This window comes from Gilliamella sp. B3892, from assembly GCF_026536305.1.
Taxonomy (GTDB): domain Bacteria; phylum Pseudomonadota; class Gammaproteobacteria; order Enterobacterales; family Orbaceae; genus Gilliamella.
Window position 1 is genome coordinate 173,014 of record NZ_JAFNOK010000002.1, and the last position, 183,144, is coordinate 356,157.

At 35.5% G+C, this 183,144-nt stretch carries 152 protein-coding genes, 5 tRNA genes and 2 pseudogenes (1 of these 159 only partly in view); 66 read left to right on the top strand and 93 right to left on the bottom strand.

Features of this window, described 5'->3' with window-relative positions:
* Positions 1-1,926, bottom strand: partial view of a pitrilysin gene (gene ptrA / locus J3U74_RS03470; protein WP_324099937.1) — the 5' portion only. The gene continues 954 nt to the left of window position 1, outside the view; only the first 1,926 of its 2,880 coding nucleotides appear in the window; it begins with the start codon at positions 1,924-1,926; its stop codon lies off the left edge, out of view.
* A gap of 318 nt (positions 1,927-2,244) precedes the next feature.
* Complete coding sequence (prfC, locus tag J3U74_RS03475) at positions 2,245-3,837, bottom strand: peptide chain release factor 3 (RefSeq protein ID WP_220219280.1); 1,593 nt, start codon at positions 3,835-3,837, stop codon at positions 2,245-2,247.
* Positions 3,838-4,042: 205 nt separating this feature from the next.
* Here prfC and ilvY point away from each other — a divergent pair, with 205 nt between their 5' ends.
* Both ilvY and J3U74_RS03485 read left to right on the top strand, forming a co-directional pair.
* On the top strand, positions 4,043-4,945 hold the full coding sequence (ilvY, locus tag J3U74_RS03480) for an HTH-type transcriptional activator IlvY (protein WP_267328757.1): 903 nt from the start codon (positions 4,043-4,045) through the stop codon (positions 4,943-4,945).
* A gap of 65 nt (positions 4,946-5,010) precedes the next feature.
* Positions 5,011-7,104, top strand: a complete 2,094-nt coding sequence (locus tag J3U74_RS03485; RefSeq protein ID WP_267328756.1) for a 3-hydroxybutyrate oligomer hydrolase family protein — start codon at positions 5,011-5,013, stop codon at positions 7,102-7,104.
* 80 nt (positions 7,105-7,184) lie between these two features.
* On the opposite strand, the gene J3U74_RS03490 is transcribed toward J3U74_RS03485, so the two are convergent.
* The 3 genes from J3U74_RS03490 to fsa all read right to left on the bottom strand — a co-directional run bounded on the left by J3U74_RS03490 (position 7,185) and on the right by fsa (position 9,385).
* The gene (locus J3U74_RS03490; RefSeq protein WP_267328755.1) at positions 7,185-7,769 is read right to left on the bottom strand and encodes an ACP phosphodiesterase; all 585 of its coding nucleotides are present in this window, start codon (positions 7,767-7,769) and stop codon (positions 7,185-7,187) included.
* A 15-nt stretch (positions 7,770-7,784) separates the two neighbouring features.
* Complete coding sequence (locus tag J3U74_RS03495) at positions 7,785-8,573, bottom strand: siderophore-interacting protein (RefSeq protein WP_267328754.1); 789 nt, start codon at positions 8,571-8,573, stop codon at positions 7,785-7,787.
* A 149-nt stretch (positions 8,574-8,722) separates the two neighbouring features.
* The gene (gene fsa / locus J3U74_RS03500; protein ID WP_267328753.1) at positions 8,723-9,385 is read right to left on the bottom strand and encodes a fructose-6-phosphate aldolase; all 663 of its coding nucleotides are present in this window, start codon (positions 9,383-9,385) and stop codon (positions 8,723-8,725) included.
* Between the two features lie 259 nt (positions 9,386-9,644).
* Here fsa and J3U74_RS03505 point away from each other — a divergent pair, with 259 nt between their 5' ends.
* A complete protein-coding gene (locus J3U74_RS03505; protein ID WP_220219274.1) occupies positions 9,645-10,511 on the top strand; it encodes a helix-turn-helix domain-containing protein in 867 nt (288 codons plus the stop codon).
* Positions 10,512-11,879: 1,368 nt separating this feature from the next.
* On the opposite strand, the gene J3U74_RS03510 is transcribed toward J3U74_RS03505, so the two are convergent.
* Positions 11,880-12,017 carry a hypothetical protein gene (locus J3U74_RS03510; protein ID WP_267328752.1) on the bottom strand — a complete coding sequence of 46 codons (138 nt, stop codon included), beginning with the start codon at positions 12,015-12,017 and terminating at the stop codon, positions 11,880-11,882.
* Here J3U74_RS03510 and J3U74_RS03515 point away from each other — a divergent pair.
* Positions 12,016-13,434: a sodium:proton antiporter gene (locus J3U74_RS03515; protein WP_267328751.1), complete on the top strand. Its 1,419-nt coding sequence runs from the start codon at positions 12,016-12,018 to the stop codon at positions 13,432-13,434. The genes J3U74_RS03510 and J3U74_RS03515 overlap by 2 nt on opposite strands.
* Positions 13,435-13,659: 225 nt before the next feature.
* Here the strand turns inward: J3U74_RS03515 and J3U74_RS03520 are convergent, their stop codons facing one another.
* The 3 genes from J3U74_RS03520 to J3U74_RS03530 are packed head-to-tail and all read right to left on the bottom strand — an operon-like array spanning position 13,660 to position 17,826.
* On the bottom strand, positions 13,660-14,844 hold the full coding sequence (locus J3U74_RS03520) for a carbohydrate porin (RefSeq protein ID WP_220219271.1): 1,185 nt from the start codon (positions 14,842-14,844) through the stop codon (positions 13,660-13,662).
* 37 nt (positions 14,845-14,881) lie between these two features.
* Positions 14,882-16,237: an MFS transporter gene (locus J3U74_RS03525; protein ID WP_267328750.1), complete on the bottom strand. Its 1,356-nt coding sequence runs from the start codon at positions 16,235-16,237 to the stop codon at positions 14,882-14,884.
* Positions 16,238-16,257: 20 nt separating this feature from the next.
* Positions 16,258-17,826, bottom strand: coding sequence for a hypothetical protein (locus J3U74_RS03530; protein ID WP_220219269.1), 1,569 nt, complete (start codon positions 17,824-17,826; stop codon positions 16,258-16,260).
* Between the two features lie 409 nt (positions 17,827-18,235).
* Here J3U74_RS03530 and J3U74_RS03535 point away from each other — a divergent pair, with 409 nt between their 5' ends.
* Complete coding sequence (locus J3U74_RS03535) at positions 18,236-19,042, top strand: helix-turn-helix domain-containing protein (protein ID WP_220219268.1); 807 nt, start codon at positions 18,236-18,238, stop codon at positions 19,040-19,042.
* Positions 19,043-19,127: 85 nt separating this feature from the next.
* Here J3U74_RS03535 and J3U74_RS03540 read toward each other — a convergent pair whose 3' ends face one another.
* Positions 19,128-19,928, bottom strand: coding sequence for a DUF1266 domain-containing protein (locus J3U74_RS03540; protein WP_267328749.1), 801 nt, complete (start codon positions 19,926-19,928; stop codon positions 19,128-19,130).
* Positions 19,929-20,244: 316 nt separating this feature from the next.
* Here J3U74_RS03540 and rhaS point away from each other — a divergent pair, with 316 nt between their 5' ends.
* Both rhaS and J3U74_RS03550 read left to right on the top strand, forming a co-directional pair.
* Positions 20,245-21,069 (top strand): HTH-type transcriptional activator RhaS, encoded by an 825-nt coding sequence (rhaS, locus tag J3U74_RS03545; RefSeq protein WP_267328748.1) that lies wholly within the window; start codon positions 20,245-20,247, stop codon positions 21,067-21,069.
* 30 nt (positions 21,070-21,099) lie between these two features.
* Positions 21,100-21,954: a helix-turn-helix domain-containing protein gene (locus J3U74_RS03550; RefSeq protein WP_267328747.1), complete on the top strand. Its 855-nt coding sequence runs from the start codon at positions 21,100-21,102 to the stop codon at positions 21,952-21,954.
* A 42-nt stretch (positions 21,955-21,996) separates the two neighbouring features.
* On the opposite strand, the gene rhaM is transcribed toward J3U74_RS03550, so the two are convergent.
* The 6 genes from rhaM to rhaB form a co-directional block, all read right to left on the bottom strand.
* Positions 21,997-22,311, bottom strand: coding sequence for an L-rhamnose mutarotase (gene rhaM / locus J3U74_RS03555; RefSeq protein WP_267328746.1), 315 nt, complete (start codon positions 22,309-22,311; stop codon positions 21,997-21,999).
* A gap of 89 nt (positions 22,312-22,400) precedes the next feature.
* Positions 22,401-23,555, bottom strand: a complete 1,155-nt coding sequence (gene fucO / locus J3U74_RS03560; protein WP_267328745.1) for a lactaldehyde reductase — start codon at positions 23,553-23,555, stop codon at positions 22,401-22,403.
* 24 nt (positions 23,556-23,579) lie between these two features.
* On the bottom strand, positions 23,580-24,614 hold the full coding sequence (rhaT, locus tag J3U74_RS03565; protein ID WP_267328744.1) for an L-rhamnose/proton symporter RhaT: 1,035 nt from the start codon (positions 24,612-24,614) through the stop codon (positions 23,580-23,582).
* Positions 24,615-24,674: 60 nt separating this feature from the next.
* Positions 24,675-25,496: a rhamnulose-1-phosphate aldolase gene (gene rhaD, locus J3U74_RS03570; RefSeq protein ID WP_267328743.1), complete on the bottom strand. Its 822-nt coding sequence runs from the start codon at positions 25,494-25,496 to the stop codon at positions 24,675-24,677.
* Positions 25,497-25,506: 10 nt separating this feature from the next.
* A complete protein-coding gene (locus J3U74_RS03575) occupies positions 25,507-26,760 on the bottom strand; it encodes an L-rhamnose isomerase (protein ID WP_267328742.1) in 1,254 nt (417 codons plus the stop codon).
* A gap of 39 nt (positions 26,761-26,799) precedes the next feature.
* Positions 26,800-28,212, bottom strand: a complete 1,413-nt coding sequence (gene rhaB, locus J3U74_RS03580; RefSeq protein WP_267328741.1) for a rhamnulokinase — start codon at positions 28,210-28,212, stop codon at positions 26,800-26,802.
* Positions 28,213-28,421: 209 nt separating this feature from the next.
* On the opposite strand from rhaB, the gene asd reads away from it, so the two are divergent.
* Together asd and mscM are read left to right on the top strand one after the other, a co-directional pair.
* Positions 28,422-29,270: an archaetidylserine decarboxylase gene (asd, locus tag J3U74_RS03585; RefSeq protein ID WP_220219258.1), complete on the top strand. Its 849-nt coding sequence runs from the start codon at positions 28,422-28,424 to the stop codon at positions 29,268-29,270.
* A gap of 85 nt (positions 29,271-29,355) precedes the next feature.
* Positions 29,356-31,896: pseudogene (mscM, locus tag J3U74_RS03590) on the top strand (miniconductance mechanosensitive channel MscM); the annotation flags it as partial.
* Here mscM and J3U74_RS03595 read toward each other — a convergent pair.
* Positions 31,893-32,423, bottom strand: a complete 531-nt coding sequence (locus J3U74_RS03595) for a DedA family protein (protein ID WP_220219256.1) — start codon at positions 32,421-32,423, stop codon at positions 31,893-31,895. The pseudogene mscM and the gene J3U74_RS03595 overlap by 4 nt on opposite strands.
* A 202-nt stretch (positions 32,424-32,625) precedes the next feature.
* Between J3U74_RS03595 and fdhD the strand changes: the two genes are divergently transcribed.
* From fdhD to J3U74_RS03615, 4 genes are all read left to right on the top strand, one after another.
* Positions 32,626-33,438 (top strand): formate dehydrogenase accessory sulfurtransferase FdhD, encoded by an 813-nt coding sequence (fdhD, locus tag J3U74_RS03600; protein ID WP_267328739.1) that lies wholly within the window; start codon positions 32,626-32,628, stop codon positions 33,436-33,438.
* Between the two features lie 425 nt (positions 33,439-33,863).
* A complete protein-coding gene (locus tag J3U74_RS03605; RefSeq protein ID WP_220219254.1) occupies positions 33,864-34,682 on the top strand; it encodes a purine-nucleoside phosphorylase in 819 nt (272 codons plus the stop codon).
* A 62-nt stretch (positions 34,683-34,744) separates the two neighbouring features.
* A complete protein-coding gene (locus tag J3U74_RS03610) occupies positions 34,745-35,983 on the top strand; it encodes a nucleoside permease (protein ID WP_220219253.1) in 1,239 nt (412 codons plus the stop codon).
* Positions 35,984-36,200: 217 nt separating this feature from the next.
* Positions 36,201-37,112 (top strand): EamA family transporter, encoded by a 912-nt coding sequence (locus J3U74_RS03615; RefSeq protein ID WP_220219252.1) that lies wholly within the window; start codon positions 36,201-36,203, stop codon positions 37,110-37,112.
* A 76-nt stretch (positions 37,113-37,188) separates the two neighbouring features.
* Here J3U74_RS03615 and dsdC read toward each other — a convergent pair whose 3' ends face one another.
* Positions 37,189-38,157 (bottom strand): DNA-binding transcriptional regulator DsdC, encoded by a 969-nt coding sequence (gene dsdC / locus J3U74_RS03620; protein ID WP_267328738.1) that lies wholly within the window; start codon positions 38,155-38,157, stop codon positions 37,189-37,191.
* 365 nt (positions 38,158-38,522) lie between these two features.
* Between dsdC and J3U74_RS03625 the strand changes: the two genes are divergently transcribed.
* On the top strand, positions 38,523-38,810 hold the full coding sequence (locus J3U74_RS03625; RefSeq protein ID WP_267328737.1) for a hypothetical protein: 288 nt from the start codon (positions 38,523-38,525) through the stop codon (positions 38,808-38,810).
* 617 nt (positions 38,811-39,427) lie between these two features.
* Positions 39,428-39,904 carry a hypothetical protein gene (locus J3U74_RS03630; protein WP_220219249.1) on the top strand — a complete coding sequence of 159 codons (477 nt, stop codon included), beginning with the start codon at positions 39,428-39,430 and terminating at the stop codon, positions 39,902-39,904.
* A gap of 104 nt (positions 39,905-40,008) precedes the next feature.
* On the opposite strand, the gene amtB is transcribed toward J3U74_RS03630, so the two are convergent.
* From amtB to J3U74_RS03675, 9 genes are all read right to left on the bottom strand, one after another.
* A complete protein-coding gene (amtB, locus tag J3U74_RS03635; RefSeq protein ID WP_267328736.1) occupies positions 40,009-41,289 on the bottom strand; it encodes an ammonium transporter AmtB in 1,281 nt (426 codons plus the stop codon).
* Positions 41,290-41,309: 20 nt separating this feature from the next.
* The gene (glnK, locus tag J3U74_RS03640) at positions 41,310-41,648 is read right to left on the bottom strand and encodes a P-II family nitrogen regulator (RefSeq protein ID WP_220219247.1); all 339 of its coding nucleotides are present in this window, start codon (positions 41,646-41,648) and stop codon (positions 41,310-41,312) included.
* Positions 41,649-41,900: 252 nt separating this feature from the next.
* A complete protein-coding gene (gene dgt / locus J3U74_RS03645; RefSeq protein WP_267328735.1) occupies positions 41,901-43,388 on the bottom strand; it encodes a dGTPase in 1,488 nt (495 codons plus the stop codon).
* 48 nt (positions 43,389-43,436) lie between these two features.
* On the bottom strand, positions 43,437-44,507 hold the full coding sequence (gene purK / locus J3U74_RS03650; protein ID WP_267328734.1) for a 5-(carboxyamino)imidazole ribonucleotide synthase: 1,071 nt from the start codon (positions 44,505-44,507) through the stop codon (positions 43,437-43,439).
* 1 nt (position 44,508) lies between these two features.
* Entirely contained in the window at positions 44,509-45,009 is a 501-nt protein-coding gene (gene purE / locus J3U74_RS03655; protein ID WP_220219244.1) for a 5-(carboxyamino)imidazole ribonucleotide mutase, read from the bottom strand.
* Positions 45,010-45,239: 230 nt separating this feature from the next.
* Complete coding sequence (locus tag J3U74_RS03660; protein ID WP_220219623.1) at positions 45,240-45,590, bottom strand: RidA family protein; 351 nt, start codon at positions 45,588-45,590, stop codon at positions 45,240-45,242.
* A 25-nt stretch (positions 45,591-45,615) separates the two neighbouring features.
* A complete protein-coding gene (gene uvrB / locus J3U74_RS03665) occupies positions 45,616-47,619 on the bottom strand; it encodes an excinuclease ABC subunit UvrB (RefSeq protein WP_267328733.1) in 2,004 nt (667 codons plus the stop codon).
* A 395-nt stretch (positions 47,620-48,014) separates the two neighbouring features.
* Complete coding sequence (gene modF, locus J3U74_RS03670) at positions 48,015-49,475, bottom strand: molybdate ABC transporter ATP-binding protein ModF (RefSeq protein ID WP_267328732.1); 1,461 nt, start codon at positions 49,473-49,475, stop codon at positions 48,015-48,017.
* Between the two features lie 15 nt (positions 49,476-49,490).
* Positions 49,491-50,267: a TOBE domain-containing protein gene (locus tag J3U74_RS03675; protein ID WP_267328731.1), complete on the bottom strand. Its 777-nt coding sequence runs from the start codon at positions 50,265-50,267 to the stop codon at positions 49,491-49,493.
* 288 nt (positions 50,268-50,555) lie between these two features.
* Here J3U74_RS03675 and modA point away from each other — a divergent pair, with 288 nt between their 5' ends.
* The 3 genes from modA to modC are packed head-to-tail and all read left to right on the top strand — an operon-like array spanning position 50,556 to position 52,696.
* Positions 50,556-51,308, top strand: coding sequence for a molybdate ABC transporter substrate-binding protein (gene modA, locus J3U74_RS03680; RefSeq protein WP_267328730.1), 753 nt, complete (start codon positions 50,556-50,558; stop codon positions 51,306-51,308).
* Between the two features lie 11 nt (positions 51,309-51,319).
* Positions 51,320-52,009 carry a molybdate ABC transporter permease subunit gene (modB, locus tag J3U74_RS03685; protein WP_220219239.1) on the top strand — a complete coding sequence of 230 codons (690 nt, stop codon included), beginning with the start codon at positions 51,320-51,322 and terminating at the stop codon, positions 52,007-52,009.
* A gap of 6 nt (positions 52,010-52,015) precedes the next feature.
* Positions 52,016-52,696: a molybdenum ABC transporter ATP-binding protein gene (gene modC, locus J3U74_RS03690; RefSeq protein ID WP_267328729.1), complete on the top strand. Its 681-nt coding sequence runs from the start codon at positions 52,016-52,018 to the stop codon at positions 52,694-52,696.
* On the opposite strand, the gene J3U74_RS03695 is transcribed toward modC, so the two are convergent.
* The 4 genes from J3U74_RS03695 to J3U74_RS03710 form a co-directional block, all read right to left on the bottom strand.
* Positions 52,675-53,427 (bottom strand): UDP-2,3-diacylglucosamine diphosphatase, encoded by a 753-nt coding sequence (locus J3U74_RS03695; protein ID WP_267328728.1) that lies wholly within the window; start codon positions 53,425-53,427, stop codon positions 52,675-52,677. The two genes, modC and J3U74_RS03695, sit on opposite strands and share 22 nt — an antisense overlap.
* On the bottom strand, positions 53,420-53,911 hold the full coding sequence (gene ppiB, locus J3U74_RS03700) for a peptidylprolyl isomerase B (protein WP_267328727.1): 492 nt from the start codon (positions 53,909-53,911) through the stop codon (positions 53,420-53,422). Before ppiB ends, J3U74_RS03695 begins: the two co-directional genes overlap by 8 nt.
* An 80-nt stretch (positions 53,912-53,991) precedes the next feature.
* Positions 53,992-54,840: a bifunctional methylenetetrahydrofolate dehydrogenase/methenyltetrahydrofolate cyclohydrolase FolD gene (gene folD, locus J3U74_RS03705; RefSeq protein ID WP_220219235.1), complete on the bottom strand. Its 849-nt coding sequence runs from the start codon at positions 54,838-54,840 to the stop codon at positions 53,992-53,994.
* Between the two features lie 58 nt (positions 54,841-54,898).
* Positions 54,899-55,591 carry a hypothetical protein gene (locus tag J3U74_RS03710; RefSeq protein ID WP_267328726.1) on the bottom strand — a complete coding sequence of 231 codons (693 nt, stop codon included), beginning with the start codon at positions 55,589-55,591 and terminating at the stop codon, positions 54,899-54,901.
* 366 nt (positions 55,592-55,957) lie between these two features.
* Between J3U74_RS03710 and J3U74_RS03715 the strand changes: the two genes are divergently transcribed.
* Entirely contained in the window at positions 55,958-56,224 is a 267-nt protein-coding gene (locus J3U74_RS03715) for a GrxA family glutaredoxin (RefSeq protein WP_034912061.1), read from the top strand.
* Positions 56,225-56,272: 48 nt separating this feature from the next.
* Here J3U74_RS03715 and tsaB read toward each other — a convergent pair whose 3' ends face one another.
* The 4 genes from tsaB to J3U74_RS03735 form a co-directional block, all read right to left on the bottom strand.
* The gene (gene tsaB / locus J3U74_RS03720; protein WP_267328725.1) at positions 56,273-56,953 is read right to left on the bottom strand and encodes a tRNA (adenosine(37)-N6)-threonylcarbamoyltransferase complex dimerization subunit type 1 TsaB; all 681 of its coding nucleotides are present in this window, start codon (positions 56,951-56,953) and stop codon (positions 56,273-56,275) included.
* A 27-nt stretch (positions 56,954-56,980) separates the two neighbouring features.
* Complete coding sequence (locus tag J3U74_RS03725) at positions 56,981-58,885, bottom strand: ATP-dependent DNA helicase (protein WP_220219232.1); 1,905 nt, start codon at positions 58,883-58,885, stop codon at positions 56,981-56,983.
* 349 nt (positions 58,886-59,234) lie between these two features.
* A complete protein-coding gene (locus J3U74_RS03730) occupies positions 59,235-60,209 on the bottom strand; it encodes a glycosyltransferase family 8 protein (RefSeq protein ID WP_267328724.1) in 975 nt (324 codons plus the stop codon).
* A gap of 10 nt (positions 60,210-60,219) precedes the next feature.
* Positions 60,220-61,197: a glycosyltransferase family 8 protein gene (locus J3U74_RS03735; protein WP_267328723.1), complete on the bottom strand. Its 978-nt coding sequence runs from the start codon at positions 61,195-61,197 to the stop codon at positions 60,220-60,222.
* A gap of 151 nt (positions 61,198-61,348) precedes the next feature.
* Between J3U74_RS03735 and J3U74_RS03740 the strand changes: the two genes are divergently transcribed.
* Complete coding sequence (locus J3U74_RS03740; RefSeq protein WP_267328722.1) at positions 61,349-62,305, top strand: glycosyltransferase family 8 protein; 957 nt, start codon at positions 61,349-61,351, stop codon at positions 62,303-62,305.
* Here the strand turns inward: J3U74_RS03740 and J3U74_RS03745 are convergent.
* Entirely contained in the window at positions 62,302-63,270 is a 969-nt protein-coding gene (locus tag J3U74_RS03745) for a glycosyltransferase family 8 protein (RefSeq protein WP_267328721.1), read from the bottom strand. The genes J3U74_RS03740 and J3U74_RS03745 overlap by 4 nt on opposite strands.
* A 139-nt stretch (positions 63,271-63,409) precedes the next feature.
* Between J3U74_RS03745 and J3U74_RS03750 the strand changes: the two genes are divergently transcribed.
* The 3 genes from J3U74_RS03750 (at position 63,410) to J3U74_RS03760 (ending at position 66,498) form a co-directional block, all read left to right on the top strand.
* Positions 63,410-64,345, top strand: a complete 936-nt coding sequence (locus tag J3U74_RS03750) for a capsular polysaccharide synthesis protein (RefSeq protein ID WP_267328720.1) — start codon at positions 63,410-63,412, stop codon at positions 64,343-64,345.
* Positions 64,346-64,427: 82 nt separating this feature from the next.
* Positions 64,428-65,405 carry a glycosyltransferase family 8 protein gene (locus tag J3U74_RS03755; RefSeq protein WP_267328719.1) on the top strand — a complete coding sequence of 326 codons (978 nt, stop codon included), beginning with the start codon at positions 64,428-64,430 and terminating at the stop codon, positions 65,403-65,405.
* A gap of 16 nt (positions 65,406-65,421) precedes the next feature.
* Positions 65,422-66,498 carry a glycosyltransferase family 2 protein gene (locus J3U74_RS03760; protein ID WP_267328718.1) on the top strand — a complete coding sequence of 359 codons (1,077 nt, stop codon included), beginning with the start codon at positions 65,422-65,424 and terminating at the stop codon, positions 66,496-66,498.
* Here J3U74_RS03760 and msbA (J3U74_RS03765) read toward each other — a convergent pair.
* The 11 genes from msbA (J3U74_RS03765) to J3U74_RS03815 form a co-directional block, all read right to left on the bottom strand.
* A complete protein-coding gene (gene msbA / locus J3U74_RS03765; RefSeq protein WP_220219224.1) occupies positions 66,495-68,288 on the bottom strand; it encodes a lipid A export permease/ATP-binding protein MsbA in 1,794 nt (597 codons plus the stop codon). The two genes, J3U74_RS03760 and msbA (J3U74_RS03765), sit on opposite strands and share 4 nt — an antisense overlap.
* A gap of 16 nt (positions 68,289-68,304) precedes the next feature.
* Positions 68,305-70,041 carry a lipid A export permease/ATP-binding protein MsbA gene (msbA, locus tag J3U74_RS03770; RefSeq protein ID WP_267328717.1) on the bottom strand — a complete coding sequence of 579 codons (1,737 nt, stop codon included), beginning with the start codon at positions 70,039-70,041 and terminating at the stop codon, positions 68,305-68,307.
* Positions 70,042-70,292: 251 nt separating this feature from the next.
* Positions 70,293-71,351 carry an acyltransferase family protein gene (locus J3U74_RS03775; protein ID WP_267328716.1) on the bottom strand — a complete coding sequence of 353 codons (1,059 nt, stop codon included), beginning with the start codon at positions 71,349-71,351 and terminating at the stop codon, positions 70,293-70,295.
* Positions 71,352-71,443: 92 nt separating this feature from the next.
* Entirely contained in the window at positions 71,444-72,535 is a 1,092-nt protein-coding gene (locus J3U74_RS03780; protein WP_267328715.1) for a glycosyltransferase, read from the bottom strand.
* Positions 72,536-72,562: 27 nt separating this feature from the next.
* Complete coding sequence (locus J3U74_RS03785; protein ID WP_267328714.1) at positions 72,563-74,842, bottom strand: glycosyltransferase family 8 protein; 2,280 nt, start codon at positions 74,840-74,842, stop codon at positions 72,563-72,565.
* 29 nt (positions 74,843-74,871) lie between these two features.
* Positions 74,872-76,824 (bottom strand): HAD family hydrolase, encoded by a 1,953-nt coding sequence (locus J3U74_RS03790; protein WP_267328713.1) that lies wholly within the window; start codon positions 76,822-76,824, stop codon positions 74,872-74,874.
* Between the two features lie 446 nt (positions 76,825-77,270).
* On the bottom strand, positions 77,271-78,299 hold the full coding sequence (rfbB, locus tag J3U74_RS03795; RefSeq protein ID WP_267328712.1) for a dTDP-glucose 4,6-dehydratase: 1,029 nt from the start codon (positions 78,297-78,299) through the stop codon (positions 77,271-77,273).
* Positions 78,300-78,301: 2 nt separating this feature from the next.
* Positions 78,302-79,543: a sigma 54-interacting transcriptional regulator gene (locus J3U74_RS03800; RefSeq protein ID WP_267328711.1), complete on the bottom strand. Its 1,242-nt coding sequence runs from the start codon at positions 79,541-79,543 to the stop codon at positions 78,302-78,304.
* Complete coding sequence (nagZ, locus tag J3U74_RS03805) at positions 79,524-80,567, bottom strand: beta-N-acetylhexosaminidase (protein ID WP_267328710.1); 1,044 nt, start codon at positions 80,565-80,567, stop codon at positions 79,524-79,526. The genes J3U74_RS03800 and nagZ overlap by 20 nt, the downstream gene beginning before the upstream one ends.
* Complete coding sequence (locus J3U74_RS03810) at positions 80,567-81,277, bottom strand: hypothetical protein (protein WP_267328709.1); 711 nt, start codon at positions 81,275-81,277, stop codon at positions 80,567-80,569. Before J3U74_RS03810 ends, nagZ begins: the two co-directional genes overlap by 1 nt.
* A 4-nt stretch (positions 81,278-81,281) precedes the next feature.
* A complete protein-coding gene (locus J3U74_RS03815) occupies positions 81,282-81,629 on the bottom strand; it encodes an HIT domain-containing protein (protein ID WP_220219214.1) in 348 nt (115 codons plus the stop codon).
* A 336-nt stretch (positions 81,630-81,965) separates the two neighbouring features.
* On the opposite strand from J3U74_RS03815, the gene rpsF reads away from it, so the two are divergent.
* From rpsF to rplI, 4 genes are read left to right on the top strand one after another with little or no spacing between them, the layout of a single operon-like run.
* The gene (gene rpsF / locus J3U74_RS03820) at positions 81,966-82,349 is read left to right on the top strand and encodes a 30S ribosomal protein S6 (protein WP_220219213.1); all 384 of its coding nucleotides are present in this window, start codon (positions 81,966-81,968) and stop codon (positions 82,347-82,349) included.
* On the top strand, positions 82,336-82,641 hold the full coding sequence (priB, locus tag J3U74_RS03825) for a primosomal replication protein N (RefSeq protein WP_366518690.1): 306 nt from the start codon (positions 82,336-82,338) through the stop codon (positions 82,639-82,641). The genes rpsF and priB overlap by 14 nt, the downstream gene beginning before the upstream one ends.
* Before the next feature lie 4 nt (positions 82,642-82,645).
* Positions 82,646-82,873: a 30S ribosomal protein S18 gene (gene rpsR, locus J3U74_RS03830; RefSeq protein WP_025314965.1), complete on the top strand. Its 228-nt coding sequence runs from the start codon at positions 82,646-82,648 to the stop codon at positions 82,871-82,873.
* A 22-nt stretch (positions 82,874-82,895) separates the two neighbouring features.
* The gene (gene rplI, locus J3U74_RS03835) at positions 82,896-83,345 is read left to right on the top strand and encodes a 50S ribosomal protein L9 (protein ID WP_267328708.1); all 450 of its coding nucleotides are present in this window, start codon (positions 82,896-82,898) and stop codon (positions 83,343-83,345) included.
* Between the two features lie 114 nt (positions 83,346-83,459).
* Here the strand turns inward: rplI and ggt are convergent, their stop codons facing one another.
* The 17 genes from ggt to J3U74_RS03920 form a co-directional block, all read right to left on the bottom strand.
* The gene (gene ggt / locus J3U74_RS03840) at positions 83,460-85,157 is read right to left on the bottom strand and encodes a gamma-glutamyltransferase (protein ID WP_267328707.1); all 1,698 of its coding nucleotides are present in this window, start codon (positions 85,155-85,157) and stop codon (positions 83,460-83,462) included.
* A 234-nt stretch (positions 85,158-85,391) separates the two neighbouring features.
* Positions 85,392-86,741, bottom strand: a complete 1,350-nt coding sequence (gene celB / locus J3U74_RS03845; RefSeq protein WP_267328706.1) for a PTS cellobiose transporter subunit IIC — start codon at positions 86,739-86,741, stop codon at positions 85,392-85,394.
* A gap of 14 nt (positions 86,742-86,755) precedes the next feature.
* Positions 86,756-87,244 (bottom strand): hypothetical protein, encoded by a 489-nt coding sequence (locus J3U74_RS03850; RefSeq protein WP_220219208.1) that lies wholly within the window; start codon positions 87,242-87,244, stop codon positions 86,756-86,758.
* A 5-nt stretch (positions 87,245-87,249) separates the two neighbouring features.
* Positions 87,250-87,600 (bottom strand): PTS cellobiose transporter subunit IIA, encoded by a 351-nt coding sequence (locus J3U74_RS03855; RefSeq protein ID WP_267328705.1) that lies wholly within the window; start codon positions 87,598-87,600, stop codon positions 87,250-87,252.
* Positions 87,601-87,602: 2 nt separating this feature from the next.
* Positions 87,603-89,612 carry a BglG family transcription antiterminator gene (locus tag J3U74_RS03860; RefSeq protein WP_267328704.1) on the bottom strand — a complete coding sequence of 670 codons (2,010 nt, stop codon included), beginning with the start codon at positions 89,610-89,612 and terminating at the stop codon, positions 87,603-87,605.
* Positions 89,613-89,782: 170 nt separating this feature from the next.
* The gene (locus tag J3U74_RS03865) at positions 89,783-90,100 is read right to left on the bottom strand and encodes a PTS cellobiose transporter subunit IIB (protein ID WP_220219206.1); all 318 of its coding nucleotides are present in this window, start codon (positions 90,098-90,100) and stop codon (positions 89,783-89,785) included.
* A 24-nt stretch (positions 90,101-90,124) separates the two neighbouring features.
* Positions 90,125-91,555, bottom strand: coding sequence for a 6-phospho-beta-glucosidase (locus J3U74_RS03870; protein WP_220219205.1), 1,431 nt, complete (start codon positions 91,553-91,555; stop codon positions 90,125-90,127).
* A gap of 164 nt (positions 91,556-91,719) precedes the next feature.
* On the bottom strand, positions 91,720-92,004 hold the full coding sequence (locus tag J3U74_RS03875) for a YciI family protein (protein WP_267328703.1): 285 nt from the start codon (positions 92,002-92,004) through the stop codon (positions 91,720-91,722).
* Between the two features lie 122 nt (positions 92,005-92,126).
* Positions 92,127-92,354, bottom strand: a complete 228-nt coding sequence (locus tag J3U74_RS03880; RefSeq protein ID WP_065563083.1) for a ChaB family protein — start codon at positions 92,352-92,354, stop codon at positions 92,127-92,129.
* A gap of 427 nt (positions 92,355-92,781) precedes the next feature.
* On the bottom strand, positions 92,782-93,777 hold the full coding sequence (locus J3U74_RS03885) for an MDR family oxidoreductase (RefSeq protein ID WP_267328702.1): 996 nt from the start codon (positions 93,775-93,777) through the stop codon (positions 92,782-92,784).
* A 200-nt stretch (positions 93,778-93,977) separates the two neighbouring features.
* A complete protein-coding gene (locus tag J3U74_RS03890) occupies positions 93,978-94,583 on the bottom strand; it encodes a TetR/AcrR family transcriptional regulator (RefSeq protein ID WP_267328701.1) in 606 nt (201 codons plus the stop codon).
* Between the two features lie 207 nt (positions 94,584-94,790).
* Complete coding sequence (sstT, locus tag J3U74_RS03895) at positions 94,791-96,032, bottom strand: serine/threonine transporter SstT (protein ID WP_267328700.1); 1,242 nt, start codon at positions 96,030-96,032, stop codon at positions 94,791-94,793.
* A gap of 212 nt (positions 96,033-96,244) precedes the next feature.
* Complete coding sequence (locus J3U74_RS03900; protein WP_267328699.1) at positions 96,245-100,786, bottom strand: autotransporter outer membrane beta-barrel domain-containing protein; 4,542 nt, start codon at positions 100,784-100,786, stop codon at positions 96,245-96,247.
* A gap of 616 nt (positions 100,787-101,402) precedes the next feature.
* Entirely contained in the window at positions 101,403-103,148 is a 1,746-nt protein-coding gene (locus tag J3U74_RS03905; RefSeq protein ID WP_267328698.1) for an acetyl/propionyl/methylcrotonyl-CoA carboxylase subunit alpha, read from the bottom strand.
* Positions 103,141-104,739 carry a 5-oxoprolinase/urea amidolyase family protein gene (locus J3U74_RS03910; protein ID WP_416379759.1) on the bottom strand — a complete coding sequence of 533 codons (1,599 nt, stop codon included), beginning with the start codon at positions 104,737-104,739 and terminating at the stop codon, positions 103,141-103,143. The genes J3U74_RS03905 and J3U74_RS03910 overlap by 8 nt, the downstream gene beginning before the upstream one ends.
* Before the next feature lie 102 nt (positions 104,740-104,841).
* The gene (locus tag J3U74_RS03915) at positions 104,842-105,609 is read right to left on the bottom strand and encodes a LamB/YcsF family protein (RefSeq protein ID WP_267328696.1); all 768 of its coding nucleotides are present in this window, start codon (positions 105,607-105,609) and stop codon (positions 104,842-104,844) included.
* Between the two features lie 9 nt (positions 105,610-105,618).
* A complete protein-coding gene (locus J3U74_RS03920) occupies positions 105,619-106,857 on the bottom strand; it encodes an NRAMP family divalent metal transporter (protein WP_220219196.1) in 1,239 nt (412 codons plus the stop codon).
* Between the two features lie 615 nt (positions 106,858-107,472).
* Here J3U74_RS03920 and J3U74_RS03925 point away from each other — a divergent pair.
* The 11 genes and pseudogenes from J3U74_RS03925 to J3U74_RS03970 all read left to right on the top strand — a co-directional run bounded on the left by J3U74_RS03925 (position 107,473) and on the right by J3U74_RS03970 (position 133,708).
* Positions 107,473-110,823, top strand: coding sequence for a WGR domain-containing protein (locus tag J3U74_RS03925; protein WP_267337938.1), 3,351 nt, complete (start codon positions 107,473-107,475; stop codon positions 110,821-110,823).
* A gap of 105 nt (positions 110,824-110,928) precedes the next feature.
* Entirely contained in the window at positions 110,929-114,273 is a 3,345-nt protein-coding gene (locus J3U74_RS03930) for a DUF6138 family protein (protein ID WP_267337939.1), read from the top strand.
* A 108-nt stretch (positions 114,274-114,381) separates the two neighbouring features.
* Positions 114,382-117,738 carry a DUF6138 family protein gene (locus J3U74_RS03935; protein WP_267337940.1) on the top strand — a complete coding sequence of 1,119 codons (3,357 nt, stop codon included), beginning with the start codon at positions 114,382-114,384 and terminating at the stop codon, positions 117,736-117,738.
* A 100-nt stretch (positions 117,739-117,838) separates the two neighbouring features.
* Positions 117,839-121,204, top strand: coding sequence for a WGR domain-containing protein (locus J3U74_RS03940; RefSeq protein ID WP_267337941.1), 3,366 nt, complete (start codon positions 117,839-117,841; stop codon positions 121,202-121,204).
* 105 nt (positions 121,205-121,309) lie between these two features.
* A pseudogene (locus tag J3U74_RS12520) lies at positions 121,310-121,501 on the top strand (WGR domain-containing protein); the annotation flags it as partial.
* A 75-nt stretch (positions 121,502-121,576) separates the two neighbouring features.
* Positions 121,577-124,618, top strand: coding sequence for a DUF6138 family protein (locus J3U74_RS03945; protein ID WP_267337942.1), 3,042 nt, complete (start codon positions 121,577-121,579; stop codon positions 124,616-124,618).
* Between the two features lie 106 nt (positions 124,619-124,724).
* Positions 124,725-128,096 (top strand): DUF6138 family protein, encoded by a 3,372-nt coding sequence (locus J3U74_RS03950; RefSeq protein ID WP_267337943.1) that lies wholly within the window; start codon positions 124,725-124,727, stop codon positions 128,094-128,096.
* Positions 128,097-128,199: 103 nt separating this feature from the next.
* Complete coding sequence (locus J3U74_RS03955) at positions 128,200-129,072, top strand: WGR domain-containing protein (RefSeq protein ID WP_267328918.1); 873 nt, start codon at positions 128,200-128,202, stop codon at positions 129,070-129,072.
* 213 nt (positions 129,073-129,285) lie between these two features.
* The gene (locus tag J3U74_RS03960) at positions 129,286-131,484 is read left to right on the top strand and encodes a DUF6138 family protein (RefSeq protein ID WP_267337944.1); all 2,199 of its coding nucleotides are present in this window, start codon (positions 129,286-129,288) and stop codon (positions 131,482-131,484) included.
* A 685-nt stretch (positions 131,485-132,169) separates the two neighbouring features.
* Positions 132,170-132,652, top strand: a complete 483-nt coding sequence (locus J3U74_RS03965; protein WP_267329291.1) for a MarR family winged helix-turn-helix transcriptional regulator — start codon at positions 132,170-132,172, stop codon at positions 132,650-132,652.
* Between the two features lie 423 nt (positions 132,653-133,075).
* On the top strand, positions 133,076-133,708 hold the full coding sequence (locus tag J3U74_RS03970; protein ID WP_267329290.1) for a peroxiredoxin-like family protein: 633 nt from the start codon (positions 133,076-133,078) through the stop codon (positions 133,706-133,708).
* Between the two features lie 307 nt (positions 133,709-134,015).
* Here J3U74_RS03970 and J3U74_RS03975 read toward each other — a convergent pair.
* The 4 genes from J3U74_RS03975 to J3U74_RS03990 all read right to left on the bottom strand — a co-directional run bounded on the left by J3U74_RS03975 (position 134,016) and on the right by J3U74_RS03990 (position 137,536).
* A tRNA-Gly gene (locus tag J3U74_RS03975) sits at positions 134,016-134,091 on the bottom strand.
* Between the two features lie 71 nt (positions 134,092-134,162).
* Positions 134,163-134,420 carry a DUF1145 domain-containing protein gene (locus tag J3U74_RS03980; protein ID WP_267329289.1) on the bottom strand — a complete coding sequence of 86 codons (258 nt, stop codon included), beginning with the start codon at positions 134,418-134,420 and terminating at the stop codon, positions 134,163-134,165.
* Position 134,421: 1 nt separating this feature from the next.
* Positions 134,422-134,985, bottom strand: coding sequence for a 16S rRNA (guanine(966)-N(2))-methyltransferase RsmD (rsmD, locus tag J3U74_RS03985; protein WP_220219165.1), 564 nt, complete (start codon positions 134,983-134,985; stop codon positions 134,422-134,424).
* Between the two features lie 13 nt (positions 134,986-134,998).
* Positions 134,999-137,536 carry a penicillin-binding protein 1A gene (locus J3U74_RS03990; RefSeq protein WP_220219164.1) on the bottom strand — a complete coding sequence of 846 codons (2,538 nt, stop codon included), beginning with the start codon at positions 137,534-137,536 and terminating at the stop codon, positions 134,999-135,001.
* A 370-nt stretch (positions 137,537-137,906) separates the two neighbouring features.
* On the opposite strand from J3U74_RS03990, the gene J3U74_RS03995 reads away from it, so the two are divergent.
* Positions 137,907-138,311: a protein YgfX gene (locus J3U74_RS03995; protein WP_267329288.1), complete on the top strand. Its 405-nt coding sequence runs from the start codon at positions 137,907-137,909 to the stop codon at positions 138,309-138,311.
* 33 nt (positions 138,312-138,344) lie between these two features.
* Here J3U74_RS03995 and tusA read toward each other — a convergent pair whose 3' ends face one another.
* The 6 genes from tusA to J3U74_RS04025 all read right to left on the bottom strand — a co-directional run bounded on the left by tusA (position 138,345) and on the right by J3U74_RS04025 (position 142,631).
* Positions 138,345-138,578, bottom strand: a complete 234-nt coding sequence (gene tusA, locus J3U74_RS04000) for a sulfurtransferase TusA (RefSeq protein ID WP_416379775.1) — start codon at positions 138,576-138,578, stop codon at positions 138,345-138,347.
* 20 nt (positions 138,579-138,598) lie between these two features.
* Positions 138,599-139,405, bottom strand: coding sequence for a Cof-type HAD-IIB family hydrolase (locus tag J3U74_RS04005; protein ID WP_220219162.1), 807 nt, complete (start codon positions 139,403-139,405; stop codon positions 138,599-138,601).
* A gap of 125 nt (positions 139,406-139,530) precedes the next feature.
* Positions 139,531-140,823, bottom strand: coding sequence for a secretin N-terminal domain-containing protein (locus tag J3U74_RS04010; RefSeq protein ID WP_267329287.1), 1,293 nt, complete (start codon positions 140,821-140,823; stop codon positions 139,531-139,533).
* 32 nt (positions 140,824-140,855) lie between these two features.
* Positions 140,856-141,224, bottom strand: a complete 369-nt coding sequence (locus J3U74_RS04015; protein ID WP_267329286.1) for a hypothetical protein — start codon at positions 141,222-141,224, stop codon at positions 140,856-140,858.
* Positions 141,221-141,694 carry a hypothetical protein gene (locus J3U74_RS04020; protein WP_267329285.1) on the bottom strand — a complete coding sequence of 158 codons (474 nt, stop codon included), beginning with the start codon at positions 141,692-141,694 and terminating at the stop codon, positions 141,221-141,223. The genes J3U74_RS04015 and J3U74_RS04020 overlap by 4 nt, the downstream gene beginning before the upstream one ends.
* On the bottom strand, positions 141,684-142,631 hold the full coding sequence (locus J3U74_RS04025) for a PilN domain-containing protein (RefSeq protein WP_267329284.1): 948 nt from the start codon (positions 142,629-142,631) through the stop codon (positions 141,684-141,686). The genes J3U74_RS04020 and J3U74_RS04025 overlap by 11 nt, the downstream gene beginning before the upstream one ends.
* Before the next feature lie 202 nt (positions 142,632-142,833).
* Between J3U74_RS04025 and J3U74_RS04030 the strand changes: the two genes are divergently transcribed.
* The 3 genes from J3U74_RS04030 (at position 142,834) to J3U74_RS04040 (ending at position 143,116) form a co-directional block, all read left to right on the top strand.
* Positions 142,834-142,909 (top strand) — tRNA-Val (locus tag J3U74_RS04030).
* Between the two features lie 33 nt (positions 142,910-142,942).
* A tRNA-Val gene (locus J3U74_RS04035) sits at positions 142,943-143,018 on the top strand.
* Between the two features lie 22 nt (positions 143,019-143,040).
* Positions 143,041-143,116 (top strand) — tRNA-Lys (locus J3U74_RS04040).
* A 219-nt stretch (positions 143,117-143,335) separates the two neighbouring features.
* Here the strand turns inward: J3U74_RS04040 and J3U74_RS04045 are convergent.
* The 3 genes from J3U74_RS04045 to J3U74_RS04055 all read right to left on the bottom strand — a co-directional run bounded on the left by J3U74_RS04045 (position 143,336) and on the right by J3U74_RS04055 (position 145,938).
* A complete protein-coding gene (locus J3U74_RS04045) occupies positions 143,336-143,962 on the bottom strand; it encodes a LysE/ArgO family amino acid transporter (RefSeq protein ID WP_220219157.1) in 627 nt (208 codons plus the stop codon).
* A gap of 94 nt (positions 143,963-144,056) precedes the next feature.
* A complete protein-coding gene (locus J3U74_RS04050; protein WP_267329283.1) occupies positions 144,057-145,397 on the bottom strand; it encodes an APC family permease in 1,341 nt (446 codons plus the stop codon).
* Positions 145,398-145,518: 121 nt separating this feature from the next.
* Positions 145,519-145,938, bottom strand: a complete 420-nt coding sequence (locus J3U74_RS04055; RefSeq protein WP_267329282.1) for an OsmC family protein — start codon at positions 145,936-145,938, stop codon at positions 145,519-145,521.
* A 278-nt stretch (positions 145,939-146,216) separates the two neighbouring features.
* Between J3U74_RS04055 and J3U74_RS04060 the strand changes: the two genes are divergently transcribed.
* On the top strand, positions 146,217-147,023 hold the full coding sequence (locus J3U74_RS04060; protein ID WP_267329281.1) for a sulfite exporter TauE/SafE family protein: 807 nt from the start codon (positions 146,217-146,219) through the stop codon (positions 147,021-147,023).
* A gap of 93 nt (positions 147,024-147,116) precedes the next feature.
* Here the strand turns inward: J3U74_RS04060 and mltB are convergent, their stop codons facing one another.
* Both mltB and J3U74_RS04070 read right to left on the bottom strand, forming a co-directional pair.
* Positions 147,117-148,190: a lytic murein transglycosylase B gene (gene mltB, locus J3U74_RS04065; RefSeq protein WP_267329280.1), complete on the bottom strand. Its 1,074-nt coding sequence runs from the start codon at positions 148,188-148,190 to the stop codon at positions 147,117-147,119.
* A gap of 56 nt (positions 148,191-148,246) precedes the next feature.
* Positions 148,247-149,236, bottom strand: a complete 990-nt coding sequence (locus tag J3U74_RS04070; RefSeq protein WP_220219620.1) for a 2-hydroxyacid dehydrogenase — start codon at positions 149,234-149,236, stop codon at positions 148,247-148,249.
* 272 nt (positions 149,237-149,508) lie between these two features.
* Here J3U74_RS04070 and J3U74_RS04075 point away from each other — a divergent pair, with 272 nt between their 5' ends.
* The 14 genes from J3U74_RS04075 (at position 149,509) to J3U74_RS04140 (ending at position 163,503) form a co-directional block, all read left to right on the top strand.
* Positions 149,509-150,807, top strand: a complete 1,299-nt coding sequence (locus tag J3U74_RS04075; protein WP_267329279.1) for an AmpG family muropeptide MFS transporter — start codon at positions 149,509-149,511, stop codon at positions 150,805-150,807.
* On the top strand, positions 150,782-151,438 hold the full coding sequence (locus J3U74_RS04080) for an NAD(P)H-dependent oxidoreductase (RefSeq protein ID WP_267329278.1): 657 nt from the start codon (positions 150,782-150,784) through the stop codon (positions 151,436-151,438). Before J3U74_RS04075 ends, J3U74_RS04080 begins: the two co-directional genes overlap by 26 nt.
* Before the next feature lie 488 nt (positions 151,439-151,926).
* Entirely contained in the window at positions 151,927-152,880 is a 954-nt protein-coding gene (gene trxB, locus J3U74_RS04085; protein ID WP_220219150.1) for a thioredoxin-disulfide reductase, read from the top strand.
* 12 nt (positions 152,881-152,892) lie between these two features.
* Positions 152,893-154,605 carry a heme ABC transporter permease/ATP-binding protein CydD gene (gene cydD, locus J3U74_RS04090; protein WP_267329277.1) on the top strand — a complete coding sequence of 571 codons (1,713 nt, stop codon included), beginning with the start codon at positions 152,893-152,895 and terminating at the stop codon, positions 154,603-154,605.
* Positions 154,602-156,233, top strand: coding sequence for a heme ABC transporter ATP-binding protein/permease CydC (cydC, locus tag J3U74_RS04095; RefSeq protein ID WP_267329276.1), 1,632 nt, complete (start codon positions 154,602-154,604; stop codon positions 156,231-156,233). The genes cydD and cydC overlap by 4 nt, the downstream gene beginning before the upstream one ends.
* 149 nt (positions 156,234-156,382) lie before the next feature.
* Positions 156,383-156,697 carry a ribosome silencing factor gene (gene rsfS / locus J3U74_RS04100; RefSeq protein WP_324099755.1) on the top strand — a complete coding sequence of 105 codons (315 nt, stop codon included), beginning with the start codon at positions 156,383-156,385 and terminating at the stop codon, positions 156,695-156,697.
* Positions 156,698-156,701: 4 nt separating this feature from the next.
* The gene (rlmH, locus tag J3U74_RS04105; protein WP_220219147.1) at positions 156,702-157,172 is read left to right on the top strand and encodes a 23S rRNA (pseudouridine(1915)-N(3))-methyltransferase RlmH; all 471 of its coding nucleotides are present in this window, start codon (positions 156,702-156,704) and stop codon (positions 157,170-157,172) included.
* A gap of 10 nt (positions 157,173-157,182) precedes the next feature.
* Complete coding sequence (gene ybeY, locus J3U74_RS04110) at positions 157,183-157,647, top strand: rRNA maturation RNase YbeY (protein ID WP_267329275.1); 465 nt, start codon at positions 157,183-157,185, stop codon at positions 157,645-157,647.
* 73 nt (positions 157,648-157,720) lie between these two features.
* Positions 157,721-158,593 (top strand): CNNM family magnesium/cobalt transport protein CorC, encoded by an 873-nt coding sequence (gene corC / locus J3U74_RS04115; RefSeq protein WP_220219145.1) that lies wholly within the window; start codon positions 157,721-157,723, stop codon positions 158,591-158,593.
* A complete protein-coding gene (gene lnt, locus J3U74_RS04120) occupies positions 158,586-160,130 on the top strand; it encodes an apolipoprotein N-acyltransferase (RefSeq protein WP_267329274.1) in 1,545 nt (514 codons plus the stop codon). The genes corC and lnt overlap by 8 nt, the downstream gene beginning before the upstream one ends.
* 221 nt (positions 160,131-160,351) lie before the next feature.
* Positions 160,352-161,260, top strand: a complete 909-nt coding sequence (locus tag J3U74_RS04125; RefSeq protein WP_267329273.1) for a glutamate/aspartate ABC transporter substrate-binding protein — start codon at positions 160,352-160,354, stop codon at positions 161,258-161,260.
* 83 nt (positions 161,261-161,343) lie between these two features.
* A complete protein-coding gene (locus J3U74_RS04130; protein WP_267329272.1) occupies positions 161,344-162,078 on the top strand; it encodes an amino acid ABC transporter permease in 735 nt (244 codons plus the stop codon).
* Between the two features lies 1 nt (position 162,079).
* Positions 162,080-162,781: an ABC transporter permease subunit gene (locus J3U74_RS04135; protein ID WP_220219141.1), complete on the top strand. Its 702-nt coding sequence runs from the start codon at positions 162,080-162,082 to the stop codon at positions 162,779-162,781.
* Positions 162,778-163,503, top strand: a complete 726-nt coding sequence (locus tag J3U74_RS04140; protein ID WP_267329271.1) for an amino acid ABC transporter ATP-binding protein — start codon at positions 162,778-162,780, stop codon at positions 163,501-163,503. The genes J3U74_RS04135 and J3U74_RS04140 overlap by 4 nt, the downstream gene beginning before the upstream one ends.
* A gap of 100 nt (positions 163,504-163,603) precedes the next feature.
* On the opposite strand, the gene recD is transcribed toward J3U74_RS04140, so the two are convergent.
* Together recD and J3U74_RS04150 are read right to left on the bottom strand one after the other, a co-directional pair.
* Positions 163,604-165,457, bottom strand: coding sequence for an exodeoxyribonuclease V subunit alpha (recD, locus tag J3U74_RS04145; RefSeq protein ID WP_267329270.1), 1,854 nt, complete (start codon positions 165,455-165,457; stop codon positions 163,604-163,606).
* 23 nt (positions 165,458-165,480) lie between these two features.
* Positions 165,481-167,061, bottom strand: a complete 1,581-nt coding sequence (locus tag J3U74_RS04150) for a mucoidy inhibitor MuiA family protein (RefSeq protein WP_267329269.1) — start codon at positions 167,059-167,061, stop codon at positions 165,481-165,483.
* 213 nt (positions 167,062-167,274) lie between these two features.
* Between J3U74_RS04150 and nadR the strand changes: the two genes are divergently transcribed.
* Together nadR and pnuC are read left to right on the top strand one after the other, a co-directional pair.
* The gene (gene nadR, locus J3U74_RS04155) at positions 167,275-168,510 is read left to right on the top strand and encodes a multifunctional transcriptional regulator/nicotinamide-nucleotide adenylyltransferase/ribosylnicotinamide kinase NadR (protein ID WP_220219137.1); all 1,236 of its coding nucleotides are present in this window, start codon (positions 167,275-167,277) and stop codon (positions 168,508-168,510) included.
* Between the two features lie 2 nt (positions 168,511-168,512).
* Positions 168,513-169,205, top strand: coding sequence for a nicotinamide riboside transporter PnuC (gene pnuC, locus J3U74_RS04160; protein ID WP_267329268.1), 693 nt, complete (start codon positions 168,513-168,515; stop codon positions 169,203-169,205).
* Positions 169,206-169,317: 112 nt separating this feature from the next.
* On the opposite strand, the gene J3U74_RS04165 is transcribed toward pnuC, so the two are convergent.
* From J3U74_RS04165 to J3U74_RS04190, 6 genes are read right to left on the bottom strand one after another with little or no spacing between them, the layout of a single operon-like run.
* Positions 169,318-169,944 (bottom strand): protein-L-isoaspartate(D-aspartate) O-methyltransferase, encoded by a 627-nt coding sequence (locus tag J3U74_RS04165; protein WP_220219135.1) that lies wholly within the window; start codon positions 169,942-169,944, stop codon positions 169,318-169,320.
* Positions 169,945-169,949: 5 nt separating this feature from the next.
* Positions 169,950-170,972, bottom strand: coding sequence for a tRNA pseudouridine(13) synthase TruD (gene truD / locus J3U74_RS04170; RefSeq protein WP_267329267.1), 1,023 nt, complete (start codon positions 170,970-170,972; stop codon positions 169,950-169,952).
* A 15-nt stretch (positions 170,973-170,987) separates the two neighbouring features.
* Positions 170,988-171,479 carry a 2-C-methyl-D-erythritol 2,4-cyclodiphosphate synthase gene (gene ispF / locus J3U74_RS04175; RefSeq protein ID WP_267329266.1) on the bottom strand — a complete coding sequence of 164 codons (492 nt, stop codon included), beginning with the start codon at positions 171,477-171,479 and terminating at the stop codon, positions 170,988-170,990.
* Positions 171,480-171,491: 12 nt separating this feature from the next.
* Positions 171,492-172,187, bottom strand: a complete 696-nt coding sequence (ispD, locus tag J3U74_RS04180) for a 2-C-methyl-D-erythritol 4-phosphate cytidylyltransferase (RefSeq protein ID WP_267329265.1) — start codon at positions 172,185-172,187, stop codon at positions 171,492-171,494.
* A gap of 8 nt (positions 172,188-172,195) precedes the next feature.
* Positions 172,196-172,492 (bottom strand): cell division protein FtsB, encoded by a 297-nt coding sequence (gene ftsB, locus J3U74_RS04185; protein ID WP_366915713.1) that lies wholly within the window; start codon positions 172,490-172,492, stop codon positions 172,196-172,198.
* 15 nt (positions 172,493-172,507) lie between these two features.
* Positions 172,508-172,825, bottom strand: a complete 318-nt coding sequence (locus J3U74_RS04190; protein WP_267329264.1) for a TusE/DsrC/DsvC family sulfur relay protein — start codon at positions 172,823-172,825, stop codon at positions 172,508-172,510.
* A 192-nt stretch (positions 172,826-173,017) separates the two neighbouring features.
* Between J3U74_RS04190 and J3U74_RS04195 the strand changes: the two genes are divergently transcribed.
* The 3 genes from J3U74_RS04195 to J3U74_RS04205 all read left to right on the top strand — a co-directional run bounded on the left by J3U74_RS04195 (position 173,018) and on the right by J3U74_RS04205 (position 175,213).
* Positions 173,018-173,105 (top strand) — tRNA-Ser (locus J3U74_RS04195).
* A 490-nt stretch (positions 173,106-173,595) separates the two neighbouring features.
* Positions 173,596-174,597: a type I glyceraldehyde-3-phosphate dehydrogenase gene (gap, locus tag J3U74_RS04200; RefSeq protein ID WP_267329292.1), complete on the top strand. Its 1,002-nt coding sequence runs from the start codon at positions 173,596-173,598 to the stop codon at positions 174,595-174,597.
* A gap of 49 nt (positions 174,598-174,646) precedes the next feature.
* Positions 174,647-175,213: a TetR/AcrR family transcriptional regulator gene (locus tag J3U74_RS04205; protein WP_267329263.1), complete on the top strand. Its 567-nt coding sequence runs from the start codon at positions 174,647-174,649 to the stop codon at positions 175,211-175,213.
* Between the two features lie 168 nt (positions 175,214-175,381).
* On the opposite strand, the gene J3U74_RS04210 is transcribed toward J3U74_RS04205, so the two are convergent.
* The gene (locus tag J3U74_RS04210; RefSeq protein ID WP_267329262.1) at positions 175,382-175,951 is read right to left on the bottom strand and encodes a TetR/AcrR family transcriptional regulator; all 570 of its coding nucleotides are present in this window, start codon (positions 175,949-175,951) and stop codon (positions 175,382-175,384) included.
* Between the two features lie 114 nt (positions 175,952-176,065).
* Here J3U74_RS04210 and J3U74_RS04215 point away from each other — a divergent pair, with 114 nt between their 5' ends.
* From J3U74_RS04215 to J3U74_RS04230, 4 genes are all read left to right on the top strand, one after another.
* Positions 176,066-176,605 (top strand): HPP family protein, encoded by a 540-nt coding sequence (locus tag J3U74_RS04215; protein WP_267329261.1) that lies wholly within the window; start codon positions 176,066-176,068, stop codon positions 176,603-176,605.
* 366 nt (positions 176,606-176,971) lie between these two features.
* A complete protein-coding gene (locus J3U74_RS04220; RefSeq protein ID WP_416379776.1) occupies positions 176,972-178,003 on the top strand; it encodes an alpha/beta hydrolase in 1,032 nt (343 codons plus the stop codon).
* 104 nt (positions 178,004-178,107) lie between these two features.
* Positions 178,108-178,845, top strand: coding sequence for a carboxymuconolactone decarboxylase family protein (locus J3U74_RS04225; protein ID WP_267329259.1), 738 nt, complete (start codon positions 178,108-178,110; stop codon positions 178,843-178,845).
* A gap of 19 nt (positions 178,846-178,864) precedes the next feature.
* Entirely contained in the window at positions 178,865-179,365 is a 501-nt protein-coding gene (locus J3U74_RS04230; protein WP_267329258.1) for a cupin domain-containing protein, read from the top strand.
* 45 nt (positions 179,366-179,410) lie between these two features.
* Here J3U74_RS04230 and J3U74_RS04235 read toward each other — a convergent pair whose 3' ends face one another.
* The 5 genes from J3U74_RS04235 to J3U74_RS04255 form a co-directional block, all read right to left on the bottom strand.
* On the bottom strand, positions 179,411-179,761 hold the full coding sequence (locus J3U74_RS04235) for a hypothetical protein (RefSeq protein ID WP_267329257.1): 351 nt from the start codon (positions 179,759-179,761) through the stop codon (positions 179,411-179,413).
* Between the two features lie 29 nt (positions 179,762-179,790).
* Positions 179,791-180,132 (bottom strand): SH3 domain-containing protein, encoded by a 342-nt coding sequence (locus J3U74_RS04240; RefSeq protein WP_267329256.1) that lies wholly within the window; start codon positions 180,130-180,132, stop codon positions 179,791-179,793.
* Between the two features lie 242 nt (positions 180,133-180,374).
* The gene (locus J3U74_RS04245) at positions 180,375-180,980 is read right to left on the bottom strand and encodes a hypothetical protein (RefSeq protein WP_267329255.1); all 606 of its coding nucleotides are present in this window, start codon (positions 180,978-180,980) and stop codon (positions 180,375-180,377) included.
* Entirely contained in the window at positions 180,943-181,725 is a 783-nt protein-coding gene (locus tag J3U74_RS04250) for a hypothetical protein (protein ID WP_267329254.1), read from the bottom strand. The genes J3U74_RS04245 and J3U74_RS04250 overlap by 38 nt, the downstream gene beginning before the upstream one ends.
* The coding region (locus J3U74_RS04255; RefSeq protein ID WP_267337945.1) for a DUF2345 domain-containing protein at positions 181,697-183,144 on the bottom strand (1,448 nt) is incomplete at its 5' end. The genes J3U74_RS04250 and J3U74_RS04255, both read right to left, overlap by 29 nt.

The window sequence follows — 183,144 nt, forward strand, 5'->3', positions numbered from 1 at the left end:
CCATGATTTAGCTAACGCTAGGCTCTGATCATCAATGGTCACATTTCGATATCGATTAACAATGGTGGTTACCATTTCGGGTAAGTGCTGACTAAAACCGCTGGCTTTAATTAACAAACCGTTATCATAATCGGTTGATAATGACATGCCCGCCACACTGGCTTGAAATTGCAACTGATCCAAATCACGACCCACAATATAGTCTAACAGATCAAAAGCGACATCCGATTTAGCATCGCTAAATGCCTGATTGTTACGTAATGAAAGCAAAATAGCCGCTTTAGGCTCGTTGGCAAAATATTTGCTGGCAAAATGGATAAAGTTACCACGTTTGCTAAATTCAGCCGGTAGTACTTGAGCGCTATTATTTTCAGAAATTGAGAAATCGTCCGGAATATAAGTATTTAATGCCGGCAAACTAAACGTATAGTGCGCACCTAAAGTTGCCCATTGTGATTTTTGTTCATCGGTAATATTTTTAATCTTATAAGGCGCATCTAAAAAATAGGCCGTTTTATCGGTAGATTGATTCGGTGAAATCACCCAAAGTCTTAAGTTATCCGGCGTTAAAGTCTGTAATCGTTGTGCAATGGCAGATTTATCAAATCGCTCAGCGATATAATCCGAATTTAACACGTGCGCTGTCGGATAGACCAGCATTTGATCCGATAGCCATTCCACATAAGACATATCACGTTCAATCGTTTGATATTTAAACTGCAATGCTAAAACTTTTTTCAGTTCATCATAATAGACCTGCGAAATTCCCTCTTTTTGGATTAAGTGCAAATAGTTAAAAATCGCGCCGATGACTTCATCTTTTTGTAAAAGACCTTCATCGGTCAAACTGACATTGATACTAAAAATACCACTATTACCAAATCGGGTAGGATCAAAAGAGGTATTGATACCTTCAATCAAGCCCTGTTTTTGTAACTGGGCAGAAAGAGTATTTGGACTACTATTACTGACTAAATAGGCGATATACTCATCACTTTTATCAGCAAATTCGGTCAAATTGTTTTCCATAGGAAACTGTAATAGCAGCAATTTTTTCGGTTGTGCCGGCACCATGTCAATCTGTTTACTTACGCTATCAGATGTCATAGCCGATACATCAACTCGTGGGGCTATAATATTTTTATTGGGAATACGACCAAAGGTCTCTTTGGCTATCTTAGATAATTGGCTCATATCTTGGCTACTGTAGATGATGCCGACCATAATATTTGCCGAATAGTAATTATCATGAAAGCCAACTAATGCAGTTTGCAATTTACTGTTGCCTTTATCACTTAATGTTTCTAAATTTCCGCCAGAAAATTGCGCAGACGGATGAAGAGGATTAATGGTTTCTGCATTCACCTGCTCTATTCTAAATCCGTCGTTCGAACGCCCCATTGTCATTTCCGCATTGACGGCGTTTCGCTCTTTATCGGCAAATTTAGGATCTAAGTTTGGCTCAGCAATCGCATCCGCTAAATAGTCTAAGGCTTTATCAAACGCACTATTTTCAACCTCAAAATAAAATGCAGTGCGGTTTGCTGTTGTGCTGGCATTGTATTTACCGGCATGGCGATTTAAGAATTCGGAAAAACTCGCCGGCTGTGGGTATTTTTTTGAGCCCATTAAGACCATATGTTCGGTATAATGCGCTAGACCTTGTTGATCCTTCGGATCTTGCAATGAGCCAACCGGCAATGCTAAAGAACCCAGCGATTTTACCGCTTTAGGATCGGAAACGAGCAATACTCGCATTTTATTATCAAGTTCAATAACTTGATATTGGCGATCATCGCGTTCACTTTGTTGTACTTTTTCGTATGATATTGATTTTGTCATATTTTTATCTACAGCAAAGGAGGTATTAAAACTCATAACGCTTAATACCGTAATAACTATCAGGTTAAATTTCATCTTATCCATACCCGTTTTTATCCAAAAAAACCATTATATGTCGAACTTATTAAATAAAGCTAAAAGAAAATACCTATACATAAAGTTATAGCAACTTATGTGGAACGTATTGATAACTATTTGATGATTTTTTAATTTGCTTTAGATGCTGACAGGTAACAAACTGATTAAAGTCAATCAAATCATCATTTAAGGAAGGTAAAAACGTAATGAGTGTATCACAGATAACCAATAATACAAATTAACTAAAACAATATAATAAAAAAAGAGCTGAACAGATCAGCTCTCATTTGGAAGTAGTGTGTAAGTTACGGGTTTAAGCGTAAATTAATGTTCACGAGTTTTTCTAAATTCAATATCCGGATAACGCTCTTGAGTCAGATTTAAATTGACCATACTCGGCGCAATATATGACAAGTTGTCGCCACCGTCTAATGCCAGATTTTGTTCACATTTACGCTTGAACTCTTCTAATTTTTTCGCATCGGCGCATTCAACCCAACGAGCGGTGGTGACATTCACCGGCTCATAAATGGCTTCAACGTTATATTCTGATTTTAAGCGAGCAACCACCACATCAAATTGCAGTACCCCAACTGCGCCAACAATTAAATCGTTATTAGCAATTGGACGGAAAACCTGCACCGCACCTTCTTCAGATAATTGCACTAGCCCTTTTAATAACTGTTTCTGTTTTAATGGATCTTTTAAGCGAATACGACGAAATAGCTCCGGAGCAAAATTAGGAATACCGGTAAATTTAAGATCTTCCCCTTGAGTAAACGTGTCACCGATTTGAATGGTACCATGATTGTGTAAACCAATAATATCACCAGCATAAGCTTGCTCAACATGATCACGATCGCCAGCCATAAACGTTAATGCATCAGAGATATTGACATCTTTAGCAATACGGACATGACGTAGTTTCATGCCCTTTTCATATTTACCCGACACAATGCGCATAAATGCTACCCGATCACGATGTTTAGGATCCATATTCGCTTGAATCTTAAACACAAAACCGGTAAATTTTTCCTCGCTTGCTTTGACTTCACGTTTATCCGTTTGCCGAGGTTGTGGCGCCGGTGCCCAAGCAGTTAAACCGTCAAGCATATGATCAACGCCAAAATTACCTAATGCGGTACCAAAGAAGACCGGAGTTAAATCGCCGGATAAAAACGCCTCTAAATCGAACTCATTTGATGCACCTTGCACTAGTTCAAGTTCATCCCGCAATTGCTGAGCTAAATCCTCGCCAACCGCTGAATCTAGCTCAGGATTAGCTAATCCTTTGATTATGCGTACTTCTTGAATAGTGTGACCTTGACCGGATTGGTAAAGATAGGTTTCATCTTTCGCTAAATGATAGACACCTTTAAATAATTTACCACAACCTATCGGCCAGGTAATTGGTGCACACATAATGTTGAGTTCACTTTCAACCTCATCGAGCAGTTCCATAGGATCACGAATATCACGGTCAAGTTTATTCATAAAAGTGAGAATCGGTGTATTACGTAATCGGGTCACTTCCATAAGTTTACGGGTACGATCCTCAACCCCTTTTGCCGCATCAATTACCATTAAACAGCTGTCAACAGCGGTTAAGGTTCGATAAGTATCTTCAGAAAAGTCTTCGTGTCCGGGGGTATCAAGTAAATTGACTAAACAGTCATTATAGGGAAATTGCATTACTGAAGTTGTAATTGAAATCCCACGCTGTTTTTCCATTTCCATCCAGTCAGATTTAGCATGCTGCGCATTAGCACCTCGACCTTTTACCGTTCCGGCAGTTTGGATAGCGTGACCGAATAACAACACCTTTTCCGTAATGGTGGTTTTACCCGCATCCGGGTGAGAGATGATCGCAAAAGTGCGACGAGTATTTACTTGATCTAAATAAGCTTGTTCTGTCATAAAGTTTACTGTGTCAACCAACAAAAAATAATCGGCTATTTTAACAGGTATCGCTATACATTGCTATTTAAGTTGTTTATCTTATTTGCCTTATTACGCTATCTATGCATAATAATTGCATTACAAGAAAATCATCCATTAGCATCACTGTGTTGACAAGATGTTTCAGATTTACCTAACGTTTTAGTATAAAACGGAATAAACAATGAATATTCGTGACTTAAAGTTATACTTACATTTATGTGAAACTTGCCATTTTGGTATGACCGCTGACGCTATGCACGTTAGCCCTTCGACCTTATCCAGACAGATACAACGGTTGGAAGAGCACTTTGGTCATCCGCTGTTTATTCGTGATAACCGTCAAGTACAAATTACCGCTGAGGGTGAAAAAGTTAAACGTTATGCTCAGCAGATGATCAACTTACATCAGCAACTTAGACTTGAATTAGATCAAAGTAAACATCAGCTAGTGGGTGAACTGACACTTTTTTGCTCAGTCACCGCCGCCTATAGCCATCTACCCGAAATCCTAGATAGATTTCGTATTAACTACCCTTTAGTGGAAATTAAATTATCAACTGGCGATGCGGCGGATGCAGTTGAAAAAATACAATCCAACCAAGCTGATTTAGCCATTGCCGGTAAACCAAAACAACTACCGTCCGGAGTTGAATTTTTAAAATTTGGTGAAATAGACATGGTGCTACTTATCCCGAAACTCAATAGTTCATTTAGCGATAAGCTTCATCAAAAAGACCCCGACTGGCATCACATTCCGTTTATTTTACCGGAACATGGGCCAAGTCGGCACCGCATTGACTTATGGTTTAAACAGCAAAAAATTACCAGCCCTAAAATCTATGCGACGGTCTCAGGCCATGAAGCCATTGTCTCTATGGTCGCGTTAGGTTGTGGTGTGGCACTGTTACCGAAAGTGGTTATGGATAATAGCCCGGAAAGAGTCAGAGAACGAATCATCGAATGGTCAACCAATTTAATGGAACCTTTTGATATAGGCATCTGTGTGCAAAAAAGGCGGTTATCTGAAAAGATTATTGCAGCCTTTTGGGCACTTTGTAACTTAAATTTACCACAAAATCAGTAAAATATTGTGTATAATTAATAGATTGAATCCCTTAATAGATGTAAAAAGGATAGGATATAATAGTAATGAACTTACCAATAAAAAAGATAAAAACAAAAACGATTGCATCATTAATATTTTTCTCATTTGTTGCCAATCCCGTTCTTGCCGACACTGAATCAAATTACCATAGAGATTTTAGCCATAAAAATATTCCGGGAAATCCAATTCCAGGCGGTCTGACCATTAACAGTGTAAATTACTATGACGGTGACAGTGATGACTTAGTCACAGGCGGAATTGGCTTTACTGCATTAACGCAATCTTATAATGCCCCAACCTTTGCCGATCCAACTAATCCAACCACCCAAGAGCTGAGACAAGCAAAACTCAATCGATTTATTGATGCTAAAACTGCAGAAGGCTCGCTATTTGGTTTCCAACGTGAAAAATTAACGCCACTATTTGACGGTAAAATCGCCGGAAGTGAAATATTAGCGACCTATCATGTCAATGAAAGAGTTGGCATGTTATTACAAATTCCGCTGGATTTTGATAAAAACAATCCATGTATCGTTGCAGTGCCCGCCACCGACTCAGACGGGCTGTATAATGCCAAAGATGTGCAAATCCGTGGGCTTTGGGGATTACGCCATAACTGTGCAGTTGTCTATAACGACAAAGGATTAGGTAATGGTGTTTATGATATTACCACCGGACAAGGCTTTACAGTGGACGGTAAAACCGATAAAGACAATATCTTATTTCAACCCCAAATTAGTAATCATGAAAGTTATATTAAAAACTATCCAAATCGTTACGCAATAAAACAACTTCACTCCAAAATGAACCCGGAACAGCGTTGGGGTGAATATGTTATCAAATCGATTGAATTTGCATTTTATGAACTCAATAATTTATACCCGAGTAAGAAATGGATCTCATTTCATAAAGATAACACCATTGTTTTAGTTTATGCTGCCGGTGACGGAGCGGGCGCCGCATTAAAAGCCGGCGAATTAGATCGCAATAATATTATTAATGGGATTGTCGCTGTCAATCCTCAAATACAACCGTCAATTGATAACAACCAATTAATTATTCAAAAAGGAAATAAAACCAAATCGCTGATGCCAAAATCCTTGATCGACTATAGCACACAAGCAGCGCTATATATTCCTTGTGCCATTTCCGCTATCAAACCAAGTAAATTCGATGATAATGTACCTTATGCATCAAAATACCTCTATTCGCTTAATCGCTGTGAAGCATTAAAAAAAGCCGGTTTACTTAAACAAGGCACGCCGGAAGAAGCGTTGAAACAGCTTGAGCCATACGGATTTACAGCAGATTTAAACTACCAGCTACCCTATTTTTACTATACCGAATCAATCGGCTTTCCTTATCAATATATCAGCGCCTATGGTCGATATGATGTGACTGAAAACATGTGCGATTATTCGGTCGCAAGTACCCAACAAAGCCCAATCATGTATCAAGGCAAAGTTGAAGCGTTACAAGCAATCCCATTTGAACAAATATGGGGTCTGTCCAATGGACACTTGCCGGTTTGGAATGGAGATGATGCCACTATTTTAGATCTGGTGGAAAACAAAGATCTCTTATCACCCCGTCGTGAATTTTATTCCCAAACAGAGACCCAAGGAAAAATTGATTATGGTACCAAAGGAGCAATTTGCTTACGGGAAAAAATAAACGATCCAAGAGTCATCAATGGGCATAAGCAAGTGTTAGCTACGGGTGATTTACGCAATAAAAAAACGATTATTGTGCATGGTGCCAATAATGTTAAACAGTTACCAAATGACACCTCACGGGCATATGTGGCTTTAAATAGTAAGATTGAAGGCCCGGCATCACAACTGCGTTATATTGAAGTTGAAAACGCCGGTTATTTAGACGGTACCGCACCATTTGATAATACATTGCTTGCGATAGATTACTATGGTGAAGATGCCATGGAGTGGTTATGGGCTAACGTGACCTCAGACAATAAAACAGCTTTGCCAGAAAGCCAATTAGTTCGAGCCAAAGCCCGAGGGGGTAATTCTGGCCATGCGCCACAAGCCACATCCAAAAATCTAGTCCCTATTTTACAAACGCCGGACACAAAAGATTTGATCAAAATAGAAAACGGGAAAATAACACTTCCAAATTAAGCGACCATGACATCACGCTTTGCTATCGGTTTTACTCAGTTTTACTCAGCTTTATTGAGCTTAGACCGATAGCATTAAATTTAACGGGCTGACAATAGCTTAATATGGTCACACATTTTCGGATAAAGCTGAAAAAATAGCGAGGCTAATGCGTCGTAGTGTTGACCAATATCGATAATGGTGTCTTGCAGACTTGCTAATTTTGGTCTTCTTGACGCCATGCCAGTTAATACCTGCGCAACAAAATCGAGCGACGCATAATTTACCAACCACTCCTCTCGCCACATTGCATGCATAAAATGTTGATATTCGCTAGGATAGGCACTGATAGAGGGTTGTATCTGCTGTTTAGCATATCGATTAAACTCCGACACACTGATACTAAGCCCATATTTTGCCCAATATTTTGATAAAAAATGGTCCCAGACAATATCCAGAGCAATTGGCGCTACACGCCGATGCGGCGAGCAAAAGAGCTGTTTGGCTTGTTGCACTTCCGGCAAGCTATCAATCAGACTATCAATTTTTCGATGCAAGATAATGCCGTCAGCAATCGTCTTAGGATACGCCAAATAGGGATCACCTTTGACAAAATCGGCAACGGTATTACCAATTAACGAACTATTAGCCAAGGTGGCTAAATGTAAGTGAGCTAAAATATTCATTACGTAAATAACGGATTAATCACGATGTTTAAACTCCCCTTCCGCATAACCTTCTCGCCAATAGCTGATCATATGTATCGCATCCGGTGATAAATCACGATATATATCTTTAAGCGTTTGCCGCATAAGTCGAGCTAAATTGCACTCCATTCCCCCCCAAAAAAACAGATCAGAACTATTGGGGATATTGGCACCTTTTATCGCTTCGATAAACTCATCGGGTTGATGAGAATTAGCCACCAACCAAGTGACTTTAAAATCAGCGCTGAAAGACAAGGGCAAAATATCGCTTTTATCATTCACCGCTAAAAAAGCCTGTACTTTTGCTTGAGCGGGTAAATTTTCCAATGTGTAGCTAATAGCTGGCACGGCTGACACATCACCAATTAAAACTAAATTTTGTTGATGATAAGCAAGTTTACTTGCTGCACCAACAAGACCAATCTGATCCCCCGCTTTAGCCTGCTGAGCCCAAACCGATGCCAGTCCGGTTGGGTGAATGACAAAGTCGATCACTAATTGGTTAGTGACAGCATCATAATGGCGGATACTATAGCTACGGGCAAGTTTGCGGATCTTATCGTTAACAACAATCTTATTATTTTCATCTAGCTTAGGAAAAGTAATCTCACCTGTTGTCGGTTCGGCAAATAGCAATTTGACATGCGGGCAAATCCATAAAGGGTCCACTTCCAGCGGTTTTTCACAACGAAAATGGAGTCGTAAATAACTTTTTGATAGCTGTTCAACCTTCAATACCGTTAAAAGCGCATTGACGATAGTCCTTGTAGAAGATTTTGGCATAACGGACATTCCTTATTTTCAGTTAATCAACTTGATTTAACTATCATACCCCAAATTCATTCGATAAGATGCTATCTTTTTAATCGGAAAATCAGATAAGCCCATTTAACGTTGTAAGCAGTTAAATAGGCTATATCTCGTGATAAACATCAATAAGTTAAGGCGCCAAAAGCTTTACACCAATCCTGTTCAAATTTGGTGATAGCCGCATCAACAGCGGGATCGGAAATAAACAGCTCAGCGACATCGACCGGCAAAGTAACGCCTTGACAGCCGGATAACAGACAATCTAATGCCTGTCTTGGTGTTCGGAAACTGGCCGCCAAAACGATTGACTCCGGGCAATGCAAATCCAGCAGTTTTTGCAGTTCCTGCACGGTATCTTTGCTGTTTCCTCCCTGTGCATCGATTCGGTTAACGTAAGGAGCAATATATTTTGCCCCGGCTAATGCCGCCAAAAAGCCCTGTCCGGCGCCGTAAACAGCCGTGCCTAATGTTGCAATTCCTTGTTCGCTTAACGCCTTAATCGCTTTTAAACCTTCAGCATTGACCGGAATTTTTGTCACAATATTAGGCACCACTTTTCTGAGCTGTTCAGCTTCTTTTATCATTGCTTTAGCATCACTTGAAAGTACTTGAGCAAACAGTACTTTATCGGTGCCTAACAGATCTTGTAGCTCAGTTAACAGTTCAAAAATTGGCTTACCTGATTTTGCTACAATGCTGGGATTAGTGGTCACCCCTTTTATCGGTAAAATTGCGGCTAAACGTTTAATCGCATTAACATCTGCGGTATCTAAATATAATTCCATGCGTCACTCCTAATTAACATTTTTCTCATTAGTCAATGGATAGTTAGCATGGTAAAAAATAGTGAACTGTTAGCCTAGATGACAATGTTGATCTTTACTGGATTTTTGTACGCTCAATGAAAAATTGCGATCCAGATCACACAATAAATTAAACGGTAAAATAGCGCCAATGAAAATCGTTTTTTATCGTTTTTAATCAAGATAACAAAATTATATAATTGTCATTATTCATTGCTTGATTCATTTACGGTTTAGCCATATGAAGAAAGATATCAATCAAATATTAGCTGATTATGTCAATTGCGCACAGCAGATCAAACATCGCTACTTTGCCAATAAAGCGCAAGCGAAACCTTTACACGCTTACCAAACCGAAGTGCCGAAAATTGAGATCGTATTAGCGGGCAAACTTTTGATACAGTGGGCAGATAATGACGGCAATAGAATTGAAAAAACCTTATCGACTGACGATCTGCTCTATATTACCGCACATAGTTGGTATAAACCGTTAAAGACCAGTGCCTGCACCAGCTTAAGTATTTTGTATGATAAACAACAAATTTGCCTGAGTTTAACCCGTTGGGACGGTAGCGATGCAGTGCCTTATAGCCAAATTACCCTGCCCAGACGAGGCCCTCGCATCGGCACTTTTATCCTGCAATCACTGGCAGAGCTAACCTGGCATAATCAACCGTCTGTACAAAATCAAACCGCCTATTTTCTGATTCAAAGCTTACTGAGCGATACATTAGATTTACTCAATGCCGATGTAAAAACTAGCTCCAAAACAACCAGCTTATTTCAAGCGATTCGAAGCTATATTGATAGCCATTTTCGCGAAGATATCAGCCGTGATGTGCTGGCAAACTTATTTTATATTTCGCCCAACTATCTATCTCACTTGTTTCAACGGGAAGGAAAAATGGGATTGAATGAATATCTTAACTATATTCGATTAGAATATGCTAAATCGCTGCTTAAAGAGTATGATCTCAATATCAAAGAGGTCGCTTTAGCATCGGGATTTAAAGACAGTAACTATTTTTGCCGAATTTTCCGAAAACAGACCGAACGCTCACCAACCGAATACCGACGCCAATATCACAGTAAATTATTGCAAAAATAGTTGTCTTTTCACTTCGCTATTTTTGCTACGTTCGTCGGTATCCTACTAAATAGTTAAGCTGTGTTTTACCTTGTTGGTATTGACGCTTATCACAATTGTTCAGCAACCATTCGAAGCAATGTAATTGCTTGAATTAAGCTAGCAAAGGTGAATGCAGTTTAAGCAATCAAATAAGAAAATTAAAATTGCTGTTGGTAATTCTTGTCAAGAAGTTTCAGAAAATACCTGCGTTTTAGTATAAAGAATATCCACCAACCTAAGCGAACAATTTGCTTGAAGTAAGCTAGCAAAGGCGAAATTAGTTTAGGCAATCAAGTAAGAAACTTTAAATTGTCGTTGGTTAATCTTATCAAGAAGTTTCAGAAAATACCTACGTTTTAGCAAAAAAATACTCGCCAACCTAAGCTAACAACTTGTTTGAATTAAACAAGCAAAGGTGAAAGCTGTTTAGTCAATCAAGCAAGATAATTAACTTGTTGCAAATAAATCTTGCCAAGAAGTTTCAGAAAAAACCTGCGTTTTAGTATAAAGAATATCCACCAACCTAAGCGAACAATTTACTTGAAGTAAGCTAGCAAAGGCGAAAGTAGTTTAGGCAATCAAGTAAGAAACTTTAAATTGTCGTTGGTTAATCTTATCAAGAAGTTTCAGAAAATACCTACGTTTTAGCAAAAAAATACCCGCCAACCTAAGCTAACAACTTGTTTGAATTAAACTAGCAAAGGTGAAAGCTGTTTAGGCAATCAAGCAAGAAACTGTAAATTATCGTAGATAAATCTTGTCAAAAAGTTTCAGAAAACACCAACGTTTTAGCAAAAAGAATACCCGCCAACCTAAGCTAACAACTTGTTTGAATTAAACTAGCAAAGGTGAAAGCTGTTTAGCCAATCAAGCAAGACAATTAAATTGTTGCTGATAAATCTTGTCAAGAAGTTTCAGAAAACACCAATGTTTTAGCAAAAAATACCCGCCAACCTAAGCTAATAACTTGTTTGAATTAAACTAACAAAGATGAAAGCAGTTTAAGCAAACGAGCAAGGAACTTTAAATTGTCGTTGATAAATCTTATCAAGAAGTTTCAGAAAATACCTGCGTTTTAGTATAAAGAATATCCACCAACCTAAGCTAACAACTTGTTTGAATTAAACTAACAAAGGTGAAAACAGTTTAGACAATCAAGCAAGAAACTTTAAATTATCGTTGGTAAATCCTGCCAAGAACTTTCAGAAAATATAGGTGTTTTAGTATAAAAATAGTGTTTTATGCTGTGAAGCCAATTAAAAGTAATAAATTACATCATGCCTGTATGACTAAATAGTTAAACCACTGACAGCCGATTGGCGCAATGATAAACAGGTTATATCGATTTTAATGGTGAGTGATTAAACAGCTCACAAGTTTACCTATCATTTGATCAACCGGCTCTTTTAGCTCACTGATAACTATTCGATAAATCAATTCGGATTTGTTATAATTTTGCCCTTTTAAGCCAATTGACAATGCCATGAAAAAGCCTATTTACCGCTCCTTGTTACCAATTATGTTATTACTGTTTATGCCATTTGATCTTTATGCGGCACAATTTAATGGTGATTCATTATCGTTATTTTGGGGCGTGCCGTTTATTGGTATTTTGTTGTCGATTGCTTTAATGCCACTTTTTTTACCGCAATTATGGCATCACCATTATGGTAAAATCATTTGCGGTTGGACGTTGCTATTTTTAGTTTCCGCACTGTTTTCATTCGGTCTACAATCAACGATTTACTTAACCGCCCATGCCATATTAGAAGAGTATATTCCGTTTATTTTGTTACTGCTGGCACTGTTTACCGTGTCCGGTGGTATCTTAGTTAAAAGCCCGATGAAAAGTACCCCTAAATTCAATGTTGGCTTATTGGCGCTGGGCACTTTGCTAGCGTCGATCATGGGCACAACTGGGGCGGCTATGTTAATGATCCGTCCTTTAATTCGAGCCAATCGAGAGCGCCAATATACCGTTCATACCATTATCTTTTTTATCTTTCTAGTGGCAAACATTGGCGGCGGATTAACCCCATTAGGCGATCCACCCTTATTTATTGGTTTTTTAAAAGGCGTAAGCTTTAGTTGGACAGTCAAACATATGTTACTGCCGGTATGGCTAACTACAGCAATATTATTAGCGATTTATTATATGATTGATCGCCACTATTTTTGTCGGCAGTATGGCAAATTAGCAACGACGATGACCGCTAAAAGCAAAGAGCCAACGAAAATTTATGGCATAAATAATTTGCTGTTATTAGTGGCGATTATTGCTAATGTATTGGTTTCGGGCATCTGGCAATCGTCTATCAGTTTTACAATTTTAGGTGCCCATATCACACTGTCAAACTTAATACGGGATCTATTCTTTATTCTTATTACCCTTGTTTCAATCCGTATCACGCCAAAGCAGGTGCGAGCGGGTAATGAGTTTAATTGGGATCCACTGATTGAAGTGGCAAAATTATTTATCGGCATTTTTATCACTATCGTTCCGATGCTGGCTATTTTACGGGCAGGCAATAACGGCGCTTTAGCTTCACTGGTTTCGCTGGTCAATACGTCACAAGGCGAGCCAATAAATGGAATGTATTTTTGGTTTACCGGGTTGCTTTCCGGCTTTTTAGATAATGCTCCGACTTATTTGGTCTTTTTCAACCTAGCCGGCGGCGATGCACCAATGTTAATGACCACGCTGACAAACACACTGTTAGCCATATCAATGGGATCAGTATTTATGGGCGCACTGAGCTATATTGGCAATGCCCCTAATTTTATGGTGAAAAACATTGCCAGCCAAAACAACATCGCCATGCCCGGCTTTTTCGGTTATATGAAATGGTCAGTGGCGATTTTAATACCAGTGTTTATCGTTAATCATCTGATATTTTTTTAATCAATCGGCATAATGGGTTAGTTTACGGCTATCACAGTTAAGCTAATCCATAGTTACTTGTTGGTGGGATCGAAATGTTACATCCTTAGGCAACACAATCCTTTTCCGGCTTGCTTTGAATAAGCCCTTAAAACCAATCGTATGCTGCAAATTAAAGCATAAAGCAAGGCCGGTTTAATTATGACCTTGCTGTGTGAATTAATTGGTTAATTTAGTGAGATTTACTTAGAATAGATATTTAAATCGCAATCTTGCACCATAGCGATTATCGCTATCACCGCCTTGCTTTTTATCCCGATCAAGATGTGACCAATAAGTCCCTAGATAAAGATTAAAATTATCCATTTCCATCACATTTGGGATTAAATAAGAGGCGTTGATAGTATGTATTTTATATTTGCCTTTGGTTGATATTCCGCTTTTATCTTTATAGTTAGGATTAAACGTTTTAATATCATTCGCGGCAAAAATATAACCCAGACCAATGTTATTCCAAACACCATTTAAGCCTGCGGTAAAATCTTTTTCTTGCTCAGCATCTAAATATGCCAAGCTGGAATTAATCAATAAGCCTTGCGCCGATTGATTAAAATCACCTTCACTGTTCCAGCTAAATGTTAAACCATAGCCGGTACGTTTAGATTGATCTAACCATTTATCTTTAACTTCATCATAATAACGGTAAGCATTGCTCACAACATTATGCTCAACCGCCGCTGCTGCTGAAATGGTACCATTGTTGTAAGCGATAACCGGTCGTAAATAGACGACGTTTTTTTCTTTACGTAGTTTATAGCCATGGTAGGTACTATCGTTAAACAGCGTTGTACCGTCTTTTACCATTGAATTGATTTGAAAATTGAAATCGCCGAATTGTTTGGCTAACTCTAAAGCACCGCCGGTACTACTGCGCCCTCGTCCCTCTTTCATCATATAGATATAGCCAAATCCATCGCTATAGAGATCATTGGCGGTATTGCCCGAATATTCAATAAACGTATCTTGCCCTAATGGGAACATATCATAAGCTTCAAAGCGTCCGACTTTGATCTGCCAATCTTGTTTATGCCCAAAGAAGAAGCTTGCATCATCTAAATTCACTTTGCCACTTAAGTCAGCCAGTGGCTGAACGGAAAATCCGGCATAAGCGTTATTTGCCAGCTCTCGTTTACCGTCTAAACCAATTAAGATTCGACCATTAATATCCCAACGATCGCCGTCTTTCGCATCAAAATCCTTTTTTGCCGTTGTTTTAAGCGAAGTTAATTGATGTTTTTTACTTGCCGCATCAATATTAAACTCAACATCACCATATAATTTTAGTGTGCCTTGCTCTGTCTGCCATTCGATTGCTGCTAAAGTTGATGCGGAATATAAACAACAGACGCCTACCATTATTTTTAACTTCATAGACCTTTCCTTATAGATTACTAAATAACATGTCCAACTATGATTTATCTGCATTAATTTGTCGTCTTGCTTCAAGCTCATTACAAATTGAGGCATAAATATCATCGAGTTTGTAAAACTTACCGATCCAAAACATTGAGGCGATAATTAAAATTGCCGGGAGGTAGAGATAGCAAAGTTTGATCGCAAACAGTGCGCTTGGGGTTTGTACGGCATTGGCGGTATAGCCACCGGATGAGAGCAAAAAGCCGGTGATAGCGCCAGCACCCGCCATGGCGACTTTGCCTAAAAACCCGTTAATCGAGGTTAAAATGCCCGCAGTGTTAATACCGGTTTTCCATACACCATAATCAACCGGATCAGCTTGCATTGAAAAATAGATTGCTGTTCGTTGTCCGGCGCCAATAGATAACACTACCGCACCGACAATCAAACCGATTTGATTCACATCAAACACAATCATTATGCCCATACCGATAAGGTTGATTGTGCTGGAAAACAGATAGATATGACGTTTTTTCATATAGCTAGCTAACAGAGGGACGGTCAAGGTTCCGATTAATGGCACAAAGGTCGAAATACCGGCAATGACAGCAGTTAACTCCGGATTTTGCACATAATAGTTAAAATAGTAAACTAATGCGCCCATTTGCAAAAAAAATGCCCCCCACATCAAAAAGATGTTAAAGGCAAAAATCTTCCATGGTGTATTGTCCTTTAAACCTTGCCAAGCTCGAGCTAGCGTCATGCGCTCTTGTTTTATGGTGATCTTCTCTTCCACGTTTTTAAAACTGACAATTAAAAAGAAAGTGGCAATCACACCAAAGATAATGGCAGTATATAAAAAGCCCTGATTTTGATTACCCTGTCCTAAGCTTTTCACCAACGGCAGTGTCGCCACAGCGACAATGGTTGAGCCTAATGATCCGAGCAGGATTCTTACTGATGAAAGTGTAGTACGTTCTAATGAATCGGCCGTTAAAAATGGCAACATCGCACAAAAAGGAATATTCACAACCGTATAGATAAATGACAGGCACAAATAGGTAATAAAGGCATAAATAAGCTTACCGGTTGTTCCAAAATCCGGCACGTAAAAAGCCAATATACATAATAGTCCAAACGGCACGGCACCAATAAGAAGCCATGGACGGCAACGCCCCCAACGGGTTGAGGTGTTATCAATAACCAGCCCCATTAAGACATCGGCTACCCCGTCAACCAGACGGGTAACTAAGAACATAATACCGACATAGTAAGCAGGTAGCTCCATGACATCGGTATAGAAAAACATTAAATAGAGCGATATTAATTGCCAGACTAAATTACAAGAGAGATCGGCAATTCCGTAGCCTATACGTTGTCGCCATAATTTAAATACTGAACTGACCATGTTTGAATCCTTTTATCGATTTAAAGAGAATACTGACGAATAAACCATGCCGGTGTACAACTCCATGCGTGGCAATAACTGTTGATGATTTTGCTACCATAAGGCGAATAGCTTGGATTTTGTGGATCAAAGAGCTCCCAAAATGTATCTGCGCCATAATCAACCATTTTTCCCCAATAGGCTTTGATCTCATCGATTGCTTGCTGTTGCATGCCGGTTTTGAAAAGGGCAGCGATAAAGTGATGACGCAGATATGGGGTATTCATATTAATTGCAGGAGGAGAATTGAGCAGATTGCGCATCAATGTTTGTTGCTGTGGTAAATCATCAACCTCAGCTAAAATCATCCAAATTTGCGTTGCATAGCTCACTTGACGATCGGCACCGCTGACATAAAAACCCGATTTATCATCCCATAATGTTCTTGCCGCCTGCTTTAAGTGATCGAGCGTTTGTTGTAGGCTAGCGGTTATCGCCGGTTGCAACTGTTGAGCTAACCGCAGGGCTTTATCAACGCAGTAAATTAACACCCCTTGTGAAGCCCCTTGTTTATTTAATGCTTCATGCCAATCAATAAACGACCACCAATCATCACTATCGGTCACTAAGCCATGTTTATCACAGCGTTCGAGAGCGATTTCGATCTGTCTTAGCGCAATTGGCCATAGCTCTTTAACGGTCTGTTCATCGTGTGTTTGCAGAAAATAGTTGTAAAGCACATCGACATAAAAAAGCGAATAATCATATAGAAAGGTATCATCAGCAATAATATCGGGTTTAACAAAAATATTGGCCGATACCATACCGTCTTCACGGCGATGACTGGCAAACAGATATAAGCATCGGCGCACTAAATCATACTGTTTGAATGTGACATCATTAACCAGCGCTTGCAGCCGTAAATCACCTAACCATAACCGACGATCACGTTTTGGACCGTCCTCGAACACCTCTTGCATACAGTTATGTAGTGTCAGCACTGAAACTTTATCGATTTTTGCTAACTGCGGGTCGTTACTTTGATAGATGACACAATTATCCGGCGCTGAGCTGACGGTATTTAAGGTGATATCTTGAAATTTAATCTGATATTTTGGCGACAAGGAAACCACCTCAATTTTTAAATATCGGAAGCAATAACGGCGCGTTAGGTCGACCTTGGCCGGTAAAATATCGATATATTCATCATGCTGTTGCAACCAACTTTTGCTTAACCAGCCTTGATATTGGCTAAAAGGTTCAGCCACTTCACACAGCGTTTCACCAAAAGTGAACTTGATATGCGCTGGCGCATCGGGTGGACTGCCAACGCTTTGGCACAAAAACGATAAATAACCCACTGCGTGTTGACCAAAATCAATAATAAAACTCTCACCCGATTGAAAGGCTTTTGTGAAATACTCATGTGCACTGCTCACCACTTTAGCCGACCAACCATAAATAGCGGTAGGGTCTTGAATTAGTGTAATAATGTCTTGCGGGTAAATAGCTTTGTGATGAAGAGTGGGCAATAACTTTTCGGCTTTTGCAATGAAAGATTTATCTTTAACCATAACGACATGATCATTTTTCTGTATCTCTTGTGCCATACATTCCTCCTGTAAATAGAGTTAAAAGTATAGCCATGCCCGAATTAACCCAGCCACCTTGTTAATGCCAGATTGGCAGGATAAATGGCAGCAGCAAAAAGATTAGGTAGAGGAAGTTCACATTTTTGGAATTATTATTTTTTATCTAAAAGTCGATTACTTTATTGTGTTAATAAAAGGATTGAAAATTGCATTTTGCAACCATCAATAACCAGAATAATCGTTTTTAATTTCAAACTGTTGCGATAAATCATCAGCAATATTTTTTATTTACTCATCCGCTAACAGGCTAAGAGCAGGATGATAACCAGCGATGAGGCGATTTAAGCTAAGCGATTAACGGTTAACTAAATTGAATATTTTCAATCATCACTTTTTTAAGATTAATTTAAAATTTAGGACTGACACGATGAATACTTTAAAAATTGCCACCTATTTTAATTCTGAATCTGATAAATTAGCGCTTTATAAAAGTGATCCGGAAGGAAATAGTCTTGAACATAATCATGAATTTGACGAGCTTGTGATAGTCGAACAAGGGCATGGTTTACATGTGATTAATGGCAAACCGCTATTTATTCAACAAGGCGATGTGTTTTTAGTGCGTGGTCATGATTACCATTTTTATGACGATTTAGGTACATTGAAGTTAACCAATGTACTGATTAACCCTAATCGTAATTTTGTGTTTTTAAATAAAATCGAAAATCTCTTAAATCCTATTTCCGCAAGTGATTTAAATTCTTATATCTGGCTTACCCCCACTTTACGCAAAGAATGTAATATGGTGATTGACCAGCTCTTTAATTTAGAAACACCTTTAGCGGTGCGTGAATATCTTTTTTTTAAACTCATCACGATTATCAATCAATCGCAAGGACAAGCACAAAAAAATAATACTCGCTATAAATTGCATTTGCTCCTTAATCATTTACAAGAAAACTGCTTTGATCAATATGATTGGCATGATATTGCTCAACGTTTTCATTTAACGTTACGAACCATGTTTAGGCATATTAAACAAGCTACCGGATTAACGCCGGAAAATTACATCAAACGATTAAGGTTAATGTCAGCAAGATTAAAGATTCGAGAAAGTGATATGACTATTACCGAAATATCATTACTTTGCGGTTTTATTAATAGTACTCACTTTACCACTCTGTATAAAAAGACCTTTGGAATTACGCCGTCAGAAGAGCGGAAATTTAATTAACTTTTATTTATTATGGTTGAATATTGAATGAAGATTAGAATGTATTTGAGTGCTTGTGACAGTTCACACTGTCACAAGCAATAAATTAGTTATTTAATGGGTATTTTAGCCATGGACTATCTTCAGAAGTGGTCGCTTGTGTGTAAATATCAAACAAGCCCGGAATCGATGCATCATCAGGCTGATATACGGCACGACCCAGCATATAACTTTGACCAAATTGTTTCCAATTGGCAAAATGTTCTTTAACAACAGGTAAGACTGAGTTAATCGCTTGCCATGCTTGTTCTTTGTTGATATAGCCCGCAATATAGCTTGCTCTGGCAATATAAACAATGCGGCCTAAATCCCATGCAATAGCGCCTCGAAGTAAAATTTGGTGCACTTCTTCCTGATTTTCGGCGACTTTGTTTTCAATTAAAATTGCAGATACTTGATCTAACCTTGAGCAATAAACCGAAATAATTTCACGATAATCTTCCGGGATTTGGTCATTAATATAACTTTGCCACTGTTCTTTAGGAACATTAAGATAAATTTCTATCGCGCTATTAACAATTTTGTGAAATGACCCAAAAGAGGATAAGCATTCAACTGCGCTTTGAGGCGAAAACACATCCCAAGCTGTACCTAAACGATATTTCTGCTCTGTTTTACCGGAGTTTCGGGCATCACTTTCTAAGCTATCCCAACAAAACATGTGCTGTTCAGCAATAATTAGCCCAGCAGATAGCGCATTTTGCTGGTCGATTGTCAGTTGTTCAGGTTTGTTGGTATTTTGAGGAAAGGGTTTGTGTCTTAGGGTTTTAATGAGGATTGTAATGACTCTATTGTATTTTACAAGCAGGACTACCAAAAATATCAGAATAACAATTAAGATTTCCATGTAAACGTCTTCTTTTTTAATATAAGTCAAATAAAGTGGATAAAAAGTATCATAAATAATAGCCTTCAACAAGATGAAATATGAGTATTTTTTATTCTATAAAAAATTAAGCGGTTTTGTGTTAATTTAGCTATTGCTGATTTGTGTTAACGAAGTGATTTTAAAAATGTGAAGCTTCGCACATTTTTAATAAAAATTCACGTACAGCTATAATTTATAGCCAAAATATTCGGTTAGCTGTCCAAATATTAAAGGTGTGAGTTTGATTTACTTTTTAAAATGGTGGTTGTAAGTTTTAAAAAAAATGAGGTTCGCCATGATACAGAAGTTACTTGATAAAGATTTTTTTTCATCTAGTGAGCAAAAGATCACTGTTGAACCTCGAGAGCCTCAACCTGTCTACCCTGAGCATACTCACAACTTTAACGAGATTGTCATTGTCACCAACGGCTACGGTAAGCATATTTTGAATGGGCGATTGTTTGATCTCTATCCGGGCATGATGTTTTATATTCATGCAACAGATTGTCATCTGTATGAAAATGTGAACAATTTACATCTCACCAATATTTTATTTCGAGATCCCAGTAGCTTTAATTTTATAAATGGCATTCATCAGTTGATACCACAACATGATCCACTCCACTCGCACTATTTTTTTGATAAGAAGTGTGATCAAAATATTCAATATATTCTTCAGCAATTCAATCATATGAACGATGAGTCGAGTGCTTATCAAGAAAGCCTGTTCTTACAACTGCTCATTCTGTTTAAGCAAAATCAGTATGTTAATCAAGGCAGCGGGTCAAGCGATAATCGGGTTAAGCAACTGCTGCGTTATTTGCAAGTTCATTTTAAAGATCCAATTGATTGGCTAAAAGTGACGCAGCAGTTTTCGTTATCGTTACGGTCATTTCATCGCCATGTTAAAAATGAGATAGGTATCACTCCGCAAAAGTATTTAATTAAATTACGTTTAGCCGATGCTTATACTCAACTCATTGATACCGATAAGTCCATAACCACAATTGCACAGGAGTGTGGTTTTAATGATAGCGCTTATTTTTCAACATGTTTTAAACATGAGTTTAATTTTTCACCACAAACGCTACGCAAAGATCCCGATAAGCGTTATCATTAGTGCTGTCATTTTTAGGTCAGGAACAGATTTATGGAGAAGTATTTACGTTTATACAAACAAGACTATTTTATTTCACCGATGAATACTGTTACTGTCGAAAAGCGAGATCATCAACAACCTTTTCCGCTCCACTTTCACGATTTTAATGAAATTGTGATTGTTTGTTCGGGTAATGGTTTACATCATTGGAATGATTATATCTATCCGATTACCAGCGGTGATATTTTGTATATTAATCCAAGTGATATTCACGGATATGAATCGGTGAACAACTTAAAGTTGATTAATATTTTATATTTAAGGCATCAGCTGTTTTTATCTTCAGCTATTGAGAATTATTTACCTAAACAAACGGCAAAACATACTGAGCGAATATGGCGTATTCATCCTTCTTTTATAAAGCAGGTCTCTCCACTTATTGATCAATTAACTATCGAGTCGCAAAAAAATAACCCGGCGTCAATCCACTTATCTGAAGCGCTATTTTTACAGCTGGTTATTTTATTAGATCGCATTAAACAACAGCCTAATGAGCAGTCACCTACGGCGACGCATCAATTAGATATTTTATTTACGGTATTACATAACAGTATTGCCAGTGCGTTTAATTTAGAGATGTTTTGCAAACAATACAATATTGCCGCACGTTCGTTGAGTCGTTTATTTAAAAGTCAAACCGGTATGACCATTAATGAGTATTTGCAAAAATGCCGGTTATGTAAAGCCATGTCTTTACTTCGTAATACCCAGCTTTCAATCAGTCTTATCGCTGCTGAGTGCGGTTATAACGATAGTAACTATTTTTCGGCTGTGTTTAAAAAAGAGTTGAAGCAAACACCGTCTATCTATCGGTCTCGATTTCAAGATAAGTTAAAACAGGTTTGATTTATGTCAGCTCTCTTTCATCAATATGAAAGAGAGTTAACTTTATTCGAGGTAAAAAACGCTAGTGAGCGCTTCACTGATCGGGCTATTGTCTGCATTACTCGGCATAATGTCTTGCATAAATGCCCACCATTTTTGACAAGCTTGAGTTTGTGCTACCGCTTGCCAGCGCTCTTCTGATTCGATTTCAACATAAGCAAAAAGTAGGTGGCGTTTACTATCAAGAAAAATTGAGTAGTTGTGCGCACCGTGGTCTTTTAACACTTTAACCAGTTCCGGAAATATTTCATCGTGACGTTTTTTATATTCAGCATGCTTGTCGGGATGAACTTGCATAATTGAGGCTTTTCTTATCATGACAACTCCTTTTTGTTGGATTTTTTTGCTGATGAAACAGACCAATTAATCCGTATCGGTCTGTTTCAAGCGTGCTCATTTGCTAATGGTTATTCATAAATGGCAAGATACAATTGTTCAATGTCCTTTACAGTTGCTTGCCGTGGATTGCCACCGGTGCACACATCATCAAAAGCCGCTTGCGCCAGCGCCGGTATATCTTCCAATTTAACGCCGATCGCTTTTAAAGTGGCGGGGATAGCGACATCTTCATTAAGCTGTTTTACCGCATTAACTGCCGCCACTCGGGCTTGTTCGGTTGTCATGCTGTCCGTGCCGGTAACGCCCATTGCTTTAGCGATATCACGGAATTTATCCGCGGTAAAATCAGCATTGTAAGCCATGATATGGGGTAATAGTACTGCATTTGCTACACCATGTGGCGTGCCATAAAAAGCGCCTAGCGGATGTGCCATACCGTGTACTAAGCCTAATCCAACATTTGAAAAGCCCATACCTGCAATATATTGCCCTAAAGCCATATCTTCGCTCCCTTTAGCGATACCTTTTACCGAATCACGTAAAGCGCGTGAAATAACTTCAATCGCTTTTAGATGAAACATATCTGACAGCTCCCAAGCACCTTTTGTAATATAACCTTCAATCGCATGGGTTAATGCATCCACGCCGGTTGCCGCTTTTAAGCTTGCTGGCATACTTGCCATCATGTCTGAATCAATAATTGCCACAACGGGTATATCATGCGGATCGACGCAGACAAATTTACGCTTTTTCTCTTCATCGGTGATCACATAGTTAATGGTTACCTCGGCCGCTGTGCCGGCGGTTGTCGGTATGGCAATGGTCGGGACGGCAGGCTTTTTGGTTGGCGCGACCCCTTCCAAACTTCGCACATCAGCAAATTCCGGGTTATTGATAATAATACCAATGGCTTTAGCAGTATCTTGCGGTGAACCGCCACCGATAGCAATTAAGTAATCTGCTCCCGACGTTTTAAAAACCTCTACCCCTTTTTGAACAATGCCGATCGTTGGATTTGGTATCACTTCATCAAAAATTTGATAATCAAAGCCGTTGTCATCTAATAATTTGGTGACTTTAGTGGCGACATTGAATTTAATTAAATCTTTATCGGTGACGACAAGCGCTTTTTTAAAACCCCGTTTTTTCACTTCATCAACAATATGGCTGATTGAGCCAGCACCAAAATAAGACGTTTCGTTCAGAATCATGCGATAAGACATAATGTTTTTCCTTTAACTATTTATTTAATTTGCCATGCCTAAACCAACCACGTTGGCGGCAACAATAATCACCAAACAACCCAGACACAATATACGCACAGGTTTACTACCGGTGCCAAACCACTCTTTTAATACCAATCCAACAATGCCACCACATAGCACATAAAAACTCATGTGTAACATCCAACTCATAAAGCCATAATCAGCCGGGATATTGGCATGTCCCCAAGCATAAAAGAAAAATTGGAAGTACCACATTGCACCGCCTAATATGGCGAACAAGGCATTACTGATTAGTAACGATTTGGCAATAGCGATATCTTTTTTAAAGGAGAGTTCAGGTTGGTAGCAAAGGCGTATAATGCAAAAGCCCAGATTAATAATTGCACCACCGCCCATGATGATGACATAACTAGGTAAGGCGACATAAAGATGATCAACCCCCAGTTCAGCAGCTTTATTATGCATAGGGACAGCGGCGCTCATGGCAAATGACATGCCGGCAGAAAAAATCCCACACATCACAGCAAGTAACAGCCCTTTTTTCAAGTTAAAATCGGCAACTTGTACCCCAAGGGTTTTCTCTTTTAGTAATCCGGCATAAGTGACAATCGCAACGCCAATAACAGCAATAACAACGCCAAGCAGGGTCATTTTGCCGCCGGTTGAGGCAATGAGTTCACCAAATTGACCTTGTATAATCGGCGTCATCAGTGTGCCAACAATCAAGGTAATGCCAATTGCAATACCTATGCCCATAGACATACCTAAATAACGCATGGTTAGCCCATAACCGATATTACCAACGCCCCACATAGCGCCGAATAAAAACACCGGAAGTAAAGTATCAAAACCGAATGAGCCGTAGTATCCAAAAAAATCCGGGAGCAAATAATAGCTAATCGACCAAGGAAGGATGATCCAAGAAAAGATACCGGCGATTGACCACATCGTTTCCCAAGACCAATTTTTGACTTTTTTTAGTGGAGCGTAAAAACAGGCGGCAGAAGCGGCACCGATAAAGTGCCAAAAAATGCCTAAAATAATTGAACTACTCATATCTGTATCCTTATATTTATTAAAAGATAATGACATCTATCTTTTGATAAAACAGCTTTTTTACTGCAACGCCTCCTGCATTGGTTTGACATCAAACCTTTGTGCCAATAACTTAAATTGTTCAGTAGTGATAGTTTGGCGTTTGCCGCCCATTGATAAGACTTTGACCAGTATTTGAGCAGACTTTTCAGCGGTATCTATCAGACCAAAGGCTTCATCTAATGTAGCGCCGGTGCCAAAGACGCCATGAAATGCCCATAACACAAGCGTGTGTTTCGCCATTTGTCCGGCAGTTGCGTAGCCGATTTCGTCTTTGCCGGGCACCATCCATGGAACCACGCCCACACCGTCGGGAAAGACAACTAAACATTCCGTACTCATTTCCCATAACAAGCGAGTAATCACCGCTGTATCAAGCTCAAGCACATAAGTTAAAGCAATAAGATTGGTTGCATGACAATGCATAATTACCCGATCTTTACCCTGACTGTGTTCAATACGCACGATATGTGACTGCAAGTGAGCCGCTAGCTCTGAGGTAGGTAAGCCACCATTTACCAGTCCCCACATGATGTAATAACCTTTGCCCTGTTCGTCAATTTTGACCACCGCCAACGTGTCGGCAGGATCTAAAATGACATTACGAAAGAATTTACCCGATCCGGTGACAATAAAATATTGGTTAGCTAATTTGCTCACATCTTGCGTTAATGATTCATGGCGAGGATTAGCATAAAAGTCGTTTTGGAATGAAATTATGTCACTTTCTAATAATCTTAAACTGACATTACCGCCGTTACGTTCATCCCAACCTTTTAGCCACATATCATAAGTCGCTTTTACCATTGCTTGGACAAACCAAGAAGATTGAATCTGTTGCATTGTTTTCACCTTATTTACGTTGACTTAATACCGCTGTTTCATATTGACGTACTTCTTCGAGCCATTGGCTGCCGACAGGTACGTCGTTTAATTGACAATACTTATCCCAAACCGCCTGCCATGGTAACGATTTTTGCTCTTCTAAAAGCGCAAGTCTTGAGGTAAAGTCTCGTTCACGTTCATACTGTTTGAGTTTTTCGGTCGGCTCAAGCAGGGCTTTTAATAAACATTTTTTCATATTGCGGGTACCTATCACCCAAGCGGCAATACGGTTAATTGAGGCATCAAAGAAATCTAAGCCAATATGTACGCGATCGAATAAGTTGTTACGGATGATCTCACTGGCAATGTTTTGGGTTTCGTCATCAAATAAAACCACGTGATCGCTATCCCAACGAACCGGGCGGCTGACGTGTAATAATAAGTGTTCAACAAACGGCATTACTGCGGAGATCTTATCTGAAATCACTTCGGTTGGATGAAAATGCCCGGCATCTAAACATAGCGCCGTTTTACGTGAAGTTGCATAGGCTAAATAAAATTCGTTTGATCCGGCAGTATAAGACTCAAGCCCAATACCAAATAGTTTGCTTTCAACCGAATCAATATGATATTTGGGATCAAGTTTTTCACTGATGATTTCATCAATGGCTTGAACTAAACGTTGTCTAGGCGCAAACTTGTCGACGGTTATATCTTTCATGCCGTCCGGTAGCCAGATATTCATCACCGAAGGGGTGCCAAGCTCTTTGCCAAAATATTCTGAGATTTTACGGCAAGCTTTACCATGATCGATCCAAAACTGGCGAATCTCATCATCGACATGGGTTAACGTACCTTCATTACTTAGAGGATGCGAAAAGTAAGTTGGGTTAAAATCAAGTCCAATATGCTGTTGTTTCGCCCAATTTACCCAATTAGCGAAATGTTCCGGTTTAATTTCGTTACGATCGACTTTGTGATCAGCCTCTAAATAACATGCATGTAAATTTAATCTTTTGGGACCCGGGATCAGGCTAAAGGCTTTATCTAAATCAGCTCTTAACTCATCGGCATTACGTGCTTTACCCGGATAGTTGCCGGTTGCTTGAATGCCGCCTGTTAATTCACCTTCTTGCTTTTCAAAGCCGGCGACATCATCGCCCTGCCAGCAATGCACCGATATCGGTAGCCTTGCCATTGCGGCGATTGCGGCATCGGTATCGACACCTAGCTGCTCAAATCGGTTTTTGGCAATTTGATATGCCTTTTCAACTTCACTCATTTGATGCTCCTTAATTCAATATAAAATCATGTTAATTAATTAGTTAGCCATGTTGCGGGGATAATAAATGTCAGTTTTAAAATTATGCGTGATGATTTGGCGTAGCTGTTTAACATCCGCAATATCACCTAAAGAAATGAGTTGGTAACCAACATTACCCAGTGCAGATGACTCAATCGGTCCGGCAGTAACACTAATTTGGCAAAGATCAGCACATAGCTGATTTAAAAATGCGTTTTGACAACCTCCTCCAACGATATGTAACGTTTGGATAGGCTGTTTTATTAAGCTTGATAGTTCGGTTAGGACTTCCCGATATAACAGCGCTAAACTATCGAAAATACAGCGAACCAGTTCTGCTAAGCTTTGCGGCTTAAGACCGTTATGTTCATGACAGAGTTGTTTTAAGGTTTCAGTCATGGATTCTGGGTTTAATAGTCTGGAATCGTTAGGATTGATAACATGTTTAAAAGCGGGTTGTTGCTCAGCTTGCTTAATCAATGAGCGAATATCATTTATTTGGTGTTCGGCGCAAACGCGTTGAAATAACCATAGTCCCATAATATTTTTTAATACCCGATAAGCGCCATTAACGCCCCCTTCATTGGTGATGTTGGCTTTTAAAGCGTGCGGCTTAGTAAAAGGTTGTGATGATTCAATGCCCATTAATGACCAAGTGCCCGAACACAAATAAGCACTATTCTGATTGTTGATTGGTGCGGCAATCACTGCGCTGGCGGTATCATGACTGGCGACAGCAATCACCGGAATCGAATCGCCTTTGGGGCTTTTCCAAGTGCCGACTTGATTACCCGGCATAGTAATTTCACCAAACCATTTACGGGGTAAACCAAGATAGTTCAGTAATTCATCATCCCAATCATGACGGGTGACGTTAACTAACTGGGTTGTTGTTGCATTGGTGTATTCCCGGTTAAGTTTGCCGGTAAGACGATAGATCAGATAATCGGGGATCATCACTAAATCGGTCACTTGTGCTAACCATGACGGATTTTCATTCATCATGGCTTTTAGTTGATAAAGAGTGTTGAAGGTTAAAAACTGGATGCCGGTTTTTTGATAAATCGCCTCGGCGCCCAATTCAGCTTGAACTTGTTCCATAACGCTATCAGTACGATGATCGCGATAGGCATAAGTTGGTCCAACAATCTCGCCGTTGCAGTCAAGCAAGACATAATCCACTCCCCATGTATCAATCCCGATACTGTCAAGTTTGATATTTTGCTCAACAATTTTGCTTAAGCCGTTTAATATTTCTTGCTCTAAATAATTCAGATCCCAACAGTAATGTTTATCTATCGCTTTAAATCCATTACTAAATCGATGTATTTCACTCAGCGTTAAATCTTCCGTTTGCTGATCAAAACTTGCCAACATTACACGGCCGCTTGATGCGCCTAAATCTATTGCAGCAACGTATCGAATTGCCATTAAATCTATCCTCATTATTGGTAATGAGCACAGTTTAGAAAACTAATGTGAGTGACACTTTTAATCGATTGCCATTGTTTTGCACTTATTGGCAAAATATTTAAAATCTATGTGATCTAACGCACAAATTGTCGATTTAAGGGCATTTTATACATTCGTTATAAATATTGTTATAATGAAATATTACTAAACTAATTTGAGAGTTTTCTATGTTAAATCAGTTAAAAGCAATGATTCAGTATCTTCTTCCTAAACAGATGTTAACCGTTATTTTTGGTTGGCTGGCAAAAAAACAGTTGGGCATCGTGACAACGTGGATGATTCAAGGCTTTAGTAAGCTGTATAAAATCGATTTGAGTGAAGCTCAAATCAGCAATGTCAAAGAGTATAAAACCTTCAATGATTTCTTTGCTCGTGAACTAAAACAAGATGCTCGCCCTATTGATGCTTCAACCAATTCAGTGGTTATGCCGGCTGACGGAGTTATCAGCCAATTTGGTACAATTCAAGACAATTTATTGTTACAAGCAAAAGGGCACTTTTACACGTTAGATTCACTGCTTGCCTGTCATCCTGACATGATTAAGTTTTTTAAAAATGGCGCTTTTGCCACCACTTATTTATCGCCCAAAAACTATCACCGCTTTCATATGCCGTGTGACGGAACTTTACGGGAGATGATCTATGTGCCCGGTTCGCTATTTTCGGTCAGTAAAGCAACCACTGAATGTATTGCGAATATCTTTGCTCGTAACGAACGTGTGATTTGCCTGTTCGAAACCGATTTTGGACCTATGGCTCAAATTTTAGTTGGCGCAACCATTGTTGGAAGTATTGAAGTTGCTTGGGAAGGCCTAATCACCCCTCCACGTGACGGAATTATGAAACGCTGGACTTATTCGGGCGAGGTGAAATTGTCAAAAGGCGAAGATATGGGCTGTTTCAAACTTGGTTCAACAGTGATTACATTATTTGCTTCAAACGCCATTGAATTTGACAGTCATCTTAAAATTGGTGATCAAGTTCGTGTGGGTCAAAAATTAGCAGAAAGGATCTAACTTTATGTCAATGCGTGGTTTTTTATGTTGTTTGTTCCTGCTCTTTTCATCCATTGCTGTTGCTCAAGAGAGTATGTTGGTAATTAATAATGAAGATGAACTTTCTGCTATTATTAATGAATTGAATGAAAAAAACGATGATCTTCGACAAAATTTGGAGTACCAAAAGACTCACTTAACCAGCATTATTAATGAACAAAACAACATCACCACGCAAATTTCGCATGTTCAAAATACGCTAGCAACCTTAGCTGAACAAGGCGAGTGGTTAAGTTTTTCAACAGCGCTTGGCGAAACCTTACGTCAACAATTATTGCGCCTTCCGGAAAAACCAAAATCACAGCCTTTAGATGCCGAAATTGCTGAAGCTAAAGTTCAGCAACTTAATTACACTAATACCTTATCAGCATTAGCTAACTACCCGACATTAAACGGCTCATTAGCTAATGTAAAAATTGCCAGCCAATATCGACGGCTACTTCGTGAACAAAGTGAGCTTCTTAAGACGTTAATTTCCGGTACCGATACCACGATTCTTGAACTCACTAAATTAAAGATTTCTAACAAACAACTGACCAATGCCATTGATGAAGTGAACGAGGCAGCACACCGCTACTTTTTCTGGGTAGCTGATGTCAACCCTATTTCGCTAAACTTTCCGGTCAATCTTGCTAAAGATGTGGTTTATGTCATTTTTTCAATTGATACGTTAACCCAACTCTATAACGCCAGTAGTGAAGTATTGACGGCACCAAAACCACTCTTTTTATTGGTTTTGTCGCTACTGTTTGTGTTTACCCACTTCAAGATGCGCAATAAATATTACGAATTTTTAAACAAATCAGCTTCACGGGTGGGTAAAGTGACGCAAGATAGTTATTCGTTAACCTTAAAAGTGATTATTTACTCTTTAATTATGGCATTACCTATCCCGATTTTGTGGGCGGTATTTGGTTATGCCTTGCAAATTAATTGGGATTATCCTGTCGCTGTCGCTTTGGGTTATGGGGTTAATGCCGCTGCGCCTATTTTATGGGTGTTTATCATTACTGCCCATTTCGCCGCTAAAAATGGGCTGTTTATTACTCATTTCGGCTGGTCAAAACGAAATGTCCGTGAAGCAATGAAATATTACCAACTTTCGGTTTGGGTCGTGATTCCGTTAGTTATGATTGTGATGAGTTTTGATCAGTTTAATAACCGTCAATTTGCCGCAACGATTGGTCGCACTGCATTTATTATTTTATGCTTTGCATTAGTGTTTATGACTAACTCAATTCATCGTGCCGGCGTACCACTTTACATTGATAAAAAAGGTTGTGGTGATAATTTATTAAGCCATATTTTATGGTTTATCTTATTAAGTGCTCCATGGTTAGCCATTATTGCCGCTTGCTTAGGTTATCTATCTACCGCACAGGTTTTATTGGGGCGTCTTGAAGCCTCGGTGATTATCTGGTTTGGTCTGTTAGTTATCTATTTTATGATTCGTCGCTGGATGTGGATTCAAAAACGTAGAATTGAATTTGAACGCACCAAACAACGCCGGCTAGAAAGAATGCAACGAGCCAAAGGTCAGGAAGAAGAGTTATCTCAGGTCAATAATGACGGTGTCGATGAGCCTGTTATCGATTTGGATGTGATTAGTGCTCAGTCGTTACAATTAGTGAGATCTATTATTATGTTAATTGCTCTCATTAGTATGATACTGCTTTGGTCAGAACTCCATTCAGCGTTCGCCTTTATGAATAACATTAAATTGTGGGGGACGACGATTATTGTTAATGGAACAGAAGCGGAACAATATATTACCCTTGGTGCGGTATTTATTGCGATTTTAGTGATGACAATTACCATTCAACTGGTTAAAAACTTACCGGCACTTTTAGAGCTGGGCATATTACAGCATTTAGATTTAGCGCCCGGTACCAGTTACGCCATATCGACCGTTTCTAAATATATTATTTTAATGATTGGTAGCATGATTGCTTTTTCATTTATCGGTATTGATTGGTCTAAAATACAATGGCTTATTGCCGCCTTAGGTGTTGGTTTAGGTTTTGGTCTTCAAGAAATATTTGCTAACTTTATTTCAGGCCTAATTATTCTATTTGAAAAGCCGGTACGTATTGGTGATACCGTGACTATTCGTGATTTAACCGGTAACATTACCAAAATTAGCACCCGTGCCATTACTATTGTTGATTGGGATCGCAAAGAGATTGTGATGCCAAATAAGGCGTTTATTACTGAACAGCTCGTCAACTGGTCGCTATCGGATTCCATAACCCGAATTGTACTGACGATTCCCGCAACCATTGATGCAGATAGCGAACTGGTTATAAAACTATTACAGCAAGCATCTGATGAGTGTGAATATGTGCTTAAAGATCCGGAGCCACAAGTATTTTTAGTTGATATTCAAGAAGGTATTCAGTTATTTGAGTTACGTGTTTTTGCTGCTGAAATGGGGCACCGCATGCAACTACGTAGCGCTATACATAAATTGATACTCGAGGCGTATCGTCGTCACCATTTAACATTACCATTCCCACCATTGCAAACCAATTTAGAAGCGCTTGGTCGCAAAAGTGGGCGTCGCAGTTATACCGTTGGCACCATTTAACCAAATAGGGTTTCTAACCAACGCATACCGAAAGCGCCGGGGGCAAGTAACACAAAAGCCCAAATCGGCGCTGAGGTGACATTAGCCAAATTAAATTTTGTCGCTGGCATATGCATCGTACCAGCGATGAGTGGTACTAATGCCCGTAATGGTCCAAAAAAACGACCGATAAAAACGCCAAATGTGCCATAACGAGCAAAAAACTGTTCGGCTCGATAAACTAATTTTGGGTGTTTATTCAGTGGCCATGCGTTGATCACTTGCTGATGATAATGTTTACCTAACCAGTAAGAGAGCCAGTCACCAAAAATGGCGCCCAACGATGCCACAATCAACACCGGAACAAATGACATAACACCAGCGCCAACCAGTGCACCGGCACCTAATAAAATTGCAGTTGCCGGCACCAGTAAAGAGATAATCGCCAATGACTCACCAAAAGCTAATAGAAAGATAATCGGCAAAGCCCAGACTTGGTGTTGTTGAATAAACTGCATGATTTCATGGGTAATTTCATGTATTGACATAAGTTTAGTTGCATTAAAATATTGTTAACGATGCCTCATTTTAACATATTAAACCGTGTACGCATCTCAATAAGTCAATGATTGGTAGAACCTTACTATCTTCAATTTTCGTTGATTATTCCGTACTTTCTATTAATTATATCCTCAGTTATTATATTTAACTTACTAATCTCATTGACAACATCAAGATCAAGAGCCAACTATGACAATCGGTATTGAAACACTTACAGTTAATAAATTTATTGCTGCCAAACAGTTGGCACCTGAGTTAGATCAGTTAGCTATAGAAATGCCGGTAGCCCTGATTTATAACGGTATTTCCCACGTGGTGATGATGGCATCGCCTAAAGACTTAGCGTATTTTGCTATTGGTTTTTCATTAACCGAAAAAATTATTACCGCAGTGACGGATATTTATGGCATTGATATCAACCCTACCCCGCAAGGCATTGAAGTGCATATTGAACTCTCATCAAGACGCTTTGCTGAACTAAAAAACAAGCGCCGCCACTTAGCTGGCCGAACCGGTTGTGGAATTTGTGGTAGCGAACAGATCGAACAAGTTTGTCAATTTATCCCAACGTTGCCAAACAATCACCGGATTAACTTATCTGATTTTACAAACTCGCTGGCAACTTTAGAGCAAGTGCAGCTTGTCGGGCAGCAAACAGGTTGCACTCATGCAGCGGTATGGCTCGATTTACAGGGAAACTTTATTGCCGGGTTTGAAGATATCGGTAGGCATGTGGCGTTAGATAAACTATTGGGCTATCGAGCCAAACAGTTACAGCAACAGCCTGATCATCCGGCAGGTGTGATTTTGGTCTCCAGTCGAGCCAGTTATGAAATGGTACAAAAGAGTGCTATTTGTGGTATTGAGATCTTACTGGCTGTGTCAGCAGCAACATCGATGGCTGTAGAGCAAGCCAAACAAAGTAATCTCACATTAATAGGATTTTTTCGAGGTACTAAAGGCGTTGTCTATAGTGGTGGTGAGCGGATTGAGGGGTTTTAAACATAATAAGATCCGTAATTGAATAGATATTTAACAGACAAATTACTATGTGCAGTTAGACTAAATTAATTTTTAGTCTAATGATTTGATTTATAAGATTTAATACTTGAAATAGCACAAGGCGAATACGCTTTAAGCAATAATCAACTTCCCTTCTTTTAAGAAGATCATCATAATATACGCCGAAATAATAAATACATTGTTTTTATTATATCTTTTTATGTGATCTTTTTCTCGTTTTGAGAAAAAGCAGATTATTTATATCATTTCTTGTGACATACTAAGTGATATTAATAATTATCATTCAAATTGCTAATGTTAAATTTATCTTAATTTAGCATTCTGATTATTTATAAGTTTTAGGTGGTTATTTTTATCACTTAGCGTTATTTATTAGCACATATTAAAAATGAAAAGGTACACTCATGCATCAAACAGCAGATATACAACAAGCGGTTAACTATATTCAACAACACACCGATAAAAAACCAACTATCGGCATTATTTTAGGCTCTGGTTTAGGTCCATTTGCTGATACTCTTGAAGATGCCGTTCGCATAGCATATGACAATATCCCTCATTTTGCTCAATCGGCTGCGGTCGGTCATGCTAATGAATTAGTCATTGGTAAAAGCGGCGGTAAAACAGTGGTTGCGATGAAAGGACGTTTCCATTATTACGAAGGGTTTTCTTTAGATCAAGTGACTTTTCCTGTTCGTGTAATGAAAATGCTGGGCGTTGAAAAGTTAATTATTACTAATGCCTGTGGTGCCGTTAATACCAGCTTTAAACCCGGCGAACTGATGTTAATTACCGATCATATTAATTTAACTGCCAATAATCCATTAATTGGTCCAAATAACCCTGAGTTAGGGGTACGCTTTTTAGATGTTAGCGAACTTTACAACAAACAGTTACGCGCTACCGTCCTTGACGTTGCTAAAGAACTCAATATTACTTTACAACAAGGTGTCTATGCTTGGTGGACGGGTCCAACTTACGAAACGCCGGCTGAAATTAGAATGATTCGTGTGTTAGGCGCTGATGCTGTGGGTATGTCAACCGTACCGGAAGCAATTGTTGCTCACCATTCAGGTATCAAAACTATTGGTATTTCGTGCTTAACCAATATGGCTTGTGGCATTTTAGATCAGCCATTAGGGCATGAAGAGGTGATTGAAACAGCCGAACGTGTTAAAGCAACTTTCTTACAATTAATTACCAAAACTATCGAACGTTTTTAATTATTCGTTTTTATTATTTTGAGTGGTACAAGCCGTACACACTTATATTATGGATAGCAAACATGAACATAAAAGATAGATTAAAAATAATGTTGTTTTTCCAATATTTTATTTGGGGAAGCTGGTTAGTTACTTTTGGCTCCTATCTGTTTAAGACTTTACACTTTTCAGGTACGGAAGTCGGGATGATTTTTAGCACAAAAGGATTAGCTGCGTTGATTATGCCATGTATTATTGGGATTATTGCCGATAAATTTGTTCAAGCAAAATATCTCTATATGCTTTGTCATTCAATTTGTGCAATAGCGCTTTTTTATGCTGCTTCGGTCGATAATTCCACTGTATTATTTTGGGTCATGCTGTGTAATGCACTTGCTTTTATGCCAACTATCGCCCTTTCAAACTCGATTAGCTATCATTGTTTAGATAACAGTAAGCTTGATACGGTTACTGTTTTTCCAAAAATAAGAGTGTACGGCACCATTGGTTTTATTATCGCCATGTGGATGATAAGTTTACTCAAATTTGAACTTAGCAATGCACAACTTTATGTCGCATGTGCGGCATCGGTAATACTGGTATTGTATAGTGCAACCTTGCCAGACATTGCAATTAAAAAAGATCCTAAGCAGTCATGGGCTGCTCGATTAGGTTTTGATGCTTTCGTTTTATTCAAGAAACCGACGATGGCGGTGTTTTTTCTGTTTGCCATGTTACTCGGTGCGATATTACAAATCACTAACACTTATGGTGGCGCTTTCTTGCACGATTTTGATAGAATACCGGAATTTAAAGATAGCTTGATTGTACAATATCCGGCTATTTTACTTTCGGTATCCCAAATGGCGGAAGTCGCTTTTATTTTGACGATACCATTTTTCCTTAAAAAATTTGGCATCAAAAAAGTAATAATGATCAGCATCATTGCTTGGACTTTAAGATTTGGTCTTTTTGCATTTGGTGATCCAACACCATTTGGCTTTGTGCTTTTGATGTTATCGATGATTGTTTATGGTTGCGCTTTTGACTTTTTTAATATCTCCGGTTCGATATTTATCGAAAAGGAAGTGAGTTCGAATATTCGGGCGAGTGCGCAAGGATTATATATGACAATGGTCAATGGTATTGGCGCTTATTTAGGTTCTATTTTAAGCGGTATTGTCATTGATATGTATACGCATGATGGTGTTAAAGATTGGCAATCAATATGGCTAATTTTCGCTTCTTATGCGCTGATTTTAGGTATTATATTTTATTTTACATTCAACTATGACCATAAGAAAACTGAAACTGCGTTGTAATAACTTCCCAGTCAAATTATTGCGCTAAGCGCAATTGCTTATATTCTATTGTGATCATTTAGGATTAATTTATTAATTATTTTAGAGCTACAGAGGCATCCTCTGTAGGCTCTTATTTGTTTGTGTGTCGAAAATGTTATCGGCAATGTGTTAAAAGTACCGTTTTATAAGTACAGTTTTTGAAATATAGAGTTTTTTAAAGTAACGAGATTTAACTATGAAAGAAAAATTTTTAGGAGGACTATTAGTATTTTTAGGCGCTTGTAGTTTTGGTGTGCTCTCTTCGATTGTAAAAACCGCGTATAAAGCGGGTTATTCATTGGGTGAAGTAACTGGTGTACAATGTTTTTTAGGAATGCTAATTTTGTGGGGTATTCACCTTATAGTCAAAACACTTCACAAATCTAAATCCAATTCAGAAAAAGAACTAAATCAGCCATTAACCAAAAAATGGAAAGTTTGTGCGGTGGGGATTTTCCCTGGTTTAGTCGGTATTTGTTATTATCAATGCGTTCAATTGGTACCTGCTTCGATTGCTATCATTTTGTTAATGCAGTATCTATGGATCAGCGTGATTATTGATTTTGTCATTTTCAAAAATAAACCATCATTTATTCAAATTGTCACTGTCATTGTCATTATTGTTGGAAGCGCTTTAGCAGCAGGTATTTTTAATGAAGATATTCGTTTAAACTTGTTTGGTTGTATGTTTGGGCTATTAGCCGCCATTATGTACTCCTTATTTATTACTACCAGCAGTAATATTGGCAATGAATTACCTAAGCTTGAAAAAAGTGCATTAATGATTACCGGCGCTTGCATTGTGACGTTTTTGATTTTTCCGCCGATGTTCTTTTTCAAAATTAATATTCATGATCAACTCTATCAATTAGGTTTTTTACTAGCGTTACTCGGCACAGTACTACCCCCTTTTCTGTTTTCGGTGGGCATTCCCAAAATTGGGATTTCATTTAGTGCGATTTTATCAGCGGCTGAATTGCCGGTTGCGGTAACCTGTTCTTATTTCTACTTGAAAGAGTCAGTGTATTTTAATCAGTGGGTAGGCGTGTTAATTATTTTATTGGCTATCGCCTTACCTAACTTAATCCATATCAAAAAAAGACCCTAATTAAACAGCTTTAAGTGTGGTTAATCAAACCACACTTATTACTGGAATCTTACCTTAATCATTTGCAGCAAACACATTAGCGTTCAATCAATAATGATAGGGGTGATTGTTTGAACTGATTTTTTAACCAATTGATAAAAATATCAACTTTTGGATTATATTTGCCCTGTGATTTACAGACATAATAGCGCTGAGAACAAGGAGCCTCCATATTTGGAAAAGGCGAAATTAATTGACCTGTTTGAAGATATTTTTGGACAAGGAGTTTTCGCCCCATTGCGATTCCAACATGATTTAAGGCTGCGGTTATTGCATAATCTGATCGGTCAAATAGCATATTTTGCATTTTGTTTAAATCACAAGCTAGCGAGAAATATTTAGTCCACGCCTCCCACTCGGCAAAATTGGAATCGTAGCCATTATTTTGGTTGTCATGTAAAAATATGCATTTGTGAAGATTATCAATGTTTTCATGTAAGTCATGTTTGACTGCATAAGACGGCGTACAAACCGGCAAAATACTTTCGTTCATAAGATGTTCACAAAGCAATTCATCATAATGGAGATCATCATAATAAATTGTAAGATCAACTCGATGCTGGCTAAAGTTAAGAATCTTATTTCCCGATAAAATATTCAATGAAATATAGGGATAATCCTCAATAAACATCGATAATTTAGGGATCAGCCACTCTTGAGCAAAAGACGGACTGGAATAGATAGTCAGCGCACCAGAGAGTTCTTGATTTTTAATCTCTAATATTTCTTGATTTAGATTATTGAGTGAACTTTTTACTACATTAAATAAATTATTTCCATCGCGAGTGAGTGATATTCGGCGATGAAATCGTTTAAATAATTTGAAGTTTAGTTCTTCTTCTAATTTATTAATTTGATGACTTACCGCACTTGGGCTGATACATAGTTCTTCAGCTGCCAATGCAAACGATAGGTGCCTTGCGGCTGATTCGAAAGTATGTAACTTTGATAATTGATAGCGGTTGATAACACGATTCTTATTCAGATATTTATCTTCATCGTACATTTACAGCACTCCTATTAGAGCATTATAAAAACTATTACCTAAAAACCTCTTATCCTTACTTAGATACCTACACTAATTTCTTCATGTTGAAGCGTGAGCTAATTTTATGATCTAGATCACATATTTGAAACAATCTAGTTCATGTTAAGTTCATAATTGATCATTTGTCAAATACTGGACAAAAACTTGTAAAAACACTAGCATTTATAAACTAGAAAGATAACATTTTTAATAAAAAAACTTAACTGAGATTTGATTATTTTTTGTATTATCTTTTAGTGAAATTCAGTCTTTAAATATAGCTTCACCTTAGTTTATAAGTATTGTTATCGAGTTTATTCAATAAAATAAAAAGGAATGAAGTAATGTCACCAGTAGGTATTGAAAAATTAATACGCCGTCCCCACATAATAAATAATCTTTTATTTTTAGAAGAACTTGTTTTATTCTGTCAAAAACAAGCAAACAAAATTAAAGTTGTTTATTTTTACATTTTTTTGAAATATTACTTTAATTTTTATTTTATAATTCAAAGAAGCTCATTCAATATTTTATTAACAAATTCAGGAAGAAGAGATAATAAAATGGATTGCACCCTAAATGCTCAATTTCCTAAAAATTTTTACTGTTTAAAACAATTTTATTTGTTTTGAAACGCGATATTTTTATTTGTTAATTAGTCTCTTAATTGACTGTTTACAAGCTGCTTTGAAATAGTAATAAATGTAATAACCTATTAAATTATGAGTAAATGATTAGTTTGATAGCATGATTTTCTAAATTTAATACGGATGTTTTTGTTAGCTTAATTTTGTACAGTTAATGTCTAAGATATATGCAATAAGAAATTCAATTATTGTGTGTATAGATATCAATGTTTAATTTGTTTTAGTTAGATTCTCGTTAAGTCGTAGTTTTAATGTAGTTAGGACAAATTCAAACGGAGTTGTAAACACATGTTTTAAACATCATCTGCTTGTAGCAAAACAGGCAATTAATAGCATTAATTAATGGAGGGTATTGAGGAACAATTTATTTCTGTTTAATTTTTTTAAGTTGGGTTGTAACGGTAATTAAAGTGGTTTGTTAATCGATGTTATAAACCACCATTAGTTCTAATTTCTAAAAGTAAATAGTAGTTAATTTTGAAATCTTGATTGATTTCATACTGAAACGTTATGTAAAACTGAAACATCTTTACCTAAAAGTAACAATTTTTATTCAATATATTGTTGTTATTTTTATACAATATTAAAAAGGAAGTTACAGAATGAAGACACAGAAAAAACCTTTATTTACGTTAGTACATAGTAATGATGCAATTCCTGAACACAAAACCTTAGCCTATTTAGATCCAACGCTAAATTATTATACTGATCATATTGATGAGATTATTGGGTTACGTATTAAGGAGCTGAAATTACGTCATTCTGAATACAAGGAGTATCATGATAGTAACAGCTCAAATAACAGTGGCGGGTTTTCGTTTATCTTTCGTGAAATATTTGAGTCTGAACACCATGCTAAACAGATTGGCATGCTAAAAGATGAAATTGCAATTGAAAACGAATCGAATAAGGTTAAGCAATTACTTAATACTCGATTAAAAGAGTTAGCAAAAGCTTATCCGGAATTACAACTTAATCTAAATGATGTGGATGTGATACCCACTAAGATTAAAGAGTATCTTTTTGCTCCACCATTAATTTTAACCGAAGACAATGCAATTATGCTTTGGGACGATTAAAAATTTATATCAGTAACAATACAACAATTGTTATAAATCATAATCTACAGCAATAATTTGCTGTAGATTATTTAAATAGTGAATCTTTTGTTACTCACATTCAATTAACTATTAAATGCACTTTCACCATGACTATTGATATCCAATCCTTCACGCTCTTGCTCTTCAGGAACACGTAAGCCGACGCAAAGATCAGCGATTTTATACGCGACAAAGGCAACAACGGATGTCCATATAACGCAGGTGATAATACTCATCAATTGAACACCCACTTGGCTTAACATATTGGTATCTTCGCTATAACCTAATCCACCTAATGATTCTGATGTGAAAATTCCGGTTAGTAAACAACCGACGATCCCACACACCCCATGTACACCAAAGACATCACAGGTATCATCAACTTTTAAGATACGTTTTAGTGATGAAACGCCCCATACACCGGCAAATCCACAAATAAGACCTATCAGCATTGCTCCGCCAACACCGACAAAGCCGGCCGCTGGAGTTATCCCGACTAATCCGGCAATGACACCGGATACTGCGCCTAAACATGAAGGTTTGCCACGTAATACCCATTCGGCTACCGACCATGCTAAAACCGCTGCGGCGGTGGCAGCTACCGTATTGATAAAGGCAAGACCGGCTATTTCATCTGCATGAGTTGACGATCCGGCGTTGAATCCAAACCAGCCAATATATAAGATTGCAGCCCCCAGATAAACATAAGGTAAATTGAACGGTTTAAGTGGTTCACGGTTATAACCGATTCGATTTTTAATCAGATATGCGCCAATTAAACCGGCAACGGCAGCATTAATGTGTACCACCGTGCCACCGGCAAAATCTAATGCGCCTTCATCACCTAATATTCCGCCGCCCCAAACCATATGTGCCATTGGGATATAAGAGAAGGTGAACCATAAAACAGTAAAAATTAATACGGCTGAAAAACGGATCCGTTCAGCAAATGCGCCTAAAATTAAACAGCAGGTTATACAAGCAAATGAGCCTTGAAAAGCAATCCAAATAAGTTCAAAAATTGAACCAGAGATATCGGTAATACCGACACCAATTAATAAAAAGTGCTCGAAATTGCCAAAAAACCAGTTACCTTCACCAAATGCTAAACTATATCCGTAAACAATCCAAAGTACTGCAATTAACGAAAAGCTGACTAATACTTGTGATAACATCGATAGCACATTTTTAGAACGCAGTAATCCACCATAAAATAGCGCTATTCCCGGAACAGACATAAACAGTACCAGTGCAGTACAGATCATCATAAATGCATTGTCCGCTTTATCGACTATCAAAATTTCATCAGCAAAGGCAGGACAGGAAAGCAATAACCCAATTGGAAAAATCAACTTTTTTAACATAACAATATCCTTAACAATGACTAAAGTGCTGCTTCATCGGTTTCACCGGTACGAATTCGTACCACATGTTCAAGAGCGGTAACAAAAATCTTACCGTCGCCTATTTTGCCGGTATGTGCCGCTTTAGAAATGGTGCTTATCACCTCTTCTAACTGCTCATCATTAATGGCTAGTTCTATTTTGACTTTTGGCAGGAAGTTAACATTGTATTCTGCGCCTCGATACAATTCAGCATGCCCTTTTTGGCGACCAAAACCTTTAACTTCGGTCACCGTTAAGCCTGTTATACCTATATTGGACAGTGATTCTCGGACTTCTTCTAACTTGAATGGTTTAATAATGACGGTAACTAATTTCATTCATTGCTCCTCATAAATATGATAGATAAGCAATGTAATGCAAAGTACATGCCATAAATTAATGTGCTTTATCTTTGCCAGAAATAGCAGGATATATTGATATCAAGTTAGCTTGCTATTTCGCCAATGAGGCAGATATGCAAGTTTACTACGTTAGAAAGCTAAAGCTGCGGCTTTAGCTTGATCGTGAGTTTTATTTGCGCACTAATATAGTGCAGTGCTGTTTTTTGGTGCCCACTAAAATCAATTTATTTAGAACGTCACCATTAATTTACGATATTCATCATAGGCAAAGTGGTCTGTCATCCCACTGATATAGTCTTGAATCAATCGGCAACGATAATAAAATTCCCAGCAAGCATAATCTGGCTGTTTGATATTGTGTTTCGTCACAGCTTGTTGATAAGCGACACGATGTTTTGATGATAATTTATGATACAAGCGTGTTTCGATAGGATATTTTTTGTGATTGCCATCTTGCACCAGTTTTGTAAAATCGTCGGTTGGCATATCGAGTAAAGGGCTGTAGATATCTAATAATCCGCTTATAATTCGATAGCCTTGCAGTTCAATATTTTCCACTGATTCATGATTAAAAATATGTTCAACCCCAACAGTTTTAAAAATATTAAGCAGTTTATATTCGGCATCATGATCTTCCAGTAAAGCATGATTAAATGAGCCGTGATAGATTGCTTCGATATTTTCAATGAAACGTTCAGCGGCATGCGGAACAAGTCTACCTATTGTATTGACACGTAAATACATAAAGAATTGATCTATGCCTATGGCTTCAAATTGGTTTTGTTTTAGGTTTTCATAAGGGCGGTTTACCACATAATCGAAGAGATCGCCTTTTTTAACAGGCCCCCACGCCTCTTTTAAAGAGTAATATAACTGTTGTACTGTTAAAATTTTCTTTTCAACGGCATCTTCCAAATCAGCAATACAGTATGAGATATCATCGGCTGCTTCCATAATATAGGTAAGCGGATAACGATGAAATGGCTGGATATCTAACTGCTTTGACATCTCTAAAATAAAAGGTTCTTCAGATAAGTAATAACCGGGCTTTTTCATTAAATAGGCAAACTTATCGGGTACTGGTGATGACCAATATGCCGGCTTAGAATATTTAAGTATGGAAGCAATTTGCGAATAAGTTAAATTGAGTTTTAATATTGTGTGAACTAAACGGATCGCTTGAGCATTACCTTCAAAATGGCAGAGATCTTGACGAATCTTTTGTTTTAGTTGGCGGATGTCTTCATTGTCACTGGCATACTCTTCAAGCACTTTATAACGGCTCTGTTTATCGATGCCTAAACGTTGTGTAAACCATTGGTTAATCGCCGCTTCACCAAAATGACCAAATGGTGGGTTACCAATGTCATGCATTAAACACGCCATTTCGACCAGCGTTTCAATCGACATAATCGATTTATCAAGCCCGTATTTTTTCAATTGCCCGGATTTATTTAAACGATCAACTATCTCTTTGACTATGTAACGCCCAACCTGTTGGACTTCCATTGAGTGAGTTAACCTTGTACGCACAACCGAATTACGTTCTAATGGAAAAACTTGAGTTTTTTGTTGTAGGCGTCGTATAGCCGCCGAGTTGATAATTCGACCACGATCACTTTCAAATCGACGTAATACAGCATACTCATCGTTTAGCGTTTCACACTGTTTGCTACTATATCGTTGGTAATTAATTTTTTGATTGAAGTCGATCATGGTACATTCCTTTGAATTAAATTGATAACTTTGTTACACATCAAACCGTTATAACCATTGCTTTGCCCATTCGATCGGAATTTGATAATCAGCCGGCAATAATGGAATAAGTTTATCTAAAGAACGTATTAATTTTTCTGGCTGATTATGCGTTAAGTTAAGGTGCCCAACTTTACGCCCTGCCCTTACCTCTTTTTCATACCAATGCAGATGAACTAACTCATCAGTCAACCAATTGTAATTGAGGTGAGTACCAATTAAATTAACCATAACCGCCGGACTTGAAACATCAGGTTTAGGCATAGGTAAGTTTAATATCGCTCTCAGATGCAATTCAAATTGACTGATAGATGCGCCATTTTGAGTCCAGTGACCACTATTATGTACACGAGGTGCCAGCTCATTAATGAGTAGCTCATCACCTTTAACAAAACACTCCATCGCCATAACCCCAATATAGTTGAGTTTATGCATGATAGTTGCAAGCATTGTTTCTGCTTTAGTTTGTAGCTCCGGCGCTTGCTCCGCCAGTGCAACACTCATTTTTAATATGCCGTCTTGATGTAGGTTGTTGGTGAGTGGATAGAAGACAGTTTCACCTTGGGCATTACGGGCACCAATTAATGACATCTCTTTTTCAAATAAAATCGCTTGTTCAACGATAGCATGTTGATATATATCATCCGGTACATCAATTTCACTATTGATCCCAATGCGCCACTGTCCTCGACCGTCATAACCGCCGGTTCGACGTTTTACAATTAGTCGTTCACCCAACTGATTAAACAGTGTTTGCCAGTCCTGTTTATCATTAAGTGGGCACCATTTTGCTGTGGGTAATCCTAGTTCATCCAGTAGTTGTTTTTGGGTCAGGCGATCAGCAATAATTGGGAAGATATTTCGATTAATAAAGTGGGGATGATTAGCTAATAGCTGCGTAAAAGGGGTATCTGGCCAGCGTTCAATTTCGGCCGTAATGACTGAATGTTGATAAGGAATCGTTTTTGGGTCATCATCTAGCCCCACAGGAAAGACTTTAATACCTAATGGTTCGCCAGCTTGTCTGAGCATGCGCCCTAATTGACCATTGCCAAGCACACATACAGTTTGAGTTGTCATTTTATGCTTCTACTCTTGGATCAGGATTATTTAATACTTCATCGGTTTGGCTTAAGCGCCATGTCGATAATCGTTGATAAATGTCTTTATCATGTAATGCCAAAATTTGAGCTGCCAATAATGCGGCATTTGCTGCACCCGCTTTACCGATAGCTAATGTGCCAACCGGAATGCCTTTTGGCATTTGAACAATGGAATATAAACTATCTAAGCCATTTAATGCAGCGCTTTGTACAGGCACGCCCAATACCGGCACAAGCGTTTTTGCCGCTAACATACCGGGCAGATGAGCAGCTCCGCCAGCCCCGGCAATAATTACTTCAAATCCTCGTTGCTTTGCATCTTGAGCAAATTGAAATAATTTATCGGGTGTACGATGTGCGGAGACAATTTCGACATGATAAGTAATGGCTAATGCATCAAGGATATCAGCCGCATGTTGCATTGTGTTCCAATCACTTTTAGAGCCCATGACAATGGCTATTTTAGGTTGAATATGCATAGATATAGGTGTGAAGATATCAAGTGTTAAGTGTACGAAAGTATACACTAAAATTTAATTAATGAGGATAAAAAAAAGCCAGTATTTGGGGGTAACTATATTTGATTGGACAAACGTAACCTGTTCACCGTTTACGTTTTAAGGGCTTTGCCGTTAGCTGGTTTTGTTACTATAAATAGCCCAATAGGGTTGATATCCGCCGACAGCCGCCGGCGGCAGTTGTTTTTTAATTATGGTTTTATTGCGGCAACAATTTTGATTTCGATTAAGTATTCATCTTTCATTAATCCAGCCTGTACGGTACAGCGAACTGGTGCACTTCCTTTTGCCACCCATTCATCCCATGCTTTATTCATAGCGGCAAAATCACTTTTGTTCACTAAAAAAATGGTTACATCTAAAAGTTGTGATTTGTCGCTATTAGCTCTTGCTAAGATTTGATCAATCTCTGCTAATGCGCTTTTGGTTTGCGCATAAGCATCATTAATCAAGTCACTCGGTACACTGGTGTAATAAATAACATTATTGTGGATCACCGCTTCAGACCAGCGATCAGCCGGGTCAATTCGTTTTATGGTCATCATATTTTCCTTTTTTGATGAATAATTAAGAGACTTTAATAAAATCGGCTCGCAATTGTTTTATCTCATCACGTAGTACGCCGGCTTTTTCAAACTCAAGATTTTGTGCTGCTTCGTACATCATCGCTTCAAGCTCTTTGACTCTTGCTTGAACTTCTTTCACCGATACATAGTTATACGATTTACCCGGTTCAAAGGCCTGTACTTTAGCAGTAGATTTTTTCGTGCTCAATCCGGCATCTAAAATATCTTTGATCTCTTTACGGACTGATTTTGGTGTTATGCCATGCTCAGTGTTGAAATCTTCCTGTTTTTTACGACGACGAGCGGTTTCATCAATGGTTTTTTGCATGGCTGGCGTAATTTTGTCCGCATATAATATTGCTCGACCATTAACATTACGAGCGGCACGGCCTACCGTTTGTATCAATGAACTTTCCGAACGTAAAAAGCCTTCTCTGTCAGCATCAAGTATTGCGATAAGGGAAACTTCAGGAATATCGAGCCCTTCTCGTAATAAGTTAATACCCACTAAAACATCAACTTTACCCAGACGTAAATCACGAATAATCTCCATTCGTTCAACAGTATTGATATCTGAGTGTAGATATTTAACTTTAACATTATGCTCAGAAAGATAATCAGTTAAGTTTTCTGCCATACGTTTAGTTAAGGTTGTCACTAGCACGCGTTCATCGTTACGCATCCGGATTTTGATTTCAGATAGTAGATCATCGACCTGAGTCGCAACCGGTCTAACCTCAATAATAGGATCAAGTAGTCCGGTTGGTCTAACCACCTGTTCAATAATCTCTCCACCAGATTTTTCAATTTCATATTTCGCTGGCGTTGCCGATACATAGATCGTTTGCGGCATTATATTTTCAAATTCTGAAAATTTTAATGGTCGGTTATCTAATGCAGAAGGTAGACGAAAACCGTACTCAACCAAATTGAGCTTACGCGATCGGTCACCATTATACATAGCCCCTAACTGCGGTATCGCAACATGCGATTCATCAATAAATAATAAACCGTCAGCGGGTAGATAATCAAATAATGTTGCTGGCGGATCACCCGGATTACGCTGTGCCAAAAAGCGGGAATAGTTTTCTATCCCGGAACAGTACCCCAATTCGGTCATCATTTCGATATCAAATAAGGTACGTTGAGTTAATCGTTGTTCTTCTAAAAGACGATTATTATCTAATAGCACCTTTTGACGCTCTTTAAGCTCTTGCTTAATTTGCGCAATGGCATTATCCATGATATTTCTTGGCGTAACATAGTGCGTTTTTGGATAAATAGTAATGCGCGGCACTTCATTGATACTATTGCCAGTTAATGGATCGAACATGACTATCTTTTCAACTTCATCATCAAACAGTTCTACTCTTACCGCCAGTTCATCAGAATCCGCCGGGAAAATATCAATAACATCGCCTCTCACCCGAAACGTACCACGACTAAATCCGAGTTCATTTCGAGTATATTGCAACTCTGCTAATCGATTTAAGATTGAACGTTGATCGGTGATTGTTCCTCGAGTTAAATGCAAAATCATTGACATGTATGTTTCAGGCGCACCTAACCCGTAAATAGCTGAAACCGAAGCAACAATTACCACATCACGTCTTTCTAATAGTGATTTGGTGGCAGAAAGGCGCATTTGTTCAATGTGCTCATTAATAGAAGCATCTTTTTCAATAAACGTATCTGTCGACGGTACATACGATTCAGGCTGATAATAATCATAGTAAGACACAAAATATTCAACGGCATTTTCAGGGAAGAAAGCTTTCATTTCGCCATAAAGTTGCGCTGCTAATGTTTTATTTGGCGCAAGAATTATTGTTGGGCGATTATGTTTAGCTATCACATTGGCCATGGTGAATGTTTTACCTGAACCTGTAACACCTAACAATGTTTGATGTGCAATTCCGTCATCAAGGTTTTGATTAATCCTACTTATTGCTGCTGGTTGATCACCGGCAGGTTTGAAATCGGAACATAATTTAAATTTTCTCATTACATCGCAACCTAATATTTTACCTATTAATAAAAATTATCCCCAAAAAGACTTGACCTTTTCAAATCTTATATTTTTTGTGCATTTGATATAAAAACGCATAAGAATAATAACGAAATGATAACTTGATTTATGCTAACTTATTGATATATAACAATTTCACACTTCATGATTAAGTTGTAACCAAACCGAGTTAAAACCTGTTAGCCATTGAGGTCAGCACACTTTTCAATAATCTATTCACAGAGTTATCCACAGGCATCGGGGATAACTTCATAAGTATAACCTTTATAAACTTTTTTCATTTTTTCCGGTAAAATTTAACCATGACAAAAAAGTTTTTTTGATGATTTTTCCTATTTTTCAATTTCGGTTCAATAGGTTTTACCAAATACTTAATTTAATTTTTCAATTTTATATTGATAGCTAAAATCAACCTTGGGCACAAAAGTTAGTCGATGAGTGATGCATTTTGGCGCATCCTCGGCATGATGTGATACAAATAACAATTGTGTGTGTCCGTTATTGATTAAGCGATCAATCCAGCGTTTAACTAATTCTCGATTCAAATGGTCAAGCCCCTGTAAAGGCTCATCCAAAATCAATAAGGTTGGATGCTTCACCAGTGCTCGAGCAATTAATACCAGCCGTTGTTGCCCCCAAGACAGCGATTGAAACGGTTTATCCGCTTGCTGTGTTAATCCTAAAATTGATAACCACTCATCTGCCAGTTTCGACTGCTTATCACTAATGGCTTGATATACGCCAATTGAATCAAAATAGCCGGAAACTAATACATTTTTGACACTTGAACTAACACGATAATCCAGGTGTAAACTGCTACTCACATAACCAATATGACGTTTAATATCCCAAATCGTTTCACCGGTTCCCCGTTTACGACCAAATAAAGTCAGATCATTATTATATCCCTGCGGATGATCACCGGTAACCAAACTTAACAACGTTGACTTACCCGCACCATTAGGGCCAACAATTTGCCAATTTTCATGAGCTTTAACTTGCCAGTTTAAACCTGCTATGATGACTTTGTCGTCATATTGAACATGTCCATTAATCAGATTAATACGATCTAAGGTATCGGATAGCGGTGCAGGTGATTGCTCGGGATCGGGCAAATCTGCGTTAGGCAAACTTTCAAGATCAGCCAGTAGTTTTATTGTTTCATCGTCTAATATTGTGTCTTTTAGTCCAAATTTCAATAGCTGGCAATCGGCTAATAAGCCAATATAGTTAACAAAAAGAGGGATTTCATTAAAGCGATTTAAAATCAATATGATAGTAATGCCTTGCTTAGATAACTCGCTTAACTTTTCTGCTAAATTTTCTCGGGATAATTGATCCAGTCCATCAAATGGCTCATCTAAAATTAATAATTCAGGCTTTGACATTAATGTGCGGCATATTAAGGTTTTACGCGTTTCACCGGTAGATAGGTATTTAAAACGTCTATCTAAAAGATGAGCAATGCCAAATTGTTCTGCTAATTGCTGACAAAGTTTATCATCAACTGTTTTTTCTTGAATAATTTGCGCGGTAGTGAGTCCTGTATCATCCTCCCCTTCACTTAACATATCGGTATTATTACGTTTCCACTCCTCATCGATCAGTTTTTGTAGCTGTTCAAAAGAGATATGCGCTGAGGACTTAAATTGATTGTTAACCTGCCCGGACAATAATGGTTGTTCAGAAGCTAGCGCTTTTGCCAGTACTGATTTGCCACTGCCATTACGTCCAACAAAAGCAACACTGGTTCCTTTATCGATTGTTAAAGATTCGATGATAAACACTTTATAATCATTGATTTTATAGTGTGCATTTTCAATATGTAACATAACTACCTCAATAAACTAAACTAATGTTGCGACAATAATGTGTTGGGGATCAATAGATAACGTGATTTGTTTGCCTACCGTTAAAGCGAGAGGTTCAATTTCACAGGTTAATTTACTGGCATAGAGCATTAAACCCGACGGCAATGAAATAGCAATTTCGCTCCACTGCCCCTCTTTGGTTATTGTTTCTACTTTACCGAGTAAACAATTTTGGTAGCTATCATTAAATTCAATTAAAGGCGCTTTAATTAATAAAAGAACAGATTTATCAATGCTTAATTTCAATCGTTCAATACTTTGCTGGGTGATATAAGCTTTTAATTCTGTCTGCTTATCATTCAACTTAACATCGATAAAGCCAGCAATAGTGTTCGTTTCAATCTGCTGCACGCTACCATATAATTGGTTACGCGCACTGGTTTGTAAGGATAATTTTGCCGTTGTCTTTAAAATATCATCAAGCGGTATCTCATCATCACTTAATATTTGAAAAGCGTTATGCTGAAGTTGTGTCAGCAGATCATAAAGTTGAATAAACCTAACGCCATAAGCGCTTAATTTTGTCCCGCCACCATTTTTACCACCAGTTGCGGTAATCAAAAAAGGTTTAGGGGCTAATTGATTGATTTCATTGATAGCATCCCAGGCAGTTCTGTAGCTAATGCCAATTGATTTTGCCGCCTGACTTAGAGAGCCAGTGTGCTCTATCGCTTTTAATAATGCAATACGTCTTGCATCAGTAAATAATTGCTGATTGAGTTTTAATGTTAATAATATTTCTGGCGAGAACATCTTGCTAACCCTTGATAAGCTTTACAGCGACTTTTTGCCTACAGATTAATCTATTTTAGACGCTTTTTGCCTAGGGTTCAAAGTCTGTACTTGTTGTTGGTCATTATATGATAATTTGGTAAATATTGTTTTATTTATTCAATTTGATTAACTATTGATCTTTAATTGTACTTTATAAATTTTTTTGATAGCATCGTTATGTATTATTTTATATAACGATGCTGTGGTTAAGTGATTAATCAATTTTATCGTTAAATTGTTGTCATCATGGAATTTGTGAGGGATTAAATGAAAACATTAACTGGATTTATTTTTGGATTGACAGCTTTGATACTGTCGTTTTCGGCTCTAGCTACACAAAAAGTAACGGTTTTTGCCGCTGCTTCGTTAACTAATGCTATGCAAGATATTGCTACAGCCTATAAAGCAGAGCATCAAGATGCAGAAATTGTCTTTTCATTTGCTTCCTCTTCAGTTTTAGCTAAGCAGATTGAACAAGGTGCCCCAGCCGATATTTTTATGTCAGCAGATCAAAAATGGATGACATATCTTATCGATCATCAGTTAACCAAAAATAAAGAAGATCTATTAAAAAATAGTTTAGTTCTTATTGCACCAAAGCAAGCGAAAATTGATCAAGTCGATATTAATAAAGATACTAATTGGCAAGCCATTTTACCCAAAGGCGAAAGATTAGCTATTGGTGATCCTCAACATGTGCCAGCCGGACTTTATGCTAAAGAGTCGTTAACTCATTTAGGTGTGTATGATAAGCTAGCGCCACAATTTGCCCCTGCCAGTAATGTCCGTGATGCATTAATGTTAGTTGAACGCAATGAAGCGGCTTTAGGTATTGTTTATAGTACGGATGCTAAAGTAAGTGATAAAGTGAAAATTGTTGGTACTTTCCCGGCTGATACTTTTGAATCGATTGAATATCCTATAACAATGTTAAAATCGGAAGCTAATGATTTTTATCAGTACTTAAAATCACCACAGGCTAAGGCGATTTTCGAAAAATATGGATTTATCACTAAATAATCTATTTTATTATGATATTAACGCAATTTGAATGGCAAACCTTACTGCTAAGCTTGAAAGTTGCCGGTGCGGCAATTTTATTTAGTCTGCCACTAGGCATTTTAACAGCTTGGATTTTAGCCCGCTGTCAATTTTGGGGAAAATCTCTCTTTGATAGCGTTGTCCATCTACCTTTAGTTTTGCCACCTGTTGTGTTAGGTTATCTGTTACTTTTGACAATGGGGCGTCATGGGGTAATTGGCGAGTGGTTAAATCATTTTTTCCATATTAGTTTCAGTTTTAATTGGCAAGGTGCAGCGTTGGCCTCTGCAGTGGTTGCTTTCCCGTTAATGGTACGGTCTATACGTTTAGCCATTGAATCTATCGATATTCGTTTAGAAAATGTAGCACGTACATTAGGCGCTAGCTCGTTACGTGTATTTGTTACAATCACCTTACCCTTAGCTTTTCCCGGTGTTTTAATGGGTATTGTTCTCGGGTTTGCTCGCTGTTTAGGTGAGTTTGGTGCGACCATAACTTTTGTCTCAAATATTCAGGGCGAAACACGAACTTTACCATTAGCTATGTATACCTTGCTGCAAATGCCTAATGGTGAATCAGCCGCACTGAGGTTGTGCATTATCTCGATAGTGTTATCACTGGTTGCCCTATTCTTATCTGAAATGTTAAACCGCTGGCATAAAAAGAAGCTGGCAGGGTGATCGGTTATGTTAAAATTAGCAGTGAGCAAACAACTCTCTTCATTTATTTTTGAATTTAACCATACCATAAACTGTCAAGGCGTTACCGCTGTTTTAGGCGTTTCAGGTTCGGGAAAATCCACCTTAATCAATCTTATTAACGGGTTAATCAAACCCGATCAGGGCTTTATTCAACTGAATGATGAAACATTAGTTGATATTGAACAACGGCAGTTTATCTTACCGAATAAACGAGATATCGGTACGGTTTTTCAAGATGCTTTGCTTTTTCCCCATTTTACAGTTTCAAAAAATCTGACCTATGGCGCTAAAGGGATTAAGTCACCCAAATTTGATGAAATTGTTGATGTGCTTAACATCAGTGCCTTATTAAATCGTTATCCAGCAATGTTATCAGGCGGTGAAAAACAGCGTGTTGCCATTGGGCGAGCATTACTTACTAATCCCAAATTGCTGCTAATGGACGAGCCACTATCAGCATTGGATATGCCACGTAAAAGAGAATTATTGAGTTATATTGCCAAATTGGTTAGTGATTTTAATATACCTATTATCTATGTCACTCATAATATCAACGAAGTGAAGTGTATAGCAGATGAAATCGTCATTTTAGATCAGGGGCGATTACTTAATTTTGGAAAAACTGATGATATATTGCAAAGTGATTATTTAAAAGCGTGGTTATAAAGTGATACAGTTTCGCTGTTACTCTCTTGCTTAATGTACGAAACACCGTCATGCCAAGCGCCTAGAACGATTCTGCTAGCTTGACGACCATTAATTAAAAAGTGATGCGTAGCAGGTTTATGGGTATGACCATGTATCATAATATTAGCGTTATGCTGTTTCATCATTGCTTCAACCGCTTGCTGGTTAACATCCATAATGTTTTCAGACTTGACTTGATTATGCGCACTGCTTTCTTGCCGTAATTTTCCGGCGATTTTCGTGCGAATCGTGCGTGGTAACAGTAAAAAGAGCTTTTGCAACCACTTATTATGCATCACCTTACGGAATTTTTGATATTGCCGATCATCAATACATAGCAGATCGCCATGCAAAAAAAGAATATTTTGGTTTTGATTATCAATACAATTTACATCAGGCAATATCGTCATATCACACAATTGGGCGTACTTTTTTCCTAACAGAAAATCACGATTACCATGGACAAAAAATTTTTTGATATGGCGTTCTGTCAGAGATTGTAATGCGTCAGCCACTTTTTGATGTAACGGTGTATTGACATCATCACCAATCCAATAATCAAATAGATCGCCGAGTATGTAGAGTTCACAATGATCGGGGAGCTGCTCTAAGAAAGACAAAAAGCCTGCGGTGATATCGAAACAACCGCAGGCAGATGTATTGTCAGCAAGATGAATATCTGCAATAAAATAGCGTGTTGGATTATTCAACCGTAACACTCTTGATTAAAACCTCTTCCACAGGAACATCAGAATGCATACCGGAACGCCCTGTTTTGACAGCTTTAATTTTATCAACGACATCCATACCGTCTACAACTTCCGCAAAAACGCAGTAGCCATAGCCATTGACATCAGATGAACGGTAATTGAGGTAGTCATTATCGACCACATTGATAAAAAATTGCGCCGTAGCAGAATGTGGATCAGAAGTACGCGCCATAGCTAATGTACCACGATTATTTTTTAAACCATTATCAGCTTCGTTTTTGATTGGCGCTTTGGTTTTCTTTTGTTGCATATCCGGCCCGAAACCACCACCTTGAATCATGAAATTATTAATCACTCGGTGGAAGATTGTATTATCGTAAAAACCCTCTTTGCAGTATTCAATAAAATTTTTTACCGTTTCCGGTGCTTTATCTTCATGGGTTTTAATTTTGATATCACCGTATGAAGTGTGAAATATAACCATAAAATGTTCCTTATTTTCATTTTTATTTTATTTTACATCTAAAAAATCTGAAATCTTGTGACATGGTATTGCCCTATCGACTAACTAAACTTTTCACAAGCTTCGAATGTATTACTCATCAACATCGCTACCGTCATTGGGCCGACTCCACCTGGAACTGGGGTAATCCAACCTGCACGTTTAGCAGCTTCGTCAAACTCGACATCCCCCACCAATTTACCATTGGCTAATCGGTTAATACCAACATCAATAACAATTGCACCCGGCTTAATCCATTCGCCTTTCACGTAATTGGCAATTCCCACTCCGGCAACAACAATATCAGCATTGCTGACATGTTTTGCTAAATCAACAGTGCGAGAATGAGTGATAGTTGTTGTACATCCTAACAATAATAACTCCAGTGCCATTGGGCGCCCAACGATACTTGAGGCACCCACTACCGTTGCATTAAGACCCGATAGGTTTACTCCGGTTGATTCTAACATCTTAACAACACCATAAGGGGTGCATGGGCGTAAAATAGGGTCTCGCTGTAATAAATGACCAATATTATAAGGGTGAAAACCATCGACATCTTTACGTGGATCTATGCGTTCAAGCACCTTAGTTTTATCAATATTGTCCGGTAATGGGAGTTGAACTAAAATACCATGTACCTCAGGACGTTGATTAAGTTCATCAATTAGCGCTAATAAATCAGCTGTTGTAGAGCTTGGAAAATCATAAGCAAATGAAGCAAAACCAACATCATCACAAGCTTTTTGCTTATTGCTGACATAAATTTTAGATGCAGGGTCGGAGCCTACCTGTATAACCGCTAGCCCCGGAGGAGTTAATCCTTTTTCAACACGTGCTTTAACTTTACTCGCTATGTCATTGCGGATTTGTTGCGATAACGCTTTTCCATCAATTATTTGTGCACTCATAAGTCTTCATTTCTATGTTTACTGAAAATATTATTCTCGCAAAAGTTTTTATTAATGTCTATTCAGTTATGGTTGATTGGTTAAGTTCAGTCAATATTTGTTTATAATTTTGGTCAAAATTGGTTATAACTGAACAAATATTGGCTTCAAAAGTTTTAAGTTTAGGCTTTTGCGCCTTCCATTCGTTTTTGGAAATCTCTTTAATTGCACCCATATTTTTGAAAAAATTAAAATGCAAAATACTGCCACCGACCACATTATAAAAAATACGTTCGCCAATATCTTGTCCTTCTTTTTTTAGATTATTAAAATTTTCAAAGTGAAATTGAGTATTACCTTGTTCAGTGATAATGGCAGTATGAAGCAACTTGACCAAGCGTTTATACAATTTATTTAATTCACTTTTCAGCTCACTATCATCACTTAATTGATTTACTATAGCTTGATCAAAACTTGTCTTTATCTCAAGTAAAAGGTCTAAAGATTGTTGTTCAAGCTTAGGTAGCTGAATCCGAAAATCCTTTTGAAATTGGATTAATTTTTTTTGTAAGGCACGATTTGGCGTTATCGATTTTTGATTTAATATTACATTACCGTTTGGCAAAATAATCAAATCATCCTTTTTATTGTAAATATGCACACTCTCTTTGCTGATAGAGATGTCATAACTGGGTTTAACAGCACACTCTTTTTTAGCAGCATAGACACTCATGGGTAATAACAAAACGATTAATAATATTTTTTTTAACATATTTATATCCAATTAGTTAATTGCAACCGATTATAGCTTTCGCTTATCAATAAGCATAATAAATAATATTTATTTTTGCTATTTCAAGAAAAGTTTAGTTATAACAGGCTGACTAAAAAACAGTCTTTATTCTCTAATAATATAATCATATTATAAAAATAATGTTGCTGGCTGTTTCAAAAGTGCGATGAAATATATGAAAAAATAAGCAATCTAATTTTGGTGATCCACCTTAAAGCCTTTTTAACTTTCCAATTTGATTATCAATAGATATAATCTATTTAAACAAATATGTTTAACAACTTTTTTTTCTTTAAAACTAAAGTATAGTGAACATATCATTAATATCAATGAAAGAGGTGACAAATGTATACTGTAATTTTTGGTCGTCAAGGCTGTCCGTATTGCGTACGAGCGAAAGAGTTAGCCGAAAAATTATCGCAAGAACGTGATGATTTTTCTTATCGTTATGTCGACATTAATGCAGAAGGCATTACTAAAGAAGATCTTTCTAAAAGTGTGGGCAAGCCAGTTGAAACTGTGCCACAAATCTTTATTGATGAAAAACCAATTGGTGGATGCACTGACTTTGAAGCTTATGCTAAAGAGCATTTAGGTCTTTTCAAAGAGTAATCTTTCATCATCAAATTCTATTTAAAAGCCACTTAATTGTGGCTTTTTTTATCGCCCCGGTAACTTTTTCCATGTCACTTCGTTTCGTAAATAGGTGGGTTCAGCATCCTGTACATTTACCCACTCATTGTTTTGCCATTTTTGTTCAGCAATGACAATCAAATCTTGAGCATCGGGCAGTAAAACATCACTTTGTTTAATGTTCGTTAACATATCCGGATAAGTTTGCCAGCCAGTACCTGCACAATAAGTTGAGCTGGTTATCGTTTGTATTTTGTCACCGACTTTTTCAGGTGCAACAACGCAAGGAGTGATAACCGCTTGCCATTGATCATCGATATAATGGTATTGTCCTAAGTAGACCTCGTTCATTCTGGCATCGATTGCTGCAATTACATCGGTTGCTTGTTTGTTACGATATGCCCCTTGAGCTAAAGTCATTAACGTTGATACGCCTATCATTGGTTTATCAAGCCCCAATGCTAAACCTTGGGCAACCCCAATGCCAATTCGAACACCGGTAAAACTTCCGGGGCCTTGGCCAAAAGCAATAGCATCAACTTGGGAGAGTGAGCAGTCAGATTGGTGCAATATTTTATCTACCATAGGGAGTATTTGCTTAGTATGGTCTCTGGCTGAGATCATAAAATCTGAAGTGATTTCATTACGATAAAGTAAAGCGACCGAACAAGCTTCAGTTGAAGTATCAATTGCTAATATAGTACTCATTTTTTTCCCAAAAATTTTTGTCTTTTGTTAGTTCTTTGATAATAAGAAATTAATTACTTTATTTATATCTCGTGTTCTGGGTGAAGGCGGTAAACTATTAATAAATGTTGCACCGTATGGTCGCATGACCAGACGATTATCACAAATAATAATTGCACCACGATCATTATGGTGACGTATCAAGCGCCCGACACCTTGTTTTAAGGTGATCACCGCTTCTGGTAGTTGTACATCATTAAACGCATCGCCACCTTGCATTTGACAATCCTCCATACGCGCTTTAATAAGTGGATCGTCCGGAGATGTAAATGGTAACTTATCTATGATAACACATGATAGGGTATCGCCTCTAACATCTATCCCCTCCCAAAAGCTACTGGTAGCGATTAACAGTGCATTACCGCTGGCAACAAACTGATCTAATAATTTTACTTTGCTGGTTTCACCTTGAACCAGTACAGGTAATTGGGTCAGCTCTCTAAACTGCTTAGCCAATGCATTCATCATTGCATAAGAGGTACATAAAAAGAAACATCGCCCATTATTTGCTTCAATCACCGGCAATAGAATATTGACCAGTTTTTCCGCATTACCTTGTTCATTAGGTGAAGGAATATAGCGAGGCACACACATTATGGTTTGATGAGCATAATCAAAAGGGCTTTCTAATATTAATGAGTCAGCATTGGTTAAGCCTAAACGTTTAGTAAAATAATCTAATTGATTATTGACTGACAAAGTAGCAGAGGTAAATATCCAACTGCCTTTTCGTTCCGCTAATAATTCGGTGAACTTATCAGCAACCGATAATGGTGTTAATGCAAAGAGAAAGTAGTTAAGACTACTTTCATACCAATAACTATAGCCGGTGGTGTTGATCTCTTGAAGTCGTTTTAACAGCAAAGTATATTGGCTTACTCTATCAAAACAGTTATCGAGCGTTGAAGAACGACCAATAGCTAATAACATCACTTCGTGACAAAAGTTTAGCGCATCAAAAAGATAAGATAATTCTTGTTTTACAGCAGGTTGATTAAATAAAGTACGTAAATTACCTTTGGGTGCTTGCTGATTAATGACTAACCGTAAATCTTGAGTGCATTTTTGAAGTTTATCTGCACACTGTTGTAGTTGAGCCATGTCTTTGACTTCGGTGCGATAACAAAGGGTAATTTCTTTGGCTAAATCAAAAAGTTGTCTACTTGTTAATTGTTCGCCGAAATAATGACAAGCTAAATCTGGAAGTTGATGCGCTTCATCAAAAATCATCACATCAGCTTTAGGTATGAGTTCGCCAAATCCGGTGTCTTTTACTACCACATCCGCTAAAAATAGATGATGATTGACAACAACAACATCCGCATTTAATGCTCGCTTCCGGGCTTTGACGACATAGCAATCGTTATAATGTTCACAATCACTTCCAAGACAACTATCATTAGTGCTGGTTAAAATAGGCCAAATCGGATTATCCTCAGTAACCGTGGTGCATTTACTGATATCGCCATCTTTGGTTTTAATCGACCAGTTTTTGACCCTAGCCAAATCAACACGTAAATCTTTATTGAGATCACCGGCGGCGGCATATTGATGATACAAACGTTCTAAACAAAGATAGTTCGATCTCCCTTTCAGTAACGATATTTTACCCGTGTAATTTAATGCCTTTTTGATAATCGGTAGATCTTTACTAAATAGTTGTTCTTGTAAATTTTTAGATCCTGTTGAAAGTATCACTTTCTTTTCACTGCGCAAGGCAGGTACAAGATAAGCGAAAGTTTTACCCGTTCCGGTACCTGCTTCAACCACAAGAGCATGCTGTTTTTCTATCGATTCGGAAACTTTACTCGCCATGTTGCGTTGTGGCTCTCTTGCCACAAAGCCGTCTATCGCTTTAGCCAGTAAACCATTTTCTGCAAAATCATCAATCACTTAACATGCACCTGATAAAAAGATAAATTCAACACATTAATCAAAATAAGAAAATCTATTTAGGAATATTAAAACGCAATGAAAGTTGAGTACGTTCATTTATGCTGATATGAATTTATTTTATAGAATTGAAACAATTAACCACTTAAATAAGTGGCATACTATACCAATAACTGAAAGAAAAAGATATACAGGATTAGTTTACACATCGACTAAATCATAATTTTATGCAAAATAATCAATTGATTAAATATTACTGAAAGATGATTAATCGTTAAATCATAAACGTTTGGATAAGCCAATATTGTTTAATATTTCAATTAATTTTTCTCAGAGAGAGAATCGCATTTTATTTCAGCAATTTGGTTTTTAAATAGATCAAATAGTGACCTATCCCGGACAAATATTTGTTTTGTTTAAACATCAATCGAGAGTAAGCCCGTATTGATGAGGTTTTCTTTGCACAATAAAGTGGTAAACAATCATTTCGCCATGGGGATTGTTCTAAATAGTTGTCAAACAATCTGGAGCGATATGGCTGATGCCATGGCTTATTTTTAGTGATGTAATGGATAAGAACCGTATCTTGTGGCACATTGGCATCTTCATTACCATTAACCGATAATGCAAGCAAATTATTATACTTTTGCGGCAAGATAAATCTTTTTTCACCAATAGCAATATTTAACACATCTTGATCAGGAAATTGGTATTTTTCACCACTATTTAAAAGTTTTAATGTCTTAGATGTGATATCTTGCTGACACCAAAGCGGCACATTAATTAACATAACACCTGAATTGAAATACGTGCCAAATATAACATCATATTTAGCGCATTGCGATTGTTGCATATAGGGCATATCAGCAACAGCTGCTACAATAATAGAATCTAAATTAATTTGTTCAATTAAATCCAATTTGTTAATACAAAGCGTATCACTATCAATATACAATAATTTGGTAGCAATATCTTTTAAGATCATTGGCGCTATCAATCTTACGCAAGCGGCAATAGGAAATTGTTCGGTATTTTTTTTATCAATTTTAAACTGATCATTAATCACATATTCAGTTATAGCAACATCATTAGCTTTGATAAGAGAGAGTTTCTTTCTATTTTCATCATTTAGATTATGGGTAAAAAGATGAAAATGAATTGGCTGTTTTTGATTATTTTCAATAACCGAAATAATATCGACTCCAGCAGATAAAGCGTAGTTATCATCAAAACATAAAAGAATATGCAATACGTGTTTAGCATCTGAAAAAACACAAGACAATAATTCATTTTTTTTATTAATAAATGCATCAACATTAATCACAATCTAACCCTTAATGTTTTTTACAAGCTTTATGTTTTAGATAAAGGAGATAATATTTAATAGCGGCAAAATATTTGTGTTGACTGGCAAGTAATTTTGCATATCGTCTGGTTGTAGAAGGTGCATTTTCATTCGCTACTAACAATTTATCGTTTGCCCACGGTGAGGATGACAAATATCGTTGATAAAGTGGTGTTAAATATAATTGGTACCATGGTTTATTGCCAGTGACATAATGAATTATCACCGCATCATTGCCAATCACACTATCTTCTTTTCCGCCTACCGTTAATGAGGTAAGAATATTAAAACGTTTAGGTAAAAATACTGTTTTACCTTGCATCAAAATATTTAATACATCTTGATCAGCAAACTTATATACTTTACCGCTATTTATCATAGCAAACGCTTTATCGGTAAGATTATTATCTACCCACATATCAGTATTAATATAGATCATTCCGGCATTAAAATATTCACCGTAAGGGATATCACAAGCTGGGCATTGCTTTTCCTGTGTTTTATCAACATCAGGTACTACTGCTGCATATTTATCACTTAAGTCAGTGTGAATTAATTCATTGAGATTATTTGTACAAAGTACATCGCAATCTAAATATAAAACTCGCGAAGTCACTTTATTTAATATCTGAGGAACGACAAATCGTAAGCAGGTTGAGGCTGATACATGCAATACTAATGTATCAGGATTAATCGAAAAATCATCCCCAATTTCATAACAAATTATGCTAACATTATCGTTGTTTAGTTGATTAAATCTTGATATTTTTTCATTAGTTACATTATTAGCAAACAAATGGAATACCAGATTCTTATCCAAATTATTTGAGATAACCGAAGACATCGCTATTCCTGCTGGCATTGCATAATTGTCATCAAAACAAAATGCAATATGTGTGGTTTCTAAAGATGCTTGAGCATTTTCAAATAATGTAGTGATTTTTTTGATAAAAAGATTTTCTTTCATTTTTTACTAATATTTAAGGATGATTTTAGAAAATTTGAAATAACATTGTAACATACGTTAAATTAAACAATGAAGTAATAATCAATTTTATATTGACATATTAATTGGGTAATGACTAAATATCATAATAAGTTATTTAAGAGTGTCTGAAATGAATAATATTATTAATATCGCATATTGTACTGATTCAAATTATCTTGAACATGTAGGCGTGTCGATAAGCTCTATAGTACATAATAATCTCAATAATAATATTCATTTTCATGTTTTTTTGTATGATGTTTCGCAAGAGGAACAACAGAAGTTACAACAACTTAGCTCTTCAATTACGCTATATTCAATTCCTGTAGAGGAGTTGACAAAATATTCTGATACTCAAAATAACAAAGTCAAACATATCAATCGGTCGATGTATATACGACTATCAGTTCCCAGACTATTAAATGGTATTGTTGATAAATTCATTTATCTTGATGCCGATACTTTATGTTTTGCTGATATTTCTTCAATTTTAGATATCAATATAGATTCAGTGATATGTGCTGTAACGCCCGATTCATTGGATAAACAAAATATGTTGAAAAATCAGGAAAGACTTCAACTTAATTCAACCAAATATTTTAACTCAGGCCTTTTATATATTAATGTTCATAAGTGGATTGAGTTTGATATTGAAAACAAAGTTAATCAGATACTACTTTCTTCTGAAAACAAAAATCTAGTCTATCCTGATCAAGATGCTTTAAATATCGTATTAGAAAATCAAGTTCTATGGATAGATCCAAAATGGAATTATTTATTTACCTGGATGAATGATAAGCAAAAAGAGACATTTTTTTACGATAAAGCGTCTTTACCGTGCATAATTCATTTCACTGGTGCAAGGAAAATGTGGTATCAAGAACACACCGGACTTGCACAAAATTTGTATAATTTTTATAAATACTTCACCCCTTGGGCAAATACCCCTCTTAAAAGTTATAAGCATAAAATGCGGGTTAATGATTATCGTATTTATGCTAAGTCCTTTTTTAAGAAAGGGCAATTTTTTACAAGCCTAAAGTATTTTCTTACTTATATTAAGTTAAAAATAGTGAAAAATAATTAAACTAGTTTTCTTAACAAATATAAATAATAGAATTTAATCGATAAGCTAAATTGTTTTTCTTTGAAACAGTGTTTTGCATAATTGCGTAACCATGATTTCTTTAATGCAAGCGGTCGAGGAGTATTGTTCCAAGGCGATAGAGCATGATAGCTTTGAAATAACTGAGAGTTAAATGTCTGATACCATGGCTTGTATCCAGTAACATAGTGTAATAACACGGTGTAAGGTGCTATCGCTTTTTCTTCATTACAAGGGAAAGTAATATGAATTTTAGTATTATATTTGATAGGTAATAATAATGTTTTATTCTCTAGCAAAATATTTAAAACATCCTGATCGGCAAAGTGATAAATATTTCCGTCGTTGACCTTCTCAATACATTTATTAGTAAGATCATCTTGCATCCATTTTTCAGAATTTATCAATAAAACTCCTGAATTAAAGTATCTTTCAGAATCAATATTATATAATTGCTTTATTTTGTTTTGCATCGGCTTATCATCGGATATCACCGCAGCAACATAATTTGAAATATCAGTATTATATAATTCTGAAATAGGCTTCAAACAAAGAATATCACTATCGATATAGAGAAATTTCTTAGTTTGTGAATACAATAAAGCCGGTAAAATAAAACGAACACAGGATACAGCTGATAAATAACCAAGTACTAATGTATTGGGATTAATTTCAAAATTATCATTTAAATAATAGATTTTAATAGTGACTTGTTGATTAACTAATTCTTTAAACTTAGCTATATTTTCTAATGAAACATTATCGACTAAAAGATGAAAACAAAAACATGAAGAGCTATTGTTTTTTATCACAGAAGTTATTGTTACCCCAGCAGGCATTGCATAATTATCATCAAAGGCTAATGCTATGTGCAACATATTTGAATTTGGTTCATTACTTTCTGAAAAAGTCTCCATTTTATTTACAAATTTCTTCCAATCAAACATACATCATTCTCAATTAATTTTTCTATCTGAATAAAGTTCTTACCACTTATAAATAATCGTTTAAAATAAATTGATAATTTATAGAAAGGATTTTTACATTGTGCTAATATTTTAGAATATAAAGTGAACATTTGAAACCATGCTATCATACAAAGTTACAAAAGAAATAATAAAAATCATAACTTTTCCTATTTTTCTATCTCCGGTTAGAAAAAAAGTTAAAAATTACCTAAAAAACGAAGTTTTTAATCTGCCTTATCGTAAGCAGAAAGAATTTTATGATCATATTGTTAAATATTGTAGTCATACTGCTCAAATCAATTGCGAAGCAGCTTTTACCCCTCCGGAGCAATTACCGATATGGCAAATTTGGTTTCAAGGTGAAGCTAGCGCACCAAATATTGTTAAATTGTGTTTCGAAAGCGTGGAAAAGTATGCTGGCGACCGTAAAATTATTCGGCTAACAGAAGAAAATTATCTTGATTATATTGAGTTGCCAGAATATATCATTGAAAAATATAAAAAAGGCATTATCACGCCAGTACATTTATCAGATATTATTCGAGTTTGCTTATTGGCAAAATATGGCGGTACTTGGATTGATGCGACAGTTTTATTAACTCATAAGATACCACCCCAAATTCTTCAATCCAATTTTTTTGCTTTTCGCATTACTAAAGACAGTGCTTGGTTTGATTGCCACACATATCTGGCATTTGCTAGTTGGTTTATGCATTCTCAACCTAATAATAACTTAATGTGTAGTGTGAGAAACGCCCTTTTTGATTATTGGAAAAATGAAGATAAAATTATTGATTACTTTCTAATATATTTTATTTTTAGATGCCTCATTGATGAGCACAAATGTTTAGCAGATGAATGGAATGCCTCAATTAATTTAATTGAAGAACCTACTCACCTAATGCAATTATCTTTTAATGAAGACTTTTGCTTAGAAAAATTAGAAGAAATAAAAAATAAATCTTCTATACATAAATTAACCTATCGTTATAAAGATAAAGTTAATGGCTCATTTTTAGATAGGTTTTTTAAAGAAAAAGATCTGTTTTATTAAATCTTTCTTGCTCCTAATCTTATTTTTTAGCTATTGATTTTAGGATATAATAACGATAAATAACTATTAATAATTTATTGATATGTATAATATACAAAGCTTCATTGCATCAACTGAGACTATTGCTAAAGCCTCAAACCCAAATTTTTCAACTTTACACATTGCTTTAGGATTCGATGATAATTATGCTATGCCAGCTGGCATAACGATCACTTCAGTAATTAATAATACTTTAGATGTTAATTTGCACTTTCATTTATTTATTGATCAAGTAAGCGAATCAAATATTGAAAAATTTAAACAGCTAGCCGGAGATCGAATTACAATTACAACTTATAGGATTAATAATAATTTTGTCATAAATCCTAAAACTTTAGTTCTTCATATTTCGAATGCTTCAACATGTATTCGTTTTATCATACCGGAATTGTTAAATTCAGTAACTGATAAAGTCATTTACCTTGATAGCGACACGATTTGCTTGAAATCATTAGTACCCCTTGCTAATTATAATATTGATGATTATATAGCCGGCGTAATAAGCGATAGCAAAGATATGCAAGAAGCAATCAGCAAAATGTATAGTTTAGATTCAAGCAAATATTTTAATGCGGGTGTATTATTAATTAACACTAAAAATTGGTGTGAAGCGGGCATTACCGAAAAAGCGCTAAATTTGATTAATGACGGTAATGTTTATAAATTTGCTGATCAAGATGTCTTAAATATTTTGTTGGAAAAGAAAACTTTATTATTACCTATTAAGTTCAATACTAAAATAAAGATTTCTATTGACGCGCATCAAGAAAAAAATATAAAACCTTATACGGTGGTATTACATTATATCTCACAAAACAAGCCTTGGTATAAAGTTTACCAGTCGGAAATTTTCCAGCACTATTTACAGCAATCGCCATGGAAAGATGTAGAATTGCCTTTAAGTGGTAATAGTTCTTCTGTAAGAAATTATGCGAAGTATTTGATGAATCTAGGTAAGTATACATCAGCTTTTTATTACTATATCATATATTTGATATACAAATTTTATAATAATAAATAAAAGGGATAATTTAGCAATGATTGTGAAGAACACTAATTTAACAGTTATTATACCCTGTTACAATGTTGAGTCATATATTGCTAATTGTTTAGATTCTTTAGTTAATCAGACTTGTTTACCAGAAGAAATAATTTGCGTAGATGATGGTTCAACAGACAAAACTGAAGAAATACTAGTTAGATATGCTGCTAAGCATAAGCAAATAAAAATAATTTCTCAACCTAATTTAGGTGTAAGTGCTGCTCGAAATACAGGTATTGAAGCAGCTTCTAAAGATTATGTAATGTTTGTTGATTCAGATGATATAGTTAATACGAACTTATTTAATGAATTTAAAACATCACTAAAAAATAATCCTGAATTAGAATTATTTTACTTTAACTATACATCTTTCAAAGATGAGAAATCTTTGCCTTTGCTTACTGATCTGTCACTAATTGAAACCCCTAAAAAATATTTTGATAGTGGTATAGAGTTATTAGATTTTTTGCTAGAAAAAGAAAATTACTCAGGGGTGACCTGGCAATATATTTTTAAACGTTATTTATTTAAAGAAAAATTCACCGGGAGAATACACGAAGATCATAAAGTTTCTTTAGCGATTCTTAAAAACGCTCATATTTCATGTTATTTTATGAGCAAATTAGCCTATTTGCATAGAAGTCGCCTTTGTTCGCTGTCATCTAATCAACATGTAGATTATAAAAATACTTGTATTTTAAGGGATGTATTGGTTGATTGTTTTGATACGATTAAAAACCTTCCTATATCATCTAATGCTAAAAATAACTACTTTTTTCGGATGAATGTTACTTATTTAGAATTATTACTTAAATCGAGTTACAATTATTCTATTCAAGAAAGAGAGAGTATAAAAAAAGATTTAGGTTTATTAAAAATTACTATTAGAATGCATAGAAATAATAAAAGAAAAATAATTCAAAACATTTGCTATGCAATCAAATTTTCCAAAAAAAATAGGTGTTCAATAAATACGAAATTAATATTATTAAAATATGCCGTAACTAAAAAACACCCATATACTAATATTGATAATGAAAATTTTTATTATTCAACATTAAGCCAATATTAATTTATTAATTCAGACCTATTTTTCAAATTGTATAGATTTTTGTAGACCCCATTTTTATTAATGAGTTCATTATGGTTACCTTGCTCTACAATTTGGCCATTATCAATGACTAAGATAATATCAGCATTTTCAATTGTAGATAGTCTATGCGCAATAACTATTGCGGTTCTCCCAATTTGTAAGGCATCTAAAGCTTTTTGTATAACCTGCTCTGATTCTGTATCCAATGCTGATGTAGCTTCATCTAAAATCAATATAGGACTATTTCTTAAAAGTGCTCTAGCTATTGAAATTCTCTGTCTTTGACCGCCTGACAATAATATACCGCCTTCCCCGACTTTAGTATTAAATCCATCTTTAAATTCCATAATAAAATCATATGCGTAGGCTTTCTTTGCTGCTTCTTCAATTTCTTCTTGAGTATATTCACCAATTTTGCCATAAGCAATATTATTGGTTATCGTATCATTAAATAAGTGAACATTTTGGGATACTAGTCCTATTTGATTTCGTAAACAATATAATGTTAAATCTTGGATATTATAGCCATCAATTAAAATTTCCCCTTCAGTAATATCATAGAATCGGGTTAATAAGCTAGCTATAGTTGTTTTACCTGATCCGGAACGACCAACCAACGCAACAGTGTCGCCCGCTTTTATATTAAAATTAATGTTACGTAGAGCTAAGTCTTGTCTAGTTTCATAACCAAATGAGACATTATTAAAAATGATTTCACCTTTAACTCTTTCAATATCAATTGTACCTTTATCATCTTCTATAGGCTGTTCTAAAATAGCAAATAATGTCTGACAAGCTGCCATTCCTTTTTGGAAGCCGGCATTAACACTAGTTAGATTTTTAATTGGTTGCATTAGTGCAACTAGAGAAGAAAACACTACAGTAAACTCACCAGGAGTAATATTTAAATCAGGATTACTTGCTGTTACAAGAACAAAAGCAATTGCAAAAGAAATAACTAATTGAACAATAGGAGTAGATAAAGCAGATATGGAAGTTAATTTCATTCCATCCCTACGGAATTTGTTATTCACTTTATTAAAGTTTTTTGATTCTTCTTCTTGAGCGCCAAAGACTATGATCTCTCGGTGCCCTTTTAACATTTGCTCAACAGACATAGTTACATTGCCCATTGAGTTTTGCATATTTTTTGCTAGCTTCCTAAATTTCACCGATATAAAAGTAATTAATCCAATTACGACAGGCGTAATAATGATCAAAGACAAGGATAACTGCCAACTGTTATAAAACATAGTATAAAATAGGCCGCAAATAAAAGCTGATTCACGAATAATTGTAATTAATGCATCTGACGATGAAGCAGCCACCTGATCTGTATCATAAATAATTCGGGATAATAATCGTCCTGTTGAATTTTTATCATAATAACTGACTGGAGCATCAACGAAATGGTTAAATAACTTTTGGCGGATTTTCATTACAATTTTTCCAGAAACAAAAGCGAGAAAAACAGAATAACCATAATTTGCAACGCCTCGTAAAAATACCAAACCCAAGATATAAATAGGTGCCATAAATAAAAAATCTTTATCATTCATGGTGAAACCTTTATCAAGTAACGGACGTAATAAAGCAATTAATGAAGTATCAGCGAATGCACTAACAATTAATAAAATAACTGATAAAAATAAAACAAATTTATATCTTAAGATATAAGGAAAAAGTTTTAAAAAAGTTTTCCAAGTTGATGAGTCTTTATCAATATCGCTATACTTGTCATGATTATTTTGATTTGTATTCTGTTTCATTAGTCATTTTTTCAAATTATGAGTTAAATTGCATTTTATGCATTTGTGCATAAATTCCATCTAAATCGATCAATGATATATGATTGCCATCTTCAACAACTTTTCCATCATCAATCACTAGAATTCTATCTGCCTTTTCAATTGTTGATAAACGATGGGCGATTATAATTGACGTACGATTTTTTTGAAGGATTTCAATCGCATCTTGAACTAACTTCTCGGATTCATTATCTAAAGCTGAAGTTGCTTCATCGAGAATTAATATAGGATTATTTCGTAAAAGTACTCGAGCAATAGCTATTCTTTGTCTTTGCCCACCTGATAAAAGAATCCCATTATCACCAACTTCTGTATCTATACCTGATTCTAATTTATCGATAAACTCCATTGCATTGGCTAATTTAGCTGCTTGAATAATATCTTCACGACTATATTTATCTTTTTCACCATAGCTAATATTTTCTGCAATAGTCCCATTAAATAAATGTACCCGTTGGGAGACATAACCAATTTGATGACGCAGTGACTTTAACGTATATTCTTTAATATCAATTGAATCTAAAAGAATTTCACCTTGTGATACATCATAAAATCGTGGAATAAGGTTTGCGATAGTAGATTTACCTGCACCTGAACGCCCAACTAAAGCAATTGTTTGCCCAGCTTGTATATTTAGAGAAATATCATTTAGTGCAGGAGTATTTCGAGTCGGATATGTAAAAGTTACATGTTTAAATTCAATATTGCCTTTTATATTATTAGCTACAATAGTTCCCTTATCATCTTCTAATGGAGAATTCAAAAGTCCAAATAATGACTCGCAGGCCATCGAACCTTTTTGTAACTCCACATGTAAACTGGTTAATTCTCGTAATGGGCGCATAACAGCCACCATAGCAGAGAAAACAACAGTAAAAGATCCCGGTGTAATATCTAAGCTTTGATTAGCAACTAAATATAATACAAAACCTAACCCTAATGTGGCAATCAATTGTATAAGAGGTGTCGATAATCTGGATATAACTTCAATTTTTAACATTCCTCTACGAAAACCGTCATTAAGTTTATAAAAATTATTTTTTTCGTATTTTTTTGCATTGAATATTAAAATTTCTTTGTGTCCTTTCAACATTTCATCACTTGCAATCGAGATTTGCCCCATACCTTGTTGCATAGATGCAATAGTTTTTCTGAATCGTTTAGCAATGAATTGAGCAATAAAAATAATTAAAGGCACAAGAATAATAAGTACTGATGCTAACTTCCAACTACCATAAAGCATAACGATACATAATCCAACTGCATAAGCTATCTCACGGATAAGTATTATTAATGCATCTGAAGAAGCCTTTGATAACATTTGTGTATTATATGTGATAACAGAAACAAGCCCGCCAACAGATTGTTGATCATGAAAACTAACCGGGCTTTTTACTAAATGATCAAATATCATCTGTCTAAAATTTGTTATTACTTTACCTGATAACCACGAAAGGCAATAAGTAGAAGCGTAATTAGAAATTCCTCTTAATCCGATCAACCCAATAATACCAAAAGCAATAGTTATCAATAGTGCATAATTTTTCCCCATTAGCCCGTTGTCTAATAATGGTTTAGTTAATGATATTAAAGTAGCATCGGTTGCAGCATTTAGTAGCAACCCGAAAATAGCTACAAACAATGCTTTTCTATAAGGTTTAATGAATGGCCAAAGCTTTTTAAGAGTCGTGTAAGAGTTATATTTTTGAGACATTGCGAACACTATGACGTAATAACAATTGTACTTATTATACTATAAATGTAACTATTGAAGTTAGTTTTATTAAAAATTTCGTATTTATAATTAGATAAAGAATATTAAATAAAGTTTATATCTTCGCATTATTTATATTTAACAACAAAAAAAGCTATAGAGTGTAAATATAAATTTCTATATAGCATTATATTATAATTAACAAGTTAAGGTTAGAAGTTAGAACTATTAATAAATGAGTTAGTGATTATCTAATGCCAAATTTTATTAAAGAGTTTATTAATCGGTTTATCAAGATATTTAATATAAATAGCAGATATAAGGAAAGATACAAATAAAGCAATAAAAATTGTCATACCATAACCAATAATTTCGCGGGTGAACGGATATTTATCCCATAATAAACGCTCAAATATCGCATGAGACCAAAAACCGATATCAGAATGAATTAAATATAAAGGATAAGTCATTGCACCTAAAAACTTGATCAAATTATAAAATTTGCCTACGCCATTTAAGTTAGAAGCATACCAAACTAACGAGACTACACAAACAGCAGAAAGTAATAAAGCGACATGTGATACTTGATAGTGGAATAAATTAATAGCATCAGTATTATTAAAATATACCATTCGATTATAAATTAATATCGTGCTGAAAAGAATCAATATGATATCTGATGGCTCACATTTATTTTTTCTCATGTTAAAGATAACAATACCAGCAACAAAATGACCTGCATATTGTGTAAGCAGAACATAATTAATTATAGTTGAATTTAAAACAAACTGATTAATAAAAGAAATGATAATCCAAATGAAGCATATTTGATTTTTGTATCTTTTCCATAAATCCAATTGCATCATAATAAAAACTAAAATATAAAAAGTAACTTCAATTTGTATCGTCCAATAAATACTACTGAAAAAAGCATGGCCAAAAGCTTGTGGAAAAAATGTAAGACTATAAAGCAGTGATACTATTCTTTCCAAAGGATCAATCATAGGAACAGAAATAGAAAAGACATAAATTATCAAACCAAAAATGACAAAAGTAGGGACAATTCTATTTATTCTGGATTTTATAAAACCAAATGAACTTTTTCCTTCTGATGATAATGAAATGACAAATCCACTAATTAGAAAAAAAATATCTACCCCAAAATCCCCGAAATATAAGGCATTAATAGCATAACTTTCAGGAATAAAACCGGATAATGGGCTAGCAAAGAAATAATGATAAAAAATAACCATCATGCAAGCTAGAAATCTAAGTCCATCTAGCGCTTCAATTCTTGTTTTTACTTTCATTTTAGATTTCTTTATATTTATCACGTTATTATTTGGAATTAAATTTTTCCTAATTATATAATTAGATAAAGTATGCGATTATAAAGCTAACATTAGTTATTTTTGATTTTGTTAGGCTTAGTTTTGACTTTTATTTTTATTCCTAAAAAACAAATTATGTAGCATTTATCTGTTTTCCAAACCCCAATCATTCTTTGCCAAAGATTTAGAAAAAGAGAATTGACATTTTCAATGCGGGAATAATTTTTTTTATACAATGAAATAATAAAAGGATTTGTAGGATAAAAATCAAGTAATTGAAACTTATTTACTAAATCCGTTGCTTTGGATAATACTTTTTTTCTGCCATTCTTTTTTGCATAATAAAGGCCATCCCAAAGATTTTTTTCAAATAAATCACATAATATTGGTTCAATTTTTGAAAATAAATTCCATTTGAAAATGAATTTTAAAAGATATTCAAAACATAATAATTTGTCTAATCCATTATTACATTTTCCTAATTTTTCAATTTTTCTTTTTGAGGTTAATCCCATAATTGAATTATCTCGTATCGTGTAGTTATATAGCTTTTCATTCATAAAATACACTTTATGAGAAACTAACATGTATGACCAAAAAAAAGGATTGTCTTCGTATAACAAACCATTAGGAAAGCTGATTTTATATTCTTTTATAAGCTCTTGCTTGTAAATTTTATTCCATGCACACACATCCATATTTTTTAAAATCTCGGGAGTTAAACTAATGATCCCATGATATTTATGGATATAATATTTTTCCTGATTCGCATCAGTACATTGAGATTCAAATACTAAATTAGTTGAAAAATAAACTGCATCTATATCATCTGAGTTGAAGTGTTGGAGAGCTAATTCATAAGTATTTATTTCGATATAATCGTCAGAATCAACAAATGTAATAAATTTTCCTGAAGCATTTGATATACCAACATTTCTAGCTACAGATAAACCTTCATTTTGTTTCGAAATGATTTTGATTCTATGATCTATTTCTTGATATTTTTCTAAAATAGATAAAGAATCATCGGTAGATCCGTCATTAATACATATTATTTCAATATCATTTATTGTTTGATTAATGACGCTATCTAAACATCTTTTTAAATAATTAGCTGTATTATATACAGGTATAATAACAGTAAGTATTGGAAACACATCCATAAATTTATCAAAATTTATCTGAGCTAATTAGATTAAACATTCTTTTACCTCAATTTCCTGAAATAATCCTTTCAAACCTACAGGGTTAACAGAAACTATTTCAGTATCTGGATAAACATGATTAGCAAAGGTTTTGAAATTTTGCCAACCTTGTAAAATATTTGGCAAATCACCTTTTAAAGAAGGTGATATTGATTTTTTATTATCATCAAAGTAACCATCTTCACTACAATCACATCCAACTAAATAAATTTTCTTAGGATTGGTATATAGGGCAAATGCTAGAGCAGCAAAAACCACCGAACCGAAATCCGGTAACAAGCAAGAAGAAATATCCCTCACAAATGGTGTATGCATTCCACCCGTATAATAACGCTTTGCACCATATTTAATTAAATAGCTTTCAGGTATTGCACAAGTTTCCATTGTTAGTACATCGCCATAAAATTTCTGACATTTACCTTGGCCATACTGATTTATGTTTGCAATTTCATCTTTTAATCCGGAAATATCCTGGATAAATAAAAAATCAAAATCTACTTTATCAAATTTGTACGCTCTATTTACTCCAATGTGGATCACATTAGGGATAGGTACATAATGATTCAAAGATGGACCTGTAGCAAGTATTGCAATTTCTTTACCATTAAACATATTTTTATATGGTAAGAAAGTTTTTTGATGAGTGATAAACACAGAATTATTAATACTTATTTTTTTATCTAAACCCTGCATTCGAACAGTTAAACTTTGTTTTGTATCTAAATTGTCAGCTACAAGTTTATTAACTTCAGTTTCAAGGTTTTTATTCAATGAAGCAAAATTTTCTAAACTATTTTTTGATATCAAATCGAACTCATTTTTAATGTCAATAAATTTTTCATTTATATCATTGATTTCATTTTTAATATTTTCAAATTTAGAATTTAATAATTGGTTATATTCGTCATTCATTGTATTTGTTGGATTATCAGAATTATTAATCGCTAAATGAATATCATCTCGCAATCCTTGTAATTGACAATCAACATGATGCATCAATTTATCATATAACCAATCAGCTCTATTTTTTGAGTCTTGAAAATGCCAATTCATGACGTTTTTCACATCTTCAATTTTGAATTCAAACATTTTCTGCAAATTGATTTTTTTAAATTTCAGCCCTAAAATTCGGTAGCATTTGAAATAAGCATTTACTTGTTTCTTAGAATACAAGCGTATACCTAAAAAGTAATATTTTTTCTCATTATATTTAATCTTTTTCTTAAACAGCGGAATAAAATTAAATAATTTAAAAGTTGAACATGAGTTATTTGGATTATTAAGGTTTTTATGCTCATCAGAATTATTTGTATTTGGCGTTGTATTTATTAATTCCTCATGATAGATTTCTTCCGGTTCAGGCTCTGGCAAATCTGACCATGGAGATAAATGACAATATCGCCACCATATTGAATAAAAAAATCTAACTTTTCGATTTATCCAAGGCTTGTTAGCTCCACCATAGTGATAGATCCTAGGATGATTGAAGGCTTCTTGGATATCTTTCTTATCGTAAAAAGCATCATAGTATAAATCAATGTCGTGATGCATATCACAAAACACATTATATGAAGGAGGAAAATGTTCTAATAAGTGTGGATGAGTCTGACCAACAATATAATTAAGTGTATCTTGATCTGCGTACGGAGGATTTGGGTGATTATCTAAAAATTCAAAAGCTTTTTTGAATAATTCTAATTCTTTTGCTTTTTTAACATTTAATAAAAAGAAACCAGCATTGAAATAAGGATACTTTAATGGATTATTCTGAAAATTTTTTAGATCTTTCCATTCCATAAAATGTTTTAAAATACTATCTCTATATTGCATAGCAAGTATTTCAACAACAGCACCCATAACGTTTTCTTCATCAAACTTATCATATAAATAAGAAAGATCAGAATCAATAATCATATCACCATCAATATAAAAACATTTATCAACATCATCTGGTAATATATCTAGCATTAATAATCTATAATAAACAACAAGATTAACATATTGCAAAACAAATTTACTAGTATCGATACAGTCAAAAAGATGAATATAATCTTCCATCTCGACAAAAATGATTTCGCACGGCCTCACTTTTTTTACATCTTCAAGCCGCTTCTTATCATCTTTAGTAAAACCTTGAACAAATACAAAAAAACGTGCTCGTCTATTCTCGGCTAGGTTAAGCAGAATAGAAGTCATACAAACACCTAATGGAGCTACATAGTTATTATCACCAGTTAAAACAAAATTTATATAACTACTTTTCATCGTTAATGTTTTCCTAAAAATTGATATTTTTATCGATAATATTTCTTAGTAATTGTTAAAATAGGTAGGTTGAAAGCATAATATTTCATTTTGTTCTTCTTTTCTTTCCTTTTATAAACCGGAATATATTTGAACAAATGATAATTGATACGCTTATTTTCCTTATTAATTGTTAAGATTGGCAGATTAAAGAAAAAATATGATGATACATTCTTCTTAGATAATTTTTTTAAAACGACTAAATTACCTATTTTGAATTTATTTTTGATCTGAATTTTATTCTCATATTCAAAATTATACCATTCTTTACAGATTGGAACATATTTTTCATGATTAAAATCAAAAGCATGATTGACATTAGCAAGCATCTTTTTATCTTTTGGAGTGGAAACAGAGCAAAAAATATTTACCCAATCGAAAATATTTTTCCACGTAATGAATGGATTCCAATTTGGAAATGAAGACAATAAATCCTTCGCAAATTCTACTATACCTTCAGACAGAACAGGATAAATTTCACTACGAATTTTGTCATTATTATCTGGTTTTTTGTAGATTGGGTTTCCATTTCTAAAATCTTTGATTGGCGGTTCAGGTGATGTCATAAAAAATTCCATGACATCCCAATCTTTTATCCACGAAAATTTATCTTCTCGATAAGCTCTTAATATATAATCATCTAAATTAATATTTGTATTTTCATTAGCTTGTAACAAAAAGTAGTATCCATAAAGTTGCTTCCCTATTATTTTTTCAATCAATCTTTGCGATGATAAATTAATTGAACAGGTATCGATAATAGCGAGATTTTCTTTTAAAGATAAATTTTCTATATAATCTTTATAAGATTTAGTTTCCTCTTCAGCAAGTTTCTTGTATATATCAATATGTTGCTCAATAAAAGCGACACCTTCTTCAGTTGAAGTGATATTAGGTGTTTTTTCTTTCAAAATATCATTTCGTTCTTTATAGTGAGATAATATATTTTTGACCGCTGAAAATTTTTCATTGGGATCAATATACTTATTTTGATTAAAATCTAGATAAAACAGAGTACTCAATACCCTCGGTGCATAAATATAACTCGATTTAACTTCATCATCATTCATTAGATCAAACACTTTTTTTAATGAATATCCATCTCTAGCAACGAAAAGTGCATTATTTATATTATCTTTTTCGAATGACTTTTTTAACCAATAAACATATGAAAATACGGTCGGTCCGGCGTAATTATAACCAAAGTTTTTCCAATAATTTTTATCAAATTTTAGATGATTATAAGCAAGTAATCCAAGCAATATTGAGGCACCAACATCATTAGGATTTTGATCATAGTACATTTTAGTACGTATATTGCTTTCAAATAACTGATCTATTGCTTTTTTGTAATGATAAGCATCAATTCCTTTCTCTATCGCTCTTTCATAATCTGAATAATAATTATCCCCAATATGTAATAGTGTATTAGGAGCAGTTATATTTAAATCATTTAAAATAAGTGTATAAAGTGTGCCATTGTGTTTTGTAACTAAAGTTTCAGAAGATAAATAAAAATGATCATATTTGTTATAACCATTTTTATGTAAAATATTAATTAATATATCTTTTGGCAAGTACATGTCTGAAGTGATAATTATTTTCTTTTTTTTCTTCAAGGCATATTTGTAAACTTGATAAATATCTTTATTGACTTTTAAAGCCGCTATTTCATGCTCAATTTCTTTACATTTAAAGGTTCGGAAATAATCTGGTAATTGTTGATATATCTCATCTAATGTTATTTCTTCTGCTGAAGTGTGGGCTCTAGCATTAGTTTCAGCCGCTATTCGAGCTTTAAAAAAACCAGGAATATTATAAAGCTTTTCCATATGCAAAAATAAATCTGTAGGTTTTGCATATATTCTTAATAATAGAGTGTCAAAAATATCAAACGAAATTATTTCATGAGTGTCAATTAATTTTTTTACTTTATCTAGCATAAGTATTTAAAACCTTTTAAATGTATAAAAATGATATGCATACATATTCTGTTTATGACAATAAGCAATATATATTTGTATATTTAATGTAAATAATTTATATGATTTTGGTAAGTATATCTTTTTAAAATTACTCTGTCATCTTAAGAAAATACATTACTTAAAAACAATAATACACAAAGTAATGCTTAAACTAATTTCTATAAATTATAATTATCAGAATAATGTTTCTAAAAACGGCAATTTATTTAAAAAAGGCATGAAGTAAGAATTTGAGCTGAAACTATTTTCATCATACTCTTACAAATTCAATTAAAAACGATAAATTTTTTCAAACCTATCTCACACTATTATTAAGAAAATAGAGCTTCACTTTTAACAGTGTCATGAATAAATTTTAACATTATACACACATATTGAAATTGAAACATTAGGTAAACTAAAATTCATCCTATTATTTGTTTGCTATTTAAATATGCTATAACCGTCTTCCTCAACCCACTTTCGAAGTCCTCTTGAGGATGCCAACCTAATTCTTTCGTTATTTTAGATGAATCAATAGCATATCGATAATCATGGCCCGGTCTGTCAGATACAAATTGAATTAAATCCCGATATTTTATTATTGAACTTTTATATTGGGGAGCGAGTTCATCAAGTATTTTACAAAGTTTTTCAGCTAATGCTATATTGGTTGATTCGTTATTAGCACCAATATTGTATGTTTCGCCTATTTTACCATTGATTAAAACGGAATATAAAGCTTTAGCATTATCTTCCACATAAATCCAATCACGCATTTGCAAGCCTTCACCATAGATAAGTATCGGTTTACCGGTAAGGGCATTTGAAATGACTGAAGGAATTAACTTTTCAGGATGTTGGAATGGGCCGTAATTATTTGTACTGTGCGTGATAATTGTTGGCAGACCATAGGTTTTATACCAAGATCTGACTAGATGATCGCTTGATGCCTTTGATGCTGAATAGGGGCTATTTGGTGCATAAGGCGTTGATTCAGTAAATTCACTCTCGTTTTGTTGCAGTTCGCCATATACTTCATCGGTTGAAACATGAATAAAGCGAAAAGTTTCTTTCAAGTCTTTAGCTAAGTTTTGCCAATAATGATAAGACGATTCTAGCAGTGTGAAGGTTCCAATAACATTGGTTTCAATAAATTTAGCCGGATGATTAATTGAGCGATCTACATGACTTTCAGCCGCCAAATGTATGATTGCATTTGGTTGATACTGCTCAAAAATATGGTCGAGTGCGTGTCGATGACAAATATCCACTTTTTCAAAAAAATATCTGTTGTTGGTGGATACTGATTGCAATGCTTGCAAATTGGCCGCATAAGTCAGTTTGTCAAGATTAATAACTTGATGCGTTGTCTGTTCGATGATATATCGAATAACCGCTGAGCCAATGAATCCTGCACCACCTGTTATCAAAATTTTTTTGCTGTCAGACAAAATTATCGCCCTATTCCATAATCTCTTAACTTATTGGCAATTGCTGTATGTGATACCCCTAACCTTTTGGCCAGTTTTCTTGAGCTAGGGTACTTATCATACAGCCTTAATAAAATCTCTTTTTCAAACTGCTTAGTCATTTCATCAAGTGTTTTATTTTCAATATTATTGATCCAAGATAATTGTGAAGTGGTTGGAATTGGTAACACTATATCTTTTGTTGTTAAAACAGATGAAGTAAGTTGAGCTAACGCTGAATAAAGAACATTTTTAAGCTGACGTACATTACCCGGCCAAAAGTAACGAGTTAAAAACTCTATCACATTGTCATCGATCGTTGGTGGGGTGATCCCTTGTTTGTTGGCAAATTCATCGACAAAGATTTTCGTTAAAGGTGCGATATCATCTTTGCGATCTTGTAATGAAGGTAGATTCAGCGATAAGACGTTAAGCCGATAATAAAGATCTTTTCTAAATTTGCCCTGTTCAACTAAACCGGCCAAATCCACTTTAGTGGCACAAATAATTCTTACATCGACATAAACTTCGTTATCATCCCCAACTCGGCGAAAATAACCGTCATTGATGAATCGTAATAATTTTGTTTGCATTTGAAATGACATTTCATCAATGCCATCAAGTAATACCGATCCACCATTCGCCTGCTCAAAAAAGCCTTTTTTACTTTCAGTTACCCCCGGATAAGCACCGGCTGCGTGTCCATATAATTCACTTTCAACGACATCATCGGGCATGGCTGCACAATTTAGCGCTAAGAAGGTTTGATCTCCTCGTGGACTATATTGATGACAAGCATGAGCAAGTAAATCTTTGCCCGTCCCTGTTTCGCCCGATATTAAAAGTGGTTCACGTTGCATAGAAAAAGCTTTAGCTTGTGCAATGAGTTTTTTCATTACCAAACTTTCTGTTGCGAAAATATCAAATGCATGCCGCCCAACAACTTGTATTTTAGATAACCTTTTTTTCAAATATTCAATAGATTGTAAAATAAAGATCGTTTTAGATTGTTCATCGACTTTTTGTAACAGGAAGTATTGAGAATTTAAAACGATTATCGTGTCATCTTGGATATCTAAATTTGACGATTCATCTAAATTGAATACTTTTTTATAATTAAATGGTTGATTCAATACTAACGTATTGTGCGTAAATAAAGCTTTTGCTGCACTATTATAGGCAACTAAAAGTTGGTTATTATTAATTTCAATGATTGCCGCTTGCATGATCTGCCCACTTTTCGTTTAGTTTCATTAAATTATTGTGACGAAGTTGCCAATCACGATTATGGATTAATTCATCGTAAGTTACTTTGGTATCGGTCAGTAAGCGTTTAGCTTTTTCTGACTGCAAATTATGCTTTTTATCTAATTCAGCTAGCTGATGTAATATAGCTAAAGTACCTTGCCTGTTATTACAAGCTAACAGCAGATCACAGCCGGCCTCTAATGCTGCCTTTGCTCGCTCAGCATGATTCCCCATAATAGAGGCGCCTTCCATTGATAAATCATCGGAAAAGATGATCCCTTTAAACTGCAATTGCTGCCGTAATACCGTTTTAAGCCAGTAAGATGACCCACTTGCAGGTTTATTATCAAAGGCGCTGTAGATAACGTGAGCTGGCATAATAGCGTCGAGTTTGTCATCGGCAATGAGTTTGGCAAAAATTTGCATATCTTGCTCAATAAGCGATTTATCACGATTATCTATTGGTGTTTCTTTATGTGAGTCAGCAATTACATGCCCATGTCCGGGAAAATGCTTACCGGTTGTTTTCATGCCCGCTGCATGCATACCATCAATCATGGCAGAAGCGACTTGATAGGCAATATCGGCATCTTGATGAAATGAGCGAGTCCCAATGGCTAAACACTCGTGCCCGAGATCTAGCACAGGCGCAAAGCTAAGATCGATATCAAAAGCGATTAGCTCCATTGCCAGTACCCAACCCGCATCAAATGCCAGTGATTTGGCTTGTGGTAAATCATTTAAAGCGGCAAAAGATTGTGCCGGAGGAATCAGCGTAAATCCCTGTTTAAAACGCTGAACACGACCACCTTCATGATCGACAGAAATTAAAAGGCGTTGCGAAGAATTATCACGAATCTGTTTTATCAATTCTTTTAACTGATTAGGTTCTTGATAATTGCGACTAAATAAAATCACTCCAGCAAGCAACGGATTTTGCAAAAGTTCTTTTTCCTCTTGGGTTAACGATGTGCCTTCAACATCGATCAACAGCGGTCCCATTATTGATTTACCCCTGTAGTTGTATTGGTTGTAGTTGCGTCGGTTGTAGTTGCATCGGTTGTAGTTGCATCGGACGTAGTTGGGGCAGAAATTGTTGTATCCGTTTCAGGTTGAGTTTTTGGCTGAGAAGGAAAATCTTTTGATGTGGCACGAGTTAAAATCTCGCCACTTTGGGTTGAAAGAAGTTCCATAGCAACATTGGCATTATCGGTATCAGTCGGTAATTTATAAATGGTGGTAAATAGGACATAACCAGCATTTAATGATTTAGCCAAACCAATCATTTTACTACGTGAAACAAGTTTATCATCGGCTGAAATGCCCAATGTTTGTTTAGCTTGATTAACAGCCTTTTTATCTACAACGGTATAAGTATTTTGTTTGCTCATCAATTGATATAAAGCATTATCGATTTGATTAGTAGCAAGATAATCACCACTACGATTTTGGATATCACTAATTAAGATCAAGTTATTAGCGCCTCCGGCTTCTGATGAGTGTAATATCTTATCCACAAACGGAGATAAAATCTGATTCCAGTTTGTCTCTTTAACAATCTTCGGTGGTGTATCAACCACACCAGTACCATCTGGCGTTCCATTAATAATTGGCGGGCTAACTCTGACGTTATCTTTTTGCCCCAAAAGGTGGCAACCTGCTAATAAAAGAATTATTGGACCAATAATGAAAACCTGTTTGATTTTATTCATATTATTAACCTATTAATCGACCTAAATTTTTTCCGCCTAACAAATGCATATGAATATGGAAAACTTCTTGCCCCGCATCTTTATTACAATTCATGATTAAACGATAGCCCGTTTCGTCAATGCCTTCTTGTTTGGCAATTTTAGCAGCGACAAGCATCATATGCCCTAGGGTTGCTTCATCTTCTTCTTTTATATGGTTAATGGTTGGAATAAGTTTATTAGGAATAATTAATATATGTGTGGGAGCTTGAGGAGAGATATCACGAAATGCCGTTACTTTATCATCTTGAAAAACGATATCAGCAGGGATTTCTCGTCGAATGATCTTACTAAATATAGTTTCCTGTGTCATTAAAGTTCTCCTTTCTTTTTTATAAGGCTAATATTTACAAACTGACAATTATTATTGAGCAAGCATACCATATTTTAACAACAATAATGTATAGATATCGTTACATTTTACAGTTAGCGAATGATTTTTTGACAAGAAGTTTCAGAAAATGTATACGTTTCAGTATAAAAAGCGATTATTTACGTTATCTAATTAAACTTGTCATATTCATTTGTCAATCAGAATAAGTTGATATATAATGCCCCGTCGATTTCAACCGCCTAATTTTCATGTTCCTTGCTTTCAATGGGTTGCGGTTGCCCCGACAGAAAGCTGATTAATCCGTAGGGAGCGATAATGCGTCATTACGAAATTGTATTTATGGTTCACCCAGATCAAAGTGAACAAGTACCGGGTATGATTGAACGTTATACTGGTACATTAACCACTGATGGTGGAAAAATCCATCGTTTAGAAGATTGGGGTCGTCGTCAATTAGCCTATCCTATCGAAAAACTGCACAAAGCACACTATGTGTTAATGAATGTTGAAGCAACTCAAGAAGCTGTTAATGAACTTGAAGATAACTTCCGTTTTAATGATGCAGTCATTCGCAGTTTAATTATGCGTACTAAACATGCTGTAACTGAAACTTCACCAATGTTAAAAGCTAAAGATGAGCGTCGTAACGCTGAAGATGATTTTAGTGAAGTAAACATGGACGATGATTCGGAAGAATAATCGTTTGGTGTTATCGGGCGTTGTTACCAAAACCCCGATAAGAAAAATGAGTCCAAGTGGGATTTCACATTGCCAATTTTATTTAGAACACGTTTCTGAGCAAATTGAAGCAGAACTCACAAGGCAAGCATGGTGCATAATGCCCGTTATTGCCAGTGGACAACAAGAGTTAAGTTACATAAAAAAAGGCAGCAAAGTTTTAGTTAGTGGTTTTATAAGCACTCATACTAAACGTAATAAAACAAGCCAACTTGTTTTACATGCTGACCAAATTAAACTATTAGGAGAATAGCCAAATGGCACGTTATTTCCGTCGTCGCAAATTCTGCCGTTTTACAGCAGAAGGCGTTAAAGAAATTGATTATAAAGATGTTTCTTTATTAAAAAGCTATATCACAGAAAGTGGTAAAATTGTACCAAGCCGTATCACTGGTACTAGCGCAAAATATCAACGTCAATTAGCTCGCGCTATCAAACGCGCTCGTTACTTGGCATTATTACCATACACTGACAACCATCAGTAATTAGCAACAGAGGGAACATATAATGCAAATTATTCTACTCGATAAAGTTGCTAATTTAGGCAGCTTAGGTGATCAAGTTCATGTTAAAGCGGGTTACGCACGTAACTTCTTAATTCCACAAGGTAAAGCAGTACCGGCAACTAAAAAGAATATTGAATACTTTGAAGCTCGTCGTGCTGAATTAGAAGCAAAACTTGCTGAAACATTAAAAGCAGCTGAACAACGTGTAGCTGAAATCAATGCTCTAGCTAAAGTGACTATTGCTTCTAAAGCAGGTGACGAAGGCAGATTATTTGGTTCAATTGGTACTCGTGATATCGCTGATGCAGTTAAAGCTCGTGGCGTTCAAGTATCAAAAAGCGAAGTTCGCCTACCAAATGGTGTATTGCGTACCACTGGTGAGCACGAAGTGTTCTTCCAAGTACACAGCGAAGCTTTTGCTAAACTTATTGTTGATATTATCCCAGAATAATTATCAATTAATAATTTTAAAAACCCGTCAAAATGGCGGGTTTTTTTATACTTATCATTTAACCTTTTCAGTCAGATAGGATTTAGGGTGTAAAATGCGATATAAGTTAATTATCTATTTTACTATCATTGCTTTACCTCTACCCCGTACATCTGACACAGCTTGAGGTTTATTATCAGTAATTTTTATTACTTGAATATCACCATTAAAATCCTGTTGTTCAAATTGATATCCCATTTGTTCAAGTTTACTCTTTATTGGCTGAGGAACTTTACTTTGAAAAGGTTCGATAAAAATGACATTGCTTGGCAGCAATTGATGATGATAACGTGGTGCATCCACAGCCTCTTTTAATGGCATGTGATTATCAAAAACATTAGTAACCACTTGAAATATTGAAGTAAATATTCTTGAACCACCGGGCGTACCAATGACCATTACAACCTGATTATTTTGAGTAAAAATGCTTGGTGACATCGATGATAATGGACGCTTATTCGGCTCGATTGCATTCGCATCCTTTCCAACAACACCAAACTGATTAGCAACACCTTGCTTACTACTAAAATCATCCATTTCGTTATTCATTACAATCCCTGTGCCTTCTATGACCACAGCCGATCCAAACCAGCCATTTAGCGTATAAGTGTTTGAAACAGCATTTCCCCATTTATCAACAATTGAAAAATGAGTAGTTTGTAACTTTTCATTCTCATTATCTAACCCTGGTCTAACTTGGTCTGTTGCTGTAATCGCTTTGGCATTAATTTGTTTCGCTCGTTGCGAGAGATAATTGGCATCCATTAAGCGTTCAACCGGCACTGTCACAAAGTCAGGATCGCCCATATATTCTGCCCGATCAGCAAATACACGTTTTTCAATCTCAGCAAGTAGATGTATATATGGAGCAGAATTAACCGTTATACCTTTAAATTCATTTGCTAAATCTTGCTTCATTAACAGCAATTGAATTAAACCCACGCCTCCAGAGCTCGGCGGTGGTGCGGTAATGATTTGCATATTTTGCCAATTTGCAATTAACGGAGTTCGCCATTTAGCTTGATAATTGGCTAAATCATCTTCGGTAATTAAGCCGGCATTTTTTGTCATCTGTTTGGCAATTAATAGAGCTGTTTCACCTTTATAAAAACCGTCGCTTCCTTTATCTGCAATACGAGCTAATACTTTCGCTAGTTCAGGCTGCTTAAAAGTTTCACCAGTTCGCATCGTTCCAAAGTACTGTTTGAAATAACCATTAGCAGGCGCCAAAGCTTCGGCTTCTTGATAGCGCTTGACCAATTGTTTGTCTACCGTGAAACCCTCTTGAGCAAAACGTATCGCTGGTGCCATAACCGCTTTCCAATCCAATTTACCAAAACGTTGGTGTACAGCCCACATCCCGGCAACAGTGCCGGGAACACCGGAAGCTTGATGAGAATATAAGCTTAAATTAGGGATCACATTTTTATCTGCATCAAGATACATATCCTTAGTCGCTTTGCCAGGTGCTACTTCCCGGTAATCAATAAAATAAGGTTTGCCGTCCATCCACAGCGTCATAAATCCTCCACCACCAATATTACCTGCTTCAGGATAGGTGACGGCGAGTGCAAATGCAGTCGCAACAGCTGCATCCACCGCATTTCCGCCTTTAGCTAACATCTCTTGAGCCGCTATAGCGCCGTAATAATCGGGAGAGGCAACTGCGCCAGCTTCAAATAACGGTGGTTTTTGTAAAGTCGCACTAACATGCTGGCTTATGATTAAAAACAATAAAAACCAACAATGTTTTAATGATTTAAGATAAAACATGTCACACCTCCTTAAATTGCTCGTCGCCTCCACGATATAAAAATTAATTAAATACTTGAGCAAAAAAATTATGTAAAGCGTGAAGGAAATATCAATATAGCATAGAAATGCGGAGGTGGATAAATAATAAACAATCAGGTGGAAATTGCTAAATTTGATGCAAATTCAATGATTATAAAAAAGAGTGTAAATCTTTTAAATCAAAGATCTACACTCCTGTTATAAATGATATTGTTAAGCGGTTTGTTCTTCTACTATCGGTTTACCCTGTTCATCTTTATAAAGTTTATTGTCATATAACTTAACAAAAGGTAAATAAATTAATAGCGCTAAAATAGCCGAAAGAATTGCAACAAAAGCCGCTTTAATATCCCCACCAGTTCCGATGAAGGCACCGAGTCCCATTGGTGATGGCCAAGGCACTAATGCGATAATTGGGTTAATCAGCCCCGAATTAATGGCAAAATAACCTAAAGTACCACATGCCATAGGCGCTAAAAAGAAAGGGATTGCTAAATAAGGATTATAAACAATTGGCATACCAAAAATGATAGGCTCATTGATGTTAAAGATTGCCGGTACAGCTGAAGCACGGCCGAGTATTTTTAGTTGACTGGATTTGGCAAAAAAGGCAATAAAGAACGTCATTAATAATGTTGATCCAGATCCCCCTAAAATAACCAGTGAATTATTAAACTCACCGGCAAACGGAATATGTGCCCCTAATACGTTTTCATCCATATTGGTTAACATAATTGGGGTAATAAACGCACCAATAATACTTGCACCATGGATCCCAACAACCCATAAAGCGTGAATCAAAAACAGAATTACCATTACACCCAACCAGCTTTTGGTTAAATTAGTAACAAAAGTAAATGGAACTCCAACAATATTAAAAATATCCGTACCTAAAAAGATTAAAATACCATTGAGAATGATTACCGTAAAAGCGATAACAAAAGTTGGTATTAGTGCGGTAAACGATCGCGAAACGCCTAGTGGCACAGTTTCAGGCATTTTAACCACCCAATTGCGTCGAACACATAAAAAGTAGAGATGAGTCGCTAAAATCGCCATGACAATCGCAATAAATATGCCAGAAGTGCCTAAACGAAAAACAAAAGGTTGTAAGCGAAGACCATTGTAAACTAAATTAGGTTCATCTGTGAGTAGCGAAATAATGCCATTTTGCATGACTAATTCGGGTATTGTCATAAAAAAAGCAAAAACAGATAGCATAGCGCCATTAAGCGCATTGACTTTTAGCCCAGTCTCTTCAGCTTCAATTTTGGTCAGTTCATAACCGACAACAAAATTAAAATACAGCGCCAAAATACCAATTGTCGCAGTATTCGCAATCATGTACAGGTCACTAACTCTAAAAAAGGTATTTTCAAAAAAGCCTTCTAACCCGGTAAAAGTTAATGGTAATGTATTGAATACGAGAAACATTGATCCGACGATTGAAAAAGGAACTGAAGCCATACCTGCCGCCATGACAGCTCTTACAATTTTAAATTGCGAAATTTTAGCCATTGGCGCCATTAAAAATTTCTGCAATATTACAAATCCTGTATTCATTTTGTTATCCTCATTTAATTAATAACCTGTTGGTAAGCCTGAATTTTCTGATAAAGTCGATCCTCATTACGCTGAATTTTTTTAATCTTTCTGATAATCAAAAAGCTAATTAATAAGCAAGCCGATAGAACTAACATAATTGTGTTTAAAACCTGCTGAGTATTTTTGAAAAATGGAAAAAAGAAATGAAATAATGAGGTATTAACCACAATCATCAAAAAAACACTGGCAATAAAAACCGCAGAGAAAAAGACGTTTGCATAGGGAAGACGATTATCATGATTACGGTACAGCTTAACTTGTTCAAAAGCTGTTAAAGCACCCAGCAAAAACAACGCCACCGGCAAAATACCTGCAATTGAGAATGAACCAAGTAGAAAAACAGACCAATACAGATTAAGAAATAAGAAAAAGGCAGTACTATAACGAATAGCTAAAAACCGATTATAGTAAAGGTTGGTTAAACTAACTTTTTGTTGCATTTTCAATTGTTTCGACGTCATTGCGTTCACCTCGCTAGTTTTTCAGCAAGCTCGTGGTTTTGCTGGTATAAATTAGCCATCTCAATAGCGATTTCTCGCATTGTCATTGTTGTCATTAAATGATCTTGAGCATGAACCATGATAATTTCCATATTGATCTGCATGCCATTGGCATAATTTTGCAGCAATCCTGTCTGCGATTTATGTGCCTCCAAAATTTCCTCATTAGCTTGCTCAAGTAATTGGTTTGCGGTTGTGAAATCAGCTTTTCTCATCGCCTTAAACGCTTCATGGATCTTTGTTTTGGCATTACCACTGTGCAAAATAATATTAAATGCGATAAGTTGAATTTCCTCGGTGCTCATTTCCTCGTTCATAACTATGCCCCTTTTTCAATGAGTTGAATAAAAAGTTGTTTAAACTGGTCAAAATTTTGTGTCTTTAATAATTTTTCTTGCATTTGTTGATCATCAATCAAGTTAACGATGGCTTTAGTCATCATAGCTAGATTAGTATTTTGATAAATTGAAGGCGAAATCATAAATATGAAATGAATATTAGGATGATGTTCATCCCAACTTAGACCATTTGGTAAGACGGCGATGCCAATTTTAGATAACCGCCCTACAGCAATTGCCGGATGCGGAACGACAATAGTTGGACTAAAAAATATATCACCTAATGTCATACGATTTTCAATTTGTTTTATCATTTCTTGCCTGTAGCTACATGCTTCATTTACCGCCAACCGATCAAGTAATCGATTAAGTATCTGCTCTTTATTTTTAGCTTGATGACAACATATAAAGTAATCTGCCAATAAATCATCGACAATTTGTTCTATATGTACTAAATGTTCCGGTGTGCTGGTTGGATTAGATGTTGCAATTAGATCTTTACGTGCCGATATTTGCACTCTGCGTGATGCAAGATAGCGGCGAATTTGTTGTACATCTTGTTCGGTTAAAAAGACTGAAACGTGAAATACCGGAACTTTAAAAACTTTTGATGAGAGATCAACCGATGAAATAATAAAGTCAATTTCATCAAGCATTTCTGGCTCTATTTCATAGTAACCACGGGTAGCAACAATTTTAATACGTTCATCAAACTCGTTCTCAATCCGATTTTTGAGTAATTGCGCACTGCCTAAACCGGTAGCGCAAATAATCAATACTTTTGCTTTTTGTTCATTTTTGAGTTTTTCAATGGAAGCTAAAAAGTGCAGTGTTAAATACCCCCATTCATCATCATGAATGGTATAGCGAGCTAAATTACTCAATTGGCTAAGGTAGTGTTTTACCAGTTCAAAGAGCTCCGGCGAACTGGCTTTAATTTCATTTAGCAATGGATTTTCTAACTTAATTTTCTGCTCTAATCGGACTAACATTGGCTTTAAATGTTGAATTAGCCCTTTTTTTAACTGTTCATCTTTATAAAACCGATAACCGGTCTCTTGTTGAATCTTAATAAGTAAATTGCTAAGCGATAAATAGAGTTCTGAATCTAAATCTTGCTGAATTAAATTTGACTTACTCATTAAATGTAAAGTCAAATACATCTGCTCTTCTTTTGGAAAATGAAAACCGATAACCGTTTCAACCCTATCAATAATTTTTTTAGCAACTTGATATTCTAAGCTCTCTTTAGCTTTATCTGGCAGATCAAGATTTTGTATTGAAAGTCCTGATTGTAAACGTTTAATACTCAGTGACAGATGAAGTACGATGTTTTGCATCATAACATCAGATAATTTGATATTCGCTTCACGACATTCATCTAAGATGATAATGGTCAAGGTATCAAAGCAAATTGCATCACCAAACTTATTGAAATACGTTAAGCGTTGCAAAAAGTTAATCGACTCTTCATGAAAAAAATAGCTCATAATAAAGTGTCTTTTTGCTTTTTCGTCGCCTTCAACAGAAAGCAAAGATTTACTCTTTTTTATGGTAAGCTCAAAAGATTGGAGTTGATTTTTAATTTCTTGGATATCTTTATTTAACTGCGATGAACTAATAAATAATTGTTCGGATAAAGTCTCGATATCAATTTTTTGGCATTCTAATAAAAGCAGATTAAGAATATAGTGTCTTCTTTGACTCAATTCACGGTAATTTGATTGTTCCTCACTGCGATCTAACAAATGGTGTTCAATTAAAAATTGATTAAATGCAGTTCTATCTTTAATTTGCAGCTGGTAACCATAACCTTGCTTACTGATTATCAATCCACCATTTTTTTCAATGAGTGATTTAAGATCATTGAGATAAGTACGTACAGTCCGATCGGATAATGATAATTCACTTGCCAATGTAGCACTGCTCTTAAAAAGGTTTTTAGAACGAACTAATAAACTTATAAGATCACGTTGTTTATTTTTGATCATTATCATCCATACCTATAGTCACTAAAACGATATTATCAATAATATTGCAATTACTCTTATCGTTAAGATAAGTTCTCACATCCAGTAAGATAATCAGGCACTGCTATTAAACATCATCAATAGACAGTGCCCAAATCCTATCGTTAAACTGATAGGATAGTGACAAAGAATTATTTAAGATTTTCCTCTGTTAATTTAGCCAGTTGCTCAATACCTGATTGAATTGGTATATAAGCTTGGAAAGGAATGCTTACCACCGGCTTACCTGCTTCATCTCCCATTTTTTTAAATTTATCGAGCATCATCATCGTTTGGGGGCTAATTAAAAAGAGTGAAAAATCACTGTCTTTAATCATATTTCCACCTTCCGTGGCAGATACTGCGTCCAATACGATTTCTTTGCCTTGACTGGCAAAATATTCTGTTACTTTTTTAGCCATTAATGAGGAAGACATGCCTGCGGCACAAATAATTAACGCTTTTTTCATAGTTTCTCCTAAAAGAGTGATCCATTATAAGATTTCGCCGTTTGATTCAATGACTTTCTTGTACCATGCAAATGAATCTTTACGGCTACGTTTTAACGTTCCATTACCTTTATTGTCTTTATCAACATAGATAAATCCGTAACGTTTTTCCATTTCGCCCGTTCCGGCTGATACTAAATCGATGCATCCCCATGGGGTATAGCCCATTAGATCCACGCCGTCTTCTTCCACCGCTAATTTCATTTGTTTAATGTGTTCACGTAAATATTCAATCCGATACGTATCATGGACACTACCGTCGGCTTCGACTTTATCATAAGCACCAAAACCATTTTCCACAATGAAAAGCGGCAAGTGATACATATCAGTTAGCCAGTTTAATGTGTAGCGCAAACCTTCCGGATCGATCTGCCAACCCCAATCAGATTTTTTAACGTATTGATTACCAATTAAATCGGTTTTTTCGTTATATTCATAGTTATCTGATTTTTTTCTAATCGCATTAGACATGTAATAACTAAAACCAATGTAATCGACTGTACCGTTTTCTAATACTTCGAGATCTTGGCTTGTCACGTCTAATTTAAAGCCTTTGCGTTGCCAGTATTTGATAATATGATTAGGATATTGACCATGAACATGAACATCAGTAAAGAAATACTTACGTTCCATGACTTTTTGAGCCATTAAGATATCACCTGGTTTACAGGTTTCCGGATAGATTGGAACAACGGCAATCATACAACCAATTTGAAAATCAGGATTGATAGCATGACCAATTTGGACAGCTTTTGCACTAGCGACCAATTCATAATGTGCTGCTTGATACATTATTTGTTCACGATCATCGCCAGCTTTATAGTAGATACCAGAGTTAGTAAACGGGGCAAAGTCTTCATCAAAATTGGCTTGATTATTGATTTCATTAAACGTCATCCAATATTTGACTTTATTTTTGTAACGATCAAAGCAGACCTCTGCAAAGCGCACAAAGAAATCAATTAATTTACGATTACGAAAACCACCATACTCCGTAACTAAATAGTAAGGTAATTCGAAATGTGAGAGGGTAACAACTGGTTCAATATTGTATTTTAAACATTCATCAAATAAATCATCATAAAATTTTAGGCCTTCTTCATTGGGTGCCAGTTCATCACCTTTAGGAAAAATTCGAGTCCATGCAATCGAAGTTCTAAAACATTTAAAACCCATTTCAGCAAATAGCTTAATATCTTCTTTATAATGATGATAAAAATCGATAGCTTCATGATTGGGATAATACTCACCTTCTATTATCCCTTCGGTAATTTTTCGATAACTTTTTGGGGAACCAACAGTCATGACATCAGCAACGCTGATACCTTTTCCTCCGGCTTGCCATGCGCCTTCTAATTGATGTGCAGCAACCGCACCACCCCATAAAAAATCCTTTGGTAAACCTTTATTATTCATGATCAAATACCTGTATTAAATGAGAGATTAAATTCAGTATAAAAGGAAAAAATTTGAATTACTAACCAACTTTTTCCGTATTGATCAGGAAAATATAAGCAAAGAAAATAGATATAAAAGCGTGATGCTTAAAAAAATTAAATTGCCCTTACCGTAATTATTAACTAAATAAATTGTTCAAAACCAGTGGTATATTTGGACGGTACAAATTCGATAATATCGTACTGGGCAATTTGCTGAATATAAAACGGATCTTTTTGCATTATAGTTAACGCTTGTTCTTTATTCTCAGCACGACAAAGTATCACACCACCAGTACGTGGCACTTTTCGGCCTGAAGCAATAAAATGTCCCAATCGATAATTCTCTTCAAGGTAATCGATATGCTGCTGTAAAAATTTTTCAACTTCATTAATGGGTTTAATATAAGTGAGGGTGAATATAAACATAATAATTCTCCATATAAAAAACCAGCTTAATAGCTAGTTTTTATTGACTATTCATATTGATAATAAACCCATATCTATAATAACTTAGTTGTGGACTTGATAGCATTTATAGTATTGAGTTTTTACTTGCGTTCCCATTGACCATTTTCATTTTTGCGGTAAACCTTTTCTACAGCTGACCACGCCACTCTAAATGCGATTTGCTCTGGCGAACTTTTATCTCGTCTTTTCTTGGGATCTTGGTACTCTTTTATGGCATTGTTAAAAGCTTCTTTAAAAATATCTTGAGCATGTTCGGGTAAAACATGGCGTACAGATTCGGGTAAATCATCTCGTGTTTGATATGGCATATAACATTTCCTCTATAAATTAGTCATACATGAATGAAAATTTAAAAACGGTAAAAGTTAAAGCTGCTACAAAATCAAAATACGTTTAAAATTTAGTCTCTTTTTGGCAAGAATACAAGTTTTAATTTGCTTTGATTAATCACCCTATCTTTTTCTTTTATCAGCTAGCTCACCATTGCGATATTTTGGCTAAAAATAAGATCCAAATAGCTAACCTTTAGTGTAATTAACAAAACTATCCAATTGAATAGTTGAAAACGGCTAACACATGCAAAGTAGCTAAATACTTGACAGTAAATAATTTAGCTACTATGTTTTGCATAGGTGACGATTTTGCTAATCATAGAAAACCAACAAATCTAAATAAAAAATGAATTGCGTTCAATAACACAGCAAAAATCTGTATTAAATTCAATATAACGTTATTTTATTTGTTCACATCTACCACAAAACGACCTTTTATTTGGCCTGCTATCATGTTCTGCGCAGTATCAACACACTCGTCTAAACGAATAGTATTGCCTATATGAGCCAAAGTTTTATCATCTAAATACTGAGCTAACAAGTTCCATGCGGCAATACGATTATCATAACTTGCCATTACGCTGTCGATACCTGCCAATGTTACCCCGCGCAAAATAAAAGGTGCGACAGTTGCCGGGAAATCCATTCCTTGTGCTAGCCCACAACAGGCTACAATACCACCATATTGAGTTTGGGCACATACATTAGCTAAGGTATGAGAACCAACCACATCGACAACGGCTGACCACTGTTCTTTTTGTAGAGGTTTACCCGCCTCTTTCAACTGTTTACTATCAATAATATTGCTGGCACCAAGTTTGTGTAAATATTCTTTGTCAGTTAATTTACCTGTTGATGCAGTAACTTGATAACCCAATTTGCTTAATAAAGCTACCGCAACTGAGCCAACTCCGCCACTCGCCCCTGTCACAAGTACCGTTCCGCTCTGCGGTTTTATCCCAAAATCAACAATACGTTTTACACATAATGCAGCAGTATATCCGGCGGTGCCAATAATCATCGATTGATAGGGTGTGATATTTTGGGGTAATGGAATTAACCAATCTGATTTTAAGTAAGCATATTGCGCCAGACACCCCCAATGGGTTTCACCACATCCCCAACCATTTAAAATAACAGCATCACCAGCATGATAACGATCATTGCTAGATTCAATAACTGTACCGACACCATCAATACCCGGCACCATAGGCCATTGCCTAACAACAGGACTTTTATTGGTTAACGCCAAAGCATCTTTATAGTTAATACTTGAATATAGCACCTTAACCAAGGTATCGCCTTGTTGAGTAACAAGCAATTGTTTATCAATTGTTTTTATAGAGGCCGAAAAACCGGTAGTATCATTTTTATCTAACAAAATAGCTTTAAATGACATGCTTACTCCTTATTACATATCTGAATGTAAAGTTGGTTTATTTGCTTAATTCATCAAGTTAAATATTGAACTAACCTAATGATTTTCCTTATAGACGATCGGTCTAGAAATTATAGACCGATCGTCTAGTAAAAGACAATACAGCAAAAACAATTTATTTCACATAGCGATAGAAATAAACATAACATTCAAAAGATGTGTTAAGAAATTATTTTATTTAGAAAAAGCTCTATAAAAAGATCGAGTGGTGTTGAGTTTTTGACCAATTTACTACGCGTTACTGCCCCTTCCCAACCAATCCAAAAAAAAGCGGCCAGTGCTTTACAATCAGTATGAGTATTAATTTCTCCTGATTGCTGCGCAAGTAATAAACAATTTTCAATCTTAGTTTGCCAGCTTTGTAAGATTTGCTCCAACAGCAAAGCATAACCACCGGGAAGTAATGATTCTTCTTGAATCAGTTCACCAATCAAACAGCCTCGATTAAAATCATATTTTTCCATTCCCTTTTTAGCATCTTCATAAAAGGCATGAATTCTTGCTAATGGGGAGTTAATTGACATATTTGTTAAATGTTTATCTAATTTATGAGCAAAAAAGCTATCATAACTGGCTATAATCGTCCGTCCAAATTCTTCTTTACTTTTGAAGTAATAATAGAAAGATCCTTTGGGAACACCGACTTGTTTTAAGATACTTTCAATATTTGATGAAACATAACCGTAAGTTGTCATCATCTCGACACCGCTTCGAATCAATGCCGCTTTTGTTCCATTTTCTTTTTTTGTGGTTGATTGAAATGACATGACAAATAAGATCCACTATCAATAATAATCTTGCGCTCAATAATAAATAGTCACTTTCGCAAAAGCAATGAGTTTATTTATTACCATAAATTGAAGAAGAATTTTGAGTAAAGTTATTACAATGATAATGTTGATAAACTCTTAAATTAAAGATTGAATGATACTAAAAATGCATTTCAAAATCATTCAATCTTATTAATTGTGATACTATTTTTCGGCGACTTTTTTATTTTTTGATGCTTCTGATACTGCACCAATAAAAACTACATCGCTTGAAGAATTCAGTGCGGTTTCAACCGAGTCTTGAATAACACCAATTGCAAAACCGATAGTGATAACTTTGAGAGATATATCGTTTGGTATACCGAACATACTACAAGCGACCGGAATCAACAATAATGACCCACCCGCTACACCAGATGCGCCACAAGCACAAATTGCAGCAACAATACACAGCAATACCGCTGAATAAGTATCAACATGAATGTAAGGCATTGAATTAACAGTTGCTAAAGTCAAAACTGTAATGGTTATTGCAGCGCCTGACATATTGATTGCAGCTCCCAAAGGCACGGCTACTGAATAGGTATCTTCATCCACTTTTAAACGTTTACAAATTTCAATATTAACCGGAATATTTGCCGCAGAGCTACGGGTAAAAAATGCAGGTATTGCACTTTCTTTTAATGATGTAAAGACCAATGGGTAAGGGTTTTTACGCATGACTAAGAATGCTAAAAGTGGATTAATCACCAACGCAACAATAAACATACATGATAAAAGCACAATTAATAAATGCGCATATTTATATAACTCACCAAAACCATCTTTTGCCAATGTGGAAGAGATTAATCCAAACACACCTAAAGGTGCAAAACGAATAATAATTCTGACAATAAATGAAATGGCATATGAGAGATCATTCATCATGATTTTTGTTGATTCACTTGCATGTCTTAATGCAAATCCAATACCGACGCCCCAAATGATTAAACCAATATAATTTGCATTAGCAAGCGCATTAACCGGATTATCTATCATTTTATCTAACAAAGTTATTAAAACATCTTTGATGCCACTAGGAGGCTTTAATTTAATTTGCTCAATGTCATTACCTAATGTGATTTGAGACGGAAATAAAAAGCTTGCTAAAGTAGCTAATAGAGCAGCAAATATCATTCCGGCTAAATAGAGTGATAAAAGTATCCCCATATTCGCTTTTTTGCCATGTTGATGGTTTGATATTGAAGCGATAACTAAAGTCAATACCAATATTGGCGCAACTGATTGTAACGCATTAATGAAAAGCCCACCGAGTAACGACATGTTTAAGGCAGTATCTTTGGAAAAAAAAGCCAGTGTTATACCTAAAATCAGGCCCAATAAGATTTGAGGAATCAACCCTACTTTAAAGTAAAAACGTATCAAAGGATTGGTTGAGTGAGTCATGGTATTTCCCTATTTTTCTAACATGAAGCTCAAACCTTAACACAAATAAGATATAAACTTGTAGAAAAAAAATTTATCATAATCTTTTTTTATATATAACTTTGGTTAATTATTAAGATTAATTACCATAAATATGGATCAATAAAAAAACCGATACCTTAATTATATAAAGTATCGGTCAGTTAGATTAAAAACTTAGCTTGCTAGTTATGTTACCAGTTAGCTCTAATACCTATTGAACCATTAATTGGCGCTTTCACATTTGCATCACCACTATTAGACCAAATATGACCAATTTCCGTATAGGCACTGACATCACGATTAAACTCATAACTTCCACCTATAGCAAGTTCTGTACTGGTGTAACCGGCACCACTATTAAACTTAGTAGCAACACTTGGACTTTCAAACGTTACACGATCAGCCCCATCGGGTGAATAGTATAAATTTATACGAGCATAAGGACGCAACGTTCCGGATTCTGTCTGAAAATGATTTTCAAGTCGCGCGCCCACTCGAAAAAGCCAAGAATTGTTATGACTTTGTTTAACGGTAGTGTTACCACTGATATGACTATTATTAATATCTAGCCATTGATGAATAATTTGTAATTGAGGTTCAATTCGCCAATCATAATAATTCAAATCAAATGGTTTACCTGCTTCAGCAGAAACACTTATACCGTAACCTTTTTCAGAGCTGTTCTTGTTGCTATTTGGTTTGATGTCAACTTTATGACGACTGCCTTGTAAGACCAAATCTAAATATGTTCCGTCATCATCCATGTAGTTACCGTACGCACCTAAGAAATAGGAATTTAATTTATTCTTGCCTGCATGACCGTTAATTGTACTAGCAAAACCATTTATATCTAAACTACCATGTAAAAATCCGAAATATGCCCCAGCTCGCCAATAACTATTTTCATCTTTCCAAATATCACTACCAACTTGTAAACCGGCATAATTGCCTTTACTATGCGAATTTGCTATGCCGTTTTGTTTTATATCAGTTCTCTCAGTGATAATTCGCCCCCAACTAATACGAGAATCCCCTAATAAGGTATTACCTATACGTTGATGCATGTTCGCTTGCATAATCAAATCAGCTTGGCGTAATTGTGCAGCAACAGCTGCAAACATTGGCACTTCCTTACGATAAGCAACCTTGCTCGGTGAAACCGGGTTAATCGGTGGTTCTGGTTTATCCGGATTAACCGGTGGTTCTGGTTTATCTGGATTTACTGGTGGGTTTGGTTTATCTGGATTTACTGGGTTAACTGGATTTACTGGGTTAACTGGATTCACCGGGTCAACTGGATTTACCGGGTTAACTGGATTTACCGGGTTAACTGGATTTACTGGATTGGTTGGATTGGTTGGATTGGTTGGATTAGTTGGATTAGTTGGTTTGTAAGAACGTAAATACCAATTGTTATTTTCTTGATTAATATCACCTTTATGTAAATAGTATTCATAAGCGCCGACATCTAAATGTGTCCCATCTAAATTAAAAGCATCGTTCGAACTCACTCCATTTACATTGACAATTTCAATACCATTAGTTGTGCCTGTATCTGCACCTAATCCACCAATATTGGTTATTTTAACTAATGTGTTTCCTGAAGCATTTCCACCAATTATTAACTTATCGGTTAAGCTATTACTATCTTGCACCACTGTATCAAGCAAAAGCTGTCCATTATTACCAATATAATTACCTGTTATAGTAAGATTATCGCCAGTATAGTTATTATTCAGCGCGATAGTACCACTATTATAAACATCGCCACTTACTGTAGCTTGATGTAACGTTGGGACAAAATCTAAAATAGAGTTCGAACTTAGTGTAAGTTTATCAGTATTTAAATTACCAGTTAATGATAATCTGCCGTTTGTACCAACATTAATATTTTCCCAATCAAGAATCGCTATATCGCCACGGCTACCTACTGAATCAGAAGATCCTGTCAGATGAGTGCTAAAGTTAAGTATATCTATTTCATTTGATGAACCAGCTCGAATATATTGATGCCCACCATCAATCTTGGTTAATTCTGAAATATCTGAGCCTTCATTGATATTAAGCGTATCATTACCCGTTCCTAGCAAAATTTTACCGCTAACTCTAGAACCATTATTAAGATTAATTATAGAATTGGTAACTTCATTTTTTATCGCTGTCCCAAGAACTGAATAAACATTAGCGCCATTGTTAAGGTTAATATTGGTTGTTGTATCCGATTTACCTGTTGTATAGATACCCGCATCGAGATTATTGGCAGCATCTGTCCCATTTGCATATACATTACCATTAATATTAATATTTGTTGAACCTAACCCATTGTTATTAATCTTAATGCCATTGTTTTTACCATAAATTACACCTGCTTTTTGATCAACCTCGATATCATGACTCAAGTTACTGTGAGTTATAACGATACCTGACTCATCTTGACCGATGACGACTCCGCTATGTGCAATAAATTTAGTTTGACCTAATCCTGAGTTTTCAAGTTCTATACCATTTTTTTTTCCTTTGATTAACTCAGTTCCTGTTTGAGAAACTAGCAAGTCAGTTGTATTATTCTGATTTGAAACATAAATTGCATCATCTTGCTCGCCTTCAACTCTATTCGCAATGGCAACTACGGTTTGAGCCGATCCTTTATTAATCAGATTAATACCTTTGCTATGACCTTTTATATAACTATTACTTAAGGTCTCCAGATGTAATTGACCCGTAGTTATATCATTCTCCACAACAATCGCATCAGCATTTTTACCTATAATATTACCGGCCAGAGACAGAGAAGTAGTAGAAATGCCCTTGTTAGTAAAATTTAGTCCATTATAATAACCAGAAATCGTACCAGACTGTTGCTCATAAGATAGATTAAGACTGTTGGCTGCATTTACAACAGACATACCATGTTGCTGAATACTTTCAATGACACCCGATGTTGATATCTGGGTTGAGCCAGTGCCTCCATTTATAAGTGAAACACCATTTAACATACCGGTGACAATACCAGACGCTTGTATAAAGATTAATTTATTAGCTTCAATGCCATTTTGGACTATTAAACCTTCATTTACTTGACCAGTGATATTACCAAATAAGTTAATATTAGTATTACCTGTCCCACTATTATGAAGGTTAACACCTCTTAATCTACCAGTAATATTACCGGAAGGTTGAATAAAATTTAAATCCCCTGTTTTGTCAGCGTTTACTGCCACGATACCATCGTTTGAAGCGCCAATAACTTCCTTAGAAATCTCAAGTGAAGTGATACTACCTTGACCATTATTGACTAGATTTATACCATTTAGGTTACCATGAATTTTACCATTCGACTGAATAATAGATACACCATTCAAGGTTTGACTACTGTTGATAACTTTAATTCCGTCGTTTTGCTCTCCCTCAACAGTTCCTGAAGTTGAGATAAAAGTTGATTTTGTTCCATTATTAAGGATATTTATGCCATTATTATGACCTTTGATCGAGCCTGATGTTTGATTTAATCTTATATTACCGGAATTTGCCGCATTTTGAGCAATAATACCGTCTTGCTGCTCGCCTTGGATACTATTTTTCGTTAAAATGCCAATATCGCCATTACCATTATTCAATAAATTAAGTCCGTTTACATGACCGAAAATACTACCACTCAATTGTTTTAAAGACATAGCCGTTGTAGTATTAGCCTGATTTTTCGCTACAATACCATCTATTTGCTCGCCTGTTACCGAACCAGAAATTGTTATATCGCTAGCTCCCAGGCCATTATTCATAATATTTATACCGTTATTATGACCTTTAATTACAGAATCAACCATTTGTGTTAGAAAAACATCTGAGGCTGTACTAGCCGACTCTGAATAAATAGCATCCATATTACGTCCTTCAACATTACCGGCAATAGTGATATCGGTTTGTTGATTACCATTATTATACGTTGCTAAACCATAACTTTGACCACTTACATTACTATCGTCATATTGATTGATTGTAATATTTTTACTGCCTGTGTTATTTTTTACAAATATACCTTCATTACTTAAACCATTTACTTTACCCGAAACAATAATTTCGGATATGCCTTGGCTGTGATTTTCAACACTTATCCCACGATTATGACCTTCAATATTACCATTTGACTGATTAACCGTCACATCAGATGCTTGATTGCCATTGAGTACAGATATACCATTATCTTGATTACCCACAACTGTACCTGAAGTATTAATGATTGTTGAACCTCTACCGTTATTAGTTGCCGCTATACCGGATTTACTTCCTCTCGATTCACCATTAACTAATTGAGTTATTTTGATATCTTGTGAATTACTACTATTTTGGGCATTAATCCCATCCCCTCCGTTACCAAATATTTTCCCCAGCGTATTGATAGTCAAAATACCATTGCCTTGGTGAATAATCTCGACTCCATTTTGACTACCTGTAATAGAGCCATTAGATTGAATAAAAGTAAAATTTGTGACATTAGAAGGGACTGTATTTTCATATCCATTGCCGTTGGTATTATTTACATCACCTGTACATGCCTGATTATTTGGATCATTAGTTATACATTGAGCAAAACTTGGGTTGGTCATCGCTAATGTAATGCTTGTTGTAGTAATGAAATTAAGTAAAAAAGCTTTGCTTTTAGATTTTGCCTTCCCTGAATTGTCAACAGCACATTGACAACGTGCGCTCCAAATTAACTTATTTATTTTATTCATATTCCCTCTCACTGAATCTTATATTGGTTATGATCCAATTTTTAATTTAAAAACATGAAAAACTGAATTAATTGAATTTTTTGAATAATGTGATCCCTTTAATTTCAAAATAAATACTGGATTTATTTTTTAAGTCACTTGGATAACACGTATATAGATAAAACAATCATTACTTTATTGATAAACAAAGCTCAAAATCATTTATAAACATTAAAGATGGAAAAAAGAAAAGCTAATGACAGTCCAGCAAATAACGGGGGAACTAAACATTTTAAAAGATGAACTATCGGTTAATATTTGTACCATATACCGATAAAAACCGCAATAGAATTATAAAAATTTACATATGATTGTGTAAATTTCGTTTTAATAAACGTGAAAGATCCTATATTTAATTAAACTAGAATATTAAATAAAGATTAATTTAACTTATCGTTGAGCTGAAATAAGCTAACCTGTATGTTTCACTATACCAAGGTTAAAACAGACAATTAGTGACTTTTTATTAAGAATAAAAGGGAGAAAAATTGGCATGAAATGAACTCTCATGCCGATAATTAAAACAAGAAATTATTATAATTATTATTGTCGTCGCTAAACAAACTATTAATAAAAATTAATCAATCTGAGCAATCTTACAGTCAGCGTTAATATACTCACCTTCTTTGATTGCTTGTTTTAAAGTTCCTGAACGATGAGCAATAACGGTTACTTCCATTTTCATTGCTTCCATTATAGCAATAACTTCGCCTTCATTAACAATTTGCCCATCCTCAACGACCCATTTAAATAAGTTTCCTGAAACAGGTGATACCACAATAATATTGTTATACTTTACATCTAAATGCTCAGAACTGGCAATAGTTGCATTAGTTTGAAATGATAAGCCTGTTAGCAATTTTGATGGTAACCCCAGTTTACAGCGTTTGCCATCAATTTCTATAAAGGTATGCGTTATACTTTCTTCATTTTGCGGGATTTGTCTTTTAGCCGGTTGAATTTCATTATTAAACTCAGTTTCAATCCAACGAGTGTGTACATTAAATTGTTGGCAAAAATCTGGATGTTCAATGACCGCCTGATGAAAAGGCAACACTGAAGCCACTCCCTCTATGTTAAACTCAGTCAAAGCTCGACGTGCTCGCGCAATTGCTTGCTTACGATCATTCCCAGTAATAATAAGTTTAGCCATTAAAGAGTCGAAAGTAGCAGGAATCGTTGAACCTGTTTTAACACCACTATCTAAACGTACTCCAGGACCAGATGGCGGTTCAAATAGGCTTATCATACCTGAAGTAGGTAAAAAACCGTTACCCGCATCTTCAGCATTTATTCGGAATTCAATTGCGTGTGACCGGGGCTTCGGTGTTTGATTTATACTCAGCGGTAAACCTTGTGCGATGCGTAGTTGCTCAACAACGAGATCAACACCTGTCGTTTCTTCAGTTACAGGGTGTTCAACTTGTAAGCGCGTATTTACTTCTAAAAATGATAATTTACCTGACTGGCTTAATAAAAATTCGACAGTACCCGCTCCGACATAATTAGCTTTGACACAAATGTCTTTCGAAGCTTTAATAATTTGTTGCTCAAGTTGTTCAGTAATAAAAGGTGCAGGAGACTCTTCAATAAGTTTTTGATTACGTCTTTGCAATGAACAATCTCGTGTACCAACGACAACAACATTACCCAATGTATCAGCAAGTATCTGAGCTTCGATATGTCGAGGGTGATATAGAAATTGTTCTAAAAAACACTCTCCTCGGCCAAATGCAGCTGTCGCTTCACGTACCGCTGAGTGATAAAGCTCTTCAACTTCTTCAATTTGCCATGCAACTTTTAACCCGCGACCACCACCGCCAAAAGCAGCTTTGATCGCAATAGGTAATCCAAACTCTTGAGCAAACGCTAATACTTCTTTTACATCTTTAACTGGTTGCTTGGTGCCAGAAACTAACGGAGCACCAACAGATAGGGCTATTTGCCTTGCCTGAACTTTATCACCGAGCATTTCAATTGTTTCAGGATTTGGCCCAATCCATATTAATCCAGCTGCTTGTACCGCTTTGGCAAATTCGGCTCGTTCGGATAAAAAACCATATCCGGGATGCACCATAGTTGCACCGGATTTTTTAGCGATAGTAATTATTTTGTCAATGTTTAAATAACTTTCACTGGGTAAAGTCCCGGATAAACCATAAGCTTCATCTGCCATTTGGACATGTAATGAATCTATATCATTATCAGCATAAATAGCAATCGACTTAAAGCCCAAATCTCGACACGCACGAATAATACGAGTCGCGATTTCACCACGATTAGCAATTAACACTTTATGTGTGATTTTTTTGTAATCAGACATGATCAGAACAACTCCCAATAAATTCTTTAAACATTCCAATAGGATTAAATTTTATTTTAGCATTAACAGGAATTTGACCTGCTAAGTCTAAATGATAATTACAAACTGCACCAATGACGGGATAACCTCCTGTCAATGGATGATCATTCAAAAATAGAACTGGCTGGCCATTAGCTGGAATCTGAATTGCGCCAATACAAGTCCCTTCGCTTGGTAATTCTTGCTGGATTTTACGACTCAATGGCTCTTCACCTAATAATCGTAGCCCAATACGATTAGATGCCGGCGTAACATGCCATAGCTGTGAACAAAGCTTTGTTATCGCCTGTTGAGTAAACCAGTCAGTACGAGGGCCTAATACAATATCTAATTCAACCACATCATCTGAACTAGGATAATTAACTAAAGGTAATTGAGTTAATGATACAGCATTTAATCGTTTTTTGTGTCTAAGTGCTAAATATTGATTATTTTTCAGTGGTGAAGGTCCCACTTGTGCCAACGTGTCATATGAACAACTGGTTAGAACAGGGGCTATTTCAAATCCACCACGTACAGCAAAATAACTACGGACCCCACATTGACAATTTCCTAGCTCAATAATATCCCCTTTTTCTAATTGAATCGGCTCATACATTCTTGTGTGATATTTTTCTTGCTTAGCGGTAGTAATAGTAATGTCACATGTAGCACCAGTTACAGCAACTAGCATGGCGCTGTTTATCTGTGCCTTAAATCCACCTTGAGTGATTTCTAAAGCCGGAGTGTTGATTGAATTACCGACTACTCGATTCACGCAATGTAGCGCACTTTTATCCATAGCTCCGGACTCGGAAATGCCTAATGCTGCTTGACCAATTCGACCATCATCTTGCCATAATGTTTGTAAGCCAGTCTGTAGAATTTTAATATCGTGTTGTAGATGATCGGTTTCTTCGACTTTTTTAGATATCGGTAATGAGTATATTTTCCCAGACTTACTGGCATCAATAAAATTAACTCGACTACCGGGCTTTAGTAATGCAGGTTCTTTTCGATGTAGATCCCATACCGCAACATGAGTAATTCCAATTAATTGCCACCCACCAGGACTAGTCTTTGGATAAATACTGCTAAATTCTCCGGCTAAGGCTACCGAACCAGCCGGAATGCGGATACGAGGTGATTGGCGACGTGGCACATTAAGATTAGCGCCTTTTGATACCATATAAGCAAAACCAGGCGCAAAGCCACAAAAAGCGACTTGATATTCGTGCTCAGTGTGTCGCTCAATAACTTCACTAATCGTGATACCTAAATAATTAGCAACGTCCGCTAAATCCTCGCCTTGATACTGTACAGGTATAGTAATTAACTCACCTGAAGGCATGACTCCCGCTGAAATATCAAGTGTTGCAACATGTTTGGCAATTGTAGAGGCATTAGTAAGAACCGGATTGAAACGAATCAATATCGTTCTCGCTGCTGGCACAATTTCTTCGATATGCCATTGTTTGAACATATTATGCAATAGATCAGTTAACGCCATTGTTTGTTCAAGGCTATTTAGTTCTACCATTAGTGCATCTAAATTAACCGGTAAAAAACGCATCATACACTCCTAGTGCCTAAAACTGAAAATCCATCAAGAATTAAAAGCCAAAATATATAAGGTCGCAGTTGAGATACCTTAAGGAATCTAACCATAAATAATCTAAACAAACGAAGAAACAGTTATACCATTTTGTTGAAATTTATCACGAACACTTTGCGCTATCGCTAACGCAGCAGGACTATCGCCATGAACACAAATCGAACTGGCATCAATCGAAACAAATTTTCCCTCAATTGACATCAGACCACCTTCATTCACCAATTGTAACATACGTTCGGCTACTAATTGAGGATCATGCAACACAGCGCCTTTTTCATGGCGAGAAACTAAAGTTCCATTAGCATGATATGCACGATCAGCAAACGCTTCGGCTACAACATTTAAACCATTTTCCTTTGCCCAATTAATAAGGGGAGATCCAGCCAGAGCCACCAGAACAAGATTAGCATCAAGTGAACAAATAGCATCAATGACAGCCATTGCCTGACGCTTATCATGCGCCATAGTATTATACAATGCCCCATGGGGTTTTACATAGTCAACGCTGGCACCAATTGAAGTTGCTAATCCTTTGAGCGCACCAATTTGATAAATCACATCAGCGGTTAATTCGTCTGATGCAATATCCATATTACGCCGACCAAACCCGACTAAATCAGGATAAGCGACATGTGCACCGATCTTAACATTATTGGCTTTAGCAGCTTTAAGCGTCTTTAAAATTCCTTCCGGGGATCCTGCATGAAAACCACATGCTACATTGGCACTACTGACAATTTTGAGTATCGCTTCATCATTACCCATTTTCCATTGACCAAAACTCTCACCAAGATCACTATTTAAATCTATCAATTTATTAACTGGCATGCTGATCCTTTATTTTAAATAATTAAAGATAGTTACAACTGACATTGCGCCCATATACCAAGTCATAATACAAACAATTAAACCAGACCATAATAACCATCTAGGATAATGATAGCCAGACATAAGATCGGATCGCTTCCAACCAATATAAATAAATATTGTTAAGCCTAGTGGTAAGACTAAACCATTAAAACCACCGGCAAAAACCAATAATGCAACAGGTGCAGTGCCCATTATTAAATAGACAGCCAAAGAGCTGATAATAAATACAATGGTAGCCATTTGACGTTGTTTTTTCGTAATGTTACGTTTAAACGGTGTGATAAATGTCATTGAAGTATAAGCTGCTCCAATAATACTGGTTAATGCCGCAGCCCATAGTATTAAGCCAAAAATACGCAAACCAAGCTCACCTAAAGCAGCTTGAAAAGCCTGCGATGCAGGATTGGCAGCGTAACTTGAAATATCGATTGTCACCCCACTTGCCACAACGCCTAAAATTGCTAAAAACAAAATGTAACGCATAATGCCAACAACAATTATACCTCGGGTTGCCGCCGTCGATACTGGCTTAATATTATGCACACCACCCATATTTTTATCCAACAAACGATGTGCGCCGGCATAAGAAATATAACCCCCGACAGTACCACCTACAATGGTTGTAATCGATGCAAAATCAATATTACTAGGAAAGACTGTTTGCGTTAAAGCTTGCCCGATTGGCGGATGCGCTGCAAAGAGCACAAATAATGTTAAGCCAATCATTAATAATCCTAAACCTATCATTAATCGATCAATAAAATGACTGGCCTTACTTGATGAAAAGATATAAACAGCCAATAAAGCACTTATTGCCCCACCCCATTTAGGATCAAGACCCACCAGTGCATTTAAGCCAAGACCTGCTCCAGCGATGTTACCAATATTAAAAACCAAGCCACCAAATATCACCAACACAGCCAATAGGTAACCACTACCGGGAATTGTCGCGTTAGCAATATCTGAAGAGTACATTTTAGTTAACGATACCACTCGCCAAATATTTTGTTGCACAACAAAATCAATAATAATTGATGCCAAAATTCCGAATCCAAAAGCACTACCTAATGTTACGGTAAAAGTGGCGGTTTGAGTGATAAAACCAGGGCCTATAGCCGAGGTTGCCATTAAAAAAATAGCACTGATTAAAGAAGCCCGACGATTTTTTACAAAAGCGGCTGCACTATGGCTATTTTGATTTTCCATATGCCTGTTCCTTCTATAGTTGCTTTGCTTGTTAACAAATAATTGCAATTACCATACCATAGTTATCGCCAATAACTATGAAAATGGTTAACAATGAGTATTGATATAAATTATTAACCACATTGAAGGAATTAACAGCATTTATTAGCTAAAAAACATTCCAAACACTCAATGAAAGCCTACAAAACAGTTTAATTGTAGCCCTGAAAAGCGGCAATAAATATCATTATTTAAATTTTGGTGCAATATTGCTTGTAGAAAGTGCAAAGTAATTTTTTATAACTTTACTCATCCGAAAAGTTATTATAGAAACTTCCCTCAAAAAAACCAGTTTCGAATGTTCATATATTGAAAATTAATAGACAAAATTAATTCAACTATCATTTTTATAATCACTATTCAGAAAGGCTTACACACTACCCCTAAAGTACTCGAAAGAGACATGATGTGAAATTAATGCAAAAAATCATCTCATTTCATCTAAGTGTTTCCAGGAAACCTCGAAAATAATGGTCGTTTTTATAATCAAAATTTTATACACTCAAAAAGTTGTATTAATGACTATTTATATATCTATAAGAACTAAACAAAAATTATAATTAAGGAATATAGGAAATGAAATATTATCTGGAGTTTAAAGATACATTATCAAACAAATTTTGGTATATCACCCAACAAGACGAATCCCTAACAATCGTATTTGGTAAGATAGGTACAAAAGGACAAACACAAGTTAAAACGTTTTCATCGCCTTACGATGCGGAAAAAGAAGCCAACAAACTGATCAAATCGAAAATCAAAAAGGGCTATGAGGAAAAAGCGATCCCACCAACGCTTGAACAATCAACCTGCACAGAAAAAACAATCATCAAAATGGCCGACGCCCCAAAACCGAAATACCACCCAAAACCCATTCCACCCAAAGATGTGATTGATGATGGTGAAAAAAAACCGTGGAGGAATCTTGTAGCATTTGATTTTGAAGAGTTACGTAAGGTTCCGCCTAAAGAAGTTGTTCCAGTTAAACAACCACCAAAACAAAGTAATACTTCAATTAAAAAAGAGACTTTAACCAAAACACCACAAGAACAAGAATTTGATAATTTAAAAATATTGTTACGAAGTTATATAAAGCAAGGTGTGCAGTTCGATATTGAAGCGACATTTGAACAATTAAAAGCATTAAGCCCCAGCAATAATGAATTTCAAATTTTCATCAAAGATATGCTTCAAATGATATTTTCAAAATTTATGAAGAAAATATCACCTATTCACTTTGATTGCATTCCTTATCTTTTGAGAATCAGAGATCCAGAAATTCTCTTCCAAGAAATCTTTGCGCAAGGTGTGATGAAATATATTTATGACCGTTATCAGACTCATTCCGAATCAATCCATCAGCTGGCTGAACAATATCTTACCGATTATCCGGTACAAATGGTGGATAAAATAGTTAACGGATTACAGCACATTTTTGATACTACCCAAACAGAAGACGAAAAAAATACTCCAGCTGACAAGTTACCTGAAAATGTTTGTGGCTTTAATATTACCTTTGATTATAAAAAGCTGGAAATATATGCTTTATTCAATGAGCGAAGTTACCAATGCTATTATTCAGAAAATCTAAATGAGCTAGAATATGATGGGACTAGTTATGGCGTTGAGATAAATAATCAATATTTTGTTCCATTACTTACCGAAAAACTCCAGAAAATGCTGGATGATGGTTTTTTTGGTGATATGACTAATAAATATTTCAAAATTGCCCTTTTCCAAAAAGATAATATTATTATTGAAATACCACTAGAGCAAACTTACAGCCAAACAAAGATACTTGAGCTTGAAAGCGACCTAAAATATCTCGAGCAATCAGATGAATATTATGCAGATTTGCTAACTGACACGATTGACGAATATTTTGCCTATAATGGCATTATTGATAATTATGATACCGATAGAATTTTAGCATTACTAAAAAAATATCTTTATTCAGGTGAGAAAGAGGCTGAATCTACAGGGCGTTCTCTGTTAAGGAAACACATCCATGTTGATTTTAAAAAATGGTGGTTAGTTTATTTACAGTTTAAATGGGAAAATTTTGGATTTAAATATGCTGATATACATATTCAAGACTTAGTTGATAAAGGATATGAACCAGCAATTCTACAAAAACAAGAGTGGGATAAGCTGGGCATTATTGATAGCAAGTCAGAAAAAAAAGACGATTCACGCTATCAATCAGCAACCGAACGTTTTTATAATACTTTTACTGAAAATGATGTTTTTTGTGAAACTGATACTATTATCGCCAGAGCCATGCCAACAGGCGGTGAAATTTACTTACGCTTTAAACAAGAAAGTGAACAGGCATATTCCGATGCGCTTGATTATTTAAATGGAATAATGGCAAAAGGTTATTCAGAAATATTTCAGGGGCATTGGCTTCATATTTATTTTGTTGCCAAGCCTAAATACTATTCTGAATTTGCTAAATATGTTGAAGACTTTGAATACCTTAAAGACATTGAAGAATCAGAACTAGGGCTAGCGATAGGAGGTATAGTCTGTGGTTCACATGCCTTTTTCCGCAAAGCAGTGATGTACGAAAGTTTACATGATAAAATAAGAGAGTTTGTTGACTTAACCATGTATCAAGATCATAAAAGTTTTGAAATACAAGATGAAAGTTCAGTCGCCGGGACATTCGCCGCCATAGCCTTAGCAATGACGGATGTAAAACATATGGATTTGGCTATTAAATTTGCTAATGAAATCGATAGTTACTATGAAGATTTGGCTAGTAATTTTGGTATTGTTCTTGAAAAATATTGGGGCATTACGCCCGAAACAGCGGTTGCGATTGCGTTATTGCAATTAAGTTATGAGTGTCATACGGCTAAATTATCTAGTCAATTTTATAAAATTCCGCAAAATTTAGCTAGTTTGACGGATTATTACAGAAGGAATGAGCCAAAAAACCCAAATTGTAAATTGACTAATTTAGTAATAGAACTTTTTGATAATTATAAACCTAGTTATGCTCTTAAAAAGTTAAAAAAATTATTTAATAATGCGACTGATCCGCAAGAAAAACTGATATACGCAGATTTTCATAATTTAGTTATAGAAGCTCTTGAGGAAGAAGGAGAAGTTAGCGGTCAACCAATTATCTATAATCTCCCTCCTAAATATGAAAACGATTCCAAACCGTTAACAATAGTTGACCAAAATTTTATCGAAAATCCACCTTGTGTCATTACGCCATTGGAAGCTAAAAAGCGTGGGTTTAATGTTAGAGAATTGGAAACTTATGATTCCTCATGGAGAGCAGTTATTTTTGCGCCATTAACGATAACTAATCCTTACATTTTCGATGCTATTATCCAATATTGTAAGGTGCAAAATGACATAGGTACTCGCTCTGTTATCCTTTGGGGCGCTGAACAGGCATACTGTTTTGGTAAAAAGGTTGTGATTGATTTTAGTGGCACACCCTATCAAGTGGGTATGGGAATTTATGGTATAAATCAAGCTCAGCTAATTTATGGTGTAATGGATTTTGCTAAGATTGCTGTTGCAATGAACAAACAAGCGCCCGATAAAGAAAAATTATTCGCACTGCGAAAACAATATTATTATTTCGATAGTCCAAAAGGGAGTCCTGTTATTGATAAATCTAAGCCTGGTATGATGTATTTGGATGAAGCTTTAGCAGCTGGGGTTTTTGAGGATGATAATTATCGGGCAATCAAACAGCTTGAAAAAATCACCCCAGATATGGGCGAAGTCTATGATGCCTCACTGCTGTTTATGGCATATATACAGCAGAAAAAACTAGATTATGCCATGGAGAAACTGCAAAGAAAACTCGATACTACTGAACTAAAACAGGTGTACCAAACAGCACAAAAACGCCTGCCACAATATCAAGAATACTGGCAGGAAAAGTTAGCCAAATTATAATTAATAAAAAGGCTTACTAATTGGGGCTTAAGCCCCAATTAACAGGATAAATTCAAATTATTCTAATAAATATAAAAAAGATAAGTATTAGGAAAACATAACACAATGAAAAAGTATTTAGAATATAGCGATCTACAGTCAAACAAATTTTGGTATATCACCCAACAAAACGAATCACTAACCATAGTATTCGGCAAGATAGGGACAAAAGGACAAACACAAGTTAAAACGTTTTCTTCGCCTGCCGATGCGGAAAAAGAAGCCAACAAACTGATAAAATCGAAAATCAAAAAGGGATATGAGGAAAAAGCAATTCCACCAACGCTTGAACAATCAACCTGCACAGAAAAAACAATCATCAAAATGCCTGATGCCCCAAAACCAAAACAACACCCCAAACCCATTCCACCCAAAGATGTGATTGATGATGGTAAAGAAAAACCGTGGTTTAATCTTCAAGGATGGTCATATGGAGGTCGATCTAATCCATTTGGTTTTGAAGAGTTACGTAAGATGTCGTCTGAAAAAGTTACTCCTATTCAGCCACAACCAAAAGAAATTCATGCCTCGATTAAAAAAGAGACTGCCATCAAAACACCACAAGAACAAAAATTTGATAATTTAAAATTATTGTTACGAGGTTATATAAAGCAAGGTGAGCAGTTTGATATCGAAGCGACGTTTGAACAATTAAAAGCATTAAGCCCAAGCAATAATGAATTTCAAATTTTTATTAAAGAGATGCTTCTGCTCATTTTTTCAAAATTTATCAAGAATATTTCGCCTATTCACTTTGATTGCATTACGTATTTCTTGAGAATCAAAGATCCAAAAATTACTTTTAGCGGGCTCTTTGCTGAAGGAGTAATGAAATATATTTATAGCCACTACAAGACTCGCTCTGAATCAATCCATAGTCTGGCGGAACAATATCTTACCGATTATTCGGTACAAATGGTAACTAAAATAGTTAACGCATTACAATGCATTGTGAATACTATCCGAGCAGGTGGCGCAGATAATATCCCAGCTTACAAATTACCGAATCAAATTGATGGTTTTTATATTACTTTTGATTATAAAAATCGGGGAATGGATAAATTTCTAGAAATAAATTCTTTAACATATAAATGCAATCAAAAAACATATTATTCAGAAAATATAAATGAGCTTGAATATGATCCGGAAAGTTATTGTGATCAAATAAATAATCAATATTTTTTTCCACTACTTGCCGAAAAACTCCAAAAAATGCTAAATGATGGTTTTTTTGATGGTATAACTGATAATTATTTTAACATTGTAGTTCGTCAAATAAACAATATCATTATTGAAACACCACTTGAACCAAACTATCGACAAACAAGGCTATTTGAGCTTGAAAGAGACCTAAAATATCTGGAGCAATCAGATGAATATGATGCAGATTTGTTAACTAATACTGTTGATAAATATTTTGCTTTTGATGGTATTGTAAGAAAACATGATACCGATAGAATTTTAGTGTTACTAAAAAAATATCTTTATTCGGGTGAAAAAGAGGCTGAATCGAAAGGACGTTCTCTGTTAAGGAAATACGAAGATTTTGATTATAACAAATGGCGTTTAGTTGATTTACAGTTTGAATGGGCAAATTTTGAATTTAAATATGCTGATATCTATATTAAAGACTTAGTTGATAAAGGATATGAGCCAGCAATTATTCAAAAACAAGCGTGGGAACAGCAGCTCATTAATGATTGCAAGCCAGAAAAAAAAGACGATTTAAGTAATCAATCAGAAACGGAGCGTTTTTATCATACTTTTTCTGAAAATGATATATTTTGTGAAACTGACACTATTATCGCCAGAGCCATGCCAACGGACGGTGAAATTTATTTACGCTTTAAACAAGAAAGCGAGCAGGCATATTCAGATGCACTTGATTATTTAAATGGCTTAATGAAAAAAGGTTATTCAAAAATATTTAAAGGGTATTGGCTTAGGATTTATTTTATTGCTAAACCAGAATACTATCCTGAATTAGCCAAGATTATTGAAGAATTTGAAACATTAGCCAGTGATTCACATGCCTTTTTCCGCAAAGCAGCGATGTACGAAAGTTTACATGATAAAATACGAGAATTTATTGAATTAACAATGGAGGTATCTCATTGTTGTTTAGATCTCCAAGATGAAGATAATTCTGTCGCTGGGACATTTGCTGCTATTGCCTTGGCGATGACGGATGTGAAACATATGGATATGGCAATTAAATTTGCGCTTGAGACCGACGATGAACACGATTTTTTTGCAAGTTATTTTGGTGGTGTTCTTGAAAAATATTGGGGTATTACGCCTGAAACAGCAGTTGCGATTGCATTATTGCAGTTAAGTCAACAAGATCCCCCTGATTTATCCAGTCAATTTTATAAAATACCGCAAAATCTTGCTGAGCTAGCTGATTATTTTAATAGCTGCGATTTCCCTTTTAAAAGTCGCAAAATTATTACCTTGGTAGAATGTCTTTGGGGAGATGGCAAATATAGCTTGAAGAAGTTAAAAAATTTGTTCAATCGTGCTACTGATCCTTTAGCAAAAGAGATTTATGCTGATTTTCATAATTTAGTTTTAGACGCTCTTGAGGAAGAAAGAGAAGATAGTGGTCAACCAATTATCTATAATCTCCCACCTAAATATGAAAGTGAATCTGAACCGTTAACAATAGTTGACCAAGATTTTATTGAAAATCCACCTTGTATCATTACACCATTGCAAGCTAAAAAGCGCGGGTTTGATGTTAGAGAATTGGAAACTTATGATTCCCCATGGAGAGCAGTAATTTTTGCGCCATTAACGATAACTAATCCCTATATTTTCGACGCTATTATCCAATTTCATAAAGTGCAAAATAACATAGGTGTCCGCTCTGTTATCATTTGGGGCACTGAACAAGCGTACTGTTTTGGTAAAAGGGTCGTGATTGATTTTAGTGGCACCCCTTATCAAGTGGGTATGGGAATTTATGGTAAAAACCAAGCTCAGCTAATTTATGGTGTAATGGATTTTGCTAAGATTGCTGTTGCAATGAATAGACAAGCCCCCGATACGGAAAAATTATTCGCACTGCGAAAACAACACTATTACTTTGACAGTCCCAAAGGAAGCCCAAACATTGATAAATCCAAGCCCGGTATAATGCATTTGGATGGGGCTTTAGCCGCCGGGATTTATAAGGATGATAATTATCGGGCAATCAAGCAGCTTGAAAAAATCACCCCGGATATGGGCGAAGTGTATGATGCCTCACTACTGTTTAGGGCATACATGATGCAGAAAAAACTAGATTATGCCATGGGGAAACTGCACAAAAAACTCGATAATAGTGAACTAAAACAGGTGTACCAAACAGCACAAAAACGCCTGCCACAATATCAAGAATACTGGCAGGAAAAGTTAGCAAAATTATAAAAAGGGGCTTATGCCCCAAAACAATAGTATAAATTTAATTTATTCTGATAAATATAATAAATAAGATAAATATAATAAATAAGATAAATATAAGGAAAACATAACACAATGAAAAAGTATCTAGAATATAGCGATCTACAGTCAAACAAATTTTGGTATATCACCCAACAAAACGAATCACTAACCATAGTATTCGGCAAGATAGGGACAAAAGGACAAACACAAGTTAAAACGTTTTCTTCGCCTGCCGATGCGGAAAAAGAAGCCAACAAACTGATAAAATCGAAAATCAAAAAGGGATATGAGGAAAAAGCAATCCCACCAACGCTTGAACAATCAACCTGCACAGAAAAAACAATCATCAAAATGCCCGACGCCCCAAAACCGAAATATCACCCAAAACCCACACCACCCAAAGATGTGATTGATGACGGTAAAGAAAAACCATGGTTTGATCTTGATGAATGGGCAGATGAAGGTAAACCTAACCCATTTGATTTTGATGAGTTACGTAAAGTTCCGCCTAAAAAAGTTGCTCCAGTTAAACAACCACCAAAACAAAGTAATGCCCCGATTAAAAAAGAGACAGTCACCAAAACACCACAAGAACAAGAATTTGATAACTTAAAAGTTTTATTACGGAAATATATAAAGCAAGGTGAGCAGTTCGATATCGAAGCGACGTTTGAACAATTAAAAGTGTTGAGTCCAAGTACTAAGGTATTTCAAACGTTAGTTAAAGATACTCTTGAAGTTATTTTTTCAAAATTCATCAACAAAATATCCCCAATGCATTTTGATTGTATAACTTATCTTCTAACAATCAAAGATCCCAATATTGTAGTGAAAGAATTTTATGCTCAAGGAGCATTAAAATATATTTATGACAATTATCAAACCCGTCCCGATTCAATTCATCGCCTGGCTGAAGAATATCTTAACGATTATCCAGTACAAATGGCAGACAAAATAGCCAGCACGTTACAACACATTGTTGACACTATTCGAGTTGGTGGTGAAGATAATATTCCAGCTTTTAAATTACCAAATCATACTTATGGTTTTTATATTACCTTCGATGAAAAATATCTGAAAATATACCCTTTAAATCGAGATAGAGACCCAAAAAGTTATCAATCATTTGCTATTAGTGATATTGAGTATAATGAGCCTCAATATAGTGATCAGATAAATAATCAATATTTTACCCCACTACTTACCGAAAAACTCCATAAAATGCTGGATAATGGTTTTTTTGAAGGTATTACTGATCATTATTTTAGAATTGCTTTCTGCAATAAGGACAATATTTTTATCGAAACACCAATAGAACAAACCTACCGACAAACAAAGATACTTGAGCTTGAAAGCGACCTAAAATATCTCGAACAATCAGATGAATATGATGTAGATTTGCTAACTGACACTGTAGAAGAATATTTTGCTTATAATAGGATCATTGAGCAATACGATACCGATAGAATTTTAGCATTATTAAAAAAATATCTTTATTCAGGTGAAAAAGAGGCTGAATCTACAGGGCGTTCTCTGTTAAGGAAACACATCCATGTTGATTTTAAAAAATGGTGGTTAGTTTATTTACAGTTTAAATGGGAAAATTTTGGATTTAAATATGCTGATATATATATTCAAGACTTAGTTGATAAAGGATATGAACCAGCAATTCTACAAAAACAAGCGTGGGATAAGCTGGGCATTAGAGATAGCAAGCCAGGAAAAAAAGACGATTCAGACAATCAGTCAGAAACCGAACGTTTTTATGATACTTTTACTGAAACTGATGTTTTTTGTGAAACTGAAACCATTATCGCCAGAGCCATGCCAACGGGTGGTGAAATTTACTTACGCTTTAAACAAGAAAGTGAACAGGCATATTCCGATGCGCTTGATTATTTAAATAACTTAATGGCAAAAGGTTATTCAAATATATTTGAGGGGCATTGGCTTAATATTTATTTTGTTGCCAAGCCTGAATACTATTCTGAATTTGCTAAATACATTGAAGACTATGAGGACTTTGAAGAATATGAGCTAGGTATGGGAATAGCTTGCTGTTCACATGTCTTTTTCCGTAAAGCAGCCATGTACGAAAGTTTACATGATAAAATAAGAGAGTTTGTTAACTTAACCATGTATGAATTTCATCATAGCAGAGATCTACAAGATGAGAATAATTCAGTCGCCGGGACATTTGCTGCTATTGCCCTGGCAATGACGGATGTAAAACATATGGATTTGGCAATTAAATTTGCAAATGAAACTGATGGTGACCATGAATATTTGGCAAGTTATTTTGGCATTGTTCTTGAAAAATATTGGGGTATTACGCCCGAAACTGCGGTTGCGATTGCTTTATTGCAATTAACTCATTGTCAATTTATATCTGAATTATCCAGTCAATTTTATAAAATTCCGCAAAATTTAGCTAGTTTGACGGATTATTACAGAAATAACGAGCCCAAAAATCCATATTGTAAATTGACTTATTTAGTGGAATATCTTTTTGGTGAACCTAGTGATAGTCTCAAAAAGTTAAAAGAATTATTTAATAATGCGACTGATCCACAAGAAAAATTGATATACGCAGATTTCCATAATTTAGTCCTAGAAGCTCTTAAGAAAGAAGGAGAAGGTAGCGGTCAGCCAATTATTTATAATATCTCACCTAAACCAGAAAGCGATTCCGAACCGTTAATTATTAATGAGCAAGATTTTATCGAAAATCCACCTTGTATCATTACACCATTGCAAGCTAAAAAACGCGGGTTTGATGTTAGAGAATTGGAAACTTATGATTCCCCATGGAGAGCAGTTATTTTTGCGCCATTAACAATAACTAATCCCTACATTTTCGACGCTATTATCCAATTTCATAAAGTGCAAAATAACATAGGTGTCCGCTCTGTTATCATTTGGGGCACTGAACAAGCCTACTGTTTTGGTAAAAAAGTCGTGATTGATTTCAGTGGCACCCCCTATCAAGTGGGTATGGGAATTTATGCTAAAAACCAAGCTCAGCTAATTTATGGAGTAATGGATTTTGCAAAGATTGCTGTTGCAATGAACAAACAAGCGCCCGATAAAGAAAAATTATACGCACTGCGAAAACAATACTATTACTTTGATAGTCCAAAAGGAAGCCCAAACATTGATAAATCTAAGCCCGGTATAATGTATTTAGATGAGGCTTTAGGAGCCGGGATTTATAAGGATGATAATTATCGGGCAATCAAACAGCTTGAAAAAATCACACCGGATATGGGCGAAGTCTATGATGCCTCACTATTGTTTATGGCATATATGCAGCAGAAAAAACTAGATTATGCCATGGAGACACTACAAAGAAAACTCGATACTACTGAACTAAAACAGGTGTACCAAACAGCACAAAAACGCCTGCCACAATATCAAGAATATTGGCAGGAAAAGTTAGCGGAATTATAAAAAATAAAATCATAAAAAGGGGCTTATGCCCCAATAAACAGGATAAATTCAAATTATTCTGATAAATATAAAAAATTAACCATAAGGAAAACATAAAACAATGAACCAATATTTTGAATGCATTGATGAAGTGAATAATAAATTTTGGTATATCGAGCAAAAAGATAACCTTTACACGGTGCTTTACGGTGCGGTTGGAACCGAAGGGCAAAAACACACTAAGACCTTTGCCTCGCAGGAGGAAGCAGAAAAAGAAGCCTGCAAAATAATAAAATCAAAACTTAAAAAGGGTTATCAAGAAAAAACCATACCAGCAACCCTATTGCCCGCGATAGCCCGATTAAGTCAAATTATCAAAATGCCCGATGCCCCAAAACCGAAATACCACCCCAAACCCACACCACCCAAAGATGTGATTGATGACGGTAAAGAAAAACCATGGTTTGATCTTGATGAATGGGCTGATGAGGGTCAACCTAACCCATTTGATTTTGATGAGTTACGTAAAGTTCCGCCTAAAAAAGTTGCTCCAGTTAAACAACCACCAAAACAAAGTAATGCCCCGATTAAAAAAGAGACAGTCACCAAAACACCACAAGAACAAGAATTTGATAACTTAAAAGTTTTGTTACGAAAATATATAAAGCAAGGTGAGCAGTTCGATATTGAAGCTAAGTTCGAACAATTAAAAGCGTTAAGTCCAAACAATAAGGAATTTCAAATTTTCATCAAAGATATGCTTCAAATGATATTTTCAAAATTTATGAAGAAAATATCACCTATTCACTTTGATTGCATTCCTTATCTTTTGAGAATCAGAGATCCAGAAATTCTTTTCCAAGAAATCTTTGCACAAGGTGTGATGAAATATATTTATGACCGTTATCAGACTCATGCCGAATCAATCCATCAGCTGGCTGAACAATATCTAACCGATTATCCGGTACAAATGGTGGATAAAATAGTTAACGCATTACAGAGTATTTTTGAAACTACCCAGACAGGAGGTGAAAAAAATATTTCAGCTAACAAATTCCCTGAAAATGTTTGTGGCTTTAATATCACCTTTGATTATAAAACGCTGGAAATATATGCTTTATTCAATGAACGAAATTCCAAACGCTATTATTCAGAAAGTCTAAATGAGCTAGAATATGATGGGACTAGTTATGGCGTTGAGATAAATAATCAATACTTTGTTCCATTACTTACCAAAAAACTCCAGAAAATGCTGGATGATGGTTTTTTTGGTGGTATGACTGATAAATATTTCAGAATTGCCCTTTTCCAAACAGATAATATTCTTATTGAAATACCAATAGAACAAACCTACCGACAAACAAGGATATTTAAGCTTGAAAGCGACCTAAAATATCTCGAGCAATCAGATGAATATTATGCAGATTTGCTAACTGACACGGTTGAGGAATATTTTGCCCTTAATGGCGTTATTGAGCAATACGATACCGATAGAATTTTAGCATTACTAAAAAAATATCTTTATTCAGGTGAGAAAGAGGCTGAATCGAAAGGACGTTCACTGTTAAGGAAATACGACGATTTTGATTATAACAAATGGCATTTAGTTGATTTACAGTTTGAATGGGCTAATTTTGATTATAGATATGCTTATAACAGTGTTGAATGCTTAGTTGATAAAGGATATGAACCAGCAATTCTACAAAAACAAGCGTGGGATAAACTGGGCATTATTGATAACAAGCCTGATAGCAAGCCAGAAAAAAAAGACGATCCAGACGATCAATCAGAAACCGAACGTTTTTATGATACTTTTACTGAAACTGATGTTTTTTGTGAAACTGAAACCATTATCGCCAGAGCCATGCCAACGGGTGGTGAAATTTACTTACGCTTTAAACAAGAAAGTGAACAGGCATATTCCGATGCACTTGATTATTTAAATAACTTAATGGCAAAAGGTTATTCAAATATATTTGAGGGGCATTGGCTTCATATTTATTTTGTTGCCAAGCCTGAATACTATTCTGAATTCGCTAAATACGTTAAAAAATATGTACACTTTGAAGAATATGAACTAGGGATGGGGATAGCTTGTTGTTCACATGTTTTTTTCCGCAAAGCAGCGATGTACGAAAGTTTACATGATAAAATTCGAGAGTTTGTTGACTTAACTATGTATGAACTTGATTATAGTTTTGATTTACAAGATGAATATAGTTCAGTCGCCGGGGCATTTGCTGCTATTGCCCTGGCAATGACGGATGTGAAACATATGGATTTGGCTATTAAATTTGCACTTGAAATCGATGGTGACCATGAATATTTGGCAGGTAATTTTGGTATTGTTCTTGAAAAATATTGGGGTATTACGCCCGAAACAGCGGTTGCGATTGCGCTATTGCAATTAACTCAAGGTCAACATATGTCTGAATTATCCAGTCAATTTTATAAAATTCCGCAAAATTTAGCTAGTTTGACCGATTATTACAGTATGAACGAGCCAAAAAATCCATATTGTAAATTGACTTATTTAGTAAAATATCTTTTTGGTAAACCTAGTGATAGTCTTAAAAAGTTAAAAAAATTATTTAATAATGCGACTGATCCGCAAGAGAAATTGATTTATGCTGATTTTTATAATTTAGTTTTAGAAGCTCTTGAGGAAGAAGGAGAAGGTAGCGGTCAACCAATTATTTATAACATCTCACCTAAACCAGAAAGCGATTCCGAACCGTTAATCATCGATGAGCAAGATTTTATCGAAAATCCACCTTGTGTCATTACGCCATTGGAAGCTAAAAAACGCGGGTTTGATCTCAATGAATTATATACTCATGATTCCTCATGGAAAGCAATTATTTTTGCGCCATTAACGATAACTAATCCCTACATTTTCGACGCTATTATCCAATTTTATAAAGTGCAGAATGAAATAAATCCCAACTCTGTTATCGCTTGGGGCACTGAACAAGCCTACTGTTTTGGTAAAAGGGTCGTGATTGATTTTAGTGGCACCCCTTATCAAGTGGGTATGGGAATTTATGGTAAAAACCAAGCTCAGCTAATTTATGGAGTAATGGATTTTGCAAAGATTGCTGTTGCAATGAACAAACAAGAGCCCGATAAAGAAAAATTATACGCACTGCGAAAACAATACTATTACTTCGACAGTCCCAAAGGAAGCCCAAACATTGATTACTCTAAGCCCGGTATAATGTATTTGGATGAGGCTTTAAGCGCCGGGATTTATAAGGATGATAATTATCGGGCAATCAAACAGCTTGAAAAAATCACCCCGGATATGGGCGAAGTGTATGATACCTCACTATTGTTTATGGCATATATACAGCAGAAAAAACTAGATTATGCCATGGAGAAACTGCAAAGAATCGATACTACTGAACTAAAACAGGTATACCAAACAGCACAAAAACGCCTGCCACAATATCAAGAATACTGGCAGGAAAAGTTAGCCAAATTATAATTAATAAAAAGGCTTACTAATTGGGGCTTAAGCCCCAATTGACAGAATAAATTCAAATTATTCTAATAAATATAAAAAAGATAAGTATTAGGAAAACATAACACAATGAAAAAGTATCTAGAATATAGCGATCTACAGTCAAACAAATTTTGGTATATTACCCAACAAGACGAATCACTAACAATCGTATTTGGTAAGGTAGGGGCAAAAGGACAAACACAAGTTAAAACGTTTTTATCGCCTGCCGATGCGGAAAAAGAAGCCAACAAACTGATCAGATCGAAAATCAAAAAGGGCTATGAGGAAAAAGCAATCCCACCAGCGTTTGAACAATCAACCTGCATAGAAAAGCAAAGCCAAACAATCATCAAAATGCCCGATGCCCCAAAACCGAAATACCACCCCAAACCCACACCACCCAAAGATGTGAAGGATGACGGTAAAGAAAAACCGTGGTTTAATCTTCAAGGATGGTCATATGGAGGTCAACCTAACCCATTTGATTTTGAAGAGTTACGTAAGGTATCTCCCGTTCAACAACCAACAAAAGAAATTAATAACCCGGTTGAAAAAGAAACTTTAACCAAAACAGCGCAAGAACTAGAATTTGAAAATCTTAAAAATATGGTTCAAAAGCATATTAGACAAGGTGATCAATTTGATGTCGTAGCTACTTTCAATAAACTTAAAGTTCTTAGTGCATCAGAAACAGTATTTCAAACTTTAATAAAAAATGTACTTGAAGCTATTTTTTCTGATTTTGTTATTTTGGTTTCTCCAATTCATTTAGATATCTTAGCTTATCTTTTACCTATTAAACATTCAAATATATTGATAAAAGAACAGAATGCTAAGGGAGTTTTGAAATACATTTATGACAATTATCAAAGCAATTTAACAGGTATTCATGGTTTAGTTGATAAATATCTAACCGCTTTTTTTAAAGATATAGCTGAAGAGGTGGTGATTCAAGTTAAAAAATTAGTCGAGACAATTCGCTCTGGTGGAAGTGATAATATCCCAGCCTTTAAACTTCCCAATGCTACTTACGGATTTTTCATCAGAACGTTCAGTAAAGGATGTATTAAAATTTGTAGCCTGAACTATGACAATCGCTATATTGATTATACAGAACACAATTGTGATATGCAGTATCATAATCCAATACTTATCATCCAATATTTAACACAATTTTTAAAACCTAAATTACAACAAATGGTTGATCAAGATTTTTTTGAGGGTCTTACCGAAAATTACTTTAAAATTGCATTTTTCAATCAATTTCAACCATTAGCGGATAAACGCTTGAATGAGGATCACCTTAATGAATTAGCAAAAAATATAGAGGCAAATCTTCAAAAACTTGAAAAATCGGATGAATATGATATCGAACTCTTATCTGATACAGTTAAAGCGTATTTTGCTTCAGATGGCGTTATTCTGCATCTTAAAACGGATAGAATTTTAGCATTATTAAAAAAATATCTTCATTCTGGTGAAGCAAAACCCCAAAAAATAAGTATAAGTCTTATAGAAGAATATGCTGATTTTGACTTTAATAAATGGCATCTGGCTAACCTCCAATTCAAATGGAAAGATTTTGATTTTAAAGTTGCTTACAAAGGGTTAAATCCTCTAATAAATGCTGGATATGAGCCAGCAATAATACAAAAACAAGAGTGGGATCAGCTGGGTGAAATTCATTACACACCCCGTGTAATAGAAGATTCAATAAATCAACATGTAAATACATATTCTTATAACTCTTTTACTGAAAATGATGTTTTTTGTGAAACAGATGCTATTATTGCTAGAGCTATGTCAACAAATGGCAAAATCTATCTGCGTTTCAAAGAAGAAAGTGAGAAGGCATATTCACAAGCACTTGATTATTTAAATAGCTTAATGGCAAAAGGCTATTCTAAAAAATTTGATGGTTATTGGCTTAATGTTTATTTTGTTACCAAGCCTGAATACTATCCTGAATTTGCTCGCATCATCAAACAATATCCTGATTTAGCCAGTAATTCTCATGCCTTTTTTCGCAAAGCAGCGATATACGAAAGTTTACATGATAAAATACGAAAATTTGTTGAATTAACAATGGAGAAATTTCACCATTGTTTAGATCTCCAAGATGAAGATAATTCTGTCGCAGGCACATTCGCTGCCATTGCTTTGGCAATGACGGATGTGAAACATATGGATATGGCAATAAAATTTGCACTTGAGACCGATGATGAAGACGAATTTTTGGCAAGTTATTTTGGCAAAATATTGCAAAGACATTGGGGGATTACTCCAGAAACAGCGGTTGCGATTGCATTATTGCAATTGAGCTATCAAGAACAACCTAATTTATCCAGTCAATTTTATATAATACCGCAAAATCTTGCTACGCTAACTGATTATTTTAATGACTGTGATATCCCCTATAAAAGTCGCAAAATCATTACTCTCGCTGCGAGCCTTTTTGGTAACGGAAAATATAGCTTAAGAAAACTAAAAGAGTTGTTTAGTGATGCGACTGATCCTTTGGCAAAAGAGATTTATGCTAATTTTCATAATTTAGTTTTAGACGCTCTTGAGGATGAAGAAGAAGTTAGCGGTCAACCAATTATCTTTAACATCTCACCTAAACCAGAAAGCGATTCCGAACCGTTAATCATCGATGAACAAGATTTTATCGAAAACCCACGTTGTATCATTACACCATTGCAAGCTAAAAAACGCGGGTTTGATGTTGGTGAATTGGAAACGTATGATTCCTCATGGAGAGCAATTATTTTTGCGCCATTAACGATAACCAATCCCTACATTTTCGACGCTATTATCCAATTTTATAAAGTGCAGAATAAAATAAATCCCAACTCTACTCTTATTTGGGGTGCAGAACAGGCGTATTGCTTTGGAAAAAAAATCGTGATTGATTTCAGTGGCACCCCCTACCAAGTGGGTATGGGAATTTATGGTAAAAACCAAGCTCAGCTAATTTATGGTGTAATGGATTTTGCAAAGATTGCTGTTGCAATGAACAAACAAGCGCCCGATAAAGAGAAGTTATACGCACTAAGAAAACAACACTATTATTTCGATAGTCCCAAAGGAAGCCCAAACATTTATAAATCCAAGCCCGGTATAATGTATTTGGATGAAGCTTTAGGCGCTGGGGTTTTTAATGATAATAATTATCGGGCAATCAAACAGCTTGAAAAAATCACCCCAGATATGGGCGAAGTCTATGATGCCTCACTGCTGTTTATGGCACATATGCAGCAGAAAAAACTAGATTATGCCATGGAGAAACTGCAAAGAAAACTCGATACTACTGAACTAAAACAGGTGTACCAAACAGCACAAAAACGCCTGCCACAATATCAAGAATACTGGCAGAAAAAGTTAGCCAAATTATAAAAAATAGGATTATAAAAAGGGGCTTATGTCACAAAAACAATAGGATAAGTTTCATTTATTCTCATAAATATAATTAATAAGATAAGTATAAGGAAAACATAAAACAATGAACCAATATTTTGAATGCATTGATGAAGTGAATAATAAATTTTGGTATATCGAGCAAAAAGATAACCTTTACACGGTGCTTTACGGTGCGGTTGGAACCGAAGGACAAAAGCACACGAAGACCTTTGCCTCGCAGGAGGAAGCAGAAAAAGAAGCCTGCAAAATAATAAAATCAAAAATCAAAAAGGGTTATCAAGAAAAAACCATACCAGCAACCCTATTGCCCGCGATAGCCCGATTAAGTCAAATTGTCAAAATGCCCGATGCCCCAAAACCGAAAAACCACCCCAAACCCACAACACCCAAAGATGTGATTGATGACGGTAAAGAAAAACCGTGGTTTGACCTCGACGAATGGGCTGATGAAGGTAAACCTAACCCATTTGATTTTGAAGAGTTACGTAAACCCTCTGTAAAAAAAAACATATCAAAATCAATCAATACATCGGTTAGTCCATCATCCGCAAAATCTGTGATTGAGTCGCCGCAAATATCCGTGAGTCAATCACCCAAAAGTAGCAAAGAATATCTGGATTTAAGAGAATTATCTCGAAACTATATAAAACAGGGCGTGAATTTTGATGTGGTAGCAACATTTAAAGAATTGAAAACATTAAGTCCGTCTATAGAAGTATTTAATACCTTAGTCAAAAATACTGTAGGAATTATATTTTCAAAATTTATAGAGAAAATAGCTCCGATACATTTTGATTGCATTACTTATTTTTCAACAATTCTTGATCCAAATATTCAAATAGCTGAACGAGAATCTAAAGGTGTATTAAAATATATTTTTAATCGTTATCAAACCTGTCCTGTTTCTATTCATCATCTGGCTGAACAATATCTTACCGATTATCCGGTACAAATGGTGGATAAAATAGTTAGCGCATTACAACACATTGTTGACACAATTCGAGCAGGTGGTGAAGATAATATTCCAGCTTACAAATTACCAAATCATGTTTATGGTTTTTATATTACCTTCGATGAAGGATATCTAAGAATACTTGCTTTAATTCGAGGCGAGAATCCAAAAAGTTATCGATCATTTGCTATCAATGATCTAGAGTATAATGCGCTTCAGTATAGTGATCAGATAAATAATCAATATTTTATCCCACTACTTACCGAAAGACTCCATAAAATGCTGGATAATGGTTTTTTTGAAGGTATTACAGATCATTATTTTAGAATTGCTTTCTGCAATAAGGACAATATTTTTATCGAAACACCAATAGAACAAACCTACCGACAAACCAAGATACTTGAGCTTGAAAGAGACCTAAAATATCTGGAGCAATCAGATGAATATGATGTAGATTTGCTAACTGACACGATTGATGAATATTTTGCCTATAATGGCATTATTGATAATTATGATACCGATAGAATTTTAGCATTAATAAAAAAATATCTTTATTCAGGTGAGAAAGAGGCTGAATCGAAAGGATGTTCTCTGTTAACAAAATACTGCAATCTTGATTATAACAAATGGCGTTTAGTTGATTTACAGTTTGAATGGGAAAATTTTGCATTTAAATATGCAGATGTACATATCAAATACTTAGTTGATAAAGGATATGAACCAGCAATTCTACAAAAACAAACGTGGGATAAGCTGGGCATTAGAGATAGCAAGCCAGGAAAAAAAGACGATTCAGACAATCAATCAGAAACCGAACGTTTTTATGATACTTTTACTGAAAATGATGTTTTTTGTGAAACAGACACTATTATCGCCAGAGCCATGCCATGGGGCGGAGAAATTTACTTACGCTTCAAACAAGAAAGTGAACAGGCATATTCCGATGCGCTTGATTATTTAAATGGTCTAATGGCAAAAGGTTATTCAAATATATTCGAGGGGCATTGGCTTCATATTTATTTTGTTGCAAAACCTGAATACTATCCTGAATTTGCTCGCATTATCAAACAATACCCCGGTCTGGCCAGTAATTCACATGCCTTTTTCCGCAAAGCTGCTATGTATGAAAACTTACATGATAAAATTCGAGAGTTTGTTGAATTAACTATGTATCAATATCACTACAGTTTAGATTTACAGGATGAAGAATCATCGGTAGCGGGAGCATTTGCCGCCATTTCACTTGCCATGACCGATGTAAAATATATGGATGTGGCAATCAAATATGCTAATGAAACTGACGGTGAACATGAATTTTTAGCAAGCCGTTTTAGCAATATTCTTGCAAAACACTGGGGTATAACACCAGAAACCGCCGTCGCAATTGCCTTGTTAAAATTGAGTTTTGACTGGTTATCTGGTGGTTTATCAAGTCAATATTATAAAGTACCACAGAATCTTGCTGCATTAACTGAATTTTTCCAACATGATTCAATGTATCATAATAATAAGATTATAGAGATTGCCAGTCGTTTATTTTGGTTTGGCTTTGAAGATGATACGGATATAAAAAGTATAAAAGCTTTAAGAAAAATTAAAGAGTTATTTAATTCTGCTAGCGATTTCGACGAAAAACTAATTTATGCTGATTTTCATGATCTGGTTTGGGAAGCATTGAATGAAAAAAATAAAGCGGTGGGTAATAAAATTGAATTTACATCACCTAAACCAAAAAGCGATTCCGAACCGTTAATCATTAATGAGCAAGATTTTATCGAAAATCCACCTTGTATCATTACACCATTGCAAGCTAAAAAGCGCGGGTTTGATGTTAGAGAATTGGAAACTTATGATTCCCCATGGAGAGCAGTAATTTTTGCCCCATTAACGATAACGAATCCCTACATTTTCGACTCTATTATCCAATTTTATAAAGTGCAGAATAAAATAAATCCCGACTCTACTATTATTTGGGGTGCAGAACAGGCGTATTGCTTTGGAAAAAAAATCGTGATTGATTTCAGTGGCACCCCCTATCAAGTGGGTATGGGAATTTATGGTAAAAACCAAGCTCAGCTAATTTATGGTGTAATGGATTTTGCTAAGATTGCTGTTGCAATGAATAGACAATCCCCCGATAAAGAGAAGTTATACGCACTAAGAAAACAACACTATTACTTCGATAGTCCCAAAGGAAGCCCAAACATTGATAAATCCAAGCCCGGTATAATGTATTTGGATGAAGCTTTAGGCGCTGGGGTTTTTAAGGATGATAATTACCGGGCAATCAAACAGCTTGAAAAAATCACCCCAGATATGGGCGAAGTCTATGATGCCTCACTACTGTTTATGGCATATATGCAGCAAAAAAAACTAGATTATGCCATGGAGAAACTGCAAAGAAAACTCGATACTACTGAACTAAAACAGGTGTACCAAACAGCGCAAAAACGCCTGCCACAATATCAAGAATACTGGCAGGAAAAGTTAGCGAAATTATAAAAAATAGGATTATAGAAAGGGGCTTATGCCCCAAAAACAATAGGATAAATTTAATTTATTCTGATAAATATAAAAAAGATAAGTATAAGGAAAACATAAAACAATGAATCAATATTTTGAATGCATTGATGAAGTGAATAATAAATTTTGGTATATCGATCAAAAAGACAATCTTTACACAGTGCTTTATGGTGAAATTGGAACCGAAGGACAAAAGCATACCAAGACCTTTGCTTCGCAGGAGGAAGCAGAAAAAGAAGCAATAAAAATAATAAAATCAAAAATTAAAAAGGGCTATCAAGAAAAAACCATACCAGCAACGCTATTGCCAGCGATTGCCCGATTAAGTCAAATTATCAAAATGCCCGATGCCCCAAAACCGAAATATCACCCCAAACCCACACCACCCAAAGATGTGATTGATGACGGTAAAGAAAAACCATGGTTTGACCTCGATGAATGGGCTGATGAAGGTGAACCGAATCCATTTGATTTTGAAGAGTTACGTAAAACAAACATTAGCAATACGTCTAATTCAACTAATAGTCGAAATATTAATGAATTTAAAAATCTAAAAAATAAAGTACAAATACATATAGAAGAAGGTAATCGCTTTGGTTATCAATTCGAAGTCGTTGCTACTTTAGACAGGCTTAAAGCGTTAAGTTCGTCGGAAAAAGAATTTCAAAATTTAATTAAAGAATTTCTTGAAATGATATTTTCTGATTCTGATTCTATTTGGCGGGTTTGCCCAATCCATTTAGAGCTATTAGCTTATCTTTTACCACTTAAAGAAGCAAATATTATGGTAAAAGGAAAAAATGCGCAAGGAGTTCTGAAATATCTTTTCTCTCATAATCCAAGCGATTTGAACATGATAAATATGTTGATTGAAGAGTATTTTAAAGGATTATGTGAAAATATTTCCGCTCAAATAATTCACTTTTTGAAAGAAATAGTAAATTGCATCCGTTAGGGAGGAAAAGGTAATATCCCCCCTTATAGACTTTCTAAAAAAAGCTATGGTTTCGGTATAAAAATAGAAAATTTCAGGGATAGTGGTATTTATAATTTAGTTCATAAGAACGATCCAACTTGCTATGCTCAATTCAGCTGTGATACACAAAATCATGAGTCGAAGTTAATTATAAAATATTTAACCCCTATACTTAAACATAAACTTGAAACTATGCTTAATGAAGGCTTTTTTGATGGATTAGCGACAAATTATTTTAAAATTACATTTATAGGCGAAATAGAGCCATTAATTGAAAAACGCATTAACGAAAGTTATCTCAAAGAGCAGTTAGAAAAAATAGATGAATATCTTCAACAACTCGAAAAATCCGATCTGTATGATGTGACGCTATTGTCTATATTATTGAGAAAATATTTAGATACTTCCTGCCTTATTCAAAAATCTTTTACCGATAGGATTCTAGCGTTATTAAAAAAATATCTTTATTCAGGCGATGAAGGTATAGAACACCATACGTGGTCTTTAATACCGACTTATGGATACTCTCAAACAGATTTTGCTAACGAGCTCAAACTCATTTCAGCTCAATATTTGTGGGAAAATTATCGATATGATTATGCTATAATGGAAATTAATGAGCTGGTTCAACGAGGATACCTTCCAGCAATTTATCAAAAAAGAGCATGGGAAAAAAAATTCATCACCGATGGATATAATAATTATAATTATGCTAATCAATCTGAAATAATGTATGATTATGAATCGTTGATAGAACAAGATATTTTTTGTGAAACGGATGCTATTATCGCTCGAGCCATGCCTGATGGTAATATCTATTTACGCTTTAAGTCAGAAAGTGAACAAGCATATTCAGAGGCACTTGATTATTTAAATAGCTTAATGGCAAAAGGCTATTCAAAAATATTTGAGGGTTATTGGCTAAGAATTTATTTCGTCGCAAAACCTCAATTCTACAGTGCATTTAACAATATTATTGAAGAATACCCAGCATTAGCCAGTGACTCTCATGCTTTTTTCCGCAAAGCAGCCATGTACGAAAGTTTACATGATAAAATACGAAAATTTGTTGAATTAACAATGGAGAAATTTCACCATTGTTTAGATCTCCAAGATGAAGATAATTCTGTCGCAGGCACATTCGCTGCCATTGCTTTGGCAATGACGGATGTGAAACATATGGATATGGCAATAAAATTTGCACTTGAGACCGATGATGAACACGAATTTTTGGCAAGTTATTTTGGCAAAATGTTGCAAAGACATTGGGGGATTACTCCAGAAACAGCGGTTGCGATTGCATTATTGCAATTGAGCTATCAAGAACAACCTAATTTATCCAGTCAATTTTATAAAATACCGCAAAATCTTGCGGCGCTAACTGATTATTTTAATGACTGTGATATCCCCTATAAAAGTCGCAAAATCATTACTCTCGCTGCGAGCCTTTTTGGTAACGAAAAATATAGCTTAAAAAAACTAAAAGAGTTGTTTAGTGATGCGACTGATCCATTGGCAAAAGAAATTTATGCTGATTTTCATAATTTAGTTTTAGACGCTCTTAAGGAGGAAGGAGAAGGTAGCGGTCAGCCAATTATTTATAATATTTCACCTAAACCAGAAAGCGATTCCGAATCGCTAATCATTAATGAGCAAGATTTTATCGAAAATCCACCTTGTATCATTACACCATTGCAAGCTAAAAAGCGCGGGTTTGATGTTAGAGAATTGGAAACTTATGATTCCCCATGGAGAGCAGTAATTTTTGCCCCATTAACGATAACTAATCCTTACATTTTCGATGCTATTATCCAATATTGTAAGGTGCAAAATGACATAGGTACTCGCTCTGTTATCCTTTGGGGCGCTGAACAGGCATACTGTTTTGGTAAAAAGGTTGTGATTGATTTTAGTGGCACCCCCTATCAAGTGGGTATGGGAATTTATGGTAAAAACCAAGCTCAGCTAATTTATGGTGTAATGGATTTTGCAAAGATTGCTGTTGCAATGAACAAACAAGCGCCCGATAAAGAGAAGTTATACGCACTAAGAAAACAACACTATTATTTCGATAGTCCCAAAGGAAGCCCAAACATTGATAAATCCAAGCCCGGTATAATGTATTTGGATGAAGCTTTAGGCGCTGGGGTTTTTAATGATAATAATTATCGGGCAATCAAACAGCTTGAAAAAATCACCCCAGATATGGGCGAAGTGTATGATGCCTCACTGCTGTTTATGGCACATATGCAGCAGAAAAAACTAGATTATGCCATGGAGAAACTGCAAAGAAAACTCGATACTACTGAACTAAAACAGGTATACCAAACAGCACAAAAACGCCTGCCACAATATCAAGAATACTGGCAGAAAAAGTTAGCGAAATTATAAAAACGCTAATGAAATTAAAATTGATCTCCTTCTGGGCTTACAGGGCTAGGAGGAGGTCAAATAAAGGCAATATTTGATAATTTTCATATATTTATTCCCTTGTTTATCTTTCTCTTAATTTTTATCATAGTTTAATTAAAACTTATATCTAATAATGAATTAATCCTAAATTGTGATGATTTTTTTAGCGATATATAACTCTTATAGTTCTTTTCAGTAATCAAGAAAAAGGTGAAAAGGAAAAGATCAGTAAGATCATAGTTACTTATGGGTATACTAGTAGTTGCAGCAAAACATACTAATCCCAACACTGCCTCATTAATACCTAATGGATATCTAATACCCCTAACTGCAGAAAAACTATTATTCAACGTCCGATTTCAGCAGTTGTTAAATGTTATCCGACAAAGTATGTGATTATTATTTTTATAATTTAAACAACTTTATCTTGCTCCCATTGAATGCTTTGCAGAACTGGGGCAACAATTTTCTGCTTCTTAAAATTATCACAAACAAAAATTTATAACATTAATAAAATAAGCATATCTTATTAAGATTTCTGTATTTTCATTTTGAAAATGTCTTGACAAGTGTTTGTACCTTGGTTACTCTAACAATAGTTAGATATCTAACTATTTTCTTGTGAATTATTAGATACTCAACAAATAAAGGAAAATTTGATCTTATGAATTTAGAGAAAAAATATAAATCTTTAGCAAAAATCATTAATAAAGATAATTTAGCTAATAAATTGGCAGTAGATGCATGTTTTAGTTTACTTTCAGCTGCTAATAAAATTGATAAAGAATGTGCCTCAAGGTTAGGAGATTATCAACTTTCAGAAGGTCGTTTCATGGTATTAGTTTTATTACTTGAGTACGAAGTACTTTCTCCACAAGAAATTGCAAAATTAAGTGGAGTAACTAAACCAACTATAACTACGTTCATATCTTCTCTATTAAAGAAAGGATTGATCAATAAAACTGAGGCCGAAAGTGACGGTAGAAAAATGAATATTACATTGACAGCGGATGGTCGTGAACTCATTACTAAATTATTTAAATCCCATAGCCAATGGATTACTAACATTACAAATGAACTGACTAATTCTGAAATGGAAAATCTTATATTTTTATTAAATAAAATGTTTCAGCATAAAGGGGATTGACAACTTTTATCATTTGAAGGATGGCTATTATACTTCAGTAAGGAAAAATTCTTTTAGCCGTTTCACATTTAAATAAACAGTCTGAATGCAAGGATAATTTAAAAAATAAATAGAGTGTAGGTATTTAGAGTTTACCAGAAAAACAATGGGTAATTATTACATGGTGATATCTAACCCTTAATTAATAAAGAATTCATTATGTTTCTTAAATTATTAACTTTCATTGCAAGGAAAGTTTTTTTGCCCAAATTTTTATGGCTGTAAAAAAAACACCTCTTATACTTTTAAAGTTAAACAACTTGTCATGTTAGTAAACAGCAGAGTTTAAAGCTTGAACCAGATTATAGAACGACACTCAATTAACACAACGTTTTGTTAAAAAGCACTACCTACAATTGATAAACAAAAGAAAGGAATATAATTATGAAATTAAATGAAAAATTTAAACATATTCAAGAAGAAATGGCGCAACAATTACCTAGCGATATTTTAAATATCTTCGGAAAATCACTACAAGACCTTCTAGCACAAAAATTAGAAACTAACGCACTTAAATTAGGAGATATTGCTCCAGATTTTACTTTACTTGATACAAACGGTTTACCTGTTTCGCTTTATGATGTCTTGAAAGATCATCTGGTAATACTTAGTTTTTTCCGGGGTAACTGGTGTCCATTTTGTATAGCAGAATTAAGACATTATCAAGAGGCTATAAACAACGATAAAATAAAGAGCAGTACAGTTATTGCCGTTTCACCTCAAACAGTTAATTACAATTCTCAAGTTTCTAAACAAAATGATCTTCAATTTAAGATACTATGTGATCAAGGTAATAAGATTGCTGAAAAATATGGACTTGTATTCGTACTTCCTGAAAACGTCAGAGATCTTTATAAGAGTGTAGGTGCAGATTTAGAAATATTTAATAATGATAATACTTATAAGTTACCTATTCCTGCAACTTACGTAATTGATCAAAACAAGAAGATTATCTTTGCTTCGGTTGATGCAAACTATATGGAAAGAGCTGATGTCTGCGATATCGAATTTAAATAATGATTGTATAGCTCATTAAGCTCCTAGGTTATTCGTCTACCTTCTTATAATTTAAATAGTTTTACTTTTGATAAAGATTTACGTGAAATTAACTCAAAACGAATATTACCGTTAGCAACAGTATTGTCATTGATGTTTGATTAATAAATGCAGGACAAAAGCATCAGATTTATGATATTGAAGCTGATTAAAAAATTTAAAGATCGAATACGACTGGATCACTCTGTTATATTGGAAATTGAAAACGTAATATCATTTTTAAATTTTAATTTTTGTAGACTTTAAAGGACTATACTCGAAGTAATATTGGAGCGGGAAACGAGGTTCGAACTCGCGACCTCAACCTTGGCAAGGTTGCGCTCTACCAACTGAGCTATTCCCGCTTATTGAACTCTTCGAAAGAAGAGGTGTGCATTATACAAAAATTTTGATAACTAGCAACCTCTTTTCTGCACTATTTTTTATTTTTCCAGCTAAGTGTTTCAAAAACACCAAAAATAAAAAGTCTAATTGCTTTAAATTTGTCCTCTTGTTTTTCTTGATTAGTCATTGTTGTCTGCAAAATCAATGCTTGTAAACCATGAATAATAACAAAAGCCGCTAAGCCAACATAGGCAACAACATTTGCAGGTTTTGGATAAGGGAAGATCAAATTGAATAATAAAAATAACCACATGAAAGCGTAGATAACTTTACCAACAAATATAAACATATTAACTGTTTTCTCTAATAAAAAGATAACTATGAACCTGACCAGCTGTTTTTTCTCGATGTAGATGCCAATTACTCGGAATCTTGTTTAACAAGTTTAACCCAATTTCGGCCTCAATATAAATATAACTATTATCATTAAGCCAATCATTATCCTCCAATTGACTAATTGTTGTGGCGACTAATGATTGATGAAACGGCGGATCAATAAATACTATATCAAATTTCTTATGTGCTGGCTTCGAGAGCCAAAGTAACGTATCAGTATGAAAAACTTCTATACCTTCCGCAACAACAAGCTGTTTGTTTTTAATTAATTGATTGGCAACTTGCTTATCTTTTTCCAGCATAGTGACATTTTTAGCGCCTCGAGAAGCAGCTTCAAAGCCCAGAGAGCCACTTCCTGAAAAGCAATCTAAACATTCACTATCATGCATAACAGGCATTAACCAATTAAACAAAGTTTCTTTGACACGATCTGTTGTTGGACGCAAACCCTGTTTGTCCAGTACTGATAATTTGCGTCCACGCCATTTTCCAGCAATGATTCTTATAAAACCATTCATATTGTACCCTTGATTAGAATAGTTCCGTTGTACCGCCTTGTGAATCAGTGACACTGGTACCCACTTCTTGTGTTGCATAAGTAGTTGGCTCAGTACCTTTTATAAAGTACTCAGACATCGTTTTGGAACCAGATTGTGGTAATAATCCTGTTCGTTGATCAATAGTGACGCTAACAACATTAGCAGGTTGCTTATCTTGCACAACTGGAACATCTTGTAGCGCAACTTTCATATAATCAACCCATACCGGATTAGCAGTCACAGCACCGGCTTCAGCACGATATGTGCGCCCTAGTTCGCGGCGATGATCATCAAAGCCCATCCAAACAGTTGTCACAATGTTACCACCGAATCCAGAAAACCAAACGTCTTTTGAAGCATTTGTTGTACCGGTTTTACCACCGACATCTTTTCTACCTAATGCTTTTACCCGCCAAGCTGTGCCATTCCAATCTGAGCCACCAAATACAATTGAGCGCAGGCCATCTTTCATAATAAAGGCTATTCCACTGTTAACAGTGTGCGGTGCATATTTTGGTGTAACATTTGTTGAGTTTTCACCATTAATATCAGGTAAAATAAGATTATCTTCTGGATTAAGGTTCGCTTGTTCAGGTTCCTCGTTGCCAGATTCATTTGATTCATTTTCAACATTATCTAACGATACAGGCATGGTTCCAATTGCGATATCATCATTATCACAATCATGACAAGCAATGAGTGGTTGATGCTGATAAATCACGTCATTACGATCGTCGTATTCTATTCGTTCAATTAAATATGGTTTGATTAAGTAACCACCATTAACAATGACCGAATATGCCCTAGCAACTTGTAATGGCGTAAAGGATGCTGAACCTAAAGCTAACGATTCATTGTATGAAATATTTTCTTTAGGAAATCCAAAACGCTCTAAATAAGTTGCCGCATAATTAAGTCCAACTGCTCGTAATGCTCTAACCATCATTACATTTTTAGACATGCCTAAACCAATTCGCATACGCAGTGGACCGGCATAAGTTGGTGGTGAATTTTTAGGGCGCCAAGTTACACTTCCGGTTGTTCTAACAATTGGCGCATCATTAAGCAATGTTGCCATTGTTAAGCCTTGTTCTAACGCTGAAGTATAGATGAAAGGTTTAATGTTAGAACCTAACTGACGAAGAGCTTGTGTAGCACGATTGAATTTACTGAGATTAAAATCATACCCACCAACAATCGCTTTAATTGCACCATTATCAGAATCTAATGAAACCAATGCCGCATTAACCGCTGGTATTTGCGCCAGTTCCCAGATATCGTTATTTTTTTTAACCCAAATAAGTTGGCCTGCTTTTAACACATCAGTGACTTTTTTAGGTGATGCGCCTTGTCGTGTATCACTAATAAAACGTCGTGCCCACTTCATTCCTTGAAAGTTAATGGTGATATTACTTTTATCCGTCAAAACTGCCGTTGCTTGTGTATCATTAGATTCGGTGACAACTGCTGGACACATACCAACATGACAAGGGTATTTGTTTAAAATAGCTTGAATTTGCTCAGCATTCCATGGCGTTTCATTTTTTTGCCATAACTCTTTTTCCGGCCCACGATAACCGTGTCGAATATCGTAATCAACGATATGTTTTTGTACAGCTTCGTTAGCTGCTACTTGGTCGGTTTTGGATATCGTTGTATAAACTTTATAACCATCTGTATAAGCATTCTCCCCAAATTTGTCATACATAAATTGTCTTGCCATTTCAGCGACATAAGGAGCGGAAAATTCAATTTGAGGTTCATGATAACTAACGTTTAAAGGTTTTTTAATTGCTTCATCATATTCAGCTTGAGTAATGTAAGATTGATCTAACATTCGCCCTAATACCCAATTACGTCTTGTTAAGGCACGTTCTGGGTGCGCAATTGGATTGAAAGCAGATGGTGCATTAGGTAGCCCTGCAAGCAACGCTGCTTCATCAACAGTAAGCTGATCAGGTGTTTTACCAAAAAATGTATAAGACGCTGCCCCAACACCATATGCTCGAGATCCAAAATTAATCATGTTTAAATACAACGTCATGATCTCTTCTTTGGATAATTCTTTTTCCATACGTATAGCTAAAATCATTTCTTTAACTTTACGGGCAATACTTTTTTCAGGCGTTAGGAAGAAATTTTTCGCAACTTGTTGGGTTATCGTACTCCCACCTTGTGAAAAGCCATGTTGGGTTACCCCAATGTACATAGCTCGCATAATACCAATAGGATCGATACCGAAATGCTCGTTAAAACGTGCATCCTCAGTTGCAATAACCGCATTTACAACTTGTGGAGGAATTTGGTTATACTGTAAAGGCGTTCGGCGACGTTCACCAAAAATAGCAATTAATTCTCCGTCTTTACTTAACACTTGCATTGGAGTTTGTAATTTTACGTCTTTTAAGGTAGCTACATCCGGTAAATCTTTGGAATAATAAGCATACCCAGCTATGCCTATTATTAAGCCACAAATAAATAGCGCGAAGAAAATTTTCAGAAAAAATTTCAAGATTTTAAGTAATATCACAAAATATTCCTATCCAATTGATTTTATTTCAAAAATAGTACAAGTATCTATTTTATATTGCTTTATATATTTTTAAACGACGAGTATATACTAGTTATGATAAAAGACGCAAAATAAAAACGAGTAATTATTATTTTAATCATGACAAATATTTACACCTGTTCAAGACATTGAGGTTATAAAGGTAACGTCGGTAAACAGGTTACTTGCTTTACACAATTAAAGCAGTTCTGCTTTGGTAGCGCTTAAATATTATCAAGTAAAAAAATAACTCGTTTCTGTGTATTATCTCACAATATTTATTGATATTAAAAAATTTCTAAAAATTATCTGACATCATTCCATTTTATTAGTCTTTTGAATTTCGATTATGTGGAGCACACAACTTAATATCTCTTACTTACAGATATATATGAGTACTGCATTTTATTGTTTATTAACCTGCGCTAGTTTAATAATATTTGCAAATACCGCTCTTAATGCCTATACGTTTGTCATTGTACTTCTATTAATTACTCAATGGTGGCGTAGTATTTGTTACTTTAGGACGATCAAAGGAGAATTAGCACTTTTTGATTATATACACCAAGTTTACTGGCATAATCAACGCTGGCATATAATGCGTAAGCCCCTACTGTTTCGTTATGTGATCATTTTAAATTTAAAATCCCGCCATGTCGGTAAAAGGCATACGCTTTTTTTAATGGTTGATAACTTAATGCCTAATGATTGGCGAACATTGCATTACCATTTAAATATCATTGAGTTAAGCTAAACAGATAGCGTTTCAATTTTTAATTGATAACAACTATTGTGATTTTTTTATCCAATATTGGAAAGGTTTTGTTTCGATTTGTGAATTGATTAACTCATGATCCATATATCGACAAAAACTAGGAATATCACGAGTCGTTGCTAAATCATCCGCAATAACATAGAGAACTTGCCCAACAGCAAGCTCTCTAATTGTTTTGCGGACCAACATGATTGGTTCGGGGCAACGTAAGCCCAATGTATTAAGCTCTTTATCAAATTTCATCATTTATAACTTTGCTTAATTATTTATAAAAATAGCTTTTCCAAGTAATGTGGCACAGCATCATCAGCATTTGAGCCAATAACTTCATGGGTTGGTAATAATGATTTTAACTCTGAACTACCGTCTTTCATAATACATCCCTTACCGGCCATTTTTAACATTTCATAGTCATTCATACCGTCACCAAATGCAATGCTATCATTAAGGGTAAAACCTAATTTTTCAACAACTTGTTTTAATGCACTACCTTTAGAAACATTTTCAGCCATAACTTCAAGGCAGTTGAGTGTAGAAAATGCGGTACTTACTTTATTACCAAATTTTTGCTCTATTCGATTTTTTAACTTCACTAAGTGAGGATATAAAGCATCATCAGTAGTGGTAAAATAAATTTTCGCAATATCATTGGTATCAAAATCATGTGGATTGAAAAACTGATAAGTAAAATGAGTATCTCTATGAAAACTCAATGAAAACTCATCTTCCTTATTGATCAACCAATTGTCTCCATGATAAATATGTGTGTAAACTAATGGATCATCAACACACTCTTTAGCAAGTTCACTTGCGATACTTGGCTCAATACTATGGCTGACGATTAAATTACCTGCACTATCATGAACTCTGGCACCATTAGAAGTTATCATAAAGGCATCAATTTCCATATTTTCTCGCATTTGAGCAACATCAATATGATGCCGGCCTGTTGCAAAAACAAAATGAATATCCTTATTGCGTAATGCTTGAAGAATCTTTTTCGTATAAGGTGATAAGCTATGCTCAGGAGTTAATAATGTGCCATCTAAATCAGAAGCTACAACACGAAACATAATATTTCTCTACTTTGGTAATCAATTGAAATCCTACCGATAAAACTGTACTTTGAAGCAATATAAAAGTAAATCAAAGTAAAACGGTAAAAATGAGATTGATTATGATACAACTCTGCTGAGATTTACTCAACTAATTGTGGTGTTATAAAGATAACTAATTCTCTTTTTTGCTGCTTTTTACTTTTATTATTGAATAAATTACCAATTATAGGCAGTTTACTTACTCCAGGCACCTTACGGGTATGACTGTTATTAATCTGCTGAAAAATTCCGCCTAACACAACTGTTTCACCACTTTTTACCATTACTTGAGTTTTGATTTCTTGCGTTTCAATTGCTAATGCTTCGCCACCATCACGCCTTTTTATCGATTGTCCTGCTGTATTTTGGGTAATGAAAAGATCTAAAATCATTTTATCATCGGCAATAATTTTCGGTGTTACTTCTAAACCTAAAACCGCTTGTTTAAATTCAATTGATGTTGCCCCATTACTACCACTTGATACTTCATAAGGAATATCCGTTCCTTGTTTAATGGATGCTGTATTTTGATTAGCTGTGAGTAAGTTTGGGCTAGCGATAATTTCTAGCTGATTTTCAGCCTCTAAGGCAGATAGCTCTAAGTTGAGTAAACCGCCTGAAAGTTTAGCTAAATTAAATCCCACGGTAGAAGTTGCACTTGCTACATCAAGCCCGACATCAAACTTATTTAAACCCAGCGAAGATCCACCCGAATATCCCCATTTAATTCCTAATTCATTCATGCTCTCTTCACTCATTGTTACAATATGCGCTGATATATGAACTTGAGAAATGGGTTTATCAAACGCTTTTACCAATTTTTTTATACCTTCAAAACGTTCAGTTATATCAGTAATAATCAGTGAATTTGTTCTTTTATCAATAACGGCTTTGCCTCGTGGTGACAATAATTCTTGCTGTTCTATTGCTTCAATTAAAGTCATTGGTTGCGCATGATTAACCGCAATAGACATTATCTCTAATGGTTGTTTTAACTGTTGTTCTTTCAGCTCTTGTTGTTGTCTTTCTAACAAAATCTGAGGGGCAACCGCTTTTGATACAAATAAAATATTATCTTCTATTTGAGCTTGTAACTTAGCCGAATGTAAAACAATATCTAACGCTCTTTGCCAATCAATATTTTGTAGTTTGATTGTTTGTTTAATTGATACATCATCATCCAACACTAAATTCAACTGTTTATTGTCAGCCAAAGCTTGCAAGATAATTGCAACATCAGTTTGATAAAAGTTGATTGAAATGAAGTTGTTTTGTTGCTCATCAAGGGGAAGCTCGGTTTGTGCTGAACTAAGCGGTATGCTAAATAAGAAAAAAAGTGAAATCATAAAGAATTTTGAGATAACACTTTTCAATATTGACCTGAAATTAACCATTTCTATAAACCTTTTAGCTGATAAATAAAACATTATTTATGAATCGGCATGATCCATGTCACCTTATCGGGACAATAATGAGCTAGCTGAGCTTGCCAAAAAATCTTATTATGTTGCAAAGATTCAATTGACCATGGAAAAAGTTCATTGGGGATCAGATTGTCAGTTATAGCTAGCCACTGGTTGTCTTTAGTTAACCAGATCTGTCGATATTGATTATTTGATTGCTGGACCATACCAATAAACTGCCAATCTTGTATTTGACTAATTAGCATTTGAGTTTGCGCTTGGCAGGTTAATCGTTCGGATTGATGAAAGGGGTCACGTAAAACTGCAATGACTAAGGTTGCATAGCTATTTATAAATAGAAACAATACTATTTTAAATGCGTTATTCTTCACTCTAATTCCTCTTTAAATGATAAAGTAAATGTTATTTGTAAATAAGTTTCTTGATTGGTAATTTTCAAATTCTGAAAATCTAAATAGTAGTAATTATCATCAAATGATGAAATTAAGCTGATAAAGTCAGCAAATTGACCATGTAATTGTATGTCCCAGTTAACCGTCGATTCAGCTTGATAACGTTTAAAGGAAATTAATTTTAATCGGTTAGACTCGAAAGCGAGTGCTAATTCATTTTCTGAAATAAGACTTAATAAACTCTCTTTGCTGGCTTGATAACGCCGTAATTTCGATTCTAATAATTCTATTTCGGCTTTCTTTTCGTGGTATAAATTGGCTTGTTGTTCAATCTGTTGCTTAATGTCTTGAATAAATAAAAAATATCCTATTAACACCACTGTTACTGACAATATAATGATGATTAAATACTGTTGCCAGATAGGTCGACTTAAAAAATCACTCATCATTTAGTTTGATATCCATTTCAAATGAAAGCATATCTTCATGATTGGTTAAAGTTATTATTTGGCTTTTACTTATATTTTCTAACTGCAATAACACCTGATTAAAATGGATAATTTCAATATAACTTAAGCTATGTCCTGTTATGGCAATATTTTGAGGGACATATTGATATGAATTTAACCAAACCATGCCAGGTAGCTTTTCGGAAAGTGTCAATAACGACTGTTTAATTTGCCGTTGACTTGGTGAAGGATTGGGTATGTAAGTTGACAATTCTGCCAAATACTGTTGCTTGATAAGTTGCTGCTTTGACAGCTTAGCTTCATAATCATTCAGTTGAGTTTGCGCGTTTATCCACCAAAAGATAAATTGACAGATAAGCACGCCAATGAGGCAAACAGTCATCAGGGTTAGCTGGAATTTGTGCCGGCTTAGCTTAGTTTGACGCCATGGTAAAAAATTGAAGCGAATATTGTCATTAACATAGCCGATAAAAACCAGATTCAATTCATTTTTGTCGAACAAATCAATCCAATAATTAACATCACTACGTTCACAGACTGTTACTTGAACGCTATTTTTGGGGCGCCTAAAATAAACATAATCAAAAAAGAACTCTTTTGCTGAGCGCCCAAACAACTTATACATTGAAGCTTCAATATATAAAGCCAGTTCATTTGAGCTGAGTTTAACATCGGGTAGTGTCAATGTTTGTGACTGTACATAGCTTTCACTAAGATTTAGTTCATATTTACTCTGTTTAGGGTATTGGTTTTGTAATTCAGCGACAAATTGTTCAATCTCATCTGGCGATTGGTAATAATACTCCCCCTGCCCTTGATGATCGCTTACGTTTAAATGAGTTTTAGGCTTAACAATTTTATAACGCAAAATGCTAGGTTCAATATTGATAACAATACGGCTTTTATTAAAAATCATGATCGACTGTCTTTTTTTGAGCTAATGATATTTTTTTAATGCTAATGCTATTTAGCAAAATAAAAGCTTAAAAAAGGCATTTTTGGGAACTAACATCCAAAAAATGTTTAAAATTACACCGAACGGGGCTAATTTCGTAGAAATATAAAAAAAAAGGTTGACTGAAATAAGACGTGCCTTATAATGCACATCCACACGGTAAGGGTGATTAGCTCAGTTGGGAGAGCACCTCCCTTACAAGGAGGGGGTCACTGGTTCGAACCCGGTATCACCCACCAATCTTTACCGTGACGTTTTAGAAATAAAACATGGGGTGATTAGCTCAGTTGGGAGAGCACCTCCCTTACAAGGAGGGGGTCACTGGTTCGAACCCGGTATCACCCACCACTTTTGTTTACTTTTTCTATATGGGTTGTTAGCTCAGTCGGTAGAGCAGCGGACTTTTAATCCGTTTGTCGAGCGTTCGAATCGCTCACGACCCACCATTTTCTTCTCGTTATTTTTAACACAAACTTGAAAAACATTGCCTTAGACAAATACTACGATACCTTTAAGTCTCATATAACATAAAGTGATGAGATAAAAAATTCTAGCAACAAAAAGCGATTAAGGTAAAACAGGAAGGCAAGAGAGAATAGCTTGTAAAAACAGGATTACTATGGCTGGATAATCATCATCAACCACAGTAAACATTTAAGTATGCGTTAACTTCCTAAAAAGACATACATGATTAATCGATAAGCAATATAAAACATTACTAAACCAACGATACAATCTAATATCACCCACATTCTTTTTTGTTTAAATAATGGGGTTAAAAGTCTGGCACCATAACCAATTCCAAAAAACCAAAGAAACGAAACACAAACCGCACCAATTAAAAATGCCATTTTTTGTTCGCTACTTAATGTGCCGGCAATGCCACCAACAATAACCACCGTATCTAAATAGACATGTGGGTTTAGTAACGTCACAGCTAATGTCGCAAGCACAACTTTCATTAGGCTATTATTTTTATTATCTTGCGATTCAACTTGCATGCTGCTTGTCCCTTTTAAGGCACTTTTAAAAGCATTATATCCGTACCAAATTAAAAATATTGCACCTAATATAGCAAGTATATTGGTGATTAATGGATTGGCACTGATAAATGAGCCCACACCTAAAATCCCAATTGACATTAAGGTAAAATCACAAATAAAGCAGATTGCTGACACAAAAAAGATATGATTTTTTAATAAACCTTGTTTTAGTACAAATAAATTTTGCGCACCAATTGCGATAATCAAGCTAGCTGAAATTAATGCGCCTCGCATTATCTCTGAAATCATGTTTTTATAACACCCTAAATAAATTGAAAAATATTAGCATATTATTACCAGCTTAAAAAGGTGACTCAACGACAATTTCAATGATCAAAATGCGTTACTTTTTCCAATCAGTCAAGAAGCGTTGATGACGATTAAATAATAACATGACAACACCAACAATAAGCCATAGTAAGCCGACGATTTTTGCATCGTTATCAATATTTAGTAATACCGGTAATAAAACTAAAATACCAATAACGGGTAAAATAATATCGAAAATCAAAGAAGCCACGCCATTATGGCCTTTAACGAATTTAAAATAGCCTATCACTGAGACATGTAACATGATAAATGCCGTCAGTGCCCCTATATCGACAAAGGAAACTAACGTAGGGAGTCCTCGATCACTATTTGCTGCAATGGCAGCTATGCATAAATTAAAAGTGGCAGCAAAAACAATAGCGATTGTTGGCACGCCCGTTTTCTTTCCTACTTTAGATAATATTGAAGGTAAGCGTTTATCTCTGCCCATACTAAATAATAAACGACTAGCAGCAGCTTGCCCAACCATAGCAGCGAAAGAAGCACCAATTGCTTTCATTAACCCTAAAGCCCAGCCAAGGTAAATACTAATTTCATCGTTGACGATAGTGTAGTATGCCTTTCCTTGTAATTCTGGATGATTATTTAAATATTCCGGCGTATAAGGGCTGAGTAGCGCGCCGATATAAATTTGTGATATAAACAAGCCACCGGCTAAAATTAGACAGCAGATAATCGCTTTACTTACTAAACTCGATTTACCATTGTTCTCTTCGGCAAAAGCAGCAATCGCATCAAAGCCTAAGAAAGATAAAACTGCCACTGAAACACCTGAAAATAGGTTTCTCCAAGTAAATAGGTCGCCGCCAATTAATGGTTGTAACCAATCTCGTTTAATTCCCGTGGTTGCCAGTATCCAGATACCGGCAATGAGCACACAAGCCAGTACCGTGATTTCAAGTATTAATATAATTAAGGTGATTTTTGCCGATTTTTTAAAACCAATAAGGTTTAGACAAGTGGTGACAACCACAGCCAAAAAAGTCCAGATCCATACAGGAATTTCAGGAATTAGCGCATTGAGCGAGATACCGCTAAAGAGATAAGCTACCGCAGGAATAAACATGTAATCGAGTAACAACAACCAGCCAACCAAAAATCCCGCATTAGGATGAATGCCGGCTGAGCAATAGGCATAAACAGCACCAGCATGAGGTAAGGCCTTAACCATTCTCGCATATGAACATGCCGTTAATGCCATAACAAGTGTTGCCACTATGTATACTAAGACAACAGCACCGTCTGTCGACGCATCTAAAATACCATACAAACCAACTGGCGCAGCAGGTCCAATAAAGAGCAATCCCAAGATCACCAGATCTCTAAATCGCATGGTTTTATTTAACTGTTGCATAATCATTTCCATATATAGATCAATTGAAGTGATCAAAATGTTAAATGATTATTAAAATAATGACTAATATCAACTTGTTATAAATATATAACCATTTGATTTAAGCATTTAAGCATGGTTCTTAACGTGACGCTCTAATTTCATAGCTATAAACCATTTTTGCTGTTTTTCCCAGCATAATTGATGCACTACAATATTTTTCTGAGGCAAGCTTTAAAGCTTTTTCAACAGACTCGGTTGTAATATTTTTTCCGCTTATAACAATATGAAAACGAATTTCAGTATAAACTTTAGGATGAGTCTGTGCTTGTACTTTTTCGATATCAATCCAAAAATCAGAAACATCTTGTTTGGCAGTTTTCAAAATGGCGAGAATATCATAAGACATACAGCCAGCAGCGCCATGTAGAAGTAGCTCCATGGGGCGTGCACCTCGATTTCGTCCACCATGCTCAACGCCACCATCCATGACTAAAGCATGGCCACTTGCTGTTTCACCAATAAAACCAAAGTCATCAATCCATTTCAAACGATCTTTCACTTTTTTATTCCTTCTATATCAAGTTAATGGTTAAAGTTTAAGTACTAACATAATTTATTTTATTAATTATGTCACTGATTTACTGATGATGTTGCCATTAAGTTAGCTTACTGCTGTTATATTTATAAAAGTATTAATTGAAAAAAAGTAATAAATGCAATTAATATAGGATAATTCATTCAATGCTCACAATAAATACTCAGTTGTTTTATCTATTGTTTTTCATAATGATTAAAAACTTAAACAGCAATTAATAGGCATTATTCAAAGGCTTTATTATGATTCTTGAATTTTTGATCTTAATTTTTATCGGCGCAGTAGCCGGGCTATTAGCGGGTATGCTCGGTATTGGTGGAGGCGCATTAATTGTTCCGGCTCTTATTTTCTCCCTTGATTATTTCGATATTGGTGGGCATTGGACGAGCCATATCGCTGTGGCATCATCGTTAGCGACAATTATCGGCACGAGTTTGTCTTCCAGTTGGTTGCATAATAAAAATCATAATATTGAATGGTCAATTTTAAAGAAAATGGTGTTAGGTTGCATTATCGGAACGATTGGCGGTTCATATTTGACGCCTTACATTCCCGGAATGTGGCTAAGAATGATATTTGTTATTTTTCTAACTTATATAGGTTTAAAATTTATTTTTAAAACTCGCAATGTTGCTAACAATCAGACTAATGAAGTGGCTTTATTGGGTAATCATATTTATGTTATTGTTGGTGCGCTTATCGGTATTTTTGCTGCGCTGGTCGGCATTGGTGGTGGAATTTTAGTTGTGCCCTTTTTGAAAAAATGTGGCGTTAATATGCGTAAAGCAATCGGCACCTCAGCAGCCTTTACACTACCTGTAGCAATTGGCGGGACAATTGGCTATATCATTGCGGGCTGGAATATTGCTGATTTACCGCCTTACAGTCTTGGTTTTGTCTATTTGCCGGCTGTTATTGCTATTATGTTGGCAAGTATACCCATGGCCAAAGTGGGGGTGCAACTTGGGGAAAAATTATCAATCGATAAGCTAATTAAGTTTTTTGGGGTATTTTTGCTGTTAATTGCAGTTAAATTATTGTTATCTTAAAAAAGCATAATTATTTGATAAAACGAAACGAATTTAAAGCAAAAAAGGTCGCAATGCGACCTTTTTAAGTTCAATAGTGCTAACTAGCAATTGCTATCTAGCATCTTTAACAGCTAAACCTAAATGCCATACTGCCATTGCATAATGCGTGCTGTGATTATAACGGGTTATCACATAAAAATTCGGTAAACCATACCAATATTGATAACGATCACCCATATCAAGGCTTAATAAGCTCACTTCTTTATGCCCATCGATTGAACTTTGCGCTTTCAGCCCTGCTTTATTGAGTTTCTCTACTGAATATTTAGTACTAAAGCCTGTTTCTAAAGAAGGAGCTTGACCATCAGCTTTTACCGCCACTTTTTTATCTTTTTGCCAGCCGTGTGCTTTAAAATAGTTGGCAACACTTCCAATTGCATCTACCGGATCCCATAAATCAATATGACCGTCGTTATTGAAATCAACCGCATGATTTCTAAATGCTGACGGCATGAACTGACCATACCCCATTGCACCAGCAAATGAGCCACTTAAATCGAAAGGATCCACTCCTTCATCCCGACACATAATTAGATAATCTTCCAGTTCGTTAGAAAAGTATTGAGCACGTCTTGGGTAGTAAAATGCCAATGTAGATAAGGCGTCGATGATTCTCGTTTTACCCATTACTCTACCCCAACCTGTTTCAACACCGATAATACCAACAATAATTTCTGGCGGTACACCATATTGTTTATATGCTTGTTGCAACTCTTTATTGTATTTATTCCAAAAATCTACACCTTTAGGTAGATTACTTGGGGTAATAAATTTATTTTGGTAACGAATCCATGCACCATTTGGTCCCGTTACTGGCCCCGATTTTGGTGCTTGTTTATCCATTAAATTAATCACCCAATCAAGCTTATTGGCTTGCGCCAGCACATCACGTAATTGTTGGCGATCGAAACCATGTTTTTTCACCATTTTATCGATAAATTTTTCTTTATCTGTCGCTAATTGAGCGTTTTTCGGTTCAGGCCGATTATGATCTTTTTCTAAATAGACACCACCGGAGACATTTGAATGCCCGCGGTGCGCAACCATTGGTGACGTTTGTGTTTTCTGGCTACTACAAGCAGCAAGCGATAAAATCATAACTACACTAATAATGAGACGTTGCATAAATTATCCAAAATTAAATTATTTAAGAAATCGACAATATCATAAATTATTACTTGTTATTCAACAATATTCGGACAAGATTTTCCTTCCGATACTTGTTCAATATTGGTTAACGTTGTCTCTGAAATATTTAATAAGGCTTCTTGAGTTAAGAAAGCTTGATGACCGGTAAAAATAACATTATGACAGGCTGATAAACGACGGAATACATCATCTAAAATGACATCATTGGATTTATCTTCAAAAAAGAGGTCTCGCTCATTTTCGTAAACATCCATACCTAGCGCACCGATTTTGGTCTGTTTTAAAGCATCAATTGCCGCAGTTGAGTCAAGTAAACCGCCACGGCTGGTGTTGATAATCATCACGCCATTTTTCATTTTGTTGAAAGATTCTTTATTTAATAAATGATAATTTTCTGGTGACATCGGGCAATGTAAGGTAATCACATCTGAATTTGCATATAATTCATCTAATTCGACATACTTTGCACCGAGTTGAACTGCTGCATCATTAGGATAGGGGTCGTGCGCTAATATGTGCATGCCGAAGCCTTTTAAAATCCGAATGACCGCTAAACCAATTTTACCGGTGCCAATTACGCCAGCAGTGCGATTATGCATATTAAATCCGGTTAACCCGTCTAATGAGAAGTTAGCATCACGAGTACGTTGATAAGCTTTGTGTGTACGACGGTTAAGGGTCATCATTAAAGCAACCGCATGTTCAGCAACAGCTTCTGGCGAATAAGCTGGCACGCGAACAACGGTAATGCCCAATTTTTTGGCTTCAGCTAAATCAACATTATCAAAACCCGCACAACGTAATGCTAAAATTTTAACGCCATAATGGGCTAATTTTTGTAATACTTGTTTATTTACTTCATCATTTACAAACACACACACCGCATCGTAATCTTGCGCAGTCACAGCCGTTTTATGACTTAATTTGTGCTCATAAAACTCAAGATCGAATTTAAATTTTTTATTCGCAATTTCTAAGTATTCTTTGTCGTAATGTTTACTGCTAAATACAGCAACTCTTATTGTTTGTTTCATTTTACTGCCTCTCTTGTAGCGTAACGGTTAATGTTGACTAGTTTGATTTTCCATTTTTATACTGAAACGTATACATTTTCTGAAACTTCTTGACAAACATAAAATTTGAATAGGTATTAAAAAATTGGTTACAGATTGGCAAAACTAGTTTTTAATTGATTCTTTACAGTAATAACGCTTTATGCCGGCTTTAGCAATTATTTTTTTTATTACTGTGTTATCATAGCACTTTGCTAAAAACTAACCAATAAAGTTAAATAATGAATGATACGCAACATTCCATTTTAAAAACTGTTTTTACCACTAAAATGCTGATCTGTATTTTTACTGGTTTTGCTTCAGGGCTTCCTTTTTATATATTATTACAACTCTTACCTGCATGGCTGGAAAGTGAAGGGATTAATATACAAACAATCGGCGTTTTTTCATTGACCCAAATTCCTTATATCTTTAAGTTTGTTTGGGCTCCATTTATGGACAGAATCTCACTTTTTGGCTTAGGTCGGCGACGAGGTTGGATGTTAGCGTCCCAGATGACATTGCTAGCCTTTATTGCGATATTAGGTTTTTTATCGCCCTCATTAAATATCTGGTTAATCGCTCTTATCAGTTTTATTATAGCCCTTTTTTCAGCGACACAAGATATCGCACTTGATGCATTTAGGCGAGAGTTATTGCTGGATAATGAATTGGGTCTTGGCAATAGTATCCATACCAATGCTTATCGTATTGCAGGCTTAGTACCGGGTACATTATCGCTGATATTATCCAATTATTTACCATGGAATAGTGTGTTTATTATCACTGCACTTTTTATGCTTCCGGCCATTATCATGACTTTAATGGTTAAAGAGCCTCCTAATCAAGCACCGAAAAATCAAAGTATTGAAGATATTATTACCAAACCATTTAGCGAATTTATTACCCGTAATGGTTTAAAATCGGCCATGTTAATTTTAGCCTTCATTTTTCTCTATAAATTAGGGGATAGCATGGCTACTTCGTTGGCAACACCTTTTTATTTAAAAATGGGCTTTAGCCGTTTAGACCTAGGCTTGATTGCCAAAAATGCATCGTTATGGCCAAGTGTATTTGGCGCTTTAATCGGTGGTATAATGATGATTAAAATTGGCATTAACCGTGCGCTCTGGTGTTTTGGCGTTGTTCAAGTTGTTTCTATTTTTGGTTTTATTTGGCTATCTATTGAAGGACCATATACAGTCATAAATTTAGAGCAAAAAATTTCATTAGCTTTAGTTATAGGGTTTGAGGCATTAGGAGTAGGTTTAGGCTCAGCAGCATTTGTTGCATTTATCGCCAAAACAACAAATCCTCTTTATACAGCAACCCAATATGCTTTATTTTCCAGTATTGCATCAGTCCCCAGAACATTAATTAACTCAACCACCGGATTTATGGTCGCCTATTTAGGATGGACGACATTTTTTATTTTATGTGCAGTTTTAGCTATACCCGGTATGTTATTATTATTTAAAGTTGCCCCATGGAATACAAAATCTCAGGAGAATAATAATGGACAAATTAACTCAAGCATTTAATTTTAGACACGCATGTAAAAAGTTTGATACGACTAAAAAAATTAGCCGTGAAGACATTGAATATATCTTAGAAGCCGGGCGACAATCTCCTTCAGCATTTGGGCTTGAGCCTTGGCACTTTGTTATTATCGACAATGACAAAATAAAAAAAGAGTTGCGCACGGTGTGTTATAATCAGGAGCAAGTCACAAGTTGCTCACATTTTGTTATCGTGCTTTATCGTAAAGCAAATAATTTCACGCTACAAAGCGAGTACTTTCGCCGAACAGTTGCACGCACACTACCCGATAGTGATGATCAAACAGCGATTGATAACACCTGCCAATCAATTATAAATTTTTATAATCATGGATTAGCCAATGGCTTAACGATTGATCATGCTTGTGAAATGCAAGATTATATCGCTTGCGCTAATATGTTAACAGCAGCGGCCTATCGAGAAATCGATTCTTGCACAATCGGTGGATTCCAATATGACGGTATTGTTCAAATATTAGAAAAATATATGCCTAAATTTAGCGCTGAAACCTTTGGTATTGGGCTTTGTTTGGCTTTTGGTTATCGTATCAATGAGCCAACCGAGCACGTGCGTTGGTCTCTTTCTGAAATCACAACCCACTTATCTGAATAATTGATAGGTGACTTTCCCGGTCGTCGCAAGGCGACTCGGAAAGACTCATCGATGTCCAATAACCGATTTCAATTTTAAGTTATTAATGACCAATTCATACATACGCTAAAAATCTAAAGCTCAACATAATATTTCAATTTTCTGGCGAAAATGGTTAATAATGTCAAAACAATAATGGCTCTGGCATAAGTTGTTTTGGATTGTAAATATGACTTTTGTTTTTAAGCCTATATCACTTCCTTTAATTACAGCCGAAGAGCCAAATAGACGGGTTAGTAAAACTTTATGTTTGGAAAAGTAGAGATGAATCTTAAATCTAAAAAATAAATCAAATTTATGTTGTTAATCAATTACTATTGCCCTAGCCTATTGCTGCAATAATCATTTTTTTTGCACGAAAGAGCTTGATAATGTTAGACTTATCAACCACTAATCGTTTCAATTTTGCTTAATAATGCCGGAATGTTTGAAAGGAAGGAATTAACATAATGAAAACTAAACATGCACGTTTATTAATACTTGGTTCTGGCCCTGCCGGTTATACAGCTGCTGTCTATGCCGCACGCGCTAATTTATCGCCAGTACTCATAACCGGTACGCAACAAGGCGGTCAACTTACCACCACGACAGAAATCGAAAACTGGCCAGCAGGCGCTCCTGAATTAACCGGCCCGGAATTAATGGTAAAAATGAAAGAGCATGCAGAAAGATTTAATACTGAAATTATTTTAGACCATATAGATCGGGTTGATTTTAGTCGCAAACCATTCAAACTTTTCGGCAGTGAAACCCAATACAGTTGCGATGCACTTATTATTGCAACTGGTGCATCAGCACAATACCTTGGCTTACCCTCAGAAGAAGCGTTTAAAAGTAAAGGCGTTTCAGCCTGTGCAACTTGTGACGGATTTTTTTATCGAAATCAAAAAGTCGCTGTTGTTGGTGGTGGTAATACAGCCGTTGAAGAAACACTATATTTGGCAAATATCGCCAGCGAAGTCCATTTAATTCACCGCCGTGGTAGCTTTAGAGCTGAAAAAATCCTAATGGATCGATTGGCTGAAAAGGTCAAAGAAGGAAAAGTTATTTTACATACTCATCAAATTGTTGATGAAGTACTTGGTGATAATATGGGCGTAACGGGTGTAAGACTGCGAAGCACGCAAGATCCTAACTTAACCGAAGAGTTAGCGGTATTAGGTCTATTTATTGCAATTGGGCATAAACCCAATACCGATATTTTCGAAGGTCAACTTGAATTGAAAGATGGTTACATTAAAGTTAAGTCGGGCACACATGGTAATGCAACCCAAACAAGTATAGAAGGAATTTTTGCCGCTGGCGATGTAATGGATAATATCTATCGTCAAGCGATTACTTCGGCAGGAACAGGTTGCATGGCTGCCTTAGATGCTGAACTTTATTTGGATAATATTAAGTAAATAAAACAGTCCATGTCATTAGATAAAAAACGTCAAACTTACTTACTTAGCTGGTTGAAACAACACGCAAAAAAATACCAATCAAATCTGCGTGCCTCGATTTTAACCGGCTTTATCTTGACTCTTTTCATGATTGCTCAAGCTGCATTGCTTGCCACTATTTTACAAAAAATAATCATTGAACAAGTTAATTTCTCAGAAGTTTTAATCTACTTCTTGCTATTAATTGTCATCCTATTAGCGCGAGCAATATTGATCTATTTTCGGGAAAAAATTAATTTTGCTTTGGGCAGAAAAGTACGTAATCAAATTCGGCAGGATTTAATTAATCAATTTGAAGCACTGGGTCCAGCTTATTTAAATCAAAGTACCACTGGTGCCTTAAGTACTTTAGTTATTGAACAAGTTGATAATCTGCAAGATTTCTTTGCGCGTTATTTACCACAAATGCGATTAGCCAGTATGGCGCCTATCATAATTTGTATCGCAATTTTACCTTTTAATTGGGCTGCTGCGGCTATTTTATTATGCACTGCCCCACTTATCCCAATCTTTATGATTTTGGTTGGTATGGGCGCTGCTGATATTAATCGCCGGCACTTCAAAGCATTAGCCTATTTGAGCGGACATTTTTTAGACCGGTTAAAAGGTTTAAGCACTATCCGATTATTTAATCAAGGTGAAAAACAGGCGAACGAAATTAAAAAAGCGTCAGAAGATTTTCGAGTTAAAACCATGCAAGTGCTTAAAATGGCATTCTTATCTTCAGCCGTTCTAGAGTTTTTTGCCTCTATCTCAATAGCTGTTGTGGCGGTTTATTTTGGTTTTTCCTATTTAGGCGAGTTCGATTTTGGCTCATATAGTGGCAGCGTAACTCTCTTTGCCGGTTTTTTTGCCTTAATTTTAGCACCTGAGTTTTTTCAACCATTACGCGATCTTGGTACCTATTATCACGCAAAAGCTGAAGCGATTGCCGCGGCAGACAATATTGAAACTTTTTTAACGCAAAAATCAGCTAAACAGCAATTTGATAATGCTACAGCAACAATTGATTTTAATGATTCACTACAAACCATTGAAGCAGATAACTTAATTGTGTTATCAAGTGAGAATAAGCCGATTGTTGGTCCATTATCTTTTACGCTTAAAGCGCCGTTTAAATTGGCTTTAATCGGTACCAGCGGTGAAGGTAAAACGTCGTTGATGCAGGTGTTATTAGGATTTTTACCCTATCAAGGCTCATTAAAAATTAATGGAATTGAGTTTAATCAGTTAACATTGTCAAGTTGGCAAAAGCAGATAAGTTGGATTGGTCAAAATCCTTATTTAATTAACGGCTCAATACGTGAAAATATTTTACTTGGTAATCCAAATGCCACCGATCAGCAGCTGGCATCTGTCATTTCACAAGCGCAATTAGCGGAAGTTATCGCTAAATTACCCAATGGATTAGATACTCAAGTGGGCGAAGATGCCATTCGTTTATCGGTAGGGCAAGCACAACGTATCGCACTGGCAAGAGCGATGCTAAAACCATGTCAATTACTTATTCTTGATGAGCCGACCGCCAGTTTAGATAAACAAACGGTGCAAAATTTAGAACATCATAATATTGCAACAAACAGTATAACAATTACTCACCAAAATGAGGATTTGCATTCGTATGATTCAATTTGGCAACTTTCTAAAGGGCTTTTACATTGTCATATCAAGGAGAGTTTATGATAGCAACATTACGCCCCTATATTGCACTTTATAAACACTATTTTTGGCAAATTTTACTCGGTTTGTCGTTGTCGATACTTACCCTTTTTGCCAGCGTATTTTTACTTTCGTTATCTGGCTGGTTTTTAGCCTCTACGGCTTTTGTTGGGGTCGCTGGACTCTATACTTTTAACTATATGCTACCGGCTGCCGGGGTACGTGGCGCTGCAATCACTCGTACAGCTTCACGTTATATGGAGCGGTTAGTTGATCATAATACGACTTTTCAAATTTTGTCCTATTTAAGAACGCTAGCTTTTCAAAAGATTTTACCTCTTAGTGCAAACCAATTATCTCAGTACCAACGTGCCGATTTACTCAATCGCTTTATTGTCGATATCGATGCGCTTGATCACTTATATTTAAAACTTTTCTCACCGATTATCACTGCTCTAATCACTATTGGCGTGATGTTTATTGCACTTAGTCAGATTAATCTACCTGTTGCATTAATTATTACCATTGTGCTGACACTTACTTTACTGGTCGTGCCGGTGGTTTTTTATTATGCAGGTAAGCAATTAGGTGAAACGCTTGCTAAGCAACAAAGTGAATATCGCTTATTGCTGATCAATTATTTACAAGGACAAGCTGAGTTGACACTATTTAACGCTCAGCCTCGATACCGCACTAAATTAGATCAATTAGAATCAAGCTGGCTAAATAACCAGCAAAAACAGTCAGCATTAATGGCATTATCAAGCGCATTAGTCCTACTTATTACCGGAATTTTAACACTGCTCGTACTGTGGTTAATTACTCAATATACTCTATCACCTATAGTTGCGCTATTTGTGTTTGTCTGCCTTGCCAGCTCGGAAATTTTAGCTCCAATCCCAACGGCCTTTATTTTCTTAGGGCAAGTATTAACTTCTGCGAAACGTACAACGGCAATATTTAACCAAAAACCGGAAATTGAATTTATCCCGCATGGGCAATCGCTGGATTTAAGCAAAGCTAAAGTCCAATTTGATAACATCAGTTTCAGTTACCCTAATCAACCATTTGCCGTATTGAGCAATTTTTCATTAACCGTCAATGCCGGTGAACATGTTGGCTTAATAGGCAAAACAGGCTGCGGAAAATCGACTTTGCTAAATTTAGTTACCCGCAGTTGGCAACCCAATACTGGGCAGATCTACATCAACGATGTCGCAATTGATGAGCTCGATGAGCCAACGCTTAGACAGGCCATAGCAGTTGTTCCGCAAATTATCACGATTTTTAGCGATAGCTTACGACAAAATTTATTAATTGGTAACAGCTCAGCTTCTGATCAGCAGTTAATAGAAGTCTTACAGCAAGTTGAGCTCGATAAGCTTCTTACTACTGAGCATGGTTTAGATTTACCCCTTGGACAGGGTGGGCGCTCGCTATCGGGGGGCGAAATTCGCCGCATCGGTATTGCCAGAGCACTACTGCATAATTCACCATTAATATTAATGGATGAACCGACAGAAAGTTTGGATCAGCACACTGAACAACAAATTATTCAATTAATTAAACAGGTTTGCCATGATAAAACATTGCTAATGGTCACGCATCGTTTGACTGATAATCCGTTATTTGATCGAGTCATTTCGCTCTAATGGAATAGAATGCAAAACAGCGGTTTTATACTTTAACGTATAGTAAATCTGAAACTTCTTGTCAAAAAATGATTGCTTAGGCTGATCTGCTCGCTATTTTTAAAAATATGCTATACTAGCGCTTTATTTATTCGAATAGAGAGTTTATTTTGCAACAATCGTTACAAGATTTTATTATAGATAAAATTGATGATCTAAAAGGTCAAGATATCGTAACTCTTGATGTACGTGGTAAATCAAGTATTACTGATTATATGATTATTTGTACTGGCACATCTAATCGTCATGTAGCATCAATCGCCGGTCATTTACTTGACGAAGCGAAGAAACACGGGCACCTTGTATTAGGTAGTGAAGGCCAAAACGATGCCGATTGGGTCGTGGTTGATATGGACTCAGTTATTGTACATATCATGCAAGAACAGAGCCGCCAACTTTACGAACTCGAAAAACTTTGGAGTTAATGGCGTGAAAATACAGCTTATTGCTGTTGGCAATAAAATGCCGAGTTGGGTCATTACCGCCTTTGATGATTATCGTTCTCGATTTCCTAAAGATATGCCATTAGAGCTTATTGAAATACCAGCCGGCAAACGTACTAAAAATGCTGATATCGCCCGTATATTAGACAAAGAAGGCGAGCTTATGTTAAGCGCATGCGGCAAAAGTAACCGTATTGTGACTTTGGACATTCCGGGTAAACCTTATACCACCCACAATTTAGCTGAGCAGTTGGAGCGCTGGAAAACAGACGGTCGAGATGTTAGTTTATTAATTGGTGGCCCTGAAGGTCTATCACCTGCATGTAAAGCTGCAGCTGAACAAAGTTGGTCACTCTCACCACTTACTTTACCACATCCTTTGGTGCGGGTGATTGTTGCTGAAAGCTTGTATCGAGCATGGAGTTTAACCACTAATCATCCTTATCATCGGGAATAAGAGCAATAAAATGAGCGCAGTTATTTTAGATTTGCAAATTGCCACCGAGCATAATGAAAATTTACCCACCGAGCAGCAGATTATGCAGTGGTTGGAAGTCATTTTGCCACAATTTATGGAAAATGCTGAAATTACCATTCGTATCGTTGATGAGCAAGAAAGTCAGCAATTAAACAATACTTATCGTCATAAAGACAAACCAACTAATGTGCTGTCTTTCCCTTTCGAGTCACCGATTGAAATTGATATACCTTTGCTGGGCGATTTAGTTATTTGTAAACAAGTGGTTGAAGCCGAAGCGAAAGAACAACACAAATCATTATCTTCACATTGGGCACATATGATCGTTCATGGCTGTTTGCATTTATTAGGCTATGATCATATCCTTGACGAAGAAGCTGAAGAAATGGAAAATATCGAAATTGATATTATGAATCAATTAGGATTTGATAACCCTTATCAACCAATTGACTAAATAAAATTTTTAATATTACTTCTATCAACTAAATAGAATCTTTAAAACAACAAGACAGAAAGGAAAAGAGCAAATGAGTGATGACAATCACCGGAGCCCAAAAAAAGGGTTTACTTTATGGTTAAGTCAGTTATTCCATTCAGAACCAAAAGATAAAGAAGAACTGATTGAAGTGATTCGTGAAGCAGAAGAAAACGAGCTTATCGATCCTGACACCCTTGATATGATTGAAGGTGTAATGGATATAGCCGAACAGCGAGTTCGCGATATCATGATTCCCCGCTCTCAAATTGTAACAATTAAAGATAATTATACACTTGATGAATGTTTAGATATTATTTCTGAACATGGTCACTCCCGATATCCGGTAATTAGTGAAGATAGAGATCATATTGAAGGTGTTTTATTAGCCAAAGACTTACTTATCTATATACGCCAAGGCGTTAATGATTTTGATTTAAAAAAGATCTTAAGACCAACTGTAGTTGTGCCGGAAAGTAAGCGTGTCGATCATATGCTCAAAGAGTTTCGTATGCAGCGCTACCATATGGCAATGGCGATTGACGAATTTGGCGGGGTATCGGGACTTGTCACTATCGAAGATATTTTAGAGCTTATTGTCGGTGATATTGAAGATGAATACGATGAAATTGAAGATCGTGATATCCGTCGCTTAAGCCAATCGGTTTACACCGTGCGCGCACTTACACCAGTTGAAGATTTCAACGAAATTTTCGCCACTTCATTTAGTGATGATGAAATGGATACAATTGGTGGATTGGTGATGCAACATTTCGGTCGTTTACCTTTACGTGGTGAAAGTATCACAATTGACGGCTATCAATTTAAGGTCACAATTGTTGATAGAAGACGAATAATTCAATTACATGTCACCATACCTGATGGCGCAACCGTGCCAAATTTAGAGATGCCGGAGCATGCTTAAACAGATTTTATTCAGTCTAGTATTCGGTGCCATTGCTGTTTTTAGCTATGCGCCTTTTCACATCTGGCCTTTGGCGTTTGTGTCATTTGCCGGACTGTTATGGTTAATAGCAAACAAATCCAAAAAACAAGCTTTAGTTCTAGGACTTTGCTGGGGTATTGGATATTTCTCAGCTGGCATTCACTGGATATATTTCAGTATTAAACAGTATGGCGAACTCCCCTCCTTTATTGCCGTTATTATTTTAGGTTTTTTAGTTTTATATTTATCACTCTTTCCAATGCTGTTTGCTTTCCTTATTCGCTCAGCTGATAGAGTGGCTAAACCATTTACGTTTAAACAACTGGTACTGATAATGCCAATTGTTTGGCAAATAACCGAATTTTTACGTGGTTATATTCTTACTGGTTTTGCTTGGCTACAATTCGGTTACAGCCAACTTGATAGCCCATTACGGAACTTTTTTCCAATTGTGGGGATTGACGGGCTTAATCTTATTTTCACCATTTTATGTGGATTATTAGTTTTTAGCTTACATAAGCTGATTAAAACAGTCCAAAAATGGCACGCATTTGGTGCAATTATTGCACTGTTAGTGATCTTAATTGCACCAATTTCACTCAAAAATATTCAATGGACAACTATTGATAATCAGCGTTCAGCCAATTTTGTTTTAGTGCAAGCAAACATTGCTCAGTCAATACGTTGGTCATCTGAGCAACTGAATAATACATTACTAACCTACGCTAAGCTGACCGAAGACAACTTAGATAAAAACAAAATTATTATTTGGTCTGAAGCCAGTATCACCGATTATGAACTCAACCAGCAACCCTATTTGCAATATATTGATAATCAAGCCAGAGCGAATGATTCAGAGGTCGCTGTAGGAATTATTGATTACCGCTTTAGTCAATTTGGAAACAGCCCAACTAGCGAAGTTTATAATAGCTTGATCGTGTTAGGAGAACCAAAACCTTATCAATATCCAACAACTAATCGCTATCAAAAACACCATTTAGTACCATTTGGTGAATTCACGCCTTTAGAATCCGTACTTCAACCTTTGACCAATATACTCGATATTCCTATGTCCTCGATGCAACCGGGGGGAGTAAACCAACCGCCACTGACCATGAAAGGATTTAAATTTACCACTGCTATCTGTTATGAAATCATCTTATCTGATTTAATGTGGCAGAATTTCACGGCTGATACTGATTTTTTATTAACCGTTTCCAACGATGCGTGGTTTGGTGACAGCATTGGGCCTAAGCAGCATTTGCAAATGGCGCAAGCTAGAGCATTAGAGTTTGGTAGACCGTTAATTCGCAGTACCAATAATGGTATTACAGCGATAATAGACCATAAAGGTAATATCATTAAACAATTACCTCAATTTAAAACTGATGTATTAATCGACACGATTTCACCCACCACTGGTCTAACTCCTTATGCCAAATGGGGAAATAAGCTCTATTTTTTAATCATATCTTTAATGCTTATCTCACTTTTTATAAAAAAACGTCATAATTAGTAAGACTGGCACAATTATTGCTTATATGTAATTGGTTTCTAAAGAAATTGGGTAAAAATCTATTGTTAAAATGCCAGAATCTGACGTTGTATCTAGCTCCAATTATCTACAAATAAATAGTAAAAAGTACTTTTATGCTAAAAAATAAGTTATAATATACGCCCTTTGTAAAAATATTAAATAAATTTAATATGATACAAATTAAACAGTAGGAGATGAGTATGAACAAGAAGACAAAATTAACCAAATTAGTATTATCATTTGCAATGTTAGGTCTAATTAGCGGATCAGCGGTTGCAGAAGAACTAACTGGTACTTTAGCCAAAATTAAAGATAGTGGTGTGATTGTTGTTGGTCATCGTGAATCTTCTATTCCATTTTCCTACTATGGTGAAAAACAAGAGGTCATTGGCTATTCACAAGATTATTCGAATCTGATTGTAGAAGCAGTTAAAAAAGAGTTAAATTTACCAGATCTAAAAGTAAAATATTTACCTGTTACTTCTAAGACTCGTATTCAACTACTTAATAACTACACTTATGATTTTGAATGCGGTTCGACCACTAACAATCTTGAACGCCAAAAAACGGTTGATTTTTCGAACAGCATCTTTATTGTTGGTACACGTTTCTTAGTGAAAGCTGATAGCGACATTAAAAGTATTGAAGATCTTAAAGGTAAAAATGTCGTTACCACAGCAGGTACAACTTCTGAAATTCGTTTAAATCAAATCAATAGTAAAGAAGGCTTAGGCATTCGTATTATTACGCCAAAAGATCATGGTGATGCATTTAATGCTCTTGAAACTGGTCGTGCAGTAGCATTTTTAATGGATGATGCTTTGCTTGCTGGTGAACGTTCTCGCGCAATTAACCCAACAGAATGGAAAATTGTTGGCGAACCGTTATCTTATGAATCTTATGGCTGTATGTTAAGAAAAGGCGATACTCAATTTAAACAATTAATGGATAAAACCATTGCTGATGCTCAAATATCAGGAAAAGCACTGGAATCATATAACAAATGGTTTACTCAACCAGTACCGCCAAAAGGCGCAAATATGGATCTGGAAATTTCACCTAAAATGGTTGAGCTTTTTGCAAATCCTAACGATAAAGCATTAGATTAATACTTTTCTTATTCTTTCTAATCCTGTGTACTAAATGTAATTGGCATTTAGTACATAATCTAATTTAGTGAATTAAATATATTATGAGTTTTAATTGGACACTATTTTTTGAACCCACCCCTTATGGTGACGGAATTTACCTAAACTGGTTGTTGGACGGTATTTTTGTCACAGTTTCATTAGCCGTTACCGCATGGATTATTGCATTTGTGTTAGGGTCTTTTGTCGGTATATGCAGAACATTGGACAACAAATTTTTAAATAAATTTGCCGCTGGCTACATTCAGCTGTTTCGTAATATTCCCTTACTTGTTCAAATGTTTTTATGGTACATGATACTACCTGAATTATTGACCGGGAGTTTAAAAACTTGGTTTATTTCGGGATTATCACCAAATATCAGTTCATTTATTACAGCATCAATTGCTTTAGGTTTATTTACCTCTGCTCGTATTGCTGAACAGGTCAGAACCGGTATTCAAACTTTGCCAAAAGGACAAAGATATGCCGCAATTGCGCTTGGTTTAACAAACCGACAAGCTTATCAGTACGTATTATTACCAAATGCTTACAGGCGTATTATTCCACCATTAACTTCGGAAATGACCAATATTATTAAAAATTCCTCTGTTGCATCAACCATTGGGTTAATTGACTTGATTGGACAAATTGATCGCATCAATGAATCGACCAATAGTATTGTTGAAATATTGTGTGGTGTAACAATTGCCTTTATGCTTATTAACTATGCTGTACTTACCATTATGCGAATTGTTGAGAAACATACTCGTTTGCCAAACATGAGTCACGGAGGATAATATGCAGTTATATACTTGGATTGCCAATATACCTTCACTGGTAAGCGATAATTATCATCTATTATTAAGCGGATTATGGTTAACGACTAAAATTACTTTGATTGCTGTTATTTTCGGCATTATTTGGGGAACAGTCTTAGCATTAATGCGCCTATCAAATAATAAATTTCTTAATATTTTTGCAAAATGTTATGTTAATTTATTTCGTTCCATTCCATTATTATTAGTATTGTTATGGTTCTATTTAGCGTTACCACAAGTAATAAAATTCGTCTTTAATCTGCCGCCTTATGCAGATGTACGAATTGTCTCAGCGATGATCGCTTTTGCCCTTTTCGAAGCGGCATATTATTCAGAGATCATTCGTGCTGGTATCAATGCAGTTACAAAAGGCCAATATCACGCCGCCTATGCACTCGGTATGACAAAAGGTCAGGCTATGCGTTTAATTATTCTGCCGCAAGCATTTAGATCGATGGTGCCACTATTATTAACTCAAGGTATTATCTTGTTCCAGGATACTTCGCTTGTTTATGTCATGAGTTTAATCGACTTATTTGGCGCAAGTGTGACGCAAATCGGTAATGTACAAGGTGGTACAGTTAAATATTCAATGATTATATTTGCAGCGGCAAGTTACTTTATAATTTGTTTTACTGCTTCACGTTTAGTTAATTATTTCAAGAAAGGGATAAGTCGATGATCTCCTTAGAAAATGTATCAAAATGGTATGGACAATTTCAAGTTTTAAAAAACTGTAGTACCAAAGTCGGTAAAGGCGAAGTTGTTGTTGTTTGTGGACCTTCAGGTTCTGGAAAATCCACACTAATAAAAACGGTAAATGGTTTAGAGCCAGTTCAACAAGGTAAAATCATTATTGATGGAACAGAAGTAACGAGCAAATCCACTAATTTAGCTAAATTACGTTCTAAAGTGGGTATGGTATTCCAACATTTTGAACTGTTTCCACATTTAACAATTTTAAAAAATCTTACGCTTGCTCAAATCAAAGTATTAGGTAGAGCTGAAGATGAAGCTCGTGATAAAGCGTTAAACCTTCTTGAGCGAGTCGGCTTACTTGCCCACGCAGATAAATACCCTGCACAGCTATCGGGCGGTCAGCAACAACGTGTCGCTATAGCTCGCGCACTTTGCATGGATCCAATCGTTATGTTATTTGATGAACCAACATCAGCGCTCGATCCAGAAATGGTTAACGAAGTACTTGATGTTATGGTTGAGCTTGCGTATGAAGGCATGACAATGATGGTTGTAACCCACGAAATGGGCTTTGCTCGAAAAGTTGCGCATCGTGTCATTTTTATGGATGCCGGTGAAATTATTGAAGATACCTCTAAAGAGCAATTCTTTACCAATCCTCAATCTGATCGTGCTAAAGACTTTTTAGCCAAGATTATTCACTAATCAATTACACAGGGCAAATTGCCCTGTTTTTTTATATCTCGCAATATTTGTAGTTTTTAGTTCGCCGTTTGGATTGTGCTACAAGCCTCAAAACGTAATATTACGATTGTTTATTTTCTAATAAATTAACTAATCCGCTATGTCTAACGGTTTGTGTTTTGATTGCTTGTGATAAGATCTGTTCATTAGCGTAAATGGATACAGATTTTTTAGCACGTGTAATTGCTGTATAAAGCAATGAACGATTGAGCAGTGGTGAATAATCGGTAGGTAAAATAATATTGACCTTATCAAACTCTGAACCTTGAGATTTATGAATCGTCATCGCATAAGCTGTTTCATGTTCCGGTAGTCGAAAAGGCGAAAATCCCTTAATCGATCCGTCAGCAAAAGGAAAATAGACTCGCAGTTTAGTATTATCATGTTCTGCCATTAACGTAATGCCAATATCGCCATTATATAAGCCTAACGATGAGCTATTACGCAAGATCATAATTGGTCGGCCAACATACCAAGCTTCTTTGTTTTTCAAATGAATTAATCTTTTTTCGGCTAACAGTGATTCGATTTGTTTGTTTAATCCTTCAACACCAAACATGCCTTCACGTACCGCGCAAAGTAACCGGTACTGAGCAAATTTTTCTAAAATGTCAGCAATATCATTATTGCCTCTAGGATTGATAGCAGTTAAATAACTTTTATAATGGTCAACACAATCATGCAATACTGCTTCATATGCGTGCTGGGAAGTTAAAAGGTGGTAATGAATATCATGAAATAATCTATCAGCTAAAAGCTTTTTAGCGGTGGCTACTTGCCCTTCTTTAACCGCATTAGCCAGTAATCCTATTCCGGATGATTCATTGAATCGATAGCTCTTTTGTAATAAACAAATACTATCGGTTATTATGGCCACTTGTTGACTCGATGGAATAGCATAACCCGTTAGTTGGCTTAATTGTTCTGCACGAGCGGGGCTATATCCGGTTGAGATAAATTCACATAAGTCACCAAATACTGCGCCGGCTTCAACTGAGGAGAGCTGATCTTTATCACCTAATAATATCAAGCGTGCGTTTTTAGGCAAAGCATCGATAATTCTTGCCATCATATTTAAATCAACCATTGATGCTTCATCTACCACTAACACATCAATATTCAAGGGATTATTTTTATTATAACTAAATTCACGATTATCTGCCTTCGCACCAAGTAATCGATGTAGCGTCACTGCTTCAGCTTTAATGTTTAAATGATCAAAGGAGAGTTGCGAAATAGCACGACTAAGTGATTCTGTCAGTCTTGAAGCAGCTTTACCCGTCGGTGCAGCGGTCACAATTCTTGCATTCGGTTGAGTTAAGACGATTCCGGCTAAAATTTTTGCTACCGTGGTGGTTTTACCGGTTCCCGGCCCGCCGGATATAATGGCAACTTTACGAGTCAATGCCACCGCAACGGCAACTTTTTGCCAATCAATAAAAGTTTGGCGGTCGGTAAAAAGTTGGTCTAATATTAACTTCAAATCAACATTGTTCCCTGAATTTTCAGTCAACTCATTACAATTAAAATACTGTGCTACTTGCTTTTCATCGTGCCACATTCGTTGAAAATAAAGTTTATTATCGATAAGAATAAGGGGGGAAAGTTTAGAGCCATCACTCACAACTTGTGTATGTTGAGCATGATCTAATGCATCTAGCCAATCCTTTGTTGTAGGTGAAGCTAAATCCAGCCAGACATCTGGCGCTATAGTTTGTTGGTTCAAGTTGGTAAGATCAAGGCAGACATGCCCTGACCTTACCTCTTTACTCAGTGATAGCACCAAAAAGCTAAAACGTTTGAGGATTAACTCATCATGCAACTTAGCTTTGTTAGTTAAAAACACAACCAAATGAATATCAAGCAAACTGATTTGGCTGTCTTGTTTAAATTGGTTTAACCACTGATTTAGCATACTTTGTTTCTGTTTTAATGAAATTATAACCCTATTATATCGTCAACTCGATCTTTAGGATAAGTCAGTTTGAAACTTAAATTTAGAGTTTTACTTTCACTTGGGTTTAACTTCAATTGCCACGAGAGTTTGCCTGTTGTTTGGTCATATTCGGCGCCATCATATTTGGTATCATTAAGTGATATAATTTTATCTCTAATTACCGGTAGTTGGTCATAAACCATAATATCTATCGGTAATGATTTAGCATTTTTTACATTTATAGTATAAGCATATTTTTGTGTAATATCGTTACCAAAAAATGAAGGTTTAGATGTTTCATTCACATTGCGATTACGTGAAACATAAATATTTTTATCATGTCCCAGAGCAATATCAAGTGTATCTGGCAAATCCTCAGTATTAATATAACTCTCACCAATATAATTACCCGCAAAAAATACTGTTAATTTACCTGGTAGGAGATTAAGTTTTTCCCAATCTGCGACTTTTGCTTGCAAATAAACACCATTATCCAATTTTGGTAATGCAACATATTGATATTTTGCTTCAACTTCTTTAGTTTGCAAAGTTAGCATATTATTTTTAGAATTGGATTTTATAGTATTGGGTAAATTAACCTTAAAAATGGTATTAATACCTAAAGTATTAACCGTAACATTATTTACATTTGAATTAACTTGATTCGAATAACTGCTGTAACGATTGCTGTCGCCAAAGTCGTCAGCTGCCAGTTTTTTATACCCTTTACTGCTCACCGTTTCAATATACCATGGCAGGAAAAAAGGAGCAGTTATCCCTTTACTTGGATTAGATGTGGATAAAATAAAATCAACATCTTTCCAATCCAGGCCACTATTTTGATAGATATCAGCTTTATATGTTAAATACATTGGTGAATTTATATCATCAACTCGTACGTCATATGCAGGACTCCAACCAGCAACATTGGTGACATAAGATAATCTAATTGGTAAAGTGATATCTTTATTCGAATAAACCGTCACATTAATTGCATTAGTTGAGTTTTTGGTTGATTCTTCTAAATTCGTAATCTCCTCTTGGCATTTTAGAATTTGCTCTTTCAATTGGTCGATTTCTTTCTGTAATTTGTATTCTTCACTTAAAGCAGTAATTAAATTAGTTTTAATAAACTCCAACATATTTTTTAATTCAGTTACATTACTATTTGCCCCTTTTGATAGCAATTCCAAATGATTTCCACGTAAAAGAGTGACTTGTTCGGTTGTTGCTTGCAGTTGAATTTCAGTGTTATCGTATTTTTCTTGTAACTGTTTTAACTTTTCAAGTAATGGCTTTGCATCATCGTTTTGTTTATTATCAATATAATTTTCATTTAATGACGTTGATAAAACTCTTACGTCATTATCGTCAAATCCTACATTAATGGAGTTAGCTCTTGTGCCATTTGCAATATTGGTTAAAACTAATTGATTTTCACCTTTTTTTAATGAGACCCTAGACTCTCCTTCCAATTCTGCACCTTTCAAAAATAATGTTACTTTATTTAGCGTCACATTATTATCTGCAAAAGCACTTCCGGAGAAGCAAGCGATCAAAAGCACAACTGTTTTAATTTTCATGTAATTCCTTTCCTTAAATATAATCATAATAATAAAGTTGATAAGAACATTTTTATCAACAAAATGAATAAAGAGCTAGAACACAAAATCATTGTATGTCTAATTCCCTAAAAACACAAAATCATTAATATTAATTATTTTGTTTAATATATTGAACATTTAATAAAAATAATGTAAATTTTGTTACAAATAAAAAACAGAGAAGGAAACAAAATGAATAGCTTCAGTTATTTAAAAAAAGCAATAAAACGCAAAAATTTATCCCTACAAACTGTTGCTGATGCCTGTCAAATGACAAAAGGTTATTTAAGTCAACTTGTTAATGACAAAATTAAGAATCCTAGCGCACAAAAACTACATTCACTTCATCAGTACTTACAAGTCGAAGAATCCGCCAAAGATAAAAAAATTGGTGTTATTTTTGGTAAATTTTATCCTTTGCATACCGGACACATCTATCTTATTCAACGAGCAATTAGTCAAGTAGATGAACTTTACGTTGTTCTCTGCTCTGATACTAACCGAGATATGGCATTGTTTGAACAAAGTGCTATGTCTCGCCAACCAACAATTAACGATAGAATTCGGTGGCTGTTACAAACGTTTAAGTATCAGAAAAACATCCATATAGAGCTTTTAGAAGAAGACGGTATTCCTGCTTACCCTAACGGTTGGCATCAATGGAGTGAACGTGTTAAAAAATTATTTAGAGAAAAAGGCATCAAACCTAACTGTGTTTACTCGAGCGAACCGCAAGATGTTTCGATGTATAAAGACTTATTTGATTTAGAGACAGTGCTAATCGATCCTACGCGGCAATTTATGCAAGTGAGCGGCACTCAAATCAGGCGAGCACCATTAAAAAATTGGCAATATATTCCAACTGAAGTAAGACCCTTTTTTGTAAGAACTGTCGCAATACTAGGTGGTGAATCAAGTGGTAAATCAACCTTGGTCAATAAATTAGCAAACGTATTTAATACTACCAGTGCTTGGGAATACGGCCGAGATTACGTTTTTTCTCAACTTGGTGGGGATGAAAGAGCTTTACAATATGCCGATTATGATAAAATTGCGCTTGGTCACGCTCAATACATTGATTTTGCAATAAAACATGCAAATAAGGTTTCGTTTATCGACACCGATTTTGTCACCACTCAAGCCTTTTGTAAAAAATATGAAGGCAAAGAGCATCCTTTCTTACAAGCAATGATCAACAACTATCGTTTCGATTTGGTCATTTTATTGGGCAACAATACACCTTGGGTCGCAGACGGTTTACGACATTTAGGCAGTCCAAAACAACGTAAAGATTTTCAACAATTGCTTATTACATTGTTAGAAAAAAATAATATTAACTATATTCAAATAGATTCACCCGATTATGAAGAACGTTACTTACGCAGTATCGAATTGGTTAATCAACTTATTAATGATGAAGAGTATTAATTATGAATAAATTAAGCCAAATAGTTATATCAGTAGGACGCAACAAGTTATATCCGTACTTTTGTATACTTTGTGTCACTATCGCCTTTTTATTTACCGACCCTTTTGAACAATTAGATTTACGTTACTCTGTTTCTTACATAGGTGCTGTGTGTGGTTTATTATGTGTTATTTTATTAGCCAAACGTAAGAATATGGGCAACGTTGTTGGAATGCTGGCTGTGATGGCTGAGTGTTGTGCCAACTTTTTAGGTGGCAATATCGGGGCTGGGTTACCAACATTTTATTATTTTGGTTCACATATTTATGGTTTGTTCACTTGGAATAAAAATCAAGACAATAATGACAAGGTCAAAGTACGTTCGTTAAATGAACACATATTTCTTTGCTCCATAATTTTCCTGATTGCTGCTGTGTTTTTCAATGTTTATTTGACCAACACATTAAGTGTTGATAACACAATCTATCAACTTATTACCAACAGTTTTATTTTTGGTTTAGGCGTGGTTGCTCAGTTACTGTTAATGATGCGATATGCTTTTAACTGGTATTTATGGGTAATATTAAATGTGTTAGTCATTGGATTAAATATTTATACCAATAATATTGTGATAGCGACCCAGTATCTGATTTACTTATTTAATGCGATTTATGGTATCTGCGAATGGAAATTATCAGAACAAAAAAATAGCTGATTTAAGTTAATACTGCTAGCGATACTCAAAAGAAAAAAGTACTAACACTAAAAGAGTAAAAACTAAGTTATTAGCATAGTCATAAAAGCCATCATTCTAACTGGTGGCTAGTTTATGCAATATCGCCTTTAACTAATGGAACAAACCTTACATCCCCCATATTTTTAGAAATAAAGTTATCACCATCACGTTCAATCAATTGCAAAATCTGCTTATTCTCACCAACAGGAATCACTAGTCGGCCTTTATTAGCGAGCTGTGCTAACAAGTTTTGCGGAACTTCTGAAGCCGCAGCTGTAACAATTATGCCATCGAACGGTCCTCTTTCTGCCCACCCTAACCAGCCATTACCATGACGTGTTGAAATATTATGAATATCAAGTTGTTTTAAGCGACGCTTAGTGTTCCATTGTAGGCTTTTAATTCTTTCAACCGAACATACATGATCGACTAATTTAGCTAATATCGCTGTTTGATAGCCGGAACCTGTTCCAATTTCAAGGACTTTAGAATTTGGCTCTAATCTAAGCAGTTCAGTCATTCGGGCGACAATATAAGGCTGAGAAATAGTTTGACCACTACCAATTGGCAGTGAACGATTATCGTAAGCTTGATGAGAAAGCGCCTCGTCAACAAATAATTCACGCGGAATTGAAGCAATTGCACTCAAAACACGATTATCTTTTATCCCTTGCTGCTTAAGTAATTTAATTAAAGACTGCATTTTCAAACTTTGCATTTGTGTTACTCATTTCTTATTATCAATTCACGTATCACACTTGTTGCGTAACTACCAGATGGCAAATAAAAACTAATTTCAAGGCTATGTTCTCCCAGCCATTGCCAGTTTAATTGCTCCGGACGTAGTAATAATGATCGTCTTGCCGTTTCAAGACGCTCTTTTTTAAACAGATCAGCAAAATTAGACCATTTATTCAAACAGCTTTGCTCAAATTGTAAAGCAACACCTTGCGTATTTAAAGATGAGTCACCTACCATTGGAGCAGTAATATTGATCTCTCCTTGTTGCAAGCGTTGTTGTAATGTTGCTATTTCATCCGCTTTAGAAACAAACCAACTGCCACGATTGGCAAGCTGCAATATATCACCTTCAAGCACAGTTTGATGAATGTTCTGTTCAATTCGTTGACTAACAATATCATTAAAGATAGCACTACGTGCCGCAGACAAATAAAAACTACGTTTCTTTCTATCTTTAACCGATATTTCTCCTTGTGCCCATTTGATAGCTTGTTCAATATTATTTTGGTCACGCCCAAATCGTTGTTCACCAAAATAGTTAGGAACGCCATGTTGTTTTATTAATGCTAGTTTTGTTTCTATCTCAGCATGCTGACTTAACTCTTTTAAAATAATCTTAAAATGATTGCCCTGTAAAGCACCAATCTTGAGTTTTTTGTTATGTCGAGTCACTCGCTTTATCTGACAACCCGCTAAGTCAAAATTGGTAAAATCGGGCGTTTCTTGTCCAGGCATATGTAAACTAAACCATTGTTCAGTCACTGCCTGGCGATCTTTTAATCCAGCGTAACTTACTTGTTTAGCGGCAATACCAACATATTTTGCCAATTGCTCTGCAACAAAAACCGTATTGCAATCTCTTTTTTTAAGATAAACAAGAACATGTTCACCTTCCCCAGTAAGCTCAAAGCCTAGCTCTTCTTGAACAATAAAATCTTCATATTGTTGCTTATAAATTCCAGCTGTGGTTGGTTTCCCATAAAAATAATTTAGTTCTGCTAACACGTATAATGCCTACTTTTAGGTTGGATTTTTTGTTGATTTTTTTATTAACAATACTACCGCTTCACAAGCTATACCTTCTTTACGTCCGGTAAAACCTAATTGCTCAGTTGTGGTTGCTTTTACACTGATTTGATCATAATGAACGTTAAGATCTTCAGCAATGTTGACTCGCATCTGATCAACATATGGGCGCATCTTAGGCTCTTGAGCAATAATTGTTGTATCCAAATTCGCAAGCTCAAAACCTTTTGCTTGAATAATTGAGTAAACCTCTTTTAATAATATTCGGCTATCAATGCCTTTATATTTAGAATCGGTATCGGGAAAAAGTTTACCTATATCACCTAAAGCGAGTGCACCAATTAAAGCATCAGTAATGGCATGTAAAACGACATCACCGTCAGAGTGTGCAATTAACCCATATTGATAAGGAATTTTAACTCCTCCTAGGGTAATCGGTCCTTCACCGCCAAATTTATGCACATCAAATCCATGACCTATTCTCATATTTTACCTATTTTAAATCTGCTTAGTTAAATAAAAAGAGGCTAAGAGTAAATCTTCTGGTCGAGTTATTTTTATATTATCTCGACGGCACTCAACCAATAAAGGATGGCCACCACAATACTCAATAGCTGAAGCTTCGTCAGTTATTGCCACTTGATGAGTTAAAGCTTTTTTTAAGCAAGATTTCAACTCAGCGGCTTTAAATAATTGTGGCGTTGCCGCTCCCCATAAAAAAGTACGATCAATTGATTGCTCAATGATTGTATCGTTATCTTGATAAGCTCGTTTAATGGTATCACTAACACGAGTTGCTAAGATTCCACCTTGTTGTTGTCTTGTAACTGTTTCAATCAAACGAGTGATATCTTGGTGAGCAACACAAGGTCTTGCAGCATCATGCACTAATGCCCATTGATCATCATGTAGTAATTGTAAACCAGCTAAAACCGAATCCGCTCGGGTTTTACCGCCAATAGTGACACTAATTTTCGGATGCGATGCAATTGACAGTGTATTAAATAATTTATCCTTAGAACTAATAACAACAATAATTTTGGCTATTTGGGGATGTGTTAATAATTTATTTAACGTATGTTCTAAAACTGTCATTGTTCCTATTTTTAAATATTGTTTAGGTGTTTGGCTATTCATACGGGAACCTATACCCGCAGCAGGAACAATCGCAATAATATTACTTGTATTTGTCACGTAAAGCCTTATTGTTGTTGAGTGTTAGAATCAATTATAATTCGATAAAAATATTCGTCTGGTTTAACCATTCCTAAATGACTGCGTGCTCGCTCTTCTACCGCCTCAAAACCACGCTGTAAATCATTAATTTCAGCAAACATTTGTTCATTGCGGCTTTTCAATTTTTCATTTTCCTGATGAAGATTGGCTAACATCTGCAAGTTATCTTGATAATCATGAATATTATTCTTACCGTACCATAATGAGTATTGCAAGTAGCCCAGCACGATCAATAATATTAATGGTAGTTTCCATCTCATCATCTGTTTTCCCTTAACCTAAATACATTTAACTGGTTTAGGTAGACCTGCAAGTTTTGTCGCTTGTTTTGCAGGACCATCCGGAAATAATTTATACAAATAACGGCTGTTGCCTTTTTCAGCACCAAATTTTTTTTCCATAGCTTTGACTAAAGCTCGAATTGCGGGAGAAGTTTTATATTCTAAATAAAATTCACGAACAAATAAGATAACTTCCCAATGTGCATCAGTTAATTCAATCGACTCTTTTTCAGCTAATTGAGGTACTAAATCAGCAGTCCAATCCTGCCAATTTTTTAAGTAACCTTTATCATCAGTCTCAATTTGCGTTAACATTTTTTCAATACGTTATTTTATTTGCGCTGTATTATACTCAATTAATTTGATTCCAACACTATTTTTGATGAGCAAAGCATCATCAAGTGCGCAATTTTCACAAAATATGATGAAATTTAGAGCGATCAACAAAAAATATTAAAAAAGCTATTTACAAATAACTCCGTCTCCTTTAATATTCACAGCCATTGCGGAAGTGTGGCTGAGCGGTTGAAAGCACCGGTCTTGAAAACCGGCGAGGGGCGACCCTCCCAGAGTTCGAATCTCTGCGCTTCCGCCATCTTTCGATACTAACATGTCAAAATATAAAGCTTTTACTCATATCGAGAATCCATACTAAACTTGTCAATAATTATTCTGACAGAAATAGCCCAAATTTTACTTTCTAAATCAACTTTGTAGCTTCAAAATCAAATGCTATGAATCAGTAAAACCCGTTTCGATATGATTAACTCCTAAGGTTTCTAACTCTAGAGCTAATTAAAATTTCTGTTTTGTATTCATTACGTTTTTTGGCACCAATTTCCTAGCACTTAACGTTGTATCCAATATAGATATTTCTTTCATTCTTCCCTCTTTTTAATTCGATACATACCAGTATGTATCGAATCGTATAGATAAAACTTGCATACAAACCAAATAAAAATATTTAAATATCAATATTTAAAAGGATTTAATTAATTATTGCTTTTTAAACAGTGTGGTGTATTATCATCTTACATACATACTAATTGGTATGTTTTATTAAAATATAAATGTAAATGGAGATAATTATGATTAATGTAGCTATTAATGGTTTTGGTCGTATTGGACGTAGTTTTATGCGTGCATTGTTTGAGAGTTCGCATAATATCAAAATTGTTGCGATCAATGATTTAGGTTCGATTGAACAACTAGCACATCTTTTAAAATATGATACGGCTTTTGGACGTTTTGCCAAAAGTGTCGAAGTAAAAAAAGGCTTATTGGTGATTGATGGTCATGAGATCGTTGTATATCAAGAGCGTCATCCTGAAAATCTCCCATGGGCTAAACACAACATCGATATTGTACTGGAATCAACAGGTGTGTTTAACGACGGGAAAAAAGCTCAAGCCCATATCAAAGCTGGGGCTAAAAAAGTTCTTATCTCTGCACCTGCATCAAATGTTGATTTGACTATTGTTCAAGGTGTTAACAACCACATGTATAATAAAGATGAACATCACATTATTTCAAATGCCTCATGTACAACAAACTGTTTAGCTCCTTTAGTAAAAGTACTACATGAAAATTTTGGTATTAAATCCGGTTTTATGACAACTATCCATGCTTATACGCAAGACCAAAATCTTCAGGATGCTCCACATCGTGATATGAGGCGAGCGCGTAGTGCTGCTCAAAATATCGTTCCTACATCAACAGGTGCTGCGCAATCAATTGGCATAGTCATTCCGGAGTTGAATGGAAAATTAGACGGTGGATCTGTTCGGGTTCCGGTAATTACAGGATCAATGATAGATCTTACTTTAAATCTAGAGAAAGAAGTGACAGAACAACTAGTAAATGATACTATTAAACAAGCAACTAGCTCTAAAACAATAGATGGTATTCTCGTTTATATAGAAGATGAAATTGTTTCATCTGATGTTATTAAAAATCCAGCTTCATCTATTTTCGACTCTAAGCTCACTAAGGTCATCGATGACAAATTACTCAAAGTTGTTAGTTGGTATGACAATGAATGGGGTTTTTCAAATCGTTTAGTAGATACTATTTTACAGATTAAATAAATAATTATAATCATACCATCGACTGGTGGTATGGTGTTTTATGGTGAAAATGAATAACAAACAAAATTCTAAAGAAAAGTTGATCAAAGCTATGGCTGAGCTCCTATTAGAAAAAGGTCTAGCTGCTACTAGCCCAAGAGATATTTTGACTCGTGCTGAAGTCGGTCAAGGTAGCCTCTATCACTATTTTAATGGTAAAGAGGATCTGTGCCTACATGCAATAAAATATAATGTCGATCAACTGATAAGTTTTAATGCTTCAGTGCTAAATACAGATAAAAAAGCATATAATAAACTTTCAGATCTATTATTTAAAGCTCGTAATATAGATAGAGGATGTGTGGTTGGTCAAATGGCTCGAGACAGAGCTATTATGGAAAACAAAAAGTTAGCGTCAGAGGTTAATCGTGGATTTGAGTCTATGAAGAAAACGCTAGAAAGTCTTATAAAAATTGGGATTGCTGATGGTAGTATTTCTAATATTCTTGCACCATTAGAAGCAGCAACGCTCTTAATGTCTGCTTTGCAAGGTGCTTATATTTCTGCAAAAGGATTGCAAGATGACTCCTATTTTCATCTAACTATTAATACATTATTGAAGATATTTACTCCATAACTTCTTTTTTACAATTAGATTTGTTTTTATACTTACCATATATCAATTTCACAAATTATCAGCCGTTGATTATATGATAGCGCTTCACTCTAAAGTGAACAGCTCTCATCTTTGTGGTTTAGATAAATTCTAGGAGAAAATTTTATATTTACTTTAAATTTAGCATTCTTATTTGCCCACTGAATTCCTATCCAACAGATCCAACACTAAATTAATGGCATCTTGTTCAATCTGATCATTAAGATTCTTATCATTTTTATACTCCACACCAATATTAATAAGTCCTTCAAGAATCACCATCAGTTTATTTGTCAAAGACTCTTTATCAGAATAATCTTCAAGTTTTGAATAAATTAGGCCTCTAACAAATTCTTTATGCTCTTTAAGTATATCTGATACGCAAGGCAAGGTTTCACGCATTTCCTCTACTGCTCGCATGAATAAGCAGCCGTTATAATCCACTTCGGAAAACCATTTTTTATGCCATTTAAATATTCCCAAAATAGCATTTTTTCCATTAAGCCCAGTAATAGAATTCACAAGCTTTGAACGGAATATTGAGTCTCTATGTTTTAATACTTCCACTATAAGTTTATCTTTACTTCCAAAGTGATTGTATAAAGTGGTTTTAGAGCAGCCTGACATATCCCTAATTTCATCAACGCCTACACTCGAAAAACCAGTTCGATAAAACAGTTTTTCAGCAGTCTTTATAATTAATTCATATGTTTTTTTCAAAATAAATCACCTAAATAAATTGCAAAGTGAACAGATCTGTACTACTATCAATTTTGTGTACAGATCTGTTCATATTTTCTATTCATATATTATAACTTATAAGGAAAACAATTAATGAAATTCTTTCTTTGGGGTAGTGAAAAACTACCTAATAGACCTAAATTACTTGATTTATTTCAAGGACTGTTAGGCGGAACTTTGGCAATTTTAACTCTGGAATATCTGACTATCTATTCTGGTAGCTATTTTATTATGGCTCCGTTTGGAGCTTCATGTGTTATCTTATTTGCTGTTTCTCAGTCTCCTCTTGCACAACCAAGGAATGTAATTTTTGGGCATCTTATATCAGCATTTATTGGTCTTATATTTTTGAAATTATTTGGTGATTCAATTTTTATTACTGCTTTAGCGGTGGGTTGTGCTATTGCAGCAATGCAATTCTTTAGATGTGTACATCCACCAGCAGGCGCTAATCCGTTGGTTATATTGTTAACAGCAAATCAGGTTAATTACGATTTCAACTTTTTGTTGTTTCCTGTGCTCTCAGGTTCCCTTTCTTTAGTAATAATAGCCTATGTGGTTAACAATCTACTATCAAAAAGTAAGTGGCCAGTTTATTGGTTAGCATTTTTCAATAATAAAAAGAAAGAGTAATAAATATACCTTTAATTGAGATAAATATTTATTGGATAGCTTAGCAAAAAGGTGCAAAGACTATAGCTAATAGTGATGTCGATGCAGTGGTTAACATTTCGGAAAAGACAAAGCAGTAACCACTGTTGTTTTAAATAATTTTTAAAATAGCTCGCGCGAATATTTACATGTTAGATTGAATAAAATTCAATCTCCTCTATTTCTTGAGATAAATAGGCATACATTTGCAAAAATTGTATATTTAAGTAATTTGATAGACGACTATAATTTTCCTCATCTTAAATTTTATTCATATTTGATTAAAGCCGATTAATTTTAGGTTTTAATCAATATAAAGAGGAAATAAAAATGATTAAAAAAATGGTTATGGCAACGGTTGTTTCAGCCTCATTAGCTGGTGGTGCAGTCGCTGATGATTATCGAAAAAATTCATTTACATTGACTTATCAAGGTGCGATTACTGAAAATATAAAAGGTAAAGTTAATATTCATCCTGTTACCTACCAACTTCATGGCATCAAAATAGTTGCTAATATTTATACCCCTCCTAATTATGACCCGACAAAAAAATATCCTGTAGTAGTTGTTGCTCATCCAAATGGTGGAGTTAAAGAACAAGTCGCAGGGCTTTATGCTCAACGCTTAGCTGAGCTTGATTATATAACTATTGCAGCTGACGCTGCTTATCAAGGTGGTAGCGGAGGTGAGCCACGTTATGTGGATAAACCAGCTAATAGAATTGAAGATATTCATGGTATGGCAGACTATATAAGCCAATACGCAGGTGCCGATACCGATCGAATTGGTTTGCTTGGAATCTGCGGTGGAGGCGGTTATTCAATCAAAGCTGCACAAACTGATAAACGGTTTAAAGCTGTGGCTACATTAAGTATGTTTGATTCAGGTTTAGTTCGCCGTAATGGTTATATGGATTCTCAGTTAGATACTATTCAACAGCGATTAAAACAAGCTACTGATGCAAGAGCTCAAGAAGCCGCTGGGGGTAGTGTTATTTACGTTGGTGGAGATAATAAGTTAACTAAAGACCAAATTGCGAGTTTGCCTTTCGAACTCTATCGTCAAGGAATGGAATATTATCAATATACTCACGCCCATCCAAATTCAAGTTCTAAATACACTATGAGCAGTTTACTTGATTTGATGCATTTTGATGCGGCCAGCAATATGGATCTAATAAATCAACCATTATTGATGATGGCTGGTAGTAAAGCTGATTCTTTATATATGACAGAAAAAGCGTTCAAAGGTGCTACGGGAACAAAAAACAAAGAACTCTATCTTATCCCTGACGCAACACATATCGAAACCTATTGGGTACCTAAATATGTTGATCAAGCTGTAGATAAATTAATTCAATTTTACGATAAAAATCTCTAAACATTAATTCTAATACATTTTAAAAACGGTACAAAGTGTTCAATTTTTTGTAACGATGAGTGAGTTACGATGCATTGTACCGTCTATTTTACAGAAACAACGATATGTTTAATAAGTTTCGAATATTTTTTGCCAGCATTCTGCTGGCAATATTTAGTAGTGGTTCAAATGCCAATACTTTACCGGAGAGTGAAAGTTCAACTCTTACACCAAAACAACAAAGTATTATATTAATTGCTGCTTTAACCGCTCAAGGTGATTTGGAGTCATTAGCTGCGGCATTAGATGAAGGGCTGACTTGCGGTTTAACAATTAATGAAATAAAAGAAATATTGATTCAAATGTATGCTTATACAGGTTTTCCTCGTAGTTTAAATGGTATTATTACTTTTGAAAAAGTTCTTAAAAGTCGTCAAGAAAAAGGGATTTATGATGAGATTGGCGTAGAACCTAATCAAGTTCGTACAGACAAAAGTAAATACGAGATAGGCAAAGAAAATTTAGCCTTACTAACTGGCGTCCTTCCATCTGGTCATTCAACTGGTTATGCTGCATTTGTGCCTACCATTGAAGTTTTTTTAAAAGAGCATCTATTTGCAGATATTTTTGAACGTGGTGTATTAGATTATCAGACTCGTGAATTAATAACGGTATCTGCCTTAACCAGTTTAGGTAATGTAAACACACAACTCAAATCACATATTAATGTAAGCATGCATAATGGTATAACTGAGTCACAATTACGAGATTTAATTGCTTTAATTAATAATCATATTGATAAAGATATAGCCAACAATGCAACAACAGTGCTTAATCAAGTCTTGAGCAATCGTCAACAATAACTTCAATCTGGAAAACAACATGAAAAGTACATGGCTAACAACACTCTTTTTATTTACTTTCAGCTTTAGCACTCCTAATGTTGTAGCTAACGATCAGGAGGAAATTAAGGTGGATAATAAGATTTATATTATTCGACATAACATAAATACAATGGTTAAAGGCTCAGAAAATAATTTTACCAGATATGTCACTATCTCACCATTAATTACAGCTAAAGATCCATTAGATAAATCCGCTGGATATGTTACTTTTCAAGCAGGTGCAAGAACCAATTGGCATACTCATCCTAATGGCCAGATGCTAATTGGCGTAGCCGGTAAAGGACGTGTTCAAAAATGGGGTGATGACATAATTGAGATTAATCCGGGTGAAGTTGTATGGGTACCTGCTGGCGTCAAACATTGGCATGGTGCGTCACCTGACTATTATTTTACCCATTTTGCTCTCGCCGATATTGTCGATGGTAAAAGTAGTGATTGGCTTGAAAAAGTAACTGAATCACAATATCAGAGTAAATAAAATCAACTAAGGTTTAGGATGAAAATCATCTAAAACACTCAGTTGTTAATGCCGTATATTCATTATTCGTATATGTTTATCTAATATTGTTAGGGTCGCTTTAATGGTTGGCTTATATTGCTCAAGTGAAGCATTATGTTTGTTTCGGGTTTCCGCTTTTTTCGCACCCAGGTAAAATTCTTTTAAACTGCTGGTTTCTATAATCTCCTTAAAATCAAACCAGTCCCAACAACTGACTTTTTTTACGCCTTCACTCCCGATGGCTGCCCAACCGTGGACAGGTAGATTGTCACTGCCTAATGCATCTTTTGGGATTAAAATCCATAACGTACCTTTGTCGTCAACTGCGCGGGCATTTTCTGCTTGAAATTCTTTATCATTCAGAGTAAATATCATCGGTATTTGAACTACATTTTGGCTGCCGGTTAATTCACTCTGCTGTAGAGGATGTTGGCACCAGGCGGGGTTGCTTCGGCTAATTCTATATTCCCTTCAGCTTTGGCTTTTTCGGCTATCTTTTTACTATTTTCTACCCATAACTTTTTAGTTTCGGTCTCAGATGTGTTAATCTCAATTTGTAACCAGTTCATATTAATTTGTTTACTCAATACTTTTATTTTGGTGTCTTTAAGTACTTGACCTACGGTTGTATCCGATTTTGATGGTGACGCCAGTGATTTTGCACCTTTTGATATGCCAACCAATGTTTTATCTGCATCAGGAATTTTGCTTGCCTCTGTCTGCGTTTGGGTGATGAAAGTCGGCAAATCTTCACAAGTAAAGTATTCCGAATCTAAATTTGGTTTAAATTGTCTTGCTGTTAAACCTTTTTTAGCGGTAAAGTCGCCATATCTATATAATTACCATCTTTTTTTGTTAGGGTTTTCTTTTTTTAATTGAGATTTTGTGACAATACACCCTTTAGTAAAAAACCTGATTTAAAATATATCTCCATTTAGCATAATATATTTATCAGGTTACTTACTGTTAGGTGTGTAAAGAAAAACTGTTAATTATAGCATTTATCGATAATGGTTTTTCGTTCAATTGATTTGTCCAGATTATTACTCAGATAATCAATAATATCAGTTAAGCACTCAATACGTTGTTTACTAATAAGCAACATGTTTTTTTCTTTGGTATCTAATATACCTTTTTTTTCTAGCATAGAAGATAAAATTTTAAATTGTTTAAGCATAAAGAAGTAATATAAACAATCCGAACATGTTGGATCATCCCAATTTATTTGTTTACTATCATATTCATTTGTCCTGCTAACTTTTTCATCTATTTTTAATTTAGTAAACAGTACTTTTGATGTTGGATAATCCTTAAAAAGATAAGAAAGCTCCTCAGCTATAACCCATACAGGTACTGTCCTTTTGTCATCTACAATTCTTTTAAACTCATCTTCAAAATATTGCTTTTGCGTTGCCGTCAATGATGAAATTTTCTTTTCATATAAATCTGTGCATTCTTCAATAGGATGCTCTACCATCCAATTCAAATCACAGTCATGAAAACTCTTAGCAATAGCTTGACTTGCACTGCAGCTAAAAAAACAAATAAATAAAAATTTACTTAATAACTTCCAAAAGTGCGACAATATCATCATTATTTTTTCCTTTTCCTCTATGTTTAACTAAATAATCATGTATTTCTGGATATTTTTCATAATCAACAATAGATACACAACCATGAGATAGATGACCAACATGAATAAATCGTTCTTCAGATAAAGGCAAAATAGGAAACCAAATTTTATAATTTTTCACAGGACGATTACCAACCGTATAAAAATCGGTTTGTTTAGGATTATGACCGCCATCAGGGACAGAAATTTCATAAATTCCTTCAGGTAGTGGTGTTCTATTTGGCGTGTTCCAATCTGAATTTAACGTAACCTGTACCGATATATTTCCTACAGTTAACGTAGCAAATTGTTGATCTAATATTTCATCTCTAGGTTTAGAATACCAATTAGTAACAAATTTACCATATTTTACTTTAATCGTTGGTATGCTATTATCTGGTGAGATTACACCAAGATGGGTATCAACACCTTTTTTAATTACCATAGAACCTATACGACCTTTATATTCACCATCTTCTATTTTAAATCTAACTCTATCACCATTATTATTGATTCCAAATAAAGTTAATTTGGTATACATATAAAGACCAAATCTCACTTCTCCTTCACCATCAAGAAGTACGGTTACATACCCATCATCCGCTACTTTATTAACATAAGCAGTCATCGTTACTCCTATTGAAGTAATATTATTATTTCCTTGTAAAGTTGTTGTTGTTTTCCGCTCTTTTTGCTTATTAACCCAATTCATGACTACTGCTGACATCATTTTCTCCTAATCTATCTATATCTATTTCCACATGTAATGGTATTTCTGCTTCAGAATAAACAGTACTGGTATAACCATTTGAATCAGTCGTTCCTCTAGCATAAACACTTTCACCATGCCAAATTTTATATGGCATAAATACAACGGGATTATCATCATTGTCAGTCAACAAAAACTTCATGTTATATTGACCTTCACTACTGCTACTGACATTATTTTCTCCTAATCTATCTATATCTATTTCCACATGTAATGGTATTTCTGCTTCAGAATATACAGTACTGGTATAACCATTTGAATCTGTCGTTCCTCTAGCATAAACGCTTTCACCATGCCAAATTTTATATGGCATGAATACAATGGGATTATCATCATTGTCAGTCAACAAAAACCTCATGCTATATTGACTTACGCCGATAAAATTAAAAATACCAGGTAAAATAATTTCAGGTACAAGCTTTGTTTTCGGTCCCATTTTTTGCATCACATTACATTTAAGCTTAACGTTATCTGGTGTGCCTAGCTCTATGCCTTTACTGCTGATTTTGATGTACAAGCCGCCACAGATTAAGGTTAGCTCTTTGCTGGCGGTAATGGTCAGTTTGCCGTCAACACTGTCAATGTGGATATCTTGTTTTGCGGCCATATTCAGGTTGGCATTTTGGGCTTGTATGTCAATATCCCCTTGATTGGCAAAAACCTTCATCCCTGATTTGTGGGCAAATAACCCTATCGCTTCTCCCGATGATACCGTGATGTTTTTTAATGCCGTAATGTCAGTTTGGTTTTCCGCCGTGATACTCACGCTGTTACCGGTTGATAGCTGAATGTTTTCCGGGCTGGTTAATGCAATGCCTTCTTGCGCATAAGCTAAGATGCCACTTTGGGCCAGTTCAGTTAAGTTGGCCTTGAGCTGGTCCTGACTGTCGGTATCGGCATCGTGGGCTTCGGATTGTTGAGCTGCTTGCTGGAGTGATTTGGCTATCGATAAGGCATTTTCCAGCTGGGTAATCGCACCTTGCATATCCAGTTGTTTGCCTTGCGCTTTTGGCTCGGTTTGGCTGGTCAGGTATAAGCCCTTTTCAGCTGCAATGGCACCCCAGTCATCCGTGCGAAGTTCAAACCCTTCACCCCGTGGCGTTTTGTTTTGGTCAACTAAGTGACCCAGATTAAGTTGCGTTTTACCGTATTCAGTCGCCAGTTTGATATGCTCCTGCCCCCGTTTGTCATCCATCCGCAATTTATTATTGGCCGGAGTACGTATCACATTACGATGTTTGTTTATCGTGGTGACATGGTCAGGATGGGCACTGTCGTGCATGGCATGGGCAATATACGGGCGGTCGGGGTTGCTGTCGGTAAAGGCTATCGCCACTTCTGTGCCGTCAATTAACGGAAAGTGAAAGCCATAGGTGT

Coding starts and splice junctions, on each gene's coding strand:
- prfC (WP_220219280.1), bottom strand. CDS start 3,837: ATGACAGAACAAGCTTATTTAGATCAAGTAAATACTCGTCGCACTTTT.
- ilvY (WP_267328757.1), top strand. CDS start 4,043: ATGAATATTCGTGACTTAAAGTTATACTTACATTTATGTGAAACTTGC.
- J3U74_RS03485 (WP_267328756.1), top strand. CDS start 5,011: ATGAACTTACCAATAAAAAAGATAAAAACAAAAACGATTGCATCATTA.
- J3U74_RS03490 (WP_267328755.1), bottom strand. CDS start 7,769: ATGAATATTTTAGCTCACTTACATTTAGCCACCTTGGCTAATAGTTCG.
- J3U74_RS03495 (WP_267328754.1), bottom strand. CDS start 8,573: ATGCCAAAATCTTCTACAAGGACTATCGTCAATGCGCTTTTAACGGTA.
- fsa (WP_267328753.1), bottom strand. CDS start 9,385: ATGGAATTATATTTAGATACCGCAGATGTTAATGCGATTAAACGTTTA.
- J3U74_RS03505 (WP_220219274.1), top strand. CDS start 9,645: ATGAAGAAAGATATCAATCAAATATTAGCTGATTATGTCAATTGCGCA.
- J3U74_RS03515 (WP_267328751.1), top strand. CDS start 12,016: ATGAAAAAGCCTATTTACCGCTCCTTGTTACCAATTATGTTATTACTG.
- J3U74_RS03510 (WP_267328752.1), bottom strand. CDS start 12,017: ATGGCATTGTCAATTGGCTTAAAAGGGCAAAATTATAACAAATCCGAA.
- J3U74_RS03520 (WP_220219271.1), bottom strand. CDS start 14,844: ATGAAGTTAAAAATAATGGTAGGCGTCTGTTGTTTATATTCCGCATCA.
- J3U74_RS03525 (WP_267328750.1), bottom strand. CDS start 16,237: ATGGTCAGTTCAGTATTTAAATTATGGCGACAACGTATAGGCTACGGA.
- J3U74_RS03530 (WP_220219269.1), bottom strand. CDS start 17,826: ATGGCACAAGAGATACAGAAAAATGATCATGTCGTTATGGTTAAAGAT.
- J3U74_RS03535 (WP_220219268.1), top strand. CDS start 18,236: ATGAATACTTTAAAAATTGCCACCTATTTTAATTCTGAATCTGATAAA.
- J3U74_RS03540 (WP_267328749.1), bottom strand. CDS start 19,928: ATGGAAATCTTAATTGTTATTCTGATATTTTTGGTAGTCCTGCTTGTA.
- rhaS (WP_267328748.1), top strand. CDS start 20,245: ATGATACAGAAGTTACTTGATAAAGATTTTTTTTCATCTAGTGAGCAA.
- J3U74_RS03550 (WP_267328747.1), top strand. CDS start 21,100: ATGGAGAAGTATTTACGTTTATACAAACAAGACTATTTTATTTCACCG.
- rhaM (WP_267328746.1), bottom strand. CDS start 22,311: ATGATAAGAAAAGCCTCAATTATGCAAGTTCATCCCGACAAGCATGCT.
- fucO (WP_267328745.1), bottom strand. CDS start 23,555: ATGTCTTATCGCATGATTCTGAACGAAACGTCTTATTTTGGTGCTGGC.
- rhaT (WP_267328744.1), bottom strand. CDS start 24,614: ATGAGTAGTTCAATTATTTTAGGCATTTTTTGGCACTTTATCGGTGCC.
- rhaD (WP_267328743.1), bottom strand. CDS start 25,496: ATGCAACAGATTCAATCTTCTTGGTTTGTCCAAGCAATGGTAAAAGCG.
- J3U74_RS03575 (WP_267328742.1), bottom strand. CDS start 26,760: ATGAGTGAAGTTGAAAAGGCATATCAAATTGCCAAAAACCGATTTGAG.
- rhaB (WP_267328741.1), bottom strand. CDS start 28,212: ATGGCAATTCGATACGTTGCTGCAATAGATTTAGGCGCATCAAGCGGC.
- asd (WP_220219258.1), top strand. CDS start 28,422: ATGTTAAATCAGTTAAAAGCAATGATTCAGTATCTTCTTCCTAAACAG.
- J3U74_RS03595 (WP_220219256.1), bottom strand. CDS start 32,423: ATGTCAATACATGAAATTACCCATGAAATCATGCAGTTTATTCAACAA.
- fdhD (WP_267328739.1), top strand. CDS start 32,626: ATGACAATCGGTATTGAAACACTTACAGTTAATAAATTTATTGCTGCC.
- J3U74_RS03605 (WP_220219254.1), top strand. CDS start 33,864: ATGCATCAAACAGCAGATATACAACAAGCGGTTAACTATATTCAACAA.
- J3U74_RS03610 (WP_220219253.1), top strand. CDS start 34,745: ATGAACATAAAAGATAGATTAAAAATAATGTTGTTTTTCCAATATTTT.
- J3U74_RS03615 (WP_220219252.1), top strand. CDS start 36,201: ATGAAAGAAAAATTTTTAGGAGGACTATTAGTATTTTTAGGCGCTTGT.
- dsdC (WP_267328738.1), bottom strand. CDS start 38,157: ATGTACGATGAAGATAAATATCTGAATAAGAATCGTGTTATCAACCGC.
- J3U74_RS03625 (WP_267328737.1), top strand. CDS start 38,523: ATGTCACCAGTAGGTATTGAAAAATTAATACGCCGTCCCCACATAATA.
- J3U74_RS03630 (WP_220219249.1), top strand. CDS start 39,428: ATGAAGACACAGAAAAAACCTTTATTTACGTTAGTACATAGTAATGAT.
- amtB (WP_267328736.1), bottom strand. CDS start 41,289: ATGTTAAAAAAGTTGATTTTTCCAATTGGGTTATTGCTTTCCTGTCCT.
- glnK (WP_220219247.1), bottom strand. CDS start 41,648: ATGAAATTAGTTACCGTCATTATTAAACCATTCAAGTTAGAAGAAGTC.
- dgt (WP_267328735.1), bottom strand. CDS start 43,388: ATGATCGACTTCAATCAAAAAATTAATTACCAACGATATAGTAGCAAA.
- purK (WP_267328734.1), bottom strand. CDS start 44,507: ATGACAACTCAAACTGTATGTGTGCTTGGCAATGGTCAATTAGGGCGC.
- purE (WP_220219244.1), bottom strand. CDS start 45,009: ATGCATATTCAACCTAAAATAGCCATTGTCATGGGCTCTAAAAGTGAT.
- J3U74_RS03660 (WP_220219623.1), bottom strand. CDS start 45,590: ATGACCATAAAACGAATTGACCCGGCTGATCGCTGGTCTGAAGCGGTG.
- uvrB (WP_267328733.1), bottom strand. CDS start 47,619: ATGAGAAAATTTAAATTATGTTCCGATTTCAAACCTGCCGGTGATCAA.
- modF (WP_267328732.1), bottom strand. CDS start 49,475: ATGTTACATATTGAAAATGCACACTATAAAATCAATGATTATAAAGTG.
- J3U74_RS03675 (WP_267328731.1), bottom strand. CDS start 50,267: ATGTTCTCGCCAGAAATATTATTAACATTAAAACTCAATCAGCAATTA.
- modA (WP_267328730.1), top strand. CDS start 50,556: ATGAAAACATTAACTGGATTTATTTTTGGATTGACAGCTTTGATACTG.
- modB (WP_220219239.1), top strand. CDS start 51,320: ATGATATTAACGCAATTTGAATGGCAAACCTTACTGCTAAGCTTGAAA.
- modC (WP_267328729.1), top strand. CDS start 52,016: ATGTTAAAATTAGCAGTGAGCAAACAACTCTCTTCATTTATTTTTGAA.
- ppiB (WP_267328727.1), bottom strand. CDS start 53,911: ATGGTTATATTTCACACTTCATACGGTGATATCAAAATTAAAACCCAT.
- folD (WP_220219235.1), bottom strand. CDS start 54,840: ATGAGTGCACAAATAATTGATGGAAAAGCGTTATCGCAACAAATCCGC.
- J3U74_RS03710 (WP_267328726.1), bottom strand. CDS start 55,591: ATGTTAAAAAAAATATTATTAATCGTTTTGTTATTACCCATGAGTGTC.
- J3U74_RS03715 (WP_034912061.1), top strand. CDS start 55,958: ATGTATACTGTAATTTTTGGTCGTCAAGGCTGTCCGTATTGCGTACGA.
- tsaB (WP_267328725.1), bottom strand. CDS start 56,953: ATGAGTACTATATTAGCAATTGATACTTCAACTGAAGCTTGTTCGGTC.
- J3U74_RS03735 (WP_267328723.1), bottom strand. CDS start 61,197: ATGAAAGAAAATCTTTTTATCAAAAAAATCACTACATTATTTGAAAAT.
- J3U74_RS03740 (WP_267328722.1), top strand. CDS start 61,349: ATGAATAATATTATTAATATCGCATATTGTACTGATTCAAATTATCTT.
- J3U74_RS03745 (WP_267328721.1), bottom strand. CDS start 63,270: ATGTTTGATTGGAAGAAATTTGTAAATAAAATGGAGACTTTTTCAGAA.
- J3U74_RS03750 (WP_267328720.1), top strand. CDS start 63,410: ATGCTATCATACAAAGTTACAAAAGAAATAATAAAAATCATAACTTTT.
- J3U74_RS03755 (WP_267328719.1), top strand. CDS start 64,428: ATGTATAATATACAAAGCTTCATTGCATCAACTGAGACTATTGCTAAA.
- J3U74_RS03760 (WP_267328718.1), top strand. CDS start 65,422: ATGATTGTGAAGAACACTAATTTAACAGTTATTATACCCTGTTACAAT.
- msbA (WP_220219224.1), bottom strand. CDS start 68,288: ATGAAACAGAATACAAATCAAAATAATCATGACAAGTATAGCGATATT.
- msbA (WP_267328717.1), bottom strand. CDS start 70,041: ATGTCTCAAAAATATAACTCTTACACGACTCTTAAAAAGCTTTGGCCA.
- J3U74_RS03775 (WP_267328716.1), bottom strand. CDS start 71,351: ATGAAAGTAAAAACAAGAATTGAAGCGCTAGATGGACTTAGATTTCTA.
- J3U74_RS03780 (WP_267328715.1), bottom strand. CDS start 72,535: ATGGATGTGTTTCCAATACTTACTGTTATTATACCTGTATATAATACA.
- J3U74_RS03785 (WP_267328714.1), bottom strand. CDS start 74,842: ATGAAAAGTAGTTATATAAATTTTGTTTTAACTGGTGATAATAACTAT.
- J3U74_RS03790 (WP_267328713.1), bottom strand. CDS start 76,824: ATGCTAGATAAAGTAAAAAAATTAATTGACACTCATGAAATAATTTCG.
- J3U74_RS03800 (WP_267328711.1), bottom strand. CDS start 79,543: ATGCAAGCGGCAATCATTGAAATTAATAATAACCAACTTTTAGTTGCC.
- nagZ (WP_267328710.1), bottom strand. CDS start 80,567: ATGGGACCGCTGTTGATCGATGTTGAAGGCACATCGTTAACCCAAGAG.
- J3U74_RS03810 (WP_267328709.1), bottom strand. CDS start 81,277: ATGAATAAAATCAAACAGGTTTTCATTATTGGTCCAATAATTCTTTTA.
- J3U74_RS03815 (WP_220219214.1), bottom strand. CDS start 81,629: ATGACACAGGAAACTATATTTAGTAAGATCATTCGACGAGAAATCCCT.
- rpsF (WP_220219213.1), top strand. CDS start 81,966: ATGCGTCATTACGAAATTGTATTTATGGTTCACCCAGATCAAAGTGAA.
- rpsR (WP_025314965.1), top strand. CDS start 82,646: ATGGCACGTTATTTCCGTCGTCGCAAATTCTGCCGTTTTACAGCAGAA.
- rplI (WP_267328708.1), top strand. CDS start 82,896: ATGCAAATTATTCTACTCGATAAAGTTGCTAATTTAGGCAGCTTAGGT.
- ggt (WP_267328707.1), bottom strand. CDS start 85,157: ATGTTTTATCTTAAATCATTAAAACATTGTTGGTTTTTATTGTTTTTA.
- celB (WP_267328706.1), bottom strand. CDS start 86,741: ATGAATACAGGATTTGTAATATTGCAGAAATTTTTAATGGCGCCAATG.
- J3U74_RS03850 (WP_220219208.1), bottom strand. CDS start 87,244: ATGACGTCGAAACAATTGAAAATGCAACAAAAAGTTAGTTTAACCAAC.
- J3U74_RS03855 (WP_267328705.1), bottom strand. CDS start 87,600: ATGAACGAGGAAATGAGCACCGAGGAAATTCAACTTATCGCATTTAAT.
- J3U74_RS03860 (WP_267328704.1), bottom strand. CDS start 89,612: ATGATCAAAAATAAACAACGTGATCTTATAAGTTTATTAGTTCGTTCT.
- J3U74_RS03865 (WP_220219206.1), bottom strand. CDS start 90,100: ATGAAAAAAGCGTTAATTATTTGTGCCGCAGGCATGTCTTCCTCATTA.
- J3U74_RS03870 (WP_220219205.1), bottom strand. CDS start 91,555: ATGAATAATAAAGGTTTACCAAAGGATTTTTTATGGGGTGGTGCGGTT.
- J3U74_RS03875 (WP_267328703.1), bottom strand. CDS start 92,004: ATGTTTATATTCACCCTCACTTATATTAAACCCATTAATGAAGTTGAA.
- J3U74_RS03880 (WP_065563083.1), bottom strand. CDS start 92,354: ATGCCATATCAAACACGAGATGATTTACCCGAATCTGTACGCCATGTT.
- J3U74_RS03885 (WP_267328702.1), bottom strand. CDS start 93,777: ATGTCATTTAAAGCTATTTTGTTAGATAAAAATGATACTACCGGTTTT.
- J3U74_RS03890 (WP_267328701.1), bottom strand. CDS start 94,583: ATGTCATTTCAATCAACCACAAAAAAAGAAAATGGAACAAAAGCGGCA.
- sstT (WP_267328700.1), bottom strand. CDS start 96,032: ATGACTCACTCAACCAATCCTTTGATACGTTTTTACTTTAAAGTAGGG.
- J3U74_RS03900 (WP_267328699.1), bottom strand. CDS start 100,786: ATGAATAAAATAAATAAGTTAATTTGGAGCGCACGTTGTCAATGTGCT.
- J3U74_RS03905 (WP_267328698.1), bottom strand. CDS start 103,148: ATGTCTGATTACAAAAAAATCACACATAAAGTGTTAATTGCTAATCGT.
- J3U74_RS03910 (WP_416379759.1), bottom strand. CDS start 104,739: ATGCGTTTTTTACCGGTTAATTTAGATGCACTAATGGTAGAACTAAAT.
- J3U74_RS03915 (WP_267328696.1), bottom strand. CDS start 105,609: ATGCCAGTTAATAAATTGATAGATTTAAATAGTGATCTTGGTGAGAGT.
- J3U74_RS03920 (WP_220219196.1), bottom strand. CDS start 106,857: ATGGAAAATCAAAATAGCCATAGTGCAGCCGCTTTTGTAAAAAATCGT.
- J3U74_RS03925 (WP_267337938.1), top strand. CDS start 107,473: ATGAAATATTATCTGGAGTTTAAAGATACATTATCAAACAAATTTTGG.
- J3U74_RS03930 (WP_267337939.1), top strand. CDS start 110,929: ATGAAAAAGTATTTAGAATATAGCGATCTACAGTCAAACAAATTTTGG.
- J3U74_RS03935 (WP_267337940.1), top strand. CDS start 114,382: ATGAAAAAGTATCTAGAATATAGCGATCTACAGTCAAACAAATTTTGG.
- J3U74_RS03940 (WP_267337941.1), top strand. CDS start 117,839: ATGAACCAATATTTTGAATGCATTGATGAAGTGAATAATAAATTTTGG.
- J3U74_RS03945 (WP_267337942.1), top strand. CDS start 121,577: ATGCCCGATGCCCCAAAACCGAAATACCACCCCAAACCCACACCACCC.
- J3U74_RS03950 (WP_267337943.1), top strand. CDS start 124,725: ATGAACCAATATTTTGAATGCATTGATGAAGTGAATAATAAATTTTGG.
- J3U74_RS03955 (WP_267328918.1), top strand. CDS start 128,200: ATGAATCAATATTTTGAATGCATTGATGAAGTGAATAATAAATTTTGG.
- J3U74_RS03960 (WP_267337944.1), top strand. CDS start 129,286: ATGCTTAATGAAGGCTTTTTTGATGGATTAGCGACAAATTATTTTAAA.
- J3U74_RS03965 (WP_267329291.1), top strand. CDS start 132,170: ATGAATTTAGAGAAAAAATATAAATCTTTAGCAAAAATCATTAATAAA.
- J3U74_RS03970 (WP_267329290.1), top strand. CDS start 133,076: ATGAAATTAAATGAAAAATTTAAACATATTCAAGAAGAAATGGCGCAA.
- J3U74_RS03980 (WP_267329289.1), bottom strand. CDS start 134,420: ATGTTTATATTTGTTGGTAAAGTTATCTACGCTTTCATGTGGTTATTT.
- rsmD (WP_220219165.1), bottom strand. CDS start 134,985: ATGAATGGTTTTATAAGAATCATTGCTGGAAAATGGCGTGGACGCAAA.
- J3U74_RS03995 (WP_267329288.1), top strand. CDS start 137,907: ATGTGGAGCACACAACTTAATATCTCTTACTTACAGATATATATGAGT.
- tusA (WP_416379775.1), bottom strand. CDS start 138,578: ATGATGAAATTTGATAAAGAGCTTAATACATTGGGCTTACGTTGCCCC.
- J3U74_RS04005 (WP_220219162.1), bottom strand. CDS start 139,405: ATGTTTCGTGTTGTAGCTTCTGATTTAGATGGCACATTATTAACTCCT.
- J3U74_RS04010 (WP_267329287.1), bottom strand. CDS start 140,823: ATGGTTAATTTCAGGTCAATATTGAAAAGTGTTATCTCAAAATTCTTT.
- J3U74_RS04020 (WP_267329285.1), bottom strand. CDS start 141,694: ATGATGAGTGATTTTTTAAGTCGACCTATCTGGCAACAGTATTTAATC.
- J3U74_RS04025 (WP_267329284.1), bottom strand. CDS start 142,631: ATGATTTTTAATAAAAGCCGTATTGTTATCAATATTGAACCTAGCATT.
- J3U74_RS04045 (WP_220219157.1), bottom strand. CDS start 143,962: ATGATTTCAGAGATAATGCGAGGCGCATTAATTTCAGCTAGCTTGATT.
- J3U74_RS04050 (WP_267329283.1), bottom strand. CDS start 145,397: ATGCAACAGTTAAATAAAACCATGCGATTTAGAGATCTGGTGATCTTG.
- J3U74_RS04060 (WP_267329281.1), top strand. CDS start 146,217: ATGATTCTTGAATTTTTGATCTTAATTTTTATCGGCGCAGTAGCCGGG.
- mltB (WP_267329280.1), bottom strand. CDS start 148,190: ATGCAACGTCTCATTATTAGTGTAGTTATGATTTTATCGCTTGCTGCT.
- J3U74_RS04075 (WP_267329279.1), top strand. CDS start 149,509: ATGAATGATACGCAACATTCCATTTTAAAAACTGTTTTTACCACTAAA.
- J3U74_RS04080 (WP_267329278.1), top strand. CDS start 150,782: ATGGACAAATTAACTCAAGCATTTAATTTTAGACACGCATGTAAAAAG.
- trxB (WP_220219150.1), top strand. CDS start 151,927: ATGAAAACTAAACATGCACGTTTATTAATACTTGGTTCTGGCCCTGCC.
- cydD (WP_267329277.1), top strand. CDS start 152,893: ATGTCATTAGATAAAAAACGTCAAACTTACTTACTTAGCTGGTTGAAA.
- cydC (WP_267329276.1), top strand. CDS start 154,602: ATGATAGCAACATTACGCCCCTATATTGCACTTTATAAACACTATTTT.
- ybeY (WP_267329275.1), top strand. CDS start 157,183: ATGAGCGCAGTTATTTTAGATTTGCAAATTGCCACCGAGCATAATGAA.
- corC (WP_220219145.1), top strand. CDS start 157,721: ATGAGTGATGACAATCACCGGAGCCCAAAAAAAGGGTTTACTTTATGG.
- lnt (WP_267329274.1), top strand. CDS start 158,586: ATGCTTAAACAGATTTTATTCAGTCTAGTATTCGGTGCCATTGCTGTT.
- J3U74_RS04125 (WP_267329273.1), top strand. CDS start 160,352: ATGAACAAGAAGACAAAATTAACCAAATTAGTATTATCATTTGCAATG.
- J3U74_RS04130 (WP_267329272.1), top strand. CDS start 161,344: ATGAGTTTTAATTGGACACTATTTTTTGAACCCACCCCTTATGGTGAC.
- J3U74_RS04135 (WP_220219141.1), top strand. CDS start 162,080: ATGCAGTTATATACTTGGATTGCCAATATACCTTCACTGGTAAGCGAT.
- J3U74_RS04140 (WP_267329271.1), top strand. CDS start 162,778: ATGATCTCCTTAGAAAATGTATCAAAATGGTATGGACAATTTCAAGTT.
- recD (WP_267329270.1), bottom strand. CDS start 165,457: ATGCTAAATCAGTGGTTAAACCAATTTAAACAAGACAGCCAAATCAGT.
- J3U74_RS04150 (WP_267329269.1), bottom strand. CDS start 167,061: ATGAAAATTAAAACAGTTGTGCTTTTGATCGCTTGCTTCTCCGGAAGT.
- nadR (WP_220219137.1), top strand. CDS start 167,275: ATGAATAGCTTCAGTTATTTAAAAAAAGCAATAAAACGCAAAAATTTA.
- pnuC (WP_267329268.1), top strand. CDS start 168,513: ATGAATAAATTAAGCCAAATAGTTATATCAGTAGGACGCAACAAGTTA.
- J3U74_RS04165 (WP_220219135.1), bottom strand. CDS start 169,944: ATGCAAAGTTTGAAAATGCAGTCTTTAATTAAATTACTTAAGCAGCAA.
- ispF (WP_267329266.1), bottom strand. CDS start 171,479: ATGAGAATAGGTCATGGATTTGATGTGCATAAATTTGGCGGTGAAGGA.
- ftsB (WP_366915713.1), bottom strand. CDS start 172,492: ATGATGAGATGGAAACTACCATTAATATTATTGATCGTGCTGGGCTAC.
- J3U74_RS04190 (WP_267329264.1), bottom strand. CDS start 172,825: ATGTTAACGCAAATTGAGACTGATGATAAAGGTTACTTAAAAAATTGG.
- J3U74_RS04205 (WP_267329263.1), top strand. CDS start 174,647: ATGAATAACAAACAAAATTCTAAAGAAAAGTTGATCAAAGCTATGGCT.
- J3U74_RS04215 (WP_267329261.1), top strand. CDS start 176,066: ATGAAATTCTTTCTTTGGGGTAGTGAAAAACTACCTAATAGACCTAAA.
- J3U74_RS04220 (WP_416379776.1), top strand. CDS start 176,972: ATGGCAACGGTTGTTTCAGCCTCATTAGCTGGTGGTGCAGTCGCTGAT.
- J3U74_RS04225 (WP_267329259.1), top strand. CDS start 178,108: ATGTTTAATAAGTTTCGAATATTTTTTGCCAGCATTCTGCTGGCAATA.
- J3U74_RS04230 (WP_267329258.1), top strand. CDS start 178,865: ATGAAAAGTACATGGCTAACAACACTCTTTTTATTTACTTTCAGCTTT.
- J3U74_RS04235 (WP_267329257.1), bottom strand. CDS start 179,761: ATGATATTTACTCTGAATGATAAAGAATTTCAAGCAGAAAATGCCCGC.
- J3U74_RS04245 (WP_267329255.1), bottom strand. CDS start 180,980: ATGATGATATTGTCGCACTTTTGGAAGTTATTAAGTAAATTTTTATTT.
- J3U74_RS04250 (WP_267329254.1), bottom strand. CDS start 181,725: ATGTCAGCAGTAGTCATGAATTGGGTTAATAAGCAAAAAGAGCGGAAA.